The sequence below is a fragment of the Massilia sp. BHUDP2 genome, assembly GCF_046236355.1.
GTDB lineage: Bacteria > Pseudomonadota > Gammaproteobacteria > Burkholderiales > Burkholderiaceae_D > Telluria > Telluria varians.
In genome coordinates, this window is sequence record NZ_JBJUVW010000003.1 from 1 (window position 1) to 224,642 (window position 224,642).

Consider the following 224,642-nt stretch of genomic DNA (forward strand, 5'->3'; position numbering starts at 1 on the left):
GGCACCTTCATCAAACGCCCACACTTATCGACTGTTGATTGTTAAAGAACCGTTGTTCTGTGCTACCTTGCTGCACCGTACGAAGCGTTGTGTTCGTCAGCAGCAGAGAAGTGAGATTATGCAGTGTTTCGCTTAACTCGTCAACCCCTCGTTCGCTTCGTTGCAGATTTTCGTCTGCGAACCTTGTCAACTTAACCAACTGATTTCGTTGAACTTTTTCGGTCGCTACCGAAGCGGAGGCGAACTATAGCAAACCGTCCCGCCGTCCCGCAAGGCCTTCGTCGAAATTTTTTACAGGAGCCAGTCGATGGGCAAAAATGACAGCAACTGGACGCCTGCGCGCTTCCAGACGGTCGTGCCCGGCTCCTGGTCATGGCGCCTGAGTTTTCCGCCGGTACGCTCGAGCCAATAGAGCCGCCCCTGTTCGTCGAGGCGAACCTCATACGCTGTTTCGGGAATGGCGTCGTCGAGTGTCTTGTCCAGTTGCCCGGCCAGTTGCGCACTGTCGATCACGAGGCCCATCTCGGTATTCAGGTCGATCGAGCGCCGGTCCATATTGAAGGAGCCGACGTACACGGCGCGGCCGTCCACGCCGAAGGTTTTGGCATGCAGGCTGGAGGCGGAGCTGCCGAAGCGCCCCTTGCCGCGTTCCGGCAGCTCGGCTCCCCATCTGCGGCGCAGCTCGAATACCGAGACGCCGGCCTCGATCAGCCCGCGGCGCCACTTGGCATAGCCGGCGTGCACGGCCGCCACATCGGTCGCCTCGAGGGAGTTGGTCAGCACGCGTACGTGCACGCCTCCACGCGCGATATCGCCCAGGGCCTGCGCCGCATCCTTGCTGGGAACGAAATACGGCGACACCAGGTCGAGCTGCCGCTTCGGCTCGCCCAACAGCTTGCGCAAGCCCACGGCCATGCGGTCGTCCGGATCGGCCTTGCCCAGCACTTTCGCCGGATCGTCGCTCACCAGACGCGTAGGGCTCCACTCCAGCGGCAGTTGACCTTCTACCAACTGCTCGACGAAGGGCGAGGTCCGGATCGCCTCGAGGTAACGCTGGGCGGCAGGCCGCTTGCGTAAGGCGGCTGCGCGCTCGGCCAGTGCGCCGGGACGCTGCGCCTCGTCCGCATCGACCAGCACCGCGACGGGATAGGCGGAAGCACTGTTCCAGTAGCGGTCGAAGTCCTGCGACACGTCGCGCACCACCGGGCCGACCGCCAGCACGTCGAGGTCGACGAACAGCATGTCCCCCGCGACGCCAAAATATTCGTCACCCACGTTGCGGCCGCCGACGATCGTTGCCTGGCCGTCGGCCGTGAAGGACTTGTTGTGCATGCGCCGGTTCAGCCGGCTGAAATCGGTGAGGTAGCCCAGGCTGCGCCAGTGACGCAGCGCGAAGGGATTGAAGAGCCGCACCTCGACGTTCGGTTCACGGTCGAGGGCCGCCAGGCTTGGGTCGAGTCCGGCGGTATTGTTATCGTCCAGCAGCAGGCGAACCCGCACGCCGCGCGCCGCAGCCTCGCGCAAGGCATCCAGCATCAGCGTGCCGGTCAGGTCGTCGCGCCATATATAGTACTGGACGTCGAGGCTGCGCTCGGCGCTGCGAGCGAGCAGGACGCGTGCCGCGAAGGCATCGCGCCCGTCGATCAGGGGATGGATCCCGGAGCGGCCGGGATGCGCGGCCGCCAGCGGGGCGATGGCCTGTCCCAGCCGTGTCGTGTGGGTGCCGTCCAGCGTGAAGCTGGCGGCGCGCTGGCCCAGTGGCGGCAGTGCGCTGCAGCCGTAGGCCGCCACCGCGACCGCGACGACGACGAGCGCCGCCGCTCCTCGACGCAATGCCGGGAACGACGCCGCCCGCATCGCTTACATGCCTTCGAAGTTCGGCTTGCGCTTTTCGAGGAAGGCCGACATGCCTTCTTTCTGCGCAGGCGTGCCGAAACCGGCGTGGAAGTAACGGCGCTCGTAGCGCACGCCTTCGTTCAGCGGCATCTGGTAGGCCTGGTTCACGCAATCCTTGATCTGCATGGCGACCGACACCGGCATCTCGGCGATGCCCTGGGCCACCTTGATCGCCTCTTCCATTACGCTCTCGACCGGGTACACGCGCGACACCAGGCCGGTGCGCTCGGCCTCGGCGGCGTCGATCATGCGGGTGGTGAGCAGCATGTCCATCGCCTTCGACTTCGAGATCGCGCGCGGCAGGCGCTGGGTGCCGCCGGCGCCCGGGGTCACGCCCACCTTGATTTCCGGCTGGCCGAACTTGGCGCTCTCGGACGCGATGAGGAAGTCGCACATCATGGCCAGTTCGCAGCCGCCGCCCAGGCAGTAGCCCGACACCACGCCGATCACCGGCTTGCGGATGTTCAGGATGTGCTCCCAGTTGCGGCCGATGTAGTTGCCCGGGTAGGTGTCCGCCGCGTAGGTGTAGTTCGCCATGGCCGCGATGTCGGCGCCCGCCGCGAAGACCTTGTCGCTGCCGGTCAGGACGATGACGTTGACCGCCGGGTCGGCGTCGAACTTGTGCAGGGCATCACCCAGCTCGTTCATCATGTTGTCGTTCAGCGCGTTCATCGCCTTCGGACGGTTCAGGCGGATCACGACGACCTTGCCGTGGTTTTCGATCAGCAGATCTGCATATTCCATGTGGCTTTCCCTTGTGAGGTGGACGGATTGCCGGGATTGTAACGTCTAGCGCTCAATCAAACACGGTATGATTATTTGTTCAGCAATATTCTGTGCGAGATCACCATTCTTTCGTTTGGTAACAACTGGCTGCGAAAGCGCGTTCCTGCCGACTCCGTGATGCGCAAGCCCGACTTCCGGCGCTTCTGGTTCAGCAGCATCCTGGCCCATTTTGGCGCGCAGATCACGCTGCTGGCCCTGCCGATCTGCGCGGTGCTGATGCTGCATGCGACGCCGGCGCAGATGGGCACCCTGGCCGCCTTCGAATCCCTGCCCTTTCTGCTGTTCGGCCTTCCCTCCGGCGTCCTGCTGGACCGCAGCCGGCGCCTGCCGGTCATCATGTGCAGCGATTTCATGGTGGCGATCGCGCTGGCCAGCGTGCCGCTGGCCTGGTGGCTGGACATGCTGACCATCCCCTGGCTGTATGCGGTCGGCTTCGTGATCGGCGCCGGGCATGTGGTGGGCGGCAGTGCCGAACAGGTATTCCTCACCTTCCTGGTCGGGCGCGACGGCCTGGTGGACGCTCAGGCCAAGTTCGCGGCCACGGAATCGGCCGCGCGCGTGGTCGGCCCCGGCATGGCGGGCGGCCTGGTGCAGCTGCTGGGCGCGCCGATCGCCATCCTGTGCAATGTGGCGGGTTTCATCGTTTCGCTGCTCAACCTGCGCCGCATCCGCGCACGCGAGCCGCAGCCGCCGCGCTCGACCTCCCATCCGCTGCGCGACATCCAGGAGGGCCTGGCTTTCGTCTGGAACCAGCCGCTGCTGCGCACCCTGGCCTGGGTCTCGGCCTGCTGGCACCTGCTGTTTTATGGCTACACCGCCCTGCACGTGCTGTTCGCCACCCGCGTGCTCGGCATGACGCCGGGAACCATGGGCATGGCCAACATGCTGGGCGGCCTGGGCGTGCTGGCGGCCTCGCTGCTGGTCAAGCCGCTCTCGAGGCGCTTGGGCACCGGCGGCGGCATCCTGGTCGGCCTGTGCGTGTCGGCCTTTGGCTTCGCCCTGGTGCCGGCCATCCCGCCGGCGCTGTTCGGCAGCGCAGCCTGGACGGTGGCGGCCTACGCCATCGTGGTGTTCTGGATCGACTGCGGCGCGACGCTGTTCTTCGTGCCCTACATCGCCCTGCGCCAGCGCGTGACGCCCGATGCGGTGCTGGGCCGGATGGTGGCAACGATGCGCGCCCTGACCGTCGCTGCGGCGCCGCTGGGCGCCCTGCTGGCGGGCGGGCTCGGCGAAGGCTTCGGCGTGCGCGCCGGCCTGGGCTGCATCGCCGCCGGCGCCGTCCTGCTGGCGGCCGGCGGCGTGTTCGGCACCCGCCTCAGGCAGGCCAGGGAGTAAGTCGGGCTTACTGCGCCGCGCGCGGCAGCAGCACCCAGACCGTGCCGCGCTGCTTCATCCTGCCCGCCCGGTCCATCGCATCCGGGCCGAAGCCGTAGAAGAAGTCGGCCCGCACCGCGCCGCGGATGGCGCCACCGGTATCCTGCGCCATCATCAAGCGCTGCATCGGCACCTCGCTGCCGGCTTCGGTGGTCGCCAGGTAGAGCGGCGCGCCGAGCGGCACGAAGGCCGGGTCGATCGCCACCGAACGCCCCGGCGTGAGCGGCACGCCCAGCGCGCCCTTCGGGCCGAGCGAAGGATCGGGCAGTTTCTCTTCGCGGAAGAAGATGTAGCTGGGGTTCACGTTGAACAGCTCTTGGCGGCGTCCCGGATTGGCCGCGATCCAGGCGCGGATGCCCTGGGCCGTGGCCTCCTCGGCAGTGAGTTCGCCCTGCTCCACCAGCCAGCGCCCGATCGCCTTGTAGGGATGGCCGTTCTGGTCGGCGTAGGCCACGCGCACCGTTTCGCCGCTGTCGAGCTGCACCCGGCCCGAGCCCTGCACTTCGAGGAAGAAGGCCTCGACCGGATCGTTCACCCACAACAGCTCCTTGCCGGCGAAGGGCGCACGGGCGATCTCGGCGCGGCTGCTGTACGGCACCACGGTCTTGCCCGACAGGCGGCCGCGCAGTCGCATGCCCTTCAGCTGCGGATACACGCTGCCCAGGTCGACCGTAAGCAGGTCGTCCGGGACGCGGTAGAGCGGCGTCTGGTAGGCGCCGGCGCGCTTGCGCGAACCGTACAGCATCGCTTCGTAATAACCGGTGATCAGGCCAGTGTCGGCGCCATCGGCGGCGCGCACCAGGTTCGGCACGAACCGGCTCTCGAAGAAGCCGCGCACCGCTGCCGCGTCGCTCCCGTCCATGGCACGGGCCGCGGCGCACACCGCTTTCCAGTCAGGCTTGCTGGCCAGGCCGCGGCAGGATTGCAGCAGGGCCGGCCAGGCCTGGCGCAGGTCGTCCTGTTCCCATCCCGGCAGCGCACTGAAGGTGGTCGGCGTCATGAGCGGCGTCGGCGCCGGCGGCTGGGCCGGGGCTGACGGCTGCACAGGCGTCGCCGGCTGCTCCGGCACATAGACCGGGCCGACCGGCGGCGGCATGCGCACTGGTTCGGCGGGCTTGGGCGGCTGCTGCGGCGTGGTCGAGCAGGCGCTCAAAAAGGCGACGAGGGCAAGCGAAGCGGTTACACTGCGGCGTGTCGATGGCATAAGAACAAAAGGACTGAAGGACCGATATGTGGATCTTGATGGTGGAAGCCGGCGTGGCACTCTTCCTGCTCGTCTTTATCGTCTGGTGGACGATGTTCGCCGGCCGCAAGGACGTGCCGCGCGACGAGCCGGCACAGAAGGAAGGTGACGCCGGCGAACAATAAGCTGTGCTGCGCTGATCAGTGCAGCGCGCCCGGCTGCGCCAGCACGAATTCCGGAATCGGCACTTCGAAGCGGTGGCCATCCTCGGCCACGCAGAAGTATTCGCCCTTCATCGAGCCCTGCGGCGTTGCCGACTGGGTGCCGCTGGTGTACTCGAACTGCTGGCCCGGCTGCAGCAGCGGCTGGTGGCCGACCACGCCTAGGCCGCTCACTTCCTGCACCGCGTTGTTGGCGTCGGTGATGACCCAGTGGCGCGAGATCAGCTGGGCGGCGATGCTGCCCGTGTTGGTAATCGTGATGGTGTAGCTGAACACGTACTGGTCCCGTTCCGGGTTGGACTGTTCCGGCAGGTACTGGGTCCTGACCTTGACAGCGAATTCATAGGCGGGCATGGGGATTCCTTGCGTGATCGTCAATATTGGTGGAAGCGCCCTGTGTGGCGCAAACGACAATCATACCGCGCGGCGGCTTTCCAAGTCGCCGCAGGCGCAGCGGGCATGCGCTTCATCAGCGTAAAATAACGGATTCTTTTTACCGGCACGACCTTTCATGACTACCTACCGCATCGCTCCCAGCATCCTGTCCGCCGATTTCGCCCGCCTGGGCGAGGAAGTGCGCAATGTCGTCGCCGCCGGCGCCGACATCATCCACTTCGACGTGATGGACAACCACTACGTCCCGAACCTGACCATCGGCCCGCTGGTGTGCCAGGCGATCCGCCCGCACGTGCAGGTGCCGATCGACGTGCACCTGATGGTCAAGCCGGTCGACCGCATCATCCCGGACTTCGCCAAGGCCGGCGCCGACATCATCACCTTCCACCCGGAAGCCTCGGAGCACATCGACCGCACCCTGCAGCTGATCCGCGATAACGGCTGCAAGGCCGGCCTGGTGTTCAACCCGCACACCCCGCTGCACTACCTCGAACACGTCATGGACAAGATCGACATGATCCTGATCATGTCGGTGAACCCGGGCTTCGGCGGCCAGTCCTTCATCCCGCAGGCGCTGAAGAAGATCGCCATGGCGCGCCGCATGATCGACGAGTCGGGCCGCGACATCATGCTGGAAGTCGACGGCGGCATCAAGGCCGACAACATCGCCGAAGCGGCCGCCGCAGGCGCCGACACCTTCGTGGCAGGCTCTGCGATCTTCGGCAAGCCGGACTACAAGGCCGTGATCGACGCGATGCGCGGCGAGCTGGCCAAGGTCGGCAAATAATGCGGGCCGGCGCAGCAGGCATCCGGGCCGCCATCATCGACCTGGACGGCACCATGCTCGACACGGTGCCTGACTTCGAGGCGGCCCTGAACGGCATGCGCGCCGACCTGGGCCTGGCGCCGATCACGCAGGCGACCATCAAGCCGCTGGTCGGCAAGGGCTCCGAAAAGCTGGTGCGCGACGCGCTGCTGCTCGACTGGGACGCGGCGCGCGTGGACGCGGTGTTCGAGGAGGCCCTGGCCGGCTACCAGCGCCACTACCTCGCCATCAACGGCGAGCGCAGCACGCTGTTCGAGGGCGTGATCGAGGGCCTGCAAGCCATGCGCGAGCAGGGCCTGCGCCTGGTCTGCGTGACCAACAAGCCCATCGCTTTCACGCTTCCCCTGCTCGACCAGAAGGGCCTGGCGCCGTATTTCGAGCGCGTGTTCGGCGGCGATTCCTTCGAAAAGAAGAAGCCGGACCCGATGCCGATGCTGGGCGCCTGCGCCGCGCTGGACCTGCCGCCATCGACGGTCGTGGCGATCGGCGACTCGTCCAACGATGCCGAAAGCGCACGCGCCGCCGGTTGCTTCGTGCTCACCGTCCCATATGGTTATAACCACGGACGGCCTATACAAGAAATTAATTCTGATGGTATAGTGAGTTCGCTGCTAGAAGCGGCAGAGCAGATATCTGCGCATAACCACACCGCAAAATAAGTTATCTATACATGTTTTTCACCAAAAAACACACTGTCAACCAGACCGGCGCCCTTGAGGCCTGGCTGTGGCGACGCTGGCAATCCTGGGCTAACTAACCCGTCCCCGATTGCTGTCGGACGTGCTCGTCCGACAGGTTTTTGAAGTGAACCACCGCCCTTCCCCTCCCTTGGGCGGTCTGGAGAAAAGCATGACCGAACTCGAATTCAAATCGCTGGCCAACCAGGGCTACAACCGCATTCCTTTGGTCGCGGAAGCCTTCGCCGACCTCGAGACCCCGCTGACGCTCTACCTCAAGCTGGCCCAGTCCCAGCAGGCCGGCAAGAACACCTTCCTGCTGGAGTCGGTGGTCGGCGGCGAGCGCTTCGGCCGCTATTCCTTCATCGGCCTGCCTGCTTCGACCCTGATCCGCAACAGCGGCAAGCATACCGAGGTCGTCAGGCACGGCGAAGTGATCGAGACGCACGAAGGCAATCCGCTGGAATTCATCGAGGCTTACCAGTCGCGCTTCAAGGTGGCCCTGCGCCCCGGCATGCCGCGCTTCTGCGGCGGCCTGGCCGGTTACTTCGGCTACGACACCGTGCGCCACATCGAGCGCAAGCTGGAGAACAGCTGCCCGCGCGACGAACTGGGCCTGCCGGACATCCAGCTGCTGCTGACCGAAGAACTGGCGGTGATCGACAACCTGTCGGGCAAGCTCTACCTGATCGTCTACGCCGACCCGGCCCAGCCGGAAGCCTATGCGAAAGCGCGCCAGCGCCTGAAGGACCTGCGCGTGATGCTGCGCCGGAGCGTCGATGCGCCGGTGACCTCCAGCTCGGTGCGTACCGAGGCGGTGCGCGACTTCAGCAAGGAAGACTACCTGAAGGCGGTGGCCCGGGCCCACGAATACGTGATGGCGGGCGACCTGATGCAGGTGCAGATCGGCCAGCGCATCCGCAAGCCCTACGTGGATTCGCCGCTGTCGCTGTACCGCTCGCTGCGCTCGCTGAACCCGTCGCCCTACATGTACTACTACAACTTCGGCGACATGCAGATCGTCGGCGCCTCGCCAGAGATTTTGGTGCGCAACGAGACCCTGCAAGGTGTTGGCAATGAGGGCGGCAAGAAGGTGACCCTGCGTCCGATCGCCGGCACACGTCCGCGCGGCGCCACCCCGGAACGCGACACCGAACTGGCGGCCGAACTGCTGGCCGACCCGAAGGAGATCGCCGAGCACGTGATGCTGATCGACCTGGCGCGCAACGACATCGGCCGCATCGCCGACACCGGCAGCGTGAAGGTCACGGACCGCATGGTGATCGAGAAGTACTCGCACGTGCAGCACATCGTCTCCAACGTCGAGGGCCGACTCAAGGACGGCATGTCGAACCTCGACGTGCTGCGCGCCACCTTCCCGGCCGGCACCCTCACCGGTGCGCCCAAGGTGCGGGCGATGGAAGTGATCGACGAGCTGGAGCCGGTCAAGCGCGGCATCTACGGCGGCGCGTGCGGCTACCTTTCTTTCGGTGGCGAGATGGACGTGGCGATCGCGATCCGCACCGGCGTGATCAAGGACGGCAACCTCTACGTGCAGGCGGCGGCCGGCATCGTGGCCGATTCCATCCCCGAGATGGAATGGCAGGAAACGGAAAACAAGGCGCGCGCCGTGCTGCGCGCGGCCGAGCAGGTGCAAGACGGCCTGGATGGGGAGTTCTGACATGCTGCTAATGATCGACAACTACGACTCGTTCACCTACAACATCGTCCAGTACCTGGGCGAGCTGGGCGAGGACGTGCGCACGGTGCGCAACGACGAAATCACGTTGAAAGATATCGAAGCGATGGCGCCCGACCGCATCTGCATCTCGCCGGGCCCGAAGGCGCCGAAGGATGCCGGCATCTCGCTCGACATCCTGCGCGAATTCAAGGGCAAGCTGCCGATCCTGGGCGTGTGCCTCGGCCACCAGGCGATCGGCGAAGCGTTTGGCGGGAACGTCATCCGCGCCAAGCAGGTCATGCACGGCAAGACCTCGCTCATCGCCCACACCGGCGAAGGCGTGTTCAAGGACTTGCCGAGCCCCTTCACCGTGATCCGCTACCACTCGCTGGCGATCGAGCGCGCCTCGCTGCCGGACTGCCTGGAAGTGACGGCATGGACCGACGACGGCGAGATCATGGGCGTGCGCCACAAGGAGTACGACATCGAGGGGGTGCAGTTTCATCCCGAGTCGATCCTGTCGGAACACGGCCACGCGCTGTTCAAGAATTTTCTTGCGCGCTGAGATATACCGTTACCCGATGAGTCGTCGTTCCCGCGAAGGCGGGAACCCAATTTTGCGTGACTAGCCACAAGCGCTAAAGCAATCGATACGCAAGCAACTTGGATTCCCGCCTGCGCGGGAATGACGGTCTTGAGAATACCTCATAGAAAACTGGACCCGCCATGCCGATCACCCCACAAGAAGCCCTGCTGCGCTGTATCGAACACCGCGAAATCTTCCACGACGAGATGCTGCACCTGTTCCGCCAGATCATGTCGGGCGAGATGTCGCCGACCATGGTCGCGGCCCTGACCATGGGCCTGCGCGTGAAGAAGGAAACCATCGGCGAGATCACCGCCGCCGCCCAGGTCATGCGCGAGTTCTCGACCAAGGTGCCGATGGCCGACACCACCAACCTGCTCGACATCGTCGGCACCGGCGGCGACGGCGCCAACACCTTCAATATCTCGAGCGCCTCGATGTTCGTTGCCGCCGCCGGCGGCGCGCGCGTGGCCAAGCATGGCGGACGCAGCGTGTCCTCGTCCTCCGGCAGCGCCGACCTGATCGAGTCGCTCGGCGCCCAGATCGACCTGAAGCCCGAGCAGATCGCCCAGTCGATCGCCCAGACCGGCATCGGCTTCATGTTCGCGCCCAACCACCACGCCGCCATGAAGCACGTGGCGCCGGTGCGCCGCGAGCTGGGCGTGCGCAGCATCTTCAACATCCTGGGACCGCTGACCAACCCGGCCGGCGCACCCAACATCCTGATGGGCGTGTTCCACCCCGACCTGGTCGGCATCCAGGTGCGCGTGCTGCAGCGCCTCGGCGCCCAGCATGCGATGGTGGTCTGGGGCCGCGACAATATGGACGAGGTCTCGCTCGGCGCCGGCACCCTGGTGGGTGAACTGGTCGACGGCGAAATCCGCGAATACGAGATCCATCCGGAAGATTTCGGCATGTCGATGATCTCGAGCCGCAACCTGAAAGTGGCGAATACGGCGGAATCGAAGGAACGCGTGATGGAAGCGCTGCGCGGCGAGCCGGGCCCCGCCACCGACATCGTGGCGCTCAACGCCGGCACCGCCCTGTATGCGGCAGGCGTCGTGTCCTCGATCGAGGAAGGCCTGGCGAAGGCGCGGGCGACGATCGCGTCCGGCGCGGCCCTGGCCAAGCTCGAGCAATTCGTGCAGGTGACCCGCCAACTGGCAGGCAGCCACTGATGTTCGGCATCCATGACCTGGCGCTGTTCATGGTCTCCGGCCTGCTGCTGAACATCCTGCCGGGACCGGATTCGCTCCTGATCATGACCCGCAGCGCCACCCAGGGCTGGCGCGCTGGCGTCGCCGCCGCGCTCGGCATCGGCGCCGGGACCATCGTCCACGTGCTGGCGGCGGCGCTCGGCATGTCGGCGATCCTCGCCACCTCGGCCACCGCGTTCACGGTGGTGAAGTTCGTCGGCGCCGCCTACATCCTCTACATGGCGGTCGGTCTGCTGCGCACCCGCAGGAGCACGGCGGCGCAGGCCGCTCCCAAGCTGACGCCCCTGCCCTACCGGACTATCTTCGCCCAGGGCGTCCTGACCAACGTCCTGAACCCGAAGGTGGCGCTGTTCTTCCTCGCCTTTGTCCCCCAGTTCATCGATGCGGATGCGCCGAACAAGGCGCTGGCCTTCATCATCCTGGGCAGCATCTTCAATATCAACGGCATGCTGTGGTGCTGCGGCCTCGCGCTGTTCACCGCATTCGCCAGCGCGCGCCTGAAACTGAGCCAGACCGTCTCGCTATGGCTCAACCGCATCACGGGCGGCCTGTTCGTCTGGCTTGCGATCAAGCTTGCCGTCTCCAAGCAACACTGAGGTTCCCATGTCCGACATCCTGAACAAGATCCTGGCCGTCAAGGCCGACGAAGTGGCCGCGGCGAAAAAAGCGCGCGACCTGGCCAGCCTGCGCCGCGAGGTGGAGAGCGACCTGGAAGCGCGCCGCGCCATCCGCGGTTTCGAGAACAGCCTGCGCAACAAGATCGCTGCCGGCCAGGCCGGCATCATCGCGGAAGTGAAGAAGGCCTCGCCCTCGAAAGGCGTGCTGCGCCCTGACTTCCAGCCGGCGGCGATCGCGCAAAGCTACGCCGAACACGGCGCGGCCTGCCTGTCGGTGCTGACCGACGTGCAGTTCTTCCAGGGCTCGGTGGATTACCTGCGCCAGGCGCGCGCCGCCTGCGCGCTGCCGGTGATCCGCAAGGATTTCATCGTCGACCATTACCAGGTGTACGAGGCGCGCGCGATGGGCGCGGATGCGATCCTCTTGATCGTGTCGGCACTGGACCACGGCCTGATGGCGGAACTGGAAGCCTGCGCGCTTGAGCTCGGCATGGACGTGCTGGTCGAGGTGCACGACGGCGAGGAACTGACCGCGGCGCTGAAGCTGAAGACGCCGCTGCTGGGCATCAACAACCGCAACCTGCGCACTTTCGAGGTGTCGCTCAATACCACGCTGGACCTGCTGCCGCGGATTCCGGCGGAGCGCCTGGTGGTGACCGAGTCGGGCATCATGGGACCGGCGGACGTGCAGCGGATGCGCGCGGCGAACGTGCATGCCTTCCTGGTCGGCGAGGCCTTCATGCGGGCGCCGGAGCCGGGCGTGGAACTGCAGAGGCTGTTTGGCTGATGTCCGGGGCTGACTAAGCTCTGCGGAACTAAGGATGACTGCGCGGCGTCGAAGCTAAGCGCCCTCGAGGCGCCAACCTGCGACGCTGCATTCATCCGCCATGAACATTTCTTTTCGCAGTCAAGCGCTTCTCGCGACGCTTCTGGCAGTCCTGTGCGGCTGCGCCAGTTCTCCTCCTCCCGTTCCCGTCGAAGAGCGCAGCAGCATCGCCATCGACCGCGAACCGACTGCCGCGCCAACGCCAACGCCACCGCCATCCCTCACGCTCGACGCCTACAAGACGCACGTGGCGCGCCACATCGTCCAGCGCAACGCCGACCGTATCTTCAGCGGACGCCTGCCGCCGATGCTGCCGGCGATCGTCGTCGTCAACATCACGGTGGACGGGGACGGCCAGTTGACCGACGTGCAAGTGCAGCGCGCGCGCGACGCGAACGCCGCGCGGATCGCCATGGCGTCGATGCTGCGCAGCGGGCCACTGCCCCGGCCTCACGGACTGCTTGCGGCGAACAGTCGCGCAATGACCTTCTCGGAAACCTTCCTGTTCGACCGGGACTACCGCTTCCAGCTGCGTACGCTGGCCGGACCACAGTAGCCCCGAGAGCGCTCTCAGCGGCTCAGGACGTTCAGGACGGCCAGGCTCATCGCCTGCGCCGCCGTCTTGATCGACGGTTCCGGCACCGGCGCGTAGAACGGCGAGTGGTTGAAGGCGATCGGCTTGCCGCCTTCACGTTCGGCCTCAGCCACCGCCTTCGGGTCGTACACGCCGGTAAAGAAGAACATCGAGGGCACGCCTTCGTTGACGAACAGCGAAAAGTCTTCGCTGGCGGTCATGGCCGGCATGCGTTGGGCCTTGGCGGCCCCGAAAGCGTCCTTGAATACGGCTTCGGTCTTGGCCACCAGTGCCTCGCTGTTGACGATGGCGGCGCCGCCACTGATCAACTGGACGTCCGGCGCCGGTGCGCCGGCCATGGCGGCGGATGCGTTGGCGACCCGACGCACGCCCTCTAACAGCTTGGCGCGCACGGCCGGGCTGTACGAGCGGATGGTGCCGCGCACCTGTACATTGTCCGGGATGATGTTGCCCACCGTGCCGCCCTGGATCGCGCCGATGGTCACCACGCCGAATTCCTTCGGATCCTTCTCGCGGCTGACCACGGTCTGCACGTCCACCACGAAACGGGCGGCGATCGTGATCGGGTCGACCGACTTGTCCGGCGCCGAGCCGTGGCCGCCGCGGCCCTTGAACACGATCTCGATCGCGTCCGAGTTGGACGACACCGGACCGTCATTGAAGCCGACGGTGCCGTGCGCCAGCGGCCAGGAATGCAGGGCGAACGCATAGTCGGGTTTGGGGAAGCGCTTGAACAGGCCGTCGTCCAGCATCGCCTTGGCACCGGAGACGATTTCTTCGGCGGGCTGGGCGATGAAGACCAGCGTGCCCTTCCACTTGGCCTTCATCTCGGCCAGGGTACGGGCCGTGCCAAGCCAGCCGGCCATGTGGACGTCGTGACCGCAGCTGTGGGTGACGAAGCTCTCGGCGCCGTTGCTTACCGCCTTGGCGCGGCTGGCGTAGGGCAAGCCGGTCTTCTCTTCCATCGGCAGGCCGTCCATCTCGGTGCGCACCAGCACCGTCGGGCCGGCGCCGTTCTTCAGGACCGCCACGATGCCGGTCTTGCCGACCTTCTCGGTAACCTCGAAGCCGAGCTTGCGCATTTCGCCGGCGAGCTTGCCGGCGGTGCGCACTTCCTGGAAGGCGATCTCCGGGTTGGCGTGCAGGTCCTTGTAGACCGTGTCGAGCCAGGGGTACATGGCGTTGACGCGGGTGCTGATGTCGGTTTTGAGTGGGGCGGGGAGTTGGGCGGAGGCGGAGGCGGTGCAGAGCGTAAGGACGGTGGCGATCAGGGCGTTTTTCAAATGAGCCTCAATGCTGATTCTGGTTGAACGCGCGGACGGCAAAGCCGTCCACCCTACGAATGGCGTTAAACGGCACTTGGGCGCTTGAGGACCGTCGACTTCTTGCCGGCGACGGCCTGCGACAGGGTGATGGTCGGCAGCTTGTCGCCCTGCAGCGTCACGTCGAAGGCCATCAGCTCGTCGCGGCGGAAGGCATGCACGGTCACCTTGTCGCCGACGCGGTAGCGGCCGAGCAGCGTGTCCACGTTGGGCGGGTTGCCGCTGGCGCGCAGGCCGTCGATGGCGATGATGACGTCATGCGCCGACAGGCCGGCGCGGTGCGCGGCGCCGCCTTCGTGCACCTGGGTCAGCTTGGCGCCCAGCGGGTCGCGGCCGATGCCGGCGTCCAGCGAAGGTTTGCCGCCCTTGCGCTCGTCCACCAGCTTGACGCCGAAAGGCGCGTACAGCTTGGCCAGCGGCAGGTCGTCGGTGCCGCGCACCCAGCGTTCGAACTGGGTGCGCAGGCGCGTGCCGGCCACCTCGTCGAAGATCGCCTCGACCTCGGCCTCCGTCACGCCGCGGCCCGCGCCGCTGTAGAAATCACGCCCGAAGCGTTCCCACAGGGCCAGCATCACGTCGTCCAGCGACTTCGCGCCGTTGGTCCTGGCGCGGATCGTCAGGTCGAAGGCCAGGCCGATCAGGGAACCCTTGGTGTAGTAGCTGATGATCGCATTCGGCGAGTTCTCGTCCTGGCGGTAGTATTTGCTCCAGGCGTCGAAGCTCGAATCGGCCACGCTCTGCTTGAGGCGTCCGCTGCCGCGCAGGACGCCGCCGACGGTCTTGGACAGCAGCTTGAAATAGGTCGCTTCGCCGATGATCCCGGCGCGCACCAGCATCAGGTCGTCGTAGTAGCTGGTGAAACCTTCGAACAGCCACAGCAGCGGGGTGTAGTTCTCCACCTGCAGGTCGTAGGGCGCGAACACCGCCGGCTTGATGCGCTTGACGTTCCAGGTGTGGAAGTATTCGTGGCTGCACAGGCCCAGGAAGCGCAGGTAGCCTTCGCCCGGCTCGGCGCTCTTCGGGGTGGCCAGGCTCGGCAGGTCGGCGCGGGCGCAGATCAGGGCGGTGGAAGCGCGGTGCTCCAGGCCACCGTAGCCGTCGCCGACGGCCATCGTCATGAAGACGTAGCGGTCCATCGGCGCGCGTGTCGTGTGCGGTTCGAAGAAGGCGATCTGGGTTTCGCAGATGGCTTTCAGGTCGGCCTGCAGGCGCGCCATGTCGAGGTTGGGCACGCGGCCGGTAATGACGATGTCGTGCGGGATGCCGTGGGCCTTGAAGCTGGCCAGCTCGAACTCGCCCATCTCGACCGGATGATCGATCAGCTCGTCGTAGTCGCTTGCTGTGTAGGTGCCGAAACCGTAGCGCTTGGCGCCGAGTTCCTTCATCGCGGTGGCGACGCGCCAGCCCTTCGCGACCGGGTCGCCGGGGCGCTGGATGTCGACCTGGTGAGCCAAGGCTTCCTGACCGACCACGCGCAGGAACACGCTGGTGCCGTTGAAGAAGCCGTGGGTCTGGTCGAGGTGGGCGGCACGGACCGACAGGTCCCAGGCGTACACCTCGTAGTGCAGGGTCAAGGGACCGCTGGTGCGCGCCGCGCGCCAGGAATGCTTGTCCAGTTTGCTCAAGGAGACGTCCTGGCCGCCGCTCTCGGCGCGGATGCGCACGATGTTGCGCGCGAACTCGCGGATCATGTAGCTGCCGGGGATCCAGGCCGGCAGCGTGAATACCTGTCCCTCAGGGTCGGGGCTTGCAACCGTGACCGTGACGTTGAACAGGTGGCCGGCCAGGTCCTTGGGAACGATGGTATAGAGGATGGCGGGCTGCTCGGGCTTCTTTTTCTGGGAAGGTTTTTTCATATCGATAGGTGATGCGGCCAAATATGCTCCCTAGTGTAATCGGATTCGATCACGACTGGAAAACAATGACATGCATACATCACGCCGGCAGGTCGGCGGGCGTATCGATGTCCTGCAGGATGCCGGGGTCGGCCACGGGGATGTCTTGTACCGGATACGCCTGCAGCAGCCGGCGCGCGCCCTGCTCGCCCGCCATCGCCAGCAGCGCGTCGCGGTGAACGGGGCCGAAGGCGACCGGGTTGCCGCGCCTTCCACCGACCACCGGCGCCGCAATGCCGGCGCCCGCCTTTACCGCCTCAACCAGCGCGTCCAGGGTGGATGCCGCCACAAAAGGCATGTCCCCCAGCGCCACCAGCCAGCCTTCGGCCGGCAGCGAGTGGCGGATCGCATGGGCCAGCGAGGCGCCCATGCCGGTATCGGCGTCCGGGCACACGGTGACCTCGCAGCCGAGTGCGCGCAGGATGTCGCCCACGCCGCCGTCCTCGGGCGGCACCACCGCGACCACGCGCGGCACGCAGGCGAGCAGGCGGCGCGCGCTGGCAGCGGCCACCAGCTCGCCGCCTGGCAGCGGCTGGAGCAGCTTGTTACGCCCGCCCCCGGGGTCGAAACGGCGCCCCCGGCCGGCAGCAAGCAGGATGCCGGTCAAGGACATGCGCGTCGGCGACGTGCGCGTCTGCGACATCGCGTCAAGCCGAGGCCAGGTCGAAAGGCAGCTTGCGCAGGCGCTTGCCGGTCAGCCGGAACACGGCGTTGGCAAAGGCCGGCGCCAGCGGCGGCAGGCCCGGCTCGCCGACGCCGGTGGGCGGATCGTTCGACGGCACGATGTGCACCTCGACCTGCGGCATCTCGTGGTGGCGCGCCACGACGTAGTCGCCGAAGTTCTGCTGCTCGACCACGCCGTCCTTGAGCGTGATCGCGGCGCCCGGCAGGGTCATTCCCAGGCCCATCAGGGCCGCGCCCTGCACCTGCGCCTCGATCGACAGCGGGTTGACCGGCTGGTTGCAGTGCACGCCCGCGACCGCGCGGTGCAGCTTCGGCACGCCGTCGACCACCGAGGCCTCGACCACGTAGGCGACCACCGAGCCGAAGGACTCGTGCACGGCCACGCCCCAGGCGCGCCCCTTCGGCAGCTTTTTCGTGCCGTAGCCGGACCTGGCCACCGCCAGGTCGAGCGCCGCGCGGTGACGCAGGTGCTTCTCGCCCATCAGCTTCTTGCGGTAGGCGACCGGGTCCATCCTGGCCACGTGCGCGGCCTCGTCGATCAGGGTCTCCATCACGTAGGCGGTATGGGTCGAACCGACCGAGCGCCACCACAGCACCGGCACGTTCTGCTTCACGCCCTCGACCGCCAGGTTCAGCGGCACGTCGTAGGGCGCCCCCATGCCCTCGACCGTGCTGCCGTCCACGCCGTCCTTGACCATGCCCTGCTCGAACATGGTGCCGGCCATGATCGACTGGCCGACGATCTTGTGGTCCCAGGCCACGATCCGGCCCTTGCCGTCGATGCCCAGGTCGGCGCGGTGCACATAGGACGGGCGGTAGTAGCCGCCGCGGATGTCGTCCTCGCGGCTCCACACCAGCTTGACCGGGCCGCTCTTCCCAAGCGCGCGCCAGGCCTTGGCGATGCGGACCGTGTCGCCGACCCAGTCCGATGCCAGCACCGCACGGCGGCCGAAGCCGCCGCCGGCCATCATGGTGTTGATCGTCACCTGCTCCGGCTTGAGGCCGAGGATGCCTGCCGCCACCTGCTGGTCGACCGTCTGCGACTGGGTACCGGCCCAGATCGTGCAGGAGTCAATCTTCAGGTCGACCACGCAGTTGAGCGGCTCCATCGGCGCATGCGCCAGGTAGGGGAATTCATAGACCGCCGAGATCTTGTGGGCAGCGCCGGCCAGCTGCGACACGTCGGCCTTGCGCGCGCGCGCGCCGCCCGGAGCCTTGGCCAACTTGCGGAATTCTTCCAGCTGCTGCGCGCTGCTGACCTTCTCGAGGCCGCTCGTGTCCCACTCGGCCTGCAGCGCCTCGCGGCCCTGCTTCGCCGGCCAGTAGCCTGTTGCGAACACGGCGACGCCACGGGCGCCGCGGTCCAGGTCCACTTCCAGCACCTCGACCACGCCCTTCACGGCGCGCGCGGCTGCGGCATCGAACTTTGCTACTTTCGCGCCGAACACCGGCGGGCGCGCCACCAGCACGGTCAGCGCATCCTCCGGCGTGAAGTCGATGCCGAACTGCTGGCGGCCGCTCGACTTGGCGCGCGCATCGATGCGGCGCATCGGCTTGCCGATGTAGCGGTAGGCTTTCGGCTCCTTCAGCACCACGGTGGCGGGCACCGGCTGCTTCATCGCGGCCTCGGCCAGCGAACCGTAGCTCGCCTTCTGGCCGTTCGGGCCGAGCACCATGCCTTTCGAGGTGCGGCACTGCCCAGGCGCGACCTTCCACTGCTCGGCCGCGGCGGCGACCAGCATGGCGCGGGCGCGTGCGCCGATCTCGCGGTATTGCGTGAAACCGTGCGCGATGCTGCCCGAGCCGCCGGTGATCTGGATGCCGAAAGCCGGATCCTTGTAGACCTCGCCGGCCGGGGCCAGCTCGCCACGCATCTGCGACCAGTCGGCGTCGAGTTCCTCGGCGATCAGCATCGGCAGCGAGGTGTGTACGCCCTGGCCGAATTCGAGGCGGTTGACCATGACGGTGATGGTGTTGTCGGGCGCCACGCGCAGGAAGGCGTTCGGTGCGTAGACCTTGGCTTCGGCGGCCTGTGCGAAACGATGCGCGCCCGGCAGCGTAAAGCCCAGCACCAGCCCGCCGGTGGCGGCGCCCGCGGTCTTCAGGAAGCCGCGGCGCGACAAGCCGGCGCCGGCGGAGCGCGCGGCGGCGGCGCGGTCGATCCAGTCGAATTTCATCGCGCTCTCCTCAGGCCAGGGTCGTGGCGGCATCCTTGATGGCCGCGCGGATCCGTTGGTAGGTGCCGCAGCGGCAGATGTTGCCGCTCATCGCGTTGTCGATGTCGGCGTCGCTCGGGCGCTTGTTGGTGCGCAGCAGGACCACGGCGCTCATCACCTGGCCGCTCTGGCAGTAGCCGCACTGCGGCACGTCGTGCTTGACCCAGGCGTCCTGCACGGCCTTGCCGACCTTGTCGTTTTCCATCGCTTCGATGGTGGTGATCTTCATGCCCTGCGCGCTTGATATCGGCGTGACGCAGGAGCGGATCGGGTTGCCGTCCAGGTGCACGGTGCAGGCGCCGCACAGCGCCGCGCCGCAGCCGAACTTGGTGCCCGTCATGTCGAGGTTGTCGCGCAGCGCCCAGAGGATGGGCGTGCTGGGGTCGGCGTCGACCTGGAGGTCGCGCCCGTTGATGTTCAAGGTCACCATGTACTGCTCCCTGTTTGGACTACGTGCTTGTTTTTGTTTTACGGCTTACTTCAGCGACTGCAGCTTGGCTTCCAGCCCCTTCAGGTCGATCGCGCCCGGGATGCGGGAACCATCGGTGAAGAAGATGGCCGGCGTGCCCTGGATACGCAGCTTCTGGCCGAGGGCCACGACCTGGTCGTTCGGCGACTCGCAGCCGGCCGGCGCCGCCGGGGGCAGCTTGTTGTTGATCATCCAGTCGTCCCAGGCCTTGACGCGGTCCGCGGCGCACCAGATGTTCTTCGACTTCACGAACGAATCCTCGGACAGGATGTTGTACATGAAGGTGTAGATCGTGACGTTGTCGATTTCCTTGAGCGTGGTCTGGCGCAGACGCTTGCAGTAGCCGCAGTTCGGATCCTCGAACACGGCGATGACGCGCTTGCCGTTGCCCTTGACCTGCTTGAGCGCCAGTTCCAGCGGCAGGTCGCTGAACTTGATCTTGTTGACCTCCTCGATGCGGGCGCGGGTCAGGTTGGTCGAAGTCTTGGTGTCGTAGACGTGGCCGATGAACAGGTAGTCGCCCTTCTTGTCCGTATACAGGATGTCGCCGGCCACCCGCACTTCGTACAGGCCGCTGTAGGGCGTCTCGCGGATCGATTCGATCTTGGCGCCGCCCAGGCGCGGTTCGAGCGCCTTCTTGATCGTGGCTTCGGTGGTGTTCTGCGCTTCCACGCAGGATGCGAGCAGGCCCGTCGCCAGCAGGACGGCGACCTTGGTTTTCAACATGACAAATTCCTTAATAGATTTACTTGCCCATCGCATGCGCCATCAGGCGACGCTTTACCGAAGGCAATTTATCGAGCAAGTTTAATCCGAAATTACGCACGACGCGTACCGGTTCCAGGTTGGCGCCGAACAAACGTTCGAGCCCGTCGGTGGCCCATTGCATGAGCAGCACGTCTTCCTTGCGCTTGCGGGCATAGCGAGCCAGCACCCGTTCGTCGGCGATGCCGCGCCGGTCTTCGCGTTCGCGCAGCACCTGCAGCAGGTCGACGATGTCGCCGAAGCCCAGGTTCATGCCATGGCCGGCCAGCGGATGTACCGCGTGGGCGGCGTCGCCCACCAGGGCCACGCGCGGCGCCACCAGCGAGTGCGGGCGCACCAGCGCCAGCGGCACCGCCTTGACGGCTTCCGGCAGCAAGGGGCGCAGGGTGCCGAGCTTGTCGTCGGCGTATTCGGCCAGGCGGATCGCCAGTTCGCCGAGCGACTCGTCCATCAGGGTGTCGGCCAGGGTTTCCGGGGCGGACCACACCAGCGAGACGCGGTTGCCCGGCAGCGGCAGCAGCGCGATGATGCCGTCGGCGCAGGTGAACCACTGGTAGGCCACGCCGTGGTGCGGCTTGTCGCAGACAAAATTGGTGACGATGGCGCGCTGGTGGTACATGCGGTAATCGACGCCGATGTCGCACTGGCCGCGCACCCAGGATTCGCGCCCGTCGGCGCCGACCACCAGTTCGCAGGCGATTTTCGTGCCGTCTTCCAGCAGCACGGCGGCCCCCAGCTCGCTGCAGGTCAGGTCGCAGGCGCAACCGGACACCATCTGGACGTTGGCGGCGAACTTGAGCGCCGCGTCCAGCGCGCCGTTCAGGTTGCTGTCCTCGACGATCCAGGCCAGCGTGCCGACGTGGGCGCCGAAGGCGTCGAAGCCCAGGTTGCCGCCCTGCTGGCCGTCGCCCTTGATGTCCATCGCATCGACCGGCTGCACCCGCGCCAGGTCGAGGGCGCCCCAGACCTTGAGCGATGCCAGCAGGTCGTGGGCCGTGTGGTTGAGGGCATAGACGCGCACATCCCAGGGTTTTTCCGCCGCCGAGGTGCTCGGCGTCTCTGGCGCCGGACGCGCTGGCGGCACCAGGAGGGTGACGCTGTATCCCGACTGGGCAAAACCGAGGGCGGCAGTCTTGGCGATGGCGCCGTTGCCGACAATGCAGACGTCGCTGCGGTACTGGGCGGAGGTGGTAGTCATGAAACACATTATAGCGAGATGTCAACAGCGCGCTCGGGCATCTGAAGCGCGCCACAGGCGCTTCCCGGCCACAGCGTGCGCATGGGGGCTTGCGCGGATGAGAATCGCTGGCTATAATCATGCCTCTCTTGGCCTGGTAGCTCAGTTGGTAGAGCAGAGGATTGAAAATCCTTGTGTCGGTGGTTCGATTCCGCCCCGGGCCACCAAGAATTAAAGAACGCCACCCTCGGGTGGCGTTTTTGCTTTCAAAGGTCTTCCATGCATACCCTGCCTCCCTGCCCCGAATGCCAGTCCACCCTCACCTATGAAGATGGCAGCGGCCAGTACGTCTGCCCGGAATGCGCCCATGAATGGCCGGTAGAGGGCGACGCGCCCGAAGCGGCCCGGGTCTGGCGCGACGCTTCCGGCAATATCCTGCAGGACGGCGATAGCGTCACCGTCATCAAGGACCTCAAGCTGAAAGGCGGGGGCGGCGTGGTCAAGCAGGGAACCAAGGTCAAGAATATCCGCCTGGTCGAGGGCGACCACGACATCGATTGCAAGATCGAGGGTTTCGGCGCGATGAGCCTGAAATCGGAGTTCGTGCGCAAGAGCTGAGCCCTACTTTTGTGCAACCAGGCAAGATGACTTAAGATAGGTTCATCCATCCTGTCGAACAGCCAAGGGGTAGGCAAGCCGTGCCGATCCATTTTGCCAGACGCCTCACCGGGCACAAGCGCAGCGTCGATGCCAACAGGCATCTCGGTGTCACGCTGGCGTTCATTGCGGGCGCGATCAACGCGGGCGGTTTTCTCGCCGTGCAGCAGTACACCTCGCACATGACCGGTATCGTGTCGGGCATGGCGGATCACTTGGCGCTGGGGGACTATGCGCTGGTACTGGCCGGATTCGGCGCGATCCTGTCCTTCCTGCTGGGCGCCACCTGCACCGCCCTGATGGTCAGCCACGCTCGCCAGCGCCGCATGCACAGCGAATACGCCCTGCCCTTGCTGCTCGAGGCCGTGCTCCTGCTCGGCTTTGGCCTGCTTGGCGGCCACCTTGCCGCGATCGCCGGGCTGTTCGTTCCGCTGACCGTCATGCTGCTGTGTTTTATCATGGGCCTGCAGAATGCCTTGATCACCAAGCTGTCCAGGGCCGAGATCAGGACGACCCACATGACCGGCATCATCACCGACATCGGCATCGAACTGGGAAAAATGGCGTATCGCCGGGCGGCGCCCGGCGCCGGCAGGGTCGTGCCGAACCGGGACCGGCTCGGGATCCATACCATGCTGGTGCTGTCCTTCTTCTTTGGCGGCGTGATCGGCGCGCTGGGATTCGCGCACATCGGCTACCGGTCGACGGTGCCGCTTGCCGTCGTCCTGTGCGTGCTGGCGATCGTTCCGGCACTCGACGACCTCGAACGACTGCGGCGCCGGCGCGCCAGAAAATAAAACGCCACCGCGTACGGTGGCGTTCATCCTGTCCAGGGCCGCTTACTTGCGCTCGGCCGCCGATTTGTCGCGCGCCGCGCGGAACTCCGATTCCGGCGCCCAGTTCGGCCAGCCGGTGGAATTGGCCAGGTCCGATCCCAGCGCATACAGCAGCTCCAGGTCACGCGCCATGCCGGTGAAGGTCCAGGCCGGATTGAATTCGTCCGACGGCTGGTGGTAGTGCTTCTCGGTGTAAGCCACTTCGTCCGCCATGCCGGCCTGGGTGCCGCCCTCGACCCAGTTCTTGCCCGAGCCGAAGGAAATCGCCGGCACCCCGCGCTTGGCGAACGGGAAGTGGTCGGAACGGAAGAAGTAGCCCGCTTCCGGTTTCGGATCCGGCGAGTACGTCATGTTCCAGCGCTTGGCCTTGGCGGTCAGCTGGTCCAGCAGTTCCAGCTTGGCGCTGCCCGAGATGGTGAAATCGCGTGCCGGACCCTGCGGGTTCAGGGCGTCCATGTTGATCACCGCCACGGTCGAGGCCAGCGGATACAGGGGATTCGAGGCGTAGTATTCCGAGCCGAGCAGGCCCTTCTCTTCCGCCGTCACCGCCAGGAACACGACGCTGCGCTGCGGCGCCGGCTGCTTGGCGTAGACGCGCGCCAGTTCCAGCATGGCGGCGATGCCGGTGGCATTGTCCACCGCGCCGTTATAGATCTTGTCGCCCTTGGCGTCCGGCTGGCCCACGCCCAGGTGGTCCCAGTGGCCGCTGTAGATCACATACTGCTTCGGCTGTTTGCTGCCCTCGCGGATCGCGACCACGTTCTTCGAGGTGACGACCTGGGAATCGGTGCTGTAGTCGGCCGACAGCTTGACGCCTTTGAGCTCGACCGGCTTGAAGTCGCGGGTCTGGGCCTGCTTCTTGGCCGCCTCGAAATCGAGGCCGGCCGCCTTGAACATCGAGGCCGCCAGGTCGCGCTGGACCCAGGCTTCCATCGGCGCGTGCGACTTGCGCGGTTCCTTGCGCACCACGTCGTACATGACGTTGGTATTCGAGTTCTGCACCGTCGCCCAGCCGTAGGAGGCCGGCGCGGTCTCGTGCACGATGATGGTGCCGAGCGCGCCGCGGCGCGCCATCTCTTCGTACTTGTAGGTCCAGCGGCCGTAATAGGTCATCGCCTTGCCGCCGAACTCGCCCTGCCCGGTTTCGAAATCCGGATCGTTAATCAGGACCACCGCCAGCTTGCCCTTCAGGTCCACGCCCTTGAAGTCGTCCCACTTGCGTTCCGGCGCGGTGACGCCGTAGCCGACGAAGACCAGTGGCGCGTCCTTGAAGGACACCTGTTTCAGGCCGCTCATCGAGGCGCGCACGGCCATGTCCGGCCCCTGCTTCAGCTCGCGGCTGGCGCCGCCCTGGGTGAGGGTCAGCTTGACCGGCCCCTTGATCTCGAAACGGCCCAGGGGCACGTCCTGGGTCCAGGCGCGCTTGCCGTCCTTCAGGTCGCCGCCCGGCTGCAGGCCGGCCGCCTTGAACTGCTGCACGAGGTAATCGACCGTCCTGGTTTCACCCGCGGTGTTGGGGCCGCGGCCTTCGAATTCGTCCGAGGACAAGGTCTTGACGTCCTGGGCCAGGCGCTTGGGGTCGAAGCGCGGGCCGTCGGCGGCCTGCGCGGCGGTAACCGCAAGGCCCATCAGAACTAGGGTAGCGTATTTCAAACGAGTCTCCATGTCGTAGCGATTAACGGTAATGCCTTCAGCTTGCCGCCGGGTAGGTGTAGGTCGAGCCGACGCCCAGCGGGATGTCCAGCGCCCAGAAGCCGAGCAGGAACGCGGTCCAGCATACCAGCATCGCCACCGAGTACGGCAGCATCAGGGCGATGAGCGTGCCGATGCCGGTCGACTGCACATATTTTCGGCAGAACACGATAATCAAGGGGAAGTAAGGCAGCAGCGGCGTGATGATGTTGGTCGAGGAGTCGCCCACGCGGTAGGCGGCCTGGGTGAAGTCCGGCGAGACGCCGAGCTCCATCAGCATCGGCACCATCACCGAGCCGATCAGCGCCCACTTGGCGGAGGCCGAGCCGATGAACAGGTTGACCGATGCCGTCAGGAGCACGATGCCGGCCAGGGTGACGCCCATCGGGAAGGCCATCTCCTTCAGCCACAGGGCGCCCTTGATCGCCAGCAGCGCGCCCAGGTTCGATTGCCCGAAGGCGAAGATGAACTGCGCGCAGAAGAAGGCCATGACCACGTAGTAGCCCATGCCGCTCATGGCGTGGCTCATGCCCTTGACGATGTCGCGGTGGTTCTTCGCGGTGCCGGCGACGTAGCCGTACACCACGCCCGGAATCAGGAAGAAGATGAAGATCAGCGGGACGATCGACTGCATCAGGGGCGCCCCTGCATGCGTGATCTCGCGCGTGTCCGGGGCGCGCCATGCCGAGCCTTCCGGCACGATCGACCATGCCAGCAGCGCCAGGCTGGCGACCATCGCCAGACCGGCCCAGCGCAAGCCCTTGCGCTCCCGGGGCTGCAGGTCATCCATCTTGGGCAGGTCGGCCGGATCAGCATCGATGGCCGCCGTCTTCTTCAGGCGCGGCTCGATGACTTTATCGGTCAGGAACCAGCCGACGCCGATCACCAGGAACAGCGATGCCGTCGTGAAGTAGAAATTGTTCAGGGGGTTGATGACGATCGCGGCGGCAGCCGGATCGGACGAGAGCCGCGCGGCCACCTGGGTCAGGCCGGCCAGCAGCGGATCGAGGCTGGAGGGCAGGAAGAAGGTGGCCGAGAAGCCGCCCGATACGCCGAAGAAGGCGGCCGAAATGCCGGCCAGCGGATGGCGTCCGGCGGCGTAGAAGATGACGGCCCCCAGCGGGATCACCAGCACGTAGCCGGCATCGACGGCGATGTGGCTCAGCACGCCGACGGCGACCAGCACCGGCGTGAGCAGGCGACGGGGGGTGACGGACAGGATCTTGCGCAGGCCGGCGTTGATGAAGCCGGTGTATTCCGCCACGCCCAGGCCCAGCATCGCCACAAGCACCACGCCCAGCGGCGGGAAGGTGACGAAGGTATTGACCATGCGCGCCGTGAAATCGGTCAGGGCGGTGGGCGCCAGCAGGTTCTTGACCTGGATGGCCTGGCCGGAGCGCGGATCGATCTCGGTAAACACCATGCCCGACATCGCCCAGGACGTGAGCCAGACCACGGCCAGCAGGAGGGCAAACAGGATCGCCGGATCGGGCAGCTTGTTGCCGACCCTTTCGATCAGGTTCAGGATGCGGTTCAGTGCGCCGGTTTTCCCGGCGGGTGCTTGCGTTTGCGTCAGCGTTTGTTCGGCCATTGCATACCCTTGTGTTCAGGCGACGAAGGTCGTGGTTGAAGAAAAAATTCAGCCGGAGACGCGCTTGAGGACGAACTCCGCGCGCGGCTTGTCATGGCGGTCCAGGCGATAGGTCAGCACGCTGCCATCCTGGCTGAGGCTGACGGTCCAGACATTGGTCTCGGCGCCGGGAACGAGCTTGGCGGTATAGGCATCGGCCAGGAAGGCCTGGGAGCGCGCGCTGCCGCCTTCCTTCGCCATGCCGCCGTACATGGTCACCGTATCCGGCGTGCCGTCCGGGTGGCGGTGGTCGTGGCGCAGCTCCAGCCCTGCCGGCGGACGGGTGAAGATCCAGGTACGCGAGCGGTTTTCGCCGACCTGCACCGGCATCCGTACCGCATCCGCTGTACAGACGACTTCGGTCGAAATGGTCTTGTTGGCGAACTCGCTGTTGGGATCGATCGCATACGAGAGCGCGCCTTCGAAGCGCTGGCCGCACATGCCTTTCAGCGTGGCCATGAAGCCGTCGCGGGCGTCAAGGGGTGGCGAAGCGGTGGCGCAGCCGGCCAGCAGGACGGCGGCGGCGAGAGCGGGAAGCAGAGAGCGCATGGTGGCCTGTTGCTTGTTGGACAAACTGTGAGAGTAGCACAGCAGTCCGGCGGCTTGGCAGGAAAAAACCGATGGCCCAGCCCCGTGTTTACGCTCGGACGCAGCACTCGACATGGGCCGATGCGATAATGCGGCATCGCTCAAGCACACTGGAGAACGCCATGCCCCATATCGCCGGAATCGACCACGTCCAGGTCGCCACGCCCCCGGGTGCCGACGAGGCCGCTCGTGCCTTCTATGGCGGCGTGCTGGGACTGACCGAGATTCCCAAGCCGGCGCCGCTGAACGCCTCGGGCGGCGCTTGGTTCCTGGCCGGCGGCAGCCAGCTGCACATCGGCGGCCAGGCCGGCTTCGTGCCGGCCAAGAAGGCACACCCGGCCTTCGCCGTCGAGGACTTCGAGGACTACTGCGCCCTGCTGCGCGAGCGCGGGGTGGAAGTGCGCGAAGAAGTCCAGGTCTATGGCCGGCGCCGCGCCGGCATCGAAGACCCGTTCGGCAACCGCGTCGAACTGATCGAGGCTGCGCGCGCCTAACGCGACTTGCAGCGACGCTCAAGCCGCCACCTTCGGGTGGCGTTGTCGTTTTTGCGCCTCTTCCGGCTTCCGGGTCTTGCACATTGTCGCATCTGGCACATACTGGAAATCCCACCCTTTTCGACAGGAGGCGATCATGCTCGAGCAGCAGAATGTCAAGGCAGTCCAGGAGTGCTATGCCGCGTACGGACGCAAGGATCTCGACAAGTTTTTCGCGTGCATGACGCCTGACATCGACTGGGAACTGACGGAGGTGCCGGGTGTTTCGTTCACCGGCAAACGGAAGGGATGCGAGCAGATCGCCGAGTATTTCGAGCAGTTCGACGAAAAGCTCGCGATACGGGAATTCACGCCCAGGGAATTCATCGCCCAGGGCGACAAGGTGGTCGTCCTGGGGCACAGTGCGTGGACGACCAAGGAAACGCAGAACGACATCGAGAGCGACTGGGTGCATGTGTTCACCCTCAGGGACGGGCGGGTTTCGGCCTTCCGCGAATACCTCGGCTCCCACCTCGGCATCGAATGCTTCGAATGCGCTCCGCTCGCGGCGGGAACGGCGGCCGGAAGTCCGGCGCCGCATTGACGGACAGGTGCAGGAAGGTGGTGTTCCTGCACCTGTCACCCATTACCAGAAGATCACGCGGTCCTTCGGCTCCAGGTACATCTTGTCGCCCGGCTTGACGTCGAAGGCTTCGTAGAAGCCCGGGTGGTTGCGCAGGCTGCCGTTGACGCGGAATTCCGACGGCGAGTGCGGGTCCGACTTCACCTGCGAGATCAGGGCCGCGTCGCGCGCCTTGCCCTTGCGTGCCTGCGACAGACCCATGAAGATGCGCTGCTCGGCGGTGAAGCCGTCGATCACCGGACCGGGCTTGCCCTTCAGGTAGATCTTGTAGGCGCGGCTGGCCATGATGGCGCCGGCGTTGTCGGCGATGTTCTCGCCCAAGGTCAGTTCGCCATTCAGGTGGTAGCCCGGCAGCGGGCTGTAGCCGGCGTACTGCGACACCAGCACCTTGCCGCGCGCCGCGAACTGCTTCGCGTCTTCCTCGGTCCACCAGTTGCGCAGATTGCCGTCGCCGTCGTACTGCGAACCCTTGTCGTCGAAAGCGTGGCTGATCTCGTGGCCGATCGAGATGCCGACCGAGCCGTAGTTCACCGCCGGTTCGGCGTTGGCGTCGTACAGCGGGTACTGCAGGCGCGCGGCCGGGAACACGACCTCGTTCAGGGTCGGGCTGTAATAGGCGTTGACGGTCTGCGGCGACATGCTCCAGACGCTGCGGTCGACCGGCTTGCCGAGGCGGTTCATCATGTAGTCATGACCGAACTCGCGCGAGCGCATCACGTTGCCCACCAGGTCGCCGCGCACGATCTTCAGACCCGAGTAGTCGCGCCACTTGTCCGGGTAGCCGATCTTGACGTTGATCTTCGAGAGCTTGGTGTGGGCCTGCTTCTTGGTTTCCGGCGACATCCATTCCAGCTGGTCGATGCCTTCGCCGAAGGCGGTGATGAAGTTCTTCGCCATGTCCAGCACCTGCTGCTTGCGCTCCGGCGGGAAATGCTGGGCCACGTAGGCCTTGCCCACCACTTCGCTCAGGTTGCGGTTGATCTCGGCGATCGCGCGCTTCTCGACCGGGCGGTTGACGGTGGCGCCGCCCAGCACGCCGCCGCGGAAGGCGAAGCCCTCGTCGACGAAAGGCTGCGACAGGTAAGGCGCATAGGCGCTCAGCAGGCGGAATTCGAAGTAGGACTTCCAGGTGTCCAGCGGCGTCGCGGCGATCAGCTTGTCGAGCGCGGCCACATAGCTGGGCTGGCTGACGATCACGGCATCGACCTTGCCGGCCGCGCCCACGCCCTTCAGGTAGGCGTCCCAGTCGATGCCGGGGGCCAGGGTGCGCAGCTGGGCCAGGGTGTGCTTGTTGTAGCGCTTGACCGGGTCGCGGTTCTCCACCGCGCTCCACTGCGAGCGCGCGATCTCGGTTTCCAGCGCCACGATCTGGGCAGCCTTGGCGTCGGCGTCCTGGTGGCCGGCCAGTGCCAGCATCTTGCCGATGTGCGCCTGGTACTTGGTGCGGATGTCCTTCAGGCGCGCTTCGTCCTGCAGGTAGTAGTCGCGGTTCGGCATGCCCAGGCCCGACTGCGAGATGCCCATGATGTAGCGGGTCGAATCCTTGTTGTCCTGGCCGACGCCCATGCCGAGCGGGCCGCCGACGTCGATGCGGTCGAAGCGCGCCATCAGGGCTGCCAGCTCCCGCTTGTCCTTCAGCGCATCGATGCGGGCGCGTTCCGCCTTGAGCGGCGCCAGGCCGAGCTCATTGCGGCGCTTCTCGTCCACGTAGCTGGTGTAGAAGTCGCCCATCTTCTGGGCTTCCGAGCCGGCCTTGGCGTTCTTCTGGCTTGCTGCTTCGCCGATGATCGCGCTGACCTGCTGCTCGACGCGCTCCTGCGCGATGCTGAAGGCGCTCCAGCTGGAACGGTCCGACGGAATGTCGACGTCCTTCAGCCATTTGCCCTGGGTATAGCGGAAGAAGTCGTCCTGTGCGCGCACGCCGGTGTCGATGGCCGTGACTTCGATGCCGGAAGTGGCGCCCGCCATCGCCGCGGACGGCGCTGGGGCCGCGGGCTTTGCTTCATGGGCGCCGGCTTGGGACGCCACTGCGAACAGCCCCGCGATCAAAGTGCTGCACAGACTACGCTTCATCTCTCTCTCCAGATTGTTGGTGTTAGGAACCGAACGATCCTAATCGAACTGGAGGAGCAATGCCAAGGGCATTTTTGTATGCATGTTGTTTCAGAAGCCCTGTCAATACGGGCTTCCTGCCCTGCCGGGATTATTTTCCTCGCACTACCTGCAGCTTCACCTTCTTGCCCTGGCGGTAGGTGTACAGGGTCATCGCGGCGTCGCGCAGGTCGCCCTTGGCATCGAAGGCGATGCTGCCGGTGACGCCTTCGTGCCGGATGGCCGCCAGCGCCGGCAGGAAGCGTGCGGGTTCGGTCGACTGGGCTTTCTGCATCGCGCCGGCAAACACCATCACCGCGTCGTAGGCATAGGGCGCATAGGTCTCGACCGGCGTGCCGTAGCGCTGGCGGAAGCGCTCGTTGAACGCGTTGAAGCGCGCCTCCTGGGCGCCGGTGACGCCGCCCGCGACCGCGCAGAACACCTTGTCGTCGCCCAGCGCGTCGCCGGCCAGCAGCGGCAGCTTTTCCGAGCAGACGCCGTCGCCGGACACGAATGTCGCCTGCACCCCGAGCGTCTTCATCTGCTTGAGCATGGGACCGGCCACCGCGTCCATGCCGCCGTAGAAGATGACATCCGGGCGCTGGGCGCGGATCTGGGTCAGGATGGCGCTGAAGTCGGTCGCCTTGTCGTGGGTGAACTGGCGGCTGACGATGGCGGCGCCGCCGCTGCTGCGCACTTCGCGCGCGAACTGGTCCGCCAGGCCCTGGCCGAAGGCGGTGCGGTCGTCGATCACGGCGATCCGTTTGGCCTTGAGCGTGCCGAGCGCATGACGCGCCAGCGTGCGCCCGATGAGGTTGTCGTTGGCCACCACCCGGAAGGCGGTCTTGTAGCCCTGGTTCGTGTATACCGGCGTGGTGGCGGCCGGCGAGATCTGCGGAATGCCGGCGCTGGCATAGATCTTCGAGGCCGGCACCGTCGGACCCGAATTCAGGTGCCCGACGACGGCCGCCACGCGCGCGTCGACCAGCTTCTGGGCCACCGCGGTGCCGGTCTTGGGGTCGCTGGCGTCGTCCTCCGACTGCAGCACCCACTTGATCCTTTTGCCGCCGATCGCGATGCCCTTGGCGTTCAGTTCGTCGATCGCCATGCGGGCGCCGTTCTCGATGTCCTTGCCCTGGTGGGCGCCGGGACCCGACAGCGGCGAAGCGGTGCCGATCCGCACTTCGGTCTGGGCGCTGGCCGGCAGGGCGGCGAGCAGGAGGGAGGACAAGACGGCGGCGGCAGAACGCATGGCACCCTTTCTCGATTGGATGCCTTCGATTGTACTGCCGCGCCGGCCCGCCACCAACCGCCATGCGTGCGCACGGCGGCGGCGGAACGCAAGCTCAGTGAAGGACCTCGGGCGTGCGCTTGATGATGACGGCTTCGAGGTACTCGGCCGGCACCACCAGCGAGTTGTCGCCTGCCGTGTTGTGACGGTCGAGCAAGGCCAGCATGTCCTGCTCCAAGGCCTGCTGGCCAGCCGGGTCGAGCGCGGCGAAAGCCTTGTGCACCGGTCCGTAGTAGTCGCGGAACACCTGGATCATGTGCGCTCCCGACGCGTAGCGGAAGTTGAACATTTTCGGCTGGGCGCGGATGCTGGCCGCCTCCGTGCCGAACAGCTGGCGCAGGTAGTCTTCCTTGCCCCACATGGCGGGCGACACCAGGCCGGCCGGTGGCGGCACATGGCGCCCGACCGTCTTGAACAGCTGGCCGATGAAGCCCTCCGGCGTCCAGCTGGCGATGCCGATGCGCCCGCCGCCGCGTACCACCCGCATCATTTCGCCGGCGCAGCGCGCATGGTCGGGGGTGAACATCACCCCGAAGGTCGATAGCGCGACGTCGAAGCTGCCGTCGTAGAAGGGCAAGGCCTCGGCATCGGCTTCGCGGAACTCGACCGTCAGGCCTTCGGCCGCCGCGCGTGCGCGGCCCTTGTCGAGCAGGGCCGGCACGTAGTCGGTCGAGGTCACGCGCGCGAATCGGCGGGCGGCGGCGAGCGTGGCATTGCCGTTGCCGGCCGCGATGTCGATCACGCGCTCGCCGGCACGGACGTCGGCGGCTTCGGCGAGCGACTCGCCGACAATCTGCAGCGTGACGCCGATGATGGCGAAGTCGCCGCTCGCCCACGTGGCCTGCTGGCGCTGCTTGATGGCGGCATAGTCGGGAACGGGGTCGGGCGGCTGGCGTGGCGAGGGGGTGGAAGTACTGGGTTGGGTCATGGCAGTCTCCTGAGAAATACCCGGCAGCGGGTGCATGCTTGGACAGGGAGGGAGACGGGAAGATTCGGCGCCGGGTTCCTTCAGCTTAAGCCAGCGCCGTCGGAAATCCAGCCCTGTTTTTCGCGATGCTCATGCGTGCGTACGGCAGGGCCGCGTCGGTGCGCCGGGGTTCCGGAAGCGGCGATATACTGGATTCATAGCCTGATCGACATGCACGGGAGTCGCATGCCGATTGCCGCGCCATACCTTGTTTCCGGGCGCCACTTCTGGCCGCCTGAGAACGATACTAACGATTCACTACTGACAGGGGGTAGCATGCCAACAACCTGGATTCTTTCGGCCAACAATGGCCGCGCGAGGTTTTTCGCCGAGTCCGATCCGGCGCAACCGTTGCAGGAAATCGAAGACATGGTCAACTCCGCAGCGCAGCTGCGCACGGTGGACACCGAAACCGACCGGCTCGACCCGACCGCGGCTTCAGGCAGCCGCCACAACATCGGCGGCAACGAAGGCGCGGGTATGGCCCACAATGCCAAGGCCGGGGCGCCGAACAAGCTGTATCAGCCGGCTCAGACGCCCGACCAGCACGCGGCCGACCTGTTCGCAAAGGACGTCGCGACCTACCTGCTGAAAGCGCAGAACGAGGGCCGCTACCAGCAGCTGCTCATCTCCGCCTCGCCGGACTTCCTGGGCGTGCTACGGACCAAGCTCGATCCGCAGGTCCAGAAGCTGGTCAAGGCCGAGTTCAACAAGGACTACACGCACTCGGGTCCGCAGCAGCTGCGCGAGCAGCTCCAGGCCCACCAGGCCAAGGCCGCCGAGTAAGCCGGGCCGGCAGCGCGTGTCGACGCCAGCTGCGGCTGGCGTTTTTTCATCGGCTGCGCTTCAGGCGCACTGCAGGCCGGCTTCCTCCGCGCAGATCCGGTTGCGCCCGCCCTGCTTCGCCACGTAGAGCATGGCATCCGCGCGCAGGAACAGCTCGTTCTCGCTGCGGCACTCCGGATAGGCCGCCACTCCGCCGCTGAAGGAAAAATGGCGCAGGTCGGCGGGGCCGACTTCGAAGGGGATGGCACAGAAGGCCTGGCGCATGGCGTCCAGGCGGCGCCTGCCCTCCTCCCGGTTGCAATCCCAGAACACCACGACGAATTCCTCGCCGCCGAAGCGGCTGAGCAGGTCCGATTCGCCCAGCTGCGGCGCGAGAAGCAGGGACAGGCGCTTGATCACGATGTCGCCGAAGTGGTGTCCCCAGGTATCGTTGATGGTCTTGAACTTGTCGATGTCGATGACGCCGAAGGCCAGTTCGCAGCCCTCCTGGGCGGCGCGCCGCACCAGCGCCTGCGCCTTCTTCTGCAGGCCGACCTTGTTGAGCAGGCCGGTGGCGCGGTCCTTCCCGATCAGGTCCTTGTTGATGCGGATCTTGTTGCTGCGGTTCACCAGCTGGGCTTCCAGCAAGCCGGGCTCGCCGTTCGCCAGCACGGCGTCGAAGCCGTCGGCCAGCGCGCGCCGGGCCAGCGCCGGATCCGGACGGCACTGCAACAGGGCGATCTCGCGCACCGGGTCGGCCTCGATATTCCTTTGCAGCACCCGCACGATGGCTTCGGTGCGCTGGTATTCGCCATCGGTCACCAGCACCAGGTCGGGCTGCAGCTCCTTGACCCGCAGGTGCAGGGTATACGCGTCCGGATGGCGGATCACCTCGACGCTGCGCTGCGCTAGCCGTGCCTCGTCCAGTCCCGGCACCTCGCCCAGCACGACCATGCGCACGGGGTCGCCGCGCTTCTTCTGCACGAACAGGTTGAACAGCTTGTCGACGAACACGTCGTTGGGGATCGGCTTTTCGGCATAGGCCAGGCAGTTGCTGTCGACCAGGCGCTGCTGCAGCAGGAAACGGCTGCCCTGGCGTGCGCTCTGCAGGTAGACATAACGGTGGTCGGCAGGCAGGCGCTGCAGCAGTTCGCCCAGCATCAGGGTGCGGCGCCCCTCCGGCATGTCGGCCTGCATGTTGTGCAGGGCATCGAGGTCGATCACGTACAGCTTGTCGCCGCCGTCCCCGGCCACCGCCTCGACGAAGCGCGACACATCGTCGAAGAACAGGATGTCGAAGTCGTATTTATGGGCGTGCAGGAGCAGCTCGGCCCGGTTGTCCTTGATGAAGAAACTCTGCGATAAGAGCAGGACGTGATTCCTGTACAACGACATGGCTTGCGTCATGGTGCCTCGACTTCCTTGCTGGATGCGCTGCGTTTGCCCCTTGCGGTGCCTGCCGGGCCGGTCCCGTATTGTGTTTATTACAGGAATCTAATTGTGTTCCCGTCGGCTCCAAAAGGCAAACACTTCAGCCCTAAGTGCAACAAGCGCCTGAAGAATTTCCATTAAGAAATTTAGCTTAACAATCCTGTATGACGCCCGTATGAACTTTGATCTCGCGCAAACAAGGCACAGGGGCCGTCGAAGCTCCAGAACTTGATGCCAAGGCGCCGCGTCAAAACAAAACGCCAGTGTCGCCATACCGGGGGAAACGATGAGACCCGCACGCATCCTCACCATCATGGGCGCAAGCGGGGCAGCCGCGCTTGCAGCCCTGGCAGCCCTGTCCCTGGCCACGGCCGGCCCCGCTCCGGACGAGCGCGGCACTGACAAGCAGGCCTTCGATCCCCTGTTCGCGCCCGGCGCCGTCTGCACCCCGGCGCGTGCCGGCCGTCCGCCGCTGCTCGAGCGCCTCGTGCTCGCCCAGGCGGAGACGACGCCGTTCAAGCCGGGCCAGACAGTGCCGACCCAGGACAAGACGACAAGCGAGGCCGCCCCGCCCCTGTATGCCAAGCTCGGCAGCCTGCACGTGCCGGTCACCACCGGCAGCCAGCGCGCCCAGGCCTATTTCGACCAGGGCATGCGCCTGAGCTTCGCCTTCAACCATGCCGAGGCAGCACGCGCCTTCCGTGCGGCGCAGCAGCACGATCCCGGCTGCGCCATGTGCTACTGGGGCGAGGCGCTGGTGCTGGGCCCGAACATCAACGCACCCATGTTCCCGGAAGCCGCCGGGCCTGCCGCCGCCGCGGCCGCGCGCGCGGTGTCATTGGCAGGCAAGACCACGCCGCCGGAACAGGCCCTGATCCGCGCCGTCTCGCGCCGCTACCAGGCCCAGCCGCCCGCCGACCGCGCGCCGCTCGACAAGGCCTATGCCGATGCCATGGGCGAGGCCGCGCGCGCCTTCCCGAACGACGACACCATCCAGGTGCTGTATGCCGAAGCGCTGATGGACCTGTCGCCCTGGGATTACTGGCAGGCCGGCGGCACCCAGCCCAAGAACCGTAGCGCCGACCTGGTGGCCGCCCTCGAGCGCGTGCTGGAGCGCAACCCGAGCCACCCGGGCGCCGCCCACTACTACATCCACGCGGTCGAAGCCTCGAGCCGGCCAGAACGGGCGCTGCCGGCCGCCAAGGTGCTGGCCCGGCAGATCCCGGGGGCCGGACACGTCGTCCACATGCCTTCGCACATCTATTACCGGCTCGGCATGTACCGCGAGGCGCTGGAGTCGAACCGCGAGGCGATTGCCGTCGACGAGCAATACTTCCGGCGCTCGCCGAGCGACCCGGTGTACCGCGGCGCCTACTATCCGCACAACATCCATTTCGTGATGGTGTCGGCCCTGATGGGCGGCGACGGCCGCACGGCGCTCGAGGCGGCAGGCAAGCTCGACAAATCGATCAGCCCCGAGCTGCTCAAGGGCTTTCCCAGCCTGCAGCCGGTGAAGTCCGCGCCCTATTTCTCGCATGTGCAGTTCAGCTCGCCGGACACGCTGGTGGCGCTGCCCGACCCCGGCCCCGACTTCGTGCTGGTCAAGGCGGTGTGGCACTACGCCCGCGCCGTCGGCTTCGCGCGCAAGGGCATGCAGGCCGAAGGCGCCCGCGAAATCGCGGCGCTCGAACGCCTCGAGCGCACCGCGGACTTCAAGCCGATCGCGGAATGGAACATCCCGGCGCGCGAGATCGTGCAGACGGCGCGCGCGGTCGCACGCGGACGGCTGGCCGATGCGCGCGGCAATGCGCCTGACGCCATCAGCGCCTATCGCGAAGCGATCGCGGTGCAGGACAGCCTGCCCTACATGGAGCCGCCCTACTGGTATTACCCGGTGCGCCAGTCGCTGGGCGCGGTACTGCTGCGCACTGGCCAGCTCGAGGCCGCCGAACAGGTGTTTCGCGATTCGCTGGCGCGCACGCCGAGCAATGGCTGGGCCTTGCGCGGCCTGATCGAGGTCTACCAGAAACGGGGCGACAAGCCTGCGTTGGCGGCGGCGCGCAAACGCTTCGAGACCACCTGGCTGGGCGAGCCGGGCGGCCCGCCGTTGACGCGCCTGTAGCGGCGCCTCGTTGTTGCGGCTTGTTACAGCAAGGTGCTTTGCATGCGCTGGCGGCGCTGCTATAGTGGGGACATCGGACAGATGCGTCACCCCTCCTGTCCGGCCCTGGAAAACGCTGACCTGTGGTCGGCGTTTTTGCTTTGGGGCCGGCTTAGTTTCCTGTCAATTGCCTATCGATACATGGCCGCTTGCGCGGCTGGGGCTGATCTTGCCAACGAACATCCTGACTCTGCCATTTCTTTCGCGCCGTTCCGCCAGGCTGGCGGGACGCGCCGCGCTGCCCCTGCTGCTCGCGCTCGCCGCGTGGCCCGGCATGGCGACTGCCGTGCCCGCACCAAGCTATGGCGCCGAGCAGCTCACCACCCTGGTCAATGCCTACCGCAGCGCGCCGGGCAACTGCGCGGGGCGCGTGGCTGCGCCGGCCGCGGCGCTGGTGGCGCACCCGGCACTCGCGCGGGTGCGCATCGGTCCCGGCACCTTCATCGAGCTGGTGCTCGAGCAGGCCGGCTTTGCCGCCGAGCGCGCCGTATCGGTCAGCGTCAACGGTCCGGAAACCCCGGCGGAAGCAATGACGGTGCTGCAGGAAAAATATTGCCGCACCCTGCTCGACACCCGCTTCTCGGCCGTCGGCAGTTACCGCGAGGGTAAGGAATGGACGGTGATCCTGGCCCGTCCGGCGCCGCCGCTGCCGACCGAGTCCTTTCCGGACTGGCACGAGGCCGGCAAGGCCATCCTGGCCGGCGTGAATGCGGCCCGGGCCAGCGCGCGCAGCTGCGGCAACCGGCAGTTCGCCGCGGCGCCGCCCGTGACCTGGAACCCGCAGCTGGGCGAAGCCGCGCTGTCCCATAGCCGCGACATGGCGGCGCGGCGCTACTTTGGCCACAAGGCCAAGGACGGCAGCATGCCGGCCGACCGCGCGACGCGGGCCGGCTATGCCTGGCAGCGGGTGGGCGAGAACATCGCCTTCGGCCAGAGCACGCCCGACGAAGCCGTGGCCGGCTGGCTCGACAGCCCGGGACACTGCGCCAACATCATGAATCCGGGCTTTACCGAGATGGGCGCGGCCTACGGTGTCGCTGCGGAAAAACGCAGCGGCATCGTCTACTGGACCCAGGTGTTCGGCCGCCCGCGCTGACCTTCCACACGCGTCAGGAAGTCGAGGCCCCGCCTCCGCCACCCTGCTTGGCCGGGTTCGGCGTCGCGCCGCTGCTCGGGTCGCCGCCGGCCACCGAGGTGCCGTGGCCGGACGAGGTGCCGGTGCCGGTGCGGGTGTCGTCCGCCGAAGCGGCCTCGCCCATCGCATTGCCGCCCGCTCCCGACGCGCCGGCCGCCGGGCTGCCGCCACCGCCGAGCGAGCCGCCCGCGGCGCCGGGCATTCCTTCCGCCGCCCCTTGCTGGCGCATGCCCGCCCCACCCGGTCCCCGGTTGCCGGACTGTGCCGCCGCTGCCGAGGCATCGGTACCGCCGGCCGCGCCGACGATCTCCGAGCCGGTCGGCCGGGGCGGCGCATTCACCGGCCGCGCGCCGCCTTCGGCCAGCGTGTCGCTGCGCGTGGCCGACTGCTGGCTGCCGGGTTGCGCGTTCTGCGCATCCTGCTGCTTGCGTTCCTGATCGGTCATGGAATCCTCCTGTTGAGCATGGGTGTGCCGACGTGCGGCCAGCTGCACCAGCCGCCAGTCGGGACATTCTGCCCAAGTTCCGATATCGAGGGCGTCCGTCAGCCTGTCCCTGAGCTGTCCCGGAAACATGGTCCGAAAACCCTAAGCGAACGCGCCGGGGAAGCCGATTTGGATAGACTGGGACGCGCCATCACCAGACCACGGGACACCATGCAACCGAACCTCGGCCTCGTCTGCATCACCGCATCGAAAGACGTCCGCTACCGCACGGTCACGCGCAAGCGCCTGCTCGAGCACAGTCTGGACGCCCAGCGCAAGCTGCTCGAAGACCTGTACCGCGACAACATCCAGACCCTGGACAAGGCGCTGCGCTACTGCGAGGCCGAGGGCATCCGCCTGTACCGCCTGCCCTCTTCCATTTTCCCCTTCGCCGACGAAGACATCGGGCGCGAGGTGCTGGCCCCCTTCGCCACGACCCTGGGCCGTTCGGGCCGGCGCGCGCTGGAACGCGGCATCCGCCTGGTGATGCACCCGGACCAGTTCGTGGTGCTGAATTCGGATTCGGAAGGCGTGGTGGCGAACAGCGTCAAGATCCTGCAGATGCACGCCGACATCATGGACCTCTTGGCGCAGCCGCGCTCGCCCTGGGCCCTGCTCGAGATCCACGGCGGCAAGGGCAATCGCGCCGACGCGCTGGTCGAGCGCATCGCCCTGCTGCCGGACGCCATCCGCTGCCGCCTGGGACTGGAGAACGACGAATACGCGTATGGCGCGCAGGAGATCTACGAGATCTGCATGCGCGCCGGCGTACCGATGGTGTTCGACGCCCACCACCACGTGGTGCACGACAAGCTGGACAGCTACGAAGACCCCAGCGTGGGCGCCATGCTCCTCAAGGCCCGGGAAACCTGGGCCGATCCCGCGCACCAGCTGGTGCACATCTCGAACGGCCGCGAAGGCTTCAACGACCGCCAGCATGCCGACCTGATCGAGGTGATGCCCTCGTCCTACCTGGCCGCGCCCTACATCGAGATCGAGGCCAAGCTCAAGGAAGAGGCGATCCGCGGCCTGCGCGCCTGGTCGGCCTCTGCGCTGGCTTAGGCTGCCGTCACTTTCTCGAGCCAGGGCTCGACGATCGCCAGCAGCGCCTGCGGCGCCTCGATCGGCACCATGTGGCCGCTGTCCTCGATGAGGGCGAATTCGGCGCCGGGGATTCCGGCATGCATCTCCTCGGCTTCCTCGCGCGAACGCAAGCGGTCCTGTCCCGCTGCAATGACCAGGGTCGGGCAGCGGATGTCGATCAGCCGCTTGCGGTCGCTGGTACGCACGATCGCCGACTGGCGCCGGAACACCTCGCCGCCGAGGCGCACGCCCATCGCGCGCACCCGCTCGATCAGGGCCTCGTTGGCGGCCTGTTTCGGGTGCAGCGAAGTGGCGATCGCGGTCTTGCTCAGGCCCGAGAAGGCCACCGAGGGCGCGGCCTTGCCGACCGTGCCGCGGCTCTGCCGCAGCGAAGGCGTATCGGGACGCGTGGAGGTGGCGACCAGGACCAGCGCGCGCACCCGGTCGGGCGCCAGGCGCGCGATCTCGCGGGCGACATAGCCGCCCATCGAGAAGCCGACCAGGATGAAGCTGCAAGGGGCATTGGCGAGCGCGCGGGCGGCCATCGCTTCGATGGAGGAATCATGGCGCAGGTCCGCGTGCATGAGCGGCCCGAACTTCTCGAGCGCTCCGGCCACGTCGTCCCAGAGCGTTTCGTCGGCCATGTAGCCGGGTACGAGCAGGATAGACATCGTGCCATGATAGCAAAGGCGCGATGCCCTCACCGGCTGCCTGCCTCAGATATTACGTGACTGCGCCTGCGACACGTTGCTGCCCGGCGGGACGCTCTGGGTCAGCCAGACATTGCCGCCGATGGTCGAGCCGGCGCCCACCGTGATGCGTCCCAGTACCGTGGCCCCGGCGTAGATGACCACGTCGTCCTCGACGATCGGATGGCGCGGCGCGCCTTTGACCAGTGCGCCGCTGGCGTCCACCGGGAAGCGCTTGGCGCCCAGGGTCACGGCCTGGTACAGGCGCACCCGCTCGCCGATGATGGCAGTCTCGCCGATGACGACGCCGGTGCCGTGGTCGATGAAGAAGCTGCCGCCGATGTGCGCCGCGGGGTGGATGTCGATGCCGGTCAGCGAATGACCGATGTCGGCGATCAGGCGCGCCAGGAAGGGCACGCCGAGGCGGTGCAGGCAGTGCGCCAGCCGGTGGTAGAGGATGGCGATGGTGCCCGGATAGCACAGCATGATCTCGGCCACCGAGCTGGCGGCCGGGTCGCCGGCCAGCGCGGCCTGCACGTCCGACACCAGCAGCGCACGGATGCCTGGCAGGCTGGCGGCGAACTCGCGCGTGATCGCCTGCGCGTGCTCCGCCAGGGTGGCCTCGTCGGCCTCCTCGAACTGGGGAGCGAAGCGCAGCGCGCGCCGCACCTGTCCCACCAGCCGGTCGAGCGTGACGTTGAGCGTATCGCCGACGAAATAATCGATGCTCTCGTCGTTCAGGTCGGGCCGCCCGTAATGGGTCGGAAACAGCGCCGCCGAGACGCCGCCCACCACCTGGGTGAGGACTTCGCGCGAGGGCAGCTCGCGCACGCGTCCCTGGTGGCGGATGTTGTGGGTGGATTCGCGCGACGTGCGCAGCGCGTCGATGATGGGGCCCAGGTGCCACTGCACGGAGCCGGATGGGGTCGGGAATTCGCTGTTCATATGCCGAGCCTACCCGCTTTGCCGGCCTTGGAGAACGATTTAAATCAGCCTTCGATATGCGGAAATTGTTATGAAACATTGGTCACGCAAACTTTGATGCGCTTCATTACTTCTGGTCCATATTTTGCTTTAAGTTAATGGATTGCGTCCTGACACCAGGGCGCGCTTCATCGACGTGCCGCCGGCCGCCCCATACCGGGACAGGCCGCACCGGCATGGAGCCCACCAGCCACCGGGAGACGCAGTGTCCAACGCCATGTCCAGTGTCCGCGCCCAGTTACGCATCGTGTTTGCGTTCGTCATCATCATCTCGACCCTTGCCACCGCGGTCGCCATCTGGCGCCTGCAGCTCATGTCCGAGGAAACCGAAGCGCTCACCCGGCGTCCGCTGGTCAAGGAGCGCCTGGCTTCGCAATGGCTGCTCAACACCTCGGTGTCGGCCAAGCGCACCGCCGCGGTCGCCCGTTCGAGCGATCCGGAACTGGCCAAGGCCTTCGCGGCCGAAAGCCTCGAGTCGAGCCAACGCACCAGCGTCCTGCAGGACAAGGTCGGCGAACTGCTCGACACGCCGGAGGAAAAGGCGCTGTTCGAGGCCATCGCCGAGGCGCGCGGGCGCTACATCGAGACCCGCGACCGGGTGATGAAACTGAAAGCCGACGGCCAAGCTGGCGAGGCAATGGCCCAGTACGAGCGCGAATTCGTGCCGGCCACCCAGCTCTACCTGGACAAGGTGACGGCGCTGCAGGCGCTGCAGCACAAGGCCATCGACACCATGGCGCAGGACGTACTGGAGGGCGCGGCCGCCAGCACCACCATGCTGGTGACCCTGTGCCTGTTGACGCTTGCCGGCAGCATCGCGGCGTCCATGCTGTTCGCGCGCGCGCTGTTCCGGCGCCTGGGCGGCGAGCCGGCCGAGGCCGCGCGCGTGGCGGGCGAGATCGCCGCCGGCAAGCTGGACGTGCGGGTCGCGCTGCGGCCGGGCGACCAGTCCAGCCTGCTGTATGCCTTGCTGCGCATGCGCGACAGCCTGGCGCAGATCGTCGGCCAGGTGCGCGACGGCACCTCGACCATCGGCGCATCAAGCGAGGCAATGGCGAGCGAGGCGCAGGAGCTGTCGCGCCGTACCGAGAGCCAGGCGGCCGCGCTGGAGCAGACCGCCTCCTCGATGAACGAGCTGGCGCACGCGGTCCAGCACAGCGCCGCCAGCGCCGAGGAAGCGAACGGCCTCGCGGTGGCTGCCTCGACGGTGGCGCAGCAGGGCGGCGCCATGGTAGGCCAGCTGGTGGACACCATGGGTGCGATCAACGCCTCGTCGGCGCGCATCGTCGACATCATCGGCGTCATCGACGGCATCGCCTTCCAGACCAATATCCTGGCCCTGAATGCGGCGGTGGAAGCGGCGCGCGCCGGCGAACAGGGACGCGGCTTTGCCGTGGTGGCCGGCGAGGTGCGCAGCCTGGCCCAGCGCTCGGCGGCGGCCGCGAAGGAAATCAAGGAACTGATCGACGACTCGACGCTGCGCGTGTCCCAGGGCGCCGACCTGGCCGGCCGCGCCGGCGCCACCATGAACGGCATCGTCGACAGCATCGGCCGGGTGACCGCGATCATGGGCGAGATCGTCGACTCGAGCAAGGAACAGGCGAGCGGCATCCAGCAGGTGCACCGCGCGGTGTCCGACATGGACAGCGTTACCCAGCAGAACGCCACGCTGGTGGAGGAATCGGCGGCCGCGACCGAATCGATGAAGGAAGAAGCCGCGCGCCTGGCGCAGCTGGTCGCGGTCTTCAAGCTGGCCGACAAGCCGGCGCGCGGCACCGCCGCCAAGGCCGCGCCGCGCAAGGACGAGGCGCCGCGCATCGCCAGGGCAGCCACCCCACCCGCCCAATCCTCCACAACCGTGCCTCCAGCCGCGCGCGCCAAGCCTGCCGCCCGCCCTGCCCCGCCCCCGGGTGCGGAGCGCAAGGCCGCCGAAGAGGAGTGGGAAGAGTTCTGAACCCCGCCGGCCGGCATTGCCGGCCCGGCGATTCTGGCGCACCATAGCGCCATCCTACCTTCTGTCGAGTCCTGCATGAACCTGCCTTCCCACCAGCTGTCGATGACGGTCCTGATGACCCCTGACACGGCCAACTTCTCCGGTAACGTCCACGGCGGCACCATCCTCAAGCTGCTCGACCAGGTGGCCTATGCCTGCGCCAGCCGCTATGCCGGCCGCTACGTGGTCACGATGAGCGTGGACCAGGTCACCTTCCGCCAGCCGATCCACGTCGGCGAGCTGGTGACCTTCCTGGCCTCGGTAAACTATGCCGGCCGCAGCTCGATGGAGATCGGGATCAAGGTGATCGCCGAGGACATCCGCTCGAAGGTGGTGCGCCACGTGAACAGCTGCTTCTTCACGATGGTGGCGGTAGGCGACGACCGCAAGCCGGTGGCGGTGCCGCCCTTGCAGCCCGCTAACGACGACGAACACCGCCGCTTCGAGGAAGCCAAGGGGCGCAAGGCCGCGCGGCTGGAACTCGAACGCCGCCACGCCGAGCGCGCCGCCGCGCGCGCCTAGCCGGTTCCGTGCGTTGGCGTACGGCGGGGCTGCGCCTCCGTCGGCTACCATCGGAGCTCGACCATTCACGGGAACGCCGATGAAAACCTCCCTGCTTGCTCCGATCCTGTCCCTGCTGATCTTGTCCGTGTCCCCTGCCCAGGCCGCGGACCAGGCAGCCGATGGCGCCAAACCGCTGGCCACGATTCCCGCGCTCGACGTCAAGCGCTACATGGGCACCTGGTACGAGATCGCGAAGTTTCCGAACGACTTCCAGAAGAAGTGCGTCGGTTTCACCACCGCCACCTACAGCCTGCGCGAAGACGGCCGCGTGGACGTGCTCAACCGCTGCCGGCGCGCCGACGGCAGTACCGACGACGCCAAGGCCGTGGCGCGCCAGGTAGGCGAGGCCACCTCGCCGAAGCTGGAAGTGCGCTTCGCGCCGGCCATCGTGTCCTGGCTGCCGATGGTATGGGGCGACTACTGGGTGATCGACCTCGACCCGGACTACCAGCTGGCCGCGGTCAGCGAACCGAAACGCGAATACCTGTGGATCCTGTCGCGCACGCCGAAGGTCGACCCGGCCGCCTACGACGCCCTGCTGGGCCGGCTGCGCGCCCAGGGGCTGGACATGAACCGGCTGGTGCCGACCAAGCAGGGCGAATGAGGGTTCCGGCCTGATTTCAATCAGGCACTACCGCAGCGCCAGGCCTTGTGCTAGAATGCGAGCCCTTGGCCTGGTAGCTCAGTTGGTAGAGCAGAGGATTGAAAATCCTTGTGTCGGTGGTTCGATTCCGCCCCGGGCCACCAAGAATTCTGCTTCACGAAACGCCCACTCATGCAAGTGGGCGTTTTGGTTTCCGGGATCGTTCTTCCCCGGTGTCGATCTCCTCCCTCCCTAGACAGCGGCTCTCGACGCTGCTCCCCGTGCTGTCGTGTCGAGCTTCCCAAGTTCAGGCATGCATCTCCACTTAACTAGCCGTTTTCCGGTCGTTAACTATTGCCTAAGGAGAATCCACAATAGCCCATATTTGCCTAGGCAAATATAGTTCAACCGTTTTCAGACCATGGCTGCATGTGAAGAATCCAACAATGAACAGCTTGGCTACCTGATCAGCCAAACTCGCAACGCGCTGTTTGCAGCGCTCGATAAAGAGATGCTGCCGCTGGACCTGACCGCGTCGCAGTTTGTCGTGGTCATCAGTGCGATGCGCCATGGCGCCCGCACCGTCAACGAGTTTTGCCAGCTGGCCGGGATCGAGCCTGGCCCAATGTCGCGTCTACTGGACCGCCTGGAAGCCAAGGGGATCGTCCGCAGGGTGCGCGACCTGGAAGACCGTCGCCAGGTCAATGTTGCCCTGACCGATAAAGGCGTCGCGCTCTGCCCGCAGATCAACGCGGCGCTCCACAAGGTCTACGCGCAGTTGCTCAATGGGTTCAGCGAACAGGAAGCGCTGGCCTTCAAGCATGCGCTGGAAAGAATTCTGCTCAATGCGAAACAGTAGTTTCCAAGAACAGGGAATACAAGCACCACTTCGCCATTGATAGAAAAGTCAACCCGAATACGTCAGCTCGCGTCTGCGCACCGTCCTTGACCGACGGCTGCCTGCCGCATTCACTTTCTCAGGAGGACTCATCGCAATGAGTCAAAAAACCAGCAAGAATCCAGCAGCGCCTGCCAGCAGCAAGCGCTTCTCCCGGCGCAAGTTCATGGGAACCGCTGTCGGCGCCGCAGCCTTGGCCGGCGGCTACTCGCTTGCATTCGGGGGGCAGTTCCGTGCCGCCAAGGCAGATCGCACGGTCGACGTGCTGCTGATCGGCGGTGGCATCATGAGCGCGACGCTTGGTGTCTATCTGTCCGAGCTGGAGCCGACATGGACATTCGAAGTGTTCGAACGTTTGGACAAAGTTGCCGAAGAAAGTTCCAATGGCTGGAACAACGCGGGCACGGGTCACTCGGCGCTCTGCGAACTGAACTACACCCCGATGGACGATAAAGGGCAAGTGCAGATTACCAAGGCGATCGAGATCAACGAGAACTTCCAGATCTCGCGCCAATTCTGGTCGCATCAGGTGCGCAAGGGCGTGCTGGGCAATCCGCGCGAGTTCATCAACTCGACGCCTCACATGAACTTGGTGTTTGGCAAGGAGAACCGGGACTTCATGCACAAGCGTGTCGCGGCCTTGAAGGCATCGCCGCTGTTCGCCGGCATGGAATTGACCACAGATCCGGCCAAGATTACCGAGTGGATTCCGCTCATGATGGAAGGCCGCAAACCGGACGAGATGGTGACCGCCACCCGTTCGCCGCTCGGCACCGACGTCAACCTGGGCGCGATTACCCGCCAGTTCTACAAGCATCTCGGCCAGACTGTGGGCAGCAAGATCTCGACCGGTCATGAGGTCCGCTCGATCACGCGCAACGAGGATGGCTCCTGGCGCGTGTCCGCGTTCGACGTCAAGGACAGTTCCAAGGTCCAGACGGTCGATGCGCGCCACGTCTTTATCGGTGCAGGTGGCGCCGCATTGCCGCTGCTACAGTTGTCGGGCATTCCTGAAGCGAAACAGTATGCTGGCTTCCCGGTCGGCGGCGAATTCCTCGTCACCGAGAATCCGGCAATTGCCTCGCGCCATCTGGCTAAAGTGTACGGCCTGGCGGATACGGGTTCGCCACCGATGTCGGTGCCGCATCTGGATACCCGCGTCCTGGATGGTAAAACGGTGCTGCTGTTCGGGCCATTCGCCACCTGGTCCACCAGATTCCTCAAGAATGGGGAGTACTCCGATATCGTGAAGGCGACCACGCCCTCCAATATCATTCCGCAACTTCAAGTCGGCGTCCATGAGTTTGCACTTGTAAAATATCTCGCGGAGCAGTTGCAGCTGTCCAAGGAAGAAAAAATGGCGGCGCTGCGCCACTACATGCCCGAGGCAAAGGACGAAGACTGGCGTCTATGGCAAGCTGGCCAGCGTGTGCAGATCATCAAGAACGTGCCCGGCAAGGGCGGCGTACTGAAGCTTGGTACGGAAGTGGTGGTTTCCGAAGACCGCTCGGTGTCTGCGTTGCTGGGAGCGTCACCAGGTGGCTCTACATCGCCGGCGATCATGCTGTCGCTGCTGGAGAGAGTTTTCCCGGATCGAATGAAGACCGCCGCCTGGCAGGAAAAAATTCGCGACATCGTTCCGTCCTATGGGAAGAAGCTGAATGAAAATGTGCAGCTGCTGGCGGACACCTGGGCAAGCACTGCTGAAACCCTACAGCTGGCGATCGCGCCGCCAAGCCTGGAGAACTTCGTTCCAGGCGCGGCTGCCATCGTTCAACCTGGGAAAGTGAAAAAAGTGTCTGACATGGCGCTGTAGTGCTGTCACCAAGACTCAGCCGTACAGCAAAAGCGCCACCTTCGGGTGGCGTTTTTGTTTCAGACCTTCAATCCTTCTTTTCCCTGAATTCGCCGTCGATCACCATGTCATCGGTCTTGTTGACCGGCTGTCGGCCGGTGAACCTGGAGACGGACGCGACGATCCGATCGAACATAACTCGCCTCAACCAGGGATAGCCGAGAAGAAACGCCAGGGTAAAGCCCGTGAATATCGCGGACACGCTGTCGCCCAGCCACACGAAGTTCAGCAGGCACAGTGCGAGAATGCCGGCGAGGATTGGCCGGCGCACAGGTTTGGGCAAGAGGCCGACGATGCGCAGCTTGCCCTTGCTGATCCATGGGAATCGTGCAAACAGGGCCGCAAGCAGAAGTCCCGCCAGGAACCGGCTCGTGTCGAGATGAGCGGCCAGCACCCCGACCACCAGGAAACCGGTATAGGTCATCGTACCGGCCAGGGCTGCCAGCAGCAGCAAGGCAATGGCGAGCGTTAGCTTGGGCGTACGTATTGCCGCATTGATCAAAAGACGTAGGATTTGTGTACTCCTGCAGAGGGACGTTAAAAAGCCAAAGCGAATTTTAACAATACTCTCCGGCGTCGGGGCTGTTCAGGAAGGTTCCTGCCCGGCGCTCGACCTTGCCCTTGCCCCCATCGCCCCGCGCAGCCGCTTCTGCTACCATAGTCCCCTGGCGCGCGAGCATCCATCGCATGCGCCGACAACAACATCGAGACACCGATCCATGAAATCGGTGTTTCTGTCTTCGGGTAGCCAACCCACCCCTCCATACGGCGAGGCGGATCCCACGAGGTGACGCCTGCCGCACTACGACGCGCCACCGGCAATGCGCCGGAGCTTCGTCGCGCTCGCCGCTCCCGTGCATCACGTCGACGCTGGTCGTCGATGGAGCTGCCTGGACTCAGACATTCTCGATCTTGGAAACCACATGAAATACCTGTCCGACCATCAGTTTTTGCAGCACGTTGCCGACCGCAATCCCGGCCAGCCTGAATTCCTGCAGGCCGTCACCGAAGTCATGGAGAGCCTGTGGCCCTTCATCGAACAACACCCCCGATATGCCGAGCAAGGCCTGCTCGACCGCCTGGTCGAGCCTGATCGTGTGGTGATGTTCCGGGTCTCGTGGGTGGACGACCATGGACAGGTGCAGGTGAACCGCGGCTACCGGATCCAGCACAGCATGGCGATCGGCCCGTATAAAGGGGGCCTGCGTTTCCACCCTTCCGTCAACCTGTCGGTACTGAAGTTCCTCGCTTTTGAGCAGACCTTCAAGAACGCCTTGACCACCCTACCCATGGGCGGCGGCAAGGGCGGTTCCGACTTCGACCCCAAGGGCAAGAGTCCGGGCGAAGTCATGCGCTTCTGCCAGGCCTTCGTGAGCGAGCTGTTCCGCCATGTCGGCGCCGACACGGACGTTCCGGCCGGCGACATCGGCGTCGGCGGGCGCGAAGTCGGCTACATGGCCGGCATGATGAAAAAGCTGAGCAATCGCGCCGACTGCGTGTTCACCGGCAAGGGCCTGAGCTTCGGCGGTTCGCTGATGCGCCCCGAAGCCACCGGCTACGGAACCGTGTACTTTGCCGAGGAGATGCTCAAGACGCGCGGCCGTTCCTTCGAGGGCCTGCGCGTGAGCGTGTCCGGCTCGGGCAATGTGGCGCAGTACGCGGTGGAAAAGGCAATGGCCCTGGGCGCCAGGGTCGTCACCGTGTCCGATTCGAGCGGCACGGTCATCGACATGGATGGCTTTACCACCGAAAAGCTGGCCGTGCTGATGGAGGTGAAAAACCACCTGTATGGCCGCGTCGGCGATTACGCCCAGCGCACCGGCACCCGCTTCGAAGCCGGTGTGCGCCCGTGGCATGTGCCGGTCGACGTGGCGCTGCCCTGCGCTACCCAGAACGAGCTGGATGCCGACGACGCCGCCGTCCTGATCCGCAATGGCGTCCTGTGCGTGGCCGAAGGGGCCAACATGCCCTCGACCATCGAGGCCGCAAAAGCATTCGAAGCGGCCGGCGTGCTGTACGCGCCGGGCAAGGCCAGCAACGCCGGCGGTGTCGCGACTTCCGGACTGGAAATGAGCCAGAATGCGGCGCGCCTGTCCTGGCCGAGCGAGGAAGTCGACGGCCGCCTGCTGCAAATCATGCAGGGCATCCATGCGTCGTGCCTGAAATACGGCAAACGCGCCGACGGCAGCATCAGCTATGTGGATGGGGCGAACATTGCCGGGTTCGTCAAAGTGGCCGACGCCATGCTGGCCCAGGGCGTGACCTGAGTTCCACCTCTGCCTTTGCGCCCACCTTGACCCGTACAAGACCCGCTACAGGCTTACCCTGGTCCCGGAACGGGCTTGTCACCCCTCTGGTTTCGCCGGAAGATGAAGCTGGGTAGTCAATCGATCACCAGGCGCTGGAGGCCTTTCATGAAACGCGTTTCACACGTCCGCCGCCGTGCCCTGCCCGGGCAGGCGGCATGGCTGATCGGCTCGGTGGCCCTGCTCGCGCTGGCAATATGGCCGGCGACCAGCCACGCGGTCGAAGAACCCTCCTACACGATAGTGCAGCGTTTCCCTGCTTTCGAGATCCGGCAATATGCCGGCTATGCCGTCGCCGAGGTGGTGGTGCCGGGTCCCGGGAGCGACGCCGGCGACCGCGCCTTTCCCATCCTGGCCGGCTATATCTTCGGCAAGAACAAGGGCGAGCGCAAGCTGGCCATGACCGCGCCGGTGACCCAGTCGGCCACGCCCGTCAAGCTGGAGATGACGGCGCCGGTGACGCAAAGTGCCAGCCAGGACGGCTTCCTGGTCCAGTTCGTCCTGCCGGCGGGCGTCAGCGCGGCGAACGCGCCCGAACCCCTCGATTCGCGCATCAGGTTGCGCGACATGCCGCCCAAGCGGATCGCGGTGATCCGCTATTCCGGCTTCTGGTCCCAGTCGAACTATGACCAGAACCTGGCCAGGCTCCAGGAAGCCATGCGGGAGGCCGGGATTGCCTGGCAGGGCGAGCCGGTGCTGTCCCGCTACGACGGCCCGATGACGCCCTGGTTCATGCGGCGCAACGAGATCTGGCTGGCGCTCGATTGAGCGCATGGCGATGAACAGCCTTCCCGACGGCTTCCATGCCCTGGTGGTAGGCGCTTCCGGGGCGATCGGGGCCGCCTTTGTCGATTTGCTCGGCGCTACCCCGCGCTGCGCCTCGGTGCGCGCCCTGCACCGCCACTCGACGCCGCCCCTCGATTTCGCCGACGAGGACAGCATCGCGCAGGCGGCGCGCGCGCTGGCGGACGGGCCGCGCTACCACCTGATCATCAATGCGGCTGGACTCCTTCACGGCGCCGACTTCATGCCAGAAAAACGCCTGGCCGACCTGCATTATGCGCAGCTGCTGGCGACCTTCCAGGCCAACGCCTTCGGGCCCGCCCTGCTGATGCGCCACTTTGTCCCGCTGCTGGCGAAGGAACGCGCCATCGTGGCCATGCTGTCGGCGAAGGTGGGCAGCATCGGCGACAACCGGCTTGGCGGCTGGTACAGCTACCGGGCGTCCAAGGCCGCCCTCAACATGCTGGTCAGGACCGCCGCCATCGAAGTGGCGCGCAGCCACAAGGACGCGGTGCTGGTAGCGCTGCACCCGGGAACGGTCGCTTCAAACCTGTCGCGGCCCTTCCGCGGCGACAGCATCGGACGCCCGGCGCAGGACGCCGCCGCCGATCTGCTGCGCGTGCTCGATGCGCTCACGCCTGCCAACAGTGGCAGCTTCCGGTCCTGGGACGGCAGCGTATTACCCTGGTAGCCTAGGTCATCCCCTGCCCACGCCGGCGCCAGCTGCGCAGGCCCAGCACGATGAACAGCAGCGCCAGGCCCGCCAGGGCCAGCACTTCACGGCGCAGTTCGGCCAGCGAAGCGCCCATCTGGTTGGCCGCGATGAAACCCTGGATCGCGGCGGTCGAGGGCAGCAGCCAGCGCAGCCCTTGCAGCGGCCACGGCAAGGCGCTGGCGGGCCAGGCCAGGCCCGCCAGGAACAGCACCGGCATCGAGCTGGCCACCAGCAGCTGGACGCTGCGCTCGCGGGTACGGAAGAACAGGCCCATGAAGATCCCGAGCGCGGCCACGCAGACGCTGTACAGCAGGCTCAGCACCAGGGTGGCCAACGGGTTGCCGCCGCGCGGATAGTCCTGCCACCAGAACACGAAGCCGAAGTAGTACGCGGCATTGAGCAGCACGACGCTGGCAAACGCGGCGAGCGCGCCGGCATAGGCGGCGGTGCCCGCCGCATAGGGGAAGGCCCTGGCGCTGGCCCAGCTGCCGAACAACAGGCCGATCCCGAGCAGGAAGGTCTGCTGCATCAGCAGCACCACCACGCCTGGGACGATGTACGAGGCATAGCCTTCGCTGACATTGAACATCGGCAGGGGCTCGACCGACAAGGGCTGGCGCTGCGCGGCCGCCTGCTGCGCCGACGGCGTGCCCGCGCCCAGGCGCTTGAGCTCGATGCCGGCCGACAGCGTACCCACCACTTCGGCCAGGCCGTTGAGCGCCACCTTGTTCAGCAGCGGATAGGCGCCGCTGCCGCCCACCTCGACCTCCGGCTGCCTGCCGGCCAGCAGCTTGCCGCTGAAATCGGCGGGAATGATCATCACGCCTGCGGCGTCGCCGCGCCAGATCCATTCCTGGGCCTGCTCGGGGCGGGTGGTGACGCCGGCCACGCTCAAGCCCGGATGGGCCCCGGTCCAACGGATCAGCTGGCGCGACAGGGCCGAGCCATCCTGGTCGACCACCGCCACCGGCACCCGGCGCACGATTTCGCCGCTGTAGGGCCAGGGATAGAAGAAGGAATACACGATGCCCGAGATGAACAGCAGCAGCAGCGCCGCCTTGTCGCCCAGGATCGCGCGCCAGGTGAGGCGCCAGGCCTGGTACGCGGACGCCAGGCCGCTCATGTCTTGCCCCAGCTGTCGGGCTGGCGCATGCGCGCGGCCAGCCGCAGGTAGCCGGCCGCACCCAGCACGGCGCTGAAGCCGGCCAGCGCCGCCAGCGCGCCGGCGCTGAAGCGCAGCGGCGCGCCCGCCAGCCAGGTGTTGTTCACCAAACCTAGGAAATGGGTCAGCGGCAGCGCCTCGGCCCACAGGCGCGCCGCGGCCGGCATCGCCAGGGTCGGAAAGCCCTGGCCGGAAAAGGCGAAGGCCGGCGCGGTGACGAAGGCGCAGGCCGACAGCGCCGAGCGCAGCGAGCCGGAGAAGGCGACGATGCAGGTGCCCAGGGCCAGGCAGGCCGCGACGAACAGGACGGTGCCGAGCGTCATCGCCGGGATGCTGCCCAGCACCGGCCAGCCCAGCAGCGCGCCGAAACCGGCGACCACCAGGGCCGCGTGCAGCAGGAAGACCACTGCCGGGATCGCCAGCTTGGACAGCAAGGCCACCGCCGGCCGCCCCTGGGCCGTGGCCAGCCAGTCGGGCACGCTGGCGGCGCGCAGTTCGCGCCCGATCGCGGTCAGCGCGGCCAGGGTGGCGCAGATGTGCAGCAGGCTCCACACGGCCGGCAGCGCCAGCGCCGGGACCATGCTGCCGTTCTCGTTGAACAGCGCCACCGCGCGGGTGGCGACCGGCTCGACCTGCTGGGCGGCCTGCACCGGGCCGGCGCCGCGCCTGGCGCGCCCCTGCAGCTCGGCGCCGGCCGACATGGTCGCCACCACGGCGCGCACGTCGCGCGTCATCGCGCCGGTATGGGATGGGTACTGGGCGTTGTAGGCCCATTGCAGGCCGAGCGCTTCGCCGCGCGCCAGGCGCTCTCCCATGTGCGCCGGGATCGAGACGACCCCGAACACCTCGCCGGCGCGCAGCGCCGCCAGCGCCTCGGCATCGCTGGCAACCGGCAGCGGACGCAGCCCCGGCGACTGGTCCAGCATGCGCACCAGGCTGCGCGACTGCGCGGACTGGTCGAGGTCGCGCACCGCCAGCGGCAAGTCGCGGGCGATGCCGGCGGAAAAAATCCACCAGGTCAGGAAGTACAAGGCCAAGGGAATCCAGCCCAGCATCGCCAGGTCCCAGCGGTCGGCGCGCAGGCGCGCCCACTCGCGCGCGAGCGAGGCCGACCAGGCGGAAGCGGCGGGAGCGGGCATGGGCGGCTCAGCGCTCGAACACCACCGTCATCCCGGGGCGCAGGCCCGGCAGCGGCGCCGTGGGCCGCAGCCGCAGCTCGAAGGTGCGCAGGTCGGTGCCGCCGGGGCGCGCGGCGCGCCAGGTGGCAAAGGCCGGCAAGGCAGATACGGTCTCGACCTTGAAATCGGCGCCCGCCTTCAGCGCCGGCACATAGCCGCGGTGCAAGCTTCCCTTGGCGAAGGGCTTGAATATGTCCTCGCGGACCGCCAGCACGGCCCAGACGTCGTCGAGGTCGACCAGGGTCACCACCGGAAAGCCTTGCGGCGCCAGTTCGCCGGCCTGGATCGCCAGCTTGCTCACCTCGCCGGCGGTCGGCGCCAGGATGCGCGTCTCGGCCAGGGCCGCGTCGGCTTCCGCCACCACCCCATCCACCTGGCGCGCCTGGGCCTGCGCCGCCTGCTTGTCCTCGCTCCGCGCGCCCTGGCGCGCCAGCTCGTACTGGGCGCGCGCGGCGGTCGCCAGCTCGCGCGCCGCGCGCGCCTGGGCGCGGGCGTCGTCGCCCTTCTGGCGCGCCAGCACGCCTTCGGCCACCATCGCCGCGACCCGCCTGTCGGTCAGCTCGGCCAGCCGCGCACCGGCCTCGGCGCGTTCCCAGTTGGCGCGCGCGGCGACGATCTCCTCGGGCCGCGCGCCCGCCTGCGCCTTGCGCGCCACGGCGGCTGCGGCGTCGCGCGCCGCCTGCGCCTGATCGAGCTTGGCGCGCACTTCCGGACTGTCCAGCTCGAACAGCAGCTGGCCACGGCTCACCGCCTGTCCCAGCTGCACGTGCACCCGGCCGACGCGCCCGGGGACCTTGGACGACACATTGACTTCCTGCGCTTCGATCTGCCCCTGCAGCGCCTCGGGCACCGGCTGGAAGGCGCGTACCAGGCCCCAGGCCAGCAGGCCCAGGACCAGCGCGCCGGCCAGTATGGCCGGCACGCGTTTCTTGCGGCTTGTCTCGCTCATCGGTTGGACTCCTTTTCGGGATCGAGCTGGTGGGGAGCGGAGCGCGCATGCTCCGCCAGGCGCTCGGGCCGGCCGGCGGTGGCGAGCAGGCGCGCCAGCGCCAGCACATAATCGTGGGCGGCCTGGGTGCGCTCGATCCCGGCCTTGGTCAGGTTCAGGGAAGCGTCGTCGACGTCGGCCGTGGTCGCCTGGCCGTTGCGGAACGACACCTGCGCCAGCCTCAGGCCTTCGCGCGCCAGCTCGATCGTCGAGGTCGTTGCCAGGTAGTGCTGGCGCGCATCTTCCATGGCGCGCCACTGGGTTTCGGCCAGGGTCGGGATATCGCGCCCGGCCTGGTCCGCGGCCGCTTCGACGCGCTGCTGTTCGAGCCGGGCGGCGGCCGTCAGGCGCGCACGATCGACCCGGTCCACCAGCGGCATGCTCAGGGCCACCCCCACCAGCCAGTTGGCGCGCGCCGCCCCGCCGCGGTTCAGGTTGTAGTTGGCGATGCCGACCAGGGTCGGGCTGAAGGCCTTGCCCTGCAGCTTGAGATTGGCGGCCGCCTGGGCACGCTTGCTGTCGATCTGCTTCCAGGCGGCATTCGCGTGCATGGCGGCCTCCACGAACGAGGCCAGCGAACCGACGGGCTGCGCGTGCACGAACAGCGGCGTTGCGGGCTCGACCGCCTGCTCCTCGCCCAGCAGGCGGCGCAGGGCCAGCTCGGCGACCTCGGCGTCGCTGGCGGCCTTGGCCGCCTCGCGCGCGGCCTTGTCGACGGCGACGTCGGCCTTCAGGCGTTCGACACGTGCGATCAAGCCGGTCCGCTCGAGCTTGCGCGCCATCTCCTGGTGTTCGTGCGCCACCGCCAGCGCCGCGCGGCGCAGGCGGACCGCATGGCGCGCCAGCTGGACGCCGAAGTAGCGCTGCGCCAGCAGCAGCGCCGCTTCGTCCTGCGCCGTCTGCACGCCAGCGGCGGCCTCGGCGGCGCGGCCGGCGGCCACCTCCTTGAGCGCGTCCAGGCGTCCGCCGGTGTACAGGGGCCAGACCGAGGCCAGGCCGAGCGAGCGGACCGTGAAGGTGCGCTCGGTCTCCAGGCTGGCGGGCAGTTCCGGCAAGGCCAGCCCGGGCAGCGGCGGCAGCACCTCGAGCACCGGTTGCAGGGCCGGCTCCAGGGATTGCGCCAGGCGGCCGGTATCGATATTCAGCGAGGTCGAGAGCCGTCCGGCGAATCCGTTCAGACGCAGGTCCGGTCCGTCGATGCGGCGCAGCGCCTCGGCCTGCAATTGCCTGGCTTGATGGTCGAGCTCGGCGCCGCGCACCGCGCCCGAACGCGCCTGCAACCGGCGCCACGCCTCGCCATAGTCGAGGGCGGCGCTCTGCTGCGCCCGCACCGGCAGCACGGCGCAGCAGGCCAGCGCCAGGGCGAGCGGGGCAATATAGGACTTGGACGGTTTCACCGGTCCCTCCGAAAGCTCATCAGTATTTATCGGTGATGATAGCGCCGCTTGGCCGCGACCAGTCACACGACTGGCGGCGTTATCGCAAGGGCCGGTGCAGCGCCGGGCAGGCATCGGCAAGCGCCGGCGGACGCGCCCGTCCGCGGGCCGCGGCGAGGAAGGCGGGCTTGCGCAACTCCGTGAGCGAGAACCACTGGCTGCCGCGCGCCGGCGCCAGCGCGCTGGCGTGCATGGGATTGGGCAGGTCGATGACCCGCCGCCGCTCCAGGTCGGCAGCGGCGATCTGCGCTGCGAAATAGCTGTAGAACAAACGATCGAAGGAACCGTCGGCCTGTGCCGTTTCCAGCCCGCGCCGCACCTCGTCCGCCAGGCCACGCTTGCGCGGGTTGACGAAAAAGTAGGCGTCGGTCGGATAACGCAGGACGATATGCGGTTCGACCGCCAGGGCCGGATAGGCCTCGTGCTCGTCGAAGACCTGTTGCACCGCGCGCGGAAAATAATCGATGCGCCCGGCGTCGAGCATCTTGAACATGCCTGGATAGGTCGAAGAGGTTTCCACCGGCAAACCGCTGGCGCGCAGGATCGCGGTATCCGGCCAGTCGTGGCCCTGCCCCGCGACGAATCGCTTCAGTTGCTCGGCCGAGTGTACGTCGGCGAACTGATGCAGGCGGTCCTTGCGCACCAGCGCGATGCGCCAGCCGAGCATGCCCTTGGTCAACGGCACCGGGACTTCCAGCAGGGAGGCTTTGCGGTCCGGTGCGGTCATCGTAATCATGATATCGAGCTTGCCGGAATCGCGTGCAAGTTCCGCCAATGCACGCGCCTGCTTCATGGGCTGCTCGCTGTACACCAGCGTATGGCAGACACCCGCCTTGGCAAATGCCAGTTTCAGCAAGGCGACACCGTAGGGATCACGCCCGGTATCCCCCCACTCCGGACGTAGATAAACATACGTGGCGGCGCGCCCCGGCACGGACGACAGGAAAAACAAGCTCAACAGCAATAAGACGGCGAGTCGGGGCATGTCGGCGGGCGGCCGTCAGGACCGCGAACGATGGACGAGTGGCCTGCCAATGCTAGCACGCGCCATGACTCGGACCACCCTAGTGTTGCTTGCTAGCCACTATTTTTCCCGGCGCCGCCCTGCGCCTGCGCCATCTCCAGCGCCGGCAAGGTCACCGTCAGGAAGGACGACACCTGGCCGACCAGCTCGGCGGCCTGCTGGCGCACCTGTCCCATCTGCAGGATCGACAGCTCGGCCTGGCGCACCGCCTGCTGGATCAGGGTGCGGCGCTGCACCAGGGCGTCCGACAGGCTCGCGTCCGTCGCGCCACCTGCCAGCTTCGACACGATGGCGAGCACCGCCGCATGCAGGCCCAGCTTGCGCGCCGACTCCTCCAGAGCGCGCACGGCGGCGTCGCTGTCGGCGATGAGCTGCAGCAGCTGCGCACGGCTCGAAGCCAGCTCCGTCTTGTACTGGGAGGGCGACTTCGGGCGGCGGAACAGCTTGTCGAACACGCCTGCCGGCGCCCTGGTGCTCTCCAGTGCGGCCTCGAGCTGCGCGGGCACCGCCATCTGGGTGAATCTCAGCACCAGCTCGGTGATGGGCTGGAGCAGCGCGGCCTGCTCCATCAATGGCCCTTCCGCCCACTCCGCGACCACCGGCAGCTTCAGCGGCAGGATGCGGCGAAACAGCGCGGCCAGGCGCTGACCGGCGTGTTCGGACAAGGCCGGATAATCGGCGTGCGCGATCGCCAGCGCATCGCGCACCGCCGGATGATCCTCGCTCTCGAACAGCACCCTGGCCGCGGCTTTCGCGGGCACGGCGGAGGCCGGCGCCGCGGGAAGATCGTCGAAGGACAGCGCCCTGGGTGGGTTGTTGCCGGCCGGCGGCGCGGCAGCGGGCTGCCCGGCATCGCCGAAATCGAAGGCCTGCGGCGCCAAGGCAGCGCCGGCCGGCTCGGCGGGGAGCTCGGGCTCCGCGCCGAAGTCGAATGCCTTGGGCGTTTGCTGTGTCATCGGCTACCCGGCATCGAGCAGGAGCGCGTGCTCCTCAGACGGTGCCGCCGAGCTTGCGGATGAAGGTCGCCAGATTCAGCTTGAAGCCGGCGCCGACGGCCTGGAAGCGCCATTCGCCATCCTTGCGGTACAGCGAGCCGAACTGCAGCGCGGTCTTGTCCGCATAGTCTTCGTCGAGGTCGTATTCCGCGATCGTCTCGCCGGTCTCGTCGTTGTACACCTTGACGTAGGCGTCGGTGACCATGCCGAAGGTCTGCTTGCGCACATCGGCATCGTGGATGGTCACGACGATCGGCATCTCCACCACTTCCGCCTCGACCTTGGCCAGGTCGACGGTGATGACTTCGTCGTCGCCATCCTTGTCGCCGGTCCGGTTGTCGCCCGAGTGCACGACCGCGCCGTCCGGAGAGGTGGCGTGGTTGTAGTACACGAAGTGGGCGTTGCTGATCATGACCGGGTGGTCGCTCGCATCCCGCCTGCACAGGAATACCGACGCGTCGAGGTCGAATGGCTGCCCCTCGACCGCGTTGACCTTCCATCCGAGGCCGATACGCACGCGCTTCAGGCCCGGCGCGGTTTTTTCGAGGTTGATGCGGTGGCCAGTGTGGAGCGTCGTCGACATGGACTTTCCTTTTCCTTATGAGGTGAACATGGGATTCAAGCGCCGGTGGGCGAAAAGCGCGCAATCAGCTCGCGCTCCAGCTCCTGCAGTTTCGGCAGCTCGGCCTGGCGGCGCTGCTGGCCTTCGTTCGAGATCTGCTCGAGCTTGTCGAAGGCGGTCACCAGCTGCGTCTGCACGTGCTGGGCGGTTTCCAGGCTGACCAGCGAGCGCTGCTTGGCGCGGGCCACGGTCTCGGTATTTTCCAGCAGCATGTCGGCCTGGGCGCGGAAGGCCGCGTCGGTGGCGTCGTAGGCGGCGTTGGCGACCGCGGCGCTCTGCTTGGCCTCCAGTTGCAGCAGGTAGAGCGAGAACACGTTGCGCCAGGCCGGAATCGAGACGTTGACGATGTCCGTGAAGGTGTCCGTCAGGGCCCGCGCATTGTCTTGCGACAGGCGGATCTGCGGCACCATCTGCGTGGCCATCAGCATGGCGCGCTTCAGGTCGTCGATGCGCTTTTCGAGGCGCTCCAGACGACGCTTGAGCTCGGTGGCCTGCTGCGCCTCGAAGGCATTGGCCGGCGCGGCCTGCTGCGCGACCGCCTGGCGCAGGCGCGAAGCCCATTCCTCGCCCTTCTTCACGTCGGCATCCAGGCCCTGGTAGTACTGTTCCAGGCCCTTGTACATCTCGTCGAAATCCTGGATCCGCGCCCGGTGCACGTTGGCATGCCGCGTCATCTCCGTGACCAGGGTGTCCATGCGCGATTCGACCACCTGGTACTGCGACAGCATCTTTTCCTTGACCGAGCCGAACATGTTCGTCAGGCGCGACACCAGGCCGCCAGACCGAAGCTTGGCCGGGTCCAGGCCCTTGGAGGTGGCGATCAGTTCGTTCAGCTGCGTGCCGAACACATCGGCGTCGGATGCACGCACGGTGCCGAGCAGCTTGGCCGAGACCTTCGCCACGCCCGCGCCGGTGGAACCGCCCAGGGCCTCGATGGCCTTGTCGTCGATGCCGGAGACATCGACCCGGACGATGGGGGCCGCGCTCGCCTCCGGACGCAATGCCGGCAGCGCGTCCGGCATGGGTGCAGGATCCAGCAGCGGTGCCAGCGTGGGTGCAGGCGCGGTGGGTGCTGCGTTCGCTTCTTCGTCGGAGGAGAACAGCGGTTTCATAGGATTCCTTCAGGTGGGAAGTGACAACATGAATAGCTTACCACTGGACAATCCAGCTGGGCCAGCGTCGGCGCAGCACATGCCTTGCGCGCCAACCCGGCTTCGTCCAGTATAACCACTCCACAGCAGGAGCTTCTCCATGTCGCATGCGCGCGTCGTCGTCCTGACGGTACTGGCACTGGCCGCATTCGCGGGCAACTCCCTGCTGTGCCGGGCCGCCCTATCCCGCTCGCATATCGATGCCGCCAGTTTCACGACCGTGCGCCTGCTGTCGGGCGCGCTCATGCTCTGGGTGCTGGTCAGGCTGCGCGGCGGCGCCAGGGCGGGCAAGGGCAGCTTGCTGTCCGCGCTGGCCCTGTTCGCCTATGCAGCCGGCTTTTCCTTCGCCTATCTTCACTTGCCCGCCGCGGCCGGTGCACTGATCCTGTTCGGCGCCGTGCAGACGACGATGATCGCTTACGGGCTGTGCTCGGGCGAGCGCCTGCGCCCGGCGCAGCTGGCCGGCTTGCTGCTTGCCGGCGCCGGCCTGGTCGGCCTGCTGCTGCCCGGCCTGTCCGCGCCGCCGCTGGCAAGCGCCCTGCTCATGCTGGGCGCCGGCGCGGCCTGGGGCATCTATTCGGTGCGCGGCAAGGGCGCGGGCGACGCCCTCCAGGTCACCGCGGGGAACTTCCTGCTTGCCGTACCGATGGCGCTGGCGCTGAGCCTCCTGCTGCTGGGCGGGGCCGCGTTCGACCCGGCGGGGAGCGGGTATGCCTTCCTGTCCAGCGCGCTGACCTCGGGCGTCGGCTACGCGATCTGGTACACGGCGCTGCCCTTCCTGAAGTCGACCAGCGCGGCGGCGGTGCAGCTGAGCGTTCCCGTGATCGCCGCCCTGGGCGGCGTCGCCTTCCTGGACGAGCCGCTCACGCTGCGGCTGCTGTCCGCATCGATCGCCATCATCGGCGGCATTGCGCTGGTGATCCTCGGGCCGCGGACATAAGCGGGCCTGCTCTGCTTGCGTCAGCCCGCCCCGCCTTCCTATCATGAATGGAGGGCTTTCAACCACGCGTCCGGGAGATGCGATGAATACGCTGACGAATGGGCAATTCAATGAGCTGAAGGGTGCGATTCGAGGAGACATCCTGCAAGCGGGCGACGCGGGCTACGACGCCGCCCGCACGGTCTGGAACGCGATGATCGACCGGCATCCGGCCATCATCGTACGCTGCGCCGGCACGGCGGACGTACGCGCCGCGCTGGACTACGCGCGCAAGCACGGGCTTCCCCTCGCCGTGCGCGGCGGCGGGCACAACATCGCCGGCAGCGCCCTGTGCGAGGACGGACTGGTGATCGACCTGTCCGGCATGCGCTCGGTCCAGGTCGACGCCAGGCAGCGCCGCGCCTGGGTGGAAGGCGGGGCCAGCCTGCGCGATTTCGACCACGAAGCCCAGTCCTATGGGCTGGCCACGCCTCTGGGAATCAATTCCACCACCGGGGTGGCCGGACTGACGCTGGGAGGGGGCTTCGGCTGGCTCAGCCGCACGCTGGGCCTGGCGGCCGACAACCTGCTGTCGGCCGAGATGGTCACGGCCGACGCCCAGCGCCTGCACGTAAGCGAGACCGAGTACCCGGACCTGTTCTGGGCTATCCGTGGAGGCGGCGGCAACTTCGGCGTGGTCACGCGCTTCGAATTCCGGCTGCACCCGGTGGGGCCGGAAATCACGGCCGGGCTGATCGTGTTCCCGTCCGCCCAGGCCAGGACGATCCTGATGCAATACCGCGATGCCGTCGACGCCATGCCCGCCGACATGACGGTGTGGGCGGTGCTGCGCAAGGCGCCCCCGCTGCCCTTCCTGCCGACCGAGGCGCACGGCCAGGACGTGCTGGTGCTGCCGGTGTTCTCGCCGTCGCGCGGCGCATCGGTGGATGCGGCAATCGCGCGCATCGGCAAGCTGGGGGAACCGCTGGGCATGCACGTCAGCCCCATGCCTTACACCGCATGGCAGCAGATCTTCGACCCCTTGCTGACGCCGGGTGCGCGCAATTACTGGAAATCGCATAATTTCGCCCGGCTGAGCGATGAAGCCATCGACGTGGTCATGCGCCATGCCGGCATGCTGCCGACGCCGCAGTGCGAGATCTTCCTCGGATTGCTGGGCGCGCAGGCATCGGCGCCACCGCCGCAAGCGATGGCCTATCCGCACCGCGACGCCTTGTATGTGATGAACGTGCACACCCGCTGGGACGATCCCGCCGACGACGCGCGCTGCATTGCCTGGGCCCGCGATTTCTTCAGGGATGCCGCGCCCTACGCAAGCGGGGGCGTCTACGTGAATTTCATGCCGCAGGACGAGAGCGAGCGCACGCCCGATGCCTACGGCGCCAACTACCAGCGGCTGGCCGAGATCAAGCAGAAATACGATCCCGACAATGTGTTCCGCGCCAACCAGAACATCCGTCCGGCCGCGAGCGCTGCCGCCTGAACGCGCTCATTCTCACGACAGGAGTCGATCATGACACGCAAATTCATCGATTGCCGGGAGTTCCCGAGCGACATGCATTGTTCGGTCGCCATCTCGGCCGACAGCGAGGACGAGCTGTTGCAGGCCGCGGTGCAACACGCGGTGTCGGTGCACCACCACAGCGATACGCCCGAGCTGCGCCAGCAACTGCGCCAGTTGTTCAAGGATGGCACGCCGCCCGAACAGCTTCCCATGAGTGGCCGGGCGGGCAGCGCCGGCGCAAGCAGCTCGCCGCCGCACTGAACGGCGGCGCCATCGTTCAGGCGTCCGGCGCTGCCTGCGCCTCGCGCAACATGCGCCGGATCGTCATGATGTTCACCGCGGCGATCACCACTTCCAGCGCCGTGCCGCCGACCGAACCGGCGATCACGTTGTTCACGATCCACAGCACGGTCCCGCACAGCATTGCCAGGCGCATGCGCACGCCTTCCAGCAGGAACAGGGCCAGGGTGCCGATGCAGGAGGCCCCCAGCGGCAGCCAGTCGCTGGGGCGCGTGGCTAGCGCCAGGCCCAGGGCCAGGTTGGCGGCGACGACGAACAGGGCCACCCAGATCGAGCGCGTGTACAGCGAGAGCACCGAGCGCAGCAGCGACATGGTCGAACTGGCGACCGCCGTCGGCCTGCCGAGCAGCGCGAAATGGACGATGTAGGCGAGGCACTCGGCCGCCATGAAGATCTTGAAGCGGCGGTCGTTCCTCTGCAGGAAGGAAGCGACGCCGAGGGCGAACGCAGCGTAGCCGACGCACTGCGCCGGAGAGAACCAATCGATCGTCATCGAACAGGACAGGAAAAGGACGATTATAGCCGCCCGATCCGCTCCTGCCGGACGCGCCGCCCGGGCTTCAAGCCTTCTTGAGCGCGTCCGCCTTGTGCGCCGCCTCGGCGCCGGTCTTGTCGCTGACGACCAGGTATTCGGGGTGCTCGCGCGAGGCGGCCACGTGGTGGCCCTTGATCTCGGTGGGGGATGTCAGTTTCTTCTTGACGGTGCCGTGCACCGTCCCTTGCGACGATTGCCATTGCACCTTGTCGCCGGCTTTGAACGCGTCTGCCATGCTGGGCTCCTTTGGACGGAAGGGCCAGCCACGTCCCGGCAATGTACCGCACCGGGACGGGTATGACCCGCAATCCGTATTGGAACACGGATCGCTGCCATCCTCCCGCACCTTACCGCTGCAAAAGCTTGCGCAGTGGATTCAGGCCTGCTTGCCCGGCATGGGCAAGCCTTCCGCCAGCGCCAGCCTTTCCATCGCCGTTTCCAGCACCATGCGGGCGCGGCCCGAGGCCAGCTCGAGTTCGCGGTGCAGGCGTGCGTCTTCCTGGTTGCGGGCAGCGCATTGCGCGCTGTAGCGCTCGAAGCTGCCGACCATCATCAGGATGTCCGACAGGTGGCGCGGGCATTCGCAGGGCAGGCGGTTGCCGGCCGCCGTGATGGCCGCCAGCGCCTGGTCATCGAAGCGGCGTGGCGCCACCGGTTCGCCCGCGGGCTCGGACGCCGGCAGGCCCTGCCCCGCCAACGCCGAACGGCACAGCAGCACCAGCTCGCCGATCTCGGCCGGCACGCGCGCCACCAGGCAGCCCTGGGCGCGCAGTGCGCGGATGGTGGCGCTGCCGCAGAAGCGGTACAGCACCACGGTCGCTTGCGGACGGGTGATGTCGCGCGCCGCCGCCACCTGCGCCACCGAGGCTTGGTCGAGTTCCGAGGCTTCGATCAGCAGCACGTCCAGCGCCATGCCGTCTCCCAGCGAGGGCACCTGGTCGAGCCGGGCGCAGTGGCGCTGCACCTGCAGCGCGCGCCCGTCGCGGCCGCTGGCGGCGATGCGGCGCACCAGGCTCTCGCCGACCACCAGCGTGCGCATCGGCCCGCTGACTTCGGCCGCACGCGCCGCGTTCGGGGCGATCATCTCTTCCAGCCGCTCCACCGGCAGCCCGGTCAGGACGCCGATCGGGTGTCCCAGGTCGACCAGCTGCTTCAGCAGGCCGAGGCGCCTTACCTGCTCGGCCGTGTAGAGGCGCTGGCCATGCGCCGAACGCTGGGTGTCCGACAGCGCATAGCGCCGCTCCCAGACGCGCAGCGTCTCCACGGGCAAGCCCGCCAGGCGCGCCGCGACCCCGCTGCGATAGGTGACTTCGCGGCCCTCGCCCCGCTCTTGATGCATTCTGTCGTTCATATGACCCGCCGTTGAACAGTGATCTGATGAGTATCCCGCTACAAATACGAGACGTTGTAAGTTTAACTCAAAATCGTCAAATATAGCTGTTCAATAGCGATTCAAGGCGCTTACCAGGTGAAGTCGTCCGGAATCTTGAAGTCCGCGTAGGGATCGTCCTCCTCCACCTGGGCAGTGGCCTGCTTGACCTGGATGACGCTGCCCGGGTCGCGCTCGGCGATCTTCTCGCCGATCACCTTCGGCACCAGTTCGTAGTTCCCCTTCAGGAACACGATCACCAGCCGGCCCGCCACCAGGTGCTGCTGCACCTGATCGGAGACGTAGATGCGCTCGATCTTGCTGCCGTGCGTGAAGTTGTAGGCGATGTCGCCCTTGCCGTTCCTGGCGCGCGGCTGGCGGTTCTGCTCCACCAGCTGGGCGATCTGCGCCTTCACCGCCTTCTGCGCGGCCTCGGCGTCGCGCTGGGCATTCAGCTCGCGCGCCCGCTCGGCATTCTTGCGCTGCATTTCCAGCGCCGCCTCACGCGCTTCGTTGACCGACTCGGTGCCGGTACGGCGCTCGATCTTTTTCTGCTTGCTCTTGTCCTGGTTGACCTTCTGGACCTTCTTCTTGTCCACCAGGCCGGCTTTCAGCAACTGCTCCTGCAGCGAGACCATCGTTCTGCTCCTTGATTGCATGGGTGGCCGGGCGGCACGGCGCCGCCAGGCGAAGCCGCTAGCATAACAAACCGCGCCGGCAAGGGAAGCCATCCGGCCGCGGGATTTATGCATGTGGTATGGACAGGCACTGTCAAATCGTCCATATTTACCGCTTCACATTCATTTTTCGAGCCATGCGTCCATTCGCCCGCCCGTCCGCACTCCTTCATACCGGAACGATGTCGGGCAGCGCCGCCGACACGGCCGACACCACCGCGCCCACGCTGTTGCCGACGCCGGAGAACGGCGCTCCGGTAAATGGTCTGCTGAGCTACACCTTCAGCGAAGCCATCAAGCTGGCGCCGGATGCCAGCGTGACACTCAGCAGCAACGGCCAGCACATCGTCACGATTGCCCTGGTCGGCAATCCCGCGGTCACCCATGCGGGAGCCACCATCGGCATCCAGCTGCCGCCTGGGCTGCCCTACGGCCGCTACTACGAGGTCGCGTTCAGCCCCGGCGCCGTCGCTGACCTTTCCGGCAACCTGGCCGGCGACGGCACGCCCTTGTTCAGATCATTCTTTTACTTCAGCCCGGTCGCGTTGAACCTGGCAGGCACGGACGAGGGCGACACCTTGCACGGCAGCAAGCTGGACGACACCATCGACGGCGGCGCCGGCGATGACACGCTCAATGGCTATGACGGCAACGACATGCTGTACGGCGGCGCGGGTTTGGACCGGATCGACGGCGGCGCCGGCGACGACAAGCTGTGGGGAGGCGAAGGCGACGACACACTCGACGGTCGTGGCGGCAACGACCAGCTGTACGGCGACGCCGGCGACGACAGCCTGGCAGGAGGAGAAGGCGACGACCTGCTCGAGGGTGGGGACGGCGACGACAGACTGTCCGGGAACACCGGCAACAACATTCTGCGCGGCGGAGAAGGCAACGACTACCTGCTCAGCGACCTGGCAGCTGGCGCCGACCTGCTCGATGGCGGCGCCGGCAACGACCGGCTGGTCGGCAACGCCGGCAGCGAGTTCATCGGCGGTGCGGGAGACGATTCGATCACCGTCGACTACCGCTTCGGCACGAATGGAGCGACCCGCATCAACGGCGGCGACGGCACGGACAAGATCACCCTGGCCCTGTCCGGCACGCATACCGGAACCAGCACGGTCTCCGGTGGCGCAGGCAGCGACATCTTCATCTTGAGCGGCGCTTCACATGACCGCATCCCCGACGTCACCATCACGGATTTCACGCCCGGCGCCGGCGGCGACCTGATCGACCTCAGGGCGATCGCCGCCCGCTACGCGACCCGCAACCCCTTCGATGACGGCAGTCTCCGCCTGCTGGCGTCGGGCGCCGACACCCTGCTTCAGCTACGCCACGAGACGAGCGGCAGTTATCTCACCGTGGTGACGCTGGCCGGCGTCACGCCCGCGCAGCTGGTTCAGACCAATTTCGTCGATGGCTACAATCCGCTCGGCGGGACAATCGGCCTGGTCTGGAGCGGGACGGCCGGCGCGGACATCATGGCCGGCACCGCCTTCGACGATACCCTGCGCGGGCTCGGCGGCGACGACAAGCTGTCCGGCGGCGAGGGCAACGACCTGCTCGAGGGCGGCGATGGCGACGACAGCTTGAGCAGCGGCGGCGGCGAAGACATCCTGCGCGGCGGAGAAGGCAACGACCAGTTGTCGGCCGGCAGCTTCGGCAATGCCCTGCTCGAAGGCGGCGCGGGCAAGGATCTCCTGGTCAGCGGCGGACGCGGCAACGACCGCCTGTTCGGCGGGACCGGCGACGATACCCTGGTGCTCGAGATGCCGAGCTACGCCAGCGCCGGCCACACCGTCACCCTGTCCGGCGATGCCGGCAACGACACCATCGTCATCAGGGAAGCAGGCCAGCCGATCGACGTGCTCGCCAGCGGCGGAGAAGGCGCCGACATCTTCGAGTTCGGCTACTTCTCGCAGGGCGCGGCGGTGAGGATCCTGGATTTCGGCGCGGGCGACCAGCTCGACCTGCGCAAATTGCTGCCCCAGAATTTCAGCGGCAATCCGTTCCAGGCCGGCTACCTGAAGGCGGCGCAACAAGGCGCCGATGTCACCATCCATGTCGACCGCGATGGCGCCGCCGGCCCCGAGGGCCCCCGGCTGGCGCTCACGCTCGCCAATGTATCGCTCGCCTCCCTGACTTCCGCCAGCTTCACGGGAGGATTCGATCCGCAGGGCGGCACCAGGGGCCTGAACCTGACCGGCACCGCGGGCGCCGACGTCCTGTTCGGCGGCGCGCTCGACGACGTCATCGACGGCGGTGACGGCGCCGACCGCATCGATGGCGGCGCCGGCGACGACCTGCTGATCGGGGGCGACGAGAGCACGCCCGGCATCGGCGACGAGATCTTCGGCGGCGACGGCAGGGATACGCTGCGCGGCGGCGGCGGCAACGACCGTCTGCTCGGCGGCAGCGGCGACGACCTGCTGTATGGTGAGGCGGGCGACGACGTGCTGGAAGGCGGCGCCGGCAACGATCGGCTCGAGGGCGGCGCCGGCAACGACAGCCTGAGCGACGCCGCCGGCGACGACTACCTGAGCGGCGGCGACGGCGACGACCTGCTGGACGGCATGCGGCCCCTGCTGGACCGGCCGGCAGGAAGCACCCTCGACGGGGGCGACGGCAATGACCGGCTGCTGGCCGGCAGCGCGGTCCGGACCGTGCTGGGCGGCCTGGGTGATGACGAAGTAACGGTCGACGCCTCCGGCAGCCCCGCCAACCGGGCGCCGCTGCTGGTCGACATGGGCGGCGGCAACGACCGGCTGATTGTCCGCTCCCTCGCCGTCGATGGCCGTCCGCTGCAGGTGAGCGGCGGCGCCGGCATCGACACTTACGGGTTCGTCTGGGGCGGCAGCAAGTGGCCGCTCCTCACGATCACCGACTTCCAGACCGGCGCCGGCGGCGACGTGGTGGACCTGTACTCGTTCTACAACGGCGATCGCAGCAGCAATCCCTTTGGCGCCTCCGGCCATGCGCGCCTGGTCCAGGAGGGCAGCCACGTCGTGCTCCAGTTCGATGCGGACGGCGCCGCCGGCCCCCAGGCCTGGGCAAGCCGGGTGGTGTTCGAGAACCGCCGCGTGGCCGACTTCACGGCCGCGAATTTCACCGACAACGCCCGTCCCGTGCTTGACTCCGCCGGACCCGGCCTGGTGTTGACCGGGACCGCGGCCGGCGACGTGCTGGCCGGCGGGGCGCTCGACGACATCCTGCGCGGCGGCGACGGCGACGACCAGTTGTTCGGCGGTGGCGGCGCCGACCAGCTGCATGGCGACGGGGGCAACGATTACCTGTTCGGGGGCGACGGCAGCGACCGCCTCGAAGGCGGCAGCGGCAACGACGTCCTGAACGGCGAAGCGGGCGACGACGAACTGCTCGGCGGCGCCGGCAACGACACCATGGAAGACCGTTTCGGGAACAACATCCTGCGCGGCGGCGACGGCGACGACCAGATCCATACCGGCGGGAACGGCAGCGACCAGGTGTTCGGCGAGGCCGGGAACGACCTGCTGTTCATCGCAGGCGGCGGCCGCTTCGATGGCGGCGAGGGCGACGACGCCTTCTTCCTCGCGCTGGACGGCGCCTCGACGGCCACCCTGCAGCTGACCGGGGGCAGCGGGCGCGACTCCTATGAGCTGTCCCGGGCCGCGACCGGCGCCTCGGTGACGATCACCGATTTCGCGGCCGGCGCCGAAGGCGACTTGCTCCGGGTCGACCAGCTGGTCGCGATCCCGTCCGGCAATCCGTTCGCACCGGGCGGCAGCCTGCAATTCGTGCAGCGCGGCGCCGACACCGTCCTGCAGGTCCGCGCGGGCACGGACGGCGCATCTTCCTTCCAGGACGTGCTGACCCTGCGCGACGTCGCCAAGTCCGCGCTGACGCGCGAGAACATCGTGTTCAATTTCGATCCGCAAGGCGGCACTCTCGGACAGAGCACCCGGGGCGGCGATGGTGCCGATCGCTTGACCGGCACCATGCACGAGGACATGCTACGCGGCGGCGCCGGCAACGACGTGCTGAACGGGGGCGGCGGCTATGACGTGCTCGACGGCGGCGACGGTATCGACGCTGCGCTGTTCGGCGGCACGCGCAGCCAGTACAAGGTGGAACGCCTGTCGCCGGACGCCCAGGACATGGTCGTGTCCGACCTGCGCCCCGGCGTCAACGAAGGCAGGGACCGCCTGCTCGGCATCGAGCGCCTGGTATTCGCCGACGGCGCCCTCGCCCTCGACACCGGGCCGGACGGCATCGCCGGCCAGGCCTACCGCATCTACCGCGCCGCCTTCGACCGCGCGGCCGACGAAGGCGGACTGGGATTCTGGATTGCGGCGATGGACCGCGGCAGCAGCCTGACCGAGATTGCCGACAACTTCGTGCGCTCGCAGGAATTCGTCCAGCTGTATGGGGCCGCGCCGAGCAATGCCGAGCTGGTCACCAGGCTGTACCGCAACATCCTCGACCGCGATCCGGAGCAGGCCGGTTACGAGTTCTGGCTCAATGCCCTCGACAGGAAACTGGTCGATGTGCCGTCGCTGCTGGCCCAGTTCAGCGAGAGCGCCGAAAACCGCGCGGCGGTGGCCGAGCTGATCGCCAACGGAGTGGCCTACCAGCCCTTCGGCGCTTGAGGATATGCATGTGTTGCGCTGGTGTTGCACCAGCGCCGCACATATTTCGCCATGACATCGTGTTTGGCCGCATAATCGCTGTAATAACAGCAAGCTCGTCACGCGATGTCCTGTCGTTTTCGTCCGCTTCTTCCAGCTCCGCTTCCCGCACGATGACCGTCAAGGCGCCATCGCGCGTATCGCGCCTGTACGAAGTCATGGACCTGATGCTCGACTCGGTCGGCGAGCCGCTGGCCCTCGACGGCCTGGCGGCTTCGGCCAGCTATTCCAGCTACCACTTCGACCGCATCTTCCGTGAGCTGACCGGCTTTTCGGCGGTGGAGTACCAGCGCAAGCGGCGCCTGCGCCGTGCCGCCCACCAGTTGCGCCACGAACCGGACGTGCCGGTCGTGCGCATCGCCCAGGATTGCGGCTTTCCATCGAACGCAGCCTTCGCCAAGGCCTTCAAGCAGCAGTTCGCGATGTCGGCCAAGGCCTGGCGCGAGGGCGGCTGGCGTGCCTACATGGACCAGCAGGTCGGGCGCGAGAGCGACGTCAGCTTCTTCGTCGCCGAACCGTCCAACCTGGACGTGATCCTGGCGCCCTACTGCCCGCCCGAGCCTGGCAGCATTGCCGCCCGCATCGAGCTGCGCTCGCTGCCGGCAGTGACCCTGCGCTACCAGCGCTTCTTCGGCCAGTCCGGCACGGCGCTGTCGATCGCCTGCAACACCTTCATCTGCGAGCGCGAACGCCTGGACGGCATCGCCCACGGCGCGCCCTGGTACGGCGTGTTCGACGAGGATCCGGGCTTCACCGGCGAGAGCGAATACTGCTACGACTTCGGGCATACCGGCGACGTATCGGACAAGGCGCTGGGCATGCGCGTGCTACCGGCCGGCACCTATGCCTGCCTGGATTTCCACCACGAGTGGCCGCGCTTCCGCTCGATGTACGAGGACTGGCTCGACAAACAGTCGGTGTGGCGCTTCGACAGCACCCGCCCGCACATCCAGAAGGTCGAGCGGGACCGGTCCGCGGAAGGCTGCGCCGGCAAGTGGCGCGGGCTGCTGGCGCTGCCGATCAAGAAGCGCTAGGGGGAGCGTTCCACACGAAGCGGCTCAGCACCAGCACCGGCAGCGCCGACACCAGCACCCACAGGAAGAACACCTGGTAGCCCAGCGCCGCCTGGATATCGCCGCTGACCATCTTGAACAGCACGAAGCCGAGCTGCATGAAGCCGGTGCCGAGCGCGTAGTGGGCGGTCTGGTAAGGGCCGCTGGCGACCACCTGCATGATGAACAGGATCACCCCGACGAAGCCGAAGCCGTAACCGAACATTTCCACGCCCAGCCCGGCCGCGATGACGCCGAGCGACGCCGGCTGCGCCGCGCTCAGGTACCAGAACACCGCGTTCGGCAAGTTCATGGCGACGATCAGGAAAGGCATGGCGCGTTTCAGGCCCAGCGCGGCGGTGAAGTAGCCGCCGGCGATGCTGCCCGCCAGGAAGGCAATGGTGCCGGCGGTGCCGTACACGGCGCCCACCTGGGCGGTGCTCAAGCCCAGGCCGCCGACTTCGCGCGCATCGCGCAGGAACAGCGGGCCGATGGTCTGGATCTGCCCTTCTCCGGCGCGGAACAGGATAATGAACAGGATCGCCATCCAGATGCCGGGCTTGGCGAAAAAGTCGCGGATCACGTCGAGCAGGGTGGCGGCCACGCTGCGCGCGCCTGCGGGACGCACGGCGCCAGGCGTATCGGGCAGCGCCCACAGGTGGTACAGGCCCAGGCCGGCCATCAGGGCGCCAAGCAGCCCGAACACCGTGGCCCAGGCCGGGCCCGGCCCCATGCGCTCCTCGAGGAAACCGGCCAGCATCACCAGGCCGCCCATCGACAGGAATTTTGCCGCATTGAAGAAGGCGCCCTGCCAGCCCGCATAGGCGGCCTGCTGGCGCTCGCTCAGGCTGGAAATATAGATCCCGTCGGCGCAGATGTCGTGCGTGCTCGACGCCAGCGCCACCACCGCGAACAGCAGGATCGACAGGGCGAACCAGCCCGACAGCTGCAAGACCAGGGCGATGGCGGCCATCGCGAAGCCGCCCGCCAGCTGGAAGCACACGACCACGCCGCGCCTGCTGCGCGCCAGTTCCAGGAAGGGACTCCACAAGGCCTTGAACACCCAGGCCAGGCCGAGCAGGCCGGTCCAGCGCGCGATCTGCTCGTTGGGCACGCCCATCGACTTGTACATCAGGCCGGCCACCAGCGCCACCGCATAGAAGGGCAGGCCCTGGGCCAGGTAGAGGGTGGGGACCCAGGCCAGCGGGTGCCGGGTGGCGGCCGGCAAGGCGGCGCGAGCGAGTTCGTTGACAGGGTTCATGACTGTTCCACGTTCAGGGTCACGATGCGGCTGGCGCGGCCGCGGGTGTCGAAACTGGCCAACCTCACCTCGCGTGCCCCCTCGAGCGGCACCGGGCGATCCCAGCGCGGACTGTCCGCCTGGGGCGCCAGCCCATCCAGAGTGTAATGCACGGCCAGGCCCGGCAGGGCAACATTCGCATGCAGGAAACCCGCGCGCAGTACGGCGCCGGGCGGCGGCAGGCGGTAGTCCCAGGGCCGGCGCGCGCGGTCCAGGCGCGGCAGCTCGCGCTGGCCAAGGCGGTTGGCGAATTCGTTCCAGTCGCGCAGCGCCAGGGCGGTGCGTTGCTGCGTGTCGGCGACGTCCTGCCAGCCGGGATCCGGCGCCCAGGCCCGCTCGGCCAGCGCGATCAGGCGCGGCAATGCCAGGTATTCGAGGCGCGCCCGGGAGCGCGCGTTCTCGCCCCACAGCTGGCCCTGCAGGCCGGCGATGCGGGCACGTCCCGCGGCATCCAGCGCGTGCAGCGCGACGCCTTCGGGCACTCGCCCCATTGGATCGACGGCGGGCATCGCGCCGGCATCGAGCGGGCAGAAGCCGAAGGCATGGCGGGTGCCGACGAAGCCGGCCCAGTAGTAGCCGGGTTCCTGCGGGTGCTTGGCATAGGCCAGGTCGAAGTACAGGTTGGCGGCATTCGACAGCACCACGTCGTAGCCGGCATTGGCCAGGCGCTGGGCGCAGTCTTCCTGTCCCGAGCCCCAGGCATTGTTCCAGACGTAGACGTGGAAGTCCGGCCCGGCGAAGCGGGGATTGGGCAGCAGGCGCTCGCCTTCGCGCACCAGGGCGGTTTCGTCCCAGCCGGCGAATTCCACGCCATGGCGCGCCAGGATCGCGCGGCAGCGTTCCAGGAAGTCGTCGTGCAGCTGCTGCACGTCCGTCCAGCCGCGCTCCTGCATCAGCGCGCGGCAGCGCGGCGAGCCGAGCCAGGCGCCCGGGGGCACTTCGTCGCCGCCGGTATGGATCACCCGCAGCGGCACGCCGGCCTCGCGGTACAGCATGCAGACCTCGCCCACCACGGTATCGATGAAGCGGTCCACCGAGGGCAGCGCGATGCAGATCACGTTGTCGTGCCACAGCTGCACCGACTCGTAGCGGGAAGCGTCGTCCGGGTCGCTCAGCAAGTAGGCTTGCGCCCCTTCCCTGTCGTCCGCCTCGAGGAGGCGCTGGTAACGCACGCGCATCGCGGTCACCGCGGCGCGCGCATGGCCCGGCATGTTGAACTCCGGGATGACCTCGATGTGGCGCGCATGGGCATGGCGCAGGATGGCGATGAATTCCGATGCCGTGTAAAAGCCGCTGCCGGCGGAGGCCTCGATGTCGGCGCCCGAGCCGAACGACGGCGGCAGGCATGGGCTGCCATCGAGCGAGACGCCGCGGCGTGCGCCGACGGCGGTCAGTTCCGGCAGCGCGCCGATCGCCAGGCGCCAGCCTTCGTCGTCGGTCAGGTGGAAGTGGAAGCGGTTCAGCTTGTAGGCGGCCATGCAGTCGAGCAGGCGCAGCACCGTGCTCACGCCGGCGAAGTGGCGGGCGACGTCGAGCATCATGCCGCGGTAGCCGAAGCGCGGCGCATCCACGACCTGGCCGGCCGGCAGCACGCCTTGTGGCGAGAGCAGCTGGGCCAGGCTCTGGATCCCGTTGAAGACGCCGTGCGCGCTGGTGCCGCGGATGCGTACCTGGCCCGGCACGATGTCGAGCAGGTAGGCCTCCGTTCCGGCCATGTCTTCCACCTCGCCGATTTCAAGGACGATCCCGGCGCAAGCGTCCGGCACGGCGCCGGGCAGGCCGCCCAGCATCGCCGCCAGCAGCGAGGCTTCGTTCCCCAGGGCCGGCGCGTAGCTCAGCGGCGCGTGGCGCGACAGCAGGCAGGAACGGCCGTCGAAACGCGCCGACTGCGGACGCGGTGTGATGCGGCCCACCTGGCTGTCCGGCAGCAGGTGCAGCGCGGCGTTCTGTCCGAAACGCCAGGCCGCATCGGCGGTCGGCAACAGGTCGCCGCGCATGCGGTGACGCTGCTCGGGTCGGGCGAAGGGTGCGATCTCGGGGTCGCCCAGGTCGAGCGGCGCTGCGCCGTCGCCGGGCAGCAGGTAGAAGCCGAGCGGCGCGTCGGTAATGCTGATCGCCCAATGCAGTGCCTCGTATTCCACCGTGTAGGTCTCGCCCGGCAGCCAGGCGGCCCCGCCGGGCATGCTCAGGCGGAACAGGTCGCCGTTGACGTGGTCGATCGCGAAACCGGTGTTGACGCTGGCGGCGATCACCTTGCGGCAGGTGTTGAAGCACAATGCCCAGCCGGGGGCGATGGGGTCGCTTGCATCGTTGCGCAGCGTGAGGCGTGCGCTGAACGCGTCGTCGCGCGTGTAGTTGCTCAGACATTCCCAAGCGATGGCGATCGCCGCGCCGCCTGGCTTGCGGTCCGTATTCGGGATCATGGTCGTGTTTCCGCTGCGGCCGGGGCGGGCCTGCCCCCGGCCGGATGTTGCTTGCAACCGAGGCTTACAGCTTGCCGCGCAGGCCGATGTAGAAGGTACGGCCGTTCGAGTAGAACGCGCGCGGGCGGTCCTCGTTCTCGGCATACATCTTGATGGTCTCGTCGGTGAGGTTCAGCGCGTCGAAGGTCAGGGTCAGCTGCTCGGTGAGCTTGACGTTGAGCGAGGCCGCCAGCGAGGGCTGGCTGTCCACATGCTGGCTGGCGCCGCGGTCCACGCCGGCCTTGTACTTCGACCGGTAGTTGTAGGCCAGGCGCGCCGAGAAGCGCTCGTTCTCGAAGTAGCCGGTGAGGTTCCAGGTGTTCTTCGAGGAGTTGAGCAGCTCGCCGCCGTCATCCAGCTTGCCGTCGGCATGGGTGTAGTTCACCAGGGTGCCGAAGTTGTTCCACAGGGGCTGCTGCCAGCTCAGCTCGATCCCCTTGTTGCTGCCGGTGGTGTTGAAGGGCGAGGTGATCTGGTACACCGTCTGCGCGCCGCGCTTGTTGTTGTAGTAGGTGCCAGTCGAGGTGCCCTGGGCCACGATGGAACGGAAGTCCATGTAGAAGAAGCCGGCCGACAGCAGCGCCTTGGGCGCGTAGTACCACTCCACGCCGACGTCGAAGTTGGTGGCGCGCACCGGGTCGAGGTTGACGTTGCCGCCGCTGCCGCTCAGGGCGTCGTCGTTGAGCGAGACCGAGCCGCCCAGCGCGGAATAGTCCGGCCGCGCGATGGTCTTGGCCAGCGCGGTGCGCAGGGTCAGGTCCGGCGCCAGCTCGACTTTCAGGTTGGCGCTCGGCAGGTAGTCGCGGTAGCTGCGCTTGAAGGTGGTCGGGGTGTAGGGACCGAAGGCCGAGCCCGTGATGGCGTTCGGACCGCCCGGCAGGTTCACCACCGTGGTCTGGCGCGTCTCGATGGCGCGCAGGCCGACGTTGCCGCTCCAGCCGGCGCCGCCGAAGTCCGCCATCGCGTACAGGGCAAAGGTTTTTTCGCCGACCTGGAACTCGTCCATCCAGTTGTGGCGCAGGGTGTAGTCGAGCAGGCGGTTGCCCGGGGCCGCGCCCCAGGCACCGAGTGCCGCGCCGTCGTACTTGAAGTAGTTCGAGGACAGGTTGCCGCCCAGGTTCTTGGCAAAGTCGGACGGGTACATCTGGCCGGACCAGGCAGGCCCCGGCGCGGTGAAGCCGTTCGGACCGGGACGGGTTTCGAGCGGGTGTTCGGCGCTGCGGTGGTGGTCGGTCCAGCGCGCGCCGAAGCGGAGCGCCTGTACGTTGGCGTGCTGCAGGCGCCATTCGCCGTCGACCTGGGCGTATTTTTCCTGGTCCACCGACTGCGCCTCGCCGCCGCCGGCCCAGGCGGTGCTGCCCGGCGACGTGGTGTCCCCGCCCGGGTAACTCACCGAGGCCGGCGCCAGGCCGTTCAGCGCATAGACCATGCCACCGTCGACGTTGTTCTGGTAGAAGACGTCGTCGCGGTCCCAGCCCACGCCGTGGGTCTTGCCGAGCTTGCCGGACAAGCTGAGCTGATCGCTGACCCTGGTCTTGCCGTTCAGGTCGAGGTACCAGGATTCGCCGCCGGCGTCCGGGCGGTAGATGTTGTCGACCTCGCCCGCGTTGCGGGTAAAGGCGGCGCCCACCAGGGTGCCGTTCCTGACCACCGGGTTTTGCGGGATCAGGTTCAGGCTGTTGATCGAGTTGGCCGGCGCGGCCAGCCAGTTGGTGTTCAGGTGCGGGGCTTCGAGCTTCGAGTAGAAGCCGTTCAGATCGATGCTGGTGCCGCGCTGCGGGCGAAATTCGATGTCGAAGGCGCCGCCCTGGCGCTTCTTGGTCTGCTCGAACAGGCTGGCGCCGATAAAGGTCGGCAGCACCACGCCGCGCAGCGCCGGATTCGCGACGGCGGCCGCGCTGGTCGGGCTGATCGGGGTATAGCCGAGGATCTCCTGGCCGTCGCGGCGCACCGTGGCCTTTTCGGAAAAGCCCTGCAGCAGCACGCCGACGTTGTTGGCCGGGTTCTTCCAGCCCACCAGGGCCGACAGGTGCGGCTCGGCCTTGTCGGACAGGTCATTGTAGTTGGCCTGGACCGAGCCTTCCACGGTCAGCGGCTTGCGCAGGTCGAGCGGGCGGCGGGTGATGACGTTGATGGCGCCGGAGACGCCGCCTTCCACCAGGTCGGCGGTCGGGCTTTTCTGCACCACGATCGAGCCCACCAGTTCGGAAGGCAGCAGCGAGAAGCTGCTGGAGCGGCCGACGTTGCCGCCGATCTGGTTCAGCAGGAACCAGTCGCCGGTGCTGATCGCGTGGCCGTTGAACAGGGTCTGCTGCAGGCTGGGGCTGGTGCCGCGCAGGCTGACGCGGTCGTTCTCGCCGAAACCGCCTTCGCCGCCGGCCGAGGATTGCGTGTTCACGCCCGGCAGGCGCTGGATGGCGTCGGCCACGTTCTTGTCCGGCATCTTGCCGATATCCTCGGCGGTGACCACCTCGACCACGGCGTCGGCATTGCGCTTCTGGCGCAGCGACTGTTCGAGGGCGGCGCGTACGCCGGTCACCACCACGGTCTGGGTCTCGATGGGTTCCTGCGCCCATGCCGGACTACCTTGGCCCATCATGAATACCGCCACGCCCGCCGCGATCGCGGTGCGCCTGCGCTGCTGCCCTGCCGTCTTCTCGTTCATGTCGTCTCCCAAAACTGTGTGATGTTGTGTGGGAGGCATTTTGTCTTTACTTGACACGCCATGTTTGTCAAATCTTGCTATGACAAACGGATTTCATGAGATCGGGCGACCTGCGGGATTCAGAAGAAAAGCTTATAAAGCTGTTCGTTATATAAGCAATGCTAATGAATCTAGAGGGGAAAAGGCGTGCGCGCAATGGCGCTCTTCAGGGCGGCAAAGCAGGCCGGATCGAGCGCGCTGCCCACCGTCTTTTCCATCATGCCCAGCGCCTGCTCCAGCGGGATCGCGCCGCGGTAGGGGCGTTCCGCCGTGATCGCATCGAAGATGTCGGCGGTGGTGATGATGCGGGTTTCGATCGGGATTGCGTCTTCCTTCAAACCGCGCGGATATCCGGTGCCGTCCAGGCGCTCGTGGTGGGCGCCGGCGATGGCAGCCAGTTCGGAAAACGCGCCGATGCGGCCGAGGATGGTCTCGGTATAGGCGGCATGCTGGCGCACCGCCGCCCATTCGTCGCGGTCGAGCGTGCCGGCCTTGTCCAGCACGCTGTTACTGACGCCCAGCTTGCCGACGTCGTGCAGCAGCGCGCCACGTTTGAGCCAGCGGCGGCGCTGGCTGCTCAAGCCAAGCGATTCGGCGATCATATCGGTATAGAGCGCCACCCGCGCGCTGTGCCCGCTCGTGTACGGACTCTTGGCGTCCACGACCTGGCCGAAGGCGGTCGCGATGTCGTCCAGGTAGTCGTCGTCGAGTGCGACTTCGCGTCCCGCCGGTTCGAGCGCGAACACGGCCTGGTCGACCTCCTGCGAAGCCAGCACCTGCCAGAACCTCGGTTCGGCCGCCGCCTCCTCGAAGGCGCGTACCAGGCGAGGATCGAACCAGCTGCCGGCACGGCCGCGTGCTTCGCGCAACGCCTGGTCGCGGCCCGCGGCCGTGTGGAATACGTCGATCACCTGGGCCAGCAGCGCGATGCGCGCGTACACGGGGATCGCTTCGCCCGCCAGGCGATCGGGCTTGCCCTTGCCGTCGAAGTGTTCGTCGAGCGAGTAGATGCCGCACGAGACGCCGGTGGGAAAGCGCAGCAGCCGCGCGATTTCCGCGCCGCGCTGGCAGCGGGTGGCAATCAGGTCCTGGGCAATCGCGGGACCGTCGCGCAGGATCGTCATCACGCTGCGGAAGCGCTCGGCCAGGCCCGCCTTCAGGCCCGTATGGCTCAGCACGAAGGACAGCACTTGCGGCAGGCTGTCGCCCACAAGCTTGAAGTCGCGCTTGAAATCCAGGTCGTCGGTCAGGTAGAGCTCACAGATGCGCGCTGCATTGCTGCTGCAGCCGAGGTCCTTCAGCAGCAGGGTGTAGTAGAGCTCCCACAGCTGCTCCTCGGGCAGGCCGGCGGCGCGGCCGATGTGCATGCCGATCCAGCATACGCGCACACAATGTCCCGGCGGCTGGCCTTCGGTGATGTCGAGCGCATAGCTCAGCGAGCCGATCAATTCGGACAGTTTCATGGCGCTCGGCGCGCGCACTTCGGGCGGGAGGGTGAGGTCCATGGTCGGCTCCGGAACTAAATTCTTTTTGGCAATCAAAATTGATTCTACGCCACATAAAGACGTTTGCCACGACAATTTGGCGGTGTTACCGATGAGCAGGACGGCAATGCAAGGCCCGGGGGTCTGCCATCGTGCTACGGGCTTTTGCACGGCACAGTAGACTGTTCCCGGATTGATCGACGCGCGCCGCCGTTATGCCTTCCTGCGGCGCCCCTGCTCAGAAAGGATGCGACATGACTGCTTCCACCAACGGCGCTTCGGTATCGGTCTGGCTCGACACCGTCGAAGTCCCGGCCTGCTCTCCCCTGTCCGGTGACCTCGATACCGAGGTCTGCGTGATCGGCGCCGGCATCGCCGGTCTCACCACCGCCTACCTGCTCGCCAGGGAGGGCCGCAGCGTCGCGGTGATCGATGCCCTCGGCATCGGCGCCGGCGAGACCGGGCGCACCACCGCCCACCTGTTCCCGCCGGACGAGTGGTACACCTACATCGAAGACAAGTTCGGCGCCGCCAACGCGCGCCTGGTGGCGGACAGCCATGCCAGCGCCATCGACCTGGTCGAATCGATCGCGGTGCAGGAGAACATCGACTGCGAATTCGAGCGCCTCGACGGCTACCTGTACGCTCTGCCCGGCAACGGCTTCAAGGACCTCGAGAAGGAATACCAGAGCGCCCGGCGCGCCGGCGTGGCGACGGAATTCCTGCCCGGCGTGCCCGGCCTGCCTTTCGATACCGGCCCCGCCGTGCGTTATGCCAACCAGGCCCAGTTCCACCCGCTCAAATACCTGGCCGGCCTGGCGCGGGCCATCGAGCGCCTCGGCGGCCGGATCCACGGTTCCACCCACGCGCACCGCGTGCGCGGCGACCAGGAGCAGCAGACCGTCTCCACCGACCACGGCGAGATCCGCGCCCGCCACGTGGTGCTGGCCACCCACACGCCCTTCAACGACCGCGTGGTGATGCACACCAAGCAGGCCGGCTACCGCACCTACGTGGTCGGCATGCGGGTGCCGCGCGGCGCGCTGCCGCGCATCCTGCTGTGGGACACCGGCGACCCGTACTACTACGTGCGCCTGGAAACCCCGGATGCGGCGGCGGACCACGACATCCTGGTGGTCGGCGGCGCCGACCACAAGACCGGCCAGGACGACCATCCCGAGCACCGCTACGACGAGATCGAACGCTGGACCCGCGAGCACTTCCCGATGGCAGGGGCGGTCGCCTACCGCTGGTCGGGCGAGGTGATGGAGCCGTCCGACGGCCTGGCCTACCTCGGCCGCAACCCGATGGACGACGACAACGTCTACCTGATCACGGGCGACTCCGGTAACGGCATGACCCACTGCACCATCGGCGCCATGCTCGTCACCGACCTGATCGGCGGCCGCGAGAATCCGTGGACCGCGCTCTACGACCCTTCGCGCAAACCAGTGCACGGCCTGAGCGACTTCGCGCACGAGCAGGCCAATACCATGGCGCGCTACGGCGAATGGCTGACCGGCGGCGACGTCGACTCGGTCCAGGAAATCGCCGCCGGAGAAGGCGCGGTGGTGCGCGACGGCCTGCGCAAGATCGCGGTCTACCGCGACGCCCAGGGCGGCCTGCACGCGGTTTCGGCCAAGTGCACCCACCTCGGCTGCGCCGTGCACTGGAACTCAGCCGAGCGTTCCTGGGACTGCCCCTGCCACGCCTCGCGCTTCGACATCGAGGGCAAGGTGCTGCACGGACCGGCGCCCGAACCGCTGGAAAAGGTCGAACTGGCCGACCAGACCCCGCCGCCGCGCTCGCCGCGTGCCGGCACGCGCGGCCGGAGTGCGCGTTGACCGGCTGTCACAGGCCGGCCACCAACTGTCGTTAACGCCGCGCTAACGAAGCGTTGTATTTATCACGCATAAACCGCCCAGGCATTTACATGCCGTGCGGAAACAGGATACTCATCAGTAAAGACCGGCCCCAGCCGGCGGTCCAGGCATGCCCAGCGCATGCCACTATCCTTGCCTGATGAGATGAGACTATCCATGAAACTCGAGAAGATGAAAATCCGCAGCCTGCTGGCCCTGGGTTTCGGGGCCGTGCTGGCCCTGATGCTGGCGCTGGTGGCGGTGGCGCTGTCCACTACCCACACTGCCAACGAGATGACCCACCAGCTGACCCGCGACGGCATCCGCAAGTCGAACCTGCTGCAGGAATGGAAGGCGATCATCGAGGTCAACGCGGCGCGCACCATTTCCGTCGCCAAGGCGAGCGATCCGGCGACCGAACAGTTCTTCCTCGACGCCGTCACCAAGTCTTCCGAGCGCGCCAACCAGCTGCAGAAGGAGGTGCAGGAAGCGATGGCCAACGACCCCGAAGGCAAGCGCCTGTTCGAGCGCATCGTCGCCAGCCGCGAAGCCTATCGCAAGGCGCGCGCCGAAGCCTTCAGGCAGAAGAAGGAGGGCCAGCTGGAATCGGCCGCGCGCTTCTTCGAGACCGACATGATGCCGAAGGTGAACGACTACGTGGGCAGCCTGGAAGCCATGGTGGCTTACCAGAAGCGCGCGGTGGCCAGCCAGGGCGAAGCCATCGACGCCTATGTCGCCACCAGCCGCACGCTGCAGCTCGCGCTGAGCGGCGCCGCGGTCGCCACCGGCCTCGCCTTCGCCTTCCTGATCATGCGCGCCATCGCGCGTCCGCTGCAGGGGGCGCTGGACGTGGCCCGGCAAGTCGCGCGCGGCGACCTGTCCGGCCACATCGAGGCCGACGCGCGCAACGAGACCGGCCAGCTGATGGCGGCGCTGAAGGACATGCGCGACAGCCTGCGCGGCATCGTCGGCGAAGTACGGCGCGGCACCGACACCATCGCCAGCGCCTCGCAGCAGATCTCGGGCGGCAACCTGGAACTGTCGGCGCGTACCGAGGAGCAGGCCAGCTCGCTGGAGGAAACCGCGGCCTCGATGGAAGAACTCACCTCGACCGTGCGCCAGAACGCCGACAATGCCCAGCAGGCCAATACCCTGGCGCGCGCGGCCTCGACCAGCGCGGCGCGCGGCGGCGCGACCGTGGGCGAAGTGGTGCGCACCATGGCCGACATCAGCAGCGCCTCGAACAAGATCGGCGAGATCGTCGGCGTCATCGACGGCATCGCCTTCCAGACCAATATCCTGGCGCTGAACGCGGCGGTGGAAGCGGCGCGCGCCGGCGAGCAGGGCCGCGGCTTCGCGGTGGTGGCGTCCGAAGTGCGCGCGCTGGCGCAGCGCTCGGCCACCGCGGCCAAGGAAATCAAGCTTCTCATCGGCGATTCGGCCGGCAAGGTCGAGGAAGGCAGCCGCCTGGTGGCGCAGGCCGGCGCCACCATGGAAGAAATCGTGGCCGGCATCGCCGGCGTGTCGACGATCATGGCGGAGATCGCGGCGGCCAGCGGCGAGCAGTCGCTCGGCATCGAGCAGGTCAACCAGGCGGTGACACAGATGGACCAGGTGACGCAGGAGAATGCGGCCCTGGTCGAGGAAGCGGCGGCCGCATCGGACGCGCTGCGCGAACAGGCGCACGCCCTGTCGCAGCTGGTGTCCACCTTCCGCCTCGACGAGCGCGAAGCCGCAGCGGCGCCGGCCGTAGCGGCACAGCCGCGCCGCGTGGCGCAGGCACGGCCCGCCCTCGCCGCCTGAGACAGCGCGTGTAAACGACGACACCAGCCCGCAGGCTGGTGTCGCGCGCGGCCGCAAGGGCCGCATCAGGCGTATTGCGCGAATCGACGCGGATCAGTAGCCGCGGCCGGTGGTACCGCCGCCGGTGCCGCCGCTGGTGGTGCTGGAGCCGCTGGTGGCGGAAGCAGCGCCGCCAGTAGCCGCGCCGGTACCGCCACCGATGGTGCCGCCAGTGGTGCCGCCCGTGCCGCCGGTGCTCCAGCCGGTGCCAGTGGTGCCAGTGGTGCCGGAAGTCCCAGTGCCGGTGGTGCCGGTAGTGCCGGTGGTGCCGCTGCGGCCGGTGGCGTCCATGGTGCCGGTCGAACCGCTGGTGGTGCCGCTGGTGCCCATCGAGCCGCTGGTGGTGCCGCCGGTGCCCATCGAGCTGGTGCCGGTGGTGCCGGTGCTGCCCGACGAACCGCTGGTGCCCATCGAACTGCCCGAACCCGAGGAGCCGCTGGCGCCCATCGAGCCGCTCGAGCCCGACGAACCGCTGGTCGAGCTGCGGGTTTCCGGCTCGCTCGAACGGCCGGTGCTGGTGCGGCCGGCCTCGACACCCGAGCTGCTGGAGCCACTCTGGCTATCGTTCATGCTGCCCGAGCTGCCCGTGCCCATCGCGCCGCTGCTGCCCGACGAGCCGCTGGTACTCGACGAGCTGCTCGAACCGCTCTGGCCGCTCATCGGGTTGCCCGTCTCGACTCCGCTGCTGGTGCCGCTCTTGCTGTGGTGGGCGCCTTTCTTGCTGCGCTTGTGTTTCGAGGTGTCGGTGGTGGCCGCTGCCGACGAGGTGCCGCTGCTCTGGTCGCTCATGCTGCTGCTTCCGCTCGTGCCCGCGCCGCGGGTATTCTGGGTGCCGTCCGACGATTGTGCATGGACGGTGGTGGCGCCGAACATGGCAGCGGCAACGGAAGCGCCCAGCAGGCCTTTCAGTAGCTTATTCAGTTTCATGGTCGATCTCCTCAATTTGTCTTCGGGGCTGAAATGCTCAACAATATCAATAAGATATTGAATTCAGGGTTCCGAGTGTAGAGACGCCGATGTGGGGGAGGCGCACGGTAGCCTCCCGGAAAATACCGAGGGTTACCTAAGGCCGAGCCGGCGCCCCGGCATCGGCAGCCTGGGCCGACAGCGTGCCGAGCTGGGTGTACAGCGCCAGCACGTTGCTCTTGTCGTCCGGGTAGACGCGGTTCGACAGCAGCACGTAGAAGGTGCGCGAGTGCGGATCGACCCACAGGATGCAGCCGGTGAAGCCGGTATGCCCGTACGACCCCACCGGGAAAACGGTGCCGCGCGGGCGCTGCGCGTAGGGCGAGTCGATGTCCATGCCCATGCCGCGCAGGGCCAGCCCGGGCGGCGACTGCACGGTGGTCAACAGGCGCACGCTTTCCCTGCTCAACACGCGCACGCCATCGAGTTCCCCTCCACCCACCAGCATGCGGCCGAAGCGCGCCACGTCGCGCGCGGTGGAGAACACGCCGGCGGAACCGCCCACGCCGCCCATGCGCCGCACGGTCGGGTCGTGCACCACGCCGGCCAGCATCTGGCCCGGCGCCAGGTCCGCATGCAAGGACGCATCCACCGCGTCCGGACCGCGCTGGGTCGGCGCGATGCGCGCCGCCGGGGTGCGCGCCAGCGGCAGGTAGCCGGTATCCGACATGCCGAGCGGCGTGAAAATGCGCTGCTGCGCGAAGCGTTCCAGCGGCATGCCGGCGACCCGCTCGACCAGGTGGCCAAGCAGGACGTAATTGATGTCCGAGTAGCGGAACAGGCTCCCCGGCGCATGCGTCGGCGTCTGGGCGCAGGCCAGCGTCAGGGAGGCCTGCTTGCCCTCCCATGCCGGCCTGGCGGGCAGGCCCGCCGGCAGCCCGGACGAATGGGTCAGGAGCTGGCGCACCGTGATCGCTTCCTTGCCGCCGTTGGCGCATTCAGGGAAATAGCGCACCAGCGGCGCTTCGAGGTCGAGCTTGCCCTCCTCGGCCAGCAGCAGCACCGAGGGCGCCGTCGACAGCACCTTGCTCAGCGAGGCGGCATCGAACACGGTATCCGGCGTGACGGGGCTGGCGCCTTCCTCATAGGTATGGCGGCCATAGGCCTTCTCGTAGACCGCGCCGTCGCGCTCCAGGTGGAACACGGCGCCCGGCAGCTTGCGTGCGGCGATGTTGTCCAGGATGGCGCGGTCGATCTCCGCCAGCCGCCCGGCATCCAGCCGCGCTTCAGCCCGCATCGCACTCCCCTGCCCCGGCAGCTGCGCGCAGCCGGCGCCCAGCAGGGCAACGCAAAGAGCGGTGAGGAGGGTCGTGCGGCGGCGTGGCAAGGTCGGGAATCGGGACATGGGCGGAGAGGCTGGGTGGCTCGGTTGTTCGGTCCGATCATAAGGACGGGTTCGCCACCGGTCAATCTTTACAAGCTGCAACTTCTATTCGGCCGCGCACGCCAAATGTCACATCGGCGTATGATAAATGGATGATTCCATTTTCGATTCTCGACCTCTCGCCCATCGTTGAAGGCAGCGATGCGGCAACATCTTTCCACCGTTCACTAGACCTCGCCCAGCACGGCGAGCGCTGGGGCTACGGGCGTTTCTGGCTGGCCGAACACCACGGCATGCCGGGCATTGCCAGCGCGGCCACTGCGGTGCTGATCGGCCACGTGGCGGCCGGCACCAGGACCATCCGCGTCGGCGCCGGCGGCATCATGCTGCCGAATCACTCGCCGCTGGTGATCGCCGAGCAGTTCGGCACGCTCGAGTCGCTTTATCCGGGTCGTATCGACCTCGGCCTGGGCCGCGCGCCCGGCTCGGACCATACCACCGCACGCGCCCTGCGCCGCAACCTGGCCTCGGATGCCGACGAGTTCCCGCAGGACGTCGTCGAGCTGATGGACTATTTCGCCGACTCGCCGCGCCGCTCGGTGCGCGCGGTGCCGGGCGCGGGCCTGGACGTGCCGGTCTGGATCCTCGGCTCCAGCCTGTTCGGCGCCCAGCTGGCGGCGGCGCTCGGCCTTCCCTATGCGTTCGCCTCCCACTTCGCGCCGCAGATGATGATGCAGGCCATCGAGATCTACCGCTCGACCTTCCGGCCGTCGAAGCAGCTCGACAAGCCCTACGTGATGCTCGGCTTTAACGTGTTCGCCGCCGACACCGACGCGGAGGCGCAGGTGCTGGCCACCTCGATGCAGCAGGCCTTCGTGAACCTGCGCAGCGGCCGGCCGACCAAGCTGCAGCCGCCCGTGCCGGGCTACCTGGAAAGCCTGGGCACGGCCGAGCGCATGATGCTCGACAGCGTGCTGTCCTGCACCGCGATCGGCTCGCCGGCCACGGTGGAAAGCCAGCTGCGCAGCTTCATCGCGCGCACCAAGCCGGACGAGCTGATGATCACCTCGCAGGTCTTCGACCACGCGGCGCGACTGCGGGCCTACGAGATCACGGCCGAGATCCAGCGCAAGGACTGATGTCCCGTAGGGTGGGCGGCTATACCCGGCAGGCAGGTTTGCCTGCGACCGTAACGCCGCCCACGCGTTCAATCAGGCTATGAATAGCCGCGCTGGCTGCTCGACAGGGAGTTGAACGCGTGGGCGGCGCTCATGGACCGGATGATCCACTTACGAGGTGGAGCCGCCCACCCTACGGACCACGACAGCTCAAGCGTCGCCCGTCCCCGCCTGCAGCATGTCGATCAGCGCCCGCGTCGACCTGACTCTCCCCATGCGCGGGAAGATGTCCTTGCAGGCGAAATGGTGCGCCTCGGCTTCCATGCTGGTCATCGCATCCTCCGCGAACACCAGCTTGTAATTGCGATCAAAAGCCGCACGCGCCGTCGATTCGACGCCGAAGTTGGTCGCAATACCGCCGAGCACCAGGGTATCGATCGCGCGCCGCCTCAGCAGCTGGTCCAGCTCGGTGCCGTAGAAGGCGCCCCACTGGCGCTTGATGACCACGATGTCGCTCGCCTCCACGTCGGCCATCGGCGCCAGCTCCGATGCATCGTAGGGCGGCGCGGCGGCGCCGGGCGGGCGCATCGGGGCGTCGGCCAACGGCGACGGCAATTCGTTCACCAGCACCCGCACGTACACGATCATCGCACCGCGGTTGCGCATTTCCTGCGCCAGCAGCACGCAATTGCCGACGGCCTGCTCGGCGGTATAAGGGACCAGCTCGCGCCTGACATTGCTGTTCTGCAAATCGATCAACACCAGGGCCGTGCGCGCCAGGTTCAGGGATTGTTCGGTCATGGCATCCTCCTGCGTGCAGTATTCACCGCAGTATTCCTGAATTGCGCCCGCTCCGGCGCACAGGGCTACAATGGCCCGAACCCATCCATCTGGAGAAAGCATGCACCGTCGCCACTTCATCCGCCTTTCATCGCTCGCTGCGGGCGCCGCCCTGTTGTCCGGCTGCGCCGCCATCGCCAACCTGAGCACCGGCCCGCTGATCGCGCGCCACGTCCCCAAGGATTACAGCGGCGTGGTCGCCGTGCGCAAGGATGCGGCGTCACCCCTGGTGGTCCATGCCAGCGGCCTGGCCCTGCGCGAAGAGAAGCAGCCCGTCACCAAGGACACCCGCTTCCTGGTCGGCTCGATGACGAAATGGATCACCGCCGTCACCGTGCTGCGCCTGGCCGACATGGGCACGCTCGACCTCGATGCGCCGATTTCGCGCCACCTGCCGGAACTGCCGGCGGCGAACGGCGCCGTCACCCTGCGCCAGCTGATGTCGAACCGCAGCGGCATTCCGAACGGCCTGGCGGAAGCCCTGCGCAAGGACCGTGCAGTCGAAAAGCTCGAGATCGGCCCAGTCGAGGCGGCCCTGCGCTTCGGCGCCGGCGCCCCCAGCGCGGCCCCGGGCGAGAAATGGGATTATTCGTTCACCAACTGGATCCTGGTCGCGGCGGTCGTCGAACGCGCCCGCAAGGAGCCGTTTACGGAAACCGTGGAAGAACTGGTGCTGGCGCCGAGCGGCGTGAAGGACACCAGTTTCGCCGCCACCGGCTACGAGGACGAAGTGGGCATGGCCGTTGCCTATAACGCCGAAGGCCAGCGCAAGACCTCGTCCGTGCCGCCGATGATCGCGGCCAGCGGCACCCTGTACAGCACCGCGGGCGACCTGGTCGCGATCGCAGACACGGTCTACCGCGGCAAGCTGCTGTCGGACAAGGCGCGCAAGGCGCTGTCCACCGTGGTGGTGCCGACGGAAGACTATGCGCTGGGTGGGAAGGTGAAAACCGTGAGCACGAAAAACGGCGCCCGCTCCCTTGCGTGGGAAGCGGGCGCCATCGGGGCCTACAAGACGCTGCTGGCCTACGACCCGGCGGACGGCCGGGTCGTGGTCCTGCTGAACAACACCGACATGCCGCAGTCGGAACAGGCGAGGATCGCCACCGCGCTGTTCCAGGACATATGACGTTTACTGAATCGGCTTGCCGTCCACGTCGATCTTGCGGACCTCGCCGATGTTCAGCGCACGGATGCCCGGCTCGATCTTGCTCAGGTCACCGACCACCACCCACACCAGGCGGTCCGGCGTGAAGCTGCGCGCCGCTAGTGCATTGGCCTGCTCCGGGGACAGCGACAAGACCTTCTGGGTGTAGGTGTTGTAGTAGTCTTCCGGCAGGCCGTACTGCACGATGTTGGTATAGGCGCTGGTCAGCTGGCCGGCCGTCTCGAAGCCGCCCGGCAGGCCGAGCGTGTTGTTGTCGACCGCGGCCTTGAGCTCTTCCACCGTGATCGGCTTGCCGCCGGCGATGTCGCGGTACTCGCGTACCAGTTCCTGCATCGCTTCACGGGTCTTGTCGGTCTGCACCGGCGAGACGCTCATGAACGCACGCTGGCCGATCGCCGGCTGCAGCGAGCTGCGCACGCCATAGGACCAGTGCTTGTCTTCGCGCAGGTTCATGTTGATGCGCGAATTGAAGGAGCCGCCGAACAGGTGGTTGACGATTTCCAGCGGCAGCGCGTCCTCGTGCTTGCGCGGCACGGCCAGCTGGGCGCCGACGATCACGCTCTGCAGCGCGCCCGGACGGTCGACCAGGTAGACCACGTTCTTGCCAGGTGCGGCGACTTCGTTCAGCACCTTCTTCGGCACCTCGCCCGCCTTCCAACCGGCGAAGGCTTTCTCCAGCATCGGCTTGACCTCGGCCAGCGTGGTGTCGCCCACCACCAGCAGGGTGGCGTTGTTCGGCTTGAACCAGGTGGCGTGGTACTTGACCAGGTCGTCGCGGGTCATGCGCTTGACCGCTTCTTCAGTGCCGGTGCCGGTGAAGGGCTTGGCATACGGGTGGTCCTGGCCGTACAGGATGCTCGGCAGCACGCGCATCGCCATCGTCTGCGGCACGGTCTTCTCGCGTGCGATCGCGGCCAGGCGGTCCTTCTGCAGGCGCTCGAACTCGTTCTGCGGGAAGGACGGATTCAGCACCAGGTCCGCGTACAAGCTCAGCGCCTGCGGCATGGTGGCCTTGAGCGTGTTCATGTACACGATGCCGCTGTCCAGGTTGGCGCCGGCGCCGAAGTTCGTGCCCAGGCTCTCGAAGGCTTCGCCGATCTCGAGCGACTTGCGGGTTTTGGTGCCCTCTTCGAGCATGCGCATGGCCAGGCTTGCGACGCCCGGCTTGTCCGCCGCGTCCGAGGCATAACCGCTGTCCACCAGCATCTGGAAGTTCACAACCGGCGCGTCATGGCGCTCCGCCAGCACGATCTTCAGGCCGTTCGACAGGGTGGCCTTCTGCATTTCCGGCAGCTTCAGTGCCATCGGCTTGCCGATGGCCGGTTCCTTGCTGCGGTCCACGCCCGGCGCGCCCGCGGCCAGGCCGGTCGGGTAGGGATCGACCTGCAGGACGAAGTCGCCGGTGCTGAGCCAGTCGTTCATGGCCTTCTTCACGCTTGCCGGGGTGGCGGCCTTGATGCGTTCCAGGTAAACCTTGTAGCAGTCCGGATTGCCGGTATAGGTCTGGCACGAGGCCAGCAGGTCGCTCTTGCCGCCGAAGCCGCCGACCCGCTCGATCATGCGGGTGTACTGGGCCAGGATGGTGGTCTTGGCCAGGCGCAGTTCGCTTTCCGTCGGACCGTTCTTCATCAGGGCCTGCAGTTCTTCGTCGGCGATGCGCTCCATCTTCGCCACGTCGGCGCCCGGACGCGCGGTCAGGGTAATGTCGAACTGGCCGCCGATTTCCGAGGCGTCGTCGCTGGCGGATGCGCTGGTGGCCAGCTGGTCCTTGTAGACCAGGCGCTTGTACAGGCGCGAGGTCTTGCCGCCACCCAGCACCAGGGCCGCCAGGTCGAGCTGCGCTTCTTCCGGCGTGTGCGCGCCCGGCACGTTCCAGGTACGGTAGATGCGCGTCTGCGTCACGCGGTCCTGCGCCACCGTGCGGTGGGTGCCGGTGCGCTTGGCGATCCAGGCCTGGTGCTTGGCCAGCGGCGGGCCCGGCGGAATGTGGCCGTAGTACTGTTCGACCTTCTGGCGCGCCACTTCCGGGCTGATGTCGCCGGACAGCACCAGCACCGTGTTGTTCGGGCCGTAGTTGGTCTTGAACCAGTCCTGTACGTCGGTCATCGAGGCCGCGTCCAGGTCTTCCATCTTGCCGATCACGGTCCAGGAATACGGGTGGCCGACCGGGTAGGTATTGGTCACCAGCAGTTCGTAGGCCAGGCCGTAGGGCTGGTTCTCGCGCTGGCGCTTCTCGTTCTGCACGACGCCGCGCTGCAAGTCGAGCGTCTTCTTGTCGACGGTGCCGAGCAGGTGGCCCATGCGGTCGCTTTCGGCGAACAGCGCATAGTCCAGCATCGAGGTCGGCACGTTCTGGAAGTAGTTGGTGCGGTCCTGGTTGGTGGTGCCGTTCAGGTCGGTCGCACCGATGCCCTGCAGCGCGCTCAGGTAGGTCTTCTTGAAGTTGTCGCTGCCGCCGAACATCAGGTGTTCGAACAGGTGCGCGAAGCCGGTCTTGCCCGGCTTTTCATTCTTGGACCCGACGTGGTACCAGGTGTTGATCGCCACCACCGGGGTCTTGCGGTCCTCGTGGACCAGCACCGTCAGCCCGTTCTTCAGGGTGAACTTGGTGTACTTGATGTCGGGGATCGGGATGTCGGGCGTGCTGGCCGCGGACTTGCTTGGGGCCGGGGCTGCCTGGGTGGCGGATACGCCAGTGGCCAGCGCGAGCGCGACGGCCATCTGGAGAGTGCGACGAACGGATACTGCCATTGCTACTCCTCCAAAGGAAACGGCGGGTTGCCGATCCTTGCATTCTAGGCAGCTTTTGTTATTGCAACAAAGAACTAATTGCGCATGGAGGAGGAATCCATGCGCACTGCATCACGTTGTGGGATGTTTACTGCGGCACGATCCGCAGCAGGCTGCCCTTGGCCTCGTCGGTGATCGCATACAGGTGCCCGTCCGGCCCCTGGCGCACGTCGCGCACGCGCTTGCCGATGTCCAGGCGCTCCTGCTTGACCACCTTGCCCTGGGCATCGAATGCCACGCGGCGGATGTCCTCGGTGGCCAGCCCGCCCGAGAACAGGCTGCCGCGCCAGGCCGGGAAGGCCGAGCCGGTGTACCAGGTGAGGCCCGAGGCCCCGGTGGACGGCGTCCACACGACCAGCGGATTCACCATGCCCGCGACCACGCGCTTGCCGATCGGTTCGCGGGTCTTGTAGTCCAGGCCATAGCTTTGCAGCGGCCAGCCGTAGTTCTTGCCGCCTTCGATCAGGTTGATCTCGTCGCCGCCGCGCGGGCCATGCTCGCTGGCCCACACGCGGCCCTGCGGGTCGACGGTCATGCCCTGGATATTGCGGTGGCCGATGCTCCACAGCTCAGGCAGCGCGCCCTTCTGCGCGGCCAGCGGATTGTTCGGCGCCGCCTGGCCCTCGCTCGTCAGGCGCAGGATCGAACCATTGTGGCTGCCTACGTTCTGGGCCTGGTCGCGCGCCAGCATGTTGCCGACGCGCGCGGGCGGGTTGCCGCCGTCGCCGATACTCATCAGGATCGTGCCGTCCTTCAGGAACACGATGCGCGAGCCGAAGTGCTGGCCGCCGCTCTTGGTAGGCGAGGCCTTGAAGATCGTCTTGATGGCGTGGACGCGCTTGCCGTCGAAGACACCCTGCACCAGTGCCGTCGAATTCGCGTCCCCGGTGCCGCTGGCCATGGTCATGTAGATGCGCGGGTTCGGGCCCTTGTCGGACGGGTGCACGGCGATGTCGAGCAGGCCGCCCTGCCCTTCCGTGAACAGCGCGGGCAAGCCTTCGACCGGGATGGCCTGGACGCGCTTGCCGTCGACCAGGTGCAGCGAGCCCTTCTTGCCGGTGACCAGCATGCGGCCGTCGGCCAGCCAGGTCATGGCCCAGGGCTGCGGCAGGCTATCCGCCACGGTCTCGACTTTCCAGCCCTTGGCGGCCGGCGGCTCCGCCACCGGTTCGACTTCCTGCGCCACGCTACTCGAGCACGCCAAGGTGATCAGGGTGGCAACGGACACGGCAATTCCTTGATAAGTCGTCATTAAAATATCTCCCGGGATTGGTCAAAGCATTAATAAAGTGGCCTTTTTACCGCATTTTCCTGCATTTTCTCTGCACGTTTAACACAAGAGGCGTAGAATTTACGTTTGAGAGAAACTCACCATAAGGATCTCCCACGATGATGCAACGCCGCGCATTCCTGAAGTCCTCCCTCCTCCTCGCAGCACCCACCCTCAGCATCCCAGCTCTTGCCAAAACAGCACAACCCGCCACCGGCGAACGTGTCCTGCGTCTGTATAACACGCATACCGGCGAAAAGCTGAAGAGCACCTTCTGGGCCGAGGGCGAGTTTATCCCCGATGCGATGAAGGACATCAACAAGGTGCTGCGCGACCATCGCAACAACAAGGTCGCCCAGATGGACCCGGAACTCCTGCTGCTGCTCACCCAGCTCAACGACAGGCTGGAGAACAACCGTGAACTGCACATCATTTCCGGCTACCGCTCGCCGGAGTCGAACGCCAAGCTGCACGCCGCCAGCGGCGGCGTCGCCAAGCGCAGCCTGCACATGGATGCCAAGGCGATCGACATCCGCCTGCCGGGCAAGGACCTGAAGATGCTGCACAAGGCGGCCATGTCCCTCAAGGGCGGCGGCGTCGGCTACTACGCCAGCTCGCAGTTCGTCCACATGGACACCGGCCGCGTCCGTTACTGGTAAGGCCATGACGCGGCTCCTGGTCCGCGTCGTCCTCGGCCTGGCCGTCCTGGCCGGGCCTTCGAGCGCCCTGGCGCAAGCCGCCGGGCAGCCCGCGACCGTCAAGGTGCAATCCACCCGCGACCCGGTCGACAAATCCTACAGAAAAATGATCAAGGGCATGGAACGCTTCGCACGCGAACGTGCCCTGGCGCCCACGGCGCCGCTGCGCTTCCAGCTGCTGCCGCGCCTGCCGACTGTCGACATGACGGGCATCAGCCTGCGCATCGCGGGCGATACGGTCAGCGTGCCGGTCGAGGTGGCGCCGGACAACAGCTTCGTCCTGCCGCGTAACGAGACCGCGCTGCGCGAGGACGCGGCCGTGGTCGCCAACCGCAAGACCACCAGCATGACCTGGCGCGCGCAGATCATCACGCCCGGCCTGCCCGCCGACACGCGGCGCCTGGGCGACATGCGCCTCGAATGCCTGGTGGGTGTCGAAGCCGGACTGGTGTCCAACAGCTCTCCGCTGTTCGGCTGGATCTCCAACGCCCTGACCACGCCCGAACAGGTGTGCAACAGCCCGAATGGCAATTACCTGTTCTTCGCCGAACGGCCGGTGTTTTCGGTGCGCCTGCGCGCCGTGAATGGGACACATGAGCGGGTCGAGACCCTGCCCTTCAACATGCTGTATGCGGGTGGAGAGCAGAGCAAGGCCGACTTGCAGTACTGCGACTGCCAGGTCATGCTGGACCGCACCTTCTATGCGCCGATCTGGGACAAGTCCTGGCCGGACGATACGCTGGTGGAGTTCGAGTACATGCAGGATGCGCCATGAAGCGGGCCCTGTTCGCGGCGCTCCTGCTGGCCGGCTGCGCCACCACGCCGGCGCCGCCCGGCACCCAGGTGGCGGCCGAACGCCTGCAGCAGGCCGTCGTTCCGGGCATGACCACCAAGGCGCAGCTGCTGGCGGCCTTTGGGCCCACCAAGAGCGTGGTATTCGACAGCGGTTACGAGGCCTGGGTCTACCAGTCGCCTGCGGGGAATGGACGATTCAGCGAGTTCGTCGTGCTCATCAACCCTGCCGGCGTCGTCACGAGGACCCGCACGCGCCCGCCGGGCTAGGCGCCCTGCTCCTTATCCTCGCCCTTGCCCCTGGCCTCGACATGCTTGATGCCGCGCCTGGCAAGGCCTTCCCTCAGCAGGAATTCGATTTCCGCGTTCACGCTGCGCAGATCGCGGGCGGCGAGGCGTTGCAACTCCTCCCACAAGGCCGGGTCTATCCGTAGAGGAAACGCTTTTTTGCCAGGACTTGCCATGCTCTTCAGGTGCTAGTTATACAGTGTGCCCGTGTTGACGATCGGCTGGGTTTCCTTGTCCGAACACAGCACCACGAGCAGGTTGCTGACCATGGCCGCCTTGCGTTCGTCGTCGAGCTCGACGATGCCCCGCTCGGACAATCCCCTCAGCGCCGCTTCGACCATGCTGACGGCGCCGTGCACGATCTTGGCGCGGGCGCTGATGATCGCCTCGGCCTGCTGGCGACGCAGCATGACCTGCGCAATCTCGGCAGCATATGCCAAATGGGTGAGCTTTGCATCGAGCACCTCGACACCCGCCGCTTCGAAACGCGCCTGCAGCTCGCGCTGGAGGGCGTCGGCCACCACGTCCATGCCGGCGCGCAGCGTGGTTTCGCCTTCCGGCAGGTCCTCGCCTTCGTCGTAGGCATATTGCGAGGCCAGGTGGCGCAGCGCGGCTTCCGCCTGGATCGAGACGTAGCGCTCGAAGTCATCCACGTCGAACACGGCCTGGGCGGTGTCGCGCACGCGCCAGACGACGGCCGCGCTGATCTCGACCGGATTGCCGCGCTTGTCGTTGACCTTCAGCGTCGGGGCGTTGAAATTGCGGGCACGCAGCGACAGGCGCCGCTTCTTATAGAGCGGAAAGGCCCAGCGCAGGCCTTCGCTGCGGTCGGTGCCGATGTACTTGCCGAACAGGGTCAGGATGGCGCTTTCGTTCGGCTGGAGCATGAACAGGCCGCCCAGGCAGACGGCGGAGAACAGGCCCATCGCGAAACTCAGCAGGATCGAGGGAAACTCCCCTGTCCCAAACAGGAAGAGGGCAGCCAGCAGCAGGACAACGCCGGCAGCGGCTGCCAGGTAACCATTCACGGATGAGAACGCCTTTTCGTGGCGCGTATGTGCTGCGTGCATGCTCGACTCCCCTCAGAAAGTAACATCAAAGTGATATCACTTTAGGATCACCAGAAATTATTGTCAAGCAATTCCGAGAAGCTTTATGACATCCTGCAAGCGTAGTAGAGTTGCATGTCCCGATGACCGAATGCCGACATGCCGCACCAGCCTGCCCTCTCCCTCGTATTGAGCCTCCTGCTCGCCACCTCCGCCCAGGCTCAGGGCCTGTCCGCCACCGAACAGCGCATCCTCGAGGAGGTCAAGGCCTGGCAGCCCGAGGCCATCGGGCTGCTCGAGCGCAGCGCCCGCATCAACAGCGGCACCTTCAACCTGGCCGGCGTGCGCGCCACCGGCGAGGTGTTTCGCAAGGAACTGGAAGCCCTGGGCTTCAAGACCGTCTGGATCGACATGCCGCGCGAGATGGGGCGCGCCGGTCACCTGGTCGCCAACCGCAGCGGCAAGCAGGGCAAGCGCCTGCTGCTGCTCGGCCACCTCGACACCGTGTTCGAACCCGATGCGCCCGCCCCGCTGTGGGAACGCGAGAACGCCACCACGGCACGCGGCCAGGGCGTGGGCGACATGAAGGGCGGGAACGTGGTCGCGATTGCGGCCCTGCGCGCCCTGCACCGCGCCGGGGCGCTCGAGAACACTACCATCACCGTGGTGTTCACCGGCGACGAGGAAGAAGCCGGCCACCCGCGCGAAGTCTCGCGCCGCGACATGATCGAGCTGGCCAAACTGAGCGATGTGGCGCTCAGCTTCGAAGGCGCCGTCACCGGTCCGGATGGCCAGCCGATGGCGACCGTCGGGCGCCGCGCCACCGCCTTCTTCGACCTCGACGTCAAGGGCCGGCAAGGCCACTCGCAGGGCGTGTTCGGCCCCGCCGGCTACGGCGCCGTGTACGAGGCCGCGCGCATCCTCGACGGCTTCCGCCAGCAGGTGGTGGAGCCGGGCCTGACCTTCAATCCGGGCGTGATCCTGGGCGGCACCGACGTCACGCTCGACGAGGCCAATGCGAAAGGCACGGCCGCCGGCAAGACCAACGTCGTCGCCAACACGGTGACCGTGCGCGGCGACCTGCGCTACCTCGACTACGCCCAGCGCGACCGCGCCCACGCGCGCATGCGCGAGATCGTCGCGCAAAGCCTGCCGGGCGCCGGCGCCACGATCGCTTTCCGCGATTCCTATCCGCCGATGGCGGTCACGCCGGGCAACCTGAAGCTGCTCGACCTGTATTCGCAGGCCAGCCTGGATGCCGGCCTGGGCGCGGTCGGCGCGGTGCCGGCCACCATGCGCGGCGCCGGCGACATCCAGTTCGTCGCCCCCCTCATCGACAGCCTCGATGGCCTGGGCGCCAGCGGGGGCGCGGCCCATTCGCCCAACGAGCGCGTCGACCTCACTTCCCTGGAGCGCTCGGCGATCCGCGCCGCACTGTTGATGTACCGCCTGACGCGTTAGATGCCCCGCACGGCTGGCGAAATTCGATGGCAAAGCCAGCCGCTTCGCTGCAGAATAGGCTTGCCGGAGCATTCGAGCCCATCCAGGAGGCTGTCATGCGTGCGTGGACATATCTGCTGATCCTTATTTCCTTCTGCATGAGCGCCTGCGGCGGAGGCGGCGGCAACCCCGGCACCACCGGCCCCACCCCGACGCCGCCGACCGCCACCACCGGTTCGCTGGCGATCACCACCAGCGGCCTGCCCGCCGGCGTGAACGCCTCGGTGCGCGTCAACGGCCCCGCCAATTACCAGCAAGACCTGACTGGCTCGCAAACCCTGTCGAATCTCGCGCCCGGCAGCTACAACCTCGCCGCCGCCCCCGTGACCGCCGGCGGCGTAACCTACACGCCCTCGCCCGCCTCGCAAAGCGCCGTCGTCAGCGCCGGCGCCACTGCCAGCGCCACGGTGGCGTATGCGAACGCGCCGGTGAACATCGCGCTGAGCCAGGTGGCGGCCCAGCTCGACAACCCGACCTACCTCACCGCCCCGGCGGGCGACACGCGCCTGTTCATCGTCGAGCGGGCCGGACGCATCCGCATCGTCGACAACGGCACGACGCTTACCGCGCCCTTCCTCGACATCAGCGGCCGCGTCTTCACCGGCGGCGAAGGCGGCCTGCTGTCGATGGCCTTCGACCCGCAGTTTTCCAGCAACCGCTACTTCTACCTCTACTACACCGACCCGCAGCAGAACATCGTCATCGAGCGCTTCAGCCGGGGCGCCAATCCCAACCTGGCCGACCCGACCTCGGGTCTGGTCATCATCCGCATCCCGCACCCCGGTTTCACCAACCATTTCGGCGGCCAGGTCGCCTTCGGCCCGGACGGCAACCTGTACCTGGCCACCGGCGACGGCGGCGGCGCGGGCGACCCGAACCGCAACGGCCAGAACCTGAACTCCCTGCTCGGCAAGCTGCTGCGGATCGACGTGCGCAACGCCACTGCCGCCCAGCCCTACGCGATCCCGGCCGGCAATCCCTATATCAACCAGGCGGGGCGGCGCGCCGAGATCTGGGCGGCCGGGCTGCGCAATCCCTGGCGCTTCGCATTCGACGGCAGCCAGCTCTACCTGAGCGACGTCGGCCAGGACCGGCGCGAAGAGGTCAATATCGGCCCAGTGTCCGCGGCAGGGCTCAACTACGGCTGGAATACGATGGAAGGCACGCTGTGCTACAACGCCGCCAGCTGCGAGCGCAGCGGCCTGACCCTGCCGGTCTTCGAATACGACCATGGCAGCAACGACGCCAACGGCTGCTCCATCACGGGCGGCTTCGTCTACCGCGGCAGCGCCATTCCCGGGCTGGAGGGACGCTATTTCTATTCCGATTACTGCCGCGGATTCCTGAAGAGTTTCCTCGCCGGCGGCGGCAGTGTCAGCGAGCAGCGCGACTGGAGCGTGGGCGACATCGGCAACGTGGTCTCCTTCGGGCAGGACGGCCAGGGCGAGTTGTATCTCATGACGTCGCGCGGCATCGTCTATAGAATTGGACCTTCCGCCAACCCATGAGCGATTCATGCGCTTAAAATAGAGAGATGGCACGCTTACAACTTACCTTCCCCGAAGACCAGTTCTACTATTCCACCCCGATGTCGGTACGCGTGACCGACATCAATGCGGGCAACCACCTCGGCAACGACTCGATGATCTCCATGATCTCCGAGGCACGGGCGCGCTTCCTGTTCGAGTTCGGCGTCGCCGAGACCGAGCGCGACGGCACCGGCATCATCGTCACCGACCTGGCCACGACCTACCGCGCAGAAGCGCATGCGCGCGACCAGCTGCTGTTCGAGGTGGGGGTCATGGACTTCAACAAGTACGGCGGCGATATCATCTTCCGCATCACGCGCCCGCGCGACCGCAAGCTGATCGCCATGGCCAAGCAGGGCTTCGTCTTCTTCAACTACAAGTCCAGCCAGGTCGTAATGATGCCCGAGGAGTTCCGCGGCAAGTTCGACCGGGTCAACTGGATCGACTGAGAAGGCTGGCCCGGCAATCGGGCCCAGCTTTTCGGGCCGGGGCTCTCCCGGCCTATCCCCTTTCCAAGCCTGGCCTGCCAGGGCTCGTCGTCATTTTCCAAAATAGTTGGAACTTTTCCGCTGCCTCGGCGGAATACAGGTAAGAGATGACGACCATGACCACGATCACCCCCGACACCGCCGACCACGAACTGCTGCGCCTGACGCATGCGGGCCGCGCCGACGCCTTCACGGCGCTGTACCGGCGCCACCAGGGTCCGCTGTACCGCTACGCGCTGATGCGCTGCGGGTCCGCGGACATGGCGGCCGACGTGGTGCAGGAAGCCTTCATGGGCCTGCTCACGAAGCGTTTCGGCTTCGATCCGCTACGCGGCCAGCTGCAGCATTTCCTGTTCGGCGTGGCGCGCAATGTGATCCTGAAGCTGGAGGAAGCGCGCCGGCGCCACGTGGCGCTGCCGGAGCCGCGGGTGGACGAGGACCAGGACGGCGAGCTGGAGCTCGACCTCGCCTGCGAAGGCGCCGAGCCGCTTGCCCGCCTGCTGGGCAACGAGGCGGCCGAGGAAGTGCGGCGCGCACTCAGCCTGCTGCCGGCGCACTACCGTGACGTGGTCATCCTGTTTGAACTGCATGAACTGTCGTACCAGGAGATCGCCGCGGTCTGCCAGGTGGATATCGGCACCGTGCGCTCGCGCCTGTCGCGCGGCCGGGCGGCCCTGGCCAAGCGCCTGCAGGCGCATGCACCAGGCGCATGCCTCGCGAATTGATGGAGTAGATGATGGATACCAAGGACAAGCAAGACGAACTGGCCCCCTGCTTTGCCGCGCTGCGCAGCGAGCTGGCCGGCATCGACACCCCGCGCTGCGTCGAGAAGGAACTGCTGCAGGCCTTCGAGCGCCAGTTCGCACCGACGAAGCGCCGCTGGTACCAGGCCCTGAGCCTGCCCCAATGGGGCACCGCCGGCGCCCTGTGCTCACTGACGGTGGTCGTGCTGCTGCTGGCGCATTCGCCGCACCAGGCCGTGAGCGTGAGCAGCCAGCCCCTGGTCAGCTTCGACAGCGGCGGCGCCTTCGTCGCCCTCGATTCGCTCGAGCGGATCGAGGCCGAACCCGATGCGCGGCTGGTCGAGACCGAGGTGCCGCGCACCGCGCTGGCGCCGCTCGGCGTGCCGGTCAGCCCGGAAAACGCGGCCGACACCGTGCGGGCCGAGATGCTTATCGCCGCCGACGGCCATCCGCTGGCCGTGCGGCTCAGTTCCACCAACTAGGCCCAACGATCTTTACCCACACGAGGACATGACATGAACAAGAAGATTCTGCTTGCAGCACTGCTGGCCTGCGCCTTCGCCCCGGCCCTGGCCGGTGAGATGGGCTTCGACGAAGAACAGGTCGTCGAGCGCCGCATCGTCACCCGCACCGGCGGCGAACTGCAGGCCGGCCACCCCGACGCCATGAACTTCGTCGATGCCGTGGGCGGCGGCGCCACGATGGTGCACATGTCGCGTGCCCGCGTGGTCAAGAATGCGCCCTACAGCGCCGAGATGGTGTCGGAGCGCACCCAGACCCTGGGCGATGGCAACCAGATCGTGCGCAAGACCAGCACGATGAGCTACCGCGACAGCGCCGGCCGCACCCGCACCGAGGTGCGCGGCGAAGACGGCGAACTGCGCACCGTGATGATCCACGACCCGGTGGAAGGGGTGCGCTATGTCCTGCGTCCGCGCGACAAGACCGCGATCAAGGTCTCGGCGCCGAACGGCGCGGCGATGGCCGCCGTGCGTGAACAGGCTCGCGCCGCCGCCGCTGCCTCGGCCGCCGAGGCGCGCGTGGCCGGCGCCCAGGCCCGCCTCGCCGCCGACCAGGCGCGCATCAAGATCGAGGAATTGCGCCGCGAAGGCAAGCTGCCGGAAGGCGAACGCTTCATCATCAAGCAGGTCGAGCGCTCCGGCAGCAAGGCCGGCGAACACAAGGACGTGCAGATCCGCATCGCCCAGGTGGCGGGACCGCAGGCGGCGGCGCGCGTGGCGCCGGTGCTCGCCGGCGCGCTCGGCGACCACAAATGGGCCGGCAAGGCGGAAACCAAAGACCTCGGCACCCGCGAATTCAACGGCGTGAAGGCCACCGGCGTGCAGCGCAGCTACGAGATCCCCGCCGGCGAGATCGGCAACCGCAGCCCGATCGTCGTCAGCACCGAGACCTGGACCGCGCCGGAACTCCAGGCCGTGGTGTACCAGAAGCGCAGCGACCCGCGCAGCGGCGAATTCGTCTACCGCGCCGACAACCTGAAGCGCGAGGAGCCTGCCGCGGCCCTGTTCACCGTGCCCTCGGACTACACGGTGAAGGATTCGGCGGCGCTGGCCAGGGAAGCGGCCGAGAAAGCGGCTGCGGCGCGCGCGAAGGCCGGCAGGAACGGCTGATCGGCCTACGAAATAAAACCGGCGCGTCGGTTCACCGAGGCGCCGGTTGGTGGATCAGGAAACGATTAGGACTTCTTCTGCAGGATGGTCTTGTCGAACCACTCCTGGATCATGCGCTTCTCGAAGCGCCGGGGTTCGCTGTCGTGCAGGCGGCTGCCGCGCTGCAGGTAGTTCATGTCCGACAGCTTGGCCTGGCCGCTCTGGATCACCTGGCCGTTGGCGCTCAGGGTGTAGCGCAGTTCCATGACCGGCCAGTCCGCCATGCCTTTCAGCACGCGCAGGTCGTTCCCGCCGCGCGTGTTCGGGTATTCACGGCCGGCGAGGTCGATGTCGGTCACGTCCACCGTCAGCTCCTGCCCGGCCGGCAGCGACTTGCCCAGTTCGACAAAATAATCCGCCAGGTCTTCCAGCACTTCCTTGCGTTCCCATGGCGCGAACGGCAGGTCGGAGAACTTGTCGGACTCCACGTAATTGACGGTCACGCCCGCCGAGGCGGCGCCGGCACCCAGCGCGAGCAGGGCCGCGAGGGCCACTTTGCCAATCACCGTTTTCATTGCTTTCCCTTTCATTGTTCCGGACCCCTTCATGTTCCGAATATACGCCCTTTGCGCCGCCTTTCCAGTGCCGGATTGTCGGCGTTTTGTATCGAAATGTTAGGTCCGCAAGACAAATGGCTCCGGCAAATGGAAACGGCGCCTCGCGGCGCCGCATTTCCCCTGCCGGCATAGCGGTTCAGCCGGGCTTCTTGGTCAGGATGGTCTTCTTGAACCAGTCCTGCAGCATGCGCTTCTCGTAGCGCAGGTTGTCCATTTCCATGGACATCTTCACCTTGCGGTTCATGTAGCCCACGTCGGAAATCTGGGCGGTGCCGCTGTCGAACACCTGGCCCTTGCTGCTCAGCGCGTACTGCAGCTCGATCAGCGGCCAGTCGGACTTGCCCTCGAGGACGCGCATGTCGCCGCTGGCGCGCTGGCCCGGATACTCGCGGCCGGCCAGGTCGACGTTGTAGATATTGACGGTCAGGTCGGTACCAGCCGGCAAGTCCTCGCCCAGCTTCTTGATGTAGTCCGCCAGCTTGTTCAGGACATCCTTGCGTTCCCAGTCGCCGCTCGGGAGGTCCGCGAACTGCTCCATATTGACGTAGTTGACGGTCACTTCCGCCGAGGCGGTGCCAGCGCCCAGTGCGAGTGCGACCGCGAGAGCTGCTTTACCAACCACTTTTTTCATCTGTCCCCCTCCCTTTTACTGTTCAATATTCTTACCCGTCAATAAATATACGCCCTTTGTGTCCGCTTGCCACGCCTCTTTTGTGGAAGTTTTGCATCGAAGAGTTAGATTACGCACAGGGCATATGCCGGGCCCGGCCGACAATGAGGGGGAGGAGGTCGAACCATGCCCGAAGGACCGTCGCTATATATCTTGAAGGAGCTGGTCAGGGATTTCACCGGCCAGGAGATCGTCCGCGCCGACGGCAACGTCCGCGCCATCGATCCGGCGCGCCTGGTGGGCCAGCGGATCGAGGCCATCCACACCTGGGGCAAGCACCTGCTGATCGAGACGCCGGGCATGGTGGTGCGCGTCCACTTCCTGTTGTTCGGCACCTACCGCATCAACGAGTGGCGCGAGGAGAAGACCCCGCGCCTGTCCATCGAAACCGCCAACGGCAACGAGCTCAACCTCTATGCCTGCCAGGTCCGGGAGATCGACCGCGCCACGTATGAGGCCTACGATTTCAGTGCCGACGTCATGTCGGACGCCTGGGACCCGAAGCGGGCGCGCAAGAAGCTGCGCGCCCGGCCCGACATGCTGGCCTGCGACGCCCTGCTCGACCAGGACATCTTTTCGGGCGTCGGCAACATCATCAAGAACGAAGTCCTGTTCCGCATCCGCGTGCATCCGCTGTCGACGGTCGGCGCCCTCCCCGCGCCCAAGCTGCGTCTACTGGTCGACGAAGCCCGCCAATACTCCTTCGACTTCCTGGAATGGAAGCGTCAATACGTGCTCAAGCAGCATTGGCTGGCCCATGCAAAACGCATTTGCCCGCGCTGCAACATCCCTTTTTTGAAAGCCAATCTCGGGCGCAGCAACCGTCGCAGCTTCTACTGCGAGCGCTGCCAGAAACGCTACGACTAGGACATGGTTTCCGGCTGTGTGACATCGTTAACCAACACTTTTAATGTTGCCTGTTGTTAAGGACTGATGGTCGTACTACAATCGTTTTGACTTGCGGCTATGTCTTATACGTTTCCCGCCGCCAAACGTTGCGATTGATCAACCCGAGCAAACGGTAAGCCTATGTCCTTCCTCTCCAACGCGGCGCCAAAGTTGGCTCCATGGAAAGTCCTGCTGGTCGACGACGAGCCCGACATCCATGACATCACCAAGCTGACCCTGTCGCGCTTCCGCCTCGACGGCCGCGCGCTGCAGTTCCTGCACGCCTACAGCGGCGAGGAGGCCAAGGCGGTGCTGGCACGCGAGAAGGACGTCGCCCTGGTGTTCCTGGACGTGGTGATGGAGCGCGAGGACAGCGGCCTGGAAGTGGCGCGCTGGATGCGCCAGGACCTGGACAACCAGTTCACCCGCATCGTGCTGCGCACCGGCCAGCCGGGCCAGGCGCCGGAAGAGCGCGTGATCGTCGATTACGACATCAACGATTACAAGGAAAAGACCGAGCTCGATCGCACCAAGCTGTTCACCACCACCTTCGCCGCCCTGCGCGCCTACCGCGACATCATGAAGGTCGAGGATGCGCGCCGCGCGCAGCAGACCTACCGCGAAGGCCTGGAACGCGTGATCGCCGCCTCGACCCACATCTTCCAGCAGCGCAGCCTGAAGGATTTCGCCAACGGCCTGCTGCAACAGGTGGTGGCGCTGCTGCGCCTGGAGCAGAGCATGCTGCTGCGCCTGAAGGGCGCGAGCGTGATCACGGGCGAGAGCCAGTACGAAGTGCTGGCCCAGATCGGCGACATGGAAGGCCACGAGATCGGCCACGAGCTGGTGGCCCAGCTCGACGACGCGCGCCACAACCGCATTTCGCGCCTGCACGGCGACACCTATGTCGGCTACTTCCCGAACCGCACCGGCAAGGCCTCGCTGCTGGTGCTCAAGGGCGTGGAAGAGATCGCGGAGATCGACGCCCAGCTGCTCGAGGTGTTCTGCTCGGGCGTGGCGATCGCCTTCGACAACATCCTGCTGAACCAGGAGATCACCGATACCCAGGCGGAGCTGATCCTGCGCCTCGGCGACGTGGTCGAGTCGCGCTCGAACGAAGCCGGCAACCACGTGCGCCGCATGGCCCAGGTCTGCCACCTGCTGGCCCAGGCTTCCGGCATGCCGGAAGACGAAGTCGCGACCCTGATGCACGCCGCGCCGATGCACGACGTGGGCAAGATCGCCACCCCGGACGCGGTGCTGCTCAAGCCGGGCAAGCTGACCGAGGACGAATGGGAAGTGATGAAGCAGCACCCGACCGTGGGCCTGCAGATCCTGGACGGCTCGCAGCGCCCGATCCTGAAGGCCGCCGCCGTGATCGCCCACCAGCACCACGAGAAGTTCGACGGCAGCGGTTATCCGCAGGGCCTGCGCGGCGACGCCATCCACCCCTACGCCCGCATCGTGGCAGTGGCCGACGTGTTCGACGCCCTGAGCCACAAGCGCTGCTACAAGGACGCCTGGCCGGCCGCCAAGGTGACCGAGCACCTGCGCGAGGTGGCGGGGCATCACCTGGATCCGTATTACGTGGATTTGCTCATCAAGAATATGGACAAGGCGCTGGAAATCAACGCGGCTTGGCCGGATTGATTGGTTTTCGTAGGGTGGGCGGGGTAATTTCGGGCAATGCCCGGAATTACAAACGCCCACGCGGTCAACCCAAGCTAGATCTGCCGCACCGGCCACGACTCCGCTAACTATCACCGCGTGGGCAGGAAACCTGCCCACCCTACAACATCAGCCGCGCGTCACTTCTTCAGCGAGCGCGGGAAGCGCAGCTGATACCTTAGCCCCTCCCCCGGCGCACTCTCCGCCGTCACCGTCCCGCCCAGCGCCCCCGTCACCAGGTTGTACAGGATGTGCGCCCCCAGTCCGCTGCCGCCGGTGCCGCGCTTGGTGGTGAAGAAGGGGTCGAACAGCTTGCCCAGCGTCTCCTGGTCCATTCCCACGCCGTCGTCCGCATAGTCGAACAGCACCTGCTCCCCCTCCTGCGCCACGCGGATCGTGATGCGTCCCGGCTGGTCGCGCTCGAAGCCGTGCAGCAGCGAGTTCACGACCATGTTGGTGACGATCTGCGAGACCGCGCCCGGCGAGCTGTCCAGCACCAGGTCCGGCGGGCAGTCCAGTTCCACCTTGATCGGCCGCCCCTTGAGCTTGGGCTGCAGCGACAGCAGCACTTCCTGCACGTAGCTGCACAGCTTGAAGTTGCGGATGTCGCCCGAGGACTGGTCCACCGCCACCTGCTTGAAGCTGCGCACCAGGCTCGCCGCGCGCTGGGTGTTGGTGGTCATGATGCGCAGCGACTGGTCGACGATGTCCAGGAAGCTGTTCAAGCTGTCCTCGGTCATCGTGCCCGCGGCCAGCTCTTCGCGCGTGAGCTTGAGTTCCTGCACCAGGTGGCTGGTGGCGGTCACGCAGATGCCCAGCGGGGTATTGATCTCGTGGGCCACGCCGGCCACCAGGCCGCCCAGCGACGCCATCTTCTCCTGGCGTACCAGTTCGCCCTGCGCCACCTGCAGCTTGTGCAGGGCTTCGTTCAGCGCCGCGTTCTGCACTTCCAGCGTCTCCTTGGTCTTGCGGATCTTGCGGTCGGCCTGCATGCGCGCCAGCGCCACCGCGACATGGCTGGCCATGAAGGCCAGCAGGTCCAGTTCCGCCTTGGTATAGGTCACCGACGGGTCGTAGCTCTGCACCACCAGCACGCCGTAGGGCTGGTCATGCACAAGCATCGGCGCGCCCATCCAGCTGGCGATGTCGGGGTTCCCGAAGGGCGCCCTGACCAGGCCGTTGGCGACCAGGTGCTTGACGCTGGTTGCGTCGTGGAGCTGGGCCTGCTTGCTCGTCAGGACGTAGGAGCACATGCCCTGCCCCACCGGGAAGCGCGTCACCGGGGCCGTACGGTCCTTCTCGTCCACGAAGTAGGGAATGCTGATTTCCTGGGTATCCGGATGGTGCAGCGCGATCAGGAAGTTCTTCGCCACCATCAGCTCACCGATGATCCCATGCAGGCTGGTGGTCAGGGTGGCGGTGTCCAGCGCCTGGGCCGACAGGCTGGCGATCTGGTACAGCGCGTGCTGCACCTGCTCGGCGCGGCGGCGCTCGGCCACTTCGACCGCCAGCGCCGCGGTGCGCTCCTGCACCGCGCGCTCCAGCCGGTCCATGCTCTGCAGGCCCTGCAGCGCATTCGACACGTGGTTGGCGATTTCCGAGAACAGCGCCTGGTCTTCCTCGCTGTAGGTGACGCCCTGCGTATAGCTCTGGATGACCATCGCGCCCAGCGCCTGGTGGTGGCGGTCGAGCAGGGGCGCGCCCATCCAGTGTTCGGCGGCGGCGCCGTGGCCCCAGCGCATGCCTTCGCGCTCGCGCGCCAGGAAGTCGTCGGCGGTGATCATCAGGCGGCGCTTGTTCACCACCACCCACGAGGTCGGCGACTCTTCCGGCGCCGCCAGCCGCACCTTTTGCCCGCTTACCGGCACCTCGGCGTCGGCTTCGTCGACGAAGTACGGGAACCAGATCGTCCCCTCCTCGCGGTCGCACAAGGCCACATAAAAGTTGGCCGCATACATGATGCGGCCGAGTGCGCGGTGCACCGCGCCGATGAAGTCGACGATGTCGTTGCAGCTGGTCGACAGCTCCCCGATTTCGAGCAGCATCGACTGGACTGCTTCCAGCCGGGCGAGACGGTCCATTGCTTCCCCCAAGGTAATTAATTCCAAGAGGAAATATTAGCAGTTCAGACCGTCCAGCCGAAGCCTTATTCGCGAAGTGTGGCTTATCCGCGCGGGGCGCGGAAATCGTTCTCGATCCAGGCGTAAGCCGAGGCCGGGGTCAGCTTGAAGCTGGCCGGCACCCGCACCTTGGCCACCTGCTCGCCCATCTCGTCGGTGGCGGCCAGGATGGCGTAGGGGTCGTCGTCGTCCGGCACGATGTCCAGCGTCACCTTCAGCTCGCCGTTCTCGGTGGAGACCGTGGTGTTCTTGTGCAGGATCGCGTGCAGGTGCTGCTCGTGGCGGCGGATGACTTCCGACGCAGTCTTGACCAGGGTATTGAAGGCGTTGACGTCGAGCGGCTTCGGGTTCTTCTTGTCGCGGCCCATGGTCCAGGGACCGACCAGGGCCGGTTCCGGCTCGCCGTCCTTGTACATGGCGACGGCCCAGCCTTCGTCGTCCTCGTTCTTGATCACGCGCGCGGTCCAGCCGTTGGCCTGCCACAGGCGGGCTTCCTGCACCAGGGCGTTCTCGTCGCCTTCGTGCTCGTGTTCGTCGTGTTCGTTCATGGTCGTGTTTCCGTATGCCTCAAAGCAGAGATCATAGAGGAAACCGGCCCCAGGAAGAAGCCCGTTTGGCTTAAGCCTCAGGCATAACGGGGGCAGCGCCAGTCGGGACCGCGCGGCGGCCGTACGGGCGGGCGCACCGGAGTCGGGCGAGGGTCGACCGTGGGAGAGGGCAGCTCCCGATTGAACGGATTGATGATGATCGGCGGGATGGTAGGTGGCGCCGATGGCGGGCCTTTGGGACCGCTGTTGGCCAACGCGGGATGCAGAACGGCCAGGTGGTCCCCCATTTTCTGGATGACAGCGTGCATAGGATCCCCCTGCTTCAGGAACAGGCTGTCAGTATAGGAAAGGATACGTTCATTACAAGGCCAAATCGACCACGTTTGTTGCCGCGCGGTTGCGCCCTTTTTATCCCACTTATCGCGTCTGCACGCGTCCCGGCGCGTCAATTTTGCAGTTTGTCGCAAAGCCGTGGCCGCAGCCGGCGCAGGCCCTTACAGTTCAACCATGCCGCATCGATAAGCGCACCCGACAACCAGCCCACTAAAGAGGACCACCATGAAAAACTTTGCCAAGATCGCCATCCTGTTCCTGTTTGCCGTCCTGTTGCTGGACATCGCCTTCGATGCCGCCGACTTCATGAGCTTCAATATCGATGGCGACGAGGTCGACGGTCCGCTGGGCGCCCTGCTGGCCGTGATCTTCGCAGGCGGCGGCCTGGTGCTTGCCGGCGTGGTCATGCTGGTGGTGGGCGCGGTGCTGGCGGTGGTGTTCGCCGGCGTGGGCGTGATCGTCGTCGGCGCGCTCGGCTTTGCCGCGGTGGCCGTCGCGCTGGCGCTGTCGCCGCTGCTGCTGCCGCTGCTGGTGCCGGTGGCGATCATCTGGTACCTGGTCAGCCGCAGCCGCAAGGACCGCGTCGCCGAGCCGGTGCACAAGGCGGCCTGATCTCCGCAGCGCGAGTCCAGGACGGCCGGGAACTTCCCGGCCGTTTTACTTGACGGTGCGACGTGCGGCGCCCGTCAATACGGAACAGGTAAAATCGGCATAAGACCACTACGCCTGTTTCAAGATGCAAGTCCGGCCCACGCCCGCCGTCCGCACGATCCGCCCTACTCCGCTGTCGCGGCTCGTGATCGTCACGGCCGGGCTGATCGCCGCGCTGGGCCTGATTACCGGTGCGATGCTGTACGCCAGCTACCAGGACGCGCTGCGCGAACAGCAGGTCACCCTGCGCAACGTCGCCATCGCCTTCGCCGCGCAGACCGCGGGCGTGGCCCAGGCGATCGACAGCGCCGCGCAGCAGGCGGCGCGCATGCTGCTGGTACAGGACGCGCCCCCCTCTTCCGGGATGGCCGACGGCCGCGATGGCCTCGCCCACCCCTACCTGGCACGTATCTTCCTGTTCGACACCGCCGGGCAAACGGTCGGCAGCGTCATGCCGGGCAGCAGTTCGCGTGACCTGCCCGCCATCAAGCCGCCCCCCGGCGACCTCCCGCGCCGCATCACGATCACCGACATCGACCGCAGCACCGGGCGCGGCATCCTGAATTTCGTGCACCCGGTGCGCGACCGCAGCGGCCGGCGCATCGGCACCGTGGTGGCGCAGGTCGACTCGGTGCGCTTCGAGCAGCTGTACAACCTGGTGGAACTCGGCAACGGCGGCTCGGTCACCCTGCTGCACCGCGACGGCACCATGCTGGTACGCGGCCCCGGCTTCCCGGCCGGCATCGGCCATTCCTTCGCCGACACGCCGCTGTTCCGCGAGCAGCTGCCGCGCGCCAGCCGCGGCAGCTTCGAGGCAACCAGCCCGATCAACGGCACGGCCGGCCTGTACGGCTACGACGTGGTGGAGGGCTTCGACCTGGTGATCATCACCGGCATGGCGCGCCCGGTCGCGCTGGAAGCATGGTATGGGCGGCTGTGGACAGCCCTGGCCTTCTACCTGCTGCTCGCGCTCGTGCTGGCGCTGCTGGCCTGGCGCGTGGCGCGCGACACCCGCCGCCAGTTCGGCCTGATCGACATGGTATCCAGCAGCGAGGCGCGGCTGGCCAAGAGCTTCGACTACCTGGCCTCGATCGTGAACGCGGTGGGGGCCCCGATTTGGGTGCTGGACGGCGCGCGCCGCATCGTGCTGGCCAACGAGGCCTTCGCGCGCCTGGTCGGACGTCCGCGCGAGAGCCTGCCGGGCGTGGACGAAAGCGCCGTGCTCGATGGCGCCGCCGCCGAGCGCGAGCGCCGCTACGCCGCGGTGCTGGCGCATGGCGGCACCGTGGACGCGACCGGCACCATGCACGACGGCAGCGGCGAGAGCCGCACCGTGATCCAGCTGACCTCGCGCCTTGCCGGCGAGGACGGCACGGCCCACCTGGTCAACGTACTGACCGATATCACCGAACGCGAACGCGCCGAGGCGCGCCTGGCCTGGCTGGCCGAGTTCGACGCCATCACCGGCCTGCCGAACCAGGCCCAGTTCTGGCGCCTGCTGGAAGGACGCATCTCGGCCGATGCCACCGCCCCGGACGGCGGGCGCGGACTGGCCGTGGTCGCGCTGGTGCTCGAGCGCCTGCACGAGATCGTCGACCTGCTCGGCCACGAGGCCGGCGACCGCGCCCTGCGCCAGGTGGCCGATCTGCTGCGCGGGGCCTGCGGCGAAGGTGACGAAGGCGCCGTGGCGGCGCGCATCCGCGGCGGCGAGTTCGCCTTCGTGTTCGACGCCGGCGGCGGGCGCCGGCAGGTGGAAAGCTTCGCCCTGAAGCTGCACGCGCTGATGTCGGGACCGCTGCACGTGGACGGGCGCGATTTCTTCCTCGAGCCGGTGCTGGGCGTGGCCCTGTATCCGCACGACGGCCGCAACGCGGACGCGCTGTACCGCAGCGCGCAAGGCGCCGCCAGCGGCGCCGGCATCGAGCTCGACGAAGCGGTGCACTTCTTCTCGGCCAGCCGGCACACCGAACTCGGGCAGCGCCTCACCGTCGAGGCGCACCTGCGCCGCGCGCTCGAGCGCGGCGAGCTGCGCCTGGTGTACCAGCCCAAGGTGACGGTGCGCGAGCAGCGCCTGGTCGGTTTCGAAGCCCTGCTGCGCTGGACCAATCCCGAACTGGGCGCAGTCTCGCCGCTCGACTTCGTGCCGATCGCCGAGCGCACCGGCCTGATCATCCCGATCGGCGCCTGGGTGCTGGAGCAGGCCTGCCGCCAGATGCAGGACTGGGCGGCGCGCTTCGGCCGGCCCGTGAAGGTGGCGGTCAACCTGTCGCCGCGCCAGTTCCACCAGAAGTCCCTGCTCGACACCATCCGGCGCTGCCTGAGCCAGTACCGGGTGCCTGAAGGCAGCCTGGAACTCGAGATCACCGAGACCGCCCTGATGAGCCGCGAGCAGGAAGTGGACCAGCTGATGCGCGAGATCCGCCGGCTGGGGGTGGACCTGGCGATCGACGATTTCGGCACCGGTTACTCGAGCCTGGCCTACCTGAAGCGTTTTCCGGTGTCGCGCCTGAAGGTGGACCGGGCGTTTATCCGCGACCTCGGGCGCGACGAGGACAGCGCCGCGATTGCACTGTCGATCGTCAACCTGGCACGCGGCCTGAAACTGCAGGTGGTGGCCGAGGGCGTCGAGACCGAGGCCCAGCTGGCGATGCTGCGCGAGATGGCCTGCGACGAATACCAGGGTTTCCTGTTCAGCAAACCGCTGGAAAGCGCCGACGTGGAGGCGCTGCTGGGACGCCCGGCCTGAGCGCCCCTGCGTGATCTACACGCGTTCGATCATCAGGGCGATGCCCTGGCCGACCCCGACGCACATGGTGCACAGCGCGAAGCGGCCCTTGGTGCGCTGCAGCTGGTAGGTCGCGGTCGTCACCAGGCGCGCGCCCGACATGCCCAGCGGATGGCCGAGCGCGATCGCGCCGCCGTAGGGATTCACGCGCGGATCGTCGTCGGCGACACCCAGTTCGCGCAGCACGGCCAGGCCCTGGGAAGCAAACGCCTCGTTCAGTTCGATGAGGTCGACCTGATCGAGCGTCATGCCGAGCTGGCGCAGCAGTTTCTGCGCCGCCGGCGCCGGACCGATGCCCATCACGCGCGGCGCCACGCCGCTCGCGGCCATGCCGACGATGCGGGCGCGCGGCACCAGGCCGTAGGCCTGCGCGGCTTCCGCATTTGCCAGCAGCAGCGCGCAGGCGCCGTCGTTCACGCCCGAAGCGTTGCCGGCGGTGACGCTGCCGTCCGCACGCACCACGCCCTTGAGCCGGCCCAGCGCTTCCAGGCTGGTCTCGCGCGGGTGCTCGTCACGGTCGAAGCTGATTGCCTCGCCTTTCTTCTGCGGCACCAGCACCGGCACGATTTCCTCCGCAAACAGGCCGTCGCGCTGCGCCTGGGCCGCCTTCTGCTGGCTCCTGAGGGCGAACAGGTCCTGGTCGGCCCGCGAAACGCCGTAGTCGACGGCGACGTTTTCCGCCGTCTCCGGCATCGCATCGAGGCCGTGCAGCTCCTTCATGCGCGGGTTCGGGAAGCGCCAGCCGATCGTGGTGTCGTAGATCGCCGCATTGCGCGAGAAGGCGCTGTCGGCCTTGCCCATGACGAAAGGCGCGCGCGTCATCGACTCGACGCCGCCGGCGATCATCAGGCGCGCTTCGCCGCTGCGGATGGCGCGTGCGGCGCTGCCGACCGCGTCCAGCCCGGAGCCGCACAGGCGGTTGACGGTGGAACCCGGCACCTCCTGGGGCAGGCCCGCCAGCAGGAGCGACATGCGCGCCACGTTGCGGTTGTCCTCGCCGGCCTGGTTGGCGCAGCCGAGAATCACGTCGTCGACGGCGCTCCAGTCCACGCCCGGGTTGCGGCGCATCAGTTCGCGCAGCGGCACCGCCCCCAGGTCGTCGGCGCGCACGTCTTTCAGGGCGCCGCCGTAGCGGCCGATCGGGGTGCGGATCGCATCGCAGATGAATGCATCGCTCATTTCCGTGCTCATGCTCGTGCTCCTTGTTCGCTGTCTGGCGGCAGCAAGCGGGCCGCGGTCACCGCCTGCAAGTCGTTGAAGGTCAGGCCCGGGGCCATTTCGCGCACCTGCAGTCCCTGGGGAGTGACGTCGAGCACCGCCAGGTCGGTATAGATGCGGCTCACGCAGCCGATGCCAGTCAGCGGATAGCTGCAGGACTCGACGATCTTCGGTTCGCCGGTCTTGGTGAGGTGCTCCATCATCACGAACACCTGCTTGGCGCCGATCGCCAGGTCCATGGCGCCGCCCACGGCGGGAATCGCGTCCGGCGCGCCGGTATGCCAGTTGGCCAGGTCGCCGCTGCCCGACACCTGGAAGGCGCCCAGCACGCAGATGTCGAGGTGGCCGCCGCGCATCATCGCGAACGAGTCGGCGTGGTGGAAGTACGCGCCGCCCGTCAGTAGGGTCACCGGCTGCTTGCCGGCATTGATCAGGTCGTCGTCTTCCGCGCCGGGCGCGGGCGCCGGGCCCATGCCGAGCAGGCCGTTCTCGCTGTGCAGGAACACCTCGCGTTCCGGCGGCAGGAAGTTGGCGACCTTGGTCGGCAGGCCGATGCCGAGGTTGACGTAGGCGCCTTCCGGGATGTCCTGGGCCACGCGCTCGGCCATCTGGTCACGGCTGAATCGATCCGATACCTGGCTCATGCTGCCTCCTTGACGACACGTTGAACGAAAATTCCCGGGGTGACGACCGTTTCCGGATCGATCGCGCCGAGCTCCACGACCTCCGCCACCTGGGCGATGGCGACCTTGGCCGCCATCGCCATGATCGGGCCGAAGTTGCGCGCCGTCTTGCGGTACACGAGGTTGCCCCAGCGGTCGCCGCGCAGCGCCTTGATCAGGGCGAAGTCGGCATGGATCGGCGACTCCAGCACGTAGTGACGGCCGTCGATGACGCGGGTCTCCTTGCCCTCGGCCAGCAGGGTGCCGTAGCCGGTGGGGGTAAAAAAGCCGCCGATGCCGGCGCCGGCGGCGCGGATGCGCTCGGCCAGGTTGCCCTGCGGCGTCAGCTCGAGCTCGATGCCGCCCGCGCGGTAGAGCGCGTCGAAATGGTGGGAGTCGTGCTGGCGCGGGAAGGAGCAGATCATCTTGCGCACGCGCTTTTCACGGATCAGCGCCGCCAGGCCGGTTTCGCCGTTGCCGGCGTTGTTGTTGACGATGGTGAGTTCGCGCGCGCCCTGGGCCAGCAGCGCGTCGATCAGCGCGGACGGCATGCCGGCGTTGCCGAAGCCGCCGATCATGATGGTGGCGCCATCGGGGATGCCGGCCACGGCCTGCTCCAGCGATGCGCATGTCTTGTCGATCATGGTGTCCTCTGTATGGTTGGTCGGATGCCGTGCAGGCTCAAGCCGCCAGGAAGCGGCGCAGGCAGGCGCTGAAGTCCTCCGGGCATTCGATGTTCGAAAGATGCGAGGCCGCCAGCTCCTCGACCCGCGCGTCCTGTGCCTGTGCGGCCAGCCAGTTGGCGTCGTCCACGGTGGTGACGGGGTCGTAGCGGCCGGCGATCACGAGCAGCGGATTGGCGATGCCGGAAACCTCGCCGCGCAGGTCGGCCTCGGCCAGCGCCTCGCAACAGGCCGCGTACCCATCCGGCGCGGTGGCGCGCAGCCCCTGCACCAGGCGGTCGACTGCAGCCGGCTCCCGGTCCATGAAGCCGGAGGTGAACCAGCGCCCGGCGGCGCTGCCGGCCACGCCCTTCATGCCGTCGGCGCGCACCTGGGCGGCGCGCGCCAGCCAGCCTTCCTGCGTGCCGATGCGCGCGGCCGTATTGGCCAGCACCAGCTTGCCGATCCGGTCCGGAGCATGAATGCCCAGCCATTGCCCGGTGAGGCCGCCCATCGAAATGCCGCAGAAATGCGCACGCTGGATGTCCAGGTGGTCCATCAGGCCCAGCACGTCGCGGCCGAGCCGTTCGATTGTCACCGGGCCGGCGCTGCCCGAGCGGCCATGGCCGCGGGTGTCGTAGCGCACGACGAAGAAGTGCGCCGCCAGGGCGGTGGCCTGCCGGTCCCACATGCCCAGGTCGGTGCCGAGGGAATTCGACAGCAGCAGGCAGGGCTTGCCGCGCTTGCCGTCGAACTGGTAATACAGCTCGATATCGTCGAGGTGTGCGAATGCCATGATGTTCCCCTTAGCCCTGGTCGCCGCCGCCCACGGGCAGCACGGTTCCGGTGATGTACGAAGCCTCGGTCGAAGCCAGGAACAGGATCGCGCCGACCTGTTCGTCGATGGTGCCGTAGCGCTTCATCTGGCTGCTCGAGCGGGTCTGCTCGACGATGCCGGCATACCAGATCTCTTCCATCTCGCTCAGCGGCTGCGGATTGCGCGGGACCTTGCGCGGTGGCGCCTCGGTGCCGCCGGTGGCCACCGCGTTGACGCGGATGTTGTTGCCCGCATGTTCGAAAGCCAGGCTGGCGGTCAGGGCGTTGACGCCGCCCTTGGCCGCCGAATACGGGATGCGGTAGATGCCGCGCGTGGCCACCGAAGACACGTTGACGATGGCGCCCCCACCCCGTTCCAGCATGGCCGGCAGCACCGCCCGGCATCCCCACAGGGTCGGGAACAGCGAGCGCCGGATCTCGGCCTCGATCTGCGCCTCGCCGTATTCCTGGTAGGGCTTGGCCCAGATGGTGCCGCCGACGTTGTTGACCAGGATGTCAATGCGCCCGTAATCCTCGAGCGCGCGGGCCGCCATGTGGCTGGCCCCGGCCCAGGTTTCCAGATCGACCTCGACCACCACCACCTGGGCCCCGAGCGCGGCGGCTTCCTGCGCCACTTCGTGCACCAGCGGCGAGCGGTCGGCCAGCAGCAGCTGGGCGCCTTCGCGCGCCGCACTAAGTGCGACGCCGCGGCCGATGCCCTGGGCGGCGCCCGTCACGACCATGACCTGGCCCTTGAACCGGTCCGGATGGATCATGCTACACCTCCGCTGCTGGCCGAGAATTTCTCGAAGTAGAAGTTGGCCGGCTTGATGCCCAGGCCGTCCAGCCAGCCGCGCACCGCCTCCACCATCGGCACCGGGCCGCACAGGTAGACGTCGACGTCGCCGCCGTTCACCCATCCCGGTTCCACATGGGCGGTGGCATAGCCCTTGCGCAGGTGGCAGCTGGCGTCGCTCGAGACGCAGGTAAGGTACTCGAACTGCGGGTGCGCCGCCGCGATGCGGTCCAGGTGTTCCAGCTCGACCAGGTCGTGGTCGTTGGTGACGGCATAGACCATTTTCACGGGCTGGGTGAAGCCCTGCTTGTCGAGCACGTCGAGCATCGACAGGAAAGGCGCGATGCCGGTGCCGCCCGCCAGCAGCAGCAATGGACGCTGGAGCGGACGCAGGTAGAAACTGCCGAAGGGACCGGCGAAGCTGATCGCGTCGCCCACCTTGGCCGCGCCGCCCAGGTAGCCGCTCATCAGGCCGCCCGGCACGTTACGCACCACGAAGCTGGCCAGCGACGCGCCCGGCGCCGAGCTGAACGAATACGAGCGGGTTTCCTGGGTGCCCGGCACGGTGACGTTCACGTACTGCCCCGGCAGGAAATCGAGCGCGTCGGGAGCGTCCAGCGCCACCGAGAAGCGGAAGCTCGACGGCGACAGCGCCGTGACTTCGGCAATCTTGCCGCCAAAGCTGTGCACGCCGGTCTTGCAGGCGCTGGAGGTGGCCGGGATGCGCACCACGCAGTCCGAGGTGGGACGCATCTGGCAGGCCAGCACGTAGCCGGCTTGCGCATCCTGGGGCTCGAGCGCGTCCTCGATGTAGCTCTCCGGCGGCATCTCGTACTGGCCGGATTCGCACAGCCCGCGGCAGGTGCCGCAGGCGCCATCGCGGCAGTCGAGGGGAATGTTGACTTTCTGGCGGTAAGCGGCATCCGCCAGTTTCTCGTTGGGGTTACAGCTGATGAAACGGGTCACGCCGTCCTCGAACTGCAGTGCGATGGTATGGCTCATCAAGGTCTCCTGCTTCTGTGTTGCTGCTTGCTTGTCAATCAGATGTGGTACACGTCGATGACCTGGCTGATGTAGTCGTTCTTCAGGACCACGTACTTGTCCAGGATCTTCGGCGTGGCGCCGCCGAACTCGATCACGTAGCGCGACATGCCGAAATGGCTGTAGGTCGTCTTGTAGCGGTGGCTCAGGGTGTGCCAGTTGAAGCGCACCGTCAGGCGCGTTCCCTCCGTCTTCTCGACTTCCACGTTGGCGATGTTGTGGCTGGTGCGGGTGTCCGGCATGGTGGCGCTGGAGCGCTCGGTCTTGATGCGGAACACGCGGTCTTCCAGGCCCTGGCGGTTCGGGTAGTAGATCAGCGAGATCTCGCGCTGCGGGTCCGAGACCAGCTTGCCGTCGTCGTCCCAGGCCGGCATCCAGAACTGCGCGTCCGGGTCGTAGCACTCCAGCCACTCGTCCCACTGCTCGTCGTCGAGCAGCCGGGCCTCGCGGTACAGGAAGGCGCACAGCTTTTCCATGGTGACCGGATTCATTTCCGTGTTCATTTCGATTCCCCTTCCTTGGCCAGGGCGTCCTTCATCACTTCCAGCCAGTAGCGGTGCTGCACCGTGTACAGGCCCTCGTCCTCGGTGCGCACGCCGCTCATCACCGGCTGCAGGCCGATCTCCTTGGCCGCCTCATCCGGACCCTTGATCCAGTGGGTGGCGCCGCGGCACATGTCGTTCCATTGCATGGCGCCGCCGGCATAGCCTTCCTGGCAGGCGCGGAACTCTTCCAGGTCGTCGGGCGTGGCCATGCCGCTGACGTTGAAGAAGTCCTCGTACTGGCGGATGCGGCGCGCGCGGGCTTCATCCGATTCGCCTTTCGGGGCGATGCAGTAGATCGTGACCTCGGTCTTGTTCACGGCCAGTGGGCGCAGCACGCGGATCTGCGAGCCGAACTGGTCCATCAGGTAGACGTTCGGATACAGGCACAGGTTGCGCGAGCGCTCCACCATCCAGTCGGCGGTGCTCTTGCCGTACTGCTCGGCGTACTCGGCATGGCGTGCAAAGTTCGGCCGGTCTTCCGGATTCGCCCACTTGGTCCACAACAGCATGTGGCCGTGGTTGAAGGCGTAGAAACCGCCGCCCTGGCGTCCCCATTTGCCGGCATCCATGGCGCGGATCTTGTCCTCGCGGATCGCCTGCTCTTCCTTGCGGCGGCTGGTAGTGGCGGCGTAGTTCCAGTGCACCGCGCTCACGTGGTAGCCGTCGGCGCCGTTCTCGGCCTGCAGCTTCCAGTTGCCCTCGTAGGTATAGGTCGAGGAGCCGCGCAGCACTTCCAGGCCGTCCGGCGACTGGTCGACGATCATGTCGATGATCTTGCCGGCGTCGCCCAGGAACTCTTCCAGCGACGGCACGTCCGGATTCAGGCTGCCGAACAGGAAGCCCTTGTAGTTGCCGAAGCGCGCCACCTTCTTGAGGTCGTGCGAGCCTTCCTTGTTGAAGCACTCCGGATAGCCGGCGTCTTCCGGGTCCTTCACTTTCAGCAGCTTGCCGCTGTTGTTGAAGGTCCAGCCGTGGAACGGGCAGGTGTAGGTCGCCTTGTTGCCGCGCTTGTGGCGGCACAGCTGGGCGCCGCGGTGGCTGCAGGCGTTGATGAAGGCGTTCAGCTCGCCCTGGCGATTACGCGCGATGAACACCGGCTGGCGGCCGATGTGCGTCGTGTAGTAGTCGTTGACGTTCGGGACCTGGCTTTCGTGGGCCAGGTAGATCCAGTTGCCCTCGAAGATGTGCTTCAGCTCGAGTTCGAACAGGGCTTCGTCGGTGAAGGCGTTGCGGTGCAGGCGGTAGTCGCCGCTGGCTTCGTCTTCGATCAGGTAGTCGTCGATGCGCTTCGGTGCGAAAGCGCTGACCGGACGGATCGGGATCATGGCGTTCTCCTCAGGCGGCGGCGCGGGCGCGCTCCACCAGCGTGCTCGGGGCGCCGGCGGTGTCGCGGTACAGGCGGAAATCGAAATCGATCGAGGCGAAGGGCGCGTTCACGCGTTTCGCATCCATCTGGGCCGGATCGTCGATGCGGTTCACGGCCGGCACCAGGCCTTCGCGGCTGGCGAAGGCGAAGTCGTCCCACAGGTACTCGTCGCCGTCGATGTTGATCTGGGTGGTCAGCTTGCGGTGGCCGGGCGCGGACACGAAGAAGTGGATGTGCGCCGGGCGCTGGCCGTGGCGGCCCAGCTTGTCGAGCAGCTGCTGGGTGGTGCCGTTCGGCGGGCAGCCGTAGCCCTTGGGCAGGATGCTGCGGAAGGCATAGCGGCCCTCTTCGTCGGTGACGATGCTGCGGCGCAGGTTGAAGCTTGATTGGGTGCGGTCGAAGAAGGAATAGTTGCCCAGCAGGTTGGCGTGCCAGACCTCGACCTTGGCGCCGGCCAGCGGGCGGCCGTCAGCGCCGAACACGGTGCCCTGCATGAACAGGGTTTCGGCCTGCTCGCTCTCGGTGCCGTCATCCAGGCGGGCGAAGCCCACGCTTTCCGGGGCGCCTGCCACGTACAGCGGGCCTTCGATGGTGCGCGGGGTGCCGCCCTCGAGGCCGGCTTTGGCTTCGGCTTCGTCGGCGCGGATGTCCAGGAAGCGCTCCAGGCCCAGGCCGGCGGCCAGCAGGCCCAGCTCGTTGGCGGCGCCGGCGGCCGACATGTAGGACACGCCGCTCCAGAATTCGCTCGGGCTGATGTCGAGGTCTTCGATGGCCTTGCACAGGTCGCCCAGCAGGCGCACGACGACTTGCTGCACACGGGGGTCGGCGGGTTTCGATGCGGCGTCCACGACCCAGTTCTTCGCCAGGGTTTCGATGTCTGCGTGGTTCATTTCAGTCTCCTTTAGGTATGGGTGGTGGGTTAGCGGTCGTCAAGCCGGATCGAGGACGGGTGCCGGCACAGGGGCGTCACCTCGATCTGCATGTAGGGGAACAGCGGCAGCGACATCAACAGCGCGTGCAGGGCCTCGTTGCTCTCGACGTCGAAGATGCTGACGTTGGCGTACTGGCCGGCGATGCGCCACAGGTGGCGCCAGGCGCCCTCTTCCTGCAGGCGCTGGGCCAGCGCTTTTTCGTCGGCCTTCAGGCGGGCGGCTTCGTCAAGCGGCATCGATGGCGGCAGCTGGACGTTCATGCGTACGTGGAACAGCATGTCTGGTCTCCTCGGGTATTCGTTTAGCGGCGCTGCAATGCATGCAGCTTGTCCAGGTCGGGCTCGACTCCGAGGCCAGGGCCGGTCGGCACCTGCAGCATGAAGTCGCGGTAGACCAGCGGTTCGGCCAGGATTTCCTGGGTCAGCAGCAAGGGGCCGAACAGTTCGGTGCCCCAGGCCAGTTCGGCGAAGGTGGCGCAGACGTGGGCGGTGGCAGCGGTGCCGATGCCGCCTTCGAGCATGGTGCCGCCGTACAGGCCGATGCCGGCCAGGCGCGCCACGGTCGCCACCTCCAGCGCCGGGGTCAGGCCGCCGGACTGGTTGATCTTGACGGCATACACGTCGGCGCCGTCGGCGCGGGCAATCGCCATCGCGTCGTCCGGGCCGTGCAGCGCTTCGTCGGCCATGATCGCCACGTCGAAGCGTGTCTTAAGCCTCGCGAGTGCCGCGACGTTGCCGGCCTTGACCGGCTGTTCGATCAGGTCGACGCCGCCGGCTTCCAGGGCGGCGATGCCGCGCACGGCATCGAGTTCGCTCCAGGCCTGGTTGACGTCGACCCGCACGCTGGCGCGATCGCCCAGCGCGCGCTTGATGGCCAGCACGTGCTTGACGTCCTGGTCGACCTCGCGCAGGCCGATCTTGAGCTTGAAGATGCGGTGGCGGCGCAGCTCGAGCATCTGCTCGGCTTCCTGGATGTCGCGGCTAGTGTCGCCGCTGGCCAGGGTCCAGGCTACCGGCAGCGCGTCGCGCACCCGGCCGCCCAGCAGTTCCGACAGCGGCACGCCGAGGCGCCTCGCCTCGGCATCCAGCAGCGCGGTCTCGATCGCGCATTTGGCGAAGCGGTTGCCCTGCACCGCCTTGCGCAGCTTGGCCATGGCCTTGGCCACGCCGCTCGCATCCATGCCGGCCAGCAGCGGCGCGATGTAGGTGTCGATGTTGGTCTTGATGCTTTCCGGGCTCTCGTCGCCGTAGGCCAGGCCGCCGATGGTGGTGGCCTCGCCCCAGCCGGCGATGCCGTCCTCGCAACGCACCCGCACCAGCACCAGGGTCTGGGTGTTCATGGTGGCGACCGACAGCTTGTGGGGGCGGATCGTCGGGACGTCGACCAGGAAAGTTTCGATGTTGGCGATATTGGTTTTCATATTCAATGCGTATAATTCCGTCGGTAGAAGCACGATAATCCCGCTTGAAAGCGTCGTCCAAGACTAAGTTGGTATCACTTCGATACCTGGGAGGTATGATGTTGGAACTGCGTCACCTGCGTTATTTCGTCGCCGTGGCGGAAGAACGCAACTTCACCCGGGCGGCCGAGCGCCTGCATATCGCGCAGCCGCCGCTGAGCCGCCAGATCCAGCAGCTCGAGGAATACCTGGGCGTGGCCCTGATCGAAAAAGGCACACGTCCACTGCGCCTGACCGAGGCCGGCCAGTTCTTCCTGGCGCATGCCAAGCCCCTGCTCGACCAGGTGCGCGACCTCAAGAGCATGACCCAGCGCGTGGGCAAGGTGGAACGCATCATCAACGCCGGTTTCGTTGCCTCGACCCTGTACGGCCTGCTGCCGGACATCATCCGCCGCTACCGCGCGGCGCATCCCGAGGTGGAGGTGGTCATGCACGAGATGACCACCGTCGAACAGATGAAGGCCCTGAAGGAAGGCCGGATCGACGTCGGTTTCGGGCGCCTGAAAAGCGAAGACCCGAGCATCCGCCGGATCCTGCTGCGCGAGGAGCGCATGGTGCTGGCGCTGTTTCCCGGCCACCGCCTGGCCTCCGGCGACGCGCCGCTGCGCCTGGTGGACCTGGTGCACGAGCCGCTGCTGGTCTACCCGAGCACGCCGCGCCCGAGCTTCGCCGACCAGGTGCTGGGCCTGTTCAGCGAAGCCCACCTGACCCCGGACCACGTGGTCGAAGTGCGCGAACTGCAGATCGCGATGGGCCTGGTGGCGGCCGAACAGGGCCTGGCCATCGTGCCGGCCAGCGTGCAGGGCATGCACCACCGGAACGTGGTGTACCGCCCCATCGAGGACAAACACGCGTTCTCGCCGATCTTCTTCAGCGTGCGCCACATGGAGCGCACGCCGGAGCTGGAGCAGATGCTGGCGGTGATCTACGAGATCTACGACGATTACGGGCTGCCGCACACGAAAGAGACTTTGTAGGGTGGGCAAGTCCCTTGCCCACGCGGTGATCGCCAGGAGCTCCGATGTCGTGCCGGATGATCTTGCCGCCAGCTATCACCGCGTGGGCGGGAAAACCCGCCCACCCTACGAACATCAAAACGAATGGCGCAGCCCCGCCATGACGCCGTTCTGCGCGCCTCCCGGCGCCACCGTGCCGCCGAGATCGAGGCCCACGGCGGCCAGGCCGTCGTTGTCCATCCGCCCCACCGCGCCGTACACCGCGGTGCGCTTCGAGAACGCATAGGTGAGCCGCGCCACCGCCATCTTCGTATCGTCCGCCGAGCGCTTGACGTCCTTGCGCGCCACCTGCGCATCCAGGGTCAGGCCGGGCGCCAGCGGATGGCTGATGCCGAGATAGACCAGGTCGGATTCGGCGACGCCGGTAGCGGCGTCGAGCTTGCGGTCGATGATGCCGGCGCCGACCTTGGTCGCGCCCAGCATGGCGTAGCCGTTGACGGTGACGCGCCGGTCGAAGCGCTCGCTGCTGGTGAGGCCGCCGGCGGCGCCGGCGTTCCCGTACAGCTTGTCGTAGCTCACGGTCGCCCCGTACGCCGCAGCGTCATAGCCGAGCAGCGCCGTCACCTGGCGGCAGGCCTTGCTGTTGCCGACCACCTCGCCGCCGCAATTGGTGGCCGAGGGACCGCCGGCGGCCGAGGCGTCGCGCCCCAGGCTGTAGGTGGCGCCCACGGTGAAGCCCCCGAAGCTGCCCAGGTAGCCGACCGCATTGTCGCTGCGCGCATTCGGCAGGTAGAGGTCGATGCTGCTGATCGAGAACAGGTTCGGTCCCAGCACGTCGCTCTTTGCGGTGGCGAGGAAAGTCATGTTGAGGATGCGTCCGACCTGCAGCGTGCCCCAGTTTCCCTTCAGGCCGATCCAGGCCTGGCGCCCGAACAGCCTCCCGCCCTGTCCCGAGACGCCGCTGTCCGGGTTGAAACCGCCCTCCAGGGCGAACACGGCGGACAGGCCGCCGCCGAGGTCTTCGCTGCCGCGAAAGCCGATGCGCGAAGGCACGCTGCCGGACAGCGCGGAGACCTTGGTAACGCCGTTGCCGGCGGTGTCGGCGTTGGTGGTGCGGGACACGGCGGCATCGACGATGCCGTAGACCGTGACTTGGGCATGGGCGGCGCCGCCGCCGCACAGCATGGCGGCAAGGGCGGTGGCCAGGGGAAGGCGTGGTATTGCTTTCATGCATGTCTCCTGTAGTCGGTGTGCATGGGCGTGCGCGGGCCGCGGCCAGGCGCGCTATCGTTGGAATGGTAAGCCCGGCCGCCCGCGCGGCCGGGAGATGGATCAGGCCTTGCCCGGTTCCGCCAGCGGGCCGCTGCGCAGCGCCGGACGGGCTGAGGCCGAACGGCCGTGGCGGATGCAGGCCACGGCCACCGCTGCGATGGCGGCGGGAATGGCGATCGCGAGGAAGTTCTGCTGCAGCGGCAGGGCCATGCCGACCAGGGTGCCGATCACGATCGGCGCCAGGATCGCGCCGCTGCGGCCGACGCCCGAGGCCCAGCCGATGCCGGTGGAGCGCACCGCCATCGGGTAGAACTGGCCGGCATAGGCATAGGTGACGATCTGGGTGCCGATGGTGGAGGCGCCCGCCAGGCCGACCAGCAGGAACAGCACCGGCGTCGAGACCTTGTAGCCCAGCAGCGTGATCGATACCGCGGCCAGCAGGTACATCCCCACCAGCACGTACTTGATGTGGAAGCGGTCGGCCAGCCAGCCGCCGCCGACCGCGCCGATCACGGCGCCGAAGTTCAGCACCAGCACGAAGGTGAGGGCCGAGCCCAGACTGTAGCCGGCGCCGGCCATCAGCTTGGCGAGCCAGGAGCTGAGCGCGTAGACCATGAACAGGCACATGAAGAAGGCGATCCAGAACATGATGGTGGAAAAGCCGCGGCCATCCTGGAACAGCCGGCCGATCGGCGCTCCTTGCGCGCGGTCGGCCACCGGCAGCGTGTAGCTGTCGTCCTTCTGCACGCGGTAGCTCGGCTCCATGCGCACCAGGATCTCCTGCAGCTCGGCCTGGCGGCCCTGGCGGATCAGGAAAGGCATCGATTCGGGCAGCTTCTTCAGGATGAAGGGAATCAGGATCACCGGCACGCCGGCGGCGATGAACACCGACTGCCAGCCGTAGGCTTCGATCATGCCCTTGCCCAGCAGGGCGGCGAGCATGCCGCCCACCGCATAGCCGCTGAACATGAGCGTGACCATGGTGGAGCGAATGCGCTTGGGCGAATACTCCGTCATCTGGGCCACTACGTTCGGCATCACGCCGCCGATGCCGAGGCCTGCCAGGAAGCGCATCACGCTGAAGGTGTACGGGTCGCCGGCGAAGCCGGCGGCCGCCGTGAACACGCTGAACAGGGCCAGGCAGATGACGATCGCCAGGCGCCGGCCGATTTTATCGGCGATGGTGCCCAGGAAGATGGCGCCGAACATCATGCCGAACAGGGCCGAACTGACCATGAAGCCGGCGCTCTGGGCGGTGACGCCCATCTCCTGCATGATCGAGGGCAGCGCGATCCCGGCCACGGCCAGGTCGTAGCCGTCGCAGATGATGATGATGGCGCACCAGGCGAGGATGCCGAAGTGGAAGCGGTTGAAGCGGGCCTCGTCGGCCAGCTTGTGCACGTCGATGTGTCGCATGTTCTTGTCTCCTGTCGTTTGTGGGTGTTATTTGTTACGCGGGCCGTGCAGCACCCGGCAGGCCACCATCCCGATGACGATGCCCCAGAAGGCCGAGCCCAGGCCGAGGAAGCTGGTGCCGGAGGCGGTGGCCACGAAGGCGATCAGCGAGGCTTCGCGGTGGTCCTGCGCGGCGACCATGGCGCCGAGGTTGGCCAGGATCGGCCCGAGCAGCGCCAGACCGGCGAGGGTCATCACCAGTTCTTTCGGAAAGGCCGCGAACAGCATCACGATCGAGCCGCCGAACAGTCCCGCCACCAGGTAGAAGACGCCGTTGGCGATGCCGGCGATGTAGCGGCGGCCCGGATCCTCGTGGGCTTCGCGCCCGGTGCACATGGCGGCCGTGATGGCGGCGATGGCGATCGTGATGCCGCCGCTGAAGGCGACCAGCAGCGACACCAGGCTGCTGGTGGCGATGATCGGCCGCACCGGGCTGTCGTAGCCCGAGGTTCTCAAGACCGTCATGCCCGGCAGGTACTGGCCGGTGAGCGTGACCAGCACCAGCGGCAGGGCCAGGCTGAAGGTGCTCGACCAGGACCAGGCTGGCTGGATGAATTGCGGCAGCGCGAGTTCGAAGGCGAGCCCGCCGACATCGGTGCTCCCGCCGGCCCAGGCGATGACGGCGCCGGTGGCCAGCAGCAGCGCGATGCAGTAGCGCGGTGTCGTGCGCTTGAAGACGAGGTAGGCGGCGAGCATGCCCAGCACCAGCACCGGCATGGTCTGCAGGCCGGTGAATGCCTTGAGTCCGAACGGGATCAGGATGCCCGCCATCATGCCGCTGGCCACCCCGGGCGGCACCCAGGCGGCGACCCGCTCGACGCAGCCGGACAGGCCGATCGCGAGCAGGATCACGGCGGCCGTCAGGTAGGCGCCGACCGCCTCGTTCAGCGACAACGCGGGAAACAGCGTGATCAGGAGCGCGGTGCCGGGCGCCGACCAGGCGGTGATGACGGGGATTTTCAGGCGCCAGCTGAGGAAAATGCCGGCGACGGCCGCGCCGATGGAGATGCCCCATACCCAGGAGGCGAACATCTCGTTCGAGATGCGCGCTGCCTGGGCGGCCTGGAAGAAGATCGCCAGCGGGCCGGAAAACGAGACCAGCACGGCCAGGAAGCCGGCGACGATCGCGGGCAGCATGGAAGCCGTGGAAGCTGCTGCGCCCTGCGTTGCGGACAGCGCGGGAATGGCTTCGCCCGCGCCACGGCTGTGATGGCCCTGACCCTGCATGCTGTCTCCGTAATCGTTTTTTCTGGAGAAGCGCCGTCGTGGGCGCTTCATGCATTGCAGAGTAGTCAGGCCCGGGATGTCAGTCCAACACTGATTTGGTATGCAATCGATACCTCAGGGGTATCAGCGCCACGAATCGAAAATCCGGGTTCATGGGGCTGTGATATGGTCATTGTGACCATTCAAACCGCTTGATCGAAGGAGGAAGGATGAACCGCTTCAAGGACAAAGTCGTACTGGTGACAGGCGCAGCTTCCGGCATCGGCCTGGCCGTGGCCCGCCGCTTCCTCGACGAGGGCGCCCGCGTCGTGATGCTCGATATCGACGAAGCCTGCCTCAAGGAGTCCGCTGCCACGCTTGCGCAAGACCGCATCCTGGTGCAGGTGGGCGACACCGCCGACAAACAAACCGCGGCCAGCGCCGTCAAGGCGGCCCTCGAGAAGTTCGGCGGGCTGCACGTCCTGGTCAACAACGCCGGCGTGGCGACCGAGGGCGACATCATGGCGACCAGCGAGGAAGACTTCGAGCGCGTCATGGCGGTCAATGTGGCCGGCTACTTCCACATGGCCAAGGCGGCAATGCCCGAGCTGGTGAAGACACGCGGTTCGATCGTCATGACCTCGTCCGTGTCGGGGCTGGGCGGCGACTGGGAGCTGTTCGCCTACAACACCTCGAAGGGCGCCGTCAGCAACATGGTGCGCGCGATGGCCATGGATGCGGCCAAGGATGGGGTGCGGGTGAACGCCGTCAATCCCAGCTTCACGGTATCCCGGATGACCGAGGACATGGTGAACGATCCCGAGCTGGTCGCCGAATTCAACAAGCGCTTGCCGCTCGGCGCGCCCGAGGATCCGGAAGGCGTTGCGGCGGCGATGGTGTTCCTGGCGAGCGAGGATGCGCGCCTGATCACGGGGGTGAATCTGCCGGTGGATGCGGGCTTGATGGCTTCTAACGGGCAGCCGCACCAGTAGGTCTTGCGTTGGGCTGTGGCTCAGGACAAGCGTTGCAAACGAAGGGCAGCTATCGTCCGGAACGGGCCTTCTACAAACAGTTCTGACCAAGCTAGCGAGGCTTATCGGCGCGCGTACGAACGAGCTGAGATAGAACCTTGACGTCGTAGGCAGCAATTTCGATGGGTTGTGCCATATCGTGAGGAGGCAGTTGCGTCTCCGACTGGTTTCGGTAAATCAGCCACTGCCGCGCCGATACGACCTGGCCTCTGGATCCATTCCATTTCTCAACGACGTAGGTCGCACATGTACTGTATGTATCGAAGACCAGCTTGTCGCCCGGTCTGGCGCGTCCCTTGAATACGCGATCGACCATGAAGCTTGTCCTTTCGCCCGCCACATCGATTTCCATATGCGTCTTCTTCACTTTTTCGGCACTGAGAAGTGTAACCAGCATCACCGAATCGACACTTTCGAAGCGCTCGCGAACCCGCTTTTCCGTCTTTGCATAGTGTTCACGCGGTGCTGGGCCACACGCAAGGGCAGGAGCGACGCTCCAGGTCATCGCCAAAACAACAACAACACGAAAAAATCGATTCATGGTGGTAAGTACGAAGTTTAGTGTATGGAATCGTAGACCGACCGGGGGCTTTATTGTGTCCAGTGTAGATGCTCGTTATTGCTGGAGCAAACTGGGAATGCTGCCAAGTACGCTAATTTTTCCGGCATTTCCCCGCCACCGGCGCATGCTGCCCCATCAGCTCCACGATCCAGTCGATGAACACCCGCAACGCCTTGCCCAGGTAACGGTTGGGCGGATAGGCCACATACAGCGGCATCGGATCGATCCCCCAGTCCGCGAACAAGCGCACCAGATCGCCCCTGGCCGCATGCTCGCGCGCCATGTAGTCGGGCAGCCACAGCACGCCCAGCCCCGCCACGCCGGCGGTCAGGTAGGCGTTGCCATCGTCGATCGCCAGCACGTAGCGCCCGCCGATCTTCACCGTCTCGCCGTCCCTGTGCATGGCGTAGGGCAGGCCGTTGGCCCAGCGGAAGCGCACGATGCGGTGGCGCGGGTCCTGCAGCTCCTTGGGGTGCAGCGGCGTGCCGGCCTGCGCCAGGTAGGAAGGCGCCGCGTACACGCCCAGCTGCAAGTCGCCGACGTGGCGCGCCACCAGCGACAGGTCGGACACCTGGCCGCCACGCACCACGCAATCGACGTTCTCGCCGATCAGGTCGACCTTGCGGTCGCTGGCGCCGAGGTCGAGCTGGATCTCCGGATAGCGCGCATGGAAGGCCGGCAGCGCCGGCACCAGGATCATGTTGGCGAACGGACTGGGCACGTCCACCCGCAGCAGGCCGCGCGGCGCCGTCGACGAACCGGGGAGGTTGTTCTCGATGTCGTGCAGCTCGGCCAGCAGGCGCACCACACGTTCGTAGTAGGCGGCGCCATCGGCGGTGACGTTTACCTTGCGTGTGGTGCGGTTGAGCAGCTTGAGGCGCAGGTGGGCTTCCAACTGCTGCACCAGCTGGGTGACGCTGGTGCGGCTCATGCCGAGCGTCTCGGCCGCCTTGGTGAAGCTGCCCGCCTCGACCACCCGGACAAATGCCCGCATGCCGTCAAACCTGTCCATGTCGCCCCCGCTTGAAAATTGTACAGATTATACAAACAGTCTTGACGCGATTTGATGGTTTATCTGTGCAAATCAGAGCCCTACAGTGCAGGCATCCACCAACAGCAAGGAGTGCCTTGATGACTACCCGTGACGTCGTTTTCCCCGCCGGCCGCCAGGCCCTGTATGAGAAGAACCGCTATTCCCCGGCCGTGCGCTCGGGCGGCTTCCTGTTCGTATCCGGCCAGGTGGGCAGCCGCGAGGACGGCTCGCCCGAGCCGGAACTGGACGCCCAGGTACGCAGGGCCTTCCAGAACCTGAATGCCGTGCTGGATGCGGCCGGCTGCACCTTTGGGGACGTGGTCGACGTGACCGTCTTCATCGTCGATCCGGAAGCGAAGTTCGAACGCATCTGGGAAGTGGCGCGCGAATACTGGGGCGAGGCCCCCTACCCCAACATCACGGCGGTCGGCGTGACCTGGCTGTACGGCTTCCAGTTCGAGATCAAGGTCGTCGCCAGGATTCCCGATTGAGGTTTCAGGCAGCCTTGCCCGCCACGTACTGCTCATAGCCACGCGCCCGCAGCGCGCACGCCGGGCAGGTGCCGCACCCGTGGCCCCAGGCATGTGCTTCCCCGCGCTCGCCCAGGTAGCAGGTATGGGTATCGAAGCGAATCAGGTCCACCAGCGCGTCGCCGCCGCAATCCTGGGCCAGTTGCCAGGTCTGGGCCTTGTCGATCCACATCAGCGGCGTCTCCACCTTCAGGCGCGTGGCCATGCCGAGGTTCAGGGCCACCTGCAGCGCCTTCATGGTGTCGTCGCGGCAGTCCGGGTAGCCCGAGAAGTCGGTCTCGCACATGCCGCCCACCAGCACGTTCAGGCCGCGCCGGTAGGCCACCGTGGCCGCCACCATCATGAACATCAGGTTCCGGCCCGGCACGAAGGTGTTCGGCAGGCCGTTTTCCTGCATCGCGATCGCCACGTTGCTGGTCAAGGCGGTATCCGAGATCTTGCCGATCAGGGACAGGTCGATCATGTGGTCCTCGCCCAGGCGCGCATCCCAGTCCGGCCTCAATGCGCGCATCTTCGCGAGCAGCGGCAGCCGTACGTCCAGCTCGATGGCGTGGCGCTGGCCATAGTCGAAGCCGATTGTCTCCACGCGCGCATAGCGCTGCAGCGCCCACGCGAGGCAAGTGGTGGAGTCCTGGCCGCCGCTGAAGAGGACGAGGGCGCTGTCGTTGGTTTGCATGATCGTAGTCCGTGGACGGAAGAAACCGCGAATTCTGGCATAAAAGAGACGCTTGCGTGAACCGGCATTGGCCGCACTGCTGGGCCAAGAGTCCGTCATCGTTTTTGCCAATCCGTTAAGATTGCCATGAATTTTATCCACGGAGTGTTATGTTTCCTGCAAGATCGATTCCGCGCCGTTTGCGCCCCCTGCCCCGTCTCCTGGCCGGCATGGGCGCATTGCTATTTGCAACGACACTGCACGCACAAGGAATCGATTACCAGGTCCGCATCGACGCCCCGCGCCAGATCGAGAACATGCTCGAGGAAAACCTCGACCTGATGCGCTGGCGCGGCAACTCGCGCGTGGATATGGAACAGCTGCAACGCCTGGTCAAGGAGGCCCCGGAACAGGCCAAGACCTTCATCGCTACCGAAGGCTATTACTCGCCCAAGATCTCGGCCGGCCTGGATACCAGCGGCGGCCAGCCGGTGGCGCGCATCATCGTCGATCCGGGCCCGGCCACCGTGGTCGGCGACGTCGACCTGGTGCTGCAGGGCTTCGCCCCGATCGACGAGGGCAGCGTCCCGTTCGACGCCGGCGCCCTGCGCCAGCGCTGGTCGCTGCCGGTCGGCGCGCGCTTCCGCCAGGAGGACTGGGAAGCCGCCAAGCGCGGCCTGCTGCGCGAAGTGTCGCAGACGCGCTTCCCGCGCGCCCGCCTGGTGGAAACCAGCGCCACCGTCGACCCGGAAGAACGACGCGCCCTGCTGCGCGTGGTCATCGACAGCGGCCCGGAAATGCGCTTCGGCGAGCTGCGCATCCGCGGCCTGAAGCGCTATCCGCGCGAGGTCATCACCAACCTGAACAAGATCAATCCGGGCGACCAGTACAGCGAGGCGGCGCTGACCGCCCTGCAGTCGCGCCTGCAGGACACCGGCTACTTCAGCAGCGTCGAGGTCAGCGCCGACATGCGCCAGGTGCTCAACGCCGAGCTGCAGGAACTGAAGGAAGGCGACGACGACGCGGACGCCAACCCCGCCACCCCGCAACCGCCCACCGGCCCCACCGTGCTGCCGGTGCTGGTGCGCGTGGTCGAGAACAAGCGCAAGAACGTCGAGGTCGGCGTCGGCTTCTCGACCGACACCGGCGCCCGCGTCCAGGCCAGCTACGACGACCTGAACGTGCTCGGCAAGCGCATGAAGAGCGACCTCATTTATGAACAGAAGCGCCAGACCGCGCGCGTCGACTTCTTCTGGCCGACCACGCCCAAGGGCTACAACGACAGCGTCGGCGCCGGCGTCGAGCGCAACGACGTGCGCGGCGAGATCACCACCCTGGCCACGGTCGCGGCGCGCCGCCAGTGGGGCTCGCCCCTGCTCGAACGCAGCCTGACGCTCGAAGCGCTGGTCGAAAAACGCGAAGTGCCGCCGAGCGAACCGACCACGACGCGCAGCCTGCCGCTCACCTACGCCATCACCAAGCGCAAGCTCGACAGCCTGATCCAGCCCACCAACGGCTACGTGCTGCAGGGCCAGCTGGGCGGCGCGCTGCTGCCGATCCTGACCGACGAAAAATTCCTGCGCCTGTACCTGCGCGGCCAGTTGTTCAAGCCACTCGGCGAAGCCGGCACCCTGGTGCTGCGGGGCGAGTTCGGCGGGGTAGCGGCCAAGGAAAAACTGGGCGTGCCGTCCACCTTCCTGTTCCGCGCCGGCGGCGACCAGTCGGTGCGCGGCTATGGTTACCGCGAACTGGGTGTGCGCGAGAACGGCGCCATCGTCGGCGGGAAGTACCTGCTCACCGCAAGCGCCGAATACCAGTATTTCTTCCGCCCGCCCTGGGGCGTGGCCGTGTTCTATGACGTCGGCAACGCCGCCGACAAGGTCGGCGACCTGAAACCGAAATCCGGCTTCGGCGTCGGCGCGCGCTGGCGCAGCCCGGTGGGCCCGATCAACGTCGACCTGGCCTACGGCCATGCCGTGAAAAAGGCGCGCCTGCACTTCTCCCTGGGATTCACCTTCTGATGGACACGAACGACAACACCCCGACCCAGGCGCCGGCACCAGCACCGCACAAGCGCCGCTGGCCGCGCCGCGTCGCCATCGGCGTGGTCGTCACCGGCGTGATCGTCGGCGGCACGCTCTGGTACCTGGGCCGCGAAACCACGCTGCAGATGATCGCGCAGAAGGTCGCCGCCTCCACCGGCGGCAAGCTCACCCTGACCGGCGTGCGCGGTTCCCTGTACGGCGCCATGTACATCGAACGCGCGGTGTGGCGCACCGACGAGCAGCTGGTCGTCGCCAACAAGATCAACCTGCACTGGTCGCCCGCGCAGATCGTCTCGCGCGGCATCCTGGTGGACAAGCTGCACGCGGCCAACCTGCGCGTCGAGACCCTCAAGGAAACCGAAGAGCGCTCGCCGATGCCGGCGAAACTCGCGCCGCCTTTCACGGTCTCGATCGACGATGCGCGCCTGAACCGCGCCACCTTCGTCAACCAGGGCGCGGAAACCCACATCGACAACATCCGCCTGCGCGTCGAGGGCAACAAGCAGCGCTGGCAGCTACGCGACGCCGCTGCCGTGACGCCCTGGGGCATTGTTGCCGGCGCCGGCAGCATCCAGGCCCAGCGCCCGTTCAAGCTGGACGCCACCGCCAGCCTGACGCAGTCGCAGGCGAAAGCCGAAGGTGGGGTAACTTCGCGCGCCGCTCAGCTGCGCCTCAAGCTCGGCGGCGACCTGCAGACCACCCTGGTCGACGCCACCGGCCAGGCCGGCCGCGCCGTGGGCGACGCCCATTTCGTGCTCTCGCCCTACGCCGAGATCCCGCTGCGCGAAATGCGCATCAACGGCCGCAACGTCGACCCGGGCTTCTTCAACCCGGCGCTGCCGACGGCCGACCTGACTTTCTCCATCGCCGGCAAGCTGGACGACAAGCGCAACATCAGCGGCCGGGTCGACATCAGCAACGACGGCCCGGAAGGCACGATCGACCAGCAGCGCCTGCCGCTGCGCCTGATGCGCGGGCAGCTGGGCGGCAACCTGGACGCCCTGCAGGTGTCCGACGTGCTGATGGATTTCGGCGCCGCCGGCCGCTTCACCGGCACCGGCGGCGTCCAGCGCGACAAGGACGAGGAAGGCCTGGGCACCGCGCGCTTCACCCTGCACACCGACCGCTTCGACCTGAAGGGCATCTACTCCACCATGAAACCGACCGCGATCCGCGGCGACATCCAGGTGACGAATGCCGGCGATACGCAAACCCTGCAGGCCAACCTGGCCGACAAGGCGCTGCGCCTGGCCGCGCTGGCGACGCTGCAGAACAACGTGGTGACGGTGCGCGAAGCGCGCCTGTCGAGCGGCAGCAGCCAGGTGGACGTCAGCGGCAACATGAACCTGCTGGACGACAAAGCCTTCAAGGCCAGCGCCAATGCCAACCGCTTCAACCCGGCCGATTTCGGCGACTTCCCGGCAGCCGACATCAACGCCAGCGTCAACGTGGCCGGTGCGCTCGCCCCGGCCTGGCGCGTCGATGCCGACTTCGCGGTGCGCCGCAGCCGCCTGATGAACCAGGCGCTGTCCGGCCAGGGCAAGCTGCACGCCGACGCCAAGCGCATCAGCGGTATCGACGCCAACCTGGCGCTGGGCCAGAACACGGTGGCCTTGAACGGCGCCTTCGGTGGCCCCAATGACCGCCTGCAATGGCGCGTCGACGGACGCCAGCTGTCGGCGCTGCGCAGCGACCTGTACGGCGCCGTCACGGCAAATGGCGTCGCCACCGGCACTATGGCCGCGCCGCGCACCACTTTCGAGGTGAATGCGAATGGCCTGGGCTGGGTGGCCGCCCAGCGCAAGAATGCGGGCGGCAGCCTGCGCGCCAGCGGCGAAGCCTGGCTGGCCGGCGCCGAAGGCGCGCGCTTCGTGGAAGCGAAGATGAGCGGCGCGATGCAGCGCTTCAACCCGGCCGCCTTCGGCTCGCCCCTGGCCGGCTCGATCAACGGCGCTTTTGACGCCAGCGGCCGCAGCGGCGCCGACTGGCGCGGCGCGGTCGACCTGCGGGTGCAGGACTCGACCTTGTCGAGTTCGCCGCTGTGGGGCCACGCGAAGCTCACGGCCGACCGCCGCCACGTCTCGAATGCCGACGTCGACCTGCACGTGGGCGCCAACGTGCTCGCCGCCAAGGGCAGCTTCGGCGCGGCCAGGGACCAGCTGGACTGGCGCATCGACGCCCCGCAGCTGGCCGCGCTCGGCCCCGACTTCGCCGGCGTGCTGCGCGGCCAGGGCACGCTGTCCGGCACCATGGATGCGCCGTCCTTCAGCGCCGCGCTGGAAGGCCAGAACCTGCGCCTGCTCGGCACCCACAGCATCCGCGCCTTGCGCGCCAACGCCAACCTGGCCTCCGGCCGCGGCGCCAACGACGCGCTGGCGACCGACATCCAGGTCACCGAATACGCCAGCGGCGACACCCGGGTGGCGTCGGCCAGCCTGAAGACCGAAGGCACCCGCGGCGCCCACACCCTGCGCGCGGCCGCGGTCGGCGACGCTTTTGACGCCAACCTCGAGGTGCGCGGCGGCTTCGCGCGCGACACCTGGAGCGGTACCCTGGCCGCCCTGCAGAACCGCGGCCGCTACGCGATGACGCTGCAGGCGCCGGTGCCGCTGCGCATCAGCGGCGCGCCCGGCAGCGGATTCATGGGCCTGGCCAAGCCGCAAAGCATCGCCTTCAACGGCGCCGTGATTCGCCTGCCGGCCGGCAGCATCACGGTCGACTCGCTGGTGAAGAACGGCCCACGCTGGGCCAGCCGCGGCCATGCGGACAACGTACCGCTCACCTACCTGTCGCAGTTCTCGCCGGCCATCCGCGACAACGCGCGCGGCGACCTGACCCTGGGCGCCAAGTGGGAACTCGACCTGCGCACCGCGACCGCCACCGGCGGCGCGCCGGCGCTGGACGGCATGGTCCACGTGTTCCGCGAAAAGGGCGACGTGATCGCCGGCGGCGACCGCCCGGTGCCGCTCGGCCTGCGCACTTTTGAGGCGCGCGCCGATGTCGTCGGCAGCTCGCTGAAGGTCGGCCTCGACCTCGACGGCGCCCGCACCGGCAGCGTCGAGGTCGACGCCACCGCCCAGTTGCTGCAGGGCCGCCTGGACGGCGACAGCCCGCTGCGCATGACGGCCAGGGCCGACATGGGCTCGATCGCCTGGCTGGCTTCGTTCGCCGGCCAGTCCGGGCTCGAGCTGGACGGCGCGTTGCGCCTGGCCCTGACTGGATCCGGCACGATCGGCACGCCGCGCCTGGACGGCAGCGTGCAGGGCGACAAGCTGGCGGTGCGCTGGCCCGAACAGGGCGTGCGCCTGCAGAACGGCGAGCTGCGCGCCAGCCTGGCCGGCGACCAGCTCCAGCTGCAGCGCCTGTACTTCCAGGGCCGCCAAGGCAGCGCCTCGGCCGACGGCTTCCTGCGCTTCTCCAGCGGCCTGGCCGCGGCCGACCTGCGCCTGACGCTGGACAAGCTCGAAGCGCTGTCGCGCCCGGACCGCACCGTGGTCCTCAGCGGCAAGGCCTCGCTGGTGCGCGACGCCGAGCGCTTCGCGATCGAAGGCAACGTGCGCGCCGACCGCGCCCTGATCGAATTCGCGCCGCAGGGCCGGCCGACCATGTCCGACGACGTCATCGTGCTGGGCCAGGGCGGCACCAGGCCGCAGCCCTCGAACAGGAAGGAAGAACTGCCGCTCACCATCGACCTGCGCGCCGACCTGGGCGAGGAATTCAGACTGCGCGGCCTGGGCATCGACGCCACGCTGGCCGGCAATGTGCGCATGCGCAAGGTCGGCGCCGGCGCGCCGCGCGTGAACGGCACCATTCGCGCCGTTGAAGGCGATTACGCCGCCTATGGTCAGAAGCTCGAAATCCGGCGCGCCGTCATCACCTTCAGCGGCCCTTACGACAACCCGGCGCTCGACGTGCTCGCGGTGCGCGCGCGCCCCGAGGGCGAGCAGCTGTCGGACACCAACGTGGAAGCCGGCGTGCAGGTGCGCGGCACGGCCCAGGCGCCGGAAGCGCGGCTGGTGTCCACGCCCAACGTGCCGGACAGTGAAAAACTGTCCTGGCTGGTGCTCGGCCACGGCATGGAAGGCACCAGCGGCAACGAGAAGGACGTGCTGGCGGCGGCCGCCGGCGCCCTGCTCGGCGGCAAGGGCGGCACCGGCGGCATTACCCAGAAGCTGGCGACCTCGCTCGGCGTGGACGAACTGGGGCTGAAGCAGGCGAACGGCGGAAACGGCGGCCTGGCGGACACGGTGGTGACGGTCGGCAAGCGCATCTCGTCGCGCACCTACCTCAGCTTCGAGCAGGGCGCGACCACGGCCTCGAGCCTGGTGCGCCTGCGTTACAAGTGGACCCCGCGCATCACGCTGCAGTTCCAGACCGGCACCAATACCGCGCTGGACGTGCTGTACGCCTGGGCTTTCGACTGACAGAACTGGACGCAACCGGGGGAACACGATGACGGAACAACTTGTATATCCCCTGCTGCTGATGCTTGCCAGCCTCGACAGCCCAGCCCAGGCCCAGCCCCGGGCGCCGGTCCAGGCCCAGACCCAGCAGCAGATCCCGCGCGCCTATCAGGGAGAATGGAACATGCGCGTGAAGGACTGCGGCACCTCGCGCAACGACTCCACGCTGCGCCTTCGCCCCGACAGCATCGCCTATTTCGAAAGCACGGGGCCGGTAAAGACCGCGGTCACACGCGGCAAGGAACTGGTCCTGGTCGCTGAACTGCAGGGTGAAGGTGAAACACGGCTGCATGCCGCGCACTTCCAGTTGTCGCGCAACGGACGTACGCTCACTGACGTCACGAGCACCCCGCCCCTGGTCCGCTACCGCTGTCCGGCGCGGCGCAACTAGGATTTCCGGAGTTCCGCCTGGCCGGCATGCTCGAGATGATGCAGGAAGGCGGTGGCGACTGGCGACAGCCTCTTCCCTTTCCGGTACAGCGTCCACCAGTTCGACTGCACGGGAAAGCCCTCGACCGGAAGCGTGACAAGCTGCTCTTCTTCTGGCCGCTCCCCCAGCGCATGCCGTGAAATGACACCCAGACCCAGGCTGGCCGCCACTGCCTGCTTGATCGCTTCGTTGCTGCCCAGCTCCATGCGTATGTCTGCCCGAAAACCCAGCGCCCTGAAATGCCTGTCACAGGCGAGCCGGGTGCCGGATCCTTTTTCACGGAGAATGAAGCGCAGCGGCCCCAGCTCGGCCAGTGCGATACGCTCGCGCCCGACCAGCGGATGCGACGCGGAAGCGATCACGTCGAGAGGGTTGGCCAGGAAGGCGTGGCGCTCGAGCTCCAGGTCGCTTGGTGGCATCGACATGATGTAGAGGTCGTCGAGATTCTCGTGCAGGCGCCTGAGCACACCGTCGCGGTTGAGCACTTCGAGCGCGATGTCGATGTCCGGAAAAGCGGCGCAGAAGGTCCCGAGAAGACGGGGCACGAAGTACTTCGCGGTACTGACCACCGACAGGCGCAGGCGCCCGCGCGTCATGCCCTTGATGCCGTCCATGTGCTGCTCGAAGGCGCTCCACTCGTCCATCATGGCGCGCGCCGTGCGCGCCAGGGCCTCCCCGGCCGCGGTCAGGTACAAGCGCTTGCCGACCTGCTCGTAGAGCGGCATGCCGATCCCCTCGGCCAGTTCGCGCAACTGCATCGACGCGGTCGGCTGGGTCACATGGCAGGCACGGGCGGCCGCCGTCACGCTCAAGTGTTCGGCAAAGGCAAGAAAGAGGCGCAGCTGGCGAAAGGTCGCGTTCATAGAGATTTATCTATACCACGCATCATAATAATCGATTTTTCTTTATTGCCGGCAGCGCTTAGGATGCAGGACCTTCTGTTGAGTCCGAACACATGAACAACTTCCTCGATCCTGCCATCCTGTTTTTCGCCTTCGGCATCCTGGCCGGCTGCGTGAAATCGAACCTCGAGATCCCCCAGCCTATCGCGCGCTTCCTGTCGCTCTACCTCCTGATGGCGCTCGGCCTGAAAGGCGGTTTCGCCCTCGCACAAACCGGCCTCACCGCGGAAGTCGTGGCCAGCCTGGGCGCCGCCGTGCTGCTGGCGGTTGCGATTCCGCTGGCCGCCTATCCCTTGCTGAAGCGCTTCGTGTCCGGTTTCGACGCGGCCGCGGTCGCGGCCACCTACGGGTCGGTCAGCGCGGTCACCTTCATCACGGCGACGCAATACCTGGACGTCCACGGGATCGCCTATGGCGGGCACATGGCGGCGGCAATGGCCCTGATGGAATCGCCCGCCATCGTGATCGCCGTGGTGCTGGCCAATTCCTTGCGCCAGGCCGGGGCAGTGCTGCCGGGTGCGAACGGCACGGCCACGCTGGGAGCGCCGGGCCCGCGCGTCGGCCTGGGGAAAATCCTGCACGAATCCTTTACCGACGGCACCCAGCTGCTGCTGATCGGCGCCATGGCCGTGGGCTTGCTCACGGGCGAGGCCGGCAAGGCGGCCATGGCGCCGTTCTCGATCGACCTGTTCAAGGGCATGCTGGCCTTCTTCCTGCTCGACATGGGCTTGCACACCGCACGCAACCTGGGCAAGCTGCGCGGCCAGTCGCGCTGGCTGCTGGCCTACGCGGCCGCTGCGCCGGTCGTGCATGCCAGCCTTGCCCTGGGCCTGGCGGCCCTGCTCGGCCTGTCGGCGGGCAACGCGACCCTGCTGATGGTGCTGGCCGGCAGCGCCTCGTACATCGCCGTCCCGGCAGCGCTGCGCTATGCGATCCCGGAAGCCAACCCCTCCGTGTACTTCAGCATGTCGCTCGGGGTCACCTTCCCCCTGAACATCCTGCTGGGCATTCCCGCCTATGCCTGGCTGGCCGGGGCGGTGCTGGGATAAGGCTCAGGAGAACAGGCTGGGCTTGGGGTCGGGCACAGGCTCCTCCTCGCCCTGCGGCAGATGGGGGTGGCCGGGTTGATGGTGCGGATGGGGCGTGTCAAACGGATCGGGCGCCGGTTCCTCGATCGGGGCCGGGTCCGGTGCGCGGTGCGCCTGTACAGGAAACCGGGCAGGAACATTCGCGAACAGCTCTGCATTCATGGCGGGAATCTCCTCGTCAAAGCGGAGCGGACACCTTACCATGATGGCCCGCAGGCCGCCGTTTGCTGCCTCTCGCGTGCGAGGCGGCTACAATGGCAGGCTTGAACCAACTCATCGCGCCATGCAAGAACTTTCGATCACCACTCTCGCCCTGCTCGTCCTGACCCCGCTGCTGGTCTGGCGCGTCTACAACCGCATCAAGGCCCGCATGGTCCGCCAGCGCTCGATCGTCTCGCGCCACTACACCGGGGTGCTGGTGTTCGGCGCCATGATCCTGGTGCCGCTGGCGCAGCTGTTCGACCGTCCGACCCACCTGGCTGCGCTGCTGGCCGGTGCAGCCTTCGGCCTCGGCTGGGGCCACTACGCCCTGAAGCGCACCCGCTTCGAGGACACCCCACAGGGCTACTACTTTACGCCCCCGGCGCAGCTGGGCATCCTGTTCGCGATGATCCTGGTGGCACGCATCCTCTACCTCGGGGTCGAGGTCTATGCCAACCAGGGCAAGGGAATCCCGGCGCCGAAGCTGACAGACGACATGCTGACCATGCTGTGCGTGGGGCTGACCGCGGGCTATTTCGGACGCTACTCGGCCGGCCTGCTGCTGTGGCGGCGCAAGCTGCGCAAGGCGATCGACGTCGAATGAAAAATGGGGCCATCGGCCCCATTCTTTTGAATATTGGGGTCAGGTCTGACATTTAGACACGAGCTCGAGCATTACTTCGATTGTATTGCTCAGTCCGTGTCCGAATGTCAGACCTGACCCCGGAGTTCCATTGGTTTTTACGCGGCCTTCGCCTCGTCCTTCCTTCTCTGCAGCACGAAGATCGGCTGCGCCCACTGCACGTCCTTCTTCTTCTTGCTGGTGATCAAGGTCAGCTCCGACGGGTCGTACACGTCGGTGTTGTGCGTCAGCGGCGTGGTCATCAGGTACTGGGCGTCGGTGTTCTTCAGGAACTCGCCGACCAGCTGGATGTTGCGGATGTCCAGGTGGGCGAACGGTTCGTCGATGAACACGAAGCCGCCCGAGCCTTCTTCCGACTTCAGCAGGCCGATCAAGAGCACCAGCGACTTCATCACCTGCTGGCCGCCGGAGGCCTCGCCGTCGTTCATGCCGATCTGGTCCTTGCCGTCGAACTTGAAGCGCACGTGCAGGCCGGCCTGGGCCAGCTGCACGTCGTCGTTCTCCAGGCGCACCGGATCGGCCTGGACGTCGATGCCCGCCAGCTCGCCCAGCTCCTTGATGTTCTTGGAGTAGGTCTTGATGGTGTAGCGCAGGCGCTCGATGTAGGCGCCGCGCGCGTTGGCGGTGGCCTCGATCGCGCGGTTGTTCTGGTAGCGACGTTCCTCGGTCTCGCTCTGGCGGCCCGACAGCTGGTCGTTCAGGCGCGCGTACTGGTCGATGACGGTGTTGTCCTGTTCCCAGTCGTCGCGCGCCAGGGCGTGCTCCAGCGAGGACAGGCGCAGGTTGACCTGGTGCGCGTTCTGGTGCTTGGCAACCAGGGCGCCGCGCCAGCCGGCGTTCTTCCAGTTCTTCGGCACGTCACGCCAGCCCTTGCGCAATGCAAGCAGGGCTTTCGCATGTTCAAGGCGCTGCTCGATGGTGCGGCGGTTGTTCAGGCGCATGCCCGCTTCCGCTTCGGACAGGGCCATGCGCGCGTTCTGCCACACGGTGTCGGCACGGGTGCGCGCCACCGTCGCGTTCTTGGTCAGCATCGACAGCTCGCCCAGGCGCGCGCCCACTTCCAGGCGCTCGGCCTTGAGCGGCTGCAGTGCGCGCGTGGCTTCCTCGAACTCGGCCTGGCGCGCCGCCAGTTCCTTGGCGGCGTCCACGCCGGCGATGCGGCCCTTCAGCGCGCCCACTTCGGCGGCCAGCTTGCTGATCGCCAGGGTCAGCGCGTCTTCCTGGGCTTCCAGGGCCGGGAGCGACTTCTGGATCGCTTCCAGGCGCTGGGTCTTGCCGGCCGAACCGAAGCGGTAGCGCGAAGGTTCCACGAACAGCGAGCGCCCGCCGCGGCGTTCGCGGTGGTAGGCGTCCGGGGTGATCCATTCGTCGCAATCCGACTTGAAGCCGGCGTCCACCGAATCGACGCGCTCGATGCGTTCCAGCTGGTCGATCAGCCAGCCCGGCGCCTTGCCGGAGAAGCGCACCACCGACAGCAGGCTGGCGTCCTTGACCACCGGCGCCTCGACGCAGTCGGGCACGATGAAGTGGCGATAGCGCTCCTTCTCGGCCAGGCGGTAGGCCGCCGGCGCATCCTTGGCTTTCTCGAGCAGCACCACCGAGGCGTAACCGCCCAGCACACCCTCGACCGCGCCCTGCCATTTCGGATCGGTGACTTCGACGATGTCCGACAGCATGGCGTGGGGGATGCCCTCGTCGCGCAGCGCACGGCGCATCTGGCGCTGGGCTTCCGGCTCCGGCATCGCGCTCTTGCCCTGCAGCGCCGAGATGGTGGCCAGCTCGCCGGCGATTTTTGCGGCGATGTTGTCGCGCTGCTGCTTTTGCTTGGCGAGTTCCGCTTCTTTTTCGTTCAGCTGGTTGGCGACTTCCGCCAGGTCGGCGCCCGCGTCCGCGGCCAGCTTCTGCAGGCGATCCTTCTGCTCGATCAGGCTTTCCAGCGGCTTGAGCTTCTGGTTGACTTGCGTGAGGCGGCTCGCCAGCTCGGTGGCTTCCTGCTCCAGCTGGGTTTCCTGCTTCTGCGCTTCCGTCAGGGCACGCTGCTGGGCTGCCAGCTGCTGGCGCTTCTCGGCCAGGATCGAATCGGCGGCAAGCAGCGGCTTGCGCGCTTCCTTGAGGTTGCGGCTGATGGTGGCGGCCTTCTCGCGCGCCTCGTGGTATTCGAGGGCCGGCAGCACGTCTTCCTGCAGCTCGCGCTTTTCCTTGTGCAGGTCTTCCCACTGGTGGTAGTTGGCCACGCGCAGGCGCAGGCCTTCCAGGTTGATGCGCGAGGTTTCCAGTTCGGCCTCGAAGCGCTTCAGTTCCGTCTCGGTGTCGCGCTGGTGGCGCTTGGCTTCGTCGTAGGCGTCCAGCACTTCCTTGTCGCCGAAGACCTGGAACACCAGGTCGAGCAGCTGGCGCGGCGCGTACTCGCACAGTTTATCGGTCTCGCCCTGCTCCAGCGCCAGCACCTTCGACATGGCCGGCGACAGGCCGGCCGAGGCCAGGCGCTTCTTGTAGTTCTCCACGCCCAGCCAGTCGGTGGCGTCGGTGACTTCCTCGATCTCGACGTTCCCCGGACGCATCAGGTACTGGCGCTTCCAGTCGCCGCCGTTCTTCTGCACCTGGCAGAACAGGGTCACCTCGTCGTCGGCGAAGAAACCGGAATGGCGGAACGGACGGTTCGACAGCTGGCGGCCGGACGGCTTGTTGTCGACCACGGCGCGCAGCCAGGCGCTCTGCTGGCCCGAGTGGCGCGCATAGTGTTTATAGGTGCGGCCCATCGAGCAGTCCAGGCCGAACAGGGTGCGCAGCGCGTCGAGCAGCGTGGTCTTGCCGGAACCGTTCTGGCCGGCGATCGTGATGATCTTGGCGTCCAGCGGGATGTTCTTGATCCGCTGCCAGTAATCCCAGTGGACCAGTTCGAGTGATTTGATGTGGAACATGGGCTATCTCAGTTCGGGCTCAGTTGGGTGGCATCGGTGGCGTCGCTTGCAGCGTCGGCCACTTCGTCGTTGGCGGCTTCGATCTTGCGCGGAGCCGCGGCCAGCGGCGCGCGCTTGAACACGTCGGCCAGGGCGCCGTTGATGATGCGTTCCTTCAGCAGGTCGGTGTCCATCATCAGGTCCAGCAGCGGGCCTTCCAGGATCACGTCGCCGCGGCGCTCGATGAAGCCGAGTTTGGAGAGCACGCCCAGGTTCATGTCCATGCGGGTCTTCTTGCCCAGCTTGTCGCCGAAGTCGGACAGCAGCGCGGTATACGAGATGCCGATCGAGGTATCCTCGGCGCGCGGAATCGGCGTGTCCTGTCCGAACATGTCGGTCTGGTCGTCCGCCACCGTGGTGTGGGTTTCCTGGCGCTCGCGCTTGGGCAGGATGATCTGCGCCCACAGCACCACCAGGAGGGCCACGCCGTCGCGGGTCAGGCCGAAGTTGTTGTTCTGCCAGATGTCCTTGGCGCCGAAGATCTTCGGCTCGACGTTGCGGTGCAGGGCGATCGTCACGTGGTCGGCGTAGACGTTGTCGAGCAGCTTGAGGCCGGATTCCAGCAGGCGCTTGTCGACTTCGATGCGGAAGGCTTCGTCCGACAGCGCGCGCTTGACCATCTTGTCGTCGCGGCGCAGGGTCTGGTGCGTCAGCAGGCGCGCGATCAGGATTTGTGCGTCGTCATTCATCGGGGTTACCGCTTTCAAGATTCAGTGAGAGGGAGGCGATCGACATCGCCGCCACTTCCGGGTCGTCGAGCTGGATCATCTCGTCCGTCGGTTCGAATTTCACGGGCAGGCGCGCCAGCTCGGCGGTCGCGCCCTGCAGGCTGGCCTCGGACGCATCGCCCAGCAGCGGCAGCAGCGAGGCGCGGTAGGACGCCACGGCGAAGCTGGCCGGCAGCAGCGACTCGTGCAGCGCCACCTTCTTCGGGCCGCTGTCCGAGAACTCGGGGAAGTTGCCGAGGTTGGCGAAGTCGGCCAGCTTGTTGATCCAGTCGTTCAGTTCGGCCTGCATCGCCGGGTTGTCGTTGACGGTCAAGGGCGCGTCGGTGCCGGTCGGCAGGCCCTTGGGGCCGGTCGAGACCACGCGCTCGAGCAGCAGCTCGGTCTCGGCCACGTCGATCATCTCGGCCGGAGTGCCGAACAGCGGCACCACCGGGCGGTCGATCGCCTCCTCGGCCAGGCTGGCCAGATCTTCGTGGGCCAGCAGCCAGCGTTTCACGTCGGTAGTCGACAGGCCGGACTGGCCCAGGTGCACGCGCTGGCGCTCGATCTGGTTCAGGGCGCGCGAGAACATGCCCTGCATGTTCAAGAGCGCGCTCTGGGCACGGCCGATGGCCTGCGCCGCCTTGTGGGTGGCCGAGTCGGCGGCCGGGTCCTGGGTAATCGCCCGCAGGATGACGGAACCCTTCTCGACCCAGTCGCAGGCCATGTGCCACTTCGCCTGCGAGGTGCGCAGACGGAATTCGGAACCGGAGGCGATGGCGTCGCGGAATTCCTCGGTCAGTTCCACCAGGCGGCCCAGCAGGTGGCGCAGCTGCTCCACAGTGACTCCGCCCACGGCCTGGGCGCCGGCCACCTGCGACAGCAGGAAGCCCATCTCGGCATCGTCTTCTTCCGGTTTGCCCAGCGCGATCAGGGTGTCGAGCGCGGACAGCACGTTGCGCGCCAGCGGCGTGATGCGGTAGACGGCGCTGGGGCCGTCCCAGGCCAGCAGGCCGTGGCCGCGCAGGCGGTTCAGCACCGTCTCCAGGCTTTCCGCGGTCAGGTAGGCCAGCTTGTTGTTGATGTCGGCGCGCGAAAAGCTTGACGCGCCGGTATCGCTGGCCAGCTCGCGCAGCACCAGCAGGCGCACCAGCACGCCGTCCTGGGTGCCGTGGAACAGCGCCGTGAAGGCCGACAGCATGGGCTGGGCGCGCTTGAGGTGGTAAACCTGCTCGATCTCGTCGGGCGCGACGCCGTTCTGGAAGTGCGCCTGCAGCGGGTCGTCTTCCAGCGGAGTCGAAAGGGATTCTACGGCGAGCGCCGCGCTGCCAAGGTGGTCGATCATATAAGTACCGTTCTCTGGCGCGGACAGGCTCAACCGGTCCGCGGGGGCGCCAGTATAACAGTTTAGGATCGGCAACTAGCTTCCGCGGGGGCCCCTGATTGCAGGAAAGACACACCCATCCATTGCCTTGAAAACAAGACAATATTGTGCTCTGTGAAATCCAGTTTACGGTTTTGTCACAGTTTTCAGGGTCTGTTCGATCTGTTCCTTGTCGCCATCGGCATAGCGCAGCTTGACCGGATACCACTCGTGCTGCGGCGTCAGCCAGACCTCCAGCACCTGATCCTTCTTGTCCGCCACCGGCTGGCGCGACACCAGCACGGCCTCGACCTCGCCCAGGCCGGTCTGCACTTTCTCGCGCTTGATCACCTTGAACACCCAGGTTTCCGCATCGCGGCGGCCGGCCACGAAAAAGGGCCATTCGCTGCCCGGCTTGAAGCGCTCGCCGGCGCCGCGCGCCACGGCGGCCAGCTGCCAGGTGATCGACACCCGGTCCTGTTCGCCGCCCTTGAGCGGATAGACCTGCTTGCTTTCGCTGAAGCGCAGCGCGCGCGCTTCGCGGTCGAAGGTGGCCGTGGTCGGTTCCTTGCGCATGCGCTTTTCGGTGAATTCGGCGGGGGCCAGGCCGAAGGCGTCGATCGTGCCGCTGCTGCGGTCGTGGGTGATGGTGCCCAGCACCGGCACCTTCGATTCGGCGCTCACGGCGTATTTGCCGTCTCCGGCGCGCCAGGTGACGATGGCCTCGCCCTTCAGGCCGAAGCCGCGCTGGCGGGCCTGCAGTTCATAGTGCAGGTCGGCCGAGGGCGGCAGTTCGAACTTGCGCTTGATGGCGGCCGGGGCATCCTGTGCGCCGGCAGTGCCCAGGGTGAGCGCCAGCAGCAGGCCGCAGCCGGCGTATCGTACGGCAGAGTGTTGCATATCTAGAATCCTGGTTGGGTCATGGCGATGTCGTTCGCCGTTTGTGTGGTTACCGCGCCGTTGGCTTCGCTGCTGCGGATCTGTACCGGCAGCCAGCCATGCGCGGGCGAGAGCCAGATGTCCAGCCGCGATTTGTACGAACCCGGCTTCGGCGGGCGCGTGATGCGCACGGTCTGCAGGCGGCCGAGCGGGGTGTCGATTTCCTCCGGTCCCACGACCTTGAAGGTGTACACGGCGCCCCAGCGCTCTTCGCCGACAAAGATGTCGATGTCGCCGCTGAGCTGGGCCTGGTCGCCGCGCGCGATGGCCGCCAGCTGCAGCGGCACCGTGGCCTTGTCCTGCGCCCCGGGCTGCAAGGCGTAGTTACCCTCCGAGGCCGAGAACGTCAGCTTGTTGCCGGGCCAGTCGAAATGGGTCGCGGTGAGCGAACGGCCGCGGCGCTTTTCCGTCATTTTCACCGGCGCCAGGCCCGTGTTGCCGAGGTGGCCTTCGCTGGTGAGCACCGCCAGGTTCACCCGTGCGAACACGATCTTGATGCCGGCCTCGAAGCGCATCCGGTAAGACTGGTCGTTGCGCTTCCAGGACAGCAGGGCCTGGCCGCTCCATGTCGTGCCGTCGGCATCGGTGCGCGCCACCTTGTAGCTGAGCTCGGCCGGCGGCGGCACGTCCACCTTGTAGCGGCGCACCGTGTGCACGATGGGCGCCGGGCCGGGGTCGGGTTCGGCCGGAGCGGGTTCGGCGGCAGCAGCGACCTGCGGCGCCGGAGCGGGCTCGGCGGGAAGCGTGGTCGCCTGCGCCGGTGGACCGGGTCGCACCGGCTCGCCCACCACGTCCTCCGTCACCGTAATCGTGGGCAGCGGTACGAAGTCCGGCAGGGGCGGCTGCATCAGCTTCGGCGACGGCGGCGGCACGGGCTCGGCCACCGGCGTTTCAAACGGCGCCGGCGGCAGCAGCTGCGCCAGCGTGATCGCAGCTTCGCCCTCACGTCCCGGCAGCGCGATGCCCTGCGTGCCCGCGGTGAGCCAGCCCAGCACCAGCCAGTGCAGCAGCACGATGAGCGTGCCCAGCACCAGGGCGCGCAGCCGCTGAGGAGGAAAAGCGGAACTCATGCCGCTAGTGTAGCCTGAGCGCAGCCGGGGTGCAGGGGCGCGGCACATTGGGCCCTTTGGCGTACCGGCTTTGTCGCGTGTTATTTATCTGCTACGCTTAGGTGTCCAAACCAGGAGAAAACGATGCTCAAGCCGCCCAATGCTGCCGGAATGCCCGATACGCTCGAATTCGTGAAAAACCTCTGGGGAAGCATGAACATCCCCGGCGTCGGCATGCCGGGCATGACCGGCTCCAGCCTGTCCGTGGACGAACTGGACAAGAAGATCGCCGACCTCAAGGCAGTCGAATCCTGGCTCAACCTGAACCTGGGCATGCTGCGCGGAACCATCCAGGCGCTCGAAGTCCAGCGCGGCACCCTTGCCACCCTGAAAGCCATGGGCGACAGCATGGCGCAGGCCATGCAGCGCGCCGGCAGCGACCCGGCCATGGCGGCGCCCTTCACGCAGTTCTTTGCGCAGCAGGCCGCCGGCGCCCCGACACCTCTCCCGCCGCCGGCGCCTGAGCCGAAGGCCGACGCTTCTTCCGGCCAGGCGGAATCGGCAGCCCAGTCGGCCGCGAACAGCGCCATGCCGGCTGCGGTCGCGTGGTGGAATTTGTTGCAAGATCAATTCCGCCAGGCAGTCAGCAGCGCCATGCCGGCGGCCGGCGCCACGCCGGAAGCGCCTGCCGGCGGCAACGATGGCGCGGCAAAGCCGCCTCCGGCCGAGCCGAAAGCGCGCGGCGGATCGCCGCTGGACGTGTCCAGCGGCGCGGAGCCGTCGGCGCCTGCCAGCGCGGGCGGTTCCGGCCGGGTGGGCCGCAATCCGCGCGTAAAAACCGACAAAGGCTGAGATGGATGTCAGCGGCGGCTGCCTGTGCGGCGACGTGCGGCTGCTGGCCTCGGGGCGGCCGCACCGGGTCGGCCTGTGCCACTGCCTCGACTGCCGCAAGCACCACGGCGCCCTGTTCTACGCCGCCGCGATCTACCCGCAGGATGCGGTAAGGGTCAGCGGCGACACCCGCGATTATTGCGGCCGCCACTTCTGCCCGCGCTGCGGGTCCTCGGTGTTCGCGCGCAGCGGGGACGAGATCGAGGTGCACCTGGGCACGCTCGATGCGCCGGACCAGTTCATGCCGACCTACGAGAACTGGACCGTGCGGCGCGAATCCTGGTTGCCGCCGTTTCCGCTCGACAAACACTACCTGCGCAATCGCGAAGCTTCCGGCCCTGTGGAGGACTCCCTCAACGATCCTTCAGGCGCGTGAGGCCGGCAGAAATCCATACCACTGCAGCCAGGACGGAAATGATGGTCGGAAACAGGAGCGGCACGGCGAGTTCGGGCCTCATCTCGACGATATAGGCGCATCCGGCGCTCACGGCCACGGGAAGGAGCAGCCGCGGCGCCGCATAGCGGTTGATGCGGACGGTCGATGCCTGCCCATCGTAGTCGACGAAATTCAGGAGCCTGCGCTTCGGTACGAAGTAGAGCAAGGCGGCGATGCCCAAGAAGAGCACGCCGATCAACAGGTAGATGTTGGCCATGAGCTTTCCATATTGCACATCATTGCTTTACCATAAGCAAGATTACCAGACTTACCGGAGGGCGCACTCTTGATCTATTCGGTAGCGTCCGCTTACCTGGCGTGCTGAACTGGACTCAGCGGGACCGCTTTCCGATCCCGCCCCTCATCAAGAGGAGTGTCCGTGTCCTCGTTCGACCCAGCCAGCCTGGTCCCGGCGCAAATCGCCGACCTGCGCCGCAAACTGGAAGCGGCCGGCTGCCGCCCGCCGGCCCATGCTTGCACGCTGGGTGAGCTGGCCGAGGCGATCGTCGAATTCCGCCGGCGCGAAGGCATCGCCGGACGCGGCGTGCTCGACGACGCAACCCTGCAGCGCCTCGACGAAGTCAGCGGCGCGACCTTCCAGGACGTCTTCCGCGACGAACTCGAGCTGCTGCACCCGGACCCCGACGCCGCACCAGGCGCCGACCTTGCCGCCCGCGCCCACAAGGCCGGGATGGTCGGGCTGGCGCTGTCCGGCGGCGGCGTGCGCAGCGCCACCTTCGGCCTCGGCGTGCTGCAGGCACTGGCGAACCAGCGGCTGTTGCGCCACCTCGACTACCTGTCGACCGTGTCCGGCGGCGGCTTCATCGGCGGCTGGCTGTCCAAGTGCATCCACGAACAGGGCGGCGACGTGCGCCTGGTCGAGGAGATGCTGGCGCCAGGGGGGACACATGCAGCCGGGCGCGCCGAGGCGCCGGCGATCCGCTTCCTGCGCCAGTACTGCAACTACCTGTCGCCGCGCGGCGGCATGTTCAGCGCCGACACCTGGACCCTGATCGGCACCTATGCCCGCAACACCGGCCTGAACCTGACGATGCTGGTGGCCTGGCTGTGCGCCCTGCTCCTGCTGCCGCGCGCCGCCGTGTGGGCCGTGCACCGCATCGTCGACCCCGGCGGACCCTGGGCCGTGTATGCCGACCTGTCCTGGATGGCCGGTGTGCTGCTGTTCCTGTTCGCCGTGTTCTGCATCGCCCTGAGCGTCTCCAGCAAGCCGACCGGCTCGCGCGGGCGGCGCCGCTTTCCGCTGTCCCAGGGCGCAGTGCTGTGGTGGATCAACCTGCCGCTGCTGCTGGCGGGCTTCCTCGGCAGCCTGGGCCTGTGGCGGCACGGCGGCGAGACGCCCTTCTGGGAATGGACCGCGCTGCCGGCGCAGCTGGCGGGACGCGCCCACTGGCTGCTGGCGCCCGGCTTCGCCTACTTCGTGGTGTGGGCCTGCGGCTGGTACCTGGCGCACGACCGCACCAGCATCTACCGGCGCGCCGGCTACGTGGTCTGCGGCGCGTCGTTCGTGGCCGTGCTGGCGGTGCTGTGCGCGGCGGCGCGCGCCTTCGCCCCCGAAACGATGATGCGCTTCATGGCACGCGAGACCTGCGACCTGCTGGTCAACGGCCTGCTGGCCTTGTTCGTGGTGCTGCTCACGGTGGCCACCGCCCTCGCCGTGGTGCCGCGCCTGCTGCATCCGCATCCGCCATCGGCCGACCTGACGCGCGCCGAGATGTTCGAGGGCCTGTCGCACCTGGCCTGCGCCCTCGGCGCCCTCGGGATCGGCACCTTGCTGCTGCTGGCCGGGCTGTCGATGCTGCCCGACCCGAAGACGCACCCGGTGCTGAACAACGCGATCGCCCTCACCACCTTCGGGATGCCGCTGATGATGGCGCTGTTCGCCGGCACCATGACGCTGATGATCGGCCTGATCGGCCGCATGTACAGCGACGCCAGCCGCGAATGGTGGAGCCGCCAGGGCGCCTGGACCTGGATCTTCGCGCTCGCCTGGGTCTCGATGTTCGGCGTCTCCTTCTTCCTGGCCCCCTTGCTGCACTGGGCCTGGCTGACCCAGAACGTGTGGTCGCACATCACCACCGCGACCGGCTGGCTGCTCGTGACCTGGTTCGGACTGAAGGCCGGCAGCGGCAGCCGGACCGGCACCTGGGCCGGCAGCCTGCGCGCCGGCGACACGCGCTTCGAGGTGGCGGCGCGGATCGCGCCCTACGTGTTCACCGCCGGCGTGTTCGCCCTGCTGAGCGCACTGGTGCAGGCGGCGGTGGCGCCGCCGCGCATCGCCTGCCCCGAACCGATCACGCTGACCTGCGCCTATGGCGCCCATACCAGCGCCACCCTGGCCACCAGCGGCAGCCGGCTGGCCTGGGCCTTCGCGATCTTCCTGGGCGCCGCGCTGCTGCTCGGCTGGCGCGTCGACATCAACAAGTTCTCGCTCTACATGCTGTACCGGAACCGCCTGGTGCGCGCCTACTTCGGCGCCAGCAGCCGCGCGCGCAAGCCCCACCCCTTCACCGGCTTCGATCCCGGCGACGACCCGCTGCTGGCCGACCTGAAGCAGCAGCGCCCCTGCCACATCATCAATACCTCGCTCAACCTGGTCGGCGGCGAGGAGCTGGCCTGGCGCACCCGCAAGGCGGCCTCGTTCACCTTCACGCCGCGCTACTGCGGCTTCGAGCTGCCGGCCGGATCGGTGGGAAGCGCCGCGGTGCACGGCGTGGCCGGCAGCGCGCAGTCCCTGGACGCCGCGCGCGGCTGCTACCGCCCTACCGGCGCCTACGGCGCGCGCTCGGGCGCCGGGGCCGACGACGATGCCGGCGTGCGGCTCGGGATGGTGGTTGCGGTCTCCGGCGCGGCGGCCAGCCCGAACATGGGCGCGCACTCCTCGCCGCCGCTGAACTTCCTGATGACGATGTTCAACGTGCGCCTGGGCCGCTGGTGTCCCAACCCGCGCAAGGCGGCCTGGCAGCAGTCCTCGCCGCGCCTGGGTTTGTTCAGCCTGCTGGCCGAGCTGTTCGGCCTGACCAATGCCGACGCCACCTACGTCTACCTGTCCGACGGCGGGCATTTCGACAACCTCGGCATCTACGAACTGGTGCGGCGGCGCTGCCGCCTGATCATCGCGGTGGACGTGGCCAGCGACGGGGCGCTGGCCTTCGCGGACCTCGGCAATGCGATCCGCAAGGTCGGCACCGACCTGCACGTGCGCATCGACCTCGACGTCTCGAAACTGGCGCAGCTGGACGGCGGCCTGTGCGGCGCCAGCTGCGCGGTCGGCACGGTGCGCTACAGCCAGGTGGACCAGGGCGGCGTGGACGGCACGCTGCTGTACATCAAGCCGGCCATCGTCGGCCGCGAGAACGCCGACCTGCTCAATTACCGCAAGGTGCACCCCGCCTATCCGCACGAGAGCTCGGTGGACCAGTGGTTCGACGAGACCCAGTTCGAGAGCTACCGGGCGCTGGGGCAGTACATCGGCGAGTGCGCGCTGGACGGCGCGGTGGAGGCGGCGCGCACGCGCGACGGCGGGCTCGACGTGGCGGTGTTGTGCGCGGAGCTGGCGCGGCGGCACGGCAATGCCGCGCAGGGACAGCGTTGCGAAGACGTGCGGGGAAGCTGGCGCTGACTCAGGCGGCAGCAGCCTGGCCGGCGGCAGCCGGGCCGGCCGCCTCCTTTGCTGCTTCCTCTTCCACCTTCGGCACCAGCGCCATCAACTGCTCCATCAGTTGGGCAAAGCGCTGCTGCCCGGGCTGCACCCGGTCGACGTGGGCCAGCACCCCGTGCGCTTCTTCCATCAGCTCGGCGCTGTAGCCGCGCTGCTGCATGTGCGAGATCAGGATTTGCGCCGAGTTGAACAGGATGCGCACGTTGTGCGGCAGCGCTGCCCTGGCATTGCGCATCCACTCGACCGCTTGCGGCAGCTTGCCGGTCTTCCACAGCAGCACGCCCTGGTTCATCAGGTCGATCGCTTCCTTGCGCGCGCCGCGGATCAGCTTTTCGCCCTCCTCGCCCATGCGCGCCTTCTCGAAGATCTGCTGCACCTCGTCCTGCAGGAAGCTGTTGTCGTGGTTGTTGCGGATCACGTAGCACAGCAGGTCGACCGGCGCTTCCTTGACGCCCACCGCGAACAGCAGGATCGCCATCTCGAGGCAGGTCGGCACGTCGGGCCGTTCCCCGGTCGACTGCAGCAGCGCTTCCAGCTCGTCGCCGGCCTTGCGCGCGCGGCGGTAGTCGCCGCTCTCGTGGTACACCAGGCCTTCGGTGATCTTGGTGCGCAGTTCCATGTCCGGATGGTCGGCGCCGAATTCGCGCTGCGCCGCGATCAGCAGTTGCAGCGCTTCCTTCGGATCGTTCTTCAGGCCGCACACGCGCGCCAGCCCCAGATAGGCGTCCGGCGTCTTGCGGATCGAGTACTCGCCGATCGAGATGCACTTGCGGAAGGCCTTCTCGGCCATGCCGACGTTCCCCAGCTTCAGGCTGGCCTGGCCGAGGTTGCGCTGGCGCGGCACGGAATTCGGCGAGAGCTTGGCCGCGCGCTCCAGCACGTTCAGCGCTTCCTCGTGCTTGCCCATTTTTTGCCAGGCCAGCGCCAGCTGGTCGTAGGCATCGATGTAGTAGCGGTTCTCGGCGATCACGGTCTGGAACATCTGGCGTGCCTGCTCATAGTCGCCGTCGGCCATGCGGATCTTGGCCAGGCCGGAGCGCGCCCACTGGTACTCGCGCTGGGCCAGCACGCGCTCGTAGGTCTCGCGCGCCTTGGCCGGCTCGCCGCTTTTCTCCATCAGGCGCGCCTTCATGCGCAGCAGGTCGATCTCGTGCGCCTTGCTCAGCGCGATCTGCTCGTCGCACAGGCGGGCGGCGCGCAGGTAGTCCTTCTCGGCATAGGCCTGGTCGATCAGGCTGAACACCTGCTTCTTGCGCCACACCCGGTTCAGGCGGCTCAGGAGCACGCCTTCGGTGATCGGCTTGACCAGGTAGGCGTCCGGCTGGTGCTCGGCCGCCCCCATCACCGACTCCACGCTCTTCTCGGCCGACACCATCAGGAACACGCTCGAAGGCAGCAGCAGGTTGCGCATGCGCGCTTCTTCCAGCACCTGCTGGCCGTTCTTGCCCTCGCCGAGGTTGAAGTCGCACAGCACCACGTCGTAGCGCGTCTTGTTGAGCAGGCCCATGGCCTCGCCGCCGCTGGAGGCCTGGTCGATGTTGCGCGCGCCCAGGCTGCGCAAGGCTTCGCGCAGCAGCTGGCGCACGCCGATGAAATCGTCGACCACGAGGTAGGTCTTGGACGCCCAGTCCACCTGTTCGGCGCTCGGCGCCGCCACGGCGTTGATCACGGCGTTCATGGCAGGGTCAGGATGAAGCAGCCGCCGCCCAGCCGGCCGCCGTTCTCGAGGCGCACGGCGCCGCTGCGCTCGCGATGGCGGTGCATGCGCGCGACTTCGCGCGAGAAATGCAGGCCCAGGCCGGCGCTGTTGGTCAGGAAGTTGACGCCGGACGCCATGCCGTTCATGGCCGCGCTCCCCGCCTCGAGCAGCGTGGCCGGGAAACCCACGCCATTGTCTTCGACGCGGATCTCGAGCCAGCCATCGCGCTCGCGCGCGCCCAGGAAGATGCGGTCGCGCGTGTAGTGGACGGCGTTGTTAACGGCATGCGAGACCACGCCGACGATCAGGTCCTCGTCGAAGTGCCAGACCAGCTCGGGATCGACGTCGAGCTCGAGCGCGATGCCGCGCGACTCCAGCAGCACCCGTTCGAGGGCGACCACCTGCTCGGCCAGCTGGCCGACTTCGAGCGGCTGCACGTCGAAGGGATACTCCGGCGTGCCGACGTGCTTGTACAGCGCCAGCAGCTGCATCAGGTTGTCGTTCAGGCGGCGCGTCTGGTACAGCATCTGCGCCATTTGCGGATAGGCCTTCTCGGTCTCGGGCGAGGCGTCGTCGAGCAGGCGCTCGAGGGTGCCGGACAGGACGCTGATCGAATTCTTCATGTCGTGCGCAGTCGACGCGAGGAACATGGACAGGGACGAGTGTGGGTCTTCCATCGAATTGGCCGGCTTCCAGCCTAAAAAATTACCGTAAGTCAATTATACCGCCGGCGATTTGACACTTTCTGGTGGAATGTAACTTATTGCGCTAACGCAACACGCTATTCATCCGCCGAAACGGGTCCACGTGGCGCGCGGCGGGCGCGCAGGACGAAGCGTGCCGGGTCGAGCGCATCGACCAGGTTTGTTTCCAGCGGCAGCGGCTCGCCCTCGAGCTGGGCGGCCAGCAGTTCCGCCGCCAGCGGCGCCCAGATCAGCCCGCGCGACGCATAGCCGAGCAGCGCATGCAGGCCGGGGTGGCGCGGCACGTCGCGCAGGCGCTCGGTACTGCCTGCGGCGCCGAAGTCCGGCAGGCGGCCGACCAGCGGCAGGCGGTCCGGTGCCACACAGCGGAAACCCACGCGGCCGGCCAGCGGCGCCCCGGCGGCAGCCAGCGGGTCGGACACCAGGCCGCGCAGGCGCTCGAGGTTCTCTTCGTGGCTCGACAAGCGCAGCTGCGGGTCGGCGTCGAGGTCGTAGGTGGCGCCGGCGCAGGCGATGCCGCCGGCCGCCGGGGTCAGGTAGGCTTCGCGGCACAGCACCAGGGGCAAGGCCGGCAGGCTGCCGCTGTCCAGGTGGCTGACCTGCCCGCGCAGGCTTGAGAGCGGCAGCTCGCGCGATTGCGCCAGGCTGCGCGCGCCGGCGCCGCTCGCCAGCACCACGGTCGGCGCCTGCGCGACCACGGCGCCGTCCGCGGCGCGCGCCAGCCATTCGTCGCCGCTGCGTTCCAGGGCGATGCTGCCGGCGCCGAAGCGGCGCACCAGCCGCTCGCCGCAGGACTGCAGCATCGCCTCGCATACGCTGCCGGGACGCGCCCAGCCGCCCTGCGGGAACAGCCAGCCGCCGCTTGGTGTCGGCAGCCCCAGCAGCGCCTCGGCTTCGGGAGCCTCGAGCCAGCGCGCGAAATCCGCCGGGTAAGGCGCTTCGCGCGCGATGGCGCGCGAGACTTCGGCGTGGCCAGGGTCGCGCGCGAGTTGCAGCACGCCGCAGGCCTGCCCTTCGATGGCGCCGCCGATGCCGCCCAGCTGGCGCCAGGCGCGCAGCGCATACAGGTAAGCGGCGCGGGTCAGGCGGGTCGGGATATTGTCGTCGCGCGACAGCAGCGGCATGAAGATGCCGGCCAGGTTGCCCGAGGCTTCCATCGCCGGCGCCGGGTGGCGCTCGACCAGGGTGACCTGCCAGCCGCGCGCGCACAGACTGGCGCAGGCGGCGGAGCCGGCCAGCCCTGCGCCGATCACCAGGGCGCGCTTGTCCGCTTGCGGCAGCACCGGCGGCACCGGCAGGCGCGGCTTGCGGCTGGCAAAGACCGCACGCCTGCCCTCATCGTCGAAGACGAAGCCCTGCGCCTGCAGCGCCGCGCGCTGCTCCTCCACCAGTCCCTCGGCCTCCAGCTGCGCCCCGCTCGCTGCGATGCGCGCCAATGGCCGTGCGAAAGCGGCGCCGGCGACGTCCTGCAGGAAAAAATGATCAGGCTGCGCGCCCAGCTGCGCCAGCGCGGCGTCGAACGGCGCCGCAAGCAGGGTCAGCGTCAGCCGCGGGTCGTCCTGCGGAATGCGGTGAAAGCCCGGCAGCAGGCCATCGGCAAGGGCCACCACGTGCAGCCGCGCAGGACGCTCGGGATCGGCGCGCCAGGCTTCCTGCAGGGCACGCACCCGGGCCCCGTCGCCGTAATGCGTGTCGAACACGGTGTAGCGCTCGCGGCCGCGCCAGTGTGCGCGCAGGTCCACATCAAGCCCCTGCGAAACGGAAGCAGGCCTTGTCGTGGTCGTTCACCACGCCGACGCCCTGCAGGTAGGCGTAGATGATGGTCGAGCCGACGAACTTGAAGCCGCGTTTCGACAGGTCTTTCGAGATGCGGTCCGACAGCGCGGTCTTGGCGGGGCGCGATCCGTCCGGCCAATCGTTGACGAGCGGCTTGCCGTCGACCCAGCCCCACAGGTAGGCGTCCAGCGTGAGCCCCTGTTCGCGCATCGCCAGGTAGGCTTTCGCGTTGCCGATCGCGGCCGCCACCTTCAGGCGGTTGCGCACGATGCCCGGGTTGGCCAGCAGCTCGGCCACCTTGGCCTCGTCGTAGGCGGCGATTTTGTGCGCATCCCAGTTGTCGAAGGCCAGGCGGTAGCTGTCGCGCTTGTTCAGGATGGTCTCCCACGACAGTCCGGCCTGCGCGCCCTCCAGGTTCAGCATCTCGAACAAGGTCGTCTCGTCGTGGCAGGGCACGCCCCACTCGTGGTCGTGATAGGCGATGTAGCGGGGATTGGCCATGTTGGCCCAGGAGCAGCGGGTCTGGTTCATCCCCGCAGTATAAACCCGTGGCCCTTAGCTGAGGACCTGCCGGTACAGGTCGAGGTAGGCCGCCCCCGCCTTCTCCCAGCTGAAGCGGCTCGCATGCTCGCGGGCACGCCGGGCGCCATCCTCGCGGGCGAAGCGCGCCAGCCCCTTGTTCAGGACCCCGGCCATGTGGTCCGGTTCGAAGCTGTCGAAGTAGAAGGCGGCGTCGCCGCCGACTTCCGGCAGGCTGGTAAAGCGCGACAGGAACACCGGGCGGCCGTGATGCATCGCCTCGATCACCGGCAGGCCGAAGCCTTCGGCGAGCGAGGGGAACAGGAAGGCCTCGCAGTGCGCGTAGTACCAGTCCTTGTCGAACCCGCTGACCGGACCGGTCACCACCACCCGCTCGGCCACGCCGAAGCGCGCCGCTTCCTGCATGATCCTGTCCCGGTAGGCTTCCTTGACCACGCCGGCGATCACCAGGCTCATATCGTTCGCGCGCAGCAGAGGCACGAGCACGTGGAAATTCTTCTTCGGGCAGACCATCCCGACCGCGAACAGGAAGCGGCCTTGCGGCAGGAAGCGCGGCTGGTGTCCCTCGGGCGCCCGGCTCGGATTGGTGCCATTGTAGATGACCGAGATCTTGTCCTGCGCCTCCGGGAAGAAGCGCAGGATGTCGCTCTTGACGAACTCCGAGATCGCCACGATGCGGTCGACGCCGCGGATCTTGCGGCCCATTCTCCACAGGTAGCGCTGGTATTTTGCCGTGCCGGGCGTGCGTTCGTGCACCTGGTTGAGGTCGTGGACCGTCATCACGGTCCGGGCGCGCACGCGCTCCGGGCCGAAGCGGCAATACTGGTCGGCGAAGTGGACCAGGTCGAACTCGCGCTTGCGCGGAAACAGCCAGCGGTGATACCTGCGGTGGCCCACGTAGGATGCCTCCTTGCCCAGGAAGCCGTGCTGCGCGGGATAGGTATAGGCGCTCAGGTCGACGCTGCCCTGCCCCTGCCTGGCCAGCTCCTTCGTCAGGCTATCGCCGAAGGTGTGCAGGCCGGTGTTCTCGAAACGCATGGAATCGAGCGTGATCAGGAGCTTCGGCCTCACGCAGCCGCTTCCTCCATGCGTTGGCCGCGTTGCTGCGCTGAAGTGCTGCGCCACCCGGCGACCACTTGCGCCACCTGGCGCGCACTGATCGCTTCCATGCAGCGGCAGTGCGCGGCCTCGGTGCAGCTGCCGCAGGCCTGCGCGCCGCAGAGCGACCGGGCACGCTGGCCGAGCGCGCCCCAGCGGGCGATGTCGATCGGCTTGATCGGCGGGAACAGGCCGAGCGTCGGCCTTCCCAGTGCCGCCGCGACGTGCAGCGGTCCGGTGCCGCTGGCGACCAGGCCGTCCGCCATGCCGATCAGCGCGACCAGGCCGTCCAGGTCCACCTGGCCGCACAGGTTGCGCACGTTCGGGCTGGCCAACAATTCGGGCGCCGCGCGCGCCAGCAGTTCGCCTTCGGTGCGGCTGCCCGTGACCCAGACCGCGATGCCGGGATCCTTGCTCAGCAGCGCGGCCAGTTCGGTGTAGCGCGCCAGCGGCCACTCGCGGCCGTTGCCGTTCGACTTGGGATGCAGGATCAGGTTGAAGCGCGTCGGATCGAAGAGATGGCCGACGCCGGCCTCGCCAGGCGCCTGCAGGCCGTACAGGGGCCAGATCTCGTCCAGGGCAGGCTGGCGCTCGATGCCGAGCGGCTTGAGCAGGGCGAAGTTCAGCTGGGCTTCGTGCAGGCTCGAGCGCGCCCGGCTGAAGTGCGCCAGCCGGTTGCAGCTGATCCAGTGGTGCAGGCGGTGGCTGCTGCCCACGCGGTTCGGCACGTGGGCGCGCCGCGCCGCGCGGCCGATGGCACGGTGCGGGAAGGCGAAGATGACGGTGTCGTATTCCCGGTCCTGGAACAGGCGGTCGATGTCCAGTTCTTCCAGCGCCAGCACGCGGTCGACGTGGCGGCAGCAGCGCACCACCGGCGCGGCATAGGCGCGGCAGACCATGTCGACCTGGACGCCCGGGATCGCCCCTTTCAGGAAGCCTGCCAGCGGCAGGGTGAGGACGACATCGCCGATGTTATCCGTACGGCAGATCAGAATGCGAGACAGGGCAGGATGCATGAAACGGTTTTCCGAAAGACTTCCGGGAGTCTGCGCCTGGCCGGGCCGCTCCCTTCATTGATCCAAAAACTGCAGGCGTAATGCATGGTTACCCCATCTTTACATGTTCTTACCTGCAATACAACCGCTGAGGTGCAAAAGCGACAGGCACCTGGTATGCCGGCGCTTATTTGCGCAACACGACGATGCCTGCCTGGTGCTTCGAGAACAGCAGGGTGGCCAGGCCCGCCAAGGCGCGCATGCCGGGAATGCGCAGCAGCTTGCCTACCAGGTTGTCGGCCTGCTTGCGGTACAGGGCGATATACAGGTAGGAAGCATGCGGATGCACGCTGAAGCTGCGGAATCCGACTTTCTTGCCGGCGCGGATGATCTTCGCCGGGTGCATGTCACGCTCGGTCGTGCCGAACTCCGCCATGATGGCGGCCGAACGGCGCGCGTGGCCCAGGCCGGGTTCGGAGGTGATGCAGATGCCGCCCGGTTTCAGGGCGCGCCAGGCGCTCTGCAGGGCGCCGACCTCGTCCACCGCATGGTGCAGGCAGTCGAAGAACACCACCACGTCGAACTCCTCGCGAAAGGAAAGCGACTCGTAGTCGCCGACCACGAAGTCGAGGTTCGGCAAGCCTTCCTTGTCCCGGAGCCGGCGTCCGGCGTCGATGGCTTCGGGCACCAGGTCGGTGCCGATCACGTCATAGCCGCGCTTGGCGAACAGCACGCTGGTCCATCCGGTGCCGCATCCCATGTCGAGCAGGCGGCCCCCTTCGGGCATCAGGCCGAGCATGGCGCCCAGTTCCATCATGTACAGGCCGCAATGGGCGTCGGACCAGGGCTTGTGCGTCGAATGCTGCATGCCCGCTTCGCCGATCCTCTTGAAATACTCGTACTCGCCCTGCGTCGCCATATGACTCTCGTGTTCAAGCAAAACGCCAATTCTAGCTGATCAAAGTACAAGGTTTCCTGAAATGCCATTCCCGCCTCATGGCGCCAGGGCCTGTGCAAGGCGGGCCACGCCGGCGCGGATCTCGGCCGGCGTGAAGGCCGAAAAGCCCAGCAGCATCCCGGGCGGCGCCGCGCATGCCGGGCCGGCCTGCGGGTGGACGTAGTAGGACAGCGGGCGCAGGTCGACGCCGGCGGCCAGGGCGCGCGCCACGGCCTCGGCTTCGCCCAGCGGGCCGGTGATGCGCGCGCAGACGTCCAGGCCGGTGTCCGCCGGGCCGCTGGCCAGCATGCCGCCCAGGCGGCTTGCCAAAGCCTCCATCATCGCGCCGCGACGCTCGGCATAGGCGTCGCGGGTGCGCCGGATATGGCGCGCGAAATGGCCCTGCTGGATGAAGTCGGCCAGCACCGCCTGCGGCACCACAGGGCTGTGGCGGTCGACCACCGCCTTCGCCTGCGTCAAGGGTTCGACCAGCGCCGGCGGCGCCACCACATAACCCAGGCGCAGGCCCGGAAACAGCACCTTGGACAGGGTGCCGACATAGATCACGCAGCCGGCGCGGTCGAGGCTTTGCAGCGAAGCGAGCGGCGGGCCGGTGTAGCGGTACTCGCTGTCGTAGTCGTCCTCGACGATCCAGGCGCGCTTCGCCTCGGCCCAGCGCAGCAGCTCGAGGCGCCGGCCCAGGCTCATGGTCACGCCCAGGGGCAGCTGGTGCGACGGGGTGGCGAACACCATCGCGGCGTCCGGATGGTGGGCGGCGGCATGGGCGACGTCCATGCCTTCGGCGTCGACCGGCACCAGGCACATGCGCGCACCGGCCACCTCGAAAGGCGCGGCGGCGCCCTGGTAGCCGGGCGACTCCAGCCACACGCCCTCGCCCGGCGCCAGCAGCAGCTGCGCCAGCAGGTACAGGGCCTGTTGCGATCCGGTGGTGACGATGATCTGCTCGGGCGTGCAGCGCACCCCGCGCGAGGCATTCAGGTAAGCGCACAGCAGCTCGCGCAGCAGCGGGTAGCCGGCAGCGGCGCCGTAGCCCAGCGGCAGCTCGCGGCGGCGCCAGTGCTGCGCTTCCAGCTTGCGCCAGACGTCGAAGGGGAACAGGTCCAGGCCCGGCATGCTCGGCCTGAAGGCCCGCAAGGGGCCCTGGTGATGCCGTACCCGCGCCATGCTGGAGGCCATCGCCAGGCCGCGTGCCGGCAGCGGCCGCGGCATGCCGGGCGCTGTGCCGGCAGGGTCTGGTGCCGGACGCGCGGCGGGCAGGCTGGCGTCCACGAAGGTGCCCTGCCCTACCCCGCCGCGCAGGTAGCCTTCGGCCGTCAGCTGCTCGTAGGCGGCCAGCACGGTCTGGCGCGACACCTGCAATTGCCGCGCCAGCTCGCGCGTGGCCGGCAGGCGCGTGCCGGGCGCCAGGCGTCCGTGCAGGATGGCCTCCTTCAACCGCGCATAGAGCTGGCGGAACAGCGGGGTGGCGGCGGCGCGCTCGAGCGGCGCGGCGGCGATCAGGTCGTCGATGTGCATTGGTACGCCCATCTTCGCGCGGATTGGCACTTTGGACAAGCCAAATGGTCTCTTAAGATAAGACCAGACCATCACGGAGGAAGCATGAAAGAGTTCGAAGCACGGGTGGCCTGGCAGCGCGCCGGCCAGGCTTTCCTGGACGGGCGCTACAGCCGCGCCCATGACTGGCAGTTCGACGGGGGCCTGCAGCTGCGGGCCTCGTCCTCGCCCCTGTCGGTGCCGCTGCCGATGTCCGACCCGGCGGCGCTCGATCCCGAGGAAGCGCTGGTGGCCGCGGCGTCGAGCTGCCACATGCTGTTCTTCCTGTCGCTGGCGCAGCAGCAGGGCTTCATGGTGGACAGCTACGTGGACGGGGCCGTGGGCTTTCTTCACGAAGACGAAGCGGGCCGCGTCGCGATGACGCGCATCGAACTGCGCCCGGCCATCGTGTTCGGCGGCGAGCGCCAGCCCTGCGCCGACGAGCTGGACGCCCTGCACCACGCCGCCCACGCGCGCTGCTACATCGCGAACTCGCTCAAGACCGAGGTCGTCGTCATGCGGGTGCGCTGATGTACCTGCCGACGCGTCACCACCAGCAGGACCCGCAGGCCATGCGCTCGCTCATCAGGGAGCATGCCCTGGGCATGCTCGTCACCCAGCATGGGGGACTGCCGGATGCCGATCACCTGCCCTTCGAATTCGCCGAGGGCGGCGGCGACGGCCTGGGCCTGCTGCGCGCCCACGTGGCACGCGCCAACCCGGTGTGGCGCCGCGCCGGCCAGCAGGTGCTGGCCGTCTTTCGCGGTCCCGCCGGCTACGTGCCGCCGGACCAGCAGGAAAAAATCGCCACGGGCGGCAAGGTGGTGCCGACCTGGGACTACCACGTGGTGCACGTGCACGGGCGCCTGCGTGCGATCGAGGATCCGGGCTGGCTGCTGGACTTCCTGCATGGCCAGACGCGGCACCACGAAGCGGGCCAGCCGCAGCCGTGGTCGGTGACGGATGCGCCGCCAGCTTACATCGACGGCATGCTCAAGGCGATCGTCGGCATCGAGATCGACATCGCACGCATCGAAGGGAAGTGGAAAGGGTGATCTGGTCCGGTGGACCAGATTCACACTCACTTCTTGTTCGGGATCGGTTCCTTGCCGGTCGCGGTGCTGGTGTCGTTGCCCGGCGTGCCGGCCGTGCCGGTGGCGCCGCGCGCGGTGCGGGCGATGAGTTCGTCCGCCGCCATCAGGTGCTGCTCGACGACCGGCCGCATCTTCATGGCCAGGGCCTTGATGTCCGGGTCCTTGATCTTGTCCATGTTGTCGCGCAGCTGCTCGTGCGTGACGCGGTGGTCGCGCCGGCCCGACTGCTTCATGTAGGTGCGGTCGAAGATGTCGCCCTTCAGGGCTTCGAGCATGGCGCCCTTGGCCTTGTGCTTGACGGTCAGCTCCTTCGGCAGTTCGACGCCCTTGGCCTGGGCCAGCGCCTGTACCTCGGCCAGCGTCTTGCTGTGCTCGTCGACCATGCGCTGGGCGTAGGCCTTGATTTCCGGGTTGACGGCCTTGCTGAGCGCAAGCTTGCCGGTCGAGATCTCGGCCATGTTGGCCTGCGCCATCTCGATCAGGGCATTGCGGTCCGAGCGGTCCAGTTTGGTCGCGGGGGCTGCCGAGTTTGCGGGAGCCGCGGGCGCGCCGGCAGCCGAGGCAGCGGCCGGCGCCGTACCCTGGGTGACCGCCTGGGCCTGGGCCTGGCTGGCGCCGGCGGCGAACAAGGCGCCCGCGATCGACAGCGCCAGAACACGGTGGATACGCAGTGTTTTCTGCATGGGATTCTCCTTGACACTTGCGTGTAGGCCGGCGGACGCGATGTACGACCGCCGGCGGGTGAGGCGTGGCTGCCGGTCGGCAGCCCGCGTGCTTACTTGCCCGAGGTGGTGCCGGACTTGGCCGACGACATCTGCTGGGCCGCCTTCAGGTGCTGCTCGACCGTCGGGATGGTCTTCTCGGCGGCGGCCTTCACGTCAGGATCCTTGGCGCTCTTGCTGATCTTCTGCAGCTTGGCGTGGGTGTCCTTGTGGTCTTTCAGGCCGGCCATCTTCATGTATTCCTTGTCGAAGGCATCGCCGCTGAGCTTTTCCAGCTTGGCCGCCATCGCCTTGTGCTTGGCGTCGAGTTCGGCCGGCAGGGTCACGCCCTTGGTCTGGGCCAGGGTCTGCAGTTCGGACAGGGCCTTGCCGTGGTCGTCGATCATCTGCTGGGCGAAGGTCTTCACTTCGGCGTTCTGGCTCTTGCTCAGCGCCAGCTTGCCGGTTTCGACTTCGGCCATGTTAGCGATGGCCATGTCCGTCATCGCCTTCATGTCGGCCTTGCTCAGCTTGGCCGCACCGGAACCCGTGGCGCCGGCGGCGCCCGACGCGCCCGAGGTGGAGTGCATGGTATCGGCGGTGTGCGACTTGGCGCCTTCGGCACGAGTGGTGCCCTGGCTGCCGGAGGCGCCCATCTGCGCGCTGCGGTCTTCCTTGCCCTGGCTGCTGGTGTTGTTGACGGTGCCGTCGGCGGCGGTCTTGCCGGTCAGGTTGGGGTTGCCCGTCGCGCTCTGGTTGCTCATCGACTGGGCGCTTTGGCCGGTGGTCTGGGCCTGCACGCCGACAGCGCTGAACATGGCGGCCACGGCACCAACTGCGAGCAACTGCTTGAGGGCCTGTTTCTTCTGCATGATGGTTCTCCTGTTATTGATGCTAGGGGCTGCCGCTCGGGATCGCCGGGCGGGCGTCTCCTTCTGACATCTGGCGATGTCGAGCGCGTTCGAGTGTAGCGCCGCGTATTCACAGGTAGCGCACGTTAGCCGTATAGCAATTGCTCTGTTATACGGGGGTGCGCGTCAAACGCCTGTCACAATCGGCAGGCAAGATACGCTTGTCCTTGGGAAGGGATCCTGGCGGCGCAAGCCGCCCTACCGGCGCCGGCGGTCGGGAAATATACCGGCACCAATTCGTTGCCCTGCGAGCGCGCAGGGCAGCAGCATCACAGCAGCGGGATCAGGATGTCGTAGGCGTTATCGGGACGGTTGCCGTCGTGGAGCGTCGGCGTGTAGCGGCGGTCGTAACGCTCGATGCGCCAGCCTTCCTCGTCCTGCACCATGCCCAGCTGCTCGATGGCGGCATGGCCGGTCAGGTAGGTGGCCTGCACCCGCGTGACGGGTCCGCGGTGCGTCAGCATCGCATAGCGGCGCTCCGGGATGCGGATGCCGATCATGCCCGGCGGCAGCGCGTTGAGGTCGCCGACCTCGGCGGCGATGCACTCGATGCGCACGCCCTGCTTGTCCTGCAGGCTGACGCCGTAGCGCAGCCCATTCGTTTCGCCCAGTTCGCTTTCGCGCTCCAGGAAAGTGTTCCAGATGTCCGGCATATCCGCTTCCAATTCCGAGAGCGGACCTGCAAGCGGCAGTCCGGCGAGCTTCATTTCAGGTAAGGTGACAGTGGAGATGTGCATGGTATCGGCTACGCAAGTGGACGAAGAAAATTATAGCCTTAACTCCTCGACAATATTGTCACGAAATCAATCGTGCGCACCTATTTTTCATGATCTGGCAGGACGAATGTGCAACAGCGCACACAGGCGTATTGACGCCGGGCGCGCAGTACGCACATTCCAGCTTCGCAACCGTCCACCCTCGCATTCTTGCAGTTCGTCGCAAACGGCACCCGGACCCGTTCCGTCTCCCTACAATGGATTCATACCACTTACCGGAGACCACCATGCAACGCCTGATCCTTGCCGCAGTCCTGTCCCTCGCTTCGATCACGGCTCATGCCGACGAGCAAGTGCGTAGCGTGACGCCTTTCAAGGGCATCGCCGTGCACGGCCCGGTCAGCCTGGTGGTGGAAGCCGGTAAATCGTTTTCGCTCAAGGTACAGGGCGACCCGCGCTTCATCGAGCGCGTCACCAGCGAAGTGGTGGACGGCGAACTGCGCCTGGACATGAAGGACAGCACCCGCAACAGCCTGAAAAGCAGCGACCGCGTGGTCGTCACCCTGCCTTCGCTGCAGACCTTCAAGGGCGAAGGCGCCGGGGAGATGCGCCTGACCAAGGTGCGCGGCGAGCGCCTGGACGTCAACTACCGCGGCGCCGGCCGCCTGGCCATCGACGGCGAGGTGCGCGAACTGCGCCTGTCCGCCCAGGGCGTGGGCGAGGTCGACACCAAGGGCCTGATTGCGCAGGACGCCAACGTCAGCTTCGAAGGCATCGGCTCGGTCAAGATCTACGCCAAGGACAAGCTGAACGCCAACGTGCGCGGCATGGGCGACCTGACTTATTACGGCAACCCGCGCGTGGTGAACAAGTCGGTATCGGGCATCGGCAGCGTGGTGGCGGCCAAATAAGCCGCTCAGCGGTTAACGATATCCAATAAGACTTCGGCATGGCAAGGACCGTCGAGCGGGCACCAGCAGGCCAGGTTCTTGCCGCGCAGCGCTTCGCGCGCCTGCGCGGCCAGCTGCTGTCCTTCCGGGCTCGCCTCCAACCAGCGCCGGTAGGCGGCCACAGCTTCGGCCACGCTTGGCATCGCCGTGTATCTCGTACCCACCGGCGTGCCCGGCACCGCATCCGGCGCCACCGAGAACGGATTGCCCCAGCGCCCGGGACGCGCCACCGACACCGTGTTCGGCGGCAGCTTCCACCCCTTCTTCCTGCTCAGTTGGACGCGTACCGGTTTCATCGCTTTCCCTATAGTTGTGCGATCTGCGCGTCGATTTTCTTCAGCGCGCGCTCGCTGCGCTCACTATACCGGTCCGTCAGGTAATCAAGGCGCCCGCGCATGAGCAGGGTGATCTTGAAGAGTTCCTCCATCACGTCCACCACGCGATCGTAATAGGCCGAGGGCCGCATTCGGCCCGCCTCGTCGAACTCCTTGTAGGCCATCGGCACCGAGGACTGGTTCGGGATCGTGAACATGCGCATCCAGCGTCCCAGCAGCCGCATCGTGTTGACCACGTTGAAGGACTGCGAGCCGCCGCATACCTGCATCACGGCGAGCGTGCGGCCCTGGCTCGGCCGCAGCGCGCCCTGCTCCAGCGGAATCCAGTCGATCTGGTTCTTCATCACCGCCGTGATCGCGCCGTGGCGCTCGGGGCTGCACCACACCTGCCCTTCCGACCACAGCGACAGCGCGCGCAGCTCGACCACCTTCGGATGCGTCTCGGGCACGCTGCCAACCATCGGCAGCTCCATGGGGTCGAAGATTTTCACCTCGGCGCCGAAGTGCTCGAGGATGCGCGCTGCCTCGTAGATAAGGAAGCGGCTGAAGGAACGCTCGCGCAGCGAGCCATACAGCATCAGGATGCGCGGCGGATGGTTCAGGTCGCCGACGGGGGCGAGCTTGTCCATGCTGGGCATGTCGAGCTGCTCGGCGTTGATGTTGGGCAGGCCGGGAATCCGGCCCGGATCGTTTGTCTGATTCATGATCATGGCTCTTCAGCTCAGGCGCAGTGCCAGCGCGCACAGGGTAAGGAACAGGATGGGCAGCGTCAGCACGATACCCACACGGAAGTAATAGCCCCAGGAGATCTCGATGTTCTTCGCGGACAGCACGTGCAGCCACAGGAGCGTTGCCAGGCTGCCGATCGGCGTGATCTTCGGGCCGAGGTCGGCTCCGATCACGTTCGCGTAGACCATCGCTTCGCGAATCACACCCTGGGCTGAGGTGGCGTCGATCGCCAGCGCCCCGATCAGTACGGTCGGCATGTTGTTCATGATGGACGACAGGATGGCCGTCATGAAACCGGTACCGAGCGCCGCTCCCCACACGCCGTACTCGGCGCAGCGGTCCAGCAGCGCGGTCAGGTAGTCGGTAAGGCCGGCATTGCGCAGGCCGTACACCACCAGGTACATCCCGAGAGAAAACACGACGACCTGCCATGGGGCGCCACGCAATACCTCGCGCGTCGAAATGCGGTGGCCGCGTGCTGCAACCGCCAGCAGCAATAACGCGCCGGCGGCGGCGACCGCGCTGATCGGGATGCCCGCGTCGTCCAGCCAGAAGAAGCCCACGAGCAGCATGAGCAGCACCCACCAGCCGGTAAGGAAGGTGGCGCGATCATGGATCGCCTCCTGCGGGCGCTTGAGCTGTGCCAGGTCGTAGGCGGCCGGGATGTCCTTGCGGAAGAACCAGACCAGTGCCGCGAGCGTCGCCGCGACCGAGACCAGGTTGACCGGCACCATCACGGCGGCGTAGCGCGCGAAGCCGATGCCGAAGTAGTCCGCCGAGACGATGTTGACCAGGTTCGATACCACCAGCGGCAGGCTCGCGGTGTCGGCAATGAAGCCGGCGGCCATGACGAAGGCCAGCATGGCACGGGCAGTAAACCGCAGTGCCGCCAGCATGGCGATGACGATGGGCGTGAGGATCAGTGCCGCGCCATCATTGGCAAACAGCGCCGCAACGGCTGCCCCTAGCAGGACCAGCAGGATGAACAGCAGCCTGCCATTGCCCTGGCCCCAGCGCGCAACGTGCAGGGCCGCCCATTCGAAGAAGCCGGCCTTGTCCAGCAGCAGGCTGATGATGATCACGGCAACGAAAGCCCCGGTGGCATTCCAGACGATATTCCAGACGACCGGGATGTCGCCCACCTGGATCACGCCGGCCAGCAGGGCCACGAGCGCACCGGCCGAGGCGCTCCAGCCGATGCCGAGACCGCGCGGCTGCCAGATGACGAGTGCGAGCGTGGCGAGGAATATGAGAAAGGCGATCAGCACAGGAATCCTTCAGGCGCCGATCAGGCCGATCTGGTCGAGTTCCGCCTTGAAGCGCGCACGGTCGGACTTCAGCTCTTCCAGCGGCAGCGCCAGGAAAGCCTCGATCCGTGCGCGCAGCGTCGCGTATGCCTGTTCGAAGGCGGCATCGATCTCCTGTTCCGTGCCCACCACATGGCTTGGGTCTTCCACGCCCCAGTGCGTGCGCAGGACCGGGCCCAGATAGGCCGGGCAGGTCTCGCCTGCGGCGCTGGCGCACACGGTGACCACCACGTCGGGAGACGAGGGCAGCGCGTCCCAGGACTTGCTGTAATAGCCCTCGGTGGAAATCCCTTTGCCGGCGAGCAGGGCAAGCGCCTTGTCGTTCAGCTTGCCGGTCGGCTGGCTCCCAGCGCTGATGGCATGCCAGCCTGCCGGCGCCAGGTGGTTGAAGACCGCTTCACTGATGAGGGAACGGCAGGAATTGCCGGTGCAAAGGAAAAGTACGTTCATGGGAAACCCTTGATAAAAAATGCGAAAAGAATCAGGCGCTGGCGCTGCCGCAGGCATTGCCCACGGGCATACACGGGTTGCCCCCGCAGCAGTTTTCGGTCAGGAAGGCCAGCAAGGCATTCATGGTGTCGAACTGGGCTGCGTAGATGATGAAGCGCCCCTCCTGGCGCGGCGTGATCAGGCCCGCGTGGCTCAGTTCTTTCAGGTGGAAAGAAAGCGAAGACGCCGGTATGCCGAGCGCCTCGGCGATCTTGCTGGCGGCCATTCCGGCAGGTCCCGCCTGCACCAGCAGGCGGTAGGTGGCCAGGCGCGATTCCTGGGCCAGTGCGGCCAGCGCCGCGATGGCGGCCTTGGTATCCATGGTGGTGTCCCGTGTCATTTCTAGATATCTCGAATTATAAGCCTGTTTGACAACCCTTCGAATTTTATCGAAATAATTTGACAGCTTGATGACAAGAGAATTATTCTATTTTCGTCAAACGACGAATAACGAATACCACCGGAGAACAACCATGAACCAGATCGATGCCACCCTGCCCGTCGCCGTCCTGGGCGCCGGCCCCGTCGGACTTGCCGCCGCCGCGCACCTGCGCGCATCTGGCCTGACGCCCCTGCTGCTGGAGGCCGGCGGCGCCGTCGGCGCCAACCTCGACAGCTTCCGCCACGTGCGGCTGTTCTCGCCCTGGCGGTACAACGTCGACAAGGCGGCGCGCCGCCTGCTCGAGGGCACCGGCTGGACCATGCCCGATCCGGACGCGCTGCCGAGCGCCGGCGAGCTGCTTGACGGCTACCTCGCGCCCCTGGCGGCCCTGCCCGCGATCGCCGACGTGCTGCACCTGCGCCACCGCGTCAGCGCCATCACCCGCGTCGATGCCGACAAGGTGAAGACCCGCGGCCGCGCCGAATCGCCCTTCCTGGTCCGCGCCGAGACGCCGGACGGCCCGCGCGACTACCTCGCCCGTGCGGTGATCGACGCCACCGGCACCTGGTCGCAGCCGAATCTCCTCGGCGCCAACGGCATCCCCGCGATCGGCGAAGCGGCGCTGGCGGCGCGCATCGCCTACGGCATGCCGGACGTGCTGGGCGCCCAGCGTGCGCGCTATGCAAACAAACGGGTGCTGGTGGTCGGCGCCGGCCACTCCGCCGCCGGCACCCTGCTGGCGCTGGCGCAGCTCGCCGCCGAGCATCGGGACACGCAACTGGTCTGGGCGACGCGCGGCAGCCAGCTGGCGCGCGTGTTCGGCGGTGGCGATGCGGACGGCCTGCCCGCGCGCGGCCAGCTGGGGCAGCGCCTGCAGGCGCTGCGCGACTCCGGACAACTCGAGATGCGCCAGTCCTTCCCGATCCATGCGCTGCAGGAAGCGCACGGCCGCATCACCGCCCTCGATGCGGACGGCAACAGCATCGGCGGCATCGACGAAATCGTCTGCGCCACCGGCGCGCGGCCCGACCTGGACATGACGCGCGAGCTGCGCACGCGCCACGATCCGTGGTTGGAGAGCACCGATGCGCTGGCCCCGCTGATCGACCCCAACGAGCACAGCTGCGGCAGCGTACGCCCGCACGGCCACCGCGAACTGGCCCATCCCGAGACCGGTTACTACGCGGTCGGCGCCAAGAGCTACGGCCGCGCGCCCAACTTCCTGCTGGCCACCGGCTACGAGCAGGTGCGCTCGGTGGTGGCGGCGCTCGCCGGCGACCTCGCCGGCGCCGACGACGTCCAGCTCGATTTGCCGGAAACGGGTGTCTGCAATACCCGCAGGGTCTACCAGCAGCCGGCGTCGAGCTGCTGTACAGTGAAGGCTGCGAACGCCACCTGCTGCTGAACGTCCGCGCCATCGCTCCAGGAGATCATGTTGTCGCCCGCACGCAAGACCATCGGCATCCTCGCCTTCACCCAGATCGCATCGTGGGGATCGCTGTACTACGCCTTCGCCGTCCTGGCGCCGGCCATCCAGCGCGAACTCGGCATCGGTGCCGAGACCGCCTTTGCCGCCTTCTCGTGGAGCCTGCTGGTGGCAGGCGTGGCGGCGGCGCCGGTCGGCGCGCTGGTCGACCGCCACGGCGGACGCTACGTGATGGCGGCCGGCTCGCTCGCCAGCGCGCTCGGCCTGGCCTGGCTGGCGAGCTGTGCCACGCCCGCCTCCTATTTCGGCGCCTGGACCCTGATCGGACTCGCGATGGCCCTGACCCTGTATGAAGCGGCCTTCGCCACCATCAACCGCAAGATCGAGGCCGGGGCGCCGCGCGCCATCTCGACATTGACCTTGTTCGCCGGTTTCGCCAGCACCATCTTCTGGCCGCTGACCCTGGCCATCGACGCACGGCTGGGCTGGCGCGACACCTTCCTGCTGTACGCGGTGCTGCAGCTGGCGGCATGCCTGCCCCTGCACCTGTGGCTGGGGCGCGATGCACCGCGCCCTCCCGTGTACGCCGATGCGCCGCGCGACAGCCACACGCTGGCCGAAGCCATCCGCCATCCGGTGTTCTGGAAATTGGCGCTGGCCTTCTCGGCCAACGTGTTCATCTTTTCGGCGCTGGCGGCGCACCTGATCCCGCTGCTGCGCGTGCTCGGCCACAGCGCGAGCACCGCCGTGCTGCTGGCCGCCCTGGTAGGACCGATGCAGGTGGCCGGCCGCATCGGCGAGCGCACGCTGGCGCGCGACCGGGCGCCGCAGGTAGTGGGGCGCTTCGTGTTCGCCACCCTGCCCTTCGGCCTGCTGGCCCTGGCGCTGCTGGGCACGCGGGCCTGGGCGGTAGCGCTGTTCTGCGTGCTGTACGGGATGAGCAACGGAGTGCTGACGATCATCCGCGGCACCCTGCCGCGCGCGCTGTTCGGTCCCCGCCACTACGGCGCCATCACCGGCGCACTGGCTGCGCCCTCGCTGCTGTCGAAAGCGGCCGGTCCCCTGATCGGTGCCGCCATCCTGTCAGGCGCCGCCGGCCAAGTGGTCCTGCCGCTGGCGCTGTTCGGCTGTGCGCTGGCCTCGCTGCTGCTTTACCTGTCGGCCGTCAAGCCGGTGCGCGCGGCGGACGTGCCGGATACCGCACAGGCTTGACGGCGCGGCAAGCGCTTCCTATCCTCGTCGTCCAACACCAGATCGAAAGCATCCATGACCAGTTCCTGCTGCGCCCCGGCTGCCTTGCCTGCGGCCGCCATCGACACCGACGACCTTGCCGCGCTATGCAAGGCGATCGGCCACCCCGCGCGCCTGCAGCTGCTGCGGCACCTGATCAAGCATGGCGACTGCTACTTCGGCAGCCTGGCCGACGTGCTGCCGCTCGCCGCCTCCACCATTTCGAAGCACGTCTCGATCCTGAAGGAAGCCGGCCTGATCGAAGGCTCGTCCGACGTGCAGCGGGTCTGCTATTGCGTACGCCCGGAACGGCTGGCCCAGCTGAAGGCGATGATCGGCGCGCTGTGACGCGCCCGCGCGTCAATTCCGCAGGCGCGACGCCAGCTTGCTGAAGAACCTTGCGCCGGGACTCGCGCCCGCTTTACCGGCTATGGATGCTCGAACGCGACCGCGCATCCGGCCCGCAGGGTGTTGTGCACCTCGGCCACCGCGTCGGTCTCGGCCAGCAGGCGGGAGATGTCCTGCGCCGGCGCCGCCGAGCGCACCGTGGCGCGGTAGCGGATATCGGTGGCGGCCAGTCCGATGCCGGGGAATTCTGCGCTGGCCTCGACCTGCACGCCGTCGATCGGGATGCCGAGGCGCCGCGCTTCGCGGTACAAGTCGTTGCAATAACAGGTCGCCAATGCCAGCATCAGGAACTCGCCGCCGTTCACGCCGGAACCGGGGCCGGACGCCCTGGGCGGCACCGCCAGCGCCTGGCGGCTTCCGTCGGTGTCCACCTCGGCCCGATGGGCCGCGGGCGAATTGTCGACCAGTGCGGTAATACGCATCGCATCCTCCATTGCCCGGAAGGGGCAAGGCAATGCTAGCGCATCTAGGTCCGCTGCGACGGCATGCGCGGCAGGAACACGGCCAGGATGCCCAGCAGCGGCAGGAAGGAAGCGATCCGGTACACGTACTCGATGCCGGTGGTGTCGGCGACCGCGCCCATGACGGCGGCGCCGATGCCGCTGATGCCGAACATCAGGCCGAAGAACAGGCCGGCGATCATGCCCACCTTGTCCGGCACCAGCTCCTGCGCGAACACCACGATGGCCGAGAAGGCGGACGACATCACCAGCCCGATCACCACCGACAGCACGGCGGTCCAGAACAGGCTCGCATAGGGCAGCGCCAGCGCGAAGGGCGCGGCGCCCAGGATCGAGAACCAGATCACGCGCTTGCGGCCGATGCGGTCGCCGATCGGGCCGCCCGCGAAGGTGCCTGCCGCCACCGCCGCGAGGAACAGGAACAGGTACATCTGCGCCGCCTCCACCGAGACGTGGAAGCGCTCGATCAGGTAGAAGGTGTAGTAGCTCGACAGGCTGGCCATGTAGATGTACTTGGAGAACACCAGCAGCGCCAGCACGGTCAATGCCCAGATGACCCGTCCGCGCGACAGGCCCGGTCCCGCATGGACGGCCAGCCTGCGCGTGACGGTGCGCAGGTGACCCGCGTACCAGCGGCTGACGCCGACCAGCACCGCGACCGCCAGCAGCACCAGCAGCATCAGCCAGGCGATCCTGCCCTGGCCCTGCCCCACGATGATGGCGGCGGCCAGTAGCGGGCCGAACGCCGACCCGAGATTCCCGCCCACCTGGAACAGCGACTGCGCGAAACCGAAGCGCCCGCCCGAGGCCAGCCGCGCCACGCGCGAGGCTTCCGGGTGGAAGGTCGAAGAGCCGATGCCGATCAGGCCGGCCGCCAGCAGCAGCATGGCGAAGCTGCCGGCCGTCGCCAGCAGGGCGACGCCGCCCAGCGTGACGCACATCCCGGCCGGCAGCAGGAAGGGAATCGGGCGCCGGTCGGTGTACAGGCCGATCCAGGGCTGCAGCAGCGAGGCAGTGCACTGGAAGGTCAGCGTGATCAGGCCGATCTGGGTGAAGCTGAGCGCGAATTCGTCCTTGAGCAGCGGGTAGATGGCGGGCAGGACCGCCTGCACGCAGTCGTTCAGCAGGTGGACAAAGGCGACCGAAAACAGGATCTGCATCACGACTGCCGGCGGCGCGGCGGATGCTGGTGAAGATGATGTGGACATGGAGGAAAGCACGGTGGAAAGCCTTGCCAGTGTACTACGCTCTGCCGGAATGCGTCGCCGGCCGCCGCGCTACCCACCATGGGTTTAGTAGTTCACCGGATAGTCCTTCGGAAAGCCGCGGCCGCCGAAAGCCTTCTTCTGGGTCCAGTCCTGCCCTGGCGCGGTCCAGAAGCTGTCGCCGGCGGGCAGCCCCAGCGCCAGCAGGCTGCTGGAAGCGATGTACATGCTGCCGTTGTTCGAGTACCAGTCCCCCAGTTCGGGCTGGTGGCCGCGAAAGCCGATGGTGAGAAAACCGTCGTCCGTGAAGTTGCCCGGCGCATCCCAGATGGCCCCGTGCACCGCATGCAGCGCGGCGCGCACCTGCCCTTCCGGGAGCGAAGCCGGCAGCTGCTTGCGCCAGGCCAGCAGCGCCAGCGGCTGGAAGGCCGCGGTGCGGTAGGTGAGCGAGCGGCCGATCGGCGGGAAGCTGCCGTCCGGGCCGACGAAGCGCTCCAGGTGCTCGCAATAGCGCTGCGCGCGCCTGGTCGCCTGGGACAGCAGTTCCTGCGGCTTGGCCTGCCAGAAGGGAGCCTTCTTCGCGGCCAGCACGTCGAGCACCTCCAGCAGCATCGGATACATCACGTAGGAGTTGTAGTAATCGAAGTGGAAGTCCTTGCCGTCCTTGATCCAGCCGTCGCCCACGTACCACTCGTTGATCTTGCGGATCGCCCCGTTCATGCGCATCGGGTCGTACTCTTCCCCGATCGACAACAGCCAGGCTTCGTTCATCGCGGCGAACAGCAGCCAGTTGGTGTTCGGCGGCTCGACGCGGCGCAGGCCCTTGATTTCGGCGACGATGCGCGCCCTGGTCGCGGCGTCGAGCGGCTCCCACAAGACCTTGGGCGCGCGCAGCAGGGCATTGGTGAAATAGGCGGAATCGACCAGCGCCTGGCCCTCTCCCTTCCACTTCAGGTAGTCCGGGCTGCGCGGATCGACCGCGTTGGCATAGCTTTGCAGCGCCATCCCCTGCAGGCGCCGGCGCAGGCTCCCTTCCGGTGTCGCGTCCGCCGGCAAGGCCAGCCAGGGCGCGATGCCCGCCATCAGCCGGCCGAAACACTCGAGGTAGGCCACCGCGCGGTCGCGCCCGTCCCAGGTCGGGCTCAGCTCGAGCGGGAAGGTCTTTTTCAGCTCGCCCTTCGCCATGAGCGTCAGCACCGGCTCGGCCATCCGCTGCAGCAGGCGCAGCAGGTAGGCGCGTTCGTCGCCGGCCGGCGCCGCCGGTGCCACTGCCGCCGCGCCCAGGGCCGGTGCGGCAGCCAGCGCCCGCATGAAGTGTCGTCGTTCCATGTTCGCCTCTGCTTATCGGTCGGCCAGGCGCGCCATCTCCGCGGCGGCCAGGAGGAAGGCCCCCACGCCGAAAGGCGTGGTCGAGTCCTGGTTCACCACCTGTCCCGGGATCGCGCGCTCGCCGATCGGCTGGACGTAGCCGACCTTGCCGTCCGCTTGCAGGGCGACGGTGCTCAGGTAGTGCCAGCCGCGCTGCGCGACCGGCAGGTAGGCGTCGCGCGCCAGCAAACCCTGATTGATCCCCCATAGCATTCCGTAGGTGAAGAAGGCGGTGCCGCTGGTCTCCGGTCCGGGCGCGTGGGCCGGGTCGAGCATGCTGCGGGTCCAGTACCCCTCCGGCTGCTGGCTGCGCGCCACGGCCCTCGCCATCGCCTGGAAGCGCTCCACATACTCGGCGCGATGCGGATCGCTTGCCGGCAGTTCGGCCAGCACCTTGGCCAGTCCCGCGAACACCCAGCCGTCGCCGCGCGCCCAGAAATCCTTCTTGCCGCTGGCGCTCTTGTGCTTCGGGTAGACGTACTTGGCGTCGCGGTAGTACAGCTGCTCCTGCGGGTCGTACATGATGCTGTTGGCATAGCTGTAGTACTCGTGCAGCTTCTCGAGGTACTGGGGATTGCCGGTGATCTTGTACAGCTTGGTCATGACCGGCATCACCATGTACAGGCCGTCCGCCCACCACCAGTAATCCTTGTTGGGGGTGCTCATCTGGTATTCCATCACCTCGCGGGCGCGCGCGATCTTGCGGGGGTCCTTGTCCAGCTGGTACAGGTCCGCATAGGTCTGGAACGCGATCTGCCAGTCGCCGAACAGGACGTATTCATCGGTTTCGCCATAGTTGTACTTCCACCTGGCCTTGTCCGGCGACTTCGCCCCCATCCAGGCATTGTGCTCGGCCCACTCCTCGGAATAGCGGCGATAGCGCTCCTTGCCGGTCACGCGATAGGCTTCGATATTGCCGGTATGGTAGGCCGCCACGTCCCAGAAGGCCCACTGCTTCGCCGGCGTCTTCGCCTGCCAATGGGTGTTGACCTTGTCGATGATGGCGAGCACCTCGCCGCGCTTGACGCCGGTGTCGGATGTCGGCGTAGTCGCACAGCCGCCCAGAACCAGGCCCAGCGCAACCAGCATGCCGGTGAAGTATTTTTTTGTATTCATGTCGTTCATGGTGTGGGTGGGCAGACCGGCGTCCATTCGAGGACGCCGACCCTGGTCGGGCCGCTCGCCAGGACGCCTTCGGCGTCCAGCTGGTGGACGGTTTGCAGGTAGAGGTTGAGCTGGCCGGCGTCGCGCCACAACTCGGTGTCGAAGCTCGGCTCCCAGGCCCCCATGGCGCGCTCGAGCAGCTCGCTCACCTGCCAGCGGCCACCGCGCAAGTCGGGCGTGCAGGCCACGGACACCTTGTGGCCGCGCTCCGCATCGCGGAACACGAGCCAGGCCGCACCGCTGCTGCCGACCAGGATCTGCGGACGCGAGATCGGGATCGCCTTGGTCCCCAGGCCGGACAGCGAGAATGCCGTCCGCCGGAAGGCCAGGTCCTGCGACTGCCAGCCCTGGCCATCGTGACGCACCACGCGGTATTGCGGAACGGCGCTGCCGGCGTCGCGCCAGTAGCTGGCGATGACCGGATGACCGTCGCGGTCGGCCGCCATGGCAGTCTGGTTGATCAATTCGCTCCGTTGCGGGATATGCGCCGCCACTTCCGCCGTGCCTGCCGTGATCGGCAACTGGTAGGGCTCGCCCTTGCTGCGCTCCCAGGTCACGCCGCCGTCGCGCGAACGGGCATAGGCCAGGTCATGGTTGCTGGCGACGTCGGGCGACTCGCGCCATACCCAGGACAGGTGCAGCGTCCCCACCCTGTCGACAAAAGCCTGCCAGTAGGCGTTGCGCCGCCCTTCCCCGCTCAGGAGATTGTCCTGCAGGCGCTGCCAGGACTGGCTGTGCGGATCGTAGCGGTTGATCACCAGGTTGCCGCGGCCGGAACCGCCGTCGCGGTAGAGGAACAGCAGGCCGCCGTCCGGCATGCGGTAGAACTCCGGGTAGGACACGGACTTCTCGTCGCGCCCGGTCATCGCCTGCTGGGGGCCGAGGCTCAAGGCGCCGGGGGCCGTGCCGCGCGCGTAGCGCAAGGGACCGTTGTGGTGGTCCCAGGCCACGTGCAGGAAGCCGGCGCCGTCGACCATGATGCTGATGCTGTTGTGGGCGTCGCTGGCCTTGCCCAGGTACTGGGTGGGCGCCAGCTGCCACGCAAGCTCGCCCAGGCGGCGCTTGCCCAGCACCAGCCTGGCCGCGGCGTCGTAGAAGGCGATGTACTGGCTGCCCGCATGGGTGACGAGCGAGTTTTTGCGAAACACCACGGCATTGACCGAATTGGCCGCCCAGCCGTCCGCCACCTCGACGACGCGCACGTCCTGCTGTTGCCTCAAGCCTGCGCATGCGCACAGCAGGACGGAACAGGCAAGCGCTACGCCGATCGGCAGGATTCTCATCATCTCTCCACGTGAATCCGGCTACCTTACACTGCAAATCTGCGTGGCCGGAATCAAGCTGATGAGTATTGTGGCCGCACCGCGCTCCGGCACGCCGCGTTCCACTACCATGAAGGGCACCAGCCTTCGACCAGGACCCGCCATGCCCCTTCATCCATCGCGCCGCACTTTTCTGGGCGCCGCCGCCGGCACCGCCCTGGCACTGAACGTGCCGAGTGCCACTGCCGCATCGCCCCGCTTCGCCATCGGCGACAAGGATTTCCTGCTGGACGGGAAACCGCTGCAGATCCGCTGCGGCGAGATGCATTTCGCCCGGGTCCCGCGTGAATACTGGGGGCACCGGCTAAAAGCGATCAAGGCGATGGGCCTGAATACGGTTTGTGCCTACCTGTTCTGGAACTACCATGAATGGCGCGAAGGCCGCTACCGCTGGGACGGGCAGCGCGATGCCGCCGAATTCTGCCGCATGGCGCAGGCGGAAGGCCTGTGGGTGATCCTGCGTCCCGGCCCTTACGCCTGCGCCGAGTGGGAAATGGGCGGCCTGCCCTGGTGGCTGCTGAAGCACCCGGGCGACGCTTTTCTCCGCAGTCGCGCCCCGGCCTTCGTGGAGCCGGCGCGGCGCTGGCTGAAGGAAGTCGGCCGGGTGCTGGCGCCGATGCAGGTGAGCCAGGGCGGCCCGATCCTGATGGTGCAGGTCGAGAACGAATATGGCTTCTTCGGCGACGACCGCGACTACATGCGGGTCATGCGCCAGGCCTTGCTCGATGCGCGCTTCGATGTCCCGCTGTTCCAGTGCAATCCGACCAATACGGTGGCCAAGACCCACATCCCGGAACTGCTCTCGGTGGCCAACTTCGGCAACGACCCGGAACGGGGTTTCAAGGCCCTGGCCGCTGTGCAGCAAGGGCCCCTGATGTGCGGCGAGTACTATTCCGGCTGGTTCGACACCTGGGGCACGCCGCACAAGCGCGGCGACAATGCGCGCGCCATCCGCGACATCGACGCCATGCTGAAGGCGAACGGCTCGTTCAGCCTGTACATGGCGCACGGCGGCACCACCTTCGGCCTGTGGGGCGGCTGCGACCGCCCCTTCCGTCCCGACACGACCAGCTACGACTACGATGCCCCGATCAGCGAGGCGGGATGGCTGGGCGAGAAATTCCGTACCTACCGCGAATGCCTGGGCAGGCACCTGGAGCCCGGCGAAACCCTGCCAGAGGCGCCGGCACACCTTCCCGTGATGGCGATCCCCGCGTTTGCGCTGAAGGAGACCGCGCCCGTGTTCGCGAACCTGCCGGCAGCGGTGATCCGGGACGCGTCGCCGCGCAACATCGAACAGTACGACATCAGCCGCGGCCTGGTCGCCTACAGCATCGTGCTGCCGCCCGGGTCGGCGGCCAGGCTGGAAGCCGCGAACGCGCGCGACCTGGCCTGGGTCTACGCCGGCGGACGCCTGGTCGGCACGATGGACACGCGCCACCGCCGCTTCGGCGTCGACCTGCCGGCGCGCACCCAGCCCACCCGGGTCGAGATCCTGCTGTACACGATCGCGCGCGTGAATTTCGGCGTCGAGGTCCACGACCGCAAGGGGCTGCAGGGCCCGATGCTGCTGCGCACCGAGGACGGCGCCGCCCAGGAACTGAGCGGCTGGGAAATCCGCGCCATCGACTTCGGCGACGACGGCGAGCTGCCGCCGCTTCGCTGGCAGGCCAAGCGCGTTGCCGGCCCGGCGTTCTGGCGCGGCAGCTTCGATTTGAAGGAGCAGGCCGACACCTTCCTCGACATGTCGAGCTGGGGCCAGGGCATCGTCTGGATCAACGGCCGCTGCCTGGGCCGCTACTGGAGCATCGGCCCGACCCAGACCATGTACCTGCCCGGTCCCTGGATGGAGGCCGGCCGCAACGACATCGTGGTGCTCGACCTCACCGGACCGCGCGCCAGCCGCATCGAAGGGCGCACCACGCCGATCCTCGACGAACTGCATCCCGAGCGCGACCTGGCGCGTCCGGCCAGCACGGCGCGTCCGCGCCTGGCGGGCTTGACGCCGGTGCATGCCGGGCAGTTCGCCGGCGGCCCCGCCATCCAGGAAGCCAGGTTCGAACAGCCGGCGCGCGGACGCCAGCTGTGCCTGGAAGTGGTCGATACCTTCGACGGCAAGCCGCATGCGGCCGTCGCCGAACTGGCCCTGCTCGGCCTGGACGGCAAGCCCATGAACCAGAGCACCTGGACTATCGCCTACGCCAGCAGCGAAGAAGCGCACAGGGAAGACGGTAGTGCGCTGAACGCCATCAACGGCCAGGCGAGCGACTACTGGCACACGGCGTACAGCAAGGGACTTCCCGCGGCGGGACCGGCGCGACTGATCATCGATCTTGGCACGTCTGTCGATATCGCAGGGCTGCGCTACACACCGCGCCAGGGGCCGGACACGGTGACGGGCCGGATCCGGCGCTACCGCGTGTACGTCGGCGACCGACTGGTGCAGCAGATGTAAGCCGGCAGCGGGGCGTCACGATTTTTGCCTTCGTCCTATACTCGCGTATTGGACTTTGTTGCGATGCGGTTTGTCGTAACTCGCAGAAATTGTCATGACAATCGAATTATTGCTGGCAGCAACCAAGGGCTTTCTATTTGTGCTGGCAACCATGCTGCCGATCCTGAATCCGGCAGCAACAGCGCCGATTTTCCTCAGCATGACCGATGGCGCATCGGCTGCCACCCGCACCTTGCTGGCGCGCCGTATCGCGCGCAACATGTTCTGGCTGATGACGGGATCGATGCTGATCGGTTCCTATGTACTCGACTTCTTCGGCATCTCGCTGCCCATCGTCCGCATCGGCGGCGGCCTGCTGCTCGCCTCGGTGGCCTGGCGCCTGCTGGGGGCGACGCCGTCCACGCCCGACAGCCGCGCCGCCCTGGCCGAGGCCTACACACCCGACCATGCGCACCGCCAGGCCTTCTATCCGCTGACCTTCCCCATCAGCTGCGGTCCGGCCTCGATCTCGGTCGCCATCACCGTGGGCGTTTCCCTGCACGATGTCCAGATGGTGCTGTCGCTGGCGCGCATGGGCGGGGCGCTGCTGGCGCTGGCGCTCATCGGCGTGCTGCTGTATCTCGCCTTCCGCTATGGTGAACACTTCCTGCGCCTGATCGGCGAAGCCGGCACCGCCGTGTTCCTGCGCCTGACCGCCTTCATCCTGCTGTGCCTTGGCGTCCAGATCGTGTGGGATGGCGTCAGCGAGCTGCTGCTCGAGGTCATGAGCCTGCCGCCCCATCTTGTTGCAGCCTAGGAGAGAACCTATGTCGACACCACGTTTTTTACCGGGAAGCCTGGCACTTGGACTGGCGGGCTGCCTGGCCTGGACCGAGGGCGCGGCCCAGGATGCTACCGCTATCAACTTTTACGCATCGCTGCGTACCCAGGTCGAAGCGGTCAGCCCGGATCGCAACGATCGCCTGGACAGTTATGCGGGCGTCAGGGATGCCTACTCGCGGGTGGGCATCAAGCTCGACCATCCGCTGGGCGCCGAACTGGCGTTGACCGGTCAACTGGAACTGCCCGTCGATTCGGCCAACTTCAGGATGCGCGATCCCTACGACCAGGGCGATGCCCAGCGTCCCCACGGGGAGCGGATCAGGCTCGCCCAGCTCGGCTTGCGCAGCAGATTCGGCACGATCGCCTACGGCCAGCAGTGGATGCCTTACTACAATGCGGTCGCGGCGCCGGTGGACATGTTCAGCACCTATTACAGCGGCTTTGCGACCTATACCGTCTTTCGCGTCGCCCAGACACTCGCCTATTCGACGCCGGAAGTCGCGGGATTCGCATTCAGCGCGGGGTATACCGGCAGCAGCGGCAACGCGCGCTCGACTTCGCGCATCGATGCGCCGCGCCGGCAGCTTGCCGCCACCTATACCGTCGGCGACACCCGCCTTGCCGCAGGCATCGATGACCGGGGCGACGCCGGTTACGGGCGCAACCGCTTGTATGGGCTGTCCCTCAGCCATCAGGCCGGCAAGCTTTACCTGGCAGCCAAGTTCGAGCGATTCGATTCGGGAAATCGTCAGCCCGGCAGCTTTTCCAGCGACGGCAACAAGGCCATCAACCTCTTCGGCAGCTATGCCATGGGCAAGACGGCCGTCAAGCTGATGCTCGCAAGAGTGGAAAACTATGGCGACAACATCGTTCATATCGGTGTCGACCATCAGCTCCGCGACGATCTCAAGTTCTTCGCCGAGTACTACCGTGAGGGCACTACCGCCGTCCTTACGCCACGCCGGGGAGGCCTGGACGATTTCGATGCCGGCATCAGTGGCGGCCAAGCCATTGCTGTCGGCATCCGCTACGATTTTTAAGTGTGCTCCATGTGCGCATCCTTCTCATGCCTGAGAAGGTGGCGGATGCGCGCGCTGAGTGCGTTCAAGTCATAGGGTTTCGGCAAGAGATTGACGTTTGCATCCAGCCTGCCTTCATGGGTGAGCACGCCTTCGGCATAGCCCGATGTATACAAGATCCGTGCGTGGGGCAGACGTGTGCGCACGGCCTCGCCCAATTGCAGGCTGCTCACCGGCCCGGGCATGATCACGTCGGTGAACACCAGGTCGATATCCTGACCGCTGTTGATAATCTCCAGCGCTCCGGCAGCGCTGGAAGCCTGCAATACCTGGTAACCCAGTATCGACAAACTGCTGCACGTGGATTTGCGTACATTCTCCTCGTCTTCGACCACCAGGATGGTTTCCGGGCCGCCCTCCAGTCGCGTCGCCACCGGCACTTCCTGGATGATCGGCTCGACATCGGTCCGCGGCAGGTAGATCCTGACGCTCGTCCCTTCTCCCAGTACGCTGGATAAAACAATCTCTCCACCCGACTGCTTGACGAAACCGTAGGCCATCGACAAACCCAGGCCAGTGCCCTGCCCGGGCGGTTTTGTCGTAAAAAACGGCTCGAAGACACGCGCCATCACTTGCGGCGTCATGCCCGCGCCGTTATCGGCAACCTCGATCATCACCCAGGAGCCGGCTGCCACGTCGGGAGGCAAGCTGTCCTCCGGACCGATATTGGCGGCCCGGATGCGCAAGGTGCCGCGGCCAGCCATGGCATCGCGGGCGTTGATGGACAGGTTCAGCAAGACATTATGCAGCTGGTTCGGATCTACCATGATATTCCCCAGCCCATGGGAGACTTCTGTCATGACATTTGGACTCAATCCAAACATCCTCCGCATCATGACACCCATCTCAAGCAGCAGATGTTCGGGATTCGTGGCGACTGCCTGAAGCGGCTGGCGGCGCGCGAAAGCCAGCAAGTGCGAGGCCAGCTCTGCTCCACGTTTTACGCCTGACATTGCTGCTTCCACACGGGTCAGACCAGGTTCATTGACGCCATTGCTCAGTTTTAGCAACTGCAGATTGCCGCCAATGATCTGCAAGACATTATTGAAATCATGGGCCACGCCGCCGGTCAATTGGCCAATGGCTTCCATTTTTTGTGACTGAAGCAAGGCCGACTGGCTTGCCGCCAGTTCCTCCTGACTGCGACATAGCGACGTATACGCAGCATCGAGCTGGCGCCGGGCAATGCAGGCATTGCTGTGGTAGCGCACACGTGCGACCAGCTCGCGTGGATCCGGCCACTTGACCAGATAGTCGCTGGCGCCGGCCTCGAAGGCCTGGGCTTTCATGTCCGGGTTGTCTTCCGACGACAAGACAATCACGGCAACATGCGCCGTCTCCTTGTCCGCGCAAAGACGGCGCGTGACTTCGAAGCCATCCATTTCCGGCATGCGCATGTCGACCAGTACCACCGTGGCGGCCATCTCCTTGGCGAGCTCGACAGCCATTGCCGGCGCTTGCGTGAATTGGAATTTATGCGGCCCACATGCCTCCAAGCCATGAGAAATGATGTCCCGGGAAAAGGATTCGTCGTCGATCAGGAGGATGGAAGGTGCTTGGAGTATGCGTTCGGTCATCGCAACAGCCGGCAGATGGGTAGGGAAAAGGCTAATTGCAAAATGGAGCATCGTCGATTTTAACGCTTCGACCTTTTATTTATCACTGCGAAAATATTGACACGGATGTGGCAGCTGGTGCGACAGGCGTCGTCGGCAGGCTCAGCTGACAAGGCCGTGATGGATTGCGTAACGTATCAGTTCGGCATTGCTCCTGATCAGGAGCTTTGTGAAGATGCGGCTGCGGTAGGTATTGACCGAGCTGATGCTGATGTCGAGTTTGGCCGCCACCTGCTTGACCGGATGCCCCAATGCCAGCAAGCGCAAGACCTGCAGCTCGCGATCGGTGAGGCGCTCGTGGGCGTGGCGGGGCTGGGAAGAAGACACTTCATGGACAAGCATGTCCGCCAGCTTGTCACTCAGGTAGCTCCCGCCGGCATGGACGCGATGAATGGCCTTCAGCACCACGTCGACGGTCAGCGATTTCGGGATATAGCCTGCGGCGCCCAGCTTGAGGACGGCAATGCCGAAACGTTCCTCGCTGTGCGAACTCAGCACCAGTACCCGGACGCCGGGAAAGCGCGCGACGACCGTCCGCAACGCATCCAGCTCGTGGATGGGGCTGAGGGTGAGGTCGAGCAGCAGCAGGTCGGTTTCCGTGCTTTCGAGCACGGCCAGCGTCGACGCCAGGTCCGCAGCCTCCCCCACGAGCACGATGTCCGGGTCGACCGACAACACCTTCTTGACGCCTTCGCGCACCAACTGATGATCGTCTGCGATGACAACTCTGATCATTGATGATCGCCAGGTAAGGAAAATATCATGTGCGACGATGTTATCAAAAATGAAATTGTCATGCTGCCTGATTCGAATCCTGTGCCGGACGCCCGTACTGTAAAGATTGCGATGATAAGGATTCCGCCTGCGCGGCGCGATGAGCAAGGTAGTGACATCGTGACGCAATCCATACGACACGCTGTCGATGACGACGCATCGGCGTACCGATCCGCAAGAACCTTGCCGCAATCCTGGACGATTTCCCGCCCAGTCCCCTGTTTCCGCCGCCAACGAAGGCAGTGTTCACGACACGGCAGTCGCAATCTGTTCGACTTCGCCGTCAGCCCTTGTCCCGGTAAGCTGCACGGTTTCATTCCATGCTCTCGCCAGCAGGACACCATCTTGGACCAACTGCTCCTGCATGAGCCGACGCCCCGCGTCCTCGTCGTCGACGACAACGTGGACGCCGCCGATATCCTGGCGACCCTGCTGTCGGTCTTCGATTGCACCGTACAGGTTGCCTATTCGGGCAGCGAGGCGCTCGCCCTTGGCGAAGCGCTTCGCCCCCAGCTCGTCATCCTCGACTTCGACATGCCGGGCATGGACGGTTGCGAAGCGGCGCGCCGCATGCGCGAACAATCCTGGGGGCCGCATGCCTGCATTGTCGCGCTGACGGCATGGAGCGGTGGCGACATCCCTTGCTGCATTGTCGAGGCGGGCATGGACTACCACTTCACCAAACCGATGCGGGTCGACGCGCTCGTCGACATCCTGGCCGCGCTGCGCGCATGAGCGCAGCCTGTCGTAACGTGCATGCTCCAAGCCTTGTGCTATCGTGAAATTATTAGTGACATTTACGCAAAGCGTCCAGGAAGACGAACGAGCATGTCGAACGACGCAGCCAGGATGGAGAAAGCCGCAGGGCTGGCGCTGACCACGTCCGGGAACGACTGGGCGATGCTCAGCCTATACCTGCCTGACGGCAAGGCTCCACAACGCTTTTGTACAGGGGACAACCCGGCTGTCCACGCCGCGCTCGAAGCGCTCGAAGCCCAGGTCGACGCCGACGATTACACGCTGCCGGACCTGCGCACCAGCCCCCTGCCCCCCGCCTGCCGCGAACTGACCGAGCGTACCGGCCTGCGCAGCTACCGGGCGGTCCGGCGCAGCTTCCGGCACGGAACGGAACTGGCCAGCTTCGTCCTGGCCGTTGCCGGCGCAAGCCCACGCGATCCTGCCAGCGAAGACGGGCTGGACCCGATCGCCGACCTGTTCGTGGACGGCGTATCGGCCCGCGCCGGCGGGACAAGCGGCGACGACGCCATGTTCGGATTCGATTCCGCTGCCGGCGCCATGGCCCTACCCGACGAGGCCGCGCAGGCGCAGGAGCAGTTCCGCCTGCTGTTCGAGTCCGCTCCGGGGCTCTATCTGGTGCTGGCTCCCGACAGCTTCCGCATTGTCGCGGCAAGCAATGCCTATCTCGAGGCGACCATGGTCACGCGCGAGCAGATCGTCGGTTGCGCCCTGTTCGACGTGTTCCCCGACGATCCCGACGACGACGACAGCCCTGTCGCCGCACTGAATGCTTCGCTGCAGCGTGTCAGGCAAACCCGCGTGCTCGACGTCATGGCAGTACAGCGCTACCCGATCCGCCGGCCGGGAGGCGGCTTCGAAGTACGCTATTGGAGCCCGGTCAACTCTCCCGTCCTCGATGCCGATGGACGCGTCATGTTCATCATCCACCGTGTCGAGGACATCACCGATTACGTGCTGGCGCACAGGCCGTCGGATCCCGATGGCTCCCGGGCCAAGACCACCCGGCTGGAAGCGGAGATCGTGCTGCGCTCGTACGAGCTCAAGCGCATGGCCGATTCGCTGGCCCTGAGCGAGCAGCGGCTGCGTTATGTCACACGCGCCACCAACGACGTGGTCTGGGACTGGAACATGGCCGACGATGCCCTGTGGTGCAGCCGCAGTGCGCTCGAACCGCTCGGCAGCGTGCTGGCGCGCTCCACCCGCCTGGCGGACTGGGAGGCCTGCATCCACCCCGAGGATCGCGAGCGGGTCGGCGCGAGCCTGCGCTCGGGCGTAACGGCCGGGCGCGAGAACTGGGCCGCCGAATACCGGCTGCGCCTGCCGGGAAACGTCGAGCGCCATGTGCTGCATCGCTGCTTCATGGTCATCGACGAGCAGGGCAAGCCGCAGCGGATGGTCGGCAGCATCGCCGACCTGACCGAGCAAAAGCGCCAGGAGGCGCGCCTGCGCATGCAGGCCGAAATGCTCGACTACGCGACCGACGCCATCCTGGTGCGCGACCTCGACAACCGGGTGCTGTACTGGAACCAGGCCGCGGCCGCGCGCTACGGCTGGAGCAGCGACGAGGTCATCGGACGCGCAGTGAGCGAGACCCTGTATGCCCAGTGCGCGCCATCCGACTTCCAGCATGCGATGCAGGTCTTGATGCGGCACGGCGACTATTCCGGCCGCATGGTGCACTCGGCGGCGGACGGCCGCAAGTTCGTGGTCCACGTGCACTGGATCCTGGTGCGCCGCGAGGACGGGACGCCGCGCGCGATCCTGTCCGTGGTGACCGACCTGAGCGAGCAGGTCGCGCTGGAGCAGCGCCTGCTGCAGATCCAGAAGCTCGAGTCGCTCGGCCGGCTGACCGGCGGCATGGCACACGACTTCAACAACTGGCTGACCGTCATCCTCGGCAGCGCCGAGGAGCTGATGGACGCCCTCGAGGCGCAGCCCGACCTGCGCGACATCGCCCACATGATCCAGCTGGCCGGCGAGCGCGGGGCGGAACTGACACGCCGCCTGCTGGCGTTCGGGCGCAGGCAGCCGCTGACACCGCAGATATTCGCGGTCGGCGAAACCATCGCCTCGATCCGTCCCCTGATCGCGCGCAGCCTGCCCGAGAACATCGAGCTCCAGTTGCTGGACATGGGGCACCGCTGGTGCGTGTACGCCGACCGCGCCCAGCTCGAAGCCGCCATCGTGAATCTTTGCCTCAATGCGCGCGATGCCATGCCGGAAGGCGGGAAACTGATCATCCAGCTCCTGCTGGTCGAGATCGAGGAACGGAACAACGAGTTGAACAAGCCGCTGCCGGCCGGCGAATACGTCGTGATCGCGGTCGCGGACAATGGCCATGGCATCGCCCATGACGTGATGGACCATGTGTTCGAACCCTTCTTCACCACCAAGGACGAAGCGTCCGGAAGCGGGCTCGGTTTGAGCATGGTCTATGGCTTCGCCAAGCAGTCGAACGGCGACGTGACGATCTACTCGGAGCCGGGACGCGGCACGCAGGTCAAGCTCTATCTGCCGCGCGCGCACGCCGAACCCGAGACCCATCCCACGCCCGAAGCCGGCGCCTCCGCACGGCCGCCGTGCGGATGCGCCGTCTTGCTGGTCGAGGACGATCCGATCGTGCGCGCCCATATCCATGCCCTGTTGCGCGAGCTCGGCTGCGAGGTGACGCAGGCTTCCAGGGCCGAGGAAGCGCTGGCGCGGCTGGCCGGCGGCCAGCGCTTCGACCTGCTGTTCACGGATGTCGTCATGCCCGGCATGTCCGGCATCGAGCTTGTCCGGCGCGCACGCGCGATGCGGCCGGGATTGCGTATCCTGCTGAGCTCCGGCTACACCTTCGAGGCCATGCGGCACCAGGACGAGCTGGGGCCGGACATCCGCTTCCTGAACAAGCCCTATGGAAAGACCGTCCTGGCGCAGGTCTTGTCGGAGGTGCTTGACGGCGTGGGGAAAGCGCCATGAGCTCGCCGGCGGACGGCAAGCGCGAACGTGACGCCGCGGCCCGCAGGATGCTGGCCTTCGCCAGCCTTGTCGAGCACCTGGCGGTCCCGAACGCGCTTTCCGCGCTGGGCAATCACATGCTGGCGTCCTTGCGTGACGAGCTGGAGGCCCTCGCGATCTACCGGGTCACCGACGGCCAAGACCTGGACTTGCTGCTGCACGCCGGATGCGCCCAGCCGCCGCCAGCACGCGCCGGCGACGTGACGCAGCTCTGCGGCGCGGCCTTGGGCGAGCCGGCCATCCAGGGCGGAGAAGCGCGCATCATCGAGATCGGGCCGGACCGCCCGGCCTGGATCGGCGCGCGCCCCTGTGCCCTGGCGGCAGTCCCATTTGGCGGCGGCGGTTCCAGGGATCCGCGCGGTCTGGCCTTGTTCATGCTCCGCAATACCGAGCATGTCGCTTCGCTTGCGGCGCTGCTCGAGCTGGCCGTGCACAAGCTGTCCCAGGCGCTGCTGCGCGACACGGCGCCGAGCCAGGGCCAGTCCGGCCCCGAGGCAGGCAAGACACGGGTATTGCTCGTCGATGACGAGGCGCTGCTGGTTGCCCATGTCAGGCGCATCCTGGAACGGGCCGGCTTCGCCTTCCACGCGGCGCACAACGCGCGCGAAGGTTTCAAGCTCGCCACCGCGATCCAGCCCGACGTGATCCTGATCGACAAGGTGATGCCCGACATGGACGGCATCGGCTTGCTGCGCATGATGCGCAGGAACGAATTGCTCAGCACCGTCCCCGTCATCATGCTGTCCGGCCAGGCCGACGAAGCGGCGCGGGTCGCGGCCCTTGGCGAAGGCGCCGACGATTTCGTGGTCAAGCCTTTCAGTTCGAAAGACCTGGTAGCCAGGATCGAGGCCAACGTCCGCCTGGTGCGGCTGCGGCGCGATGCGGTGTGGCGCCAGGGCGAGCTGCTGCGCCTGCGGCAGTCGCAACAGGAACTGCGCACCCTGCTCGACACCGTCCAGCGGGTGCGCGACGACGAGCGGCGCATGCTGGCGCGCGAGGTGCACGACCAGCTCGGCCAGATCCTGACGGCGGCAAAGATCGACCTGCGCCTGCTGCAGCACCGTGTTTCACAACCGGACAGGCTGCCGGCTGCACCCGTCATCCTGGAAGAGCTGCAGGCGGTGCTGTCGAGCGTTGACCTGGCGATAGCCGCGGTGCAGGACATCGCGGCGCTGCTGCGGCCGCCCGAACTCGAGGAAGGGGGATTGGTGGCGGCGCTGCGCTGGCAGGCAGAGGACCTGCAGCGCCGCACCGGCATCGCATGCAGCGTGCTGCACGACCCGGCCAATTATGTCGAGCAGCCGCCCTTCGTGGCAGGGGAACTGCTGCGCATGTGCCAGGAAGCGCTGACCAACGTCTTGCGCCACGCCGGCGCGACCCGGATCATCATCCAGGTCGCGATGCGCAACGCATCCCTGCTGGTCAGGATATGCGACAACGGCAGCGGCATCCCGAGGGAACGCCTGCATCACGCGGCGTCACTGGGCCTGAAGGGCATGCGCGAGCGGGCCGCCAGCATCCGCGCCAGCATTCACGTCTACGGAAGGCGCGGCCGCGGAAGCATGGTGGCCATCCGGCGCAGGCTGGCTTACCGCTGACACCCTGGCACACTGGCTGCCTGCCTTGAAGACCTGTGTTTGATCGTCATCAGCGTACAACAGTCGGCTTTTTTATTTGACGTTTCTGAGCGACATCAAATCACCGTGTTATGCTGGCTGCATCCGCAGAGGTGCGCCATGTCACGTTCCGATATCGCAGATCCCCACATCTCGCTGCTGCGCGCCGCACGCAAGCCCGCAGCACGCTTTGCGGCACTGCTCATTGCCGGTGTCAGCCTCCTGATCATCGGCTTGCAGGCGGTGGAAACCTGGCGCGGGCGCGACCTGCGCCTGCGCGAGGCGGAAGTCGCCACCGCCAACATGGCCCACGCGCTGTCGGCCCAGGGAGAAACGGCGATCCGGGTCACGGACACCGTGCTCGCCAGCGTCGTGACACAGGTCGAGCGCGAGGGCTGGTCGGGTCCACCCGGCGAACGTCTCGGGAAATATTTGCGCGACGTCGTCGCCGAGGCCAAGGAAGTGCATGGCGTGCTCGTCTATGACGCCGACGGCAACTGGGTCGTCAATTCCCTCGATCACGCCATGCAGGGTAACAATGCCGATCGCGAGTATTTCCGCTTTCACAAGGCCAGTCCACAGCGCAGCGCCCATGTCGGGCTGCCCATCCTGAGCCGCTCGACGGGAGTCTGGGTCCTGCCGGTGTCGCGCCGAATCAATCGTCCCGACGGGCGCTTCGCCGGCGTGGTCGTTGCCACCATCCGGATCGCGTATTTCGCCAAATTGTATGCAAGTTTCGACATTGGAAAACAAGGGACCATCGTGCTGGCGCGTGACGACGGCACGCTCGCCTACCGGCGGCCATTCGAGGACACGCTGATCGGCAAGAGCATCGCCGGCGGGCTGGTCTACCAGGAATACAAGCGCACCGGTCCGGTTGGCAACGCGACCCTGCCGGCTCAGCTCGACGGCATTGTCCGCCTGTACAGCTACCGCCGCATGGACAGCTATCCGCTGTTGGTAATCGTCGGCGTGTCGAAGGACGACATCCTCTCGGGATGGCGCTCCTCGGCTGGGCAGCTGTTCGGCGGGATCGGCGTGGTCGTGCTCATGCTCGCCCTGGTAGGAACGCGCCTGGTGCGGCAGATCCGCATCCGCGACGAACTCGAGAAAGAACTGCTGAGCGCGCGCGAACGCCTCCAGGAGCGCAACGCCGCGCTGACGGAACTTGCGGAGCGCGACGGGCTGACCGGCATATCGAACCGCCGTCATTTCGAGGAGGCCCTGCAACGGGAGATCGCGCGGGCGGCGCGTTCCGGCAAGCCGCTCTCGCTCATCATGCTCGATGTCGACTACTTCAAGAAGTACAACGACCATTACGGTCATGTCGCTGGCGACAATTGCCTGCAACAGATTGCCGCCGTCCTGCCTGTCAGCCTGGACCGCCCGAGCGATTTTCCAGCACGCTACGGTGGCGAAGAGTTTATCGTTCTGCTGCCGGAGACCAGTGGACACGGGGCGTTCCAGGTGGCGGAACGCATCCGCTCGTCAGTCTGCGCCCTCGACATCGAACACGCCGGTAGTCCCGCAGGCGTGGTAACGGTCAGCCTCGGCGTCTGCACTGCCCGCGTCGACGCTGACTCCCTGCCAGCGCCGGAAGCGCTCGTGGAACAAGCCGACTGCCAGCTTTACGAGGCAAAGCGCCTGGGGCGCAACCGTGTGTCGATTGCCGCCCAGGAAAGCACAGCCTTGCGCCAGACTGCTTAGTCGAACTTGCTGAAATCCGGCTTGCGCTTCTCGAAGAAAGCGGTAAACGCTTCCTTCGCTTCCGGCGCCAGCAGCATGGCGGCGAAGCGCTCGTTCTCGGCGGCGATGGCGGCTTCGATGCTTTCGATGCGCGGACGCTTCATCAAGGCTTTCGTCGTGCGGATCGAGGCGGCCGGCAGCGCCACCAGCTTGGCGGCCTGCTGTTCGGCGAAGGCGCGCAACTCTAGAGCCGGCAGCACGCGCGTGATCAGGCCCATCTCGAACGCTTCCTGGGCGCCGAAGGCTTCGCCCAGCAGCAGCTTCTCGGCGGCGCGCGGGTAGCCCGCCAGTTGCGGCAGCAGCAGCGAGGAGCCGAATTCAGGGCACAGGCCGAGCTGGGTGAACGGGACCGAGAACTTGGCATTGTCGGCGGCGTACACCAGGTCGCAATGCATCAGCATGGTGGTGCCGATGCCGATGGCGGCGCCGGCCACGGCCGCGATCACCGGCTTGGTCGAGCCGTGCAGCGCGCGCATGAACTGGAAGACCGGGCGGCTTTCGGCCGGCACACCCGGCACCGGGGCCGAGTTCTTCATGAAGTCGTCGAGGTCGTTACCGGCGGTGAAGATCTCGGGCTTGCCGGCGATGAGGATGGCGCGCACGGCGGTGTCGCTTTCCGCGTCCAGCAGCGCGTCGGCCATAGCCTGGTACATCGTGGCGGTGATCGCGTTCTTGCGCTCGAGGCGGTTGAATTCGATGGTCAGGAGGCCGTTGGCCTTGTTGATCAGCATGTCCATGTTTCAGGGTCTCCGGATATTCTTGGGCTGGTTGGACGCGTGGGCGGGAGACCCGCCCACCCTACGAAGGGCAAACGGTTCTCCCGCCCACGCGGTCATTGCTTACTTGATGATTAAACGCGCTCGATGATACCGGCTGCGCCCATGCCGGCGCCGACGCACATCGTCACCATGCCGTACTTCAGCTTGTTGCGGCGCAGTGCGTGCACGACGGTCGCGGCGCGGATCGCGCCGGTGGCGCCCAGCGGGTGGCCCAGGGCGATCGCGCCGCCCATCGGGTTGACCTTGCTGGTGTCCAGGCCCAGGTCGCGGATCACGGCCAGTGCCTGCGCTGCAAACGCTTCGTTCAGCTCGATCCAGTCTAGCTGGTCCTGGCTGATGCCGGCTGCGGCCAGCGCTGCCGGAATCGCGACCTTCGGGCCGATGCCCATGATCTCCGGCGGCACGCCGCGCACGGCAAACGACGAGAACTTGGCCAGCGGAGTCAGGTTGTGCTCCTTCAGGATCTTCTCGCTGACGACGATCAGCGCACCGGCGCCGTCCGACATCTGCGAAGAGGTCGCGGCGGTCACGCTGCCCTTGGCGGCGAACACGGGCTTGAGCTTGGCCATCGATTCCATCGAGGCGTCAGCGCGCGGGCCCTCGTCCAGGTCGACGGTGCGGCGCTTGACATCGATCTCGCCGGTCTTCAGGTTCGGCGTGCGGGTGACGATTTCCACCGGGGTGATCTCGTCCTTGAACAGGCCGGCCTGCTGGGCGGCGATGGCGCGGCGGTGCGATTCCAGGCCGAAGGCATCCTGGTCTTCGCGCGACACCTTCCACTGCTCGGCCACCTTCTCGGCGGTCAGGCCCATGCCGTAGGCCAGGCCCACGTTCTCGTCCTTGAACGTTTCCATGTTAATCGAAGGGTGATGGCCCATCATCGGGACCATCGACATCGATTCGACGCCGCCGGCGATCATCACGTCGGCTTCGCCCACGCGGATGCGGTCCGCCGCCATGGCCAGGGCGGTGATGCCCGAGGCGCAGTAGCGGTTGACGGTGACGCCGCCCACGGTGTTCGGCAGGCCTGCCAGCACTACCGCGTTACGCGCCACGTTGAAGCCCTGCTCCGCTTCCGGGAACGAGCAGCCGACGATGGCGTCGACGATCAGCGCCGGGTCCAGGTTCGGCACGGCGGCCATGGCGCCGCGAATGGCGTGCACCAGGAGGTCGTCCGGGCGGGTCTTGTTGAAGAAGCCGCGCGGCGCCTTGCCGATCGGGGTACGGGTCGCTGCGACGATGTATGCGTCTTGAAGTTGTTTGCTCATGATTTGTCGTCCTGTTCTGTCGTCGCTTTAGTTGCGCACCGGCTTACCGTTTTGCATCATGCCCATGATGCGCTCCTGGGTCTTCGGATTGCTCAGCAGCGCAATGAAGGCCTTGCGTTCCATGTCGAGCAGCCACTGCTCGGACACCACGCTGCCCTGGTCGATGTCGCCGCCGGTCACGATCTCGGCGATGGTGTCGCCCAGGTGGTAGTCGTAGGCCGAGATGAAGCCGCCGTCACGCATGTTGACCAGCTGACCGCGGATGGTCGCCCAGCCGTAGCGGCCGGTGACGGTGATCGGGCGGCGCGCCGGAGCGCGATAGCCGGCGTCGAACATGGCGCGCGCGGTGGTCTTGGCCACGTGCAGCAGTTCGTAGGGGTTGAAGACGATTATGTCGTCTTCCTTCAGGTAGCCCATCGCCTTTGCTTCCAGGGCCGACTTCGACACCTGCGCGGTGGCCGCGTTGGTGAAGCCGGTCTTCAGGAATTGCAGGATGTCGTTGCCCTTGGCTTCGGTGAAGGCGCGCACGGCCGCTTCCTTCAGGCCGCCGCCGGCCGGCACCAGGCCGACGCCGACTTCGACCAGGCCGATGTAGGACTCGATCGAGGCCACGCGCTTCGACGCGTGCAGCGCCATCTCGCAGCCGCCGCCCAGTGCCAGGCCCGCGACAGCGGCGACCACCGGGATGTTCGAGTACTTCATCTGCATGAACACGTCCTGCAGCTGGCGCACCATCGGTTCCATCGCCTTGGCGCCGCCCATCATGAAGGCCGGCAGGGCCGACTGCAGGTCGGCGCCGGCCGAGAAGGCGCCGCCTTCGGCCGCGTCGGTATTCCAGATCACCAGGCCCTTGTAGCCCTTCTCCGCCTCTTCCATGCCGCGCTGCAGGCCCTTCACCACGCCTTCGCCGATGACGTGCATCTTGGTCTTGAGCGAGATGACCAGCACTTCATCGTCCGAGTGCCACAGGCGCACCGAGTCGTCCTCGAACACGGTGGTGCCGAAGGTCTTCGGATCGATGGTGGTCGAGCCGAGCACCGGCGCGCGGAACTGCTGGCGCTGGTACACCGGCAGGTCGGACGCCGGCACGTAGGCGTTCTTCGAGGCCGAGTACGAGCCTTCCGCGGTGTGCACGCCTTTTTCGGCGACCGGGCCTTCGAATACCCAGCTTGGCAGCGGTGCGTTGACCAGCGCCTTGCCGCTATCGATGTCTTCCTTCACCCACTGGGCAATCTGGGTCCAGCCGGCGGCCTGCCAGGTCTCGAACGGACCGACGCTCCAGCCGAAGCCCCAGCGCATCGCGAAGTCGACGTCGCGCGCGTTGTCGGCGATGGTGTCGAGGTGGAAGGCGATGTAGTGGAAGGCGTCGCGGAAGATCGCCCACAGGAACTGCGCCTGCGGGTTGGTCGATTCGCGCATGGCCTTGAACTTCTTGACCGGGTCTTTCTCTTTCAGGATGCGGCCGACGATGTCGGCAGCCTTGGCGCCGCTCGGGACGTATTCGCCGGTGGCGAAGTCGAGGCGCTGGATCTCCTTGCCGACCTTCTTGTAGAAGCCGCCGCCGGTCTTCTGGCCCAGGGCGCCCTTCTCGATCAGCTTGGCCAGCACGTCCGGGGTCTTGTACAGGCTGAAGAACGGATCATCCTGCAGGGTGTCCTGCATGGTCTTGATCACGTGGCCCATGGTGTCCAGGCCCACGACGTCGGCGGTACGGAAGGTGCCCGACTTGGCGCGGCCCAGCTTGGCGCCGGTCAGATCGTCGACCACGTCCACGCTCAGGCCGAACTTCTCGGCTTCGTGGATGGTGGCCAGCATGCCGAAGATGCCGACGCGGTTGGCGATGAAGTTCGGGGTGTCTTTTGCACGCACCACGCCCTTGCCCAGGGTCGAGGTCAGGAAGGTTTCCAGCTGGTCCAGGATTTCCGGGCGGGTGGCCGCGGTCGGGATTAGTTCCACCAGGTGCATGTAGCGCGGCGGGTTGAAGAAGTGCACGCCGCAGAAGCGCGCCTTCAACTCGTCGTCGAAACCTTCGGCCAGCTTGTTGATCGACAGGCCCGAGGTGTTGGAGGCAAAGATGGCGTTGGCGCCGATGTGCGGAGCGACCTTCTTGTACAGGTCGTGCTTCCAGTCCATGCGCTCGGCGATGGCTTCGATGATCAGGTCGCAGCCTGCCAGCACGTCGAGGTTGTCTTCGTAGTTGGCCACTTCGATCAGGGCCGCGTCATCCTTGTTGCCCAGCGGGGCCGGCGACAGCTTCTTCAGGCCTTCGATGGCCTTCAGGACGATGGCGTTCTTGTTGCCTTCTTTTGCTGGCAGGTCGAACAGCACGACCGGCACTTTCGCGTTCACGCAGTGCGCAGCGATCTGCGCGCCCATCACGCCGGCGCCCAGCACGGCGACTTTCTTGACGATGAAATTGGACATTCTTATTTCCTTGGATAAGTCGTGGCCTCCGCCATTGGAGCGGAGGCCACGTGATGGTGTGTTAGAACAGGTCTGCGTCCATGGCCAGCAGATTCGATGCACCCGAACGTGCCTGGCGGATCAGCATCGCGGTTTCCGGATACAGGCGGGCGAAGTAGAAGCGCGCGGTGTGCAGCTTGGCCGCATAGAACTTGTCGCTAGAGTCCTGCTTGGCCAGCGCGATCTTCGCCATCTGGGCGAAGAAGTAGCTGAACACCAGGTGGCCCACGACGCGCAGGTAAGGCACGGCGGCGGCGCCCACTTCGTCCTGGTTCTGGAAGGCCTTCATGCCGATTTCCATGGTCAGCTTGGTGACTTTCTCGCCGAGCTCGCCCAGCGGGGTCACGAATTCCGACATCGACTCGTCCAGGCCGTTCTCTTCGACGAAAGCCTTGATCTTCTCGCCGAAGGCGCGCAGCTTGGCGCCGTTGTCCATCAGGATCTTACGGCCCAGCAGGTCCAGCGACTGCACGGTGTTGGTGCCTTCGTAGATCATGTTGATGCGGGCGTCGCGCACGTACTGCTCCATGCCCCACTCGCTGATGTAGCCGTGGCCGCCGTACACCTGCATCGCTTCCGAGGTCGCGATCCAGCCGTTGTCGGTGATGAAGGCCTTGACGATCGGGGTCAGCAGCGCGACTTCGCCGGCGGCTTCCTTGCGCACTTCCTCGTCGGGGTGGTTCAGTTCGCGGTCGATCTGCAGCGCGATGTACGAGGTCAGGGCACGCGCGCCTTCGGCGAAGGCTTTCGCGGTGAGCAGCATGCGCCGCACGTCCGGGTGCACGATGATCGGGTCGGCCGGCTTGTCCGGTGCCTTCGGGCCCGACAGGCTACGCATCTGGATGCGTTCCTTGGCGTAGACCAGCGCGTTCTGGTACGCGACTTCGGTCAGGCCCAGCGACTGCATGCCGACGCCCAGGCGGGCTGCGTTCATGAACACGAACATCGCCTGCAGACCTTTGTGCGGCTGGCCGATCAGGGTGCCGATCGCGCCGTCCAGGTTCATCTGGCAGGTGGCGTTGCCGTGGATGCCCATTTTCTCTTCGATGGCGCCGCAGGCGATGCCGTTGCGCTCACCGATCGAGCCGTCGGCATTCACCTTGAACTTCGGCACCAGGAACAGCGAGATGCCCTTCGAGCCTTCGGGTGCGTCCGGCAGGCGCGCCAGCACCAGGTGGACGATGTTCTCGGCCATGTCGTGTTCGCCGGCCGAGATGAAGATCTTGGAGCCGGTGATGCTGTAGGTGCCGTCGGCCTGCGGTTCGGCCTTGGTGCGCAGCAGGCCCAGGTCGGTGCCGCAATGCGCTTCGGTCAGGCACATGGTGCCGGTCCATTCGCCCGAGACCAGCTTCGGCAGGTACAGCTTCTTCTGCTCGTCGGTGCCGTGCTCTTTCAGGCACTCGTAGGCGCCGTGCGACAGGCCCGGGTACATGGTCCATGCCTGGTTCGACGAGTTCAGCATCTCGTAGAAGGAGTTGTTCAGCGAGACCGGCAGGCCCTGGCCGCCGTATTCCGGATCGCACGCCAGCGCGGCCCAGCCGCCTTCGACGTATTGCTTGTACGCTTCCTTGAAGCCCTTCGGGGTGGTCACGGCCTTGGTGGCGGCGTCGAAATGGCAGCCTTCGCGGTCGCCGCTGTGATTCAGCGGGAACAGCACTTCCTGCGTGAACTTCGCACCTTCTTCGAGCACCTGGTTGATGATGTCGGCGTCGATTTCCTGGTAGGCAGGCAGGTTCTTGAACTCTTCGCTGACATTGAGGAATTCGTGCAGAACGAACTGCATATCCCGGATTGGCGCGACGTACTGACCCATGGTTTTCTCCTGAACGAAGGTGATGTGTTATTTGACGGTTGGCGTAGTGCTTACTGCGCCGGTGAATCTGGATTGCGGTAGTTCTCGACCAGCCGCTCGAAGCCGCGGCGTGCGCGCTCGACCGCGCCGGCATTGCGCAAGAAGCGGGCGTCGTGGTGCAGGGCCAGGATCAGCCCGTACATTTCGTACACCAGCTGCTCGGCATCGGTATCGGGACGCAGGTGGCCGACCTCGATCGCCTGGCGCGCGGCGCGGCGCAGCGCGTCCTGCCAGTCCTGCACCATCTTGACCAGCTCCTCGCGGATCGGGCCCGGGCGGTCGTCGTATTCCACGGCGCCGCTGATGTAGATGCAGCCGGACGCGATCTCGACCGACACGCGCGCCAGCCAGCGGTCGAACATCGACTGCAGGCGCGGCAGGCCGCGCGGCTCGCGCACGCTCGGGAAGAACACTTCCTGCTCGAAGCGGTGGTGGTAGAGCTTCACCACCTCGAGCTGCAGGTCTTCGCGCGAACCGAAATGGGCGAACACGCCGGACTTGCTCATGTTCATCCGGTCGGCCAGCACGCCGATGGTCAGGCCTTCGAGGCCGTCACGGCTCGACAACTCGAGCGCCACGTCGAGGATCGCTGCCCGCGTGAGTTCGCCCTTGCGCATGAATTTGGCTGAAGTAGTGATAGCTGCCCCTGAATCGAAAAAATCCGAACGCTCGTACTATTATCTACCAGAGATGAAATGTCAAACGGGAACTTAGAGGCGAGATTCTATTGATGCAGGACAACGGCAAGCGAGGTGAAGCCGCCTGCTGAGCGTTCCCGGCCAGGCTTGGCGAGGACAAGGTTGTCGCAGATGTAAAGGTACAGCATTTTTCGTGCTTGTGGCGTATGTCGCGGGCGTGTGCCGGACATGTCGAGCGGGCGCCGTGCGCCCGCTCCCTGCAGCCTCAGGTCGCCAGGCTGCGCAGCACCAGCCCGGTGATATAGGCGCAGTAGGTGCCCAGCGCATAGCCGAGCACCGCCAGCAGCACGCCCACCGGCGCCAGCGCCGGGTGGAAGGCCGAGGCCACTACCGGCGCCGAGGCGGCGCCGCCGACGTTGGCCTGCGAGCCGACCGCCATGAAGAACAGCGGCGCGCGGATCAGCTTGGCCACCAGCAGCAGCAGGCCGCCATGCACGCAGATCCAGATCAGGCCCAGTACGAACAGCCATGGGCGGTCGAGCAGCGCGTTCAGGTCCATCTGCATGCCGATGGTCGCCACCAGAAAGTACAGCATGGCCGAACCGAGGGTCGAGGCGCCGGCGCCTTCCAGGCTGCGCGCCTTGGTGAAGCTGAGCAGCATGCCGAAGGTGGTGGCGAATACCACGATCCAGAAGAAGGACGAGGTCAGGCTGTAGTCCTGCAGGCGCCATTCCTGCGGCAGGCTGGCGATCCAGCCCACGGTGGGGCCGGTCAGCGCATGCGACAGGCCGGTGACGCCCAGGCCCACGGCCAGGATCACCATCACGTCGGTCAGGGTCGGCATGCGCGCATGCTCGGCCTGGTAGGTCTCGATGCGCGCCTTGAGGGCATTGATGGCGGAGAGGTCGGCGCCGGTCCAGCGGTCAAAGGCCTGGGCGCGGCCGGCCAGGAACAGCAGCACGGCCATCCAGACGTTCGCCACCAGCACGTCGACGGCGACGAACTGGCCGAACAGGGTGGCGTCGACCTCGAACACTTCCTTCATCGCGGCCTGGTTGGCGCCGCCGCCGATCCAGGCCCCGGTGATGGTGGTCATGCCGCGCCAGGTCTCGCCGGCCACCGTCTCCGGATGGATGACGCGCATGGCCTCGAACGAGACGAGCGCGCCCAGCATGATGCCGACGGTGCCGGTCAGGAACATGATGATCGCCTTCGGGCCGAGCCGCACGATGGCGCCGAAATCGATCGCGATACAGAGCAGCACCAGCGCGCTGGGCAGCAGGTAGTCGCGCGCCACCGGGTACAGCCTGGACAGGCTGCCGTCGATGATGCCGAGCGTGTTCAGGATGGCCGGGACCAGGTAGCACAGCAGCAGGGCCGGCACATAGGTATAGAACTTCTTCCAGAAGCCATCGGCCCGCGAGGAGGACCAGAAGACGAAACCGAGGATCGATGCGAGGATGCCGAGCACGACGGCATCATTGGTGACGAGGGGAACAGCAGTCTGCATGGAAAGGACACGAAGAGGTTGGCGGAGACCGCCAAGCCGCTTCGCGCGTCTTTACGCCTCAGCGATCCTTGCGGCCGGGAAATCGCATTCTACATTCCCTACAGCAAAGAAGGCCAAAGATCCGAACCTGCCCTCGGGGTCAGGTCTGACATTTGGACACGAGCTCAAGCGTTGGACACCCAGCCCTGACCGCGACGGCGTGGCGTGGCGTTTCGCGTCCACCCTGCTAACCGCTGCGCCATCTCAGCGCCAACAATGCCGCGTCCGGTACCGTGATCGGCATGACGCGACCACTCCGACTCGAATTCGCCCACGCGCTTTACCACGTGACAGCGCGCGGCAACCGGCACAAGCCGATCTATCACCACGACGCCGATCGCCATCTATGGCTGGACGTGCTGACGCACGTATGCGAACGCCACAACTTTGTCGTCCACGCTTTTTGCCAGATGATGAATCACTATCACTTGCTCGTGGAGACGCAGGAGGCGAACCTTTCGAAAGGGATGCGCCAACTCAATGGTCTATACACGCAGCACATCAACCGGCGCCATCAACTCGTCGGACATCTTTTCCAGGGCCGATATCACGCGATCCTGGTACAGAAAGAGAGCCATCTGCTGGAACTCAGCCGATATATCGTGCTGAATCCCTTACGCGCTGCGATGGTGTCCTCGCTAGATGAATGGCAATGGAGCAGCCATCACTACCTGACCGGTGCCAAGTCTGCACCCGCCTGGTTCGAGCGCGACTGGCTGCTCAGCCAATTCGGCGATGCGCATGCAACCGCTGTGTCCGCATATCGGGCGTTTGTACTGGCAGGCTTGGGCAAGGCCAGCCCGCTTGCCGCTGTCCGCCATCAAGTTCTTTTAGGTGAAGACGACTTCGTCTCGACGCACCAGCGATTGCAACTTGCAGAAGCCTTCGTGGAAGCGCCAAAGGCAGAGCGCCGCGCGGTCGCGCTGCCATTGACCGAATATCAGGTCACCTACGCCGACAGGGCTGAAGCAATGGCGCGCGCCTACCGCTCGACCGCCTTCACGATGCCGCAGATTGCTCACGCCTTCGGTGTGTCGACCAAAACCGTGAGCCGCGCAGTGGCTGCCTTCGAAAAACTGGAATCACCGCGCTGAAGAGCTTTTACAGTAGAGGCCGTGTCCAAATGTCAGACCTGACCCCGGTTTTATTCGTCCCCGATGCGCGTCATGGCGCGGCGGTCGCGCTTGGTCGGGCGGCCCTTGATGTCGGCGCTCGGTTCGGGGAACAGGCGGCGCGCCGTCTTGTCGTTTTCGCGCTTGGCGATGCTCTCGTCGGTCTCGAAATAGAGCGTGCGCGCGACCGGCGCCGGGCCGCGCGTGCCCGAGATGGCGGCCACGATCACTTCCCAGCGGTCCGAGCCGTTGTCGATGAAGATCTTGTCGTTGACCTTGACGTTGCGCGCCGGCTTGACCGGTTCGCCGCCGATGCGCACGCGGCCGCGGTCGACCGCGTCGGCCGCCATGGAGCGCGTTTTAAAAAAGCGCGCGGCCCACAGCCATTTGTCGATGCGTACGTTGTCGTTTTCCATGGTGTTCCTTTTGCTTCCATTCATGCATAGCCGATCGCGAAGATCCGCATGACCAGTTTATACGCCATATAGGCCAGACCATAGCTCGCACGCCGGATCCAGCCGATATGGCCGAATTCCTCGGCACGGATCGGCACGCCGTCCGCGATGCCGCGCTCGATGTGCTCGCGCATGGTGGCGGCGAAGCGCTCGTCCAGCACCACCACGTTGGCTTCCTGGTTCAGGAACAGCGACAGGCCGTCGCAGTTGCTCGAGCCGACCGTGGCCCAGTCGTCGTCGACCACCGCGACCTTGGCATGCAGCTGGGTCTTGCGGTACTCGACCACCCGGATGCCGTCGGCCAGCAGTTTCGGATAGAAGGAGTGCGCCACCATGTCCTGGATCTTGAACTCCCCTACCCCGATGAGCAGGGTCACCTGCACGCCGCGCCGCGCCGCATGGGCCAGCGCCTTGCGGAACTTGCGCCCCGGCGCAAAATACGGCGTGGCCAGCAGCACGCTGTGTTTCGCGCGGCCCAAGGCCTGCAGGTAGGCGCGCTGGATCGTGGAACGGTTGCGCAGGTTGTCGCGCACCACGAAGGCGGCGCGCGCCGGATATTCGCAGGACTGCGGCGGATCCTTGCGCATTTCCTTGAACAGCTCGATGCGCTGGCGGATCTTGAGGCGACCCGCGCGCAGCCACTGCCCTTGCGCCTCGTCGTGGATCTGGGCCACCAGCGGCCCCGCTACCCGCACCGTGAAATCCCAGCGCGGGGCCGGCAGGCGGTGGCGGTCGGCGTGGTCGCACTGCCAGTCGTCGTTGACGTTGATGCCGCCCACGAAGGCCACTTCGCGGTCGACCACGGCGATCTTGCGGTGCGAGCGCGCGATGCCGCGCCGGCACCAGGGATTGAAGATGCGGTACTGGATGCCCGCTTCCGCGAAGGCCGCACCGAGGCGCTTGGCGGGCAGGTGTTCGGTGCCGATCCAGTCGACCAGCACCCGCACCTTGACGCCCCGTTCGGCGGCGCGGATCAGGGCGTCGCGCACGGTGCGCGCGGTGTCGTCCTCGCCGAAGATATAGGTCTCGAAGAAGACCTCGTACTGCGCCGCGTCGAGCGCCGCGATCAGCGCCGGGAAGTAGGCGGTGCCGCTTTCCAGGAGGGTGACGTCGTTGTTGTCTACGAAGCTGACGTGGCGCATGGCCTACGAGAGCTGCAGTTCCGCCACGATCGGCGCATGGTCGGACAGCTTGGCCCACAGCGGGCCGTGCATCACCTGGGCGTTGTCCACCTTGAAGCCGCGCACGTAGATGCGGTCGAGGCGGAACCAGGGCAGCATGGCCGGAAAAGTGCGTGCCGGGGCCAGCCGCGGCTGGCGGCGCGGCGGCGGCTGGCGGCCGGCCCAGCTGCGCACCATGTCGCCCAGCGGCGACTTCGGCCCCAGCTCGTCGAACACCTCCTTCACGCCGAGCGCATTGCGCAGGCGGTCGCTGAGCGTGTTGCGCCAGTCGTTGAAGTCGCCGGCGATGATCACCGGCTCGCCATGCGAGGACCCGTTGACGTGCTCGATCAGGGCGTCGGTCTGGCGCCCGCGGCTGCCTTCGAACAGGCCCAGGTGCACCACGTAGCAGTGCACCTTGCCGGCCTGCGTGTTCAGCACGCAGTGCAGGATGCCGCGCTGTTCGTAGGCGTGGTCGGAGATATCGTGGTTGTGCGAATTCTCGATCGGGAAGGCGCTCAGCAGCGCATTGCCATGGTGGCCGTGGTCGTATACGGCGTTCATGCCGTAGGCGCTGTGGTGCTTCTCGTTCTTGAAGTAATCGTATTGCGCGGTCTCGGGCCAGTGCCGGTGCGCAAGGTCTTCCTTGCCGTAGCGTGCCTGGAAGCGGTCGTGCCGTCCTTGCACCTCCTGGAGGAAGACGACGTCGGCGTTGAATTCCGCAATTGCTTTCTTGAGAGCGATCACCCGGGGCGTACTACGCAATGACGAGACGCCCTTGTGAATGTTGTAGGTAGCCACACGAATTTTCATGGGAACATTCTAACCGCATCGGGCGGATGTCCTCGTGGAACGAGGCCCAATTGTGCGCTGCCGGGTGATCTGGTCGCGGGGCCAGCCCGCTGTGTTCAGACAAATGCCATCTGGCTAGAAATAGCCTCGTGACCGCTCACCATCATCCGGCGCGGGCGCGCGGATGCACGGGTCACTTCGTCGTTCGACAGCAGAGGTCCGGACAACCTCAGGCCGGACAACAGGTCAATCTGGATGCAGCCGTTGCCGATGCTGATCTCTTTTACCTTATCGTCGTTCTTCAGTTCGAGGTCCATGTTTTCTCCCTGTAGATCTATCTAGTTAGAGTTGCGTCGCGAAAATTGTTACAAGCGACCTCATCGACAATATGCTAGAGATTGATGGCTGTCAAACGACGAATCTATCGTGCAGATGGGAAAAAGACTAATTTCCTTCGGTAAACTAATTACCAAAACCATCTTACCTAACTCAGCAATATCCGCAAAAACAAGGATTTATGAAAGCAACTTGACATCAAATGCACACAAACGAATGGAAAATTGTCAAGGAAGTGAATAACCGTGCACAAAAAAAAATTTGGTGCCTGTTGTGGTATCACGACAGTTTATTTTCCAGCAGGAATTATCAAAAGCCCCATGTATAGGGGTATTTCGCTAAGATTTACTTTGCAGCAAGGATGTGACGCGGCAACTGCAGTATGGCTTCGGCGTTCGATGAGGAAAAGCAGCGGTCGGCGGCCTCGAGATAAGGCAGCCAGGCGTATTGCGTGTGCTCGCGCGGGCTCAGGATCACGGGGATGTCGCGCGGCACGCAGACCGAGAACACGTGCTCGGTATTGTGGGTGACGCCGGGGGCGTAGCGATGGCGCCAGACCGGGTAGATCTCGTAGACGTTGGCCAGAGCCCAGTCGCGCAGGCGGATCCGGTCGCCGTCGGCCACGATCCCGGTTTCCTCGAACAGTTCGCGGGTGGCGGTCTGGATCAGCGGTTCGGCATGAAAGTCGAGCGAGCCGGTGACGGATTGCCAGAAACCCGGGCGGTCGGCGCGTTCGATCAGCAGCACCTCCATGGCGGAGGTGTGGATGACGACCAGGACCGATTCGGGGATTTTATGGGGCATGGGCCAGATAAAACAAACGCGGGCATGGCCGATGTGTGGCCAGGCCCGCGTGAGTTGAACGCGCGGTCGGCAAAGCCGACCGCCCTACTTAGGCAACTTTAGATTCGTTACGCAGGCGGATGTGCAGTTCCTTGAGCTGCTTCTCGTCGACTTCCGACGGCGCGTTGGTCAGGAGATCCTGGGCGCGCTGGGTCTTCGGGAAGGCGATCACGTCGCGGATCGACTCGGAGCCGGTCATCAGGGTGATGAGGCGATCCAGGCCGAAGGCCAGGCCACCGTGCGGCGGCGCGCCGTACTGCAGGGCGTCGAGCAGGAAGCCGAACTTCAGCTGGGCTTCTTCGGCGTCGATCTTCAGGGCGCGGAACACCTTGCTCTGCACTTCTTCTCGGTGGATACGGATCGAGCCGCCGCCCAGTTCCCAGCCGTTCAGGACCATGTCGTAGGCCTTGGCGACGCAGGCGCCCGGGTTGGTTTCCAACATGTCTTCGTGGCCGTCCTTCGGTGCGGTGAACGGGTGGTGGGTGGCGTTCCAGCGGTCGCCGTCTTCATCGTACTCGAACATCGGGAAGTCGATGACCCACAGCGGGGCCCAGACGTCGTCGAACAGGCCGGCCTTCTTGCCGAATTCCGAGTGGCCGATCTTCACGCGCAGCGCGCCGATGGCGTCGTTGACGACCTTGGCCTTGTCGGCGCCGAAGAAGATCAGGTCGCCGTCCTCGGCGCCGGTCAGCTCCAGGATCTGGGCCAGGACCTCGTCCGAGATGTTCTTGACGATCGGCGACTGCAGGCCGTCACGGCCCTTGGCCTTCTCGTTGACCTTGATGTAGGCCAGGCCCTTGGCGCCGTAGATGGCGACGAACTGGGTGTACGCGTCGATTTCCGAACGCGGCATCGAAGCGCCCTGCGGCACGCGCAGGCCGACCACGCGGCCGCCGGCCATGTTGGCGGCGCTGTTGAACACCTTGAACTCGACCGACTTCATCAGCTCGGTCAGTTCGGTGAACTGCAGCTTCACGCGCATGTCCGGCTTGTCCGAACCGTAGGAGCCCATGGCGGTGGCGAAGTCCATCACCGGGAACGGGTTCGGCAGGTCGATGCCGGCCGCGTTCTTGAAGACGACGCGCATCATGTCTTCGAACAGGTCACGGATTTCCTGTTCGGTCAGGAACGAGGTTTCGCAGTCGATCTGGGTGAATTCCGGCTGGCGGTCGGCGCGCAGGTCTTCGTCGCGGAAGCACTTGGTGATCTGGTAGTAACGGTCGAAGTTGGCGACCATCAGCAGTTGCTTGAACAGCTGCGGCGACTGCGGCAGCGCGAAGAAGTTGCCCGGGTTGACGCGCGACGGCACCAGGTAGTCGCGCGCGCCTTCCGGGGTCGACTTGGTCAGCATCGGGGTCTCGATGTCGATGAAGCCCAGGTTGTCCAGGTACTTGCGCACTTCCATCGACACCTTGTAGCGCAGGCGCAGGTTGTGCTGCATCTGCTGGCGGCGCAGGTCGAGCACGCGGTGGGTCAGGCGGGTGGTTTCCGACAGGTTGTCGTCGTCCAGCTGGAACGGCACCGGCACCGAGGCGTTCAGCACTTCCAGGTTGGTGGTGTTGATCTCGATCTTGCCCGACTTCAGGTTGGCGTTGGCGGTGCCTTCCAGGCGGTTCACGACGGTGCCGGTGATGCGCAGGCAGTACTCGTTGCGCACGTGTTCCGCAGCCTTGAACACCTCGGCGTTATCCGGGTGGCAGACCACCTGCACCAGGCCTTCGCGATCGCGCAGGTCGATGAAGATCACGCCGCCGTGGTCGCGGCGACGGTGCACCCAGCCGCACAGGCTGACGGTTTGGCCCAGCAGTTCCTCGGTGACGAGGCCGCAGTAGTGAGTACGCATGGAGGTCATGGTTTTCGTTCCAGGTTGGTTGATTCGTGAAAGGCGCCCCCGCATGCGGCGGCCCTCTGTTCTTTGCTTGCTGCGTTCTTTGTTCTTTATTCCGGAGCGACGACGCCCATCGAGACGATGTGCTTCAGGGCCGCGTCCACGGACATGTTCAGCTCCACGACCTTGCTGCGTTCCATCATCAGGAAGAAGCCCGAGGTCGGGTTCGGGGTGGTCGGCACGTACACGCTCACGTAGTCGCCCACCAGGTGGTTCTTCACGTCGCCGCCCGGCACGCCGGTCAGGAATGCGATGGTATAGGAATCCGCGTGCGGGTACGGGATCAGCACCGGCGTGCGGAACGCGTTACCCGAGGACGAGAACAGCGTGTCCGACACCTGCTTGACGCTGCCGTACAGCGAGCTGACCACCGGAATCCGCTTCATGATGCGGTCGCCCACGCGTACGATGTAGCGGCCGACCAGGTTATTGGTCAGCAGGCCGGTGAGAAAGACGATGGCAAGCGTCAGGACTGCGCCGAAGCCGGGCATGTCCATGCCGAACAGTCTGCGCGGCTGCCAGGCTTCCGGCACGAACAGCAGCGACTGGTCCAGGGTGCTGATGATGGCACTCAAGACCCAGGCCGTGATCACGAGGGGCACCAGCACCAGCAGGCCGGTCAGGAAATATTTGCGCATCGAATTCTCTTGTTCTTATTTGCTGACTGCTCAGGTACTGCTCTTGTCGCCGCCGCCGGCAGCGGGCGCCGGCGCCGGCGCCGGGGTAGCCGCTGGGGCTGCAGCGGCGGGAGCGGCAGCTCCCGCGGCAGTACCGGTGGCCGGCGGGGTGCCGCCGCGGAAGTCGGTCACATACCAACCCGTGCCCTTGAGCTGGAAGCCGGCAGCGGTCACCTGTTTTTTGAAGGCTTCCTTGCTGCACGACGGACAGACCGTCAGCACTGGGTCAGAAATTTTTTGCAGTACATCTTTGGTAAAACCGCATTCATCGCAGCGGTAGGCGTAGATCGGCATCTGGTACTCCGCAAAAATCTTCAAAACCCTGAATTATAAAGCTTTTACGGGAGGCCTTGCCTGTTTTGGCCGCAGCAGGCGGGCTGGGGCGGTTCGGGACGGCGCTTTAGGTGTTGTTTTTCGTCATCGTCGGATGCTGTTTCGTTTGCGCAAGAACAGGGGTGGGTGATTAAATAGCATCTTTCTTAAGAACATGATGGCGGCAGGCAAGCTCTGCTGCCCACAGTTAAGAAGAAACAGAAGATTTTGCGCGGTGCTGCACCGCCGCTGGTCCGTAAAAGAACGCTGCACTTGGAAGCCCGCTGATGCGGGCTTTTCTTTTGGGGGTCAGGTCTGACATTTAGACACGAGCTCTGCTTTATCTCGCTTGAGGCCGTGTCCGAATGTCAGACCTGACCCCGAGTTAGATTAGCGGCGCTGCCAGAGCATCCAGCGCTCCTTGCCGGCAAACACGGGGATCGAGTCGGCTACCGCCGCCTCCTCGACCAGGTCGAAACACGGCGCCAGCAGCGCCTCCAGCCCTGCCCTGTCGATCCCGAAGGGCGGACCTTTTACCGTTTGGTCAAAAAAGAAGAAGCCGCCCAGCAGGCCGCCCGGCGGCAGCAGTTCGGCCCAGCACGCCGCCACGCGTGGCCGCATGGCCGGTGGCAAGGCGCACAGGAAGGCGCATTCGTAGATGAATCCGAGCGCCTGCCGCGGCTGCCAGGCAAAGAAATCCGCTTCCACGACGCGGTCGCCCCACTGCCCCGCCAGCGCCCTGGCGCGCGCCACGGCCTCCGGCGCGAAATCGATCGCGGTGGCGTCCCAGCCGGCCTGGCACAGGAACACCAGTTCGTAGGCACTGCCGCAGCCGGGAATCAGGGTCGGCAGCGGCGCCGTGCTGCGCGCCACGAAGTCGCGCAGGGCTTGCGGCACGCCGCCGCGGTCCCAGGGCGTGAAGGACTTGGCGAAACGCTCGTCCCAGAACCGTGGGCTGAGCGGATCGCGGCTGGCAAAGCTCGGTGGGTCAGCCGCCGCCATGCAGCACGACGTAGCCGGCCGCCAGGCTGCATACCAGCACCACCACGGCGCCCAGGAAGGCCAGCAGGCGGTTGGTGCGGCGCTGCTCGACCATCACGGCCGCCAGCAGGTCGGCATTCCCGACCGGGTGCCCGTGCTGCGTCGCCATGCCCGAGTGGGCGTGGCGCTCGAGGGTCTGGTGCAGCAGGCGCGGCAGCTGCGGGAAGATGTGGGCGTAGCGTGGCGCTTCGGCGCGCAGGCGCTCGACCATGCCCTGCCAGCCCACCTGCTCGCTCATCCAGCGCTCCAGGTAGGGCTTGGCGGTCTTCCACAGGTCGAGCTCGGGGTCGAGCTGGCGGCCCAGGCCTTCGATGTTGAGCAGGGTCTTCTGCAGCAGCACCAGCTGCGGCTGCACCTCGACGTTGAAGCGGCGCGAGGTCTGGAACAGGCGCAGCAGGATCTGGCCGAAGGAAATGTCTTTCAATGGACGGTCGAAGATCGGCTCGCAGCAGGCGCGCACCGCCGATTCGAGCTCGTCGACGCGGGTATCGCGCGGCGCCCAGCCCGATTCGATGTGGGCCTCGGCCACGCGCTTGTAGTCGCGGCGGAAGAAGGCCAGGAAGTTCTGCGACAGGTAATCCTTGTCGAAATCGTTCAGGGTGCCGACGATGCCGAAGTCGAGGGCGATGTAGCGGCCGAAGGTGTCCTTCTCGACCGATACCAGGATGTTCCCCGGGTGCATGTCGGCATGGAAGAAGCCGTCACGGAACACCTGGGTGAAGAAGATCTCCACGCCATCGCTCGACAGCTTCTTGAGGTCCACGCCCTCGGCCGCCAAACGGTCGATCTGCGACACCGGGATGCCGCGCATGCGCTCCATCACGATCACGCTGCTCGAGCAGTAGTCCCAGTGCATCTCCGGCACCATCAGCAGCTTCGACTCGGCGAAGTTGCGGCGCAGCTGGCTGGCGTTGGCGGCCTCGCGCATCAGGTCGAGCTCGTCGTGCAGGTACTTGTCGAACTCGGCGACGACTTCGCGCGGTTTCAGGCGGCGGCTTTCGGCCCAGACCTTCTCGATCAGGCCGGCCGCCATGTCCATCAGGGCCAGGTCTTCGTCGATGGTCTTGCGCATGCCGGGACGCAGCACCTTGACCGCCACCTCGGCGCCGTTCTTCAGGGTCGCGAAGTGCACCTGGGCAATCGATGCCGAGGCCACCGGCACCCGGTCGAAGCTGCCGAACAGTTGATCGGGGTGGGCGCCGAGCGCCTCGGTGATCTGGGCGATCGCCAGGTCGGAATCGAAGGGCGGCACGCGGTCCTGCAGCAGCGACAGCTCGTCGGCAATATCCTGCGGCATCAGGTCGCGCCGGGTCGACAGCACCTGGCCGAACTTGATGAAGATCGGCCCCAGCTCTTCGAGCGCCTGGCGCAGGCGGATGGCGCGCGGCGAGGTGATGCGGCGCCAGAAGAACAGGGTGCTCATGACACGCGCAGTGCGCGGAGCATGCAGGCTCGTGACCGCGATTTCGTCGAGACCGTACTTGGTCGCGACAGCGAGGATTTTCAGCAGGCGCAGGAATTTCAATATCATCAGTTATCCGGACTCAATATCACGCTCTTCGTCGGAGCAGCGCTCTGCGCCAGGCGCTGCTCCAGTTTTGCAATGCGCTTGGCGGTACGCTCGACGTCGTCGCGCAGGCGCACCACGTCGGCGGCGAATTCGTCGACGGCCGTCGGACGCACCAGCACGGGCCGCTCTTCCAGCAGAAACTCGGCCATGTTCTCGGCCAGCCGGCGGCCGGCGCCCAGCACCCCGGTGGCCGCCCCACGCGCACCCTGCACCAGGCCGCGCGCGCCGAGCGGGCCGACGATGCGCTCCAGGTCGTACTCGGCATCCCAGCGCAGGCCTTTCGACAGCGAGGAGATGGTGTTGGCGAACTCGGCGTCGCCTTCGATTTTCACGTAAGAAAAAGCACGGTCGCGGTTCTGGGCGATCAGCGGCAGGTCGGTCAGCTTGACGCGGATGGTCACGTTCGCCGGGCCTTCGGCCGTGCCGGGCTCGAGCATGCCATCGCGCGCCACGCGCAGGCGCAGCTGGAGGTGGCCCGTATCGATGCAGGCTTCCTTGCCGGCGTGACGCACGAGCGACTCGCGCGCCCAGGCTTCCTGGGCCAGCAGGTGGTTGATCGTGGCGACGGCGGGCGTCGCCAGCATGGAAGAACTCGGGATCATTGGCAGCACACGTTATAAAAAAACCGCCCGGTGTTAGCGGGCGGTTCGATCTTACCAGTTTGCCGGGCGCAAACCCGGCAGCACGGAACTTAACTGGAAAATATTAAGCAACTTGCTGAATGCCGGCGAGTACCCAGCCGCCCTGGCCGGACAGCGGCTTGGACATGTTCCACACTTCCACGAAGGGCTCGGCCGGCGCGTTCGGGGCGGTACGGATCATGCCATTGAACTGCACGCTGGCCAGGTAGTCGGTGGCGGTGGTCTCGATGCCCAGCAGCTGGCCGTCGATCGTCACCACGTCGGTGAAGTCGGTGGCGCCGTTGCGTTCCTGGATCTGCATCTTCAGCTCGGCGAACACTTCCGGCGAGGTGAACTCGCGCAGGTCGTTGGTGTCGCCACGGTCCCAGGCGGCCTGCATGCGGATGAAGGACGCTTTCGCATGGCGCAGGAAGGCGTCCTGGTCGAAGTCGGCCGGCACGCCCCACTGCTGGTGCGCCGCAGGCGCTGCCGCATCAGGCTTGCCCAGCGAGACGCCGCCGAACCCGTTCTGGCTCTGGAAACCCGCCGGCTGGCGCAGACCGGAACCGATTTCCGGGGTCGCGACCGCACCGGCAGCCGGATTCGGCGAAGCGCCGGCCGGCACCGGGTTGGTGTAGCCGCCGCCGAAGGCCGGGTTGGCCGGGGTGTCCTTGCGGCGGAACATGCGCACGATGAACAGCACGGCCAGCACCAAGAGGCCGATCATGAGGATCGCCGAGATCGCGCTCGCCAGGGCGCCGCCGATGCCGAAGTGCGACAGCAGCGCACCCAGGCCGAGGCCCAGCAGGGCGCCGCCGAGGATGCCCTTCCACATGCTCGGGCGCTTGGCCTGGGCAGCGGCCGCACCGGCGGCGCCGGCGGCAGCCGGCGCCGCGGCAGGCGCGCGCTGCGGCTGCATGCCCGGGGTCGGCGCCGGGGCCGGGGCCTGCATCTGCTTCACGGGCTGCGACTGGCGGCCGATCGAGCGCTTGCCGCCCATCGGGCGTGCAGTGGCTTCCGCGATCATCGAGACCGCGGTGAGCGCCAGAACCATGGTTGCCACGAATTTTTTCATCTTTGCTTCCTCTGTCATCCTACAGTTTGATACCGGTGTGCAGTGCAGCCACACCCGCTGTCAGGTTGTGGTACTGGACCCGCTCCAGTCCCGCGTCGAGCATCATGGACTTCAGGGTTTCCTGGTCCGGATGCATGCGGATCGATTCTGCCAGGTAGCGATAGCTCTCGGCATCGCCCGCGATCTTCTGGCCCAGCCACGGAAGTACCGAGAACGAATACAGGTCGTAGGGCTTCTGCAGCGGCTCGATGACCTTCGAGAATTCCAGCACCAGCAGCTTGCCGCCCGGCTTGAGCACGCGGCGCATTTCCGCCAGCGCCTGGTCCTTGTGCGTCATGTTGCGCAAGCCGAAGGCCACGCTGACCCGGTCGAAATAATTGTCCGGGAAGGGCAGCTTCTCTGCATCACACAGCAAAGTTGGGGTCACCAGGCCCTTATTCAATAGTCTATCCCGGCCCACGCGCAGCATCGATTCGTTGATGTCGGTGAGCCAGACCTCGCCGGTGCGGCCCGCCTGCCTGGCGAAGGCCTTGGCCAGGTCGCCGGTGCCGCCGGCGATGTCGAGCACCTTGAAGCCCGGACGCACGCCCGCCTGGGCGATCGTGAACATCTTCCAGGCGCGGTGCAGGCCGGCCGACATCAGGTCGTTCATGACGTCGTATTTCGATGCGACCGAATGGAAGACCTTGGCGACTTCCTGGACCTTCTGGTCCTCGGCGACGGTCTTGTAGCCGAAGTGGGTGGTATTGGTCATATGTGCTTGCGGTGTAGGGTTGCCAACATTATACAAGCTGGCCGCGCCGGCGCCGTTTGGCGGGCCGGGCACGCTCCGATAGCGTTTCTGACAATATTGCAGCTCTTGTATAATCGTCAAATTGCATAGATAGCGGCTTTCCAGCCATCCCATGCGTATCCGCAGCCGTCTCCTGATCCTGGTCCTGGCAATCCTGGTTCCCTCCTTCATCGCAGCCGCGCTCGCGGTCAGCTACGTCTATCGGGAAGAGCAGAAATCGCAGGTGCAGAGCGTGAGCGAGGCCACCCGCGCCTTTGCCCTGATGGTCGACAATGAACTGCATGCGCGTACCGCGGTCCTGCACACCCTGGCCGTCGCCCCTTCCCTGCGCCAGGGCGACCTGCGCGAATTCTACGAACATGCGCGCAGCATGGCGCCGGCATGGGACACTGTGATTGTGCTGGCCGACCTGGATGGCAGGCAGCTGATCAACACACGCAAGCCCTTCGGCGCGGCGCTGCCGACCCGGCGCTCGTCCAACATCGGCGAACTGATGCAGCGAGGCGGCCCCGCGGCTACCTACGTGTCCGATGTCTTCATGGCGCCGATCGGCAAGATCTACGACTACAGCGTGCAGGTGCCGGTGATGGTGGACGGCGCCGTGCGCTACCACCTGCTGCTGGGCGTCAGCGTGGCGAGCCTGCAAAAGCTGGTGGAGCGCCAGCATTTCCGTACCGAATGGACTGCCACCGTCGTCGACCGCAAGGGCGTGGTGCTGGCCCGTTCGCGCCAGCCGGAACAGTTCGTCGGCAAGCCGGTGCGCAATTACAGCCGCGAGATCCTGAGCCGCTCCCGCGAGGGTATCTACCCGAGCCGCACCCTTGACGGAATCGACGTGCGCGCTTTCTTCAGCACGGTGCCCTTATCGGACTGGAAGGTCATTGTGAGCATCCCGGTGAGCGAAATCCGGCGCGTGCCGCTGGAAGCCGCGGCCATGCTGGCCGGGCTGATGGCGGCCCTGCTCGCCGCCGGCGTGCTGGCGGCGCGCTGGCTGGCGCGGCGCGCGATCGGGCCGATCGAACATCTTGGCCTTGCCGCCGACGAACTCGGCCAGGGCAAGGAACCGGGTTACCGCCCCCAGGGCATCGTCGAGATCGACAACGTGGCGCAGCGCATGCTCGATGCCGGACGGCAAATCCGCCAGGCGCAGCAGGACCTCGAGCAGCGCGTGGCCGAAGCCGTCGCCGCCACCGAACGGGCGCAGGGCGCCCTGCTCAAGTCGCAGAAGCTGGAGGCGCTGGGCCGCCTGACCGGCGGCATCGCCCATGAGTTCAACAACCTGCTGCAGACCCTGAGCACGGCGCTGCAGCTGGCCGAATTCAGGAACAAGGACGACAAGGTAGGCGGCCTGCTGCAGACCTGCAAGAAGACCGTGCAGCGCGCCGCCGCCCTCACCGGCCAGCTCGGCTCCTTCGGCCGGATCCAGGAAGCGCGCCAGGAAACGGTGGATGCCTGCCAGCAGCTGCGCAGCGCGCGCCAGCTGATGAGCGGCGCCCTGCGCGCCGACATCGCGCTGCAGATCGACTGCGACGAGCCGGCCTGGCCGATCAAGGTCGAGCCCCTGCAGTTCGAGCTGGCGCTGCTGAACCTGGCCGTCAATGCGCGCGACGCCATGCCGCACGGCGGCGTGCTGCGCATCGAGGCGCGCAATGTCGCCCTCGCCCATCCGCCCGCAGGTTCCGCCCTCGAGGCGCTGGCGCCCGGCGACTACGTGCGCCTGACCGTCAGCGATACCGGCAAGGGCATGGTGCCCGAGGTGCAGGCGCGCGCGCTCGATCCCTTCTATACCACCAAGGGCCAGGGCCAGGGCACTGGCCTGGGGCTGCCGCAGGCCTACGCCTTCGCCCTGCAGTCGCAAGGCCTGCTGCTGCTCGACAGCGAACCCGGCAAGGGCACGCGGGTGGACATCTGGCTGCCGCGCGCGCAACAGGCGGCGCAAGCGCCGACGCCTGCGCCGGCGGAAGCCCCGCTGCCGCGCGGCCGCGGCACCGTGCTGTTCGTCGAAGACGACCCGCTGGTGCGCGAAGCGGTCTCGCAGGCGCTCCAGGACGCCGGCTTCGAGGTGCTCGTCGCGCATGACGGCGAGCAAGCCGTGGCTCTGCTCGAGGGCGGCGCCCGTCCCGCCGTGGTGTTCTCCGACATCGTCATGCCGGGCAGCGTGAGCGGCATCGACCTGGCCGCCATCGTGCGCCAGCGCGACCCCGGCTTGCCGGTGGTGCTGGCCACCGGCTACACCGAACGCCAGCCGGCGATTCCCGGCGTACGGGTGCTCGCCAAACCCTATCCGATCGAGCGCCTGGTCAGCCTGCTGGCCAGTGCTGCCGCCAGCAGCAAAACTGAAGTAATGCTGTAAGGCATTGATTCTTGTAGGAATTTTTTCGATGCAGATTACCAACTCAACAATATTTGTGCGCCAAAGAGTGGCCGCTTCTGGTTAAATGACAGTCAACGCGGTGTCGGACGAATCCGGCATTTCCTGTCCGATGTTTTTACCTAAGCCTCGGGCATCCGGCCGACATCGTCGCCTGCATGACCAGTAATAACGAATAAGAACGAGGTTAATGTGTCGGTCAAACGACTCTTATGCATCACCAACGAAGGGAATGCGGGCATGCGCGCCGCCTGCGGCGACCTGCGAGGCTGGGACGTATGCACGGTCGACAGTATCGCGGCTGCGCGCAAGGTGCTTGCACAGCAGCACTACGCGGTCGGGTTGCTGCTCGACGGCGACGGCAGCCTCGAGCATGACGAGACGGAACGCTTCCTGCAGCAGCACCATCACATCCGCTGGATCGGCGTATTCGGCCCCGACCTGCTGCACCGTCCGCAGCTGCGCCAGGCCATCGCCACCCACCTGTGCGATTTCCATACCCGTCCGGTCGACACCGTGCGCCTGCACCATTCGCTCGGCCACGCGCACGGCATGGCCATGCTGGCCAGGTCCACGCCGCCGCACAAGCGCGCTTCCAGCGCGCGCCACATCGACGGCGACTCAGTGGCGATCCGGCGCCTGCGCGCCCACATCGACAAGATCGCCGCAGTCGATGCGCCGGTGCTGATCTCGGGAGAAAGCGGCAGCGGCAAGGAACTGGCGGCGCAGGAAATCCACGCGCAATCGCCGCGCGCCGGCGGGCCTTTCATCGCCATCAATTGCGCCGCGATTCCGCCCTCGCTGATCCACTCCGAGCTGTTCGGCTACGAGCGCGGCGCCTTTACCGGCGCGGCAAAGGACAAGCCGGGCCTGATCGAAGCGGCTTCCGGCGGCAGCATCTTCCTGGACGAGATCGGCGACCTGCCGCTCGACCTGCAGGCCAGCCTGCTGCGCTTCCTGCAGGAACGCACCATCTACCGCGTGGGCGGCACCCGAACGGTGGCGGTCGACGCGCGCGTGATCACCGCCACCCACGTCGACCTGCCCAAGGCGGTGGCCGCGGGACGCTTCCGCGAAGACCTGTATTACCGGCTCAGCGTGTTCCCGATCCGGGTACCGCCGCTGCGCGAGCGCAAGGAAGACCTGCCCTTGCTCACCGAGATCATTTTTAACAAATTTGCCGATGAGAAGAGCCCGCAGCTCAAGGGCATCAGCAAGCAGGCCCTGCGCGCCATGGCCCAGCACGACTGGCCGGGCAATATCCGCGAGCTGATCAACCGCATGCGGCGCGCCATGGTGCTCGCCGAGCACCGTCTCATCATGCCGGAAGACCTCGAGCTGGCGCCACAGGACGACGCCATCATCCTGCGTGACGACCTCGACCACTCGCGCGGCAGCGCGGAACGCACCGCCATCTGGAACAGCCTGGCCAAGTGCGGCAACAACATCAGCCAGGCGGCGCGCGAACTCGGTGTCTCGCGCATGACGCTGTATCGCCTGATGGCCAAGCACTCGATCGCTCCCTGATCACGCTGGTCCCCGGCGCTTTCCCCCTCTTTTTTTCCTACATTCTCGAAGCAAGCGCAATTCCGCGTTTGCTTCTGCACGCCTGTGCGCGCTGTTACAGGGTGATACAGTCTGGTGACAATCTTGTTACAACTGTCACAGTTTTGAGACAGCTTTTTTCAGAGTTATTGAACTGCCTCATCAACTTAGTCCTACAAGCTTGCTCAGCATAAAAATCATCAGATTAATCAAAGACTTGCAAGATTTTAAAGAGCTGGCACGCAAACTGCTATGAGGGAGATGGACCGGTGACATGGAACGCCGGGCATTTCAACTTTTCAGTGACACACTTAGGGGAGTAACAGATGAAGCGCACTATTCTGGCGATCGCGATCGCTTCGGCATTTGGTCTGGCCCACGCACAAGACGGCAACACCACCGTCGACCGCGTCCGCGGCGACAACACGCAAACCACCAATATCGACCGTTCGAACAACAGCACGAACACGACCGACAACACCAACAACAGCACCCGTACCAACACCACGACCAATACCGACAACAGCGATCGCTCGAATAACAGCGACAACTCGGACAACAGCACCCGCACGAACACGACCACGAACACGACCAACACCGACCGTTCGGACAACAGCGACCGTTCGAACAACAGCGACAACTCGGACAACAGCACCCGCACGAACACGACCACGACCAATACCGACCGTTCGGACAATAGCGACCGTTCGGACAACAGCGACCGTTCGGACAACAGCACCACCACGAACACCACCAACACCAACAACTCGCGCGACGCTTCGGGCCAGAACCGCAGCTCGGGCAACGCTTCCGCTTCGGCTGCCGGCGCAGCTGCCGCCAACAACGGCGGCAACGCGACCTCGAGCATGAGCAACTCCTACAACACCTCGAGCGCCAATTCGATCAGCAACCTGACCGGTGAAGTCAGCGGCAACCGTATCAACAACATCGGCAACGTCGCCAACAGCAGCGGCAACGCCAACGGCGCGGCAGGCTACGGCGCGGCAGGCGGCGTGGCCACCGGCGGCGAGGCAAACGGTGCTGCAGGTGCAGCCGGCGGTGCAGCCGGTAGCGCCAACGGCGCATCGGCCGGCGCAGGCGGCCAGGGCATCAGCGGCGGCGCCTCGAGCGGCGCAGCCTCGGTCGGCAACGCAGCCGGCGGCGCAGGCGGCGCAGGCGGCAACACCGGTAACGCATCGAGCGGCATGGGCGGCTCGGGCGCAGCGGGCGGCATGGGCGGCTCGGGTGCAGCCGGCGGCATGGGCGGTGCAGGCGCAGGCGGCAACGCCGGCGGCGCAGGCGCGGCTGGCGGTTCGGGCGGCTTCGGCGGCGGCTCGACCGCTACCGGCGGCATGGGCGGCGGCTCGGGCGCCACCGGCGGCCTGGGCGGTGCTTCGGGCGCCACCGGCGGCATGGGCGGCGCGGGCGCCTCGGGCGGTGCAGGCACTGGCGGCCTGGGCGGCGACGCAACCGGCGGCGCAGGCGGCGCAACCGGCGCCCTCGACGGCGGCAACGGCGGCAACAACGGCGGCGCAACCGCAGGTAACGGCGGCATGGGCGGCGGCTCGGGCGCCACCGGCGGTGCAGGCGCAGCCGGCGGCCTCGGCGGCATGGGCGGCGCAGGCGGCTCCTCGTCGGGCTCGACCCAGAACGCATCGAGCGGCGCCGGCACCGGCGGCGCAGGCCAGGGCGACAACGGCGCCTCGAGCGGCGCGGTGATGCCTGGCACCGAAGGCGGCGCAGGCGGCACCAGCGGCGCTGCCAACGGCACCGCCGGTTCGGTGACCTCGGGCGCCGGCACCAACGGCGACACCATGAACACCGGCGGCGACTCGACCGGCGGCGCAGGCGGCGCAGGCGCAGCAGGCGGCGCAGGCGGCTCGGGCGCTTCGGGCACCTCGACCGGCGGCGCAGGCGCAGCCGGCGGCGCAGCAACCGGCGGCACCGGCGGTGCCGGCGCAGCCCTGAGCGGCACCGGCGGTGCTGCTGGTTCGGGCACCGGCGGCGCCGGCGCTTCGGGCACCGGCGGTGAAGGCGGCGCAGGCGGCGCAGGCGCAGCAGGCACCTCGACCGGCGGCGCAGGCGCAGCCGGCACCTCGACCGGCGGCGCAGGCGCTTCGGGCACCTCGACCGGCGGCGCAGGCGCAGCGGGCGGTGAAGGCGGCATGGGCGGCGCAGGCGGCTCGGGCGGCGACGGCGGCGCCGGCGCGGCAGGCGGTTCGGGTGCTGCAGGCGGCGCAGGCGGTTCGGGCGCAGCCAGCGGCGCAGCCTCGAACACCAGCGGCAGCGGCGCAGCAGCCGGCGACGCCACCAACGGCGATTCGACCAGCGGCAGCGGCACCTCGGGCGCCAGCACCGGCGGTAACGGCGGCGAAGGCGGCATGGGCGGCACCTCGACCGGCGGCGCCGGCGGCGCAGGCGGCACCACCACCGGCGGCGAAGCCATGGCCGGCAACGGCGGCAACGGTACCGGCGGCAACGGCGGCACCCAGTCGGTGACTACCGGCGCCTTCGACATGTCGAACACCATGTCGAACATCGCCCAGTCGGCAGCCGGCGTCTCCGTGATCAGCCAGAACAACGGCTTCTCCTCGCTGATCCAGCAAAGCGTCAACGTTCAGTCGAACATGAACGTGGGCAGCGGCCAGTAAGACCAGCAGTCACCGCCGCGCGGCATCCGCCGCGCGGCGGTTTTTCGGAATCGAGGAGAGTGCTTATGAAACCTGTGAACCGATTCGTGCTGGCGGCGCTTGTCGCGCTCCCGCTGGCGGTCCAGGCCGCCGACCAGGAGAAGCTGCCGATCAAGCTCGACTTCCTGGCCGAAGTGAACGTGGCCCCGGCAACACGCAGCGAGGCCGGCATCTGGGGCGAAGCCGTCACCAGCGAACGCCTGGGACGCACTTCCGGCAAGGACGACACCATGCATAGCGAAGCGGTGCTGGGCGGCACGGTGGGCAACAACACCGCAGTGAATACGGTCAGCGGCAACAACGTCATCGACAGCGGTTCGTTCGCGAACGCGCAAGGCCTGCCGATGGTGATTCAGAACAGCGGTTCGAACGTGCTGATCCAGAACGCCACCGTCATCAACCTGCGCCTGCAATAGGCATGAAGGCTTTATGAAAACGTACGTCGCCATCTGTGCCGCCGTGGGCGGCATCTTGCTGGCACCCGGGTGCCTGGCATCGAGCATCGAGCTGGCCGTCGGCCAGCGCGCCACGGTGCCGGTCACCTCTCTCAAAGAGATCAAGTTTCGCAAGACCACCCGCCAGCAGTTCGACTTCAGCTGCGGCTCGGCCGCCCTGGCCACGCTGCTGACCTACCACTACGACACCCCGGTGACCGAGAAGGAAGTCTTCGAGAAGATGTTCCTCACCGGCGACCAGGCCAAGATCCGCCAGCAGGGCTTCTCCATGCTCGACATGAAGCGCTACCTGGCCACCCGCGGCTTCGTCGGCGACGGCTTCCAGCAGCCGCTCGACAAGCTGCTCGAGGCGAAACTGCCGGCGATCGTCCTGATCAGCGACCGCGGCTACAACCACTTCGTGGTGATCAAGGGCGCCGAGGATGGCCGCATCCTGCTGGGCGATCCGTCCAGCGGGGCCCGCTCGGTGACGCGCGAACGCTTCATGGAACTGTGGGCCAACAAGCTGCTGTTCGTGGTGCACCGCTACCCGAACACGATCGCCAAAGCCGGCTTCAACGGCGCCGACGACTGGCGCGCCGCGCCGCGCGCGCCGCTCGGCACCGGCATCAACCAGGAACAATACAGCCAGGGCCTGCCGAAGTTCGGCCCCGGCGATTTTTGAGAGGAATGCCATGGACTGGCTCATCAGCTGGCCGAAATTCGCATGCCGGGCCCTCGCGGCCACGCTGCTGGCCGGAGCCTGCGGTGCAGCGCTCGCCCAGGGGAAGGTGGCCGTGATCGCCGCCGAGGAATGGGCGCCGGTCGACGAACAGACGCTCGACGCCAACCGCGGCGGCTTCGAAATGCCGGGCGGCCTGAATATCTCGCTCGGGATCGAGCGCGTGGTATCCGTCAACGGCGAGATCCTGTCGCGCACCAACGTCGCCATTCCCGACGTCGCCTCGATGAATGCCGAGCAGCTGATGCAGGCGCGCGACGCGCTCGGTACGGCGCGCCTGATCCAGATCGGCGGCAGCAACTTCGCGCCCAACGACATCGGCCTGGGCAGCGGCGCCACCCTGGTCCAGAACAGCCTGGACCACCAGGCCATCATGGCCCAGACGACCATCAGCTCGACGGTCAACAGCATGGCGCTCATCAAAGACCTCAATTTTCACTCAACAATTCGGGATGCAATCGTGCGCTCGGCAGGAAGCCTGTAACATTGCAATATTATTAATTTGCCGATGGAGAAACGCATGCCCACCCACGTCGCGCGCCTAGGCGCCGCGAGCCTCGCGGCAATGCTGCTGGCCCCTGTCGCCCAAGCCCAGGGGACGCCTGCCGCCGAACCGGACAAGGCTGCCGAACTGGCCACGCTGAAGGCCGAACTGGCCGCCCAGCGCGAACTGGTCGACCGCCTGATGCGCGAAGTGCAGGCGCAGCGCGCCAAGATCGACCGCATCGAGGAAAGGCGCGACGACGCCCGCCCGGTGCTGGCCGAGAACCTGGAACTGCCTCCACGCGTCGACGACCTGCTGCTGTCCGAGCAGCGCGGCACCGGCGGCCAGAACACCCAGAACAACCAGCCGGCCCCGGCGCAGAACAACGCCCCGCGCACCGCGCAGAACAATAACGCGCCGGGCAACGGCCGGCCGCCCTCGACCCCGGCGCCGGTCGTGCCCGGCCCTGCCCCGGCCCAGCCGGCCGCGCGGCCGCCGGCCCAGGCGAACACGGCCAGCCGTATCCAGAACAACCAGAAGGACCAGCGCCCGCCGGAAGTGGCGCCGCTGTTCGAAGCCCCGGGCGTGCTGACGCCGCGCGGCAAGTACATCCTCGAACCCGCCCTGCAGTTCGGCTACTCGTCGAGCAACCGCGTGGCCCTGGTCGGCTACACCGTGATCCCGGCCCTCCTGATCGGCCTGGTGGACGTGCGCGAGGTCAAGCGCAACACCTTCACCGGCTCGCTCACCGGCCGCACCGGCCTGAACAACCGGATGGAAGTCGAGGTCAAGGTGCCCTACGTGTACCGTTCGGACGCCACCGTCAGCCGCGAGATCTTCACCGGCACCGCGGTCGAGCGCGTGTTCGACACCAGCGGCAAGGCGCTGGGCGACGTCGAAATCGCCGGCCGCTACCAGCTGAACAACGGCGGCCCGGACAAGGCCTATTACATCGGCGGCCTGCGCTACAAGTCGACCACCGGCAAGGACCCGTTCGAAGTCGTCACCGACTGCCAGACCCGCTGCATCGGCGAGAACGTGACCGGCACTGGCCTGCCGCTGTCGCTGCCGACCGGCTCGGGCTTCCACTCGCTGCAGGGCAGCCTGACCTGGCTGTTCCCGTCCGACCCGGCGGTCTTCTTCGGCAACCTCAGCTACCTGCACAACTTCAAGCGCAGCAACGTGCAGCGCCTGGTGCGCAACGGCATCCGCGAACCGCTGGGCGAGCTGGCGCCGGGCGCGATCATCGGCTTCAACTTCGGCATGGGCCTGGCGCTGAACGACAAGGCCTCGCTCAGCCTCGGCTACGACCACAGCACGGTGGCGCGCATGAAACAGAACGGCCGCACGGTACCGGGATCGGTAAGGACCCAGCTCGGCACCCTGCTGATCGGCTATTCCTACCGCTTCAACGAGAAACGCTCGCTGTCGGTGGCAGTGGGTGCCGGCGTGACGCGCGATACCCCGGACGTGTCGCTGACGATACGGATGCCGCTCAGTTTCTGATAGGTTTCTACCAGGTTTCTGATAGCTAGTAGGCCGCTGCCGGAGACCGGCGGCCCACACTGAAAAAAGGGAGGCGCACGATTGAAAAAAGTTCCTTCCCTTTTAAAAAATTGTCTCTATAATCATTTTTGCAATGTTGAGCACGCCGCTGGATCCACTACCTCCTGACGTCCGACAAAGCAATAACATAGATAAACTTCATTGAGGGAATTACCATGGCGACTGGCACTGTAAAGTGGTTTAACGATGCAAAAGGTTTCGGCTTCATCACCCCGGACGGCGGTGGCGAAGACGTCTTTGCACACTTCTCGGCCATCAACACCCAAGGCTTCAAGTCGCTGGCGGAAAACCAGCGCGTGAGCTTCGACATCACTGCAGGCCCGAAGGGCAAGCAGGCTGCGAACATCCAGCCACAGGCCTGAGACACCACTGCTGCGCTCCCCAGGGAGCGCGCCAAAAAAAAAGAGCACGTCGACAGACGTGCTCTTTATTTTTGTGGGCCCCGTTCAGGCAGCGGTCAGTGATGATGCCCGCAACCCGACTTCGGCGCCGCGCCCGGCACTTCGGTGCCCGGCGCGCGCCCGCTGTCGCCCGCGAAGCCGGCCGCATGCAGGCGGTCCAGGTATTGCTGCCACAGCGAAGCCTGCTCGCTGCCCAGCTTGTACAGGTAATCCCAGGTGAAGATGCCGCTGCCGTGGCCATCGTCGAACAGGGGCTTGATCGCGTAGTTGCCGACCGGTTCCACGCCGGTGATGCCGACCTCGCGCTTGCCGACCTGGAGCACTTCCTGGCCCGGGCCGTGGCCCTTGACTTCGGCCGAGGGCGAATACACGCGCATCAGCTCAAAAGGGATGGAAAAGCTGCTGCCGTCGTCGAAAGAGATGTCCAGCACGCGCGATTTCTGGCGCACGGCGATATCAAGTGGGTTGGGCATGGTGTCTCCTCTTATTCGTTGAAGTGCTTCGCGATCGCGGCGGCCAGGTCCGGCAGCAATGCGCGGCGCGCGGCCAGGACCTCGTCGTCCGTCCCGCGCGTGGCCTGGGCCCATACCGGCGCCGGGAAATGCGCATCGTCCGCATAGCGCGGAATGATATGCCAGTGCAGGTGCGGCACCACGTTGCCAAGGCTGGCCACATTGACCTTCAGCGGCTGCATGATTTCGCGCACCGCCTGCTCGACCTGGTAGACGGCCTCGTTGAGCAGCAGGCGGTCCTCATGCGACAGGTCGCTCATCTCGCGCACGTGCTCGCGCCAGATCACGCGGCAGAAGCCCGGGTAGGCGGCGTCGTCGACCAGGATGACCGAGAGCTTCTCGTCCTGCCAGACGACCGGCACCGTCAGATGGCACAGTTCGCAGCCGGGTTCGTGGCGCACTTCCTTCATACCAGCACCCTTTCGATGCCGCCGTTGTTGGCACGGGCGACGTAGTCGGGCATCCAGTTCTCGCCCAGCAGGTGGCGCGCCATCTCGACCACGATGTAGTCGGCGGTGGTGCCGGCGTCATGGTTGTAGCGCGACAGGCCCTGCAGGCAGGACGGGCAGCTGGTCAGGATCTTGACGTCGCCCTTGAAGCCGTCGTCGCGCAGTTTATCCGCGCCCTTCTCCATCTCGCCCTGCTTGCGCGAACGCACCTGGGTGGCGATGTCCGGACGGCTGATGGCGAACGTACCCGACTCGCCGCAGCAGCGGTCGTTCTTCTCAATCTTGACGTTGTCCACGGTGGAGACCAGCGCGTTCACGGTCTTGAGCGAATCCTGCATCTTCATCGGGGTGTGGCAGGGGTCGTGGTACATGTAGCGGGTGCCGGTGACGCCTTCCAGCTTCACCCCTTTCTCCATCAGGTATTCGTGGATGTCGATGAGGCGGCAGCCCGGGAAGATCTTGTCGAACTCGTAGTTCGCCAGCGAGTCGTAGCAGGTGCCGCACGACACCACGACCGTCTTGATGTCGAGGTAGTTCAGCGTGTTGGCCATGCGGTGGAACAGCACGCGGTTGTCCGTCACCATCTTGTCGGCCTTGTCGTACTGGCCTGCTCCCCGCTGGGGGTAGCCGCAGCACAGGTAGCCCGGCGGCAGCACGGTCTGCACGCCCACTTCCCACAGCATCGCCTGGGTGGCCAGTCCCACCTGCGAGAACAGGCGCTCCGAACCGCAGCCCGGGAAGTAGAACACGGCTTCGGTGTCGGCGTTGGTCGCCTTCGGGTTGCGGATGATCGGGATGACCTTGTCGTCCTCGATGTCCAGCAGCGCGCGCGCCGTCTTCTTCGGCAGGTTGCCCGGCATTTTCTTGTTGATGAAGTGGATCACCTGCTCGCGCACCGGCGCCTTGCCGGTGGTTGGGGGCGGCGCTTCCACCTGCGGCTTGGCCAGGCCGCGCAGCAGCTGGTTGCCCATGCGCTGGGCCTTGTAGCCCAGGTCCACCATGGCCTTGCGGGTCAGGTTGATGGTGGTCGGGTCGGTCGCGTTCAGGAAGAACATGGCGGCGCGGTTGGCCGGCTTGAAGCTGCGCTTGTCCATCTTGCGCAGCAGGTTACGCATGTTCATCGAGACGTCGCCGAAGTCGATGTTGACCGGGCACGGCGTCACGCACTTGTGACACACGGTGCAGTGGTCGGACACGTCTTCGAATTCTTCCCAGTGGCGGATCGAGACGCCGCGGCGGGTCTGCTCTTCGTAGAGGAAGGCTTCGATCAGCGCCGAGGTGGCCAGGATCTTGTCGCGTGGGGAGTACAGCAGGTTCGACTGCGGCACGTGGGTGGTGCAGACCGGCTTGCACTTGCCGCAGCGCAGGCAGTCCTTGATGCTGTTGGCGATCTCGCCGATGTCGCTCTGCTGCATGATGAGCGATTCGTGGCCCATCAGGCCGAAGGACGGGGTGTAGGCGTTGCGCAGGTCGGCCGATACCGCCGTCGTGTTCAGCAGCTTGCCCTTGTTGAAACGGCCTTCCGGATCGACACGTTCCTTGTAGTCGCGGAATTCGCGGATCTCGTCGTCGGTGAGGAATTCGAGCTTGGTGATGCCGATGCCGTGCTCGCCCGAGATCACGCCGTCCAGCGAACGCGCCAGCCGCATGATGCGCTCGACCGCGGCGTGCGCATCCTGCAGCATCGCGTAGTCGTCCGAGTTCACCGGCAGGTTGGTATGCACGTTGCCGTCGCCGGCGTGCATGTGCAGGGCCACGAACACGCGCGAGCGCAGCACGCGCTTGTGGATGGCCGTGCATTCGTCGAGGATGCATTTGTAGGCGGCGCCGTTGAAGATCTGGCGCAGCTGCGCACGCAGTTCCTGCTTCCAGGAGACGCGGATAGTGTGGTCCTGCACCACGTCGAACAGCAGCGCGTCCGGCTGGAGGCCGATGCGCTGGTCCAGGGTCGAGGACAGGTGGTCCAGGCCCAGCTCGTCCAGCTTGCCGCGCACGTCGACCAATTTCTGGTCGAGATTCGCGAGGATGAAGCTCCAGCGTGCATGGACCAGCTCCACCAGCGCCACCGCCTGCTGCGGGCGGTCGCCCAGGATCTCGTTGCGGTCGACGGTGTCGCCGGTGGCGTCGTCGCTCTTTTCGATCGGCAGGTGCTCGTTGGCGAGGTACTGGCGCAGCTCGCCGGCCAGCTGCAGCTTGTTCTTGATCGACAGCTCGACGTTGATGCGCTCGATGCCGTCGGTGTACTCGCCCATGCGGTTCAGCGGAATCACCACGTCTTCGTTGATCTTGAAGGCGTTGGTATGGCGCGCGATGGCCGCGGTGCGGGCGCGGTCGAGCCAGAATTTCTTGCGCGCTTCCGCGCTCACGGCGACGAAACCTTCGCCGACGCGGGTATTCGCCAGGCGCACCACTTCCGAGGCGGCGATGGCGACCGCGTTCTCGTCGTCGCCGACG

Annotated in this window: 200 protein-coding genes and 2 tRNA genes (1 of these 202 running past the window's edge); 83 read left to right on the forward strand and 119 right to left on the reverse strand. The window is 66.6% G+C overall.

What is annotated here, in order from left to right:
- Positions 1 to 291: 291 nt before the first annotated feature.
- Positions 292 to 1,857 carry a phospholipase D family protein gene (locus ACK6C6_RS16770; RefSeq protein WP_209589328.1) on the reverse strand — a complete coding sequence of 522 codons (1,566 nt, stop codon included), beginning with the start codon at positions 1,855 to 1,857 and terminating at the stop codon, positions 292 to 294.
- Between the two features lie 3 nt (positions 1,858 to 1,860).
- Entirely contained in the window at positions 1,861 to 2,640 is a 780-nt protein-coding gene (locus tag ACK6C6_RS16775) for an enoyl-CoA hydratase (protein ID WP_036205703.1), read from the reverse strand.
- A gap of 159 nt (positions 2,641 to 2,799) precedes the next feature.
- Here ACK6C6_RS16775 and ACK6C6_RS16780 point away from each other — a divergent pair, with 159 nt between their 5' ends.
- Complete coding sequence (locus tag ACK6C6_RS16780) at positions 2,800 to 4,017, forward strand: MFS transporter (RefSeq protein ID WP_409268312.1); 1,218 nt, start codon at positions 2,800 to 2,802, stop codon at positions 4,015 to 4,017.
- 7 nt (positions 4,018 to 4,024) lie between these two features.
- Here the strand turns inward: ACK6C6_RS16780 and ACK6C6_RS16785 are convergent, their stop codons facing one another.
- Positions 4,025 to 5,260: a murein transglycosylase A gene (locus tag ACK6C6_RS16785; RefSeq protein ID WP_409268314.1), complete on the reverse strand. Its 1,236-nt coding sequence runs from the start codon at positions 5,258 to 5,260 to the stop codon at positions 4,025 to 4,027.
- A gap of 26 nt (positions 5,261 to 5,286) precedes the next feature.
- Here ACK6C6_RS16785 and ACK6C6_RS16790 point away from each other — a divergent pair, with 26 nt between their 5' ends.
- The gene (locus tag ACK6C6_RS16790; RefSeq protein WP_209589326.1) at positions 5,287 to 5,424 is read left to right on the forward strand and encodes a hypothetical protein; all 138 of its coding nucleotides are present in this window, start codon (positions 5,287 to 5,289) and stop codon (positions 5,422 to 5,424) included.
- Between the two features lie 15 nt (positions 5,425 to 5,439).
- On the opposite strand, the gene apaG is transcribed toward ACK6C6_RS16790, so the two are convergent.
- Positions 5,440 to 5,814 carry a Co2+/Mg2+ efflux protein ApaG gene (gene apaG / locus ACK6C6_RS16795; protein WP_209589325.1) on the reverse strand — a complete coding sequence of 125 codons (375 nt, stop codon included), beginning with the start codon at positions 5,812 to 5,814 and terminating at the stop codon, positions 5,440 to 5,442.
- Between the two features lie 157 nt (positions 5,815 to 5,971).
- Between apaG and rpe the strand changes: the two genes are divergently transcribed.
- The 8 genes from rpe (at position 5,972) to ACK6C6_RS16835 (ending at position 12,842) form a co-directional block, all read left to right on the forward strand.
- Positions 5,972 to 6,643, forward strand: coding sequence for a ribulose-phosphate 3-epimerase (gene rpe, locus ACK6C6_RS16800; protein WP_036205697.1), 672 nt, complete (start codon positions 5,972 to 5,974; stop codon positions 6,641 to 6,643).
- Entirely contained in the window at positions 6,643 to 7,341 is a 699-nt protein-coding gene (locus tag ACK6C6_RS16805; protein WP_409268315.1) for a phosphoglycolate phosphatase, read from the forward strand. The genes rpe and ACK6C6_RS16805 overlap by 1 nt, the downstream gene beginning before the upstream one ends.
- Before the next feature lie 190 nt (positions 7,342 to 7,531).
- On the forward strand, positions 7,532 to 9,040 hold the full coding sequence (gene trpE, locus ACK6C6_RS16810; protein ID WP_409268317.1) for an anthranilate synthase component I: 1,509 nt from the start codon (positions 7,532 to 7,534) through the stop codon (positions 9,038 to 9,040).
- Position 9,041: 1 nt separating this feature from the next.
- Positions 9,042 to 9,605, forward strand: coding sequence for an aminodeoxychorismate/anthranilate synthase component II (locus ACK6C6_RS16815; protein WP_027864208.1), 564 nt, complete (start codon positions 9,042 to 9,044; stop codon positions 9,603 to 9,605).
- Between the two features lie 161 nt (positions 9,606 to 9,766).
- A complete protein-coding gene (gene trpD, locus ACK6C6_RS16820; protein WP_409268318.1) occupies positions 9,767 to 10,804 on the forward strand; it encodes an anthranilate phosphoribosyltransferase in 1,038 nt (345 codons plus the stop codon).
- Positions 10,804 to 11,439, forward strand: coding sequence for a LysE family translocator (locus ACK6C6_RS16825; RefSeq protein WP_409268319.1), 636 nt, complete (start codon positions 10,804 to 10,806; stop codon positions 11,437 to 11,439). The genes trpD and ACK6C6_RS16825 overlap by 1 nt, the downstream gene beginning before the upstream one ends.
- A gap of 7 nt (positions 11,440 to 11,446) precedes the next feature.
- On the forward strand, positions 11,447 to 12,247 hold the full coding sequence (gene trpC, locus ACK6C6_RS16830) for an indole-3-glycerol phosphate synthase TrpC (RefSeq protein ID WP_409268320.1): 801 nt from the start codon (positions 11,447 to 11,449) through the stop codon (positions 12,245 to 12,247).
- A gap of 100 nt (positions 12,248 to 12,347) precedes the next feature.
- Complete coding sequence (locus ACK6C6_RS16835) at positions 12,348 to 12,842, forward strand: hypothetical protein (RefSeq protein WP_409268321.1); 495 nt, start codon at positions 12,348 to 12,350, stop codon at positions 12,840 to 12,842.
- Between the two features lie 14 nt (positions 12,843 to 12,856).
- Here the strand turns inward: ACK6C6_RS16835 and ACK6C6_RS16840 are convergent, their stop codons facing one another.
- The 7 genes from ACK6C6_RS16840 to ACK6C6_RS16870 all read right to left on the reverse strand — a co-directional run bounded on the left by ACK6C6_RS16840 (position 12,857) and on the right by ACK6C6_RS16870 (position 21,430).
- On the reverse strand, positions 12,857 to 14,164 hold the full coding sequence (locus ACK6C6_RS16840) for an amidohydrolase (protein WP_409268322.1): 1,308 nt from the start codon (positions 14,162 to 14,164) through the stop codon (positions 12,857 to 12,859).
- Between the two features lie 65 nt (positions 14,165 to 14,229).
- Positions 14,230 to 16,059, reverse strand: a complete 1,830-nt coding sequence (locus ACK6C6_RS16845) for a M61 family metallopeptidase (RefSeq protein ID WP_409268323.1) — start codon at positions 16,057 to 16,059, stop codon at positions 14,230 to 14,232.
- A 79-nt stretch (positions 16,060 to 16,138) separates the two neighbouring features.
- The gene (locus ACK6C6_RS16850; RefSeq protein WP_409268324.1) at positions 16,139 to 16,711 is read right to left on the reverse strand and encodes an NTP transferase domain-containing protein; all 573 of its coding nucleotides are present in this window, start codon (positions 16,709 to 16,711) and stop codon (positions 16,139 to 16,141) included.
- A gap of 34 nt (positions 16,712 to 16,745) precedes the next feature.
- Positions 16,746 to 18,959, reverse strand: a complete 2,214-nt coding sequence (locus ACK6C6_RS16855) for a molybdopterin cofactor-binding domain-containing protein (RefSeq protein WP_409268326.1) — start codon at positions 18,957 to 18,959, stop codon at positions 16,746 to 16,748.
- Between the two features lie 10 nt (positions 18,960 to 18,969).
- Positions 18,970 to 19,428, reverse strand: coding sequence for a (2Fe-2S)-binding protein (locus ACK6C6_RS16860; RefSeq protein ID WP_209589314.1), 459 nt, complete (start codon positions 19,426 to 19,428; stop codon positions 18,970 to 18,972).
- Between the two features lie 45 nt (positions 19,429 to 19,473).
- On the reverse strand, positions 19,474 to 20,193 hold the full coding sequence (locus tag ACK6C6_RS16865; RefSeq protein ID WP_036205672.1) for a DsbC family protein: 720 nt from the start codon (positions 20,191 to 20,193) through the stop codon (positions 19,474 to 19,476).
- Between the two features lie 19 nt (positions 20,194 to 20,212).
- Positions 20,213 to 21,430, reverse strand: a complete 1,218-nt coding sequence (locus ACK6C6_RS16870; RefSeq protein ID WP_409268328.1) for an FAD-dependent monooxygenase — start codon at positions 21,428 to 21,430, stop codon at positions 20,213 to 20,215.
- A gap of 130 nt (positions 21,431 to 21,560) precedes the next feature.
- Here ACK6C6_RS16870 and ACK6C6_RS16875 point away from each other — a divergent pair.
- The 3 genes from ACK6C6_RS16875 (at position 21,561) to ACK6C6_RS16885 (ending at position 22,863) form a co-directional block, all read left to right on the forward strand.
- A tRNA-Phe gene (locus tag ACK6C6_RS16875) sits at positions 21,561 to 21,636 on the forward strand.
- A 52-nt stretch (positions 21,637 to 21,688) separates the two neighbouring features.
- A complete protein-coding gene (locus ACK6C6_RS16880; protein WP_409268329.1) occupies positions 21,689 to 22,027 on the forward strand; it encodes a zinc ribbon domain-containing protein YjdM in 339 nt (112 codons plus the stop codon).
- A gap of 80 nt (positions 22,028 to 22,107) precedes the next feature.
- Entirely contained in the window at positions 22,108 to 22,863 is a 756-nt protein-coding gene (locus ACK6C6_RS16885) for a YoaK family protein (RefSeq protein WP_409268330.1), read from the forward strand.
- Positions 22,864 to 22,905: 42 nt separating this feature from the next.
- Here the strand turns inward: ACK6C6_RS16885 and ACK6C6_RS16890 are convergent, their stop codons facing one another.
- Genes ACK6C6_RS16890 through ACK6C6_RS16900 form a run of 3 tightly spaced genes read right to left on the reverse strand, consistent with a single transcriptional unit; the run spans position 22,906 to position 26,773 of the window.
- Complete coding sequence (locus tag ACK6C6_RS16890; protein WP_409268331.1) at positions 22,906 to 24,555, reverse strand: M28 family metallopeptidase; 1,650 nt, start codon at positions 24,553 to 24,555, stop codon at positions 22,906 to 22,908.
- Positions 24,556 to 24,592: 37 nt separating this feature from the next.
- Positions 24,593 to 26,185 carry an AbgT family transporter gene (locus tag ACK6C6_RS16895; RefSeq protein ID WP_209589309.1) on the reverse strand — a complete coding sequence of 531 codons (1,593 nt, stop codon included), beginning with the start codon at positions 26,183 to 26,185 and terminating at the stop codon, positions 24,593 to 24,595.
- Positions 26,186 to 26,233: 48 nt separating this feature from the next.
- Positions 26,234 to 26,773 carry a hypothetical protein gene (locus ACK6C6_RS16900; RefSeq protein ID WP_409268333.1) on the reverse strand — a complete coding sequence of 180 codons (540 nt, stop codon included), beginning with the start codon at positions 26,771 to 26,773 and terminating at the stop codon, positions 26,234 to 26,236.
- Positions 26,774 to 26,934: 161 nt separating this feature from the next.
- On the opposite strand from ACK6C6_RS16900, the gene ACK6C6_RS16905 reads away from it, so the two are divergent.
- Together ACK6C6_RS16905 and ACK6C6_RS16910 are read left to right on the forward strand one after the other, a co-directional pair.
- Entirely contained in the window at positions 26,935 to 27,306 is a 372-nt protein-coding gene (locus ACK6C6_RS16905; RefSeq protein WP_409268335.1) for a VOC family protein, read from the forward strand.
- 136 nt (positions 27,307 to 27,442) lie between these two features.
- A complete protein-coding gene (locus ACK6C6_RS16910; RefSeq protein WP_209589301.1) occupies positions 27,443 to 27,889 on the forward strand; it encodes a nuclear transport factor 2 family protein in 447 nt (148 codons plus the stop codon).
- Between the two features lie 42 nt (positions 27,890 to 27,931).
- On the opposite strand, the gene ACK6C6_RS16915 is transcribed toward ACK6C6_RS16910, so the two are convergent.
- The 3 genes from ACK6C6_RS16915 to ACK6C6_RS16925 form a co-directional block, all read right to left on the reverse strand.
- Positions 27,932 to 30,001, reverse strand: coding sequence for a M13 family metallopeptidase (locus ACK6C6_RS16915; RefSeq protein WP_409268336.1), 2,070 nt, complete (start codon positions 29,999 to 30,001; stop codon positions 27,932 to 27,934).
- A 130-nt stretch (positions 30,002 to 30,131) separates the two neighbouring features.
- Positions 30,132 to 31,271 (reverse strand): branched-chain amino acid ABC transporter substrate-binding protein, encoded by a 1,140-nt coding sequence (locus tag ACK6C6_RS16920; protein ID WP_409268337.1) that lies wholly within the window; start codon positions 31,269 to 31,271, stop codon positions 30,132 to 30,134.
- 94 nt (positions 31,272 to 31,365) lie between these two features.
- Positions 31,366 to 32,238: a class I SAM-dependent methyltransferase gene (locus tag ACK6C6_RS16925; RefSeq protein ID WP_409268339.1), complete on the reverse strand. Its 873-nt coding sequence runs from the start codon at positions 32,236 to 32,238 to the stop codon at positions 31,366 to 31,368.
- Between the two features lie 315 nt (positions 32,239 to 32,553).
- Here ACK6C6_RS16925 and ACK6C6_RS16930 point away from each other — a divergent pair, with 315 nt between their 5' ends.
- Positions 32,554 to 33,063: a host attachment protein gene (locus ACK6C6_RS16930; RefSeq protein ID WP_036205649.1), complete on the forward strand. Its 510-nt coding sequence runs from the start codon at positions 32,554 to 32,556 to the stop codon at positions 33,061 to 33,063.
- Between the two features lie 60 nt (positions 33,064 to 33,123).
- Here ACK6C6_RS16930 and ACK6C6_RS16935 read toward each other — a convergent pair whose 3' ends face one another.
- Positions 33,124 to 34,449, reverse strand: coding sequence for a GGDEF domain-containing protein (locus ACK6C6_RS16935; RefSeq protein ID WP_409268343.1), 1,326 nt, complete (start codon positions 34,447 to 34,449; stop codon positions 33,124 to 33,126).
- A 310-nt stretch (positions 34,450 to 34,759) separates the two neighbouring features.
- Between ACK6C6_RS16935 and ACK6C6_RS16940 the strand changes: the two genes are divergently transcribed.
- Together ACK6C6_RS16940 and ACK6C6_RS16945 are read left to right on the forward strand one after the other, a co-directional pair.
- Entirely contained in the window at positions 34,760 to 36,595 is a 1,836-nt protein-coding gene (locus ACK6C6_RS16940; RefSeq protein ID WP_409268345.1) for a tetratricopeptide repeat protein, read from the forward strand.
- 208 nt (positions 36,596 to 36,803) lie between these two features.
- A complete protein-coding gene (locus ACK6C6_RS16945; protein ID WP_409268346.1) occupies positions 36,804 to 37,730 on the forward strand; it encodes a CAP domain-containing protein in 927 nt (308 codons plus the stop codon).
- A gap of 13 nt (positions 37,731 to 37,743) precedes the next feature.
- Here the strand turns inward: ACK6C6_RS16945 and ACK6C6_RS16950 are convergent, their stop codons facing one another.
- On the reverse strand, positions 37,744 to 38,214 hold the full coding sequence (locus ACK6C6_RS16950) for a hypothetical protein (protein ID WP_409268348.1): 471 nt from the start codon (positions 38,212 to 38,214) through the stop codon (positions 37,744 to 37,746).
- Between the two features lie 210 nt (positions 38,215 to 38,424).
- Between ACK6C6_RS16950 and uvsE the strand changes: the two genes are divergently transcribed.
- On the forward strand, positions 38,425 to 39,315 hold the full coding sequence (gene uvsE, locus ACK6C6_RS16955; RefSeq protein ID WP_409268349.1) for a UV DNA damage repair endonuclease UvsE: 891 nt from the start codon (positions 38,425 to 38,427) through the stop codon (positions 39,313 to 39,315).
- Here the strand turns inward: uvsE and ACK6C6_RS16960 are convergent.
- Together ACK6C6_RS16960 and epsC are read right to left on the reverse strand one after the other, a co-directional pair.
- Entirely contained in the window at positions 39,312 to 40,007 is a 696-nt protein-coding gene (locus ACK6C6_RS16960) for an alpha/beta fold hydrolase (RefSeq protein ID WP_409268351.1), read from the reverse strand. The two genes, uvsE and ACK6C6_RS16960, sit on opposite strands and share 4 nt — an antisense overlap.
- A 45-nt stretch (positions 40,008 to 40,052) precedes the next feature.
- The gene (gene epsC / locus ACK6C6_RS16965; RefSeq protein WP_409268353.1) at positions 40,053 to 40,970 is read right to left on the reverse strand and encodes a serine O-acetyltransferase EpsC; all 918 of its coding nucleotides are present in this window, start codon (positions 40,968 to 40,970) and stop codon (positions 40,053 to 40,055) included.
- A gap of 244 nt (positions 40,971 to 41,214) precedes the next feature.
- Between epsC and ACK6C6_RS16970 the strand changes: the two genes are divergently transcribed.
- The 6 genes from ACK6C6_RS16970 (at position 41,215) to mqo (ending at position 46,863) form a co-directional block, all read left to right on the forward strand.
- Positions 41,215 to 42,963: a methyl-accepting chemotaxis protein gene (locus ACK6C6_RS16970; RefSeq protein ID WP_409268354.1), complete on the forward strand. Its 1,749-nt coding sequence runs from the start codon at positions 41,215 to 41,217 to the stop codon at positions 42,961 to 42,963.
- A gap of 75 nt (positions 42,964 to 43,038) precedes the next feature.
- Positions 43,039 to 43,524: an acyl-CoA thioesterase gene (locus tag ACK6C6_RS16975; RefSeq protein ID WP_027865591.1), complete on the forward strand. Its 486-nt coding sequence runs from the start codon at positions 43,039 to 43,041 to the stop codon at positions 43,522 to 43,524.
- 79 nt (positions 43,525 to 43,603) lie between these two features.
- Complete coding sequence (locus tag ACK6C6_RS16980) at positions 43,604 to 44,170, forward strand: lipocalin family protein (protein ID WP_409268355.1); 567 nt, start codon at positions 43,604 to 43,606, stop codon at positions 44,168 to 44,170.
- A gap of 67 nt (positions 44,171 to 44,237) precedes the next feature.
- Positions 44,238 to 44,313 (forward strand) — tRNA-Phe (locus tag ACK6C6_RS16985).
- A 257-nt stretch (positions 44,314 to 44,570) separates the two neighbouring features.
- Positions 44,571 to 45,008 (forward strand): MarR family transcriptional regulator, encoded by a 438-nt coding sequence (locus tag ACK6C6_RS16990; protein WP_209589289.1) that lies wholly within the window; start codon positions 44,571 to 44,573, stop codon positions 45,006 to 45,008.
- A 205-nt stretch (positions 45,009 to 45,213) separates the two neighbouring features.
- Positions 45,214 to 46,863: a malate dehydrogenase (quinone) gene (mqo, locus tag ACK6C6_RS16995; RefSeq protein WP_409269189.1), complete on the forward strand. Its 1,650-nt coding sequence runs from the start codon at positions 45,214 to 45,216 to the stop codon at positions 46,861 to 46,863.
- A 67-nt stretch (positions 46,864 to 46,930) separates the two neighbouring features.
- Here the strand turns inward: mqo and ACK6C6_RS17000 are convergent, their stop codons facing one another.
- Positions 46,931 to 47,404 carry a hypothetical protein gene (locus ACK6C6_RS17000; protein WP_409268357.1) on the reverse strand — a complete coding sequence of 158 codons (474 nt, stop codon included), beginning with the start codon at positions 47,402 to 47,404 and terminating at the stop codon, positions 46,931 to 46,933.
- A 421-nt stretch (positions 47,405 to 47,825) separates the two neighbouring features.
- Here ACK6C6_RS17000 and gdhA point away from each other — a divergent pair, with 421 nt between their 5' ends.
- From gdhA to ACK6C6_RS17015, 3 genes are all read left to right on the forward strand, one after another.
- Positions 47,826 to 49,169, forward strand: coding sequence for an NADP-specific glutamate dehydrogenase (gdhA, locus tag ACK6C6_RS17005; RefSeq protein ID WP_409268358.1), 1,344 nt, complete (start codon positions 47,826 to 47,828; stop codon positions 49,167 to 49,169).
- Between the two features lie 147 nt (positions 49,170 to 49,316).
- On the forward strand, positions 49,317 to 49,976 hold the full coding sequence (locus ACK6C6_RS17010) for an SOUL family heme-binding protein (RefSeq protein ID WP_409268359.1): 660 nt from the start codon (positions 49,317 to 49,319) through the stop codon (positions 49,974 to 49,976).
- A gap of 10 nt (positions 49,977 to 49,986) precedes the next feature.
- Complete coding sequence (locus ACK6C6_RS17015) at positions 49,987 to 50,682, forward strand: SDR family NAD(P)-dependent oxidoreductase (RefSeq protein WP_409268360.1); 696 nt, start codon at positions 49,987 to 49,989, stop codon at positions 50,680 to 50,682.
- 1 nt (position 50,683) lies between these two features.
- On the opposite strand, the gene ACK6C6_RS17020 is transcribed toward ACK6C6_RS17015, so the two are convergent.
- The 8 genes from ACK6C6_RS17020 to ACK6C6_RS17055 all read right to left on the reverse strand — a co-directional run bounded on the left by ACK6C6_RS17020 (position 50,684) and on the right by ACK6C6_RS17055 (position 59,223).
- On the reverse strand, positions 50,684 to 51,829 hold the full coding sequence (locus tag ACK6C6_RS17020) for an ABC transporter permease (RefSeq protein ID WP_409268362.1): 1,146 nt from the start codon (positions 51,827 to 51,829) through the stop codon (positions 50,684 to 50,686).
- A complete protein-coding gene (locus ACK6C6_RS17025; RefSeq protein ID WP_409268363.1) occupies positions 51,826 to 53,007 on the reverse strand; it encodes an ABC transporter permease in 1,182 nt (393 codons plus the stop codon). Before ACK6C6_RS17025 ends, ACK6C6_RS17020 begins: the two co-directional genes overlap by 4 nt.
- A 7-nt stretch (positions 53,008 to 53,014) precedes the next feature.
- Positions 53,015 to 53,995, reverse strand: coding sequence for an HlyD family secretion protein (locus ACK6C6_RS17030; protein ID WP_409268364.1), 981 nt, complete (start codon positions 53,993 to 53,995; stop codon positions 53,015 to 53,017).
- A complete protein-coding gene (locus ACK6C6_RS17035; RefSeq protein WP_209589281.1) occupies positions 53,992 to 55,431 on the reverse strand; it encodes a TolC family protein in 1,440 nt (479 codons plus the stop codon). The genes ACK6C6_RS17030 and ACK6C6_RS17035 overlap by 4 nt, the downstream gene beginning before the upstream one ends.
- A gap of 79 nt (positions 55,432 to 55,510) precedes the next feature.
- Positions 55,511 to 56,455, reverse strand: coding sequence for a substrate-binding periplasmic protein (locus ACK6C6_RS17040; RefSeq protein WP_409268365.1), 945 nt, complete (start codon positions 56,453 to 56,455; stop codon positions 55,511 to 55,513).
- 92 nt (positions 56,456 to 56,547) lie between these two features.
- A complete protein-coding gene (locus tag ACK6C6_RS17045) occupies positions 56,548 to 57,450 on the reverse strand; it encodes a hypothetical protein (protein ID WP_409268366.1) in 903 nt (300 codons plus the stop codon).
- Positions 57,451 to 57,484: 34 nt separating this feature from the next.
- A complete protein-coding gene (locus tag ACK6C6_RS17050) occupies positions 57,485 to 58,072 on the reverse strand; it encodes a TerD family protein (protein ID WP_292040848.1) in 588 nt (195 codons plus the stop codon).
- 35 nt (positions 58,073 to 58,107) lie between these two features.
- Positions 58,108 to 59,223, reverse strand: a complete 1,116-nt coding sequence (locus ACK6C6_RS17055) for a toxic anion resistance protein (protein ID WP_409268367.1) — start codon at positions 59,221 to 59,223, stop codon at positions 58,108 to 58,110.
- A gap of 139 nt (positions 59,224 to 59,362) precedes the next feature.
- Between ACK6C6_RS17055 and ACK6C6_RS17060 the strand changes: the two genes are divergently transcribed.
- The 3 genes from ACK6C6_RS17060 to ACK6C6_RS17070 all read left to right on the forward strand — a co-directional run bounded on the left by ACK6C6_RS17060 (position 59,363) and on the right by ACK6C6_RS17070 (position 61,967).
- The gene (locus ACK6C6_RS17060) at positions 59,363 to 60,202 is read left to right on the forward strand and encodes a DMT family transporter (RefSeq protein WP_409268369.1); all 840 of its coding nucleotides are present in this window, start codon (positions 59,363 to 59,365) and stop codon (positions 60,200 to 60,202) included.
- 82 nt (positions 60,203 to 60,284) lie between these two features.
- Complete coding sequence (locus ACK6C6_RS17065) at positions 60,285 to 61,685, forward strand: FAD-binding oxidoreductase (RefSeq protein WP_409268370.1); 1,401 nt, start codon at positions 60,285 to 60,287, stop codon at positions 61,683 to 61,685.
- A gap of 30 nt (positions 61,686 to 61,715) precedes the next feature.
- Entirely contained in the window at positions 61,716 to 61,967 is a 252-nt protein-coding gene (locus tag ACK6C6_RS17070) for a DUF1059 domain-containing protein (protein WP_036208494.1), read from the forward strand.
- Between the two features lie 16 nt (positions 61,968 to 61,983).
- Here ACK6C6_RS17070 and ACK6C6_RS17075 read toward each other — a convergent pair whose 3' ends face one another.
- From ACK6C6_RS17075 to ACK6C6_RS17090, 4 genes are all read right to left on the reverse strand, one after another.
- Entirely contained in the window at positions 61,984 to 62,499 is a 516-nt protein-coding gene (locus ACK6C6_RS17075) for a YgjV family protein (protein WP_036208496.1), read from the reverse strand.
- Positions 62,500 to 62,566: 67 nt separating this feature from the next.
- Positions 62,567 to 62,776 carry a DUF2945 domain-containing protein gene (locus ACK6C6_RS17080; RefSeq protein ID WP_027865603.1) on the reverse strand — a complete coding sequence of 70 codons (210 nt, stop codon included), beginning with the start codon at positions 62,774 to 62,776 and terminating at the stop codon, positions 62,567 to 62,569.
- A 141-nt stretch (positions 62,777 to 62,917) separates the two neighbouring features.
- Positions 62,918 to 63,892, reverse strand: coding sequence for a MerR family transcriptional regulator (locus tag ACK6C6_RS17085; RefSeq protein ID WP_409268372.1), 975 nt, complete (start codon positions 63,890 to 63,892; stop codon positions 62,918 to 62,920).
- Between the two features lie 110 nt (positions 63,893 to 64,002).
- Positions 64,003 to 64,548 carry a DUF2058 domain-containing protein gene (locus tag ACK6C6_RS17090; protein WP_409268373.1) on the reverse strand — a complete coding sequence of 182 codons (546 nt, stop codon included), beginning with the start codon at positions 64,546 to 64,548 and terminating at the stop codon, positions 64,003 to 64,005.
- Positions 64,549 to 64,724: 176 nt separating this feature from the next.
- Between ACK6C6_RS17090 and ACK6C6_RS17095 the strand changes: the two genes are divergently transcribed.
- On the forward strand, positions 64,725 to 69,215 hold the full coding sequence (locus ACK6C6_RS17095; protein ID WP_409268374.1) for a DUF4214 domain-containing protein: 4,491 nt from the start codon (positions 64,725 to 64,727) through the stop codon (positions 69,213 to 69,215).
- 152 nt (positions 69,216 to 69,367) lie between these two features.
- Positions 69,368 to 70,288 (forward strand): helix-turn-helix domain-containing protein, encoded by a 921-nt coding sequence (locus tag ACK6C6_RS17100; RefSeq protein WP_409268376.1) that lies wholly within the window; start codon positions 69,368 to 69,370, stop codon positions 70,286 to 70,288.
- Here ACK6C6_RS17100 and ACK6C6_RS17105 read toward each other — a convergent pair.
- From ACK6C6_RS17105 to ACK6C6_RS17120, 4 genes are all read right to left on the reverse strand, one after another.
- Complete coding sequence (locus tag ACK6C6_RS17105) at positions 70,275 to 71,567, reverse strand: MFS transporter (RefSeq protein ID WP_409268378.1); 1,293 nt, start codon at positions 71,565 to 71,567, stop codon at positions 70,275 to 70,277. The genes ACK6C6_RS17100 and ACK6C6_RS17105 overlap by 14 nt on opposite strands.
- Complete coding sequence (locus tag ACK6C6_RS17110) at positions 71,564 to 74,029, reverse strand: family 20 glycosylhydrolase (RefSeq protein ID WP_409268380.1); 2,466 nt, start codon at positions 74,027 to 74,029, stop codon at positions 71,564 to 71,566. Before ACK6C6_RS17110 ends, ACK6C6_RS17105 begins: the two co-directional genes overlap by 4 nt.
- A 64-nt stretch (positions 74,030 to 74,093) precedes the next feature.
- Complete coding sequence (locus ACK6C6_RS17115; RefSeq protein WP_409268382.1) at positions 74,094 to 76,733, reverse strand: TonB-dependent receptor; 2,640 nt, start codon at positions 76,731 to 76,733, stop codon at positions 74,094 to 74,096.
- A 170-nt stretch (positions 76,734 to 76,903) separates the two neighbouring features.
- The gene (locus ACK6C6_RS17120; protein ID WP_409268383.1) at positions 76,904 to 78,277 is read right to left on the reverse strand and encodes an HD-GYP domain-containing protein; all 1,374 of its coding nucleotides are present in this window, start codon (positions 78,275 to 78,277) and stop codon (positions 76,904 to 76,906) included.
- A 233-nt stretch (positions 78,278 to 78,510) separates the two neighbouring features.
- Between ACK6C6_RS17120 and ACK6C6_RS17125 the strand changes: the two genes are divergently transcribed.
- Entirely contained in the window at positions 78,511 to 80,100 is a 1,590-nt protein-coding gene (locus tag ACK6C6_RS17125) for an FAD-dependent oxidoreductase (RefSeq protein WP_409268385.1), read from the forward strand.
- A 195-nt stretch (positions 80,101 to 80,295) separates the two neighbouring features.
- Entirely contained in the window at positions 80,296 to 81,921 is a 1,626-nt protein-coding gene (locus tag ACK6C6_RS17130) for a methyl-accepting chemotaxis protein (RefSeq protein ID WP_409268387.1), read from the forward strand.
- A gap of 93 nt (positions 81,922 to 82,014) precedes the next feature.
- Here the strand turns inward: ACK6C6_RS17130 and ACK6C6_RS17135 are convergent, their stop codons facing one another.
- Positions 82,015 to 82,887 carry a hypothetical protein gene (locus ACK6C6_RS17135; protein WP_409268388.1) on the reverse strand — a complete coding sequence of 291 codons (873 nt, stop codon included), beginning with the start codon at positions 82,885 to 82,887 and terminating at the stop codon, positions 82,015 to 82,017.
- A 136-nt stretch (positions 82,888 to 83,023) separates the two neighbouring features.
- The gene (locus ACK6C6_RS17140) at positions 83,024 to 84,271 is read right to left on the reverse strand and encodes a serine hydrolase domain-containing protein (protein ID WP_409268389.1); all 1,248 of its coding nucleotides are present in this window, start codon (positions 84,269 to 84,271) and stop codon (positions 83,024 to 83,026) included.
- 131 nt (positions 84,272 to 84,402) lie between these two features.
- On the opposite strand from ACK6C6_RS17140, the gene ACK6C6_RS17145 reads away from it, so the two are divergent.
- On the forward strand, positions 84,403 to 85,389 hold the full coding sequence (locus tag ACK6C6_RS17145) for an LLM class flavin-dependent oxidoreductase (protein WP_409268390.1): 987 nt from the start codon (positions 84,403 to 84,405) through the stop codon (positions 85,387 to 85,389).
- A 189-nt stretch (positions 85,390 to 85,578) separates the two neighbouring features.
- Here ACK6C6_RS17145 and ACK6C6_RS17150 read toward each other — a convergent pair whose 3' ends face one another.
- Entirely contained in the window at positions 85,579 to 86,169 is a 591-nt protein-coding gene (locus ACK6C6_RS17150) for an isochorismatase family protein (RefSeq protein ID WP_409268392.1), read from the reverse strand.
- Between the two features lie 100 nt (positions 86,170 to 86,269).
- On the opposite strand from ACK6C6_RS17150, the gene ACK6C6_RS17155 reads away from it, so the two are divergent.
- Entirely contained in the window at positions 86,270 to 87,337 is a 1,068-nt protein-coding gene (locus ACK6C6_RS17155) for a serine hydrolase domain-containing protein (RefSeq protein WP_409268393.1), read from the forward strand.
- 3 nt (positions 87,338 to 87,340) lie between these two features.
- Here ACK6C6_RS17155 and ACK6C6_RS17160 read toward each other — a convergent pair whose 3' ends face one another.
- Positions 87,341 to 90,127 (reverse strand): M16 family metallopeptidase, encoded by a 2,787-nt coding sequence (locus ACK6C6_RS17160; protein WP_409268394.1) that lies wholly within the window; start codon positions 90,125 to 90,127, stop codon positions 87,341 to 87,343.
- Positions 90,128 to 90,254: 127 nt separating this feature from the next.
- Complete coding sequence (locus tag ACK6C6_RS17165) at positions 90,255 to 91,394, reverse strand: PQQ-dependent sugar dehydrogenase (RefSeq protein WP_409268395.1); 1,140 nt, start codon at positions 91,392 to 91,394, stop codon at positions 90,255 to 90,257.
- A gap of 161 nt (positions 91,395 to 91,555) precedes the next feature.
- Here ACK6C6_RS17165 and ACK6C6_RS17170 point away from each other — a divergent pair, with 161 nt between their 5' ends.
- From ACK6C6_RS17170 to ACK6C6_RS17180, 3 genes are read left to right on the forward strand one after another with little or no spacing between them, the layout of a single operon-like run.
- Positions 91,556 to 92,095, forward strand: a complete 540-nt coding sequence (locus tag ACK6C6_RS17170; protein WP_027865613.1) for a DUF882 domain-containing protein — start codon at positions 91,556 to 91,558, stop codon at positions 92,093 to 92,095.
- A 4-nt stretch (positions 92,096 to 92,099) separates the two neighbouring features.
- Positions 92,100 to 92,909 carry a hypothetical protein gene (locus ACK6C6_RS17175; protein ID WP_409268396.1) on the forward strand — a complete coding sequence of 270 codons (810 nt, stop codon included), beginning with the start codon at positions 92,100 to 92,102 and terminating at the stop codon, positions 92,907 to 92,909.
- Entirely contained in the window at positions 92,906 to 93,196 is a 291-nt protein-coding gene (locus ACK6C6_RS17180; protein ID WP_409268397.1) for a hypothetical protein, read from the forward strand. The genes ACK6C6_RS17175 and ACK6C6_RS17180 overlap by 4 nt, the downstream gene beginning before the upstream one ends.
- On the opposite strand, the gene ACK6C6_RS17185 is transcribed toward ACK6C6_RS17180, so the two are convergent.
- Entirely contained in the window at positions 93,193 to 93,390 is a 198-nt protein-coding gene (locus tag ACK6C6_RS17185) for a hypothetical protein (protein WP_409268399.1), read from the reverse strand. The genes ACK6C6_RS17180 and ACK6C6_RS17185 overlap by 4 nt on opposite strands.
- Before the next feature lie 12 nt (positions 93,391 to 93,402).
- Positions 93,403 to 94,284, reverse strand: coding sequence for an SPFH domain-containing protein (locus ACK6C6_RS17190; RefSeq protein WP_209589257.1), 882 nt, complete (start codon positions 94,282 to 94,284; stop codon positions 93,403 to 93,405).
- Between the two features lie 138 nt (positions 94,285 to 94,422).
- Here ACK6C6_RS17190 and ACK6C6_RS17195 point away from each other — a divergent pair, with 138 nt between their 5' ends.
- The 6 genes from ACK6C6_RS17195 to ACK6C6_RS17220 all read left to right on the forward strand — a co-directional run bounded on the left by ACK6C6_RS17195 (position 94,423) and on the right by ACK6C6_RS17220 (position 100,154).
- The gene (locus tag ACK6C6_RS17195; protein ID WP_409268400.1) at positions 94,423 to 95,724 is read left to right on the forward strand and encodes a M20/M25/M40 family metallo-hydrolase; all 1,302 of its coding nucleotides are present in this window, start codon (positions 94,423 to 94,425) and stop codon (positions 95,722 to 95,724) included.
- Positions 95,725 to 95,819: 95 nt separating this feature from the next.
- Complete coding sequence (locus ACK6C6_RS17200) at positions 95,820 to 97,271, forward strand: PQQ-dependent sugar dehydrogenase (RefSeq protein ID WP_409268401.1); 1,452 nt, start codon at positions 95,820 to 95,822, stop codon at positions 97,269 to 97,271.
- A 26-nt stretch (positions 97,272 to 97,297) separates the two neighbouring features.
- Positions 97,298 to 97,741 (forward strand): thioesterase family protein, encoded by a 444-nt coding sequence (locus tag ACK6C6_RS17205; RefSeq protein WP_027865620.1) that lies wholly within the window; start codon positions 97,298 to 97,300, stop codon positions 97,739 to 97,741.
- A gap of 155 nt (positions 97,742 to 97,896) precedes the next feature.
- On the forward strand, positions 97,897 to 98,505 hold the full coding sequence (locus ACK6C6_RS17210) for an RNA polymerase sigma factor (protein ID WP_409268403.1): 609 nt from the start codon (positions 97,897 to 97,899) through the stop codon (positions 98,503 to 98,505).
- Positions 98,506 to 98,513: 8 nt separating this feature from the next.
- Positions 98,514 to 99,005, forward strand: coding sequence for a hypothetical protein (locus ACK6C6_RS17215; protein WP_409268404.1), 492 nt, complete (start codon positions 98,514 to 98,516; stop codon positions 99,003 to 99,005).
- A 33-nt stretch (positions 99,006 to 99,038) separates the two neighbouring features.
- Positions 99,039 to 100,154 carry a hypothetical protein gene (locus ACK6C6_RS17220; RefSeq protein ID WP_409268405.1) on the forward strand — a complete coding sequence of 372 codons (1,116 nt, stop codon included), beginning with the start codon at positions 99,039 to 99,041 and terminating at the stop codon, positions 100,152 to 100,154.
- 65 nt (positions 100,155 to 100,219) lie between these two features.
- Here the strand turns inward: ACK6C6_RS17220 and ACK6C6_RS17225 are convergent, their stop codons facing one another.
- Together ACK6C6_RS17225 and ACK6C6_RS17230 are read right to left on the reverse strand one after the other, a co-directional pair.
- On the reverse strand, positions 100,220 to 100,708 hold the full coding sequence (locus ACK6C6_RS17225) for a DUF3016 domain-containing protein (protein ID WP_027865623.1): 489 nt from the start codon (positions 100,706 to 100,708) through the stop codon (positions 100,220 to 100,222).
- A gap of 178 nt (positions 100,709 to 100,886) precedes the next feature.
- A complete protein-coding gene (locus tag ACK6C6_RS17230; RefSeq protein WP_409268406.1) occupies positions 100,887 to 101,381 on the reverse strand; it encodes a DUF3016 domain-containing protein in 495 nt (164 codons plus the stop codon).
- Between the two features lie 165 nt (positions 101,382 to 101,546).
- Between ACK6C6_RS17230 and ACK6C6_RS17235 the strand changes: the two genes are divergently transcribed.
- Positions 101,547 to 102,287, forward strand: coding sequence for a DNA-formamidopyrimidine glycosylase family protein (locus tag ACK6C6_RS17235; RefSeq protein ID WP_409268408.1), 741 nt, complete (start codon positions 101,547 to 101,549; stop codon positions 102,285 to 102,287).
- A 162-nt stretch (positions 102,288 to 102,449) separates the two neighbouring features.
- The gene (locus tag ACK6C6_RS17240; RefSeq protein ID WP_409268409.1) at positions 102,450 to 103,955 is read left to right on the forward strand and encodes an HD domain-containing phosphohydrolase; all 1,506 of its coding nucleotides are present in this window, start codon (positions 102,450 to 102,452) and stop codon (positions 103,953 to 103,955) included.
- A 158-nt stretch (positions 103,956 to 104,113) separates the two neighbouring features.
- On the opposite strand, the gene ACK6C6_RS17245 is transcribed toward ACK6C6_RS17240, so the two are convergent.
- The gene (locus ACK6C6_RS17245; protein ID WP_409268410.1) at positions 104,114 to 106,054 is read right to left on the reverse strand and encodes a GAF domain-containing protein; all 1,941 of its coding nucleotides are present in this window, start codon (positions 106,052 to 106,054) and stop codon (positions 104,114 to 104,116) included.
- 83 nt (positions 106,055 to 106,137) lie between these two features.
- Positions 106,138 to 106,641, reverse strand: coding sequence for a hypothetical protein (locus tag ACK6C6_RS17250; RefSeq protein WP_409268412.1), 504 nt, complete (start codon positions 106,639 to 106,641; stop codon positions 106,138 to 106,140).
- A gap of 558 nt (positions 106,642 to 107,199) precedes the next feature.
- On the opposite strand from ACK6C6_RS17250, the gene ACK6C6_RS17255 reads away from it, so the two are divergent.
- Together ACK6C6_RS17255 and ACK6C6_RS17260 are read left to right on the forward strand one after the other, a co-directional pair.
- The gene (locus ACK6C6_RS17255; protein WP_409268413.1) at positions 107,200 to 107,586 is read left to right on the forward strand and encodes a hypothetical protein; all 387 of its coding nucleotides are present in this window, start codon (positions 107,200 to 107,202) and stop codon (positions 107,584 to 107,586) included.
- Between the two features lie 124 nt (positions 107,587 to 107,710).
- Positions 107,711 to 110,371 (forward strand): EAL domain-containing protein, encoded by a 2,661-nt coding sequence (locus ACK6C6_RS17260; RefSeq protein ID WP_409268415.1) that lies wholly within the window; start codon positions 107,711 to 107,713, stop codon positions 110,369 to 110,371.
- Between the two features lie 15 nt (positions 110,372 to 110,386).
- Here ACK6C6_RS17260 and pcaF read toward each other — a convergent pair whose 3' ends face one another.
- From pcaF to ACK6C6_RS17315, 11 genes are read right to left on the reverse strand one after another with little or no spacing between them, the layout of a single operon-like run.
- Positions 110,387 to 111,589 (reverse strand): 3-oxoadipyl-CoA thiolase, encoded by a 1,203-nt coding sequence (pcaF, locus tag ACK6C6_RS17265; protein ID WP_409269190.1) that lies wholly within the window; start codon positions 111,587 to 111,589, stop codon positions 110,387 to 110,389.
- A gap of 8 nt (positions 111,590 to 111,597) precedes the next feature.
- Entirely contained in the window at positions 111,598 to 112,272 is a 675-nt protein-coding gene (locus tag ACK6C6_RS17270; RefSeq protein WP_409268418.1) for a CoA transferase subunit B, read from the reverse strand.
- Entirely contained in the window at positions 112,269 to 112,934 is a 666-nt protein-coding gene (locus ACK6C6_RS17275; protein ID WP_209589244.1) for a 3-oxoacid CoA-transferase subunit A, read from the reverse strand. Before ACK6C6_RS17275 ends, ACK6C6_RS17270 begins: the two co-directional genes overlap by 4 nt.
- Before the next feature lie 37 nt (positions 112,935 to 112,971).
- Positions 112,972 to 113,748 carry a 3-oxoadipate enol-lactonase gene (gene pcaD, locus ACK6C6_RS17280; protein WP_409268420.1) on the reverse strand — a complete coding sequence of 259 codons (777 nt, stop codon included), beginning with the start codon at positions 113,746 to 113,748 and terminating at the stop codon, positions 112,972 to 112,974.
- Positions 113,749 to 113,758: 10 nt separating this feature from the next.
- Positions 113,759 to 114,544, reverse strand: a complete 786-nt coding sequence (locus tag ACK6C6_RS17285; RefSeq protein WP_409268422.1) for a 1,6-dihydroxycyclohexa-2,4-diene-1-carboxylate dehydrogenase — start codon at positions 114,542 to 114,544, stop codon at positions 113,759 to 113,761.
- Positions 114,541 to 115,566 (reverse strand): benzoate 1,2-dioxygenase electron transfer component BenC, encoded by a 1,026-nt coding sequence (benC, locus tag ACK6C6_RS17290; protein ID WP_409268423.1) that lies wholly within the window; start codon positions 115,564 to 115,566, stop codon positions 114,541 to 114,543. Before benC ends, ACK6C6_RS17285 begins: the two co-directional genes overlap by 4 nt.
- 38 nt (positions 115,567 to 115,604) lie before the next feature.
- Positions 115,605 to 116,108, reverse strand: a complete 504-nt coding sequence (gene benB, locus ACK6C6_RS17295; RefSeq protein WP_409268424.1) for a benzoate 1,2-dioxygenase small subunit — start codon at positions 116,106 to 116,108, stop codon at positions 115,605 to 115,607.
- Positions 116,105 to 117,475 (reverse strand): benzoate 1,2-dioxygenase large subunit, encoded by a 1,371-nt coding sequence (benA, locus tag ACK6C6_RS17300; RefSeq protein WP_409268425.1) that lies wholly within the window; start codon positions 117,473 to 117,475, stop codon positions 116,105 to 116,107. Before benA ends, benB begins: the two co-directional genes overlap by 4 nt.
- Positions 117,476 to 117,485: 10 nt before the next feature.
- On the reverse strand, positions 117,486 to 118,406 hold the full coding sequence (gene catA, locus ACK6C6_RS17305; RefSeq protein WP_409268426.1) for a catechol 1,2-dioxygenase: 921 nt from the start codon (positions 118,404 to 118,406) through the stop codon (positions 117,486 to 117,488).
- Positions 118,407 to 118,435: 29 nt separating this feature from the next.
- On the reverse strand, positions 118,436 to 118,726 hold the full coding sequence (gene catC / locus ACK6C6_RS17310; RefSeq protein ID WP_027865640.1) for a muconolactone Delta-isomerase: 291 nt from the start codon (positions 118,724 to 118,726) through the stop codon (positions 118,436 to 118,438).
- Positions 118,727 to 118,749: 23 nt separating this feature from the next.
- A complete protein-coding gene (locus ACK6C6_RS17315) occupies positions 118,750 to 119,868 on the reverse strand; it encodes a muconate/chloromuconate family cycloisomerase (RefSeq protein WP_409268427.1) in 1,119 nt (372 codons plus the stop codon).
- A gap of 101 nt (positions 119,869 to 119,969) precedes the next feature.
- On the opposite strand from ACK6C6_RS17315, the gene ACK6C6_RS17320 reads away from it, so the two are divergent.
- A complete protein-coding gene (locus tag ACK6C6_RS17320) occupies positions 119,970 to 120,884 on the forward strand; it encodes a LysR family transcriptional regulator (protein WP_027865642.1) in 915 nt (304 codons plus the stop codon).
- Positions 120,885 to 120,998: 114 nt separating this feature from the next.
- On the opposite strand, the gene ACK6C6_RS17325 is transcribed toward ACK6C6_RS17320, so the two are convergent.
- The 3 genes from ACK6C6_RS17325 to ACK6C6_RS17335 form a co-directional block, all read right to left on the reverse strand.
- Positions 120,999 to 122,093: a porin gene (locus ACK6C6_RS17325; RefSeq protein ID WP_409268428.1), complete on the reverse strand. Its 1,095-nt coding sequence runs from the start codon at positions 122,091 to 122,093 to the stop codon at positions 120,999 to 121,001.
- 102 nt (positions 122,094 to 122,195) lie between these two features.
- Positions 122,196 to 123,551 (reverse strand): MFS transporter, encoded by a 1,356-nt coding sequence (locus tag ACK6C6_RS17330; protein WP_409268429.1) that lies wholly within the window; start codon positions 123,549 to 123,551, stop codon positions 122,196 to 122,198.
- 27 nt (positions 123,552 to 123,578) lie between these two features.
- Positions 123,579 to 124,817, reverse strand: coding sequence for a benzoate/H(+) symporter BenE family transporter (locus ACK6C6_RS17335; RefSeq protein WP_409268431.1), 1,239 nt, complete (start codon positions 124,815 to 124,817; stop codon positions 123,579 to 123,581).
- Positions 124,818 to 125,026: 209 nt separating this feature from the next.
- Here ACK6C6_RS17335 and ACK6C6_RS17340 point away from each other — a divergent pair, with 209 nt between their 5' ends.
- Complete coding sequence (locus ACK6C6_RS17340) at positions 125,027 to 125,788, forward strand: SDR family NAD(P)-dependent oxidoreductase (protein ID WP_409268432.1); 762 nt, start codon at positions 125,027 to 125,029, stop codon at positions 125,786 to 125,788.
- A gap of 91 nt (positions 125,789 to 125,879) precedes the next feature.
- On the opposite strand, the gene ACK6C6_RS17345 is transcribed toward ACK6C6_RS17340, so the two are convergent.
- Both ACK6C6_RS17345 and ACK6C6_RS17350 read right to left on the reverse strand, forming a co-directional pair.
- Entirely contained in the window at positions 125,880 to 126,368 is a 489-nt protein-coding gene (locus ACK6C6_RS17345) for a hypothetical protein (protein WP_209589233.1), read from the reverse strand.
- Positions 126,369 to 126,480: 112 nt separating this feature from the next.
- On the reverse strand, positions 126,481 to 127,401 hold the full coding sequence (locus ACK6C6_RS17350) for a LysR substrate-binding domain-containing protein (RefSeq protein ID WP_409268433.1): 921 nt from the start codon (positions 127,399 to 127,401) through the stop codon (positions 126,481 to 126,483).
- Positions 127,402 to 127,520: 119 nt separating this feature from the next.
- On the opposite strand from ACK6C6_RS17350, the gene ACK6C6_RS17355 reads away from it, so the two are divergent.
- The gene (locus ACK6C6_RS17355; RefSeq protein ID WP_409268434.1) at positions 127,521 to 127,913 is read left to right on the forward strand and encodes a RidA family protein; all 393 of its coding nucleotides are present in this window, start codon (positions 127,521 to 127,523) and stop codon (positions 127,911 to 127,913) included.
- A 4-nt stretch (positions 127,914 to 127,917) separates the two neighbouring features.
- On the opposite strand, the gene queC is transcribed toward ACK6C6_RS17355, so the two are convergent.
- Positions 127,918 to 128,628 (reverse strand): 7-cyano-7-deazaguanine synthase QueC, encoded by a 711-nt coding sequence (queC, locus tag ACK6C6_RS17360; protein WP_036208570.1) that lies wholly within the window; start codon positions 128,626 to 128,628, stop codon positions 127,918 to 127,920.
- 149 nt (positions 128,629 to 128,777) lie between these two features.
- Between queC and ACK6C6_RS17365 the strand changes: the two genes are divergently transcribed.
- Genes ACK6C6_RS17365 through ACK6C6_RS17375 form a run of 3 tightly spaced genes read left to right on the forward strand, consistent with a single transcriptional unit; the run spans position 128,778 to position 135,506 of the window.
- On the forward strand, positions 128,778 to 130,628 hold the full coding sequence (locus tag ACK6C6_RS17365) for an autotransporter assembly complex protein TamA (protein WP_409268435.1): 1,851 nt from the start codon (positions 128,778 to 128,780) through the stop codon (positions 130,626 to 130,628).
- Entirely contained in the window at positions 130,628 to 135,076 is a 4,449-nt protein-coding gene (locus ACK6C6_RS17370) for a translocation/assembly module TamB domain-containing protein (protein WP_409268436.1), read from the forward strand. The genes ACK6C6_RS17365 and ACK6C6_RS17370 overlap by 1 nt, the downstream gene beginning before the upstream one ends.
- Before the next feature lie 28 nt (positions 135,077 to 135,104).
- Entirely contained in the window at positions 135,105 to 135,506 is a 402-nt protein-coding gene (locus ACK6C6_RS17375) for a hypothetical protein (protein ID WP_209589227.1), read from the forward strand.
- Here the strand turns inward: ACK6C6_RS17375 and ACK6C6_RS17380 are convergent.
- Positions 135,503 to 136,408, reverse strand: coding sequence for a LysR family transcriptional regulator (locus tag ACK6C6_RS17380; RefSeq protein WP_409268438.1), 906 nt, complete (start codon positions 136,406 to 136,408; stop codon positions 135,503 to 135,505). The two genes, ACK6C6_RS17375 and ACK6C6_RS17380, sit on opposite strands and share 4 nt — an antisense overlap.
- 92 nt (positions 136,409 to 136,500) lie before the next feature.
- Between ACK6C6_RS17380 and ACK6C6_RS17385 the strand changes: the two genes are divergently transcribed.
- Positions 136,501 to 137,496 (forward strand): sodium-dependent bicarbonate transport family permease, encoded by a 996-nt coding sequence (locus ACK6C6_RS17385; RefSeq protein ID WP_409268440.1) that lies wholly within the window; start codon positions 136,501 to 136,503, stop codon positions 137,494 to 137,496.
- Between the two features lie 3 nt (positions 137,497 to 137,499).
- On the opposite strand, the gene ACK6C6_RS17390 is transcribed toward ACK6C6_RS17385, so the two are convergent.
- The gene (locus tag ACK6C6_RS17390; protein ID WP_051996322.1) at positions 137,500 to 137,697 is read right to left on the reverse strand and encodes a hypothetical protein; all 198 of its coding nucleotides are present in this window, start codon (positions 137,695 to 137,697) and stop codon (positions 137,500 to 137,502) included.
- A gap of 121 nt (positions 137,698 to 137,818) precedes the next feature.
- Between ACK6C6_RS17390 and ACK6C6_RS17395 the strand changes: the two genes are divergently transcribed.
- Positions 137,819 to 138,340 (forward strand): hypothetical protein, encoded by a 522-nt coding sequence (locus ACK6C6_RS17395; protein ID WP_409268441.1) that lies wholly within the window; start codon positions 137,819 to 137,821, stop codon positions 138,338 to 138,340.
- A 137-nt stretch (positions 138,341 to 138,477) separates the two neighbouring features.
- Here the strand turns inward: ACK6C6_RS17395 and ACK6C6_RS17400 are convergent, their stop codons facing one another.
- From ACK6C6_RS17400 to ACK6C6_RS17420, 5 genes are all read right to left on the reverse strand, one after another.
- The gene (locus ACK6C6_RS17400; RefSeq protein WP_209589222.1) at positions 138,478 to 141,300 is read right to left on the reverse strand and encodes an ATP-binding protein; all 2,823 of its coding nucleotides are present in this window, start codon (positions 141,298 to 141,300) and stop codon (positions 138,478 to 138,480) included.
- Between the two features lie 8 nt (positions 141,301 to 141,308).
- On the reverse strand, positions 141,309 to 142,028 hold the full coding sequence (locus tag ACK6C6_RS17405; protein WP_292044294.1) for a hypothetical protein: 720 nt from the start codon (positions 142,026 to 142,028) through the stop codon (positions 141,309 to 141,311).
- Positions 142,021 to 143,391 carry a hypothetical protein gene (locus ACK6C6_RS17410; protein ID WP_209589220.1) on the reverse strand — a complete coding sequence of 457 codons (1,371 nt, stop codon included), beginning with the start codon at positions 143,389 to 143,391 and terminating at the stop codon, positions 142,021 to 142,023. Before ACK6C6_RS17410 ends, ACK6C6_RS17405 begins: the two co-directional genes overlap by 8 nt.
- 165 nt (positions 143,392 to 143,556) lie before the next feature.
- Positions 143,557 to 144,309, reverse strand: a complete 753-nt coding sequence (locus tag ACK6C6_RS17415; RefSeq protein ID WP_409268444.1) for a DUF3108 domain-containing protein — start codon at positions 144,307 to 144,309, stop codon at positions 143,557 to 143,559.
- A gap of 2 nt (positions 144,310 to 144,311) precedes the next feature.
- Positions 144,312 to 145,418 carry a DUF3108 domain-containing protein gene (locus tag ACK6C6_RS17420; RefSeq protein WP_409268445.1) on the reverse strand — a complete coding sequence of 369 codons (1,107 nt, stop codon included), beginning with the start codon at positions 145,416 to 145,418 and terminating at the stop codon, positions 144,312 to 144,314.
- A 123-nt stretch (positions 145,419 to 145,541) separates the two neighbouring features.
- Here ACK6C6_RS17420 and ACK6C6_RS17425 point away from each other — a divergent pair, with 123 nt between their 5' ends.
- A complete protein-coding gene (locus tag ACK6C6_RS17425; RefSeq protein ID WP_409268446.1) occupies positions 145,542 to 146,249 on the forward strand; it encodes a PhaM family polyhydroxyalkanoate granule multifunctional regulatory protein in 708 nt (235 codons plus the stop codon).
- Between the two features lies 1 nt (position 146,250).
- Entirely contained in the window at positions 146,251 to 146,664 is a 414-nt protein-coding gene (locus tag ACK6C6_RS17430) for a GFA family protein (protein ID WP_409268448.1), read from the forward strand.
- On the opposite strand, the gene ACK6C6_RS17435 is transcribed toward ACK6C6_RS17430, so the two are convergent.
- Positions 146,642 to 146,941 carry a hypothetical protein gene (locus tag ACK6C6_RS17435; RefSeq protein ID WP_409268449.1) on the reverse strand — a complete coding sequence of 100 codons (300 nt, stop codon included), beginning with the start codon at positions 146,939 to 146,941 and terminating at the stop codon, positions 146,642 to 146,644. The two genes, ACK6C6_RS17430 and ACK6C6_RS17435, sit on opposite strands and share 23 nt — an antisense overlap.
- A gap of 162 nt (positions 146,942 to 147,103) precedes the next feature.
- On the opposite strand from ACK6C6_RS17435, the gene ACK6C6_RS17440 reads away from it, so the two are divergent.
- Positions 147,104 to 150,364: a patatin-like phospholipase family protein gene (locus ACK6C6_RS17440; protein WP_409268450.1), complete on the forward strand. Its 3,261-nt coding sequence runs from the start codon at positions 147,104 to 147,106 to the stop codon at positions 150,362 to 150,364.
- Between the two features lies 1 nt (position 150,365).
- Here the strand turns inward: ACK6C6_RS17440 and ACK6C6_RS17445 are convergent, their stop codons facing one another.
- The 8 genes from ACK6C6_RS17445 to ACK6C6_RS17480 all read right to left on the reverse strand — a co-directional run bounded on the left by ACK6C6_RS17445 (position 150,366) and on the right by ACK6C6_RS17480 (position 159,718).
- Positions 150,366 to 152,081 carry a tetratricopeptide repeat protein gene (locus ACK6C6_RS17445; RefSeq protein ID WP_209589213.1) on the reverse strand — a complete coding sequence of 572 codons (1,716 nt, stop codon included), beginning with the start codon at positions 152,079 to 152,081 and terminating at the stop codon, positions 150,366 to 150,368.
- Positions 152,078 to 152,779 carry a sensor histidine kinase gene (locus tag ACK6C6_RS17450; RefSeq protein WP_409268451.1) on the reverse strand — a complete coding sequence of 234 codons (702 nt, stop codon included), beginning with the start codon at positions 152,777 to 152,779 and terminating at the stop codon, positions 152,078 to 152,080. The genes ACK6C6_RS17445 and ACK6C6_RS17450 overlap by 4 nt, the downstream gene beginning before the upstream one ends.
- A 104-nt stretch (positions 152,780 to 152,883) precedes the next feature.
- Positions 152,884 to 154,548: an FAD-dependent 5-carboxymethylaminomethyl-2-thiouridine(34) oxidoreductase MnmC gene (gene mnmC, locus ACK6C6_RS17455; RefSeq protein ID WP_409268452.1), complete on the reverse strand. Its 1,665-nt coding sequence runs from the start codon at positions 154,546 to 154,548 to the stop codon at positions 152,884 to 152,886.
- A 1-nt stretch (position 154,549) separates the two neighbouring features.
- Complete coding sequence (locus tag ACK6C6_RS17460; protein ID WP_409268454.1) at positions 154,550 to 155,113, reverse strand: DNA-3-methyladenine glycosylase I; 564 nt, start codon at positions 155,111 to 155,113, stop codon at positions 154,550 to 154,552.
- A 24-nt stretch (positions 155,114 to 155,137) separates the two neighbouring features.
- On the reverse strand, positions 155,138 to 156,193 hold the full coding sequence (locus ACK6C6_RS17465; RefSeq protein ID WP_409268455.1) for a glycosyltransferase family 4 protein: 1,056 nt from the start codon (positions 156,191 to 156,193) through the stop codon (positions 155,138 to 155,140).
- Positions 156,190 to 157,236, reverse strand: a complete 1,047-nt coding sequence (locus ACK6C6_RS17470) for a glycosyltransferase family 9 protein (RefSeq protein ID WP_409268457.1) — start codon at positions 157,234 to 157,236, stop codon at positions 156,190 to 156,192. Before ACK6C6_RS17470 ends, ACK6C6_RS17465 begins: the two co-directional genes overlap by 4 nt.
- A gap of 166 nt (positions 157,237 to 157,402) precedes the next feature.
- Positions 157,403 to 158,134 carry a class I SAM-dependent methyltransferase gene (locus ACK6C6_RS17475; RefSeq protein WP_409268458.1) on the reverse strand — a complete coding sequence of 244 codons (732 nt, stop codon included), beginning with the start codon at positions 158,132 to 158,134 and terminating at the stop codon, positions 157,403 to 157,405.
- Between the two features lie 75 nt (positions 158,135 to 158,209).
- The gene (locus ACK6C6_RS17480; RefSeq protein WP_409269191.1) at positions 158,210 to 159,718 is read right to left on the reverse strand and encodes a PLP-dependent aminotransferase family protein; all 1,509 of its coding nucleotides are present in this window, start codon (positions 159,716 to 159,718) and stop codon (positions 158,210 to 158,212) included.
- A gap of 54 nt (positions 159,719 to 159,772) precedes the next feature.
- On the opposite strand from ACK6C6_RS17480, the gene ACK6C6_RS17485 reads away from it, so the two are divergent.
- Positions 159,773 to 160,237 carry an OsmC family protein gene (locus ACK6C6_RS17485; protein ID WP_409268460.1) on the forward strand — a complete coding sequence of 155 codons (465 nt, stop codon included), beginning with the start codon at positions 159,773 to 159,775 and terminating at the stop codon, positions 160,235 to 160,237.
- The gene (locus tag ACK6C6_RS17490; protein WP_409268461.1) at positions 160,237 to 160,761 is read left to right on the forward strand and encodes an FMN-binding negative transcriptional regulator; all 525 of its coding nucleotides are present in this window, start codon (positions 160,237 to 160,239) and stop codon (positions 160,759 to 160,761) included. The genes ACK6C6_RS17485 and ACK6C6_RS17490 overlap by 1 nt, the downstream gene beginning before the upstream one ends.
- Positions 160,762 to 160,787: 26 nt before the next feature.
- Here ACK6C6_RS17490 and ACK6C6_RS17495 read toward each other — a convergent pair whose 3' ends face one another.
- The 3 genes from ACK6C6_RS17495 to ACK6C6_RS17505 form a co-directional block, all read right to left on the reverse strand.
- Complete coding sequence (locus tag ACK6C6_RS17495) at positions 160,788 to 161,483, reverse strand: DUF4142 domain-containing protein (protein ID WP_409268462.1); 696 nt, start codon at positions 161,481 to 161,483, stop codon at positions 160,788 to 160,790.
- 92 nt (positions 161,484 to 161,575) lie between these two features.
- Positions 161,576 to 162,373: a DUF4142 domain-containing protein gene (locus tag ACK6C6_RS17500; RefSeq protein ID WP_409268463.1), complete on the reverse strand. Its 798-nt coding sequence runs from the start codon at positions 162,371 to 162,373 to the stop codon at positions 161,576 to 161,578.
- Between the two features lie 308 nt (positions 162,374 to 162,681).
- The gene (locus ACK6C6_RS17505) at positions 162,682 to 163,149 is read right to left on the reverse strand and encodes a GyrI-like domain-containing protein (protein ID WP_409268464.1); all 468 of its coding nucleotides are present in this window, start codon (positions 163,147 to 163,149) and stop codon (positions 162,682 to 162,684) included.
- A gap of 266 nt (positions 163,150 to 163,415) precedes the next feature.
- On the opposite strand from ACK6C6_RS17505, the gene ACK6C6_RS17510 reads away from it, so the two are divergent.
- Positions 163,416 to 164,039 carry a head GIN domain-containing protein gene (locus ACK6C6_RS17510; RefSeq protein ID WP_285374747.1) on the forward strand — a complete coding sequence of 208 codons (624 nt, stop codon included), beginning with the start codon at positions 163,416 to 163,418 and terminating at the stop codon, positions 164,037 to 164,039.
- 5 nt (positions 164,040 to 164,044) lie between these two features.
- Here ACK6C6_RS17510 and ACK6C6_RS17515 read toward each other — a convergent pair whose 3' ends face one another.
- Genes ACK6C6_RS17515 through ACK6C6_RS17535 form a run of 5 tightly spaced genes read right to left on the reverse strand, consistent with a single transcriptional unit; the run spans position 164,045 to position 167,260 of the window.
- Positions 164,045 to 164,374, reverse strand: coding sequence for a DUF4326 domain-containing protein (locus tag ACK6C6_RS17515; RefSeq protein WP_409268465.1), 330 nt, complete (start codon positions 164,372 to 164,374; stop codon positions 164,045 to 164,047).
- An 8-nt stretch (positions 164,375 to 164,382) separates the two neighbouring features.
- Positions 164,383 to 165,117, reverse strand: a complete 735-nt coding sequence (arsH, locus tag ACK6C6_RS17520; protein ID WP_409268467.1) for an arsenical resistance protein ArsH — start codon at positions 165,115 to 165,117, stop codon at positions 164,383 to 164,385.
- 12 nt (positions 165,118 to 165,129) lie between these two features.
- A complete protein-coding gene (locus ACK6C6_RS17525; protein ID WP_209589199.1) occupies positions 165,130 to 166,410 on the reverse strand; it encodes an arsenic transporter in 1,281 nt (426 codons plus the stop codon).
- Positions 166,411 to 166,419: 9 nt separating this feature from the next.
- Positions 166,420 to 166,899, reverse strand: a complete 480-nt coding sequence (locus ACK6C6_RS17530) for an arsenate reductase ArsC (protein ID WP_409268469.1) — start codon at positions 166,897 to 166,899, stop codon at positions 166,420 to 166,422.
- Between the two features lie 31 nt (positions 166,900 to 166,930).
- Positions 166,931 to 167,260 (reverse strand): ArsR/SmtB family transcription factor, encoded by a 330-nt coding sequence (locus ACK6C6_RS17535; protein WP_409268470.1) that lies wholly within the window; start codon positions 167,258 to 167,260, stop codon positions 166,931 to 166,933.
- A gap of 151 nt (positions 167,261 to 167,411) precedes the next feature.
- On the opposite strand from ACK6C6_RS17535, the gene ACK6C6_RS17540 reads away from it, so the two are divergent.
- The 3 genes from ACK6C6_RS17540 to ACK6C6_RS17550 are packed head-to-tail and all read left to right on the forward strand — an operon-like array spanning position 167,412 to position 170,324.
- Positions 167,412 to 168,725, forward strand: a complete 1,314-nt coding sequence (locus tag ACK6C6_RS17540; protein WP_409268471.1) for an NAD(P)-binding domain-containing protein — start codon at positions 167,412 to 167,414, stop codon at positions 168,723 to 168,725.
- 27 nt (positions 168,726 to 168,752) lie between these two features.
- Positions 168,753 to 169,958, forward strand: a complete 1,206-nt coding sequence (locus ACK6C6_RS17545; RefSeq protein WP_409268472.1) for an MFS transporter — start codon at positions 168,753 to 168,755, stop codon at positions 169,956 to 169,958.
- A gap of 54 nt (positions 169,959 to 170,012) precedes the next feature.
- Positions 170,013 to 170,324: a helix-turn-helix transcriptional regulator gene (locus ACK6C6_RS17550; protein WP_036208649.1), complete on the forward strand. Its 312-nt coding sequence runs from the start codon at positions 170,013 to 170,015 to the stop codon at positions 170,322 to 170,324.
- A gap of 80 nt (positions 170,325 to 170,404) precedes the next feature.
- On the opposite strand, the gene ACK6C6_RS17555 is transcribed toward ACK6C6_RS17550, so the two are convergent.
- The 5 genes from ACK6C6_RS17555 to ACK6C6_RS17575 form a co-directional block, all read right to left on the reverse strand.
- Positions 170,405 to 170,806: an OsmC family protein gene (locus ACK6C6_RS17555; RefSeq protein WP_409268473.1), complete on the reverse strand. Its 402-nt coding sequence runs from the start codon at positions 170,804 to 170,806 to the stop codon at positions 170,405 to 170,407.
- Between the two features lie 44 nt (positions 170,807 to 170,850).
- Positions 170,851 to 172,005, reverse strand: coding sequence for an MFS transporter (locus ACK6C6_RS17560; protein ID WP_409268474.1), 1,155 nt, complete (start codon positions 172,003 to 172,005; stop codon positions 170,851 to 170,853).
- A gap of 132 nt (positions 172,006 to 172,137) precedes the next feature.
- Positions 172,138 to 173,379, reverse strand: a complete 1,242-nt coding sequence (locus ACK6C6_RS17565; RefSeq protein WP_409268475.1) for a DUF2264 domain-containing protein — start codon at positions 173,377 to 173,379, stop codon at positions 172,138 to 172,140.
- A gap of 12 nt (positions 173,380 to 173,391) precedes the next feature.
- On the reverse strand, positions 173,392 to 174,534 hold the full coding sequence (locus ACK6C6_RS17570) for a glycoside hydrolase family 88 protein (RefSeq protein ID WP_409268476.1): 1,143 nt from the start codon (positions 174,532 to 174,534) through the stop codon (positions 173,392 to 173,394).
- Positions 174,535 to 174,539: 5 nt separating this feature from the next.
- Complete coding sequence (locus ACK6C6_RS17575) at positions 174,540 to 175,802, reverse strand: BNR repeat-containing protein (RefSeq protein ID WP_409268478.1); 1,263 nt, start codon at positions 175,800 to 175,802, stop codon at positions 174,540 to 174,542.
- Positions 175,803 to 176,007: 205 nt separating this feature from the next.
- On the opposite strand from ACK6C6_RS17575, the gene ACK6C6_RS17580 reads away from it, so the two are divergent.
- From ACK6C6_RS17580 to ACK6C6_RS17590, 3 genes are all read left to right on the forward strand, one after another.
- Positions 176,008 to 178,359 (forward strand): beta-galactosidase, encoded by a 2,352-nt coding sequence (locus ACK6C6_RS17580; RefSeq protein ID WP_409268479.1) that lies wholly within the window; start codon positions 176,008 to 176,010, stop codon positions 178,357 to 178,359.
- 94 nt (positions 178,360 to 178,453) lie between these two features.
- Positions 178,454 to 179,155 (forward strand): MarC family protein, encoded by a 702-nt coding sequence (locus tag ACK6C6_RS17585; RefSeq protein ID WP_409268480.1) that lies wholly within the window; start codon positions 178,454 to 178,456, stop codon positions 179,153 to 179,155.
- A 10-nt stretch (positions 179,156 to 179,165) separates the two neighbouring features.
- A complete protein-coding gene (locus tag ACK6C6_RS17590; RefSeq protein WP_409268484.1) occupies positions 179,166 to 180,221 on the forward strand; it encodes a porin in 1,056 nt (351 codons plus the stop codon).
- Here ACK6C6_RS17590 and ACK6C6_RS17595 read toward each other — a convergent pair.
- Both ACK6C6_RS17595 and ACK6C6_RS17600 read right to left on the reverse strand, forming a co-directional pair.
- The gene (locus ACK6C6_RS17595) at positions 180,218 to 181,837 is read right to left on the reverse strand and encodes a response regulator (RefSeq protein ID WP_409268486.1); all 1,620 of its coding nucleotides are present in this window, start codon (positions 181,835 to 181,837) and stop codon (positions 180,218 to 180,220) included. The two genes, ACK6C6_RS17590 and ACK6C6_RS17595, sit on opposite strands and share 4 nt — an antisense overlap.
- Positions 181,838 to 181,978: 141 nt before the next feature.
- Complete coding sequence (locus ACK6C6_RS17600; RefSeq protein WP_409268488.1) at positions 181,979 to 182,611, reverse strand: response regulator; 633 nt, start codon at positions 182,609 to 182,611, stop codon at positions 181,979 to 181,981.
- A gap of 384 nt (positions 182,612 to 182,995) precedes the next feature.
- Between ACK6C6_RS17600 and ACK6C6_RS17605 the strand changes: the two genes are divergently transcribed.
- The 4 genes from ACK6C6_RS17605 to ACK6C6_RS17620 all read left to right on the forward strand — a co-directional run bounded on the left by ACK6C6_RS17605 (position 182,996) and on the right by ACK6C6_RS17620 (position 189,732).
- Positions 182,996 to 183,385, forward strand: a complete 390-nt coding sequence (locus tag ACK6C6_RS17605) for a response regulator (RefSeq protein WP_409268490.1) — start codon at positions 182,996 to 182,998, stop codon at positions 183,383 to 183,385.
- 93 nt (positions 183,386 to 183,478) lie between these two features.
- Complete coding sequence (locus tag ACK6C6_RS17610; protein ID WP_409268492.1) at positions 183,479 to 186,370, forward strand: PAS domain S-box protein; 2,892 nt, start codon at positions 183,479 to 183,481, stop codon at positions 186,368 to 186,370.
- Complete coding sequence (locus tag ACK6C6_RS17615) at positions 186,367 to 188,007, forward strand: response regulator (RefSeq protein WP_409268494.1); 1,641 nt, start codon at positions 186,367 to 186,369, stop codon at positions 188,005 to 188,007. The genes ACK6C6_RS17610 and ACK6C6_RS17615 overlap by 4 nt, the downstream gene beginning before the upstream one ends.
- A gap of 39 nt (positions 188,008 to 188,046) precedes the next feature.
- A complete protein-coding gene (locus ACK6C6_RS17620) occupies positions 188,047 to 189,732 on the forward strand; it encodes a diguanylate cyclase (RefSeq protein WP_409268496.1) in 1,686 nt (561 codons plus the stop codon).
- On the opposite strand, the gene ACK6C6_RS17625 is transcribed toward ACK6C6_RS17620, so the two are convergent.
- From ACK6C6_RS17625 to ACK6C6_RS17650, 6 genes are all read right to left on the reverse strand, one after another.
- Positions 189,729 to 190,508, reverse strand: coding sequence for an enoyl-CoA hydratase (locus ACK6C6_RS17625; RefSeq protein ID WP_409268498.1), 780 nt, complete (start codon positions 190,506 to 190,508; stop codon positions 189,729 to 189,731). The two genes, ACK6C6_RS17620 and ACK6C6_RS17625, sit on opposite strands and share 4 nt — an antisense overlap.
- 113 nt (positions 190,509 to 190,621) lie before the next feature.
- Positions 190,622 to 191,818, reverse strand: coding sequence for an acetyl-CoA C-acyltransferase (locus tag ACK6C6_RS17630; RefSeq protein WP_409268500.1), 1,197 nt, complete (start codon positions 191,816 to 191,818; stop codon positions 190,622 to 190,624).
- A gap of 27 nt (positions 191,819 to 191,845) precedes the next feature.
- On the reverse strand, positions 191,846 to 194,242 hold the full coding sequence (locus ACK6C6_RS17635) for a 3-hydroxyacyl-CoA dehydrogenase/enoyl-CoA hydratase family protein (RefSeq protein ID WP_209589179.1): 2,397 nt from the start codon (positions 194,240 to 194,242) through the stop codon (positions 191,846 to 191,848).
- A 61-nt stretch (positions 194,243 to 194,303) separates the two neighbouring features.
- On the reverse strand, positions 194,304 to 196,094 hold the full coding sequence (locus tag ACK6C6_RS17640; protein ID WP_409268502.1) for an acyl-CoA dehydrogenase C-terminal domain-containing protein: 1,791 nt from the start codon (positions 196,092 to 196,094) through the stop codon (positions 194,304 to 194,306).
- Between the two features lie 50 nt (positions 196,095 to 196,144).
- Positions 196,145 to 196,750 carry a TetR/AcrR family transcriptional regulator gene (locus ACK6C6_RS17645; protein WP_209589177.1) on the reverse strand — a complete coding sequence of 202 codons (606 nt, stop codon included), beginning with the start codon at positions 196,748 to 196,750 and terminating at the stop codon, positions 196,145 to 196,147.
- 286 nt (positions 196,751 to 197,036) lie between these two features.
- Positions 197,037 to 198,281, reverse strand: coding sequence for a DUF819 domain-containing protein (locus tag ACK6C6_RS17650; RefSeq protein ID WP_409268504.1), 1,245 nt, complete (start codon positions 198,279 to 198,281; stop codon positions 197,037 to 197,039).
- Between the two features lie 281 nt (positions 198,282 to 198,562).
- Here ACK6C6_RS17650 and ACK6C6_RS17655 point away from each other — a divergent pair, with 281 nt between their 5' ends.
- Complete coding sequence (locus ACK6C6_RS17655; protein ID WP_409268506.1) at positions 198,563 to 199,414, forward strand: transposase; 852 nt, start codon at positions 198,563 to 198,565, stop codon at positions 199,412 to 199,414.
- A 50-nt stretch (positions 199,415 to 199,464) separates the two neighbouring features.
- Here the strand turns inward: ACK6C6_RS17655 and ACK6C6_RS17660 are convergent, their stop codons facing one another.
- From ACK6C6_RS17660 to ubiE, 13 genes are all read right to left on the reverse strand, one after another.
- Positions 199,465 to 199,848 carry an RNA-binding S4 domain-containing protein gene (locus ACK6C6_RS17660; RefSeq protein WP_027865703.1) on the reverse strand — a complete coding sequence of 128 codons (384 nt, stop codon included), beginning with the start codon at positions 199,846 to 199,848 and terminating at the stop codon, positions 199,465 to 199,467.
- Positions 199,849 to 199,868: 20 nt separating this feature from the next.
- Entirely contained in the window at positions 199,869 to 201,029 is a 1,161-nt protein-coding gene (clsB, locus tag ACK6C6_RS17665) for a cardiolipin synthase ClsB (protein WP_036208698.1), read from the reverse strand.
- Between the two features lie 3 nt (positions 201,030 to 201,032).
- A complete protein-coding gene (locus ACK6C6_RS17670) occupies positions 201,033 to 201,860 on the reverse strand; it encodes an endonuclease/exonuclease/phosphatase family protein (protein ID WP_036208700.1) in 828 nt (275 codons plus the stop codon).
- A gap of 95 nt (positions 201,861 to 201,955) precedes the next feature.
- Positions 201,956 to 202,156, reverse strand: a complete 201-nt coding sequence (locus tag ACK6C6_RS17675) for a hypothetical protein (protein WP_209589173.1) — start codon at positions 202,154 to 202,156, stop codon at positions 201,956 to 201,958.
- Positions 202,157 to 202,520: 364 nt separating this feature from the next.
- Positions 202,521 to 202,979 carry a dihydroneopterin triphosphate diphosphatase gene (gene nudB / locus ACK6C6_RS17680; RefSeq protein ID WP_209589172.1) on the reverse strand — a complete coding sequence of 153 codons (459 nt, stop codon included), beginning with the start codon at positions 202,977 to 202,979 and terminating at the stop codon, positions 202,521 to 202,523.
- An 88-nt stretch (positions 202,980 to 203,067) separates the two neighbouring features.
- A complete protein-coding gene (gene aspS, locus ACK6C6_RS17685; RefSeq protein WP_409268509.1) occupies positions 203,068 to 204,870 on the reverse strand; it encodes an aspartate--tRNA ligase in 1,803 nt (600 codons plus the stop codon).
- Positions 204,871 to 204,956: 86 nt separating this feature from the next.
- Positions 204,957 to 205,544: a DUF502 domain-containing protein gene (locus ACK6C6_RS17690; protein WP_027865709.1), complete on the reverse strand. Its 588-nt coding sequence runs from the start codon at positions 205,542 to 205,544 to the stop codon at positions 204,957 to 204,959.
- A gap of 30 nt (positions 205,545 to 205,574) precedes the next feature.
- Entirely contained in the window at positions 205,575 to 205,877 is a 303-nt protein-coding gene (locus ACK6C6_RS17695; RefSeq protein WP_209589171.1) for an FmdB family zinc ribbon protein, read from the reverse strand.
- 408 nt (positions 205,878 to 206,285) lie between these two features.
- Entirely contained in the window at positions 206,286 to 206,897 is a 612-nt protein-coding gene (locus tag ACK6C6_RS17700; RefSeq protein ID WP_409268511.1) for a methyltransferase domain-containing protein, read from the reverse strand.
- Positions 206,884 to 208,467 carry a ubiquinone biosynthesis regulatory protein kinase UbiB gene (gene ubiB / locus ACK6C6_RS17705; protein WP_409268513.1) on the reverse strand — a complete coding sequence of 528 codons (1,584 nt, stop codon included), beginning with the start codon at positions 208,465 to 208,467 and terminating at the stop codon, positions 206,884 to 206,886. The genes ACK6C6_RS17700 and ubiB overlap by 14 nt, the downstream gene beginning before the upstream one ends.
- Complete coding sequence (locus ACK6C6_RS17710) at positions 208,467 to 209,090, reverse strand: SCP2 domain-containing protein (protein WP_409268515.1); 624 nt, start codon at positions 209,088 to 209,090, stop codon at positions 208,467 to 208,469. Before ACK6C6_RS17710 ends, ubiB begins: the two co-directional genes overlap by 1 nt.
- Positions 209,091 to 209,211: 121 nt before the next feature.
- The gene (locus ACK6C6_RS17715) at positions 209,212 to 210,201 is read right to left on the reverse strand and encodes a Tim44-like domain-containing protein (RefSeq protein ID WP_209589167.1); all 990 of its coding nucleotides are present in this window, start codon (positions 210,199 to 210,201) and stop codon (positions 209,212 to 209,214) included.
- A gap of 19 nt (positions 210,202 to 210,220) precedes the next feature.
- Positions 210,221 to 210,955, reverse strand: a complete 735-nt coding sequence (gene ubiE, locus ACK6C6_RS17720; protein WP_209589166.1) for a bifunctional demethylmenaquinone methyltransferase/2-methoxy-6-polyprenyl-1,4-benzoquinol methylase UbiE — start codon at positions 210,953 to 210,955, stop codon at positions 210,221 to 210,223.
- A gap of 151 nt (positions 210,956 to 211,106) precedes the next feature.
- On the opposite strand from ubiE, the gene ACK6C6_RS17725 reads away from it, so the two are divergent.
- The 8 genes from ACK6C6_RS17725 to ACK6C6_RS17760 all read left to right on the forward strand — a co-directional run bounded on the left by ACK6C6_RS17725 (position 211,107) and on the right by ACK6C6_RS17760 (position 221,188).
- Positions 211,107 to 213,347, forward strand: coding sequence for a response regulator (locus ACK6C6_RS17725; RefSeq protein WP_409268518.1), 2,241 nt, complete (start codon positions 211,107 to 211,109; stop codon positions 213,345 to 213,347).
- Positions 213,348 to 213,557: 210 nt separating this feature from the next.
- Complete coding sequence (locus ACK6C6_RS17730) at positions 213,558 to 214,892, forward strand: sigma 54-interacting transcriptional regulator (RefSeq protein WP_409268520.1); 1,335 nt, start codon at positions 213,558 to 213,560, stop codon at positions 214,890 to 214,892.
- Positions 214,893 to 215,236: 344 nt separating this feature from the next.
- Positions 215,237 to 217,561 (forward strand): hypothetical protein, encoded by a 2,325-nt coding sequence (locus ACK6C6_RS17735; RefSeq protein WP_409268522.1) that lies wholly within the window; start codon positions 215,237 to 215,239, stop codon positions 217,559 to 217,561.
- A gap of 65 nt (positions 217,562 to 217,626) precedes the next feature.
- Entirely contained in the window at positions 217,627 to 218,016 is a 390-nt protein-coding gene (locus ACK6C6_RS17740) for a hypothetical protein (RefSeq protein ID WP_209589162.1), read from the forward strand.
- 13 nt (positions 218,017 to 218,029) lie between these two features.
- On the forward strand, positions 218,030 to 218,719 hold the full coding sequence (locus ACK6C6_RS17745) for a C39 family peptidase (protein WP_036208728.1): 690 nt from the start codon (positions 218,030 to 218,032) through the stop codon (positions 218,717 to 218,719).
- Positions 218,720 to 218,729: 10 nt separating this feature from the next.
- Positions 218,730 to 219,260, forward strand: coding sequence for a hypothetical protein (locus ACK6C6_RS17750; RefSeq protein ID WP_209589161.1), 531 nt, complete (start codon positions 218,730 to 218,732; stop codon positions 219,258 to 219,260).
- A gap of 36 nt (positions 219,261 to 219,296) precedes the next feature.
- Positions 219,297 to 220,766, forward strand: coding sequence for a hypothetical protein (locus ACK6C6_RS17755; protein WP_209589160.1), 1,470 nt, complete (start codon positions 219,297 to 219,299; stop codon positions 220,764 to 220,766).
- Between the two features lie 215 nt (positions 220,767 to 220,981).
- Positions 220,982 to 221,188 carry a cold-shock protein gene (locus ACK6C6_RS17760; RefSeq protein ID WP_027865721.1) on the forward strand — a complete coding sequence of 69 codons (207 nt, stop codon included), beginning with the start codon at positions 220,982 to 220,984 and terminating at the stop codon, positions 221,186 to 221,188.
- Positions 221,189 to 221,283: 95 nt separating this feature from the next.
- Here the strand turns inward: ACK6C6_RS17760 and ACK6C6_RS17765 are convergent, their stop codons facing one another.
- The 3 genes in view from ACK6C6_RS17765 to ACK6C6_RS17775 are tightly spaced (at most 11 nt apart) and all read right to left on the reverse strand, a layout consistent with a single transcriptional unit that may run on beyond the window.
- Positions 221,284 to 221,700 (reverse strand): gamma-butyrobetaine hydroxylase-like domain-containing protein, encoded by a 417-nt coding sequence (locus ACK6C6_RS17765; RefSeq protein WP_209589159.1) that lies wholly within the window; start codon positions 221,698 to 221,700, stop codon positions 221,284 to 221,286.
- Positions 221,701 to 221,711: 11 nt separating this feature from the next.
- On the reverse strand, positions 221,712 to 222,149 hold the full coding sequence (locus ACK6C6_RS17770; protein WP_409268526.1) for an HIT family protein: 438 nt from the start codon (positions 222,147 to 222,149) through the stop codon (positions 221,712 to 221,714).
- Positions 222,146 to 224,642: the 3' portion of a DUF3683 domain-containing protein gene (locus ACK6C6_RS17775; protein ID WP_409269192.1), read on the reverse strand. The gene runs 1,511 nt beyond the window's last position; only the last 2,497 of its 4,008 coding nucleotides appear in the window; its start codon lies off the right edge, out of view — the gene reads right to left on this strand; its stop codon occupies positions 222,146 to 222,148. The genes ACK6C6_RS17770 and ACK6C6_RS17775 overlap by 4 nt, the downstream gene beginning before the upstream one ends.

Bases quoted from the DNA above. Each gene is read 5' to 3' on its own strand.
- ACK6C6_RS16770 (WP_209589328.1), bottom strand. From the start codon at position 1,857: ATGCGGGCGGCGTCGTTCCCGGCATTGCGTCGAGGAGCGGCGGCGCTC.
- ACK6C6_RS16775 (WP_036205703.1), bottom strand. From the start codon at position 2,640: ATGGAATATGCAGATCTGCTGATCGAAAACCACGGCAAGGTCGTCGTG.
- ACK6C6_RS16780 (WP_409268312.1), top strand. From the start codon at position 2,800: ATGCGCAAGCCCGACTTCCGGCGCTTCTGGTTCAGCAGCATCCTGGCC.
- ACK6C6_RS16785 (WP_409268314.1), bottom strand. From the start codon at position 5,260: ATGCCATCGACACGCCGCAGTGTAACCGCTTCGCTTGCCCTCGTCGCC.
- ACK6C6_RS16790 (WP_209589326.1), top strand. From the start codon at position 5,287: ATGTGGATCTTGATGGTGGAAGCCGGCGTGGCACTCTTCCTGCTCGTC.
- apaG (WP_209589325.1), bottom strand. From the start codon at position 5,814: ATGCCCGCCTATGAATTCGCTGTCAAGGTCAGGACCCAGTACCTGCCG.
- rpe (WP_036205697.1), top strand. From the start codon at position 5,972: ATGACTACCTACCGCATCGCTCCCAGCATCCTGTCCGCCGATTTCGCC.
- ACK6C6_RS16805 (WP_409268315.1), top strand. From the start codon at position 6,643: ATGCGGGCCGGCGCAGCAGGCATCCGGGCCGCCATCATCGACCTGGAC.
- trpE (WP_409268317.1), top strand. From the start codon at position 7,532: ATGACCGAACTCGAATTCAAATCGCTGGCCAACCAGGGCTACAACCGC.
- ACK6C6_RS16815 (WP_027864208.1), top strand. From the start codon at position 9,042: ATGCTGCTAATGATCGACAACTACGACTCGTTCACCTACAACATCGTC.
- trpD (WP_409268318.1), top strand. From the start codon at position 9,767: ATGCCGATCACCCCACAAGAAGCCCTGCTGCGCTGTATCGAACACCGC.
- ACK6C6_RS16825 (WP_409268319.1), top strand. From the start codon at position 10,804: ATGTTCGGCATCCATGACCTGGCGCTGTTCATGGTCTCCGGCCTGCTG.
- trpC (WP_409268320.1), top strand. From the start codon at position 11,447: ATGTCCGACATCCTGAACAAGATCCTGGCCGTCAAGGCCGACGAAGTG.
- ACK6C6_RS16835 (WP_409268321.1), top strand. From the start codon at position 12,348: ATGAACATTTCTTTTCGCAGTCAAGCGCTTCTCGCGACGCTTCTGGCA.
- ACK6C6_RS16845 (WP_409268323.1), bottom strand. From the start codon at position 16,059: ATGAAAAAACCTTCCCAGAAAAAGAAGCCCGAGCAGCCCGCCATCCTC.
- ACK6C6_RS16850 (WP_409268324.1), bottom strand. From the start codon at position 16,711: ATGTCCTTGACCGGCATCCTGCTTGCTGCCGGCCGGGGGCGCCGTTTC.
- ACK6C6_RS16855 (WP_409268326.1), bottom strand. From the start codon at position 18,959: ATGAAATTCGACTGGATCGACCGCGCCGCCGCCGCGCGCTCCGCCGGC.
- ACK6C6_RS16860 (WP_209589314.1), bottom strand. From the start codon at position 19,428: ATGGTGACCTTGAACATCAACGGGCGCGACCTCCAGGTCGACGCCGAC.
- ACK6C6_RS16865 (WP_036205672.1), bottom strand. From the start codon at position 20,193: ATGTTGAAAACCAAGGTCGCCGTCCTGCTGGCGACGGGCCTGCTCGCA.
- ACK6C6_RS16870 (WP_409268328.1), bottom strand. From the start codon at position 21,430: ATGACTACCACCTCCGCCCAGTACCGCAGCGACGTCTGCATTGTCGGC.
- ACK6C6_RS16880 (WP_409268329.1), top strand. From the start codon at position 21,689: ATGCATACCCTGCCTCCCTGCCCCGAATGCCAGTCCACCCTCACCTAT.
- ACK6C6_RS16895 (WP_209589309.1), bottom strand. From the start codon at position 26,185: ATGGCCGAACAAACGCTGACGCAAACGCAAGCACCCGCCGGGAAAACC.
- ACK6C6_RS16900 (WP_409268333.1), bottom strand. From the start codon at position 26,773: ATGCGCTCTCTGCTTCCCGCTCTCGCCGCCGCCGTCCTGCTGGCCGGC.
- ACK6C6_RS16905 (WP_409268335.1), top strand. From the start codon at position 26,935: ATGCCCCATATCGCCGGAATCGACCACGTCCAGGTCGCCACGCCCCCG.
- ACK6C6_RS16910 (WP_209589301.1), top strand. From the start codon at position 27,443: ATGCTCGAGCAGCAGAATGTCAAGGCAGTCCAGGAGTGCTATGCCGCG.
- ACK6C6_RS16915 (WP_409268336.1), bottom strand. From the start codon at position 30,001: ATGAAGCGTAGTCTGTGCAGCACTTTGATCGCGGGGCTGTTCGCAGTG.
- ACK6C6_RS16920 (WP_409268337.1), bottom strand. From the start codon at position 31,271: ATGCGTTCTGCCGCCGCCGTCTTGTCCTCCCTCCTGCTCGCCGCCCTG.
- ACK6C6_RS16925 (WP_409268339.1), bottom strand. From the start codon at position 32,238: ATGACCCAACCCAGTACTTCCACCCCCTCGCCACGCCAGCCGCCCGAC.
- ACK6C6_RS16930 (WP_036205649.1), top strand. From the start codon at position 32,554: ATGCCAACAACCTGGATTCTTTCGGCCAACAATGGCCGCGCGAGGTTT.
- ACK6C6_RS16935 (WP_409268343.1), bottom strand. From the start codon at position 34,449: ATGACGCAAGCCATGTCGTTGTACAGGAATCACGTCCTGCTCTTATCG.
- ACK6C6_RS16940 (WP_409268345.1), top strand. From the start codon at position 34,760: ATGAGACCCGCACGCATCCTCACCATCATGGGCGCAAGCGGGGCAGCC.
- ACK6C6_RS16950 (WP_409268348.1), bottom strand. From the start codon at position 38,214: ATGACCGATCAGGAACGCAAGCAGCAGGATGCGCAGAACGCGCAACCC.
- uvsE (WP_409268349.1), top strand. From the start codon at position 38,425: ATGCAACCGAACCTCGGCCTCGTCTGCATCACCGCATCGAAAGACGTC.
- ACK6C6_RS16960 (WP_409268351.1), bottom strand. From the start codon at position 40,007: ATGTCTATCCTGCTCGTACCCGGCTACATGGCCGACGAAACGCTCTGG.
- epsC (WP_409268353.1), bottom strand. From the start codon at position 40,970: ATGAACAGCGAATTCCCGACCCCATCCGGCTCCGTGCAGTGGCACCTG.
- ACK6C6_RS16975 (WP_027865591.1), top strand. From the start codon at position 43,039: ATGAACCTGCCTTCCCACCAGCTGTCGATGACGGTCCTGATGACCCCT.
- ACK6C6_RS16980 (WP_409268355.1), top strand. From the start codon at position 43,604: ATGAAAACCTCCCTGCTTGCTCCGATCCTGTCCCTGCTGATCTTGTCC.
- ACK6C6_RS16990 (WP_209589289.1), top strand. From the start codon at position 44,571: ATGGCTGCATGTGAAGAATCCAACAATGAACAGCTTGGCTACCTGATC.
- mqo (WP_409269189.1), top strand. From the start codon at position 45,214: ATGGGAACCGCTGTCGGCGCCGCAGCCTTGGCCGGCGGCTACTCGCTT.
- gdhA (WP_409268358.1), top strand. From the start codon at position 47,826: ATGAAATACCTGTCCGACCATCAGTTTTTGCAGCACGTTGCCGACCGC.
- ACK6C6_RS17010 (WP_409268359.1), top strand. From the start codon at position 49,317: ATGAAACGCGTTTCACACGTCCGCCGCCGTGCCCTGCCCGGGCAGGCG.
- ACK6C6_RS17015 (WP_409268360.1), top strand. From the start codon at position 49,987: ATGAACAGCCTTCCCGACGGCTTCCATGCCCTGGTGGTAGGCGCTTCC.
- ACK6C6_RS17020 (WP_409268362.1), bottom strand. From the start codon at position 51,829: ATGAGCGGCCTGGCGTCCGCGTACCAGGCCTGGCGCCTCACCTGGCGC.
- ACK6C6_RS17025 (WP_409268363.1), bottom strand. From the start codon at position 53,007: ATGCCCGCTCCCGCCGCTTCCGCCTGGTCGGCCTCGCTCGCGCGCGAG.
- ACK6C6_RS17030 (WP_409268364.1), bottom strand. From the start codon at position 53,995: ATGAGCGAGACAAGCCGCAAGAAACGCGTGCCGGCCATACTGGCCGGC.
- ACK6C6_RS17040 (WP_409268365.1), bottom strand. From the start codon at position 56,455: ATGCCCCGACTCGCCGTCTTATTGCTGTTGAGCTTGTTTTTCCTGTCG.
- ACK6C6_RS17045 (WP_409268366.1), bottom strand. From the start codon at position 57,450: ATGACACAGCAAACGCCCAAGGCATTCGACTTCGGCGCGGAGCCCGAG.
- ACK6C6_RS17050 (WP_292040848.1), bottom strand. From the start codon at position 58,072: ATGTCGACGACGCTCCACACTGGCCACCGCATCAACCTCGAAAAAACC.
- ACK6C6_RS17055 (WP_409268367.1), bottom strand. From the start codon at position 59,223: ATGAAACCGCTGTTCTCCTCCGACGAAGAAGCGAACGCAGCACCCACC.
- ACK6C6_RS17060 (WP_409268369.1), top strand. From the start codon at position 59,363: ATGTCGCATGCGCGCGTCGTCGTCCTGACGGTACTGGCACTGGCCGCA.
- ACK6C6_RS17065 (WP_409268370.1), top strand. From the start codon at position 60,285: ATGAATACGCTGACGAATGGGCAATTCAATGAGCTGAAGGGTGCGATT.
- ACK6C6_RS17070 (WP_036208494.1), top strand. From the start codon at position 61,716: ATGACACGCAAATTCATCGATTGCCGGGAGTTCCCGAGCGACATGCAT.
- ACK6C6_RS17075 (WP_036208496.1), bottom strand. From the start codon at position 62,499: ATGACGATCGATTGGTTCTCTCCGGCGCAGTGCGTCGGCTACGCTGCG.
- ACK6C6_RS17080 (WP_027865603.1), bottom strand. From the start codon at position 62,776: ATGGCAGACGCGTTCAAAGCCGGCGACAAGGTGCAATGGCAATCGTCG.
- ACK6C6_RS17085 (WP_409268372.1), bottom strand. From the start codon at position 63,892: ATGAACGACAGAATGCATCAAGAGCGGGGCGAGGGCCGCGAAGTCACC.
- ACK6C6_RS17090 (WP_409268373.1), bottom strand. From the start codon at position 64,548: ATGGTCTCGCTGCAGGAGCAGTTGCTGAAAGCCGGCCTGGTGGACAAG.
- ACK6C6_RS17095 (WP_409268374.1), top strand. From the start codon at position 64,725: ATGCGTCCATTCGCCCGCCCGTCCGCACTCCTTCATACCGGAACGATG.
- ACK6C6_RS17100 (WP_409268376.1), top strand. From the start codon at position 69,368: ATGACCGTCAAGGCGCCATCGCGCGTATCGCGCCTGTACGAAGTCATG.
- ACK6C6_RS17105 (WP_409268378.1), bottom strand. From the start codon at position 71,567: ATGAACCCTGTCAACGAACTCGCTCGCGCCGCCTTGCCGGCCGCCACC.
- ACK6C6_RS17110 (WP_409268380.1), bottom strand. From the start codon at position 74,029: ATGATCCCGAATACGGACCGCAAGCCAGGCGGCGCGGCGATCGCCATC.
- ACK6C6_RS17115 (WP_409268382.1), bottom strand. From the start codon at position 76,733: ATGAACGAGAAGACGGCAGGGCAGCAGCGCAGGCGCACCGCGATCGCG.
- ACK6C6_RS17120 (WP_409268383.1), bottom strand. From the start codon at position 78,277: ATGGACCTCACCCTCCCGCCCGAAGTGCGCGCGCCGAGCGCCATGAAA.
- ACK6C6_RS17125 (WP_409268385.1), top strand. From the start codon at position 78,511: ATGACTGCTTCCACCAACGGCGCTTCGGTATCGGTCTGGCTCGACACC.
- ACK6C6_RS17130 (WP_409268387.1), top strand. From the start codon at position 80,296: ATGAAACTCGAGAAGATGAAAATCCGCAGCCTGCTGGCCCTGGGTTTC.
- ACK6C6_RS17135 (WP_409268388.1), bottom strand. From the start codon at position 82,887: ATGAAACTGAATAAGCTACTGAAAGGCCTGCTGGGCGCTTCCGTTGCC.
- ACK6C6_RS17140 (WP_409268389.1), bottom strand. From the start codon at position 84,271: ATGTCCCGATTCCCGACCTTGCCACGCCGCCGCACGACCCTCCTCACC.
- ACK6C6_RS17145 (WP_409268390.1), top strand. From the start codon at position 84,403: ATGATTCCATTTTCGATTCTCGACCTCTCGCCCATCGTTGAAGGCAGC.
- ACK6C6_RS17150 (WP_409268392.1), bottom strand. From the start codon at position 86,169: ATGACCGAACAATCCCTGAACCTGGCGCGCACGGCCCTGGTGTTGATC.
- ACK6C6_RS17155 (WP_409268393.1), top strand. From the start codon at position 86,270: ATGCACCGTCGCCACTTCATCCGCCTTTCATCGCTCGCTGCGGGCGCC.
- ACK6C6_RS17160 (WP_409268394.1), bottom strand. From the start codon at position 90,127: ATGGCAGTATCCGTTCGTCGCACTCTCCAGATGGCCGTCGCGCTCGCG.
- ACK6C6_RS17170 (WP_027865613.1), top strand. From the start codon at position 91,556: ATGATGCAACGCCGCGCATTCCTGAAGTCCTCCCTCCTCCTCGCAGCA.
- ACK6C6_RS17175 (WP_409268396.1), top strand. From the start codon at position 92,100: ATGACGCGGCTCCTGGTCCGCGTCGTCCTCGGCCTGGCCGTCCTGGCC.
- ACK6C6_RS17180 (WP_409268397.1), top strand. From the start codon at position 92,906: ATGAAGCGGGCCCTGTTCGCGGCGCTCCTGCTGGCCGGCTGCGCCACC.
- ACK6C6_RS17185 (WP_409268399.1), bottom strand. From the start codon at position 93,390: ATGGCAAGTCCTGGCAAAAAAGCGTTTCCTCTACGGATAGACCCGGCC.
- ACK6C6_RS17190 (WP_209589257.1), bottom strand. From the start codon at position 94,284: ATGCACGCAGCACATACGCGCCACGAAAAGGCGTTCTCATCCGTGAAT.
- ACK6C6_RS17195 (WP_409268400.1), top strand. From the start codon at position 94,423: ATGCCGCACCAGCCTGCCCTCTCCCTCGTATTGAGCCTCCTGCTCGCC.
- ACK6C6_RS17200 (WP_409268401.1), top strand. From the start codon at position 95,820: ATGCGTGCGTGGACATATCTGCTGATCCTTATTTCCTTCTGCATGAGC.
- ACK6C6_RS17205 (WP_027865620.1), top strand. From the start codon at position 97,298: ATGGCACGCTTACAACTTACCTTCCCCGAAGACCAGTTCTACTATTCC.
- ACK6C6_RS17210 (WP_409268403.1), top strand. From the start codon at position 97,897: ATGACCACGATCACCCCCGACACCGCCGACCACGAACTGCTGCGCCTG.
- ACK6C6_RS17215 (WP_409268404.1), top strand. From the start codon at position 98,514: ATGATGGATACCAAGGACAAGCAAGACGAACTGGCCCCCTGCTTTGCC.
- ACK6C6_RS17220 (WP_409268405.1), top strand. From the start codon at position 99,039: ATGAACAAGAAGATTCTGCTTGCAGCACTGCTGGCCTGCGCCTTCGCC.
- ACK6C6_RS17225 (WP_027865623.1), bottom strand. From the start codon at position 100,708: ATGAAAACGGTGATTGGCAAAGTGGCCCTCGCGGCCCTGCTCGCGCTG.
- ACK6C6_RS17230 (WP_409268406.1), bottom strand. From the start codon at position 101,381: ATGAAAAAAGTGGTTGGTAAAGCAGCTCTCGCGGTCGCACTCGCACTG.
- ACK6C6_RS17235 (WP_409268408.1), top strand. From the start codon at position 101,547: ATGCCCGAAGGACCGTCGCTATATATCTTGAAGGAGCTGGTCAGGGAT.
- ACK6C6_RS17240 (WP_409268409.1), top strand. From the start codon at position 102,450: ATGTCCTTCCTCTCCAACGCGGCGCCAAAGTTGGCTCCATGGAAAGTC.
- ACK6C6_RS17245 (WP_409268410.1), bottom strand. From the start codon at position 106,054: ATGGACCGTCTCGCCCGGCTGGAAGCAGTCCAGTCGATGCTGCTCGAA.
- ACK6C6_RS17250 (WP_409268412.1), bottom strand. From the start codon at position 106,641: ATGAACGAACACGACGAACACGAGCACGAAGGCGACGAGAACGCCCTG.
- ACK6C6_RS17255 (WP_409268413.1), top strand. From the start codon at position 107,200: ATGAAAAACTTTGCCAAGATCGCCATCCTGTTCCTGTTTGCCGTCCTG.
- ACK6C6_RS17260 (WP_409268415.1), top strand. From the start codon at position 107,711: ATGCAAGTCCGGCCCACGCCCGCCGTCCGCACGATCCGCCCTACTCCG.
- pcaF (WP_409269190.1), bottom strand. From the start codon at position 111,589: ATGAGCGATGCATTCATCTGCGATGCGATCCGCACCCCGATCGGCCGC.
- ACK6C6_RS17270 (WP_409268418.1), bottom strand. From the start codon at position 112,272: ATGAGCCAGGTATCGGATCGATTCAGCCGTGACCAGATGGCCGAGCGC.
- ACK6C6_RS17275 (WP_209589244.1), bottom strand. From the start codon at position 112,934: ATGATCGACAAGACATGCGCATCGCTGGAGCAGGCCGTGGCCGGCATC.
- pcaD (WP_409268420.1), bottom strand. From the start codon at position 113,748: ATGGCATTCGCACACCTCGACGATATCGAGCTGTATTACCAGTTCGAC.
- ACK6C6_RS17285 (WP_409268422.1), bottom strand. From the start codon at position 114,544: ATGATCCATCCGGACCGGTTCAAGGGCCAGGTCATGGTCGTGACGGGC.
- benC (WP_409268423.1), bottom strand. From the start codon at position 115,566: ATGAGCCATACCATCGCACTGCAGTTCGAGGACGGCGTGACCCGTTTC.
- benB (WP_409268424.1), bottom strand. From the start codon at position 116,108: ATGAACACGGAAATGAATCCGGTCACCATGGAAAAGCTGTGCGCCTTC.
- benA (WP_409268425.1), bottom strand. From the start codon at position 117,475: ATGATCCCGATCCGTCCGGTCAGCGCTTTCGCACCGAAGCGCATCGAC.
- catA (WP_409268426.1), bottom strand. From the start codon at position 118,406: ATGAACCACGCAGACATCGAAACCCTGGCGAAGAACTGGGTCGTGGAC.
- catC (WP_027865640.1), bottom strand. From the start codon at position 118,726: ATGCTGTTCCACGTACGCATGAACGTCCAGCTGCCGCCATCGATGCCG.
- ACK6C6_RS17315 (WP_409268427.1), bottom strand. From the start codon at position 119,868: ATGAAAACCAATATCGCCAACATCGAAACTTTCCTGGTCGACGTCCCG.
- ACK6C6_RS17325 (WP_409268428.1), bottom strand. From the start codon at position 122,093: ATGAAAGCAATACCACGCCTTCCCCTGGCCACCGCCCTTGCCGCCATG.
- ACK6C6_RS17330 (WP_409268429.1), bottom strand. From the start codon at position 123,551: ATGCGACACATCGACGTGCACAAGCTGGCCGACGAGGCCCGCTTCAAC.
- ACK6C6_RS17335 (WP_409268431.1), bottom strand. From the start codon at position 124,817: ATGCAGGGTCAGGGCCATCACAGCCGTGGCGCGGGCGAAGCCATTCCC.
- ACK6C6_RS17340 (WP_409268432.1), top strand. From the start codon at position 125,027: ATGAACCGCTTCAAGGACAAAGTCGTACTGGTGACAGGCGCAGCTTCC.
- ACK6C6_RS17345 (WP_209589233.1), bottom strand. From the start codon at position 126,368: ATGAATCGATTTTTTCGTGTTGTTGTTGTTTTGGCGATGACCTGGAGC.
- ACK6C6_RS17350 (WP_409268433.1), bottom strand. From the start codon at position 127,401: ATGGACAGGTTTGACGGCATGCGGGCATTTGTCCGGGTGGTCGAGGCG.
- ACK6C6_RS17355 (WP_409268434.1), top strand. From the start codon at position 127,521: ATGACTACCCGTGACGTCGTTTTCCCCGCCGGCCGCCAGGCCCTGTAT.
- queC (WP_036208570.1), bottom strand. From the start codon at position 128,628: ATGCAAACCAACGACAGCGCCCTCGTCCTCTTCAGCGGCGGCCAGGAC.
- ACK6C6_RS17365 (WP_409268435.1), top strand. From the start codon at position 128,778: ATGTTTCCTGCAAGATCGATTCCGCGCCGTTTGCGCCCCCTGCCCCGT.
- ACK6C6_RS17370 (WP_409268436.1), top strand. From the start codon at position 130,628: ATGGACACGAACGACAACACCCCGACCCAGGCGCCGGCACCAGCACCG.
- ACK6C6_RS17375 (WP_209589227.1), top strand. From the start codon at position 135,105: ATGACGGAACAACTTGTATATCCCCTGCTGCTGATGCTTGCCAGCCTC.
- ACK6C6_RS17380 (WP_409268438.1), bottom strand. From the start codon at position 136,408: ATGAACGCGACCTTTCGCCAGCTGCGCCTCTTTCTTGCCTTTGCCGAA.
- ACK6C6_RS17385 (WP_409268440.1), top strand. From the start codon at position 136,501: ATGAACAACTTCCTCGATCCTGCCATCCTGTTTTTCGCCTTCGGCATC.
- ACK6C6_RS17390 (WP_051996322.1), bottom strand. From the start codon at position 137,697: ATGAATGCAGAGCTGTTCGCGAATGTTCCTGCCCGGTTTCCTGTACAG.
- ACK6C6_RS17395 (WP_409268441.1), top strand. From the start codon at position 137,819: ATGCAAGAACTTTCGATCACCACTCTCGCCCTGCTCGTCCTGACCCCG.
- ACK6C6_RS17400 (WP_209589222.1), bottom strand. From the start codon at position 141,300: ATGTTCCACATCAAATCACTCGAACTGGTCCACTGGGATTACTGGCAG.
- ACK6C6_RS17405 (WP_292044294.1), bottom strand. From the start codon at position 142,028: ATGAATGACGACGCACAAATCCTGATCGCGCGCCTGCTGACGCACCAG.
- ACK6C6_RS17410 (WP_209589220.1), bottom strand. From the start codon at position 143,391: ATGATCGACCACCTTGGCAGCGCGGCGCTCGCCGTAGAATCCCTTTCG.
- ACK6C6_RS17415 (WP_409268444.1), bottom strand. From the start codon at position 144,309: ATGCAACACTCTGCCGTACGATACGCCGGCTGCGGCCTGCTGCTGGCG.
- ACK6C6_RS17420 (WP_409268445.1), bottom strand. From the start codon at position 145,418: ATGAGTTCCGCTTTTCCTCCTCAGCGGCTGCGCGCCCTGGTGCTGGGC.
- ACK6C6_RS17425 (WP_409268446.1), top strand. From the start codon at position 145,542: ATGCTCAAGCCGCCCAATGCTGCCGGAATGCCCGATACGCTCGAATTC.
- ACK6C6_RS17430 (WP_409268448.1), top strand. From the start codon at position 146,251: ATGGATGTCAGCGGCGGCTGCCTGTGCGGCGACGTGCGGCTGCTGGCC.
- ACK6C6_RS17435 (WP_409268449.1), bottom strand. From the start codon at position 146,941: ATGGCCAACATCTACCTGTTGATCGGCGTGCTCTTCTTGGGCATCGCC.
- ACK6C6_RS17445 (WP_209589213.1), bottom strand. From the start codon at position 152,081: ATGAACGCCGTGATCAACGCCGTGGCGGCGCCGAGCGCCGAACAGGTG.
- ACK6C6_RS17450 (WP_409268451.1), bottom strand. From the start codon at position 152,779: ATGGAAGACCCACACTCGTCCCTGTCCATGTTCCTCGCGTCGACTGCG.
- ACK6C6_RS17460 (WP_409268454.1), bottom strand. From the start codon at position 155,113: ATGAACCAGACCCGCTGCTCCTGGGCCAACATGGCCAATCCCCGCTAC.
- ACK6C6_RS17470 (WP_409268457.1), bottom strand. From the start codon at position 157,236: ATGCATCCTGCCCTGTCTCGCATTCTGATCTGCCGTACGGATAACATC.
- ACK6C6_RS17475 (WP_409268458.1), bottom strand. From the start codon at position 158,134: ATGGCGACGCAGGGCGAGTACGAGTATTTCAAGAGGATCGGCGAAGCG.
- ACK6C6_RS17485 (WP_409268460.1), top strand. From the start codon at position 159,773: ATGAAAGAGTTCGAAGCACGGGTGGCCTGGCAGCGCGCCGGCCAGGCT.
- ACK6C6_RS17490 (WP_409268461.1), top strand. From the start codon at position 160,237: ATGTACCTGCCGACGCGTCACCACCAGCAGGACCCGCAGGCCATGCGC.
- ACK6C6_RS17495 (WP_409268462.1), bottom strand. From the start codon at position 161,483: ATGCAGAAAACACTGCGTATCCACCGTGTTCTGGCGCTGTCGATCGCG.
- ACK6C6_RS17500 (WP_409268463.1), bottom strand. From the start codon at position 162,373: ATGCAGAAGAAACAGGCCCTCAAGCAGTTGCTCGCAGTTGGTGCCGTG.
- ACK6C6_RS17505 (WP_409268464.1), bottom strand. From the start codon at position 163,149: ATGCACATCTCCACTGTCACCTTACCTGAAATGAAGCTCGCCGGACTG.
- ACK6C6_RS17510 (WP_285374747.1), top strand. From the start codon at position 163,416: ATGCAACGCCTGATCCTTGCCGCAGTCCTGTCCCTCGCTTCGATCACG.
- ACK6C6_RS17515 (WP_409268465.1), bottom strand. From the start codon at position 164,374: ATGAAACCGGTACGCGTCCAACTGAGCAGGAAGAAGGGGTGGAAGCTG.
- arsH (WP_409268467.1), bottom strand. From the start codon at position 165,117: ATGAATCAGACAAACGATCCGGGCCGGATTCCCGGCCTGCCCAACATC.
- ACK6C6_RS17530 (WP_409268469.1), bottom strand. From the start codon at position 166,899: ATGAACGTACTTTTCCTTTGCACCGGCAATTCCTGCCGTTCCCTCATC.
- ACK6C6_RS17535 (WP_409268470.1), bottom strand. From the start codon at position 167,260: ATGGATACCAAGGCCGCCATCGCGGCGCTGGCCGCACTGGCCCAGGAA.
- ACK6C6_RS17540 (WP_409268471.1), top strand. From the start codon at position 167,412: ATGAACCAGATCGATGCCACCCTGCCCGTCGCCGTCCTGGGCGCCGGC.
- ACK6C6_RS17545 (WP_409268472.1), top strand. From the start codon at position 168,753: ATGTTGTCGCCCGCACGCAAGACCATCGGCATCCTCGCCTTCACCCAG.
- ACK6C6_RS17550 (WP_036208649.1), top strand. From the start codon at position 170,013: ATGACCAGTTCCTGCTGCGCCCCGGCTGCCTTGCCTGCGGCCGCCATC.
- ACK6C6_RS17555 (WP_409268473.1), bottom strand. From the start codon at position 170,806: ATGCGTATTACCGCACTGGTCGACAATTCGCCCGCGGCCCATCGGGCC.
- ACK6C6_RS17560 (WP_409268474.1), bottom strand. From the start codon at position 172,005: ATGCAGATCCTGTTTTCGGTCGCCTTTGTCCACCTGCTGAACGACTGC.
- ACK6C6_RS17565 (WP_409268475.1), bottom strand. From the start codon at position 173,379: ATGGAACGACGACACTTCATGCGGGCGCTGGCTGCCGCACCGGCCCTG.
- ACK6C6_RS17570 (WP_409268476.1), bottom strand. From the start codon at position 174,534: ATGAATACAAAAAAATACTTCACCGGCATGCTGGTTGCGCTGGGCCTG.
- ACK6C6_RS17580 (WP_409268479.1), top strand. From the start codon at position 176,008: ATGCCCCTTCATCCATCGCGCCGCACTTTTCTGGGCGCCGCCGCCGGC.
- ACK6C6_RS17585 (WP_409268480.1), top strand. From the start codon at position 178,454: ATGACAATCGAATTATTGCTGGCAGCAACCAAGGGCTTTCTATTTGTG.
- ACK6C6_RS17590 (WP_409268484.1), top strand. From the start codon at position 179,166: ATGTCGACACCACGTTTTTTACCGGGAAGCCTGGCACTTGGACTGGCG.
- ACK6C6_RS17595 (WP_409268486.1), bottom strand. From the start codon at position 181,837: ATGACCGAACGCATACTCCAAGCACCTTCCATCCTCCTGATCGACGAC.
- ACK6C6_RS17600 (WP_409268488.1), bottom strand. From the start codon at position 182,611: ATGATCAGAGTTGTCATCGCAGACGATCATCAGTTGGTGCGCGAAGGC.
- ACK6C6_RS17610 (WP_409268492.1), top strand. From the start codon at position 183,479: ATGTCGAACGACGCAGCCAGGATGGAGAAAGCCGCAGGGCTGGCGCTG.
- ACK6C6_RS17615 (WP_409268494.1), top strand. From the start codon at position 186,367: ATGAGCTCGCCGGCGGACGGCAAGCGCGAACGTGACGCCGCGGCCCGC.
- ACK6C6_RS17625 (WP_409268498.1), bottom strand. From the start codon at position 190,508: ATGGACATGCTGATCAACAAGGCCAACGGCCTCCTGACCATCGAATTC.
- ACK6C6_RS17630 (WP_409268500.1), bottom strand. From the start codon at position 191,818: ATGAGCAAACAACTTCAAGACGCATACATCGTCGCAGCGACCCGTACC.
- ACK6C6_RS17635 (WP_209589179.1), bottom strand. From the start codon at position 194,242: ATGTCCAATTTCATCGTCAAGAAAGTCGCCGTGCTGGGCGCCGGCGTG.
- ACK6C6_RS17640 (WP_409268502.1), bottom strand. From the start codon at position 196,094: ATGGGTCAGTACGTCGCGCCAATCCGGGATATGCAGTTCGTTCTGCAC.
- ACK6C6_RS17645 (WP_209589177.1), bottom strand. From the start codon at position 196,750: ATGCGCAAGGGCGAACTCACGCGGGCAGCGATCCTCGACGTGGCGCTC.
- ACK6C6_RS17650 (WP_409268504.1), bottom strand. From the start codon at position 198,281: ATGCAGACTGCTGTTCCCCTCGTCACCAATGATGCCGTCGTGCTCGGC.
- ACK6C6_RS17655 (WP_409268506.1), top strand. From the start codon at position 198,563: ATGACGCGACCACTCCGACTCGAATTCGCCCACGCGCTTTACCACGTG.
- ACK6C6_RS17660 (WP_027865703.1), bottom strand. From the start codon at position 199,848: ATGGAAAACGACAACGTACGCATCGACAAATGGCTGTGGGCCGCGCGC.
- clsB (WP_036208698.1), bottom strand. From the start codon at position 201,029: ATGCGCCACGTCAGCTTCGTAGACAACAACGACGTCACCCTCCTGGAA.
- ACK6C6_RS17670 (WP_036208700.1), bottom strand. From the start codon at position 201,860: ATGAAAATTCGTGTGGCTACCTACAACATTCACAAGGGCGTCTCGTCA.
- ACK6C6_RS17675 (WP_209589173.1), bottom strand. From the start codon at position 202,156: ATGGACCTCGAACTGAAGAACGACGATAAGGTAAAAGAGATCAGCATC.
- nudB (WP_209589172.1), bottom strand. From the start codon at position 202,979: ATGCCCCATAAAATCCCCGAATCGGTCCTGGTCGTCATCCACACCTCC.
- aspS (WP_409268509.1), bottom strand. From the start codon at position 204,870: ATGACCTCCATGCGTACTCACTACTGCGGCCTCGTCACCGAGGAACTG.
- ACK6C6_RS17690 (WP_027865709.1), bottom strand. From the start codon at position 205,544: ATGCGCAAATATTTCCTGACCGGCCTGCTGGTGCTGGTGCCCCTCGTG.
- ACK6C6_RS17695 (WP_209589171.1), bottom strand. From the start codon at position 205,877: ATGCCGATCTACGCCTACCGCTGCGATGAATGCGGTTTTACCAAAGAT.
- ACK6C6_RS17700 (WP_409268511.1), bottom strand. From the start codon at position 206,897: ATGGCGGCGGCTGACCCACCGAGCTTTGCCAGCCGCGATCCGCTCAGC.
- ubiB (WP_409268513.1), bottom strand. From the start codon at position 208,467: ATGATATTGAAATTCCTGCGCCTGCTGAAAATCCTCGCTGTCGCGACC.
- ACK6C6_RS17710 (WP_409268515.1), bottom strand. From the start codon at position 209,090: ATGCTGGCGACGCCCGCCGTCGCCACGATCAACCACCTGCTGGCCCAG.
- ACK6C6_RS17715 (WP_209589167.1), bottom strand. From the start codon at position 210,201: ATGAAAAAATTCGTGGCAACCATGGTTCTGGCGCTCACCGCGGTCTCG.
- ubiE (WP_209589166.1), bottom strand. From the start codon at position 210,955: ATGACCAATACCACCCACTTCGGCTACAAGACCGTCGCCGAGGACCAG.
- ACK6C6_RS17725 (WP_409268518.1), top strand. From the start codon at position 211,107: ATGCGTATCCGCAGCCGTCTCCTGATCCTGGTCCTGGCAATCCTGGTT.
- ACK6C6_RS17735 (WP_409268522.1), top strand. From the start codon at position 215,237: ATGAAGCGCACTATTCTGGCGATCGCGATCGCTTCGGCATTTGGTCTG.
- ACK6C6_RS17740 (WP_209589162.1), top strand. From the start codon at position 217,627: ATGAAACCTGTGAACCGATTCGTGCTGGCGGCGCTTGTCGCGCTCCCG.
- ACK6C6_RS17745 (WP_036208728.1), top strand. From the start codon at position 218,030: ATGAAAACGTACGTCGCCATCTGTGCCGCCGTGGGCGGCATCTTGCTG.
- ACK6C6_RS17750 (WP_209589161.1), top strand. From the start codon at position 218,730: ATGGACTGGCTCATCAGCTGGCCGAAATTCGCATGCCGGGCCCTCGCG.
- ACK6C6_RS17755 (WP_209589160.1), top strand. From the start codon at position 219,297: ATGCCCACCCACGTCGCGCGCCTAGGCGCCGCGAGCCTCGCGGCAATG.
- ACK6C6_RS17760 (WP_027865721.1), top strand. From the start codon at position 220,982: ATGGCGACTGGCACTGTAAAGTGGTTTAACGATGCAAAAGGTTTCGGC.
- ACK6C6_RS17765 (WP_209589159.1), bottom strand. From the start codon at position 221,700: ATGCCCAACCCACTTGATATCGCCGTGCGCCAGAAATCGCGCGTGCTG.
- ACK6C6_RS17770 (WP_409268526.1), bottom strand. From the start codon at position 222,149: ATGAAGGAAGTGCGCCACGAACCCGGCTGCGAACTGTGCCATCTGACG.